The sequence below is a fragment of the Curtobacterium sp. ME12 genome, assembly GCF_903970855.1.
Lineage (GTDB): Bacteria > Actinomycetota > Actinomycetes > Actinomycetales > Microbacteriaceae > Curtobacterium > Curtobacterium poinsettiae_A.
Genome location: NZ_CAJCKD010000002.1, coordinates 57075 through 237544, shown reverse-complemented (window position 1 = coordinate 237544; position 180470 = coordinate 57075). Strand labels below are relative to the sequence as shown.

Genomic DNA, 180470 nt, shown 5'->3' with positions numbered 1-180470 from the left:
GTCCTGGTGCACCGCAGCGGGCGGCGCAGCGGTCGGCGCTGCGGTCGCCAGCCCGGCAGTGGACGCGGCCACGCTGGGTGCGGGGGCCGCTCCGGAGGGGTGATCCGCGCCTCCAGGCTGGTTGGTCGCCGCCTGCGCGCCCCCGACCGTCGGCTGGACCGCCAGGGGGCGGTTCGGGTCGTCGTCCTCGTCGTCGAGCTCGCCGTTCCGGCGGCGGATGCGCTTGCGGATGCTGCGGAAGATGCCGAAGCCGAAGATGCCGATCAGGGCGATCGCGGCGACCGCGGTGATGACCGTCTCCCACTGGGCCTGCACGTTCAGCTCGACGGTCGCGGGCTCGGCGACGGCCACGCCGGTCGGGCTGGAGAGCGACATCGTCAGCTCGACCTTGCCGTTCGCGACCGACTGCACGGGGACGGTGGCGCGGGTGGAGGAGTCGGGCTGGATCTCGACCACGATGTCGTTGCGGACCACCCGCAGCGCCGAGTTGGACGGCTGCACGGACAGGTGCACCGTGACCGGGTAGGCGGAGCTGTTGCGGATCGACACGGGCAGGGACGACCGGTCGCCGAGCAGGGTGAGGCTGCTCGAGTCGACGATCCCGACCTCGGTGGTGCTCTTCGCCCAGGCGGCCGTGCGCGCCTCGACCGCGGCGGCGAGGCCCTGGTCGTCGTCGCGCCATGCATTCGAGGCGAGCGCGAGCAGACGGAGCCGGGCCGGGGCGGTCAGCTGGTTCGGGTCGCCGAGGATCGTCGCGAACGCGGAGAGCCCCTGTTCCCCTCGGACGAGTCGCTGGAGCTGGTCGACGCGGGCCTCGCCGGTGGACGCGCTCGCGAGCGTGAGCGACCCGGCGACGGCCTTCGAAGCGGTGGAGAGGTCGGCCGGGGCGACCCAGGCAGTGCTCTCGAGGGCGTCCAGCGCCTGGCTGAGCCGCGCGGAGTCGGACGGCCACTCGCGCCCGAGGGTGAGCAGGATCGGCCCCGTGGCGGTTGCTGCACGGGCCGAGGTCGCCAGCGTCGCGGTGAGCTCGGACATCGTCGACGACCAGGTCTGCCGGTCGGTGGCGTTCGCCGCTCGACGGAGCATCGACGACATCGACTGGTCGGAGACGAGCACGTGGTCGTCGCCGATCTTCTCGGACGCGGTGATGGTGGTGTCCGCGCCGGCCGAGGTGTTGCCGCTCGAGACGATGGTGGTCTTCGTGCCGGCCCGATCGAGGGCCGGCAGGTCGGCGGAGGACACCGTTCCCTCGGTGGGCCAGGCGATCGAGTCCATCGAGTACGGGAAGTCGAGCAGGGACTCCGTGGTCGGCAGGGTCTCCTGCGCCTCGTCGGCGCCGTCGTCGGTCGTGGTGCCGTCGCTCGAGGCCGCGGTGGGGGCCGGTGACGAGGTCTGCCCCGGTGTGGCCGTCGGAGTCGGCGCCGGGGTCTCGGCGCCCGGGAAGTTCTCGGACTTGACGGACTGGTCGAGGGAGATCGGCGACAGGATGCCGTCGGACCCGGCCTGGCGCAGACCGGTGACGTCGGCGTCGGCGTAGGACAGCGCGAAGGTCTCGTTGCGCAGTGCTTCGAGACGCTGCAGCCAGGTGATCGCGCTCGACGGAGCGTTGTCGCCGAGGATCCGGATCGAGGCGATGATCCTCGGGTCCACCGCCACGGCGACGTTGTGGTCCTCGGCCGCGTCGAGCTGCTGCGTGAGCGTGCCGTCCACCGAGGTCGCCGCGGCCAGCACGGGGGCGGTGAGGACGCCGTCGGTCGACTTCGGCACGGTGATCGGCATGGCGACGGAGACGCTGACCGGGGCCTGTTCGAAGTCCGGGTACCAGGTGATGGCGGAGCGGTCGACGGCGAAGGCGTCGCCCGCCGTGTACTCGGCCGCGATGCGCCGGGCACCGAACGAGGAGTACCCGCCGAGCGCCACGTTGCCGGAGACGATCTCGACCGAGTCGATGGTGATCGAACGGTGCGCTGGGATCGCCGGGATGTCCACGGAGTCCATCGGGGCGCCGAGGTAACCCGTCGTGGTGGTGTCGCTGAGCCAGCTCGCCAGGACGTCGCGCGTGCTCACCGAGCGGAAGATGTCGAACTCCGCGGTACCGGCCGGCAGTGCTGCGTCGGTGTCGTTCGTGACGGTGACCGACAGGGTGAGGTCCTGGTCGCGTTGGACGACGCCACGGTTCGCGGGGGCGATCGAGATGGTCGCCTTGCCCGCATCTGCAGCGGCCGGATCGGCGACGTGGCTCTTGGCCGCGGACACCGTGGCGGCCGAGGCGTGATCGGTGGCGACGGGCGCGACGACCAGGCCGAGCGCGACGAGGGTCGACGCGGCTGCGGCGAGCGTGGTGCGGAGCATCTGCATACGGGGAGCGGGCCACGGGGTCGGTTCGGGCCGAGCACGAGTGTATGAGGCGCGACCATGAACAGGTCCCGTGCGCGCGCGACTCGTGGAGAACTCGGGGCCTCGATCTGGGAGGATGAGCACCGTCATGCAGTCCGTTGCCCAGGCCGTCGAACGACTCGACGCACTCGCCACCACCGAGCCCGTCGACCTCCTCGCTCGGGCCTTCGCCGACGCCGGACACGAACTCGCCCTCGTCGGCGGCCCCGTCCGTGACGCGTTCCTCGGCCGTCCGGTGACCGATCTGGACTTCACCACCGACGCCCGGCCGGACGACATCCTGCGGATCGTCGAACCCATCGCGAGCGCCACCTGGGACGTCGGTCGGCAGTTCGGCACCATCGCCGCACGGGTCGCCGGCGAGCAGGTCGAGATCACCACGTACCGCAGTGACGTCTACGACGGCGAGACCCGCAAGCCCGAGGTCGCGTTCGGCGACACCATCGAGGACGACCTGCTCCGTCGCGACTTCACCGTCAACGCGATGGCCCTGCGACTGCCGGCCCGCGAGCTCGTCGACGTGCACGGCGGGGTCGAGGACCTGCTCGCCGCGCGGCTCCGGACGCCCCAGACCGCGGTCGTCTCGTTCCGCGACGACCCCCTGCGGATGATGCGCGCCGCACGGTTCACCTCCCAGCTCGGCTTCACCGTCGACGACGACGTGCGGGCCGCGATGCAGGAGCTCGTCGCGTCGATCGACATCGTGTCCGCCGAGCGGGTCCGCGACGAGCTGGTCAAGCTGCTCAACACGGACGACCCGGTCCCCGGCCTCCGGCTGCTCGTCGACACCGGGCTCGCCGAGCGGTTCCTGCCCGAGCTGCCCGAGATGCGGCTCGAGGTCGACGAACACCACCACCACAAGGACGTCTACGAGCACTCGCTCACCGTGCTCGAGCAGGCCATCGGGTACGAGGCCGAGCGGCACGCCGGGGATCCCCCGGACACCGTGCTCCGGCTCGCGGCGCTGCTGCACGACATCGGCAAGCCGGCGACGCGCAAGCTCGAGCCCGGCGGCGCCGTGAGCTTCCACCACCACGACCTGGTCGGCTCGAAGATGGCGAAGAAGCGCCTCCGCGCCCTCCGCTTCGACAACGACACCATCGCCGCGGTGTCCCGCCTGATCGAGCTGCACCTGCGCTTCTTCGGGTACACCGAGGGCGCCTGGACCGACTCCGCCGTCCGCCGCTACGTCCGCGACGCCGGACCCCAGCTCGAACGGCTCCACGAGCTCACCCGATCGGACGTCACCACCCGCAACCGCCGCAAGGCCGATCGGCTGGCGTTCGCCTACGACGACCTCGAGGACCGCATCAAGACCCTGTCCGAGCAGGAGGAGCTCGAGTCGATCCGTCCGGACCTGACGGGCGACGACATCATGCGGATCCTCGACATCCCGCCGGGGCGTGCCGTGGGCGAGGCCTACCGGTTCCTGCTCGAGGCCCGGATGGACGAAGGGCCCCTCGGACCGGAGACGGCCGAGGAGCGCCTGCGCGAGTGGTGGAGCGCCCGAGGCGACGCCAGCGCCTGAGACACCAGTGCCTGAGACGCGACCGCCTGACGGGCGGGACTGCTCTCCACAGGCCGGTGGCGCGCCTCCAGGCAGTCCGGTAGGCTACCCAGGTTGCCCCTCGCGCACCTGCGTGGTCTGGGGCACATGCATCAACCCTCCTGCCCCGGGAACCGCCCGGGGCCGCTGAGACCAGAGGAGGTGGGTTCCGCATGCACCAGTACGAACTGATGGCGATCCTCGACCCCGAGATCGATGAGCGCACCGTCGCTCCCAGCCTGGACAAGTTCCTGGCCGTGATCCGCAACGCGGGTGGCACCGTCGACAACGTGGACGTCTGGGGCCGTCGCCGGCTCGCTTACGAGATCGCGAAGAAGTCCGAGGGCATCTACGCCGTCGTCGACTTCACGTCGTCGCCCGAGGCCGCCAAGGAGCTCGACCGTCAGCTCGGTCTCTCCGAGGCCGTGCTCCGCACGAAGGTCCTCCGCGCTGAAGAGGGCATCGCGCAGGTCGCCGCCCAGAAGCAGCGTGACGAGGCCCGTGCGGCCCGCAAGGCCGCCAACGCCTCAGCAACCGCGACCGCGAGCGCCGAGTAACCCGTGGCCGGCGAAACCGTCATCACGGTGGTGGGCAACCTCACCGCGGACCCCGAGCTGCGCTACACGCAGAACGGGCTCGCCGTGGCGAACTTCACCATCGCGTCGACCCCTCGCACGTTCGACCGTCAGGCGAACGAGTGGAAGGACGGCGATGCGCTGTTCCTCCGCGCGAGTGTGTGGCGCGAGTTCGCCGAGCACGTGGCGGGGTCGCTGACGAAGGGCTCGCGCGTCATCGCGCAGGGTCGTCTGCGTCAGCGTTCCTACCAGGACCGTGAGGGCCAGCAGCGCACGAGCATCGAGCTCGAGGTCGACGAGATCGGCCCGTCGCTCCGCTACGCGACCGCACAGATCACCCGCGCAGCGGGTGGCAGTGGCGGCGGTCGTGGCCAGGTCGGCGGCGGCGGCAACGCCCCCGCAGGCAACGGCGGCGGCAACTGGAACAACAACGGTGGCGGTCAGTCGGACGCGCCCTGGTCTCCCCAAGGCGGCCAGCAGGGTGGCGGCAACGCACAGTCGAACGACGTGTGGAGCACCCCCGGTGGCAACTTCGACGACGAGACCCCGTTCTGATCGGAGCACGCAGCGCCGCCTCACAGCGGCAACTGCGAGTTCCGGACTGATCCTCCCGGTTCCGACGGACACACAACTTTTCTTCTAAGGACAAATCACTATGGCTGGAAAGAGCACCGGCGACCGCCGGAAGCCTCGCGGCAAGGGCGGCAAGAACGCTGCTCCCGCGAAGTCGATCAAGGTCGGCGTCATCGACTACAAGGACGTTGCGACCCTTCGCAAGTTCATCTCGGAGCGTGGAAAGATCCGCGCCCGTCGCATCACCGGCGTCTCCGTCCAGGAGCAGCGCCTCATCGCCCGTGCCGTGAAGAACGCCCGTGAGATGGCGCTCCTCCCCTACGCCGGCTCCGGCCGCTGATCGGAGGTCGACACATGTCGAAGCTCATCCTCACCCACGAGGTCTCCGGCCTCGGTTCCGCCGGTGACGTCGTCGACGTCAAGAACGGCTACGCCCGCAACTACCTCATCCCCCAGGGCTTCGCTGTCGCGTGGTCCAAGGGCGGCGAGAAGCAGGTCGAGTCGATCCGTGCCGCGCGTACCGCGCGCGAGCTCGCCACCATCGAAGAGGCACAGGACCTCAAGATGAAGCTCGAGAACGCGACCATCACCCTGTCGGTCAAGGCCGGCAAGGACGGTCGTCTGTTCGGCTCCGTCCGTCCGGGCGACGTCGCTGACGCCGTCCAGGCGCAGGGCGTCGGCTCGCTCGACAAGCGCAAGGTCGAGGTCCCCGCGACCATCAAGACCGTCGGTGACCACGAGGCCACCGTGCGCCTGCGCGAGGACATCACTGCCGTGATCTCGCTCAAGGTCGTCGCTGCCAAGTAGCACTGACGTTCCGCTCCACGACGGGCGGGTCTCCTCCGGGAGGCCCGCCCGTCGTTGCGTTCCGGCAGCGGGCGCGCGGCTTGTCCTACGGCTGTCGCCGAGATGGTCGGGGTCCTGGAGGCGCGGCTCGACTCGGGCTGGCTGGTTACGGTTCAGACAGGGTCGCGCTGGCTGGGAACGGGCCGAGAACTCTCCCCACAGGAGGGGTGCTTGTCAAGTCGTTTTACACAGTGGAAACGTGTCAAATCGCAACCTTCAAGGGGTACTTGAAGCCCACTTTTCCACACACGGTGTGAACCAGAAAAGCCCAGATCAAGCGGTCGAAAGTGTGTTCGTACGGTCTCTTTTCCACAGGCTCGTCCACAGTTCTCCACACAGCGGTTCGGCGTGTTCCGCAGGCTGTCCACAGAGTTATCCACAGGGCCGTTTGTTGGGGATAACTCCGGGGCCGTAGCTTGGCCCAGCGACTCGGGGATGTCGGTCGCCGGGGGTAGGAACAGGGGTGCGGGTTCCGGCCGGTGGGTGCTGTCTCGTCGGTCCAGGTCCGCGTCGTCAACAGAGGAGAGCGTGTGTCGATCGCACATCTTGAGCCCGCACCGCAGGACTACGCGGAGCGCGGCATGGAACGCACCCCGCCGCACGACATGCTCGCGGAGCAGTCGACCATCGGTGGCATGCTCCTGTCGAAGGACGCCGTCGCCGACGTCATCGAGACAGCCCGCGGTGTGGACTTCTACGTCCCCAAGCACGAGGTCATCTTCGACGCGATCCTGTCGCTCTACTCGCACGGTGAGCCCACCGACGTCATCGCCGTCACCGACGAGCTGACCAAGACCGGTCTGCTGTCCCGTGCCGGCGGCGCCGAGTACCTGCACAGTGTCACGAGCATGGTGCCGACCGCCGCGAACGCCGGTTACTACGCCGGCATCGTCGCCGAGAAGGCCGTCCTCCGTCGCCTGGTCGACGCCGGCACCCGCATCGTGCAGATGGGCTACGCGTCGGAGGGTGAGGTCACCGACCTCGTGAACAGCGCGCAGGCCGAGGTCTACAACGTCGCCGGTGGTGTGCAGACGGAGGACTACGTCCCGCTGACCGACGCCATCTCCGCCGCGCTCGACGAGATCGAAGCCGCCAAGGGCCGCGACGGCCAGATGACCGGCGTGCCGACCGGGTTCGCGCAGCTCGACGGCCTGACGAACGGCTTCCACCCCGGACAGCTCATCATCGTCGCCGCCCGCCCCGCCCTGGGGAAGTCGACCCTTGCGCTCGACCTGTGCCGCGCCGCCGCGATCAAGCACGACCAGACCGCCGCGTTCTTCTCGCTCGAGATGGGTCGCGCCGAGATCGCGATGCGTCTGCTCTCCGCCGAGACCAGCGTGCCGCTGCAGAACATGCGCAAGGGCACCGTGGACTCCCGCGACTGGACCACCATCGCCCAGACCCGCGGTCGCATCAACGACGCCCCGTTCTTCATCGACGACTCCCCCAACATGACGCTCGTCGAGATCCGCGCCAAGTGCCGTCGACTCAAGCAGCAGCACAACCTGAAGCTCGTGGTCATCGACTACCTGCAGCTGATGACCTCGGGCAAGAAGGTCGAGAGCCGCCAGCAAGAGGTCTCCGAGTTCTCGCGTGCCCTGAAGCTGATGGCCAAGGAGCTCCAGGTCCCCGTCATCGCCCTGTCGCAGCTGAACCGTGGTCCCGAGCAGCGTGCCGACAAGAAGCCGGCGATCTCCGACCTCCGTGAGTCCGGCTCCATCGAGCAGGACGCCGACATGGTCATCCTGCTGCACCGCGAGTCGGCGTACGAGAAGGACAACCCGCGTCAGGGTGAGGCGGACCTGATCGTGGCGAAGCACCGGAACGGACCGACGGACACCATCACCGTGGCGTTCCACGGGATGTTCTCGCGGTTCGTCGACATGCCGCAGTAGGCGAGGTGTCGGCCGCCAGCTAACTTGTCCAACTGCCACCCAAGGCGTCTGAAATACCGCGATGGACACGTTGTTTGGCAGTCAAGCCGCCTGCCGCGTCCTGCTCGCCGGAGTACTGGCTGGTCTGTGCTCCGCGACCGGCAAGAGATGCTTTCCTCGCATCCAATCGATCCGGGTCGGCCGTCTGGTGTTAACTGAGGCTCGACGAACGCTGGGGGAGTGGATGGGCAAGATCTACGGCTACTACGAGTACGACGACTCACTGACGCCGGGACGGTCAGACGACGGCGGTCTGAGCCAGCTACTTTTCGATAGCGAGGGGAAGCTGTCGGACCATGCGTCATTCCATCCCACGGATCCGGACGAGGACGAGTACAGCTACGGCTCCCCGTCGTCGAACAGGGACTCCGATTCGGAGGCCGACGCACAGGCCGCGGCGCTGCTCATCCTTGCCGTGATCGGCGCAGCGGCCGGCGGGTACGTCCTGATTCGTAAGGCGACGCCGCACGTGCAGCGAATGATCAACGAGCGGACGCTGCCAGCAGTCCGCTCATTCTGGACGAAGGTTCGTGGGCAGGCGAGTGAAGCCAATTCGCCAGATCCGAACAAGGCGAGCGTCATCTCTGTGCAGACACCGCCCGCGAATGAGGACGCAGCAGCGCCCGGAACCGATGTGGCCGTCGCCGATCCGCAGATGAGCCCGGACGAGTGGTACGCCCGCTTCCGGGCGATGTTCGAGGCGCGACAGTTCGCTGACGAGCAATGGAAGCTCCTGTCATCTGTGCGGGTCACCGAGGACGACGCGATCGCGGAGCTCCAGCGGGAAATGGCGCGCAACCGACCGGAGGCAGTCGTTCGGCAGGTGACACTGATGCTCGAGGCAGCGCCGGAGACCGGCGCGGATGCCGAGGCTGAGGCTACGCCAATTGAGATTGAGGGCGACCCCAGGCACCGCCCCTGACCGATCACTGTTCACCACAAACCCAGTTCAGGACGCACCCAAGGCATCTGTCGGTATCAGGTAGACGCACGTTGCCTTCGGGCAGGAACGCGACACGAAGTCTCACGTGAGCCGTCCTCGGCTCGAATGTCATAGTCGGCCGATAGCGTGAGATTGAGTGACCGATCCGCTTTAACCTGCGCCGTGATGGGCGCCTAGGAGACGACAGCACGCCATGGCAGGACGACCCGCGAAGCCGAAACCAACGAAGACGCTGGAGCAGCGGCTGTGGGACGCTGCAGACAAGCTGCGCGGGAACCAGGAGCCGAGCGAGTACAAGCACGTGGTACTCGGGCTCGTGTTCCTGAAGTACATTTCAGACCGCTTCGAGGAGCGCCGTGGGTCGTTGGAGTCGGAGCTCCTCGCCGACGGGATCAAGGCAGAACGGGTTGTCTCCTTTCTCGAGGACCGCGACGAGTACACCAGCCAGAACATCTTCTGGGTGCCCGAGAACGCTCGCTGGGGCTACGTGCAGTCTCGCGCGAAGCTGACGACAGTCGGGCAGGACATCGATACGGCGATGGACCTCATCGAGAAGGAGAACCCGTCAGTTCGAGGCGTGCTCCCGCGGAACTACGGCCGTGATGGTCTCGACAAGCGGCGCCTCGGCGAGCTCGTCGATCTGATCGGTGGCATCGGCTTCACGAGCACCGATGACCACGGAGCTGACGACGTACTCGGGCGGGTCTATGAGTACTTCCTCGGGCAGTTCGCCGGCAAGGAGACGGGTAAGGACGCTGGCGCCTTTTATACGCCCCGGAGTGTAGTAAAGACGCTGGTCGAAATGCTCGAGCCGTACAAGGGGCGTGTCTACGATCCGGCTGCGGGCTCAGGAGGAATGTTCGTACAGTCAGCCGATTTCGTGAAGGCGCATGGTGGCAAGCGCACCGACATCTCGGTCTATGGGCAGGAGTACACGGATACGACGTGGAAACTCGCCAAGATGAACCTCGCACTTCGGGGCATCGAAGCGGATCTGGGCCCGAGATCAGCCGACTCCTTCACGGAGGATCTCCACCCCGATCTCCGTGCAGACTTCATCATCGCGAACCCGCCGTTCAATGTTTCCGATTGGTGGGATGGACAGCTCGCGGATGATCCGCGCTGGAAGTACGGGACACCTCCCCAGGGCAACGCGAACTTCGGTTGGGTGCAGCACTTCATTCATCACCTGAGTACGAAGGGCACGGCAGGCTTCGTGCTCGCGAACGGCTCGCTTTCTTCGAAAAGTGGTGGGGAAGGTGAGATTCGGCGCAAGCTCGTTGAGGCCGACCTTGTGGACTGCATCGTGGCTATGCCGGAAAAGCTCTTCTTCAATACGGGGATCCCGGTTTCCCTCTGGTTCATCAGCAAGGAGCGTCACGGTAACGGGCACCGCGAGCGGCGCGGCGAGGTGTTGTTCGTTGACGCTCGCAAGCTCGGTAGCCTGGAGTCGCGTCGGTTGCGAGTGTTCGATGACGCCGACATCGCGAGGGTCGCCGACACGTATCACTCTTGGCGCAACCGTGACGGCAAATTCGCAGACGTGCCCGGTTTCGCGAAGGCCGCAAAGCTCGACGAGATCGAAAAGCATGACTTCGTGCTGACTCCAGGGCGGTACGTCGGCTCGATTGAACCCGAAGCGGATGATGAGCCGATCGACGAGAGAATCGAGCGCCTCACCACCGAGCTGTTCTCTGAGTTCGATCGCGGGCGCGAACTTGAGGTCGAGATCCGTCAGAGGCTCGGGGGCCTCAAGCCATGACCGATGGATGGACACCTACCAGGCTCGGTGAAGTCGTGAAGATCAAGCACGGCTTTGCTTTTTCGGGCATGGCCGAGAATCCCGATTCGAGCCTCCCCGTCGTAGTCGGCATTGGCAACTTCGACTACGCAGGCGGATTCCGCTTCAATTCGACAACAGTCAAGAGGTACGTCGGAGAGTACCCATCCGAGTTCGTACTAAAACCAGGCGATGTCCTTCTGGCGATGACGTGTCAGACCGCGGGCGGCGAGATTCTCGGCATCCCTGGTACTGTTCCCGATGACGGGCGCACTTACTTGCACAACCAGCGACTCGGCAAGGTAGAGGTTATCGATTCAACGCGAATTGATCTTCGGTACTTTTTTCAGCTGGCCCGCTGGCAGCCGTTCAACCATCACCTGTTTGCGACCGCGTCAGGCAGTAAGATTCTCCACACGTCGCCGGGCAGGATCGAGGACTTTACTGTAGACCTTCCCCCCTTGCCGGAACAACGGGCGATCGCGGCTGCACTTGGAGTCATTGACGACAAAATCGAGTCCGATCGACGTCTCATCGGTCTGATCCCTCAACTGATCCGTTCCCGAGTGGAGAAGTACCTCGCCGGAGGCGCGAACGAGGCGCCCGTCTCGTCACTGGCGAGGTTCGTCAACGGCGGTGCGTACACGAAGGGTGCCACGGGCTTCGGTCGCATGGTGATCCGAATTGCGGAGTTGAACTCCGGTCCAGGCAGTTCGACTGTATACAACGAACTTGACGTCCCGGAGGATAGGACGGCTCGCGCGGGCGACGTACTCATGTCATGGTCTGGATCCCTCGGTGTCTACAGGTGGGCGCGCGACGAGGCGATCATCAACCAGCACATCTTCAAGGTGATCCCGACCGGGTACCCCGCATGGCTCGTTCACGATCGCATTGACGCCGTTATCGATGTGTTCCGGGGCTACGCGGCGGATAAGGCGACAACGATGGGTCACATTAGGCGCGGTGATCTTGATACGACCACAGTCCAGCTTCCGAGAGAGGGGAGTCTTCGAGAACTCGACGCGGCGCTCGGGCCCGTCTGGAATCGGCTGTTGATCGCCGAGCAGGAGGTTCCGCGGCTCGAAGCAGTTCGTGACGCGATCCTTCCCGAGCTGCTCTCCGGCCGTATACGCGTACCCGAAGCGCAGGGACTCAAGGCATGAGGACGCCAGCGCTCACAACTTCCGATCTCCGGGTAATCGAACAAGTTCTCGACATGGGAAGTGGTTACGTTCTCGACTTCAGCAACCGTACGTTCGCCGAGTTCTTCGCAGACCTCGACGTCGACATAGAACCGGAGGTGTCAGGCCTTTCCAAAGCCAAGAGATTGCGCGCGTTTTTTCACTCTGCGTCGACAGCTGAGTGTGCGCGTGTTTTGCACGCTTTGCTGGAGTATCGCGAGCCTCAAGACGGCGATGAGAATCGCGCATCCCTCAATAAGTACCGCGCGATTGTCTCGCGGCTTGAGGGCATCGCCGTACCTCTCAGTGCCGCCCCGAGCGGACCGGACGTACTCACATTGCAGTACGTACGTGAGCTATCGGAGAAGGCTGAGCGACGGCTCGCAGGCTCGGATTTCGAGGGTGCGATTACCGTATCGCGCACACTCATCGAAGCGGTGCTGGAGCAGTTGGAGGTTCGTCTGACTGGTGCGGCTGGCACCTACTCTGGAGATCTGCAGCGGCAGTATAAAGCGGTCGCCAAGATCCTTCGCATCGACGACAAGGACGAGCAGGTAGACGAAGGCTTTAAGCAGATAGCCCGCGGACTGGTTCAGATCGTAAATGGTCTCGCCGCCATCCGGAATATGGCTAGCGACGGGCACGCACGCCACGTACAGCCTCAGGCGCGACACGCGCGCGTCGCAGTGAACTCTGCGAAGACCGTGGCTAGCTTCCTCGTTGAGGTTTATCTCGCGAAGCACAGTCGCACGGCTGCACCTGCTGCAGCGGAAGGCGCGCGATGAGCAATTTCAACGAGAACACCGTCGAGCTTGCCGCGCTTGAGTACTTCGCCGAGCTTGGCTATCACACCATGCATGGTCCGAGCCTCGCTCCTGGAGAAGCTACTGCCGAGCGTGAGACGTACGAGGAAGTCTTTCTGTGGGATCGGCTTCGCGACGCGATCCGTCTCCTGAATCCGGGTCTCGACAACGATTCGGTTGCTGAGACCATCAAGCGCGTACGCCGGGCCGAGTCGCAGAGTGCTATCGACGAGAATTACCGGCTGCACAAGCTCGTCACTGAAGGCGTGCCCGTCGAGCAGCGTGGCTCCGACGGCATAATCCGAACGCGCACGATCACCCTGGTCGACTTCGAGCACCCAGAGCGCAACGACTGGGTCGCGCTCAACCAGTTCACGATTATCGAGAACGGCAAGAACCGCCGCCCCGACGTACTCGTGTTCGTCAACGGGATCCCGCTGGCGCTGTTGGAGCTTAAGAACCCGGCCGCCGAGCACGCGACGCTCAAGTCCGCCTGGAATCAGCTACAGACGTATCGGAAAGACATCCCGTCGGTGTTCTTGGCCAACGCAGTCACGGTCATTTCCGACGGAACCTCTGCGGCGATGAGCAGCTACAGCGGTGCGTTCGAGCACTACGCACCATGGAAGACCATGGACGGCAGGACGGTCATCACCGATCGGCCAGCCCTCGAGGTGCTCATCAAAGGCGTCTTCGACAAGACCCGCTTCCTTGATCTACTCCGCAACTTCGTCGTGTTCAGCCGTGAGACGGTCACCGACAAGGTCACGAAGCAGAAGACTTCTGTTCTTATCAAGCGCGTAGCTAAATACCACCAGTACTGGGCGGTCAACGCTGCGGTCGAGTCGACCATTCAGGCATCGAGTCCGGACGGTGACCGTCGCGGTGGTGTCGTCTGGCACACACAGGGCTCCGGCAAGAGCTTCGAGATGGTGTTCTACGCCGCCAAAGTGATGCGCGACGCACGGATGGCCAACCCGACACTCGTGTTCATCACCGACCGCAACGACCTAGATAACCAGCTCTACGAAGAAGTCTTCGCGCCAGCACACATCCTGCCTGAATCGCCGGTCCAGGCCGAGACCCGCAAGGATCTGCGCACGAGGCTGACCCGCGCATCAGGTGGCATCGTCTTCACAACGATCCAGAAGTTCGCACCGGGCGAGGACGGTGACGCGAACATCGTGCTCACAGATCGACGCAACGTCATCGTGATCGCGGACGAGGCGCATCGCTCGCAGTACGGCTTCAGCGAGTACCTCGACCGCAGTGGACGGCTCAAGGCCGGCCTCGCGAAACACATGCGCGACGCGTTGCCGGGAGCTACGTATCTCGGTTTCACCGGCACGCCGATCGACTCCGCGGACAAGTCGACGCGCTCCGTGTTCGGCGACTACGTCGATATCTACGATCTGACACGTGCTGTCGAGGACGGCGCGACCGTCCGAATCTTCTACGAATCCCGGCTCGCGAAAGTTGATCTGTCCGCCGAGGACTACGCGGCGCTCGATGAGCTGGTCGAGGAAGTCACGGAGCAGGTCGAGGAAGATGCCGCCACTGCCGCCAAGTCGCGCTGGTCACGGCTCGAAGCGATCGTCGGTGCCGACGCTCGTCTCGACATGGTCGCTGCAGACATCGTCGAGCACTGGGAGAAACGGCGCGAGTCCATCCTCGGTAAGGGCATGATCGTCACGATGAGCCGCCGCATCGCGGTGCGCCTCTACGAGAAGATCGTCGCGCTGCGACCGGAGTGGCACTCGGACGATCCCGCCAAGGGCAAGATCAAAGTTGTCATGACCGGCTCGGCGGCAGATCCGGCAGAGTTCCAGCCGCACATCTACTCGAAGGATGTGCGGAGGGATCTCAAGGCGCGGGCGAAGAACGCCGACAACCCGCTTGAGTTGGTCATCGTGCGAGACATGTGGCTGACGGGCTTCGATGCACCGTCGATGCACACGATGTACGTGGATAAGACCATGCAGGGCGCAGGGCTGATGCAGGCCATTGCCCGTGTGAACCGCACGTTCCGGGATAAGCCGGGCGGGCTGATCGTCGACTACATCGGCATCTTCGACAATCTGCAGAGCGCTCTGAGCGAGTATTCGCCGTCAGACCGCGATCAGGCGGGTGTCCCGATCGAGGACATGGTCGACATCATGCTTGAAAAGCACGACGTGGTGCGCGGGCTGCTCCACGGCGTGGAGTATGACGCGTCCCCGGCGCTGTCGCCCTCTCAGCGCCTTGCCGAGTACGCCAAAGTGCTCGACTTCGTGATGGCCGATCCGGATCGAACGAGCCGCTTCAATGATCAGGTGCTGGCGCTGGCGAAGGCATTCGCGCTTGCCGGAGCGCGTGACGAAGCGGCCGACATTCGGAACGACGTCCGCTTGTTCACCGATGTACGCGCGGCGATCCTCAAGATCCAAAACCCCGACTCCGGCCGTGGCGGAAGTGGAAGTGTCGAGATCGACACCGCCCTCGGACAGCTCCTGAACGAGGCCGTGTCGGCGAACCAGGTGATCGACGTCTACCAGCTGGCAGGTGTCGAGACCCCTGAGCTATCGCTGCTGTCCGAGGAGTTCCTCGACTCGCTCGCAGAAAAGGAGAAACCCAACCTCCAGATGGGACTGCTCCGCCGACTTCTCAACGACCAGATCCGGACCGTTCAGCGGACGAACGTAGTGCAGGCACGGAAGTTCTCTGAGCAGCTCGAAGAGGCCATCAACCGCTACACGAACCGGTCGCTGACTACGGCAGAGATCATCGCGGAGCTGGTGAAGCTCGCCAAGACGATGCGGGCGGAGGACGCGCGGCACAAGTCGCTTGGGCTTCGCGAGGATGAGGCTGCGTTCTATGACGCTGTGCGACTGAACGATGCCGCTGTGCTCGAGCTTGGAGATGACACGCTCAAGAAGATCGCGCAGGAACTCGTCGTTGCAGTTCGGACTTCGGCAACCATCGACTGGAATCTGAAAGACTCGGTCCGCGCTGCGATGCGCACGAAGGTGCGGCGCCTTCTTGCTAGGTACGAGTATCCGCCGGACGCAGAGGCGAAGGCGATCGAGCTGGTGCTCGAGCAAGCCGAAGTGCTGGCGGGCAGCCAGGTGCAGTAATGGACTATCGTCGCGCGGAAGTTCACAGGAATCGGCCCAGGAGTGCCGGCATCCATAAACCGTCCGGGCGCTTCGGCATGGAACCAACGAGCGGTCGACGCTCGTTGGATTCGTAGCTCGCTTCGCGTTCAGATCGGACATGCGCATCATCTAGGTACAGCTGGGTCCGAGCAGATCAGGTCAACCGCGGTGAGAGCTCGGCCGAGGGGTCCAGTCGTAGGTGTCGGGTGCGAGGATCGCGACGCTGCGAGGCGAGCGGTTCCTTACGAGGATGACGCTGCGCACCTCCCACGCCTCGGCATCGGCGGTGTGGGGTGCACAAGCGCACTGCCGCGAGTGCCTCATCACCGTAGCCGCTCACAGAATCCGTTGGAACTGGACCGCAGCGACCTGCATCGACCAGCGCACCAACATGACCGTCACCTGCGAGACCTGCACCATGTTCGAACAGCGGCCTGACCACAACGCGCCAGCTGCGGCGAGGGCGCGCAGCTAGTTCACGGCGTTGTAGAGCGCTTGCAGTAGTGCGGGATCGTCGTTCGGGTCGTTCCACTTCACCACCGCGATCGACTCGGCTGACTCATCTCCGAGACGCTGCGAAAAGGGGTGCGGTGTCACGACAACTCCTGGGAGGGCGCCGGGTGAACGGGCGCCGAGGTGACGAAACCAGTTTGCGAAGGCAGAGGCAGAGCTCAGTCGCTTGATGATGACTGCTACCCGCTGATCGCCGATCTCCACGATGGCGTCCGCGGGGCCAGCGTCGGGCGGGTTCCGGAAAACCCGGAGGTTGTCGTGGGCCCAAGACAGCGCGATGAGGGTCTTCGTGACCGAATTCTCGTATACCACCGCCTCCGCTACTGACGATGCGGCCTTGGTACCACGATTCGCCTGCACGTAAGAATCTAGAGCGGCGAGGGCCGACTCGTTCGCCACTTCGGCTGAGGCCGCTTTTGTCTCACTATTGAACGATTGCGCCGACTCAGCGGGCACCCGAGGCTCAACTCGCGCTGCGAGCATGTCGATCATTCCGGCGCAAGCCGCTTGTTGCACCTCGGCAGTGGCCGTATCGGCCAAACGTGCGAGCGTGGCAACTGTCACGCTTTCGGGCAGTGCGTTGTCGCCCGAGCGTGAAGGAACGGCGCGCTCAGATGCCCACTCGAACATCACCCACCATGAGTCCGCCGCAGAGGTCGTCTCCTGCAGCGAGAGGGACTCGCTTGCTGCCCGCCGGTTGAGGATGATGCCTGTAAGAGCGACGCCGGCAGCAATCACCGCTGCGGTCGCGGCGGCGCCTGGGCTCTTCGCAAAATCACGGAGCCACGAGCCTAAGTTAGCTAGGTTTGCGGTGGCTAGCGTCAGCGCGAGATATGCTCCGACGGCTCCGCCGACGAGGCCAGCTACCACTACCCAGGCTGCTGTCTGACGCCGGCGCCGTCTCTCACTACTCACACGCTGATTCTTGCTCATTCTGCAGTGGCCTGAGACTTCAACCTTGGCGTTTGGCCTTGATACGACGTCGGTGGAGACGCTGCAGGCTCCGTTGATTTCTGACAGGTGAGGACACCGGCTCCTGCTGGAAAGCTCTGCGCCTTCGCAAAGGCGTATTCGGAGGATCTCCGCGGTGAATGTGATCGCGGTCGCCTGGAAGGGTGAGCCGTCAGGGGCCTACGATGAGGCATGGCTGGTACTAACGAGACACGCGGCACGCAGCGGCCAGGTCTTCGTGCATACGAAGACTCCCTCTCGCTGGCCGTTCCTGAACTCGTCGACGCGCTTCGCGCCCTGCTCGGTGCGCGGCTTGTGGCCTTCATCGGATCTACGAACTCCACGAGCGTCGTCTCTGGATGGACCGACGGTTCTGCCTCGCCTCCGGCAACAGAGGTCGACCGGCTCAGGCTGTTGTACAGGATCGCGGCCATGCTCAACGAGCGCTACTCGCCTACCACGATTCAGACTTGGTTTTGCGGCCACAATCCGGCTCTCGGTGATGCTGCGCCAGCCCGGTTACTCCGGGAAAAGCAGCCGGCGCTGGTCAGGGAAGACCTTCGCCTGCGAAGGCTAAAGGGTCGACGCGCGCCGGTAGGCCGGGAGTTGGACGGAGTCGGCGGTGCGCCTGCGAGCCCATGGGCGTGTCGGTCTAGTTGCGTTGGCGCCGAAGGCCGGGCGAGAGCCTCGGGCGCACGTCAATCTCGAGCGCCTCGACATTAAGGATGCCGACGCTGTGGGCGGTGCGGTTCCGATCGAGGATCACACTTCGGACAGTGGTTGTCGAGTGCCCGAGAGGTCGAAGCAGCAGGTTGGTGTCGAGGTAGCGGTGGTAGTGCCCGGACAGGACTAGCTTCGGTTGGACCTGGACGACGCCGCGGTGGAACATCGCCTGGCCGGCTGCAGCGTACGCGATGCCGTCGCGCGTCCAAAACCGCCGTTGCCGTGTGACATGTCGCTTAAGGGCTCTGCTGAACGGTGCGTCGTGGCCGAGGAGCACGTCGACCGGGTCCGAGCCGAGTGCTTCGAGATCCTCCTCGGTGATTTGCTCTTCGGGGTGCCACGCCGCGACGTGACCGGAGACGGTCTGGTTTCGACGGCCGCGGCTGATGCTGTTCGCGCCGCCGAGGCTCGCAACTACAGTCCCAGCCGCGGTAGCTCCTCGCCAGCCACGTGGGAGCCAGATGATCCGCCGTGAGAGTCGCCGGTATCCCCATTCGTCGAGCGGGTAGCGACGGTGCAGCGTTGGGTAGCCCTCGTGGTTCCCGCCCGTGACGTACATGAACGCGTTGCGGGAAGTGAGCTGCTTCGTGAGGAGCCTGAGCCGTTCGCGTTCGAGCGGACTGCCGCTCGAGAGGAAACCGAAGTCGCCGAGGACGTGGATCTGACGGATGCCAACGCGGGCAAGATTCCGGACCGCGAGCCCTCTCCATTGCAAGTCAGCGTGCGGATCCCCGAGCAGACCGATGCGCTCGTCGACGAGCGCGTGCTGGTCAACCATCGGACCGGTGCGCGTCGCGGATGTGGCGGAGGCCCGCGGAAAGCGCCTCATCTTCGGACCGCCTACCATTCAGCAGATCGCGGATGAGTTCCACGAGAACTTGATCCCGAAGCTCCAGGTTGTTATCGAGACCCGAAGCGCCGACCGCCTGTCGGAGCGCCTGCTCGCACCGCATCGCACCGGAAACGCGAGCTGTCGCCTCGGACCGCAAGATGTCGCCGCGGTCGACTGCTTCCTGCAGGTCAACACCCCACGGCGCTGTCTCCACCTGGTAACCGGGATCAGAAGGCACATCGGGATCGACAAGGCAGGCACCGACGTCTGTCAGCACCGTGACGAACGCCACGGCCTCATCACCGCTCATCCGTCCCTCGGCAACCCATCGAGCGAGCTGCCGCGCGTACGGGTCGACGACAGTGATCCCCTCCGCGCCAAGGGCAGCGTCCGCCAGCGCGGCAGCTCGTGTTACCGACGGCCTGTCAGCGGTTCCAGGACGGTTGTGGTCGATGAATTCGGATGCGTAGTCCATCGCTTCGGAGGGCCGTAGTTCGCCAGACCGGATCACCCGCAGCAGAACGTTAAGCAACGGATCCGAGACTCGCTCTAGCAAGTGCTGACGAACGTCATCTCTTCCACAGACGTGTGCTTCATGACCCGACGAGTTGTCGGCAGGCTGTTCCGTCATCTTGGGCTCCTTTTCTCGTGGGGAGCCTCCTTCGGCCGCACCTCGCGATGCAAGATGAGCCTCTTGTTGGGATTCCTCAATCGATGAAGTGCGTTCCGATCCACCTGGTCACCGCACGCTGGCCGCTTCATTCGAGTCGAAAGGAACCGGCAGCACGAGCGAGACGCACCACGTCTTCCGTTCGGCCAAGCCGCAGTGCCGTGGCGGGGGTGACGCCGTCGAGCTCTTCCGCCGGTGCGTTTAGCCATACCGCGTCACCCCATGGGTCGACCTGTCCCGGATCGAGCTCAGCGAGCACGTCGCGCAGCCGGGGCAGGGGCAGGGGGTCCTGCCCGAACTGGAAGGCAGGAAAAAGCGGGCAGTCGTCCGAAGAGATCACCCTGAGTACGTCACCGATCCGTAGCAGCGCATCAAGCGTGTCGCTGCTCACGTGGAGCCTTTCGAGTAGGGCAGCAGTGTCGTAAAACGGCCCCACCCGTTCGTCCAGGGTGGCGGCGCCGTCTCCTCGGCCTACATGAGCCTGGTCGATGTGCTCGAGGGCGCTCTGATCTGCATCTGGTGGGACCAGGGATCCGAAGGCGAGTTCCTGTTCCTCGAGCCGCACCGCCACGTCGCGGATCTCCTTCAGGCGCGCGAGGCGAGCTGCCTTGTTGCAACCCGGTTCAGTGCTCGCCACGGCTGTTCTCAGCATTGGCTGCGGTCCTCGTTGGGTTCAACGACGCCGTCCTTCGGTCTGGCTTAACGCCCGGTTGCGCTCGAGTGCTCCGGCTCGGCATGGGCGGTTCGCTGACGGGTACTTGTCGGTTTCTCCTCGTATACGTGGAGAAGTGACAACATTGGGAGTACTCGACGGTCCGGCCCGTCGGGGATCGAAGGGTGCTGAGTACGATGGTTCGTGAGCATGGCGAACAGCGGTCCACGTTGACCGCGCTGTGCGCGACTGGCAGGTCGCACACCATGCTCCTCAAGCTGACACCGTGCATGCCCTGTCCGAGCGAGACTCGCGTCGGATCATTCCACGTGCCCACGCGCCGTGCAAGAGCCGTTCCGGCGCCCGCACTGGATGCTGGAGCGCAGCCGTGAGTAGATCGACCCCTAGCCGCCGGATGGGCCGTCCCCCGAAGCTTGTGAAGGATCAAGCGAGGGCGGATGCCCTTCTCGACGCAATGCGGACCGCGGAGCGAGTGCTCCGCGAGACGACCGAGGAGCGCGTCCGGCTCGCGTTGGAGGCGTACGACGAGGGCCTCACGCTGGATGCCATCGGGGAGGCATTGGGTGTGAGCAACGTGGCGGTCGGGCGATGGGTTCGGGCTGCGAAGGATCAGGGCACGTCGCACCATCGTTGAACCTCCTGCGGGTTGTTTTGTGACCTAGGGTCAGATTAGTGTGCCGCCATGAACACACCGTTGTCCACCACTTGCGTCGGGCCGCACAGACGGTGGCGTCGCGATAGAGGCGATCGCCCGATCGGCGCCACTCGCCTCGAAGGCGAAACCGCATGAGCGTTCGGACGCTCAACGCTGGTCGTCCCGACAACCAGGACCGCCCCGGGCGGCCAGCGCGGGTGCGGATCCCTAGTGTCCCTCCAGCCTGGGCTGGAGACCTCGGAGATGCGCTCCTGCGCGATAGCCAACGACTGGCTCATCGGGGCCGAACCCGCACCAGCGAGTGGGACATCGATCCCCTTGCAATGCTGAACTCCTGGGCGGCGAACCCCCGGCCCCGGACGGAGCGGGTCGAAGGTTTGATCCGGGGCTTGCGGGTGAGAGTTCACCGGCCGTGGTCGACCTACCGCTTGAAGCCCGCGATGCCTTCTGCCGGCGTCATCGCCGGGTACTCGACGGACGGGCGCACAGTCCGCAGCGTTCAGGTGGGCGATCTGACGGCGGAGCTGCTCCTCACCGCCCATCCAATGCGGGAGTTCTCCCGCCGGCTCACGCAGAACCATAAGCCTGTTGCCGTGTGGACGCACACCACCGGTTCGCTTGTCGGCGCGGAGTCCCACCTGGAACGGGACTTCATCACTCTCGCCGACTTCCATCCGGCGGTGCGCTACATCGGGGGTCAGCCATTCACGTTGGCGTTTGAGCGCGGGGCGCCTTGCAGGCTGCACACCCCGGACCTGGTTCTCCTTGGTGACGGGCTGCCGCCGCTGGTTGTGGACGTGAAGAACCCCGAGCAGGCGGCGACGCGGAAGTGGAGGGCTCGCGCGGCCCTCATCCGGGATGTCCTCGCCGAAGCCGGTATCGGCTACGAGGTCTGGACGGGGATGCCGCGACTGGTGCAGGCGAACCTCGAGAACTTCACCGAAGCGCGGGTCACTGAACCGTCTTACCGGCGCTGGGCGCCGGTCGCGGCAGTGCTGTGCTCGCGGCCTTTGCCGGTTGTCGAACTTGTGACACGCATCGCCGCCCAGGGGTACGACCCTGGGTACGCGATGATGCTGATCCGTCGGATGCTTTGGCGCCGGGACCTGCGCACCGACATGCGGTTGCCGTTCCGGTCGACGTCAATCGTGTGGACGGTGAGCCCGTGACGAAGGACTCGGAATGGGTCGCGAGGCTGCGGGTAGGCATGCCTGTTGTGTTCGAGGGTGAACAGGTTTTTGTGCAGTCATGGTCGGACGGATGGGTGCAGTTCGTCGACGCGGCTAACCGAACGGTGACACCTCGACCGCTGCGTGCGGTCGTTAAGGCGATAGCTAGCCCAGAGAATCCGCCGCCGGCGTCCATGCTGCTGCATGACCTCTCTGACCGGCTTAGCGACCACGCGGTCGGCAAACTCAGCGACCACCGCGAGCTCATCCGTTACGTCGACACCGGTATCGCCCCCTGGCAGGGGAGCGATGACAAGTCATCACGAGACGTCGACCCGGACGTCATCCACAACGAACGTAAACGGATTGCGGCGATCGCGAGACGCATCGCCGAGCACGAAGGGGTCTCCTACGAGACGGCCCGTAAACGCGTCAGCCGTGCTATCCAGCGAGAATCGGCGGGCCCCTCGGCGACGGTCGACGGCCGGTACACGCGAGAGCGTCGGGCAAACCGCAACGCTGACATCCCGGTCCTCGTGGAGGAGTTCCTCCAAGATCGCGTATTCGATCCGGCGCTGCACACGCAGACGCAGTACCTCGAGTTCCGCCTCTGGCTGCTGAACAAAGCTCCCGACATCACGAAGCCGCCGTCGGAGCGCACGTTTTACCGTCTCGTCGACCGTGTACACAAGCGGATGCCGCACCTGAAGCTGAAGTCGAAGACAAAGCACGGCACCGAACAAGCACCCAAGCAATCCTTCGCCCCGCGTCACTTGGAACGGCCCGGATCGCTCTGGCAGATCGACGCCACCACCTCAAACGTCATGCTGTGGGATCCAAAGGACCGAAGCGGGAAGACCCGCACCTACCGGGTCGAGATGGTGAAGATCATCGACTCCGCAACCCGGTTGATCGTCGGCCGATCGATCAGCGAGCACTCCTCCGGCGTCGGAGTCGTCCTCGCCCTCGCCGACGCGTTCGCCTCGATGGTCGACGACCGTGAGACGGTCACGGTCGACGGACGCGTCTTTCCGCGACCCTTCGTCGGGATGCCGCGCGCTCTGACTCGTTTTCCGATCCCGCCTCGCCGTCTGATCACCGACAACGGCAGGGATTTCCTTTCCAACTTCCACGTCAATCAGCTGGCTCGGCAGGGGTGTGAGGTCGAGTTCGCTCGTATTCGCGACCCGCGCGCCAAGGCGTTCATCGAGCGGAGCTTCCTGAGCTACAAGACCGAATTCGAGGAACTCTTCGCCGGCTACGTCGGCGGCTCGATCGACGAACGCGGCCTCACAACTGAGGCGCTGCTTACCTGGGATCAGCTTTGGGAACGCGACCAGCAGTGGACGGACCTCTACAACTTCCGCGAACATCGGGGCCTCCGTGCTGAGCTCGGACGACGCATCAGCCCCTACCAGCGATGGGCGGAACTCGTCGGCGAGACCGGGTACGTCGAGATGCCCAAGTGGGAGAACGAGTGGCTCCGCTTCCTTCCGACGTTCCGGGCCAAGCTTCGGAAGTACGGCATCACCCGTCGTTACGAGGTCTTCAACGCGCCCATCATCGAGACCCTGCTGCGCACCCCCGGTGCTTCCCGAGACGGCTACTGGACGTTCCACTACAACCCGTCCGACCTGCGCCAGGTGTACTGCTTCGACCCTGAAGGGGCCGCGTGGGAAGTGCCTTGGGTGCTCCGCACAGAGGACACGCCCCGGTTCTCGGACCACTCCCTCACAGTTCTCGGCGGGCAGGTCGGCGATCTCACGTTGCGACGGACGGAATACCAGGACCGGATGCTGCAGCTGCTGATTCAGTGGCGCGCCGACGACGCCCTGATCCGCGGAAGCCGGTCGGAGCTCTCCAGGACCGAAGAGATGAACGCGGTCGCCTACGAGCGGTTGCGAGCGCTCGATTCCGGCACGGTGATCCCGAGCGACATGGACTACGACCTCGAGACGATCCTCGACGAGGCCGACGGCGACATCGACGAAGATCTCGATGATCTCGACGACCTGTTTGGACGATTCGCATGACGCTCATGCATCAGGGCGTCCTCCCGACGTCGGTCAGGCGGCTATTTGGCGAGGACCCCAATCCAGAGCAGAGCTGGGGGTTGATGGCCGAACAAGACCGTTCCTTCGTTCTCGGTGTTGCCGGCGCAGATGTTCCCGATCCTGGACTGTTGCAGGTCGGTGCGGGGCCTGACGAGCGACGGCGCTGCCGGGCCGCGCTCGAAGATTGGCATCACTCCTGGCCGTACCTGCGCACCCGCCAGACTGCGGGAGCCGAGATGCAGTACCGCACCGTCCGAAGCCCGCAGCCTCGCCGCACCGCCGACCTGATTCCGATCACGCTCATCACTGGTCCGCCCGGGACTGGGAAGACGAAGCTCCTTCGTCGTATCGCGGCAGAGACGATGTGCCAAGCGGCCTGGGATGCCCGCATCGGCATCAGCGCGCCACTTCTCGACGGCGGCCTGTTCACCGCACCCCGCAGAGACGTCGTCGTGGTGGATCTGCCAAAGAAGCAGGCAGAGCAGCAGCTGTTCGCGCTGCTGTGCCAGCAGGTGGGAGCGCCGTACGACAAAGACGCTCGTGCAGCGTTTGGTCGCGCGGTCGAACGTCACCGCATTCGGTGGGTGTTCGTCGACGAGATCCAGTTCATCAACTTCGACGGCCAAACCGGCAAGTACGTCCACGACGGGTTTAAATCCCTGCAGAACATGGGCGTCAGAGTCGTCCTCGCCGGCCACGACATGCGGCAGCAACTCGCCGCACAACGCAGCGGCGCCCGAGAAGCCGCACGGGTCCAGTCCGAAGCACGCTGGATGCTCATCGAGCTCGAGCCCTACCGGCGCAGCACCAAGGCCGAGATCACCGAATGGAGAAAGCTACTCGAACGCATCGAGCAGCGGATCCGACTCAGCGGACACGAGCCGGGAGAAGCCGTGCTCAGCGACAAGTTCGAGGAGTACATCTGGGTCGCAACGCTCGGGTACATGAGCCACGTCTCGACGCTCGTGTCCGGCGCGGTGAACGTCGCGGCCGCAACCGCTGACCAGCGCATCACCCGGAAGATCCTCGACATAGTCGCCGTGGAGAAGCGAGCGCAGGACGGCCGTGCCCAACGCCTACAGCTGTGGGACGCCGGCCGGTTCTCGTTCCGGCAGAGCTGGCGTTGACGTGAGGGGGTCGAACCCGGGGCCGCGCGCGTCGGACCGTGCCGACACGGTCCCGTTCGGGTTCCGTACGACCGTCGTGCCCGGCGAGTACCTGCCGAGCTTGCTGCTGCGTATGGCTGCCTACGTCGGCGAGCCCCCGGTAGCGATCAGCCGTTGGTGCGGTCTCGGTGCACTCCGGTCAGCGGAACGGCGTCGGCTCGACATGATCCTCCCGGCCGAGGTCGCAAGGTCCATCGCAGCCGCCGTCGGCTGCCGAACCAGTGAATTGCTGGACGGGATGATGCGATCGTTTGTAAACGACGCGCTCGCTCCGGGCGTTGATGGTCTCCCCGCGCACGCGAAGAACTGGACTCGAGGCTCCGGGACCCGGTACTGCCCACAGTGCCTCGCCGCCCGCCCAGCCGTCTTCCTGGCGCACTGGCGCTTGTGGTGGTCGTTCCTCTGCGAGACGCACCTTGTGCCGCTGCACGACACCTGCCCTGCCTGCGGGCAGGGGATTCCAGAACCCGCGCTCATGGAAGCACACCCTGTCGACCCCTCGAGCTGCCGTGCACGCATCAACGACAGCAGCCGCTGCGGTCACGACTTACGGGCCACCTGGCACGAAGCACCGTTCGACAACTCTGCTCCCGTCGTCCGCGCACAAGCCGCGATTTCGTCGGCTTGGAAACGCGACCGCGAGACGCTGGACGTCTTCATCCCAGATGTGCAGCACCTCTTCCTCACGCTGCGCGGCGTCGGAATCGCGCTCCTCGCCGCGGACGACATCCCCCTCATCGCAGAGCTCGCCGAGCTCGACCCCTCGCAGCTACACGGTCTCTTCGACGAGACCGCACGAGTCGGAACCGCGCCTCCGAAGAACGCGTTGGCGATGGGGGCACTCATGGCCGCCGCGTTCACGCTCATGTTCGCTCCGGAGGAGAAGATCCGGCACCTCATCCGGCGAATCACGTTCGCGCGGCCCTCCGAGCAAGGGCAGACCGAACGCGGCCCCGGCAGCGCCACGACCCTCCTCGGCTCCTGGCCGGGCGTCGGACCGCGCTTCCGTGGCCGCGTCCTCCGAGCCATCGATCAGGACCTGCCCGCGATGCAACGTCTCGTGACCGGTAGCGCGGTGCGAGCAGAGTTCGACGAACCAGCAGTCGCCGCCTACGTCGACTTGCTGATGCCGCGCGACTCCCTACGCAACCCAGAGTGGACCGCGGACCACATCCCACCACTGCTCTGGACGAACTGGGCGGTGCCGCTGAGCGTGGCAGGTGGCGCCGACCCCGAAACCCTCCAACGATCACTCTCGCTCGGACTTACCGCTGCTCTCGCCGGCACCCACCGAGACGCACCCGAACCGGAGGTGATCGCCGGCATCGGGCGACGACTCCGACCAGCCATGCTCGGCACATCGGCTCAGACGACCGCGATCCTGCGCCAACTCGGCGAACTCGCCCGCTACCTCGCAGCGTCCACACCGCACATCAACTACTCGACCCGGCGCCGACACCTGCCGTGGTGGCAACTCCTCGACCAGACGCACTGGGACATGATCTGCGCCAGCGTCAGCACCTTCAATGGCGGCCCCCGACGGCTCCGCAACGCACGCCGATACCTCTACCTCCGAGCCACAGCACAACCCATCAGCGCCCTCCCCGCCCCTTGGGCGGTCGTCGCGAACGGACGAGATGCTGCGGAGTACACCGAATTCCAGATCCGCATGACCGCACAACTCCAACTCGCCCTCGACGCATACCTGGAGGCCTGGCTAGCGGTCACGATCGACGCCGTGAACGCATACGACCGAGGCAAAGGCACATGCCCCGCCGCTGTCTGGGAACCCCCGCGCTGGGCCGGTCGAGAGGCAGTGCATCTCGGCCCCGAGATCGACGACCTCGACGTGCCGGCACTCCACGAGCTCGTCGGCGCCGGCGTCGCGACTGTCAGAGCCCTCGCCGCAGCAGTGCACCGCACTCCGCAGCACGTCCGCTGGGCGCTCCGAAGGCACCCGGTCCCGTCCGATCAGCCGGTCTTCCCTATCGACTGGAGCCCGCATCTACGCGAGGTCTCGTGGCGGCCGTACCTCCCGGTCAAGTGGATGACACAGCGAGCTGAGTGCGACTTCGACCGGGACGTAACCGTGCTGGTGCCATACGGATGGCACGGCGCACGCGTACGCAGCGGAGTGCGCGGCAACGAGTACGTCGACTGGCATTGACAGCAAAGTCTTTTGGCGCAGGCCGATCAATCGCGAAGGAGAACATCGATGGCAGGACATGCCGTTCAGCAGCGAGCCGCATGTCGGCTACGTGCCTACCGCGACGATCAGTACCCGAAGTTGACCGGGGACGCGGTCACCGTCCGTAGCGCGCGGTAGACACCCGATGCGGGGCTGGGGACGAGTGAGAGGGGCGGGACAGCGCTCGACAGGGCGATTTCGGCGGCTTCGATGAAGATGGCGTAGTTCTTGCCTCCTGTCTGCGCACTTGCGAACGCAATGCCGTCAAGCTGCGTATCAGGGACCCACCTGAACCACTCAGTGAGAATCTGCGTCGGCGCGTACTCGCTGTGCTGACGGCCGTCCGGGACAATCGGCTGGGCAACCGCTGCGGCGAACTCTCGGAGGAATCTGAGACGACGATAAGTGTCCCGCGCGCTCGGATCGAAAGCCGATGGAGAAGTTAACGGGGCACCGGTGAGATCGAGGATCCGAAGGGGCCGGCTCGGCTTCCAGGCTGCGACTTGTGCGTACTCCTGCACATCGTGCGCTGCGATCTCGGCAACCGCGGTGTCAACGTCGGCGGACCCGTAGAAGGCAGGAATGCCGGCTGGGGACATACGACCGGCGGAAGCGATCGCTGCGGGAGGAGCCCCTAGGTCCGCGGCGCTGACGAAGGGACGCTGCGGGTCCCTCAGTAGACGACCGCGATAGATGAGACTGTCCATGGTTGCCACCAAGTGATGCGGTCCGTCGACATAGCCGAGCAGCTCCTCAAGGAACGGTTGGATGGTTGACAAGGGGGATCGACTCGCGGGTCCGCCGGTAACGATGAAACGACTGCCGTGCTGGGCGATCCGCTCGAAGCGATCCCACTGAAGACGCAGCGGAAGGCTACTCATCCAGGGATCCCAAACGCTGACTTCCGTGTCCGGGATTGCGTCCGTGATGATCCCGAGGACAGACTCCTCGACTTCGTCACCGAAGACCCCACTCCCCACGTCGTAGACGGCAGTAGCGGTGTCTTCGAGCTCGACCGTCGTGTTGTCAAAGCTTGGCGATTCGGAGTACCGGCCATAGAACAGCCAGAACGTTGGCATGAAGATCTCCATGACCTTGGCCAGATCGATGGCGAACCGTTCACCGTCAGACGTACGGCCGCAGAGCGAGCACTCTTCGCGATCCGGCGCTCCGACTGCCTCTCGAAGAAACGGTTCGAGGAGGTGCCCGACACAGATGGTTTGGTCGACGTCCTCCCACCCGCGGTCCCAAACGGTCTGCTGGTGGTCCTTCGCGGCGCCCATCCCGCTATTCTGCGCCACGAGCAACACCTGCCCCATCCGAGACGCCGGCGCGTCTCCGCTGGTCGGAGGTCTGTCGAGATTTCTGAGGGATACTTGAAGCCACGTCTACAGCAGGAGGCAGCGTTGCGGTTGATTCGTTTTACGGTCGAGAATCACGCACGCCTGGCGGACGTCGGATTAGAGATTCGATCGCACCTTGTCCTGGTCGGCTCGAACGACGTAGGCAAGTCGTCACTTCTGAGATGCATGGATCTCCTACTCGGCGCGAGCGCGGCGGCGCTTTACGCGCGCGTGAGTGCCGACGATCTGCGCGACAGGAGCCAACCGCTCGTGCTCGAGGCGGAACTCGACGAGCTCTCCCCTACCGAAAGAGCTTGGTTCGTTGACGAGCCGCATGTGGAGCCCGAACGCGGAACGAGAACGGTCACGGTGCGGATGGAAGTGCTGGTGGATGACGGGGGGACGGTACAAATTCGTAGATTCAGCCCGCACGGCCCCGGTCTGCGTCAGCTGAGCCGCGACCAGATAGCTGCCCTGGGCTTCAAGCTCGTAACCGCGACGCAGAGCGCTGCCCGAGACTTCAGGGACGAGAAGAACGCTGCGCTTGATGACATCCTCGGCGCGATCGATTTAGGAGGAGAGCGTGAGGCCTTTCAAGCGGCCGCGGAAGGGCTGCAACGTCAGCTCGGAGCGTCAGCTGTGCTCCGAGACCTGCGCGGACAGCTCGCGGGACAGCTGACACGAGCTGTTCCCCGAGTTGTCGGCGTCGATGACCTATCTTTTGTGGCTGGCAGCATCGCATCCGAAGACTTGCTTGCGGATGTGCGACTGCAGCTCGCCCGCGATGGCGAGCCGCGCCCACTCGCTGAGCAGTCGGACGGCGCGCGTGCTCTGTTCGCGATTGCGCTGTATGACCTCGTAAGCGCAGCGGCGAACGTCGTGGCGATCGACGAGCCAGAAATTCATTTGCACCCCTCCAGCCAGCGATCCCTCGCCCGTCTGCTTCGCGAGGGCCCGAACCAGAAGATTCTGGCCACGCACTCACCCGACGTCGTAAGCGCCTTTTCCCCGGACGACATTGCCGTCGTGCGGGCCGGCGGCACGATCAGGCAACCAACTAGGGGCTTCCTCGACGGAGAGGGCAAGCTCACGGCGCGGTGGTGGGTACAAGGCAAGCTGGAACCGCTAACTGCAGCGGCGGTCTTCCTGGTCGAGGGACCCTCGGACCGGATCATTCTCGACCGGGTAGCCGAGCTGACGGGGCGTGACCTCGACCGCGCGGGCGTCAGCGTCGTCGAGGTCGACGGCTCCCGCAACATGGCACCCGCGCGGAAGCTGTTCGGACCGGCTGGCTTCGATGTCCCTCTTAAGATCTTGATCGACGAGGACGCGATCGAGGAAACGGCTAGAACTATCGGGGTTGAGCCGGAGGAGCTACCCATCCACGGCGTTACGGTCTCCACCCCGGACCTCGAGGCCGAATACGTTAAGGCGATCGGAGCTAGAACTCTTTGGGGACGTTTGAAGGAGTCAGGCGAGTTCACCGCAAATCAACTCGCCCAGGTCCCCGGTGGCCGAGATGGCGCTCCCACGGATAAGGCCGTCGCCGATTTCTGCGGCACCAACCGATACAAGGTACTAGCCGCACTGGTAGTGGCGAGCACTCTGACAAGTGATGAGGCCGCCAAGATCGTATCGATCAACGAGGTGCTCGCGGGCGCAAATGGCCTTGGTTGAGCGTTTCGAGCCGTCTGCACAGCAACGGGAAATTAGGGACGCGCTGGAGCAGAGTCTGATAATTATCGCACCGGCGGGCTGCGGAAAGACGGAAGCACTAGCGCTTCGAGTTGCGGGGCTCATTGAACGAGAGGTCGTGCGACCTCCTCAACGCATACTTCTCGCGACCTTCACCAACAGGTCGCGAGAGAATATCGCGGAACGTGTCGCCCATCACGTATCGCCTGCGGTGGCGGCACGAACAGTCACCGTGCAGAACTTGCACGGGCTCTCGGCGCGTATCGTCCAGGCGCACGGTAACGTCGTGGGCTTAAATTCCGATTGGGAGCCCCCTGCAGCGGACTGGGTTCTGAACCAGTGTCGGCAGCGAAAACTCTCGCGCGCACAGACGGACCTTGTTCAGGAGCACCTGCAGCAGGCCAAGCTTGTCACCCGGACGGACGTAGAGGTCGCGGAATATCTCGCGCAGACCGGTCATACCGTCGCGCAAGAGATCGAGCAACAGCGTGTCGCTGAACATCGATTGACATACGATGACTTACCGCGCCTCGCGGACCTGGTACTGCGCAATGCTTTGGTTGCCGATTTGTATCAGCATCACTTCGGATACGTCATAGTCGACGAGTTCCAAGACCTTACCCCACAGCAAGCGAGCATCCTCAATCGCATTGCGTTAGGACGAATAACCTTCGCTGGCGACCCAGCGCAAGGAATTTACACGTTTACAGGTGCTGAGCCCGAGACTGTGCTTGCTGCCGCAACCGCTTCAAGCGACCGAGTCATCACCTTCGCAGAATCACATCGGTCGTCACCTGCTGTGCTTGAAGCGGTGAACGCTCTCGCTCCTCTTACGGGTGGAACGCCGTTGGAGTCATCCCGGCCGGAGACGTGGTTTGGAGGCGGTATAGCGGCTCATGTCGAGCACGCGGGTTATGCGGAGGAGGCCAGCTGGGTGATGTCGCTATCGTCGCGCATTCTCGCGCGGGCCCCGAACCATCGGATTGGCGTTCTCGGGCGGGTCAAAGCCCGCCGTTCTGTCCTAGAAAATGCTCTCACCTCGAACGCTCCGTTCCCCTGGCATCGGTGGGATGACCCAATATTCGATTCTCATGTGGCCCCACTTCTGAAGTCCGCCGTGCGACGGACCACGGAGTCCGAACTGCTCGCGTCCGAAGACCTCCAGAGTCTCCTGCTTTCGCTGGTCAGTCCCAATGAGCTGCAGGACCCCGGCACACGGGAAGCCCTAATCGACGCGGCGGACTGGGTCGACGACCTCGTCCGGTCTGGCGAGACCGTGAAGTCGATCGCCGCCCGAATAAGAGCAGGGGAGAGTGACACGCTCCTCACTGCCCCAGGTGTGCATCTCTTAACTGGCCATGCCGGCAAGGGGCAGCAGTTCGATTGGGTTATCGTTCTCGGCCTGGAGCAAGGTTCCATCCCTTTCTACCGGGCTGTTTCGCAAGACGCGAAACGAGAAGAGGCCCGCGTTCTAGCGGTAATGCTGTCCCGAGCGCGGCATGGTGTGTTCACCTCCCAGTCGCTGACCGAGTCGAAGCCCTGGGAGCCTTACCCTGTGCGCGCCAGGCCGAGCGAGTTCCTGCCGGCGCTCGTCTCATCCGGCGCCTTCTCGGACTGGGACACTGCTCGAAGCTGGCTCAACTCCGTCGATTGGGCCGCCATCCGAGATCGATAGAACGGACCGCTACCGAAGCCGTGAAGTGTCTTCTGCGGTCCGGACACATTATTTGGCAGTCCGGTGGGACATCGGAAGGGCAGTTCGTCCCTAAGATGACTGCAGCGGGACATGTTAGCTGGCGGGCGACACGAGGTGTTGACGGCCGCCGAGCCACTCGTCCAGCTACCGCTCAACGCGCCGGGGCTGCGGCGAAACTGCAGCACGACTCCGTTGCCCCGAACGGGACGGCCGAAGCAGCTCTTCGGCAGCGGTCCGCAGTTGCGGGCAACCACACCGAGTCGGTCGTCCACAGCTGAGGACCCTGCTGCACCGCACTGCGCGGTCCTGGACTGCAGCTCGCTGTTGTATCCGCATGCCGCAGCGCTTGCTCGCCTCGGACTTGGGGTCCGGCTCACGGGATGTCACGATGACGTGGTGACGGCGACGCCGCTCCCGGAACGGCCGCCCACGTTCCGGAAGATGCGAGTGGTGGCGGTCAGTGAACACCGCGGCACCGAGCTCGAAGAAACGTACGGCCTCGCGGATGGTGTCGAGGGTTCCCTCGACCAGTTCCAGTACATCAGCGCCGGCGATGCGGACGTGTCGATGCGCGGGGCCGTCGTGGACGGCACCCGGACAGGCCGCATGCGGCCACGCCTCGAACACATCGTGTTCTGGATCGCGGATGGCATCGCGACCATCACCACTGAAGCCGGCGACACCATCACCGCCATCCCAGGACGGCCGATGTTCCTCTCGAGCAGCATCGTCTACGACTTCGACTCCGACACCCGCAAGATCTCGATGCTGCACCTGTCCGACCGTCTGCTCCACCGACGTCTCAACAGCCGCGGAATCTACCTGCGAAGCCCGCTCCTGTTCGACGAACAAGCCGATGACCTCGACGCGCTCCGACGGTTGCGGGAAACGCTCCGCCAGAGCACACCCGAACTGGTCGACGCCGCAGTCGAGGGCGACACACGGGCGGCACTGAACGCACGAATCGCCGACGCCATCATCGACACCTTCCGCGTACGGGTCACGGGGAACGGCGCGACCACACCACTCGCCCGCGCCGTGGACCTGATCCACCGCGAAGCGCCCACTCCGCTCTCGCTCCAAGACCTCGTAGCCACATCGGGCATGAGCATGCGCGGTCTGCAAAGCGCCTTCGCGCGCACCTACGGGGTCACCCCGATGCAGTACCTGCGGAACGTTCGTCTCGACGGCGCTCGAAGCGACCTCGAGGACGGCGCCGCGACGAAGGTCGCGGACATCGCCCGGAAATGGCAGTTCCGCCACCTCGGCCGGTTCGCACGGACCTACGCGGAACGGTTCGGCGAACAGCCGAGCCACACACTCCGACAGCGAGACCGCTGACCGACGGGGCAGCGCGGGACCCGGCTGCACCACGAGCGGGGTTCGTGGGTGCCGAAGGTGACTCCGGGACGATCGGTGACCAAAGCCGATCACCAGCACACTGCGACTGCCGAACCGCTGCCATACTGACACCGTGACGATGGCGCAGCCCATCATCGGGCGTGAGCGGGAGACGGCAGCACTCCGGCATGCGATCCGTGACGTGGCTGGTGGTGGTTCGGCCTTCGTGATCGACGGCGAAGCGGGGATCGGCAAGTCGTCGCTCGTGGCCGATGTGCTCCAGTACGCGAACAGCCTCGGCGTCCGGACGATCACGACCACCGGCACCCTGGCCGAGGCGGCCGAACCGTACGCCGCGCTGCACATGCTCCTGTACCCGTTGCGAGCCGGGATCACGAACCTGCCGGCACCGCAGCGCCGTGCTCTGGACGTCGCGTTCGGTGTGGTGACCGGGGTCCAGCCTTCGCCGCTGCTCGCAGGACTCGCGGCGCTGACGTTGCTCTCCGATGCCGCGGCCGAACGTCCGCTCCTGGTCGTCGCCGAGGACCTGCACTGGATGGACGCGTCGTCCGAGTGGGCGCTCCGCATGATGGCTCGACGTGTCGGTGAGGACCCGGTCGTGATCCTGATGACGACGCGGAACTCTGACATGGTGGAGACCCCGGGCGTCCGACGCCTGCACCTCGGCCCGCTCGACGAATCGGCTGCCGACGAATTGCTCGACGGGATCTCCGGAGCGCCCACGGGGCCTGCTCGTCGAGACCTCGTGCTGCGCGCCGAGGGCAACCCGCTCGCACTGCACGAGCTCGGTCGGTCGGCCGCGACGGCGGATCGCACTCGGGACCGCCCGGTCGTGGGCCGGGTCGAGCAGGAGTTCGCCGCTCGGTACGCGGAGCTCGACCAGTCCGTCCGGTTGGCGATACTCGCCGTGGCGCTGTCCGGCGGCACCAGCCCAGAGGAGGCGGCTCGCGTCGCTGCCCGTGCCATCGGCAGGTTCCCGATGCCGACCTGGACCGAGCAGGCCTCGGCGTCGTCGCTCCTCGAGTGGATGCCACCGCGAGCGATCCGGTTCCGACACCCACTCGTGCAGTCGGCGGTCCTCCTGGCGGCTTCGCCGTCGGAACGCGCCGCGGTTCTGCGGTCGCTCGTGCTCGAACACCAGGACGACCCGGCGCGGACGATCTGGTGGCGCGCCGAACTCGCCACCGGACACGACGACGCACTCGCCGACGAGATCGCCGCGCTGGGTGAGGGACGGACCGCGATGTCGGACACCTTCGTCGCGAGCCGCGCTTACGAGCGTGCCGCCGAACTGACCTCGGATGTGGTCAACCGCGTCGAACGGCGCATCGTCGCTGCGGAACTCGCCGGACTGTCAGGCCGTACGTCCGAGGCGTCGCTGCTGGTGCAGCGAGCTCGCGACGAGGCACCCGACCGGCTGCGCGCCGCGCGGGCCGCGTGGATCGCCGAGACCCTGCCCACGGGGCGGACCGGCCTGGCCGTCGGCGACCTCGGTCCGGCGCTCCACGCCGTCTCCGAGATGCAGGCAGCCGGCGCCGTCGAGCACGCCACCGACGCACTGTTGCACCTCGCCGCGCTCGCCTGGGACCACACCGCCCAAGCGGACCCGGGCGACCCCATGCTCGTCGTCGTCGAAGCCCTCGCGCTGCCCGAGGACGACCCGCGGTCGCTGCTGCTCGCGGCCCGGACCGAGCCGGTCGCCCGTGGCGATCGCGTCCGGGAACTCGCGCTGGCAGCGGCGCCGACTGCCCACGACGAAGCATCGGCGTGGCTCCTCGGCTACGCGCTCAACCTGGTGGGCGAGATCGACACGGCCCGTGTCCTGCTCGATCGTGCCCTCGCGAGCATGGGGTCACGTGGTGAACTGCGGACGTTCCCGCAGGCGCTCATGGGGACCTCCATGACCACCTACCTGGCCGGGGACGTCGCCAGGGCACGGGTGTTGGCGGAGCAAGCCGCATCACTCGGCCGTGACCTCGGCGACGCCGGGTTCTCCGCAGCGGCGCGGTGTGCGCTCGCGTGGTTCGACGCACTCGAGGGCGAACACCCCGACGCTGAGCGGATCGCCGGCGGGACCGCGGCCGGCGCACAGGTGCTCCGTTCGAGTGCGATGCGCGCCACGCTGCTCGGCGCGACGGGGTTGGCACACCTCCTCTCCGGCCGGGCAGCGGACGCGCTCGGGCCCTTGCGACGCCTGTTCGACCCTGACGACGACGCCTTCAACCCCTCCTTCGCCGTCCTGACCTCCCACGACTACGTCGACGCCGCGCTGGAGTCCGGCAACCGGGCGGATGCCGAGCAGCGGTTGGTGGACCTCGAGCGACTCCACGCACGATGGCATGCCCCCATGGTGCGGGCCGCCGTCGACTACGCCCGGACCGCGCTCCTTCCCGACGACGCCCTCGAGGCCACCTGGGCGACCCTGCAACACGAGCGCTGGCCGATCCCGTACGTGCAGGCCCGAGCGCTCCTGCGACTCGGGCGTCGTCTGCGTCGTCTGCACCGCAGCACCACCGCGCGTGCCGTCCTGCACGCCGCCCTGGACCTGTTCGAGGCGATGCCCGCTCGGACCTGGGCAGAGCGGACACGGGACGCCATCCGCGCGACGGGCGAGCGCGTACCGATGACCGGGCAACACAGCATCGAGCGGCTCACCCCGCAGGAGCTCCGGGTCTGCACGCTCGCAGCCCGAGGCCTGAGCAACCGCGCCATCGGCGAACACCTCTTCGTCTCGCCCCGGACGGTCGGCGCCCACCTGTACGCGGCGTTCCAGAAACTCGGCGTCTCGACCCGGCAGCAGCTGCCGTCGGTGCTGGGGCCGCAGGCCGCAGCAGCGACAGCGGACCAGCTGGCGACCGACTGACCGTCCGGCGACCGACTAGGTCACACGGAAGCACATCTCGGTCATCACGACTGATGTGCACCGCTGGTCCCCGCCCCTACCGTCTCGGACGGGAGCACACCCTCCCTTCACCGACGAAGGTCCGCAGCAGCGGCTACGGACCGGGAAGGACCCCACCGTGACCGGATCACCGACCATCGTCCTCGTCCACGGAGCCTTCGCAGACGCCGCCAGCTGGGCGCCCGTCACGAAGCTCCTGCTCGATCAGGGCCACAGGGTCCTCGTCCCGCCGGTGTTCAACCGCAGCTTGTCCGGCGACGCGGCCTACATCAAGTCCTTCGTCGAGCAGATCGACGGACCGGTCCTGCTCGCCGGGCACTCCTACGGCGGCGCGATCCTCACCGTCGCCGGCGTCGCCGAGAACGTCGTCGGGCTCGTCTTCGTCGCGGCGTACGCGCTCGAGGAGGGCGAGAGCCTCGGAGCCCTCCAGGGAGGGTTCCCCGACAGCGACCTCGCCGAGAACCTCGTCTACGCGCCCTACCCCATCGACGGTGCCGAGCCCGGCACCGACGTCTCCGTGGCCGTCGACGCCTTCCCGGCCGTCTTCGCGGGTGGCCTCGACCTCGACCGGGCCAGGGTCCTCGCGGTGTCGCAGCGTCCGCTGTCCGCCGTCGCGTTCGGCGAGCCCGCGTCCGTCGCGGCGTGGAAGACCAAGCCGTCCTGGGGCATCGTCTCCAGCGCCGACCACACCATCAACCCGGACGTCGAGCGCTTCGGCTACCGGCGCGCGGGCGTCCGCAAGGTGATCGAGATCGACGGACCGCACCTGGTGATGCAGACGCACCCCACCGAGGTCGCGGCGTTCATCACCGACGCCGTCGCAGAACTCGACTGACCACCCACCGACCACCACAACCGCAGAACAGCACAGGAGAGCAACCATGGGTTACGTGACCACCGATGACGGTGCAGAGATCTACTTCAAGGACTGGGGCAACGCCGACGCGCAGCCGATCGTCTTCCACCACGGCTGGCCGCTGTCCTCGGACGACTGGGACGCGCAGATGCTGTTTTTCCTGGCCGAGGGCTTCCGCGTCATCGCGACCGACCGACGCGGTCACGGCCGCTCGTCGCAGATCGGCACCGGCCACGACATGGACCACTACGCCAGCGACGTGTCCGCGGTCGTCGAGCACCTCGACCTGCACGACGCCGTCCACATCGGCCACTCCACCGGTGGCGGCCAGGTCGCTCGCTACGTCGCGCGGTACGGCCAGCCCCAGAACCGGGTCGCGAAGGCGGTCCTCGTGTCCGCCGTGCCGCCGCTGATGGTGAAGACCGACGCGAACCCCGAGGGCACCGACATCTCGGTGTTCGACGGATTCCGCCAGGCACTCGCCGCCAACCGCGCCGAGTTCTTCCAGGCTGTCGCATCCGGCCCGTTCTACGGCTTCAACCGTGACGGCGTGACGCCGTCGGAGCCGGTCATCGCGAACTGGTGGCGTCAGGGCATGACGGGCAGTGCCCTCGCACACTACGAGGGCATCAAGGCGTTCTCCGAGACGGACCAGACCGAGGACCTCCAGGCCATCACCGTGCCCGTCCTCGTCCTGCAGGGCGACGACGACCAGGTCGTGCCGTACCAGGACGCAGCGCTGAAGCAGGCCGAACTCCTCAGCGACGCAACGCTCAAGATCTACGAGGGCTACCCGCACGGCATGCTGACGACGCACGCGGACGTCATCAACCCCGACATCCTCGCGTTCATCCGCAGCTGACCTCGCAGGCCCTGGTGTCCCAGGGCCCCTGACAGGGGGTGCGGTGCGTCCGTCACCGCACCTCCTGGGCGGTCGCGAGTTCACCTTCGACGCGCTCCCCACCACCCAGCACCTGATCCGCTTCGACGGCGCGTTCCTCGAGGCAGTCGCCGCCGCTCGAGCGCAGACGGTTCCGGCGCCTCTCCGCTTCGAAGCGATCACCGATCCCGCGGTGCTGCAACGCTTGCGGACGACGATCACTGCCGTCGCTCCGCAACTGCTCAACCCGGCACTCGACCAGGCGTCGCGTTCGGCGAGCAACGTCGTCCTCGCAGAGGCCGTGTCGGACGCGTTCCGCGCGTTCCCGGCGCTGGACATGCCGCTGCTGGCCGGACCCGCGACCATGCGGTTGGCGCAAGAGTGGATGGTCGCGAACGCGCACCGTTCGATCACGATCACGGATGTGTGCGCCGCAGCGGGAGTGGCCGTACGGTCCCTCCAGTCGTCGTTCCAACGCCACGCTGGACGATCGCCGATGCACTTCCTGCGGGAAGTCCGCTTGTACCGGGTGCGCGCAGCGTTGAGCGCCGCCGACGCCGACATCACCACCGTGGGCGAGATCGCTCGAGCCTGGGGTTTCCAGCACCTCGGCCGGTTCGCCGGGTACTACGCGGGCACCTTCGGCGAACCGCCGTCGACAACGCTTCGCCGCCGACCGTCGCCCTAGACGTACCCGATCCGGCGCCGGGAGGACCCGGGGTCTGGTTCCCGGTATCGAGGCGTGTTAGGTTGTGCACAACCTAATGGAGCGCAACGTGAAATTGACCAGCTGGATCGACCTCGTGACCGGCTCCCTGCTCGCCGGGCACGGCATCGGCACCGTCGGCCGCACCCCGCTGCGCGTACGAGCCCAGCAGATGCAGCGACGCGGATTCGAACCGGGTGTCCCACACGCTCTCGGCATCCCCGGCCTCGAAGTCCTCTCCGGGGTCGGACTCGCCAGTGCAGCGGTCCGCCGTGCACCCGGAAGCGACCCGGTCGGCACCGGCTCCGCCGTCGTGGCGACCGCCCTCGGCGGGACCCGGCTCGTGATCGACCGCGAAGACGGCTCGGTGACGAGCACGACCGGCGGTGCTGCCGCACTCACACTCGCCGGCGTGCTGCGGCTGCTCACCTCGACCCGCGGCCGTCCGGTCGCCCGGATCGTCACGCTCGGTGCCGCAGCTGCCGTGATCACCTTCGAGGCCGCACGCCGACGCCGCCTCCTCCGCAGCCGCTGACCTCGGCTCCCGATCCACCGAACCCCACCACGACCGTGAAAGGCACCACCCCGATGGCAACCCGCACCCCCGCAGTCCGCTCCACCCGCCCCCGGACCATCGTCCGCATCCTGTTCGGCGCGATGCTCACGTGGGCCGGCATCAGCCATCTGACCGTCGCGCGCGAGGAGTTCCAGGCGCAGGTGCCGAAGTTCGTGCCGCTGCCGACGGATGCCACGGTGATCGCCTCCGGCGTGGTGGAGATCTCCCTCGGGGCTGCGCTGATGCTCCTGGCTCGGCGCCAGGTGACCGTCGGCTGGGTCGTCGCGGTGTTCTTCCTGGCGGTCTTCCCCGGCAACATCGCGCAGTGGATGCACCACCGCGACGGGTTCGGTCTGGACACCGACACCAAGCGCTTCGTCCGCCTGCTGTTCCAGCCCGTGCTCATCGCCGTCTCGCTGTGGGCCACGAACGCGCTCCGCACGCGCCGCTGAACAGGCCTGCGGGAGCCCCGCTGACCGACGCTGCACTCGCGCGGCCGCGACCATGAGGCAGAATCGGCCCCATGAGCGGGGACGACATGGACCAGCCGCGCGTGGTCGCGGTGAGCAAGGACGACGAGCACCGGTTCAGCAAGCCGTTGGTCGACGCGGTGACGCTCGTGGCGGGGTGGGGCATCGAAGGTGATGCTCACGCCGGCACGACCGTGCAGCACCGCTCCCGGGTTGCCCGTGACCCCTCGCAGCCGAACCTGCGCCAGGTCCACCTGCTGCACGCCGAGCTGTTCGACGAGGTCGCCGAGGCAGGGTTCGACGTCGAACCGGGCCAGATGGGCGAGAACGTGACGACGAGCGGCGTCGACCTGCTCGGGCTCCCCGAGGGGACAGTGCTGCACCTCGGTGACGACGCGTCGGTCCGGGTCACCGGCCTGCGGAACCCGTGCCAGCAGATCAACGGCTTCGAGCCGGGACTCCTGCGTGCGGTGCTGGGGCGCGCCGAGGACGGCACGGTCGAGCGCAAGGGCGGCGTGATGAGCGTCGTGCTCACCGGGGGCACGGTCCGGCCGGGCGATCGCATCCGGGTCGAGCTCCCCGACGGTGAACGACGGCCCCTCCAGCCCGTCTGATGCCGCAGCGCGTGCGACGCGTCCTGGTACTCGGCGGAAGCGGTTGGCTCGGGCGAACGATCGTCGACGAGCTCCTGTCCGAGGGTGCCGACGTCACCTGCCTCGCCCGGGGCGTCACCGGCAGTGTCCCCGAGGGAGCGCGCTTCGTCCAGGCAGATCGAGCGCTGGCCGGCGCCTACGAGCAGGCCACGGGCGACTGGGACGAGGTCATCGAACTCGCCCACGCTCCCGAGCTCGTCGCCCCGGCGCTCGACGCCCTCGCCGACCGGACTGCGCACTGGACCCTGGTGTCCACGGTCTCGGTGTACGCGGACAACGACGAACCGGGCGCCGACGAGTCCGCCCGGCTGGTGGATCCGAAGGACCCGTCCGAGTACGCCGACGCGAAGGTCCTCGCCGAGCGCACGACACGGCTCCGGCTCGGGTCGCGGCTGCTCGTCGCACGTCCGGGGTTGATCGTCGGGCCCGGTGACCCGAGCGACCGGTTCGGGTACTGGCCGGCACGCTTCGACCGGGGTGGGCCGGTGCTGGTGCCGACGACGGCGGAGCGGTTCGTCCAGGTGGTCGACGTCGTGGACCTCGCCGCCTGGCTCGTCCGGGCCGGGCGTGACGGGTTCGTCGGCACGGTCAACGCGGTGGGCGCTCCGGTGCCGATGCAGGACTTCTTCCGGTGTGTGGCCGAGGTCACCGGCTTCGACGACGAGCTGGTCGCGGTCGACGACGACGTCCTGCTTGCGCACGACGTGGCCTACTGGGCCGGACCACGATCACTCCCCCTGTGGATCCCGGTGTCGGAGAGCGGGTTCGCGCAGCGCTCCGCGATGGCGTTCACGGACGCCGGCGGGGTGACCCGACCCCTCCGGGACACCGTCGTGCGGGTGCTCGAGGACGAGCGTGCCCGCGGGACGGATCGGGAACGCCGTGCCGGCCTCACCCCGACAGCGGAACGGACGATCCGCACCGGGTAGACGCGCGATCCGCACCGGGTAGACGCGCGATCCACACCGGGTAGACGCGCGATCCGCACCGGGTAGACGCGCGATCCGCACCAGCTCGACGCGCGGTCCACACCAGGGAGATCAGGAGGCAGCGGCAGCCTGCTCGTACAGACTCGTCGCCAGGTCGTTGAGCACCTCGTGCAGTTCGCCCTTGTGCGCCCCGTCGACGGCCCGGAGCATCGCTGCGTACCGCTCCTGGTAGTCCGCCACGACGACATCGCCCGGGGGCAGCAGCCGCAGCAGCGAGCCTCGGCGATCCGCCGGATTCGGCGCGCGCTCGAGCAGGCCGGCGGTGCTCATCCGGTCGATCATGTTCGTCACCGCGCCCGAGGTCAGCCCCAGGTACCCGGCGACCTCGGTCGGCGTGGAGTACCCGGTGTCGCTGATGAGCACCAGGGCTCGGAGGGCGTTCTCGTGCACGCCCGCGCGAGCGCTGAGCTGACTGACCAGGCTCGCGTTCGCACGCACGACGGCGTCGAACGCGGCCATGAGATCGGCCGCGTCGTCGTCGTTGCGTGCTGCTGCCACGGAGTCTTCCTTCTTGTCGGTTCTCGGGGGGACAAGTGCGTCCCCCGTACTGGGGCAAGTATACGAGTGGCCAACTTGATCAACCACTGACTATCTTAACCATTGAAGCAAAACAGCCCGAACGTCTTGCTCCCCCCGATCTCCTGCAACCACCACCGAACGAAGAGGTACCCCGTGTCCACCAAGCTCCGCACTTCCGCACTGAAGCGGATCCGCTTCGCCCCCGTGGCCCTCCTCGCGGGTATCTTCGCCGCCGTCCTGCTCTCCCTCTCCCTCACCGGCACCCTCTCCGGGTTCGCCGCGAGCATCACCAACAGCAGCAACACCGCCGGCAGCGGCACGCTGATCATGCAGGAGCAGAACGCCGGCGCGACCGTCACCTGCCTCAGCACCGACGGCGGCTCGGTCTCGACGAACTCGGCGACCTGCTCGACGATCAACAAGTTCGGCGGCAGCACGACGATGACCCCGGGCAACACGGTCAACACCGCGATCTCGATCAAGAACACCGGCACCGCGAACGCCAGCACCTTCACGCTCAACCCGGGCGCGACGTGCACCCAGTCGGCCAACGGCTCGGCCAACGGCACCGCGACCGACCTCTGCGCCAAGATGAACCTCGTCATCACCTCCGGCTCCACCACCGTGTTCAGCGGCACCCTCGCCAGCTTCAAGGGTGCGGCGGCGTCGGCCTTCACGATGCCGCAGGCCCCGGCCGCCGGTGCGAGCGTCCCGTTCAACTTCGCGGTGACCCTCGACTCCTCGGCCGGCAACACCTACCAGGGCCTCGCCGCCTCGGTCCCGATGACCTGGACCTTCACGGCCTGATCCGACCCCCATCACCCCTCCCCCAGACCGGCGACGCTCGGCCGACCCCCCTCCGGCCGAGCGTCGCCACCCCAGCACGACCAGCAAGACCAGCAGAACCAGCAGGACCAGCAGGACCAGCAGGACCAGCACGACCGGCACGACCGGCACGACCAGCCCCACCAACGCCCCACCCCGACCTCCCGGAGCAGCGCCCATGAGCCAGACCGCAGCGATCCCGCTCAGCGGCATGCTCGACCGCCCGGTCCTCCGCGGCCGTCAGGTCACCCGCTCCGAGACGGTCCTCGCCTGGTCGGTCGCCGCGATCGCCGCACTCCTGCTCACCGCTGCCGTCCTGTTCCTCTCCGCCGGCGGCCGCTGGTTCGTCGTCGAGACCCCCTCGATGGGCGAAGCCGCCCCGGTCGGCACCCTCGTGCTCGACCTGCCGGTGGACGTCGCCACGCTCAGCGTCGGCGACATCGTCTCGTTCGAGACCTCCGCCAACCCGGACGTCGTCTACACGCACCGCATCGTCTCGATCGACACGGACGGCGGGATCCACACCCGCGGTGACGTCAACGGCGCGACGGACCCGTGGACGCTCACCCAGGCCGACGTGATCGGCACCCCCGCGCTCCTGGTCCCGCGCATCGGCTGGCTGCTCCGTGCCGCCCCGATCCTGCTCATCGGCACGCTGATCATCCTGACCCTGACCAGCGCGTTCACCGACCGGGTGACCCGCACGTGCCTGCGGATCGCGGGCAGCGCCCTCACCGTCTCGTACGCGGCGTTCGTGTTCAAGCCGTTCGTCAACGTGACGACGATCACGAACACCTCGAGCCCGACCGGCGTCGAGGCCACCGTGATCTCGTCGGGGATCTTCCCGGTCCGCGTCGACGCCCACGGCGGCAACAGCGTCCACCTGGTCGACGGCGAGATGGGCCGGGTCGTCATCCACGAGCTGACGAAGAACGGGCACTACCAGCTCATGTCGAACATCGACCTCGACCCCCTGGGTTGGGTCGCCCTGATCGCCGTGTGCCTCGTGCCGCTCGTGGCGTGCCTGGCGGTCGGCCGCGTCGAGGCGGTGCGCCCCTCGTGATCCGCCGCCTGCGCGACGGTCGCGTCGTCGCCGTCCTCCTCGTGGTCGCCCTGGCCGTCGTCGTCCTGCTCAACCAGTTCGCACCGACCCGCTCGGCGTACACCGCACGCGTGACCAACAGCGCGAACACGGCCGCGACCGCCCCGTACTTCACGTGCACGGGTGCCGGCGGCGCGGACACCGCGAACGCCCTGTTCGCCTACCGCCTGACCGAGGCTTCTGGATCGAAGACGGCCACCGACTGGTCGGGTCGTGGCGCGAACGGCACCTACCAGGGCGCGATGACCGCGACCACGCCGAGCCCGAACGCCTGCCCGCGCGACAGCGGGAGCGCCTACGCGCTCAACGGGTCCACGAGCTACGTCTCCACCCCGCGCTCGTACGCCAACCCCACGACCTTCAGCGAGGAGGTCTGGTTCCGCACCACGGTCGCCGGCGGCATGCTCATCGGCTTCGGCAGCAGCCAGACCGGCGCGTCGGGGCAGCACGACCGGAAGCTCTACCTCACCACCACGGGGCAGCTCTCGTTCGGTTCCTACAACGGCACCACGCAGGTCATCACCTCGCCGATGGCCCTCAACGACGGCGCGTGGCACCACGCGGTGTCGACGATGTCGCCGACGAACGGCATGCGCCTGTACGTCGACGGCAAGCTCGTCGCGTCGAACGCGGCCTTCACGAGCCCCGAGAACTTCACCGGGTACTTCCGTGTCGGCTACGACGTCGTCAGCGGCTGGCCGGGTTCCACGAACAACCCGTACTTCACCGGGTCGATGCGGTACGCCGCCGTCTACGGCACCGAACTGACGGCCAGTCAAGTGGCTGCGCACGCGGCCGCCGGTTCCTGACGCACTGACTGCCGGCCTGGAGGCGCATTGCGGCCCCGCCACGGGCCTCCTGTCCGTCCCCTGGTCACGTCGAGAACGTGGGCCGGGTTGGCGGACCGGGCCCACCAACCCGCGGATTCGGGGCGACGAATCCCGCTGATCAGGCCTTTTCGTCCCCCGGACCGTGCCAGGATCGTCAGGTCCTGAGACGTCGGAGTCTCCCTCCGACCGTCTCGAAAGGCGCCGCTCCCATGTCGTTCTGGGCCCTCTTCCTCATCGCGCTCGGCGTCTCTGCGGACGCCTTCGCCGTCGCCCTCGGCAAGGGCCTGCACATGAAGCGCTTCGACGTGCGGCACGCGATCGCGATCGCGCTGACGTTCGGGGTGTTCCAGGCGGTGATGCCGTTGCTCGGCTGGCTGCTCGGGTCGGCGTTCGCGCAGTACATCGCGGCCTTCGACCACTGGGTCGCGTTCGGGTTGCTCGCGCTGATCGGCGGGAAGATGCTGTGGGAGGCGTTCTCGAAGCACGAGGACACCGAGCAGGACACCGATCGGCTGCCGGTTCGCGAACTCCTCGTGCTGGCGGTCGCGACCAGCATCGATGCCCTGGCGGTGGGCGTCACCCTGGCGTTCCTGCCCGTGTCGATCGGCGGTGCGGTGCTGCTCATCGGGATCACGACCGCGGTGCTGTCGTTCGTCGGGGTCCTGGTCGGTCGCCGCGTCGGTGCCCGCTTCGGCAAGCCGGCGGAGATCGCGGGTGGCGTCGTCCTGATCCTGATCGGTCTGAACATCGTGCTGGAGCACACCGGCGTCATCGGCTGAGGCCGATGTCCGGGACGGACCCCGGACAGACCGGAGGCCCGTGGCGAGCTGCCACGGGCCTCCGGTGCGGTGCTGACGACGGTCAGTAGCCGCCGGTGCTGCCCGCCGGAGCGTTCGCGACGACGGAGACCACGAAGATGATCCAGATGATGCCGAACACGAGCGACAGGGCGCTGATGATGACGCCGGCGAGGGCCAGGCCGCGGCCGCGCTCCCCGGTCTTCTTGATCTGCGAGAGCGCGATGATCGACACCACGAGGCCGGCGATGTTCACCACGAAGGCCAGGACGAACCCGACGATCGCCATGACGTTGAAGCGGTCGGACGACGGCTGCATCGGAGCGCCGTAGGGCTGGCCGCCGGCGGCGTAGGGGTTCGGGTTCTGCTGGTTGTACTGGGGCGTGCCGTCACTCATGGCGCCGCGTCCTCTCTGATCGGGGAATGTCTACACAGGAAACGTACAGGACCAGCGGGCTGAACGGGGCGGTGGGATCATCGGGGCATGGGATGGCTGCGCCGACACCTGCTGCACGGCGGCCGGTACAGCGCGCGGGACCGACGTGACCAGCTCCGGCGGTACGTGGTCCGCAGCGACCGGCTCATCGCGTTCCTCAGCGAGCACGGCGATCCGCACGTGGTGCGGGTGCAGGAGCGTATGGACCATGCGCGTGGGCTGCTCGATCACGGATGGGACCGCGACGACCTGCTGACGGTCGCCGCGCCGGTCCGGGCACCGTGGTCGAGCGGCAAGGCGCGTGATGCGGGAGCGCCTGCTCCGGAGTACGCCGAGCGGGCGGATGAGCTGATCGGGGACCTGAACGCCGTGGCGCTCGAACTGCGGGCCGTCGCCGAGGTGTGACGGGGTTGTGAACAGCCGGGAGCCCCGTGGCGGGCCCGCACCGCGCCTCCCGTCCGCTCGTTCCCGGTCCACCTGCCGGACCCGCCGCAGCCGCCGGGCGCATGATGGGCGGATGGCACGCATCCTCGTCACCGGATCCACCGACGGCCTCGGGCGGGGAACCGCCGACTCGCTGCTCCGCAGCGGGCACGACGTCGTCGTCCACGCGCGCAACCGGGCCCGCGCCGAGGCGGTCGCCGACCTGGTGGAGCGCGGCGCCGAACTCGTCGTCGCCGACCTGGCGGACCGCGACGCCGTGATCGCCACCGCCCGGGAACTCGACGCCGGCACCCCGCTCGACGCCGTCGTGCACAACGCCGGCGTGATCTCGGGCCGTTCCCTGGTGCCCGTCAACGTCGTGGCGCCCTACCTGTTCACCGCGTTGCTGCGCTCGCCGGGGCGGCACGTGTACCTGAGCAGCGGGATGCACCGGGGCGGCCGTCCGCGCCTGGACACCGTCGACTGGACCGGCGCTTCCGAGACGAACTCGTACTCCGACACGAAGCTGTTCGTGACGGCGCTCGCCGCCGAGGTGCCGCTCCGACGCCCGGGCGTGCTGAGCAACGCCGTCGACCCGGGCTGGGTGGCGACCAAGATGGGTGGGGCCGGCGCTCCGGACGACTTCGAGCTCGGATACCGCACGCAGGAGACGCTCGCGACCGACCCGGACCAAACCGCGACGGGTGGTTACTGGTTCCACGGGGAGCGGCAGGAGCCGCACCCGGCGGTCGCCGACCAGCGGTTCCGCACCGAACTGCTCGACGCGCTCGCGACGGCCACCGGCGTCACGCTCTGAGTCGCTGACGGACCGGCGCGACCGGTCGGGTGCTCCTGCGAAGGCGTTCGTGGCGTCCGGACCAGGATGGGCTCGACACGACGAACGGAGGACCCGGTGACCCTCGGCCTGCACAACGGATCGAGTGGGTGGCAGCGTGTGCGACGGCACGGCCTGCTCCTCGCGAACGTCGCCGTCTTCGTCGTGTGCTTCGTCGGCATGGTGTTCGCCGGGTGGCGGGTGTCCACGGCGGACGCACTCCAGCACGGCGAGGCGGCCGTGTCGCTCTGGGGCTTCCTGACGAGCGGCGACTTCGCCGAGGCCACCTTCGAGAACTGGGAGAGCGAGTTCCTGCAGATGGGCGCGTACATCGTGTTCACGGTGTTCCTGTTCCAGAAGGGGTCGAGCGAGTCCGAGCCCCTGGACGAACAGAGCCCGCAGGACGAGGACCCCCGGGAGCACGCCGACGACCCGAAGGCCCCGTGGCCGGTGCGCCGGGGCGGGATCGTGCTCGTGCTGTACGAGAACTCCCTGCTGATCCTGTTCGCGGTGCTGTTCCTCGGCAGTGTCGTGGGGCACCTGATCGGTGGTGCTGCGGCCTACAACGAGGAGCGGCTCGAACACGGCGGCGATGTCGTCACGGCGTGGGGCTACCTGGGCACGAGCCAGTTCTGGTTCGAGTCGATGCAGAACTGGCAGTCGGAGTTCCTGGTCATCTCGGTGATGGTGATCGCCACCGTGTCCCTGCGGCAACGAGGGTCGAGCCAGTCGAAGCCCGTGGCCGCACCGACCGAGCAGACCGGGCCCTGACCGGAGCCTGCTGACGATGATCGCGGGGTTTCCCCACCGACGACGGGGGGCAGCACCGGTGTGCGGGCGGACCCCCGCGGCGAGGCTGGTGTCGGGCAATAAGCTCGTCACCGACACGAAGAGGTCCGCATGTACACCGCCGTCGCCACCCCGGGCGCACCCACCACCGTCCCCCGGTTCCGACCGTTCCGCGCCGTCGCCGACGGCAGCACCTGGCGGGCCTTCGCGTTCCACGCCGCGCACCTGCCGATCGCGATCGCCGCGCTGGCCTGGTTCGTCGTGGTGCTGGCCGTCGGCATCCCGGTGTCGCTGACCTGGGTCGGCCTGGTCGTCGCCGCGTTCCTGCTCGGTGGGTCGCACTGGTTCGCCGCGGTCACCCGCCGGATGTCCGCCGCGCTGCTCGGGCAGGTCGTCGTCGCCCCGGCACCGCCCCGTGCAGGTTCGACGCCGCTCGGCACCGCGTTCGCCCGGCTGTCGGACGGCCCCACCTGGCGGGCGTTCGCGTACCTGCTCGCGGGGTTCGTGCTGACCACCACCACGTTCGCCGTCTCGACCGCTGTGCTCGTGAGCGGTCTGGGCGCGATGACCCACGCGGCGTGGGGGCACTTCCTGCCGGCGCAGCGGGGCGCGGACGGCGAGCTCCACAGCGGTGCGCAGTTCCTCGGCGTGTACGTCGACACCCCGCCGCTGCAGGTCGCGTTCGCGGTGCTCGGCCTGCTCATCGTGCTGTTCCTCTGGCCCGCGGTGAACCACGGGCTCGCGGCACTGCAGCGTGTGGTCATCCGCGCCCTGCTCGGTGCCACCGCCCGCGACCTGCGGCTCCGCCAGGTCACGGCCTCGCGCGACGCCGCCGTGCTCGACGCCGACACCACCCTGCGCCGCATCGAGCGGGAGCTGCACGACGGCACCCAGGCCCGGCTCGTCGGCCTGGCGATGACCCTCGGCGACGCCCGCGACCGCCTGCAGACCGGCGCCGACCCGGATGCGGTCACCGCGCTGGTCGACCGGGCACACGCGTCGACGAAAGAAGCGCTGGTCGAGCTCCGCGCCCTGGCCCGCGGCATCCACCCGCCCGTCCTCGACGAGGGGCTCGAGGCCGCGCTGACCTCGGCGTGCTCCCGGACCCCGTTCCCCGTCGCGCTGTCGGTGGACCTGCCCGTCCGGCCGTCCCGCGTTGTCGAGGGGATCGCGTACTTCGGGGTGCTCGAGCTGCTGACGAACGTGTCGAAGCACGCCGGAGCCTCGGCCACCGCCGTCCGGGTCGGCATGCTCGGCACCGACCTGCTCGTCGAGGTCGAGGACGACGGCCACGGCGGGGCACACGTCGCGCTCGGCACCCCCGACGGTCACGGCACCGGCCTGGCCGGGGTGCTCGAACGGCTGCGCGCCGTGGACGGGGACCTGCAGGTGGACAGCCCCGCCGGCGGCCCGACCCGCATCCGGATGCGCATGCCGAGCGGAGCCGAACGGTGAGGATCGTCGTCGCCGACGACAACACGATCGTGCGCGAGGGGCTGACGTCCCTGCTGCGCGGTCGCGGGCACGAGGTCGTGCCGGTGTCGGACGGCGACGCCGCGGTGGCCGCCGTCGCGCACGGTGCGGTCGACGTCGTGGTGATGGACATCCGGATGCCGCCGACCCACACCGACGAGGGCGTCCGCGCGGCCGTGCGGGTGAAGGACGTGCAGCCCGACGTCGGGGTGCTCCTGTTCTCGCAGTACGCCGAGGCGCAGTGGGCGCGGGCGCTGCTCGACGTCGCCACCGTCGGTGTCGGGTACCTGCTCAAGGACCAGGTCGCCGAGGTCGGCACCTTCATCGACTCGCTGCACCAGGTCGCCGCGGGCAACGTCGTGCTCGACCCCGAGGTGGCGGCTGCACTGGTCCAGGCGCCGCGTGCCACGAGCGGTCCGCTCGACTCGCTCACCGCCCGCGAGACCGACGTGCTGCGCCTGATGGCCGAGGGCCGTTCGAACGCCGCGATCGCGGACACGCTTTTCCTGTCCGGCGGGACCGTCGAGAAGCACGTCACCGCGGTCTTCACCAAGCTCGGGCTCGAGGCGACGCCGAACGAGAACCGGCGGGTGCTCGCGGTCCTGCGGTTCCTGGCGGACTGAGCGGGGCCCTGGACGGGCGACCGACCGGACGGGAGGCCCGTGGCGGGCCCGCCACGGGCCTCCCGTCCGGTCCGGACCACGCGGGTGCGGTAGGTTCCTGCCGAACGCAGTCCGCAGGTGAGAGGGGGCGCCCGATGGCGCAGGGGCACCGCTCTCCGCCCACGATGAGCGACGTCGCCGCCGTGGCGGGTGTCTCGAAGAAGACCGTCTCGAACGTGCTGTCCGGCTACGAACACGTCTCCGTCCGCACCCGCGACCGTGTGATGGCTGCCGTCGACGAGCTCGACTACGAGCTCAACGTCTCGGCCCGGAACTTCCGCGCCGGACGCTCCAAGGTGCTCGGGCTCGCGGTGCCGGAACTGCGGCAGGCGTACTTCGCCGAACTCGCCGACGCCGTCATCCGCGCTGCCGGAGCCGTGGGCTACACGGTGCTCATCGAGCAGACCGCGAGCGGCGTGCGCGAGGCGGACGCGATCACCCGGATGCGCGAGCACTCCATCGACGGCATCATCTACAGCCCGCTGACCGTCCGGCCGAGCGACGCCGCCGCGCTCGAGGTGAAGTTCCCCCTGGTCGTGCTCGGTGAGCCGATCCCGGACGCCCCCGTGCCGTTCATCGCCATGTCGAACGCGGACGCGCTGCGGGACGCGACCGCCCACCTGCTCGACGCCGGCCGCCGGTCGATCGCGTTCATCGGCTCCGACCCGTCCGGCCCCGTGCGTACGGCGCAGGAGCGACTGCGGGGCTACCGCGAGGCGCTCGACGACCACGGCATGCCGTTCGCACCCGAGCGGGTGGTGCCGACCGCGCTGTGGCACCGGGCCGAGGGGGCGGCGGCTGCACGGCAGCTCCTCGACGCCGGGGTGCCGGTCGACGGGATCGTCTGCTGCAACGACGCGCTGGCGCTCGGGGCGATGAGTGCCCTGCAGCTCGCGGGCCGGACCGTGCCGGACGACGTCGCGGTCGTCGGGTTCGACGACATCGAGGAGTCGGCGTACTCGACCCCGGCGCTGACCACCGTGTCGGCCGACCTGGACCGCGTCGCGGCGACGGCGGTCGGGGTGCTCGTCGCCCAGCTCGAGGAGGGCGCCCCGGCGACACCGGGGGTGCTGCGCTCGCCGCACGCACTCGTCGTCCGGGCGTCGTCCGGACCGTTGCGTTCGGTCTCTGCCTGACCCGATGACCACGGGTGCTCCCCGACACCGGAGCGCCTTGACGCAAAGTTCGCCTGAGCGCCGCCCCTGACTGGGGGCGTGTCCCCGCAGCGCAGTCCTGGACCCGGTGCGGGGTCATCGGCGAGCATGGACCCCGATCAGGAGCGGGGGGCACGTGGCCTGCCGCTGGAAGGGAACCATGCGTCCTGTCAGGAACGCGCTGAGCACCGGGGCGATCGTCGCGATCCTCGCCGGTCTCACCATCACCGCAGCACCCGCCCAGGCGGCGACCCCCGGGGCCGGCACGAGCTGCGCCCCCGGGACCCTGTCGGTGCAGACGCTCGAGAGCGGCTGCACGGCGACCTCCGGCACGGTCGTGACGCCCGACGGCCGCACCTTCGCGCTCCCCGCGCCGGGTGAGAGCGTCATGGCGAGCAGCTCGGCCGCCCCCGGGGCGCCCGAGCTCGCCGACGTCCTCATCGCGAACAACGGCTCCGCCGGTGTCGCCGTCCGCGTCGACGAGGCCTGGACCGGTTCGGCCCCCGCCGTGCAGCAGGAACGTGCGCAGAGCCAGGCCGCGACGGCACAGGCAGCCCCCGCCGCGACGACCGCTGCGACCACGAAGTGCACGAGCACGGCGTACGAGGCGTCCGGCTACACCTGGCCGAGCACGGTCAAGTGGTACTACAACCAGACCGACCAGAAGTCCTCGTACGCCAAGGACGCCCTGCGCAAGGCGGCGAACACCTGGAACGGCACGATCTCGGCGTGTGACCGCACCGTCACGTCGACGGCGAAGAACGACTACCTGCGTCTCGCGACCCAGAAGCCCAACCTCACCGACCAGGGCGGCTGCTCGCGGAACAACGGCTACAACGTGATGGGCTGGGGCAAGCTCCCGACCGGAACCCTCGGCGTGACGTGCGTCTGGTTCGACGGCAACGGCAACGCTCGTGAGGCCGACCAGCGCTACGCCACCGGCTTCAAGTGGAGTTCGACGGCCACCTGCTCGGGCGCGCGCTTCGACACCCAGGTCGTCGCCACGCACGAGTGGGGCCACCTGTACGGCCTCGACCACGTCGCCACCGGCACTGGCCAGGTCATGGAGCCGTCCGGTGGCTACTGCGAGCTCGAGGGCCGCACGCTCGGCCGTGGGGACATGACCGGCATCTCGACGCTCTACTGACGCAGCGACGGGGTCGCAGCGGGAGGACCGCTGCGACCCCGTTCGTCTGTGGGGCTGCGGGTCTGTCGGCCCAGGTCAGACGGCGTCGGCGCGCAGGAACTCCGCCACCGGGGTCGACCCCGTGTTGAACCGGAAGGTGTTGCCGGCCGTGCTGGGGTTCTCGACCGCGTCGGCGACCACGTGCGCCACGTCACCACGCGGCACCTGCGTCGACGAGCCGTCCCAGTCGACGGAGCCGGTCGGCTCGTCGTCCGTCAGGGTGCTCGGGGCGACGATCGTCCACTGCAGCCCCGAGTCGCGGAGCACGGCGTCGGCGATCATCTTCGACTGCGCGTACGCGAAGAAGTCCTGGTCCTGCGGGATCCCGTGGTCGAGCTGCGAGCCGGACCACGACACCATCACGTACCGGTCGACGCCGGCCTGCTTCGCCCCCTGGATCGACAGCACCGCGGCGTCACGGTCGATGGCCCAGGTCCGGTCGACGGACCCGCCACCGGCACCGGCCGACCACACCACGGCGTCGTGCCCGCGGACGAGTTCGGCGAAGTCGTTCAGGGACTGCTGCTGGATGTCCGCGACCTGCGGTTCGCCGCCGTGCGCCCGGATCTCGTCGGACTGGTCGGCGTTCCGGATGACGGACGTGACCGTGTGTCCGCGCTCGGACAGGATGCGGGTGGCGAGGAGTGCGACCTTGCCGTGGCCGCCGAGGACGATGACGTTGCTCATGCGCCGGACGCTACTCGGGTCGGCTCCGTGCCCGGGGAACGTCGGACGTCGGATCGTCGCCCGCGATGCTCGGAACACCCGAGGTCACCGTGCGTACCGTCAGGGGCAACACGACAGGAGTCACGATGAGCAAGCAGCACGAGCAGCACACCCTGGTCCGCACCCTGGTCCTCGGCATCATGAGCGGTGGCCGGAGCGCCACCCCGCTCGCCGTCCTCGCACTGAACCACGACCGGTCCTCGCTGAAGGGTTCGTGGCAGCAGTGGAAGGTCTTCAGCACCCCGGTCGGGCGCGGGCTGCTCGTGGCGTCCGCCGTTGGTGAGCTCATCGGCGACAAGCTCCCGAAGACCCCGAACCGCATCGCCCCCTCCGCGCTGCTCGGACGTGTCGCGTCCGGTGCCCTCGCCGGTGCCGCCCTCGGCACCACCGGCAAGCGCGACCTGCGCATCGAGGGAGCGATCCTCGGTGGCGTCGGTGCCCTCGTCGGCAGCTTCGTCGGCTGGGCTGCGCGCAAGGCCCTCGGGGGCGCGGGCCTGCCCGACCCGGTCGTCGCGCTCGCCGAGGACGCCGCGACCATCGCCGGCTCCGTGCAGGTCATCACCGCCGACTGAGCGTGCCGCGGGCTCGCTTCGTGAGCAGGAACGGTCGGGTCGCACCGCCGCACTCGACCATTCCTGCTCACGATCTGCACGCCTCGGCCTACGGTGGCCCCCATGCACATCGTCGTCATCGGAGCCACCGGCCACATCGGCTCGTTCCTCGTCCCCCGTCTCGTCCGCTCGGGTCGTCGCGGTCACGCGCGGCACGAGTAGCCCGTACGCCGACGCCCCGGAGTGGCAGCAGGTCGAGCGGATCACCGCCGACCGTGAGCAGGAGGACCGCGACGGCACCTTCGGCAGCCGCATCGCCGCGCTCGGTGCCGACGCCGTCGTCGACCTGGTCTGCTTCACCGAGTCCTCCGCCGCGGCGCTGGTCGACGCGCTCCGCGGCACCGGCACGCACCTGGTGCACTGCGGCTCGATCTGGCGGGCCGGCGTCTCGCACGTGCTGCCGATCACCGAGCAGAACGCGACCGCGCCGTTCGGTGACTACGGCGTCCAGAAGGACGCCATCGCCCGGATGCTCAAGGAAGAAACCGCGTCAGGAGGTTTGGTCACGACGTCGCTGCACCCCGGTCACATCAGCGGTCCGGGCTGGACGCCGATCGGTCCGCTCGGCAACCTCGACACCTCGGTGCTGACGAAGCTGTCCGCCGGCGAACCGCTCGAGGTCCCCGGTCTCGGCGCCGAGACGATGGCCCACGTGCACGCCGACGACGTCGCGCAGGCGTTCCAGCTCGCGGTCGAGCACCGCGAAGCGGCAGCGGGCGAGGACTTCTTCGTCACGGCTCCGACGGCGCTCACCGCACGCGGGTACGCCCACCTGGCAGCGTCGTGGTTCGGCCAGGAGGCCCGGCTCGACCCCGTCACGTGGGACCGGTTCCGTGAGACCACGGCTCCAGAGCACGCTGACGCCAGCTGGGAGCACCTGTCCCGCAGCCAGGTCTTCAGCACCGAGAAGGCGAGTCGTCTGCTCGGCTACGCACCGGCGTTCACCGCCGAGGAGACCGTGCTGGACGCCGTGCGCTGGCTCGTCGACCACGGTGACCTCGAGGTCGCGAACGCCCTGCTCCGCTGATCCCCGTGGTCAGGCCCGCTCCGGCTCGACCACGAGCCCTCGGTTGCGGTGCACGACCCAGACCGTCGCGGCGAACCCGGCCAGCACCGCGGCGCCGATCGTGACCGCCGTCCAGCCCCCGGCGTTCCACAGGACCGACGCCATCGCGGAGCCGATCGCCCCGCCGATGAAGTTCGAGGTGACGAAGGCGGTGTTGAGCCGGCTGCGCGCGGCAGGGTCGACCGAGAAGAGCCGGGTCTGGTTGAGCACGTTCGCGGCCTGCACGGCGACGTCGAGCAGCAGCACGGCGAGCAGCACCACGACGATCGAGTGCGCACCGATCCCGGCGACGACCAGGGAGACGAGCAGGAGCACGATCGCTCCCCCGGTGACCGGGACCGACAGCCCGCGGTCGTGCAGTCGCCCGACCCGCTGCGCCGCGACCGCGCCCGCGAGCCCCACCAGGCCGACCAGCCCGATGCGGCTGGTGGAGAAGTCGTAGGGGTCGCTGCTCAGCAGAAACGTCAGCGCGGTCCAGAACATCGTGAACACGGCGAACACCGACGCGCTGATCACGAGCGTGACCTGGACGGTCCGGTGCGTCCGGACGGCACGGAACACCGAGCGGATGAGCTGTGGGTACGCCACCTTGCCACGGGCCTCGAGCTCCGGGACGGCCCGCCGCAGCAGCACGGCGAGGACGACCGCGACGACGGCGGCGAGCGCGTAGATCGCGCGCCACCCGAACGCGTCCGCGACCAGACCGCTGATCGTCCGCGACACCAGGATGCCGGTGAGCACCCCGGACGCGATCGTGCCGACCACGCGTCCGCGCTGCGCGGGGTCGGCGAGGTCCCCGGCCAGCGGGATGAGGAGTTGCCCGGCGACCGTGGTGATCCCGACCAGCGCCAGGGCGACCAGCAGCGTCGCGAAGGTCGGTGCGATCGCGGCGAGCAGCAGCGCGACGGCGGAGGCGACGAGCACCCAGGGGATCAGGCGCCGACGGTCGAGGACGTCCCCGAGCGGCACGACGAGCAGGATGCCGACGGCGTAGCCGACCTGGGTCAGGGTGACGAGCAGCCCGGCGAGCGACGCCGAGGTGCCGAGCGACGATGCGATGTCGTCGAGCAGCGGTTGTGACCAGTACAGGTTGCCGACCGCTGCTCCCCCGGCGACGGCGAACAGCAGGGTCCGGCCGGTCGACATCGAGTGGCCCGTGGTCATGCTGCGGGTGCTCCCTCGTCCACGGCGGCCAGGGCGTTCAACGTGCGCGGATAGCCGATGAGCGGGACGAGCACGGTCAGGACGAACGTCATGTCCTCGACGCTAGGGCCGACCGCGGAACCGTGACAGGTGCTGTCCTCACCCCTCAGCCGTCACCGTCGCCGGAACAGCTCCCCGAGGTGCCACGGCCCGGGCGCGAGCCGGACGGCCGCCTCGGCTCGGACCCGGTCCTCGAGTTCGCGGTCACGGGTGAGCTCGTGGATCTCCTGCTCGGCGCGTAGCCGGAACCGCAGGCGCTGCAGGCGACCGGGCGGGCTCGCGGGGGCGGCGGTCCGCAGGGGTTCGATGTCGTTCATGCGCTGATCGCACCCTTCGTTCTGGTGACTGTGGACACCCGGCACGGCGTGCGACACGACCACCGCATCAGGCGAGCTGGCGCGCCCGCTCCGCGATGCCCTCGGTCGCCGCCCACGAGGCCAGCACCCGCAGGGCGTCGGCCGTCGGACTGCCCGGCGTCGCCGGGTAGATGGTGAGGGCGAGCCCCGGGTCCTCGGCGAGTTCGAGCGTCTGGAAGTGCAGTTCGAGCGGCCCCACGACGCTGTGCCGGAACGACTTCACGCCGGCGTAGTGGCGTCGGACGTCGTGCGCTGCCCAGAGCTCGCGGAAGTCGTCGCTCCGCATCGACAGCTCGCCGATCAGCGCGGCGAGGTCCTTGTCGTTCGGCGTCCGGCCCGCTTCGCGGCGCAGGATCGCGACGTTCGTGTGCGCGGCCCGCTGCCAGTCCTGGTAGAAGTTCCGTGCCTGCGGGTCGAGGAAGATGAAGCGCGAGAAGTTCATCGGCCGCGCGGGTGCCGCGACCAGGTCCGAGTGCATCGCGAAGCCGAGCGCGTTCGCGGCGACGATGTCCTGCCGGTTGTTGATGATCATCGCCGGGGCGTCCGTGACGACGTCGAGCAGGTACTGCAGCTCGGGCCGGACGGCAGCGACGGGCACGACACGACCGGCGCGCCGCGGGGTCTCGTTCTGGTGCTGCGACAGGTCGCGCAGGTGCTCCTGCTCGGCGGGGTCGAGCTGCAGGGCCCGGCCGATGGCGTCGAGCACGCTGTCCGACACCCCCTGCAGGTTGCCGCGTTCGAGCCGCGTGTAGTAATCGATGCTGACGCCGGCCAGGCGTGCGACCTCTTCGCGACGCAGCCCGGTGACGCGGCGGCGCGTGCCGAAGGTCTCGACGCCGGCCTGCTCGGGGGTGATGCGTGCGCGACGGCTGGAGAGGAAGTCGCGCGCTTCGTCGCGGTGGTTCATGCCGTCACGGTACTTCGCCCCGTTCGGCACGAGCGAGGGGCTGCGGGAACCCCTCTCACGTGCGCGTGAACGGGACGGAGACGATCCGGTCGTCCCCGCTCGACGGCGTCCCGCGGCCGTCGGTGTTGTTCGTGACGAACCAGAGCGTGTCCGACGGGCCCTCGAGCACCGTGCGGATGCGACCGAAGTCACCGGCGAAGTACTCGGTCGCCGTGCCGGGGTCGTCCGCGGGGACCGCCCGGAGCACCTCGCCCCGCAGGTTCGCGACGAACACCGTGTCGTCGACGACGGCGAGGCCGCTCGGGGACGCCTCGTCGGTGGACCACTGTTGCACCGGGTCGACGAACCCCTGGTCCTCGCCGCCGGTGCCCTCGACCTCGGGCCAGCCGTAGTTCGACCCGGGCTCGATCACGTTGAGCTCGTCGTTCGTGTTCTCGCCGAACTCGGACGCGAACATCGTGCCGTCCGACGACCACCCCATGCCCTGCACGTTGCGGTGCCCGAGGCTCCACACCGGCGAGCCGTCGATCGGGTTGTCGGCGGGGACGTCGCCGTCCGGGGTGAGCCGCAGGATCTTGCCCGCGAGCGAGTCCTCGTCCTGTGCGTCCGTGCTCGCGCCGGCGTCCCCGACGCTCGCGTAGAGCATGTCGTCGGGTCCGAACGCGATCCGGCCGCCGTCGTGGAACGTGTTCTTCGGCAGACCGTCGATGATCGTCGTCGCCTCGCCGAGTCCCCATGATCCGGCGCTCCCCGTCAGCTCGTACCGTTGGATCCGGTTGCCGTCGCCGGCCGTGGAGTAGACGAACAGGTCGTCGTCGTGCAGCGCGAGCCCGAGCAGGCCGCCCTCGCCGCCGTGGCTGACCCCCTCGACGGTGCCGACCCGACGGGTGGTGCCGTCGGACCGCAGCTCGAGCACCCGGGCCGAGTCGCGCTCGCTGACCAGCGCGTCGCCGCCGTCACCCGTCAGGACCACCGACCAGGGGGCCTCCAGGCCGGTGACCACGTCGGTGGTGTCGCCGTCGAGTGCCACCTGACCGGCCGACAGGTCGGCTGGCGCGGTCGCACGCGCGGACGGCGAACCGCCGCCCCGGTCGGATCCGTCCTGCTCGGTTCCGTCACCGCTCGTGCAGGCGGTGAGGGCCAGTGCGGCGACGGCGGCGAGGCCTGCCACCGACCAGAGGCGGCGGCTGCGGGGCGTTCCGACGGGTGTGTCCACGATGATCCTCCCGGGGTCGTGGGTCGATCACACACGCTGCGTTCGGGAAACCCCTGAGGGGGTCTGTCGGCACCTCCCGACGGCGCGCACGGCGGCCTACCGTCGTCGACATGCAGATCGAACCGAAGCAGCCGACCGTCAAGAACCCGCCCGAGCAGTTCACCGGCGACGTGTACCTCGACGCCATCGCCTCGCCGAAGGAGCCCGGTCAGACGATGACCGTCGCCAAGGTCCGGTTCCTGCCCGGCGCCCGCACCGCGTGGCACGCACACGCCAAGGGTCAGACCCTGCACGTCACCGAGGGCGTCGCGCGGATGGGCACCCGGGACGGCCGCGTCATCGAGGTGCAGGCTGGACAGACCGTCTACACGCCGGCCGGTGAGGAACACTGGCACGGCGCGACCCCCACCGACTACATGGAACACCTCGCGATGCTCGAGGCCGCCGACGACCCGGCGACGACCACCACCTGGCTCGAGCACGTGAGCGACGAGGAGTACACCGCATGACCACCATCGCCATCGTCGGGGCCGGCAAGGGCCTCGGCCTCGCCGTCGCCGAGCGCTTCGCCCGTGAGGGCTTCGCCGTCGCCCTGATCTCCCGCAACCAGGACCGCCTGGACGGCCTCGCCGCGGAACTGCGTGAGCGCGGCCACACCGCAGCCGGGTTCGCCGCGAACGTCCGTGACGGGGACTCCCTGCGCACCGCACTCGAGCGCGCCACCGAGCAGCTCGGCCCCATCGAGGTGCTGCAGTACAGCCCGCTCCCCGCCAAGGAGTACATGCGCCCGGTGCTCGAGACGACCGCGGACGACCTGGTCGGCCCGATCGAGTTCTCGGTCTACGGCTCGGTCAACGCCGTCCGCCAGGTGCTGCCCGGCATGCGTGCGATCGGCCACGGCACGATCCTGTTCGTCAACGGCGGCAGCGCGGTCCGACCGGGCGCCCGGGTCACCGGTACGTCGGTCGCCTTCGCGGCCGAGAGCGCCTACGCGCAGCTGCTGCACGACGCCGTCCGCGACGAGGACGTCCACGTCGGCCAGCTCATCATCCCCTTCGGCATCGACGACGGGCAGCCCGAGCACTCCGGGGAGTCCATCGCCGACCGCCTGTGGGCGATCCACACGGAGCGCGGCGACTTCCGCACCTACGCGGAGGCGCTGCCCGAGCTCGCGTGAGCGGCATCGAGTGAGCAGAAGGCGACAGGTCCGGAGACGCGACCCGTCGCCTTCTGCGCACTCCCTGACGGACTGGAGGCCCGTGGCGACGCCGCCACGGGCCTCCAGTCCGTCCCGGGGTCACGGACGGAACAGGGTGACGACGCGCGCCGCGCGCGCTGCCGCCTCGGCACGCGTGGGAGCGACGGCCAGCCCGAGCAGCCGCTGCCGGTGGAGCTCACCGAGCAGCACGGTGAAGAGCTCCGCGGCCGTGTCGGGGTCGGCTCCGGCGCGGACCAGAGCACGCCCGATCCCCATGGACGACGAGGTCGTGCTGGCCGAGGTGCCGATCCCGAAGGCGCCGGTCACTTCGTGAGCAGAAGACGTCGAGTCCGAGCAGCCGACCCGACATCTTCTGCTCACGAAGCGCAGCGCACGGAGCGAGACGCGAAGCGCAGCGGGCGCGTCAGCGTGCCCGTCGCACGGCCGGGCGTCGCCGACCCCGTGACGTCAGCCACGCCCCGGCCGTCACCACGAGGGGCAGGCCGATCGCGAGCAGGGCCAGCACTGGCCAGTCCGGCACGAACGGCATGTGGTTCACCCCGACCGGACTCTCGGTGAACCGCAGGGTCAGGGCGCGGATCGGCAGGAGTCCGAGGAGCGTCCCGATCACCGAGCCGACCGTGGCCAGGATCGCCGCCTGCCAGGTCGACACCCCTCGGCGCAGGCGTGGTGCGGCGCCGACGGCGTCGAGCACCTCGTCGTCCCGCCGGCCGTCGGACCGGGCGAGCCCGATCGCGACCGCCGTCGCACCGATGGTGACGGCGGCCGCCAGTGCGAGCACGATCGCCCGGATGATCGCCCCGTTGTCGACCGGACCGGCTTCGTAGGTGAACGTCGGGCCGCTCCACCGCGCACGGTCGTCCCCACCGAAGCTCTGCCACGCCGAGCTCAGCTCGTCCCACTGGGCCGGCTGGATGTCGTGGGGCAGCGTCGTGACGAGCATGCCGTCGACCACGGGGACGCCGTACCGTTCGGCGGTCGCCTTCGTCATGAAGACGCCGACCTGGATCCGCGGGGTCTGCACGTCGAGCACCGCGGGGATCGAGACACTGGCCGCCGGGCGGCTCCGCTCGGTGATGGGCTCGCTGTCCCACGTCCGGTCGTGGAAGGTGTCGATCCGGACCGCACCGTCGTGGGCGTACTCGGGCCAGAGCGACACCGCCCGACCGTCCTCGAGCGCGCTCCGGACGGCGGCTGACGGGCGGTGTCCGGTGAGCACGGCGTAGTCGTCCTCGGTGCCCGTCCAGATGTGCGGCGTCGATGCGCTCGCGGTGTCCAGGTAGTACGAGCAGCTCGTCGTGTCGTTGGCGGGGCAGTCGTACGCGCTCCAGCGGTGCGGGATCGTGATGGTCGATGGGGTGTCGCCCGGCTGCTCCTGCGCGACACCGAGCACCCGGATGCGGTCCTGGTCGAAGACCCCGGACACCACCTTCGCGGCGTGGGCCGTCAGTTCCGCGTCGTGGCGGCCGGTGCTCCCACCCTCCTTCGTCTCGGTCAGCACCTCGGCGGTCGCCACCCCGACCGCCGTCGTGTACTCGTACCCGCGGACGTACTGGGCGTGGCTCGACGCACTCCACGTGATCACGACCGATGCCACGAACACGACGCTCATCACGCTCGCCAGCACCGGCACCGTGCGGACCGGGTTGCGGCGGGCGTCGCGGGCGGCGAGTCGTGCGGACAGCCCCGCGCGGGCGGTGAGCCGGGTGACCAGGGCGAGCAGCCACGGTGAGCAGACGGCGATGCCGAGCTGCATCAGGCACGGCCCGATCGCGACGCCGGCACCGACGACCCAGGCCCACCGGTCCTGCTGCACCGGGCGGTCGTTGAGCATGAGCACCCCGACGCCGCACGCCAGCGTCATCACGGCGCCGAGGACCACGAGCAGCGGCCCCCAGACACGCCGACGACGGCGGGCCGGCCGGCTGACGGGCACCGGACGGAGCGAGCCCCGGAGCGCCGCAAGCACGTTGATGCGGGTCGCCGACCGTGCGGCGACGAGCGCGGAGACGAGTCCGGCGAGCACCCCGGCGGCCGCGATGGACAGCAGCAGGAGCGGCGGCACGTGCAACCCGGGGAACGACGCCACGTTGCCGTTGTCGATCAGCCGGAACGCGAGCACGCCGATCCCGGTGCCGGCCGCTACCCCGAGGACCGCGCCGACGAGCCCGAGCACCAGGCCCGACCCGGCGACGATCGTGCGGACGAACCGCTTGTCGCCACCGACGCTCGTGACGATGGCGTACGAGCGGGTGTCCGCCCGGGTGCCGACCAGGAACGCGGCCCCGGCGAGCAGGGCGACCTCGAACATCGCGAAGACACCGAGCAGTGCCATCGCGCCGAGGTACCAGCCGAGCGTCGAACTCGCGGTGCCACCGGGGAGCCGCGCGTCCGGCGGGTCGAGCACGACCGGACGCGACTGCACGACGATGCCGTGCGCGTTGAGCTGCCGGATCTCCGACCACGTCGGGGCGTCCGACGGCAGGTACACGGTGACGTCGGTGAGCCCGACGTCGTCGGTGGTGTCGGTCGTCGCGAGCGTCGTGCCCCACGGCAGGAACACCCCCTGCGACCCCGGGTCCGTCCCCAGGTCCGTCATCGTGCCGGTGATCGTGAAGCGCTTGGTGACCGGGTCGGTCAGGTCCACCGTGTCGCCGATCCGCGCCCCCAGGCGTGCGAGCGTGGCCGGCGTGACCATGAGCCCACTGCGCGTGGTCGGCGCGGAACCGTCGAGCACGTGCCAGTGGCCCTCGAGCGACGGGTCCCAGACGCTGCCCTCCACAGCGGTCAGTCCGACCGGGCCGTTCTCCCCCTGGAGCACGACGGGCGTGCTCCCGACCGGGATCGAGAGTGCGCCGTCGGGTACGTGGGCCAGGATGTTCGTGAACGGCGAGTCCTCGTCCGACTCCGTGACGGGGCTGTTCCGCTCCGAGTCCGTGAACTCCCACTGCACCGGGTCCTGCACCATGCCGGGCAGGTCCGGGCCGGACACGCGCATCTGCGCCGATGCCTGGCCGAGGTCGTAGTCCAGCCGCTCGGTCACCGTGGCCTGCGTCGACTGCACCACGACGGCGACGGCGGCGAACCCGGCGGTCGGGATCCCGATGAGCGCGATGATCAGGGCCGCGCGGCCCGCCTTGGCGAACGCCAGTCGACGCCCCAGACGGAGCGCCGGTCTCAGGGCGAACGGCGTCCGGTCGGTCCCGGCACGCCGACCCCGGCTCACGAGGCGGTCCGGTCCGTCAGCGCCGCCTCGACGCCCGAGTACACGGTCTCGTCGACCACCCGACCGTCGCGCAGGAACACGATCCGGTCCGCCCAGGCCGCGTGCCGGGCGTCGTGGGTCACCAGGAGCGCACCGGCCCCGGCGTCGACGTGCCGACGGAGCATGCGGAGCACGACCTCGCCGGTCTGCGAGTCGAGGGCACCGGTCGGTTCGTCAGCGAGCACGAGCCGGCGCTCGCCGACCACCCCACGGGCGATCGCGACGCGCTGCTGCTGCCCGCCCGACAGGTCGTCGGGGTAGGCGTCGGCGCGGTGCGACAGTTCGACGTTGTCGAGCGCGAGCTCCGCGGCACGGCGGGCTTGCGAGGCCTTCCACCCGTCGAGCTCGAGTGGCAGTGCCACGTTCTCGACCGCGGTCAGCGAGGGGATCAGGTTGAAGTCCTGGAACACGAACCCGATGAGTCGGCGGCGCAGCGCTGCGAGCTCCTTGGCGGGACGGTCGGACACGAAGGCGCCGTCGATCAGCACCTCACCGCTCGTCGGCGGCAGCAGGGTGCCGGCGCAGGCGAGCAGTGTCGACTTGCCCGAGCCGGAGGTGCCCATCACGGCCACCATCTCGCCACGCTCGACCCGCAGGTCGATGCCGGCCAGGGCCGTGACGGCCTTCGCACCGGAGCCGTAGTGCACGCTCACGGCGTCGAGCTGCAGGAGCGGTGCGGCGGTCACCGTGCGCTCCGGGCAGCGGCGTCAGCGTCAGCAGCACGGTCGGCACCGGCAGGCGCCGCAGGGTGCTCGTCCGGCCGGTACCGCGCGACACTCGACTCCACGTGGTCGAGCCAGCGCACCTCGGCCTCGGCCTGGAACACCATCGACTCGAGCACGAGCGACCACGCCAGGTCCGTCGACGGGTCGGTCGTGCGCTTCAGTCGTGTCAGGTCCTGCAGGTTCCGGATCGCGGCACCACGCTGCACCTGCACCAGCCGGGCGACGTCGACCCCGGGCACGGTCACGGCCAGGGCGAACTTGATCGCCAGCTCGTCGCGGCCGCGCTTGGCCGGCACGGGTTCGCTGAACCAGCGCGCCACCTCCGCGCGACCCGCGTCGGTCGCCGTGTAGACGACGTGTCCGTCGTCGTCGGCGTCGCCGCGGGCCACGAGGCCGTCGCGTTCCAGGCGGTCCAGGGTCGTGTAGACCTGGCCGATGTTCAGCGGCCAGCTCCCGCCCGTGCGGTGCTCGAACTCCCCCCGGAGCTGGTACCCGTAGCCGGGTCCCCCCACCAGCAGCGCGAGTACGCCCATCCGAACGCTCATGACACTTCCCCTGTCTCCGGGCCACCGTGGCCATACTGAGTATGCACATACCTGGTATGCCTCCGCAAGCGCGGATCTGGACAGGGCTGGGAACAGACGGGAGGCGCGGTGCCAGCTGGCACCGCGCCTCCCGTCCGACCGGTCGTCGCGTTCGCGACCCGCGGTCGCGTCCTGAGGGTCAGTGCCCCAGCTTCGCCAGCTCCTCGAACTCGTCGTCGGTCAGCTCGACGGTGGCACCCGCGAGGTTGTCCTCCAGGTGCGCGACGCTCGACGTGCCGGGGATCGGCAGCATCACCGGAGAGCGCTTGAGCAGCCAGGCGAGCGCGAGCTGCGCCGGGGTGGCACCCTTGCGCTCGGCGATCTCGGTGAGCGGCGAGTCGTCGCCGGTCAACCCGCCGGTGGCCAGGGGGAACCACGGGATGAAGCCGATGCCCTGCTCCTCGGACCAGTCGAGCAGTTCCTCGGCGTCACGCTTCTGCAGGTTGTAGAGGTTCTGCACGGAGACGATCGTGGCGATCTCCTGCGCGGCCTTGACCTCGTCGACGGAGACCTCGGACAGGCCGATGTGGCGGATCTTGCCCTCGTCCTGCAGCTTCTTCAGCTCGCCGACCTGGTCCTCGAGCGGGACCTTCGGGTCGATGCGGTGCAGCTGGAACAGGTCGATGCGCTCGAGGCCCAGGCGGCGCAGGCTCATCTCGGCCTCTTGCCGGAGGTACTCCGGGCGGCCGACGGGCGGCCAGACGTTCGGGCCGGTGCGGGTCAGGCCGGCCTTCGTGGCGATGACGACGTCGTCGCCGTACGGGTGCAGGGCCTCCTTGAGGAGTTCCTCGGCGACGTAGGGGCCGTACGAGTCGGCGGTGTCGAAGAAGTTCACGCCGAGCTCGACCGCGCGCTTGAGGACGCGGATCGCCTCGTCGTGGTCCTTCGGCGGTCCCCAGACGCCGGGGCCGGTGAGCTGCATGGTGCCGTAGCCGAGCCGGTTGACCTCGAGGTCGCCGCCGATGCGGAAGGTGCCGGAGGACGCGGCCGGACGGTTCGTGGTGTCAGTGCCTGTGGTCATGACCCCGGTCTACGCCCGGTGCGTTGCCGGTCGCTGAGTCGGTGTCCCCCGACCGCTGCCCGGATTCGCAGGGGTCTCCGGACGGGTGGGCCGCGGGTACGGGGTCTCGCCGCGTTCGAGTCCGCCGACGAGCTTGGTGAGCCGGTTCGTCCGCACCGTGGCGTTCGGGGCGGTGGTGATGCGGTGCAGCACGGCGTACCGGTTCGTGGCGTCGAGCTCGGCGAACAGCGCGGCGGCAGCGGGCGCGGCGTCGAGCGCGGTCTGCAGGTCCTCCGGCACCGTGGCGGTGGCCGACCCGGCGTAGGCGCGGTCCCACCGGCCGTCGGCCTTGGCGCGCTCGATCTCGGCGTGCCCGCGCTCCCGCATCCGCCCCTCGGCGACGAGTGCGGCGACCAGGCCGAGGTTCCGCTGCGACCACAGCGAAGCCTTCCGGCGCGGGGTGAACCGCTGGCGGTAGGTGGTGTCGTCGCGTCCGCGCCGCTGCCCGTCGATCCAGCCGGAGCACAGGGCTTCGTCGAGGGCCGTGTCGTACGTCAGGGTCGTCGGCTCCGTGACGCCCTTCTTCGCCAGGACGAGCCACACCCCGTCGGGTTCGTGCTCGTGGTCGTCGAGCCAGGCACGCCACGCGGCGGTGTCCGGCAGCACCAGGTCGACGATGTCCATGCGGTCATCGTAGGACCGGCCGGCGACGTCGGTCCGGACCGGCCGACCTCGCCGATCAGCACCGTTCAGGCCGCGCTGCTGCTGATCCGGGTCGCGCTCGCCCAGTCGTGCACCCAGTCGGGCACGGTCAGGTCGCGGTCGGCCCCACCCGCCGCCTCGAGCAGGTCCGCGGTCGGGACCGTCCCGCCGGAACGCCGCAGGAACCGGGCCTGCACCACGGCGCGGGCCATCACGGCACCCTGTCGCACGAACGTCTGCTCCAGGTACACGGCACGGTCGTCGACCCCGAGCACGTGGGTCCGGAGCTCGAACCGCTGCCCGAGCGTCAGCGACCGCTTGTACGTGATCGTCTGCGCCGACACGACGGGGTACCAGCCGTGCTCGGACAGCGCGGCCCAGTAGCCGGAGCGGAGCATCAGGTCGAGCCGACCGAGGTCGAGCATCGACAGGTACTTGCCGTTGTTGACGTGCCGCAGCGGGTCGAGGTCGGTCGGGACCACGCGGAACGGCGTCCGCGCCTCGTCCCAGAGCGACGCCCGGCGCCGTCCGCCGACCCGAGCGCGCAGACGGGTGCGCAGCTGCAGCAGGAGCAGTCGGAAGTACAGGTTCACGGGTCGATCACACCAGTGCGCGGAGGACTCGTGCGAGCACCTTGGAGGAACCTCACGAAGCCGGCGGGCGACGTCGACGCACGATCAGCCGCTCTCGACAACAGCGGTGCGGTGGGCGGGGTCGCTTCAGCCGGGGAGGCCGCCGCCGGCACCCGTGATGCCGGGGTGTGCGGACTTGGCGAGCCCCTCGGTCACGGAGTGCGCGGCTTCGGCGTCGGTGGTGGCACGTGCGCCGTCCCACGGGCCCGACAGGTCGTCGAGCTCCTCGAGCGCCCGCCGCCGACGGCGGTTCTGCACCTCGAGCACGACGAGCAGGACGCCGATGACGACGACCACGGCGATGACGATCCAGATGACGACCACGACACTCCCCCGAGCCCGGGGCACCTGCCCCGTCCCCCGCAGCGTAGTGGTGCGGAGGCGGGTACAGCCAGTGCCTCCCGCAGCCAGGGGGACCGGGAGTAGACCTGCAGCATGCAGACACGCAAGCTCGCAGACCTCGAGGTCGGCCCGATCGGCCTCGGAACCATGGGCATGAGCGCCTTCTACACGGGCGCCGGCACCGACGACGACGAGTCGATCCGCACCATCCACCGCGCGATCGACCTCGGCGTCACCCTGTTCGACACCGCCGAGGCGTACGGCCCCTACACGAACGAGGAACTCTTGCGCCGTGCGCTCGAGGGCCGTCGCGACGACGTCGTCATCGCGACCAAGTTCGGCCTGTACCACCACGAGGCCGGTGAGGAGACGCCGACGCAGCAGCGCGGGATCTCCAGCAAGCCCGAGTCCGTGCGCGAGGCCCTCGAAGGATCCCTCCGCCGCCTCGGTACGGACCACATCGACCTCTACTACCAGCACCGCGTCGACCCGGCCCTCCCGATCGAGGACGTCATCGGCCAGCTGGCCGGCTTCGTGCAGGAGGGCAAGATCCGGCACATCGGACTGTCCGAGGCCGGTGCCGAGACCATCCGCAAGGCGCACGCCGTCCACCCGATCACCGCGCTGCAGAGCGAGTACTCCCTGTGGACGCGCGACCCCGAGGGCGACGTGCTCGACACCCTGCGCGAGCTCGGCATCGGCCTGGTCCCCTACTCGCCGCTCGGCCGCGGCTTCCTGACGGGTGCCATCACGAAGCCGTCCGACCTGGACTCCGACGACTTCCGCCTGGCGAACCCGCGCTTCCAGCAGGAGGCGTTCGAGCAGAACATGCGCATCGTCGACGCGGTCAAGGAGATCGCGACCGAGGCCGGGGCCACCCCGGCACAGGTGTCGCTCGCCTGGCTGCTGGCCCAGGGCGACGACATCGTCCCGATCCCCGGCACGAAGCGGGTCTCCCGCCTCGAGGAGAACGTCGGCGCAGCCGACCTGACCCTCACGGCGGACCAGCTGTCGCGCCTGTCGGCGCTGCCGGTCCCGACCGGTGACCGCTACCCCGACATGTCGACCATCGGTCGGTAGACGCACCACCTGACGGACGGGAGGCCCGTGACGGATCCGTCACGGGCCTCCCGTCCGTCGTCGGTCGCGTCTCAGACCTCGGCGGCGAAGGACGCGGCGCGGAGCTGCAGGTCCTCGATGCGCTGCAGGCGCGCGGCCTCGACGTCGTAGCCCTCGTAGGCCGGCGGCGGCAGCTTCCGGACGTTCCGCGAGCACTGGAAGTCCTGGCAGACCAGGGTGCCGACCGTGTTGCCGTTCCGGCCGGCCGGGCCCGACCGCTTCGCGCTGTAGAAGGCGACGTCGTTCGGCAGCTTGACGTCCTGGCACCACGAGCACTGGGCACGGGAGCGGGGCGAGGCCTCGGCCTGCCGGAACAGGATGCCGATCAGGTCGCCGTCCAGGGTCGGCACGACGGCGTACGCACGCCGCCCGATCTTCGGGTCGCGCCAGCCGAGGTAGTCGAGCGCGTCCCAGTCGAGTGTCTCGAAGCCGGCGGGCAGCGTGAGGTCTGACACCTCCTTGCGCGAGGCGTTGACGAAGGACGTGCGGAGGGTCTTCTCCACGATGGGGAGCATGGGTGATCGCTTTCGTACGGCCCCGGGGCGTGCGGACGCACACCGCACCGGGCGGAGGAGGTCAGGGTTCGACGAGGGCGGCCGCACCCGAGGGCGCGACCGGGGGCCTCACGCCCTGATGCCGGCGATACGGGCGCCGACCACCTCCTGGAAGCTCACCCGACCAGCCTACGACCGGGTGTCAAGCCCGCGCCGGTCAGTGCAGCCGTGATCGGCCGGGCGAGGTCGGTTCGGCGTCGCCGTGACCAGGACGACCGAGCCCTCGTACGTCGGGCGGATCCGGAGCGACCCGTGCCGCCGGTCCCACTCCCCCGACTCCAGCGCGGTCCGGAGCGCGGCCACCGACCGCCGCACGGTGAACTCGTCGACCAGGCCCCACGCCGGGTCCGCCTGGCGCACGCCGGGGTCGAGCAGTCGCTCGGGGCGGGCGTAGTACGCCTCGGCGAACCCGTCGACGCACGTGAACGGGATCGGCAACGGGGTGCTGGTGACGGTGTCGCCGACCAGCGCGTCGGCGATCCGCGGCAGCGCCGGGTGGCGACGGGCATCGGCCGCCAGCACCTCGGGGGCGTACTCGGCGAGCCAGGAGCGCTCGATGCGGTCGGGGTCGAACGTCAGGACCACGATCGGGCCCCGGGTCACTCGACGCACCTCGGCGAGCCCGCGCTCGAGGTGGTCCCACTCGTGCAGCGAGAAGGTCGTCATCGCGGCGTCGAAGGTGTCGTCGGCGAAGGGCAGGTCCGCGCCGGGCTCCACGGTCCGCACGTCACGGTCGGTCGGCGTGTACGGAACGGTACCGGCACCGATGTCCAGCACCGTCCGGGCGTCACCGAGCGCCTTCGCGACCGCACGGGCGAACGCCGGTTCGGGCCGACGGTGCTGCCGGTGGTCCGCATCCCCCGCTGAGCCGTCCGTCGTCCTCGTCACGTCCCCACCCTACGAACCCGCGCTGCTATGTTCGACGGATGCTCGCAGACAGTGGTCTCGGATTCGTCGTCGTCCTCTACGCCCTGTTCGTGCTGGCGCTCGCCGTGCTGGCCGTCGCCCTCATCGTGCTCGTGTTCGCCGCGATCCGCGTGCTGCGCTTGTCGGCGACGGAGCGTCAGCTGCGCATCGAACGGATGCGCTCGCCGGAGCGGTTCGACGACGACGTCCCACCTCAGGCCTGACGGTCCGACCGCGGCGCTGGCGCTCGCGCCCGTCCGCCGGCCGGGTCAGTCGACCGACTCGGACTCGGACGCCGACTCGCGCAGGGCCGCGTACTGCTCGGCGCGCTCCGTCGCGGCCCAGCTGCCGAGCAGCGCGAGCGATCGCTCGGACTCGCTGCCCGGTTCGGCCGAGTACGAGAACAGCGTCAGGCCGGGGTCGGCGACCAGGTCGAGCGCCTCGTAGGACAGCCGCAGCTCCCCCACGATCGGGTGGTCGATGCGCTTCTTGCCGGTGCGCTGCATCCGGACGTCGTGGGCGGCCCACCAGCCGCGGAACTCCTCGCTCCGGGTGGAGAGCTCGCCGACGAGCGTGATGAGCCCCGGCTCGCAGGGGTTCGACACCGCGGCGGTCCGGAGCACGGCCACGGCGTCCTTCGCGGTCTGCGCCCAGTCCGGGAAGAAGTCGCGGGCGGCCGGGTCGAGGAACGTGAAGCGTGCGGTGTTCACCGGGCGTCCGGGGCCGGCGAACATCGGTGCGTAGAGCGCACGGCCGAGCTCGTTCGTCGCGACGACGTCCCCGCGCTCGTTCCGCACCCAGGCCGGCGCACCGGTGATCGCGTCGAGCAGTCGCTGCACTCCCGGGCGCACGCGGGTCGGCACATTCCGGTGCATGACCTTCGCGCCGGAGTTCGCCAGGCGCGTGAGGTCCCACAGGTGCGCACGCTCGTCCTCGTCGAGCTGCAGGGCGCTCGCCAGGCCCTCGAGGACGCTGTCCGAGACGCCCTTGAGCGAGCCGCGTTCGAGCCGCGTGTAGTAGTCGACGCTGACGCCGGCGAGCATGGCGACCTCGTGCCGACGCAGCCCGGGCACGCGTCGGACCCCGCCGCCGAACGACGGCATGCCGACCTGCTCGGGGGTGAGCCGCGCCCGCCTGGAGGACAGGAAGTCGCGGATCTCGTTGCGCACGTCGATACCCATGCGACGAGCGTACGTGCCCGTGCCGTGCATCCGGCAGGCGGGAGGGCCGCGGCGGGGCCGCCGGCCGTCTCTGACTGGTCACGACACGTCGCGTGCCGTGCGCCGTCCCGTCGCAACCTGTCGGCTGGTGGCGCCGCAGGCGACGGCCTGTGACCGCGCGTCGGCGTCTGGCGGGGTGTTGCGACCGCCCGGAGCGGACGGGAGGCGCGGGGCGGCCCCGCCACGCGCCTCCCGTACGCCGTCTGGTCGCGTTCCGTTGCGTGACCGGCCGTGCCCGACCGGTCGCGACACGTCGCGTGCCGCCCGCCGTCTGGTCGCGACCTGTCGGCTGGTGGCGCCGCAGACGACGGCCTGTGACCGCTCGCCGGCGTCCCGCGGGGTGTTGCGACCGCCTGCCGCCACGGGCTTCCTCCGCTGGGGGGCGCGGTCAGGGCGCGGCGTCGGACCCGATGCGCACCCGCGCGACGCGGTGACCGTCCATGGAGGTCACCTCGAGGCGGTGGCCGCCAGCCAGGACGACGTCACCGACCTCGGGGACGCGGTCCAGCTGCACCTGCACGAGCCCTCCCACGGTCTCGTAGTCGCCGTCCGGCAGGACCGGGCCGCCGTCCGCAGCCAGGTCCTCGAGCACCGTGGCTCCGTCGACGCCGTCGTGCGCGAGCACCGACTCGTCGTACTCGGTGGAGTCCCACTCGTCGCGGATGCGGCCGACGAGGTCCTCGAGCAGCGCCTCGAGCGTGACCATGCCGGCGCTGCCGCCGTACTCGTCGACCACCAGGGCGATCTGGTGGCCGTCGGTGCGCATGTCCGCGATCGCACTCGACAGCGACTTCGTCTCCGGCAGGGCGAGCACCGGCCGGACGAGCGTGGCGACCGGGGCCGCGGGGTCGACCGGACGCAGCAGGTCACGGAGGTGCACGAAGCCCTCGACCTCGTCGCGCCCGCCGGAGGTCACGAGGTACCGAGTGTGCCCCGCCGCGATGGCCCGGTCGGTGGCCTCGGCGACGGAGAGACCGGCGTCCAGCGTCGAGACGTCGTACCAGGGGCGCATCGACTCGCGCAGGATGCGGTCACCGGCGTCCAGGGCGCTGCGGGCGATCCGGCGTCCCTGCTCGTCGACGCCGGTGTGCTCGTCGACCAGCCCGCGGAGCTCCTCGGTGCTCATCGACTCGCTGCGGGCGTCCGGGTCACCACCGAGCAGTCGCACGACGGTGTCGGTGGACTTCGAGAGCAGCCAGATCACCGGCCGCATCAGCACGGCGAAGCGCTCCAGTGTCGGGGCGACGGCCATCGAGAAGCCCTCGGCACGCTGCAGGGCGAGGCGCTTCGGCACGAGCTCGCCGAACACGAGCGACAGGTACGCGATGACGAGGGTCATCAGCACGAGCGCGACGGCTTCCGCCGTGCCCTGCTCGAGGCCGAGCCCCTGGAACAGCGGCGCGACGTCGGGTGCGATCGAGGACGCACCGTACGCGGCGGAGAAGAACCCGGCGACGGTCACGCCGATCTGCACAGCGGACAGGAACCGGTTCGGGTCACGGCCGAGCTCGGCGACCCGCATCCCGCGGGGGCCGCGGCGTTCGAGCTGCTGCAGCTGGGATTCGCGGAGGGAGACGAGTGCGATCTCGGCGGCCGCGAAGACCCCGCCGACGAGCACGAAGAGGATGACGAGCCCGAAGGCGATCCAGGTGTCAGCGCCCATCAGCGGGCAGCCGCCTCGGATCGACGACGGGCGGGCGGTCTGTGGGGATCGTCCATGCCTGTGAGTCTGCACAGGCCGACTGGGACATCACCGTGCTGTCGCTCGACAGCGGCTGTGGATCCCGCGTCGCGACGGGTTCGGACGCTGTGGCGCGCGGTCGCTACAGGGTGAGCGAGCGGCCGATGCGGGCCTCGAGCCACGCCTTCGGGTCGATCGGCGTGACGCCGTCCATCAGGACCTCGAGGTGCAGGTGCGCACCGGTCGAGACGCCGGAGGACCCGACGAGCCCGATGAACTGGCCGGCAGCGACGGTGTCGCCGACCTTGAGCGGCGAGGAGCCGGGGATCATGTGACCGTAGAGCGTGGAGACCTGACGGCCGTCGACCACGTGGTCGATGATGACCGCGTTGCCGTACGAGAAGTAGGTGCCGGAGACCCGGACCTTGCCCGCGGCGACGGCGCCGATCGGCGTGCCCATGCCCGGGGTGAAGTCGAGACCCTGGTGCAGCGACGAGCACGCGCCGCACGGTGCCGAGCGGTACCCGAAGCCGGAGCTCATCTGCACCGGGCCGGGGAACGGCGAGCGGACCGCGCCGCCGAACGACACGGCGCCGCCCGCGGTCGCCGCGGTGTCGGCCGGACCAGCGGTCTTCGTGGAGACCGTCGAGCCGCCGCCGACGGTGAACCCGTCACGGTCGAACCCGGCGGCCGTGACCGCCTGGGTCACGGCGTAGTCCTGGGTGCGCACGACGGGCGCGATGGTCGAGGTGGCCATCGAGGTCCCGGCGCTCGCGTGGGCGGGCATGGCCGATGCGGCGAACATCGCGATGGCGGCCGCGGCGCTGGTGAGCGTGATGCGTCCGGCACGGGCCGACCGGGAGGCCGGGGGTGCGCTGGCGACGCGGGTCACCTTGGGTGCGGGGCGGCGGACGACGCGCTGGATGCGGTCGTCGACGTGCTCGGTGGTGGCGCGTGCGGCTGCGGAGCGGCGGCCGGCCGGCTCGGTGGCCGAGGACGCGAGGACGACGGCCTGCACTGGCGTGGTGATCTTCGCGGCCTTCGGCACCTTGGCCGGCTTCGCGGCCTTCGCCGGCTTGACGGCCTTCGCTGCCTTGGCCGGCTTCTCGGACCTGGCGGCCTTCGCGACCGGGGCGGTCTTGCTGCGACGGTGCGGTCCGCGGGCTGCTGCGCGCTCGGCCTCGAGGGCGGCGCGACGGGACAGGTGCACCACCGGGGTCTCCGGGTGCTGGTCGAGTTCGGGTGCAGTCGTCATGGCCGCCCACCATTCTGCACGACTCTGTCGCTTTGTACAGGCCCTTTCGTGATCTTTTCGTTACCGAGTGTGCTGGGAGGCCCCTGATCACCACGGCCTCGGGCGTCCCCCCGGGCCCTGCGCATCGGTACGGTCAGGGGAAAGCGACGGAAGGACCCGCACCATGGCCCGGTCGCCGCGTGAGCGGTACGGAACGGTCGACCTGGCGTCGGCCGACGTCGTGCTGGCCGGTACCCAGGAACTCCTGCCCGTGCTCCGGGCTGCAGCCGTGCGTGCCGGGATCGACGCCGCGCGGATGCGGGTCATCGGGGTCGATGACCTGCCGGACCCCGAGGAGACGTGGGACGCGGCGCTGGCCGTCATCGCCATCCGCCGTCCGGGTGACGACCCCGCGTTCCACCGGGCGCAGGCGGCTGCCGAGCTCATCGCGCCGATGCTCGCGCCGCACGCCGTCCGCATCGTCGTCACCGTGTCCGGGGTGACGCGGCTCGCACCGAAGCTCGAGCGCACCCTGACGTCCGAGGTCCTGCACCAGATCGATGCGGCGTCGGCGTCGTCCGGGTTCCGCCGGCCGTTCCGGCCCCTGCGCATGCGGCTCGGGCTCGCCGGGCTCCGTGCCGCCGGCGTCCGGGTGTTCCGCGTCTCGATCGGCGACTGAGGCTCAGGCTCCGTCGGGTCCGGAACCGTGGACGGCGCTCGCCTGCACCGACGGGTGTGGAGGAGCGGCGTGTGCGACGACGGAGACGCTGCCGACGGCGAGCACGAGCGCCAGCGCACCGGCGGTGCAGGCCGTCCCGATCCGCCGCAGCCGCGACCGGCTGCCACGCTGGCGCGGTGCGAACCGCCCGGCGCTCCGTCGGGGTTCGGGGCCGACGAGCCAGGGCCCGGAGCCGTCCGGGTCGTACGAGAACGGGCCGGAGCCGTCCGGCGCGTACCGGTAGGGCCCGCTGCCGTCCGAGGCGTACGCGGACCGCAGGTCCTCCGCGGTCCAGCCGAAGTCGTCCGGGGTCTGCCGTGTGGTGGTCATGCGCGCTCTCCCTCGCTCTGGTGCTGCGGAAGACCAGTCCACGCACCGTTCCTATGTGTCGACAGTGCGCCTCCAGGGTGTCGGCCGAGCATCTGCCGCGCGGACGCGGGGGCCATGTATCTTGATGTCGAGACATCCTGCGCCACGAGTACCGTGGACGTACCGACGGTCGAACAAGGGAGTACCCGCCAGCATGGCCAAGATCATCTACACCCTCACGGACGAGGCGCCGTTCCTCGCCACCCACTCCTTCCTCCCGGTCATCCAGGCCTTCGCCGGCACCGCGGGTGTCGACGTCGAGACCCGCGACATCTCGCTCGCCGGCCGGATCATCGCCCAGTTCCCGGAGCGGCTCACCGACGAGCAGCGCCTGGACGACGCCCTCGCCGAGCTCGGCGACCTGGCGAAGACCCCCGAGGCGAACATCATCAAGCTGCCGAACATCTCGGCGTCGATCCCCCAGCTCAAGGTCGCGATCAAGGAACTGCAGGCGCAGGGCTACGACCTGCCCGACTACCCGGACGAGGCCACGACCGACGAGCAGCGCGACGTCCGCGCCCGCTACGGCCGCGTCCAGGGCAGCGCCGTCAACCCGGTGCTGCGCGAGGGCAACTCCGACCGGCGCGCACCCCTGTCGGTCAAGAACTACGCCCGCAAGCACCCGCACCGCATGGGCGCCTGGTCGCGTGACTCGAAGACGAACGTCAGCACCATGGGTGTCGACGACTTCCGGTCGAACGAGAAGTCCTGGATCGCCCCCGCCGACGACGTCCTGACGATCACCTTCGTGGCCGAGGACGGCACCGAGCAGGTCCTCAAGCAGTCGATCCCCGTGCTGCAGGGCGAGGTCGTCGACGGCACCGTGCTGCACGTGGCCGCCCTCGAGACGTTCCTGCGGGAGCAGATCGAGCGCGCCGCCGCCGAGGACGTCCTGTTCTCCGTGCACCTCAAGGCCACGATGATGAAGATCTCGGACCCGATCATCTTCGGGCACGTCATCAAGGCGTTCTTCCCGTCGGTCTTCGAGCGCTACGGCGCCGACCTGGCCGCCGCGGGCCTGACCCCGAACGACGGCCTCGGCTCGATCCTCGCCGGCCTCGGTGCGCTGCCGAACGGCGCCGAGATCGAGCGTGCCTTCAAGCAGGGCATCGCCGACGGCCCCGAGCTCGCCATGGTCGACTCGGACAAGGGCATCACGAACCTGCACGTGCCGAGCGACGTCATCGTCGACGCCTCGATGCCCGCGATGATCCGCACCTCGGGCCACATGTGGGGCCCGGACGGCGACGAGCACGACACCCTCGCCGTCATCCCCGACTCGAGCTACGCCGGCATCTACCAGGCCGTGCTCGACGACTGCCGCGCCCACGGCGCCTTCGACCCGTCGACGATGGGTTCCGTGCCCAACGTCGGCCTGATGGCGCAGAAGGCCGAGGAGTACGGCTCGCACGACAAGACGTTCGAGCTCCCCGGCGCCGGCGTCGTCCGCGTCACGACCGCCTCGGGCGACGTCGTCATCGAGCACGACGTCGAGCCCGGTGACATCTGGCGCGCCTGCCAGACCAAGGACGTCGCCATCCGTGACTGGGTGAAGCTCGCAGTCACCCGCGCCCGTGCCTCCGCGACGCCGGCCGTGTTCTGGCTCGACGAGACCCGCGCGCACGACGCGAACCTCATCGGGCTCGTCCGGAAGTACCTCGGCGAGCACGACACCGACGGCCTGCAGATCGAGATCCTCGCGCCCGAGGACGCCATGCGCTTCTCGCTCGAGCGGATCCGCCGCGGCGAGGACACCATCTCGGTCACCGGCAACGTCCTGCGCGACTACCTGACCGACCTGTTCCCGATCATGGAGCTCGGCACCTCGGCGAAGATGCTCTCCGTCGTCCCGCTGCTCGGCGGTGGTGGCCTGTTCGAGACCGGTGCCGGTGGTTCCGCACCGAAGCACGTGCAGCAGCTCGTGCAGCAGAACTACCTGCGCTGGGACAGCCTGGGCGAGTTCCTCGCACTGGCGGTCAGCCTCGAGCACCTCGCCGACGTGACGGGCAACGAGCGGGCGAAGATCCTGGGCGAGACCCTCGACCGTGCCACCGGGACGTTCCTCGAGCAGGACAAGTCCCCGGGCCGGAAGCTCGGTTCGATCGACAACCGCGGCAGCCACTTCTACCTGGCGAAGTACTGGGCTGAAGAGCTCGCGGCGCAGACCCAGGACACCGAGCTCGCAGCGTCGTTCGCGGACCTCGCGGCGAAGCTCGGTGAGCAGGAGCACACCATCGTCGACGAGCTCGTCTCGGTGCAGGGGCAGCCGGCGGACATCGGCGGCTACTACCGCCCCGACGACGCCAAGACGAGCGCGGTCATGCGTCCGTCCGCCACGTTGAACGCGGCGCTGGCAGCGCTGTAGCAGCGACCAGTCCACGGACGGGAGGCCCGGTGCCAGCTGGCACCGGGCCTCCCGTCCGTCCGTGGTCGCGTCCACGGCCGCGTTCGGTGAGCAGGAATGGTCGGGTCCGCACCACGAACCCGACCATTCCTGCACACGAAGTGGGCGCGAGGGGACCCGGGTGACGCGCGGGGGGTCAGCCGCGGGACGGGACGGGCGGCCCGGCGGCGAGCAGCCCGGTGAAGACGAGGGCGACGGCCACGACCCCGATGCCCGCGGCCACGGCGGGCCGACGCACCACGAAGAACAGCAGGCGGTCCCAGAAGCCCGAGTGGGCGTCCGGCGAGCGGCGCCAGGAGCCCTCGAGCATGCCGCGGCGGGCGACCGCGACCTCGAACGGCACCGTGGCGTACGGCACGACGGCACTGGCCCAGCCGAGCACGAGCGCCCCGAGCGACCACCGCTGGTTCACCGCGACGACCGTCGTGACCACCAGGTACGCCAGGAACACGAAGCCGTGCACCCCACCGCCGATCCGGACGCCCCAGTCGCCGGCGTCCAGGCCGTACTTGAGCACCATCCCGAGGATGAGCAGGGTCCATGTCACGAGTTCGGCGACCGCGGCGGCGCGGAACAGGGAGCGCGGAGTCATGGCCTCCATGGTGGCGGACCCGGTTGACAGACAGCAGAACGCCCCGGGCCGTCCGACCCGGGGCGCGCTGCACGTCCGCTCAGTGCTGGACGACGACCGTCTGACCGAGGCGGTTCACGCCCGTGCTCGCGTCCCACGTGCCGGTGTTCGCCGTCTGGATCGCGAACGCAGGGTCCGCCGCCACCGATGCCTCCGGCGCGGGCAGGGCGAGTGCGACGCTCCAGCGCCCGTTCGGGACGTCGGCGAGCGACGACCGGACGGTCACGCTCTGCCCCGGCTGCCAGGACGACGCGTCGGCGTCCACCGGCACGGTCACCCGGCGGTCGCCGTCGGTCAGGACGAGCTGCACCGGGCGGCTGTTGTACGGTGCCGCCCAGCCGTCGTTCCGGATCGACACCGCCACCGACGGATTCGCGCCCGAGGTGGCGGTACTCGACGTCATCGTGAAGCGGTAGCCGAGCTTCTTCGCGGCGTCGGTCATGCCGTCCGCGCCCCAGGTCGCCAGGACGTCCTTGTTGTAGTCGAGGTTGAGGTAGCTGTAGTGGTACTTCGCCATCTCGGCCGAGGCGGACGGGTACTCGGACCGCGGCGCGTTCACGGCGCAGGTCTCACCACCGACCGGGACGTACCGCGACTCCGCCGCCAGGTAGTCCTGGTCGAGCGACAGCGGGTTGCTCAGGAACGTGCCGAAGTCGTCCGGCGAGGCGAGGAAGCAGTCGTTGTGGTGCCCGATGCGCGACGCTGCCGACCCGTCGTGCGCCTGCGCCGGGGTGAGTGCCCCGGCCGTGCCGGACGGGGTGCGGAGCGCGTCCTGCTTCATCTGCATCGTCCGGACCTGGACCGAGCGGCTCGACGGCAGGGCCGCGAGCTCGGCCTGGAGCACCTGGCGTCGAGCGTCCTTGTCGGCCTCGGTCAGCACGCCCGGGTTCGCCGGGTCGCTGGCGAAGTGGTCGGTGTAGTAGCCCTCGCCCCAGAGCCCGATGAATCCCCCCTGCAGGGTCGGGATGACGTCGGCGTTCCGGCGGAGCGTCGGGGTGAGTTGCTCGATGTGCGCGAGCACGGTCGGCAGATCGGCGTCACCGTAGGGCGCCGAGTACGGGTACGAGCCACCCTGGACGTACGCGAACCGGGTGATCACACCCACGCCGGCTGCGCGTGCGGTGTCGTAGTCGTGCTGCACGAGCGCGAGCCAGGCCGGGCTGAGTTGCCGCTGCTGGACGAACGCCTCCATGTAGAACACCCGGACGACCTGCGTGACGCCCTCGGCCCGGTAGCTCCGGAGCGTCGCGGCGTCGAGCGGCGTGTACCCGGTGCCGTCGGCGCGGTAGTGCGTCTCGGTGGTGTGGTCGAACCCGCGCGAGGGGTTCGGGATGACCGCGTCGCTCGCCGTGTAGGTCACGGTCGAGGTGGTCGCGGTCCGTTCCGAGTGGTGACCGGAGGGTGATGCCCACGCGGTGGTCGGTACGGCGAGTGCGAGTGCCGCCGCGAGTGCGACGGTGGTGATGGTGCGGTGCTGCATCGGGCGAGCCCCTGTCCTCGGCGCGGACGGTGATCGGTGCCCCCTGGCGCCGACGCCCTGCGCGGATGTGATCTGAAGGTAGGTCAAACGATCAGAAAACGCCAGAGCCTGCGCGATCCGATCACGGGTAGCGTGGGCGACATGTCAGCGCCGACCGAGAACCGTCCCCTGAACATCGTCGTCTGGAACGAGAACGTGCACGAGACCCGCGGTGACGCGACGGTCATCGGGCACTACCCCGACGGCATGCACACCGTGATCGCCGAGGCGCTCCGGCAGCAGCAGCCCGGGGCCGACGTCTCCACCGCCACCCTGCAGGAACCCGACCACGGCATCACCGCCGAACGCCTGGCCACCACGGACGTGCTGTTCTGGTGGGGGCACGCCGCCCACGACGAGGTGAGCGACGCCGTCGTCGACCTGGTCGTCGACGCCGTGCACGCCGGCATGGGCCTGGTGGTGTTGCACTCCGGCCACTACTCCAAGCCGTTCAAGCGCCTGATGGGCACGACCTGCTCGCTGAAGTGGCGGAACGACGGCGAGCGCGAACTCGTCTGGACCATCGCGCCCGAGCACCCGATCGCGGCCGGCGTGCCGCACCCGATCGTCATCGACCGGCAGGAGATGTACGGCGAGTACTTCGACATCCCCCGCCCCGACGAGGAGGTCTTCCTGTCGACCTTCGCGGGCGGCGAGGTCTTCCGCTCCGGCGTCGCGTACCGCCGGGGCCTCGGCAAGGTCTTCTACTTCTCGCCCGGCGACCAGGAGTACCCCGTCTACCACCACCCCGACATCCAGCGCGTGTTGTCCAATGCGGCGGCCTGGGCTGCCCCGGTGTCCGAGCGACGCGCCCTGACCGCCGACCCCCACCCGAGGGACTGGTTCCTGTCGGACGATGGGCGTAGACAGGCCGGGTGACCAACCATCTCGACGGTGCGGACAAGCGCACCGCGGTGATCGAGGCGCTCGCCATCTTGGGATCAGGACCCGAGGAGCGCTTCGACCGCATCACCCGCATGGCCCACGAGGCGTTCGACGTCCCGTTGACCTTCCTCAACCTCGTCCACCACGACCTCGTCACCACGCAGTCGACCTTCGGCTGGCACCAGGGATCGAGCGTCCCCGCCAGCGAGCAGTTCTGCGCGTCGACGGTGCTGACCCCGGAACCCATGGTGATCCCGGACGCGTCGCTCGACGCCCGGTTCGCCGGAACGGCGGCGGTGGCGGAGCACGGCATCCGGTTCTACGCGGGTGCACCGCTGACCATGGTCGACGGCACCCGTGTGGGCACCCTGTGCATCATGGACGCGGTTCCGCGGTCGTTCTCGGACGAGGACGTCGCCCTGCTGCGGGACCTGGCGCGGTGGGCGGAGCGGGAGCTCGGCATCGCCATCGACCGCGGGCGGGTGCGCCGGGTGCTCGACGGACTGGTGCCGGACCCGGTGGAGATCCCCGGGTACGACCTCGACGTGGTGGTCGCCCAGCACGACGACGGCGGGGGTGACGTCGCCGACTGGCGCATCGCCCCGGACGGCGCCCTGCACGTCACCGTCGGCCGTGTGAGCGCCGCCGGACCGGCGTCCGGCCTGCTCGCCGCGACGGTCCGGGGTGCCGTGGCGGCACGGACCGGTTCGGCCGTGTCGGACGCGATCGTCGGCCTGGAGGCGCAGGTCACCGCCGACCTGTCGGTTGCGGACGCCGTGGGCTCGCTCTTCCACCTGCGGCTCGACCCGACGTCGGGTCACGTCGACTTCGGCGACGCCGGGCACGGCCTCGCGGTGCTCGTCCCCGCCGATGGACCGGCTCGCGTCCTGCACCCGCTCGACCTGCCGCTCGGGCTGCAGCCGGAGTCGATCCCCCGGTCGCCCGGCGCGCTCGACCTGGAACCCGGCGACCGGCTGGCGATCTGCACGCAGGGGGTCCTGACGTTGGACGGGCTCCGGCACCTGGACGACCTCGCTGCGCTGGTGCGCTCCGCCCCGGACGGGGCCACGGCGGTCGAACGGGTGCGCACGGCGGTCCCCACGGACGCTGCGGTCGACGTCACGCTGGTGGTGCTCACGCGGCACTGAGCGCGACACGTCGGACCGGTGCGGCGCGCTGCCCGGGGTGGGTCAGGAGCGGAAGCGGTCCTGCCGCGGGCGCGGAGTGCCGGTCAGCGCGACCACGAGCAGCGTGGCGAGCAAGGCGAACCCGGCGAGCTCGATGCCCAGGCCGGCCAGCTGCCAGTACGCGCTGCCGACGTGCTGCGGCTGTGTGATCGACTCCGGCCACCACGACTCGATGAGCGGGAACGAGCCCGGGAACGGATCGAGGCCGAACACGACGAGGCCACCGAGCAGCAGCACGACCCCGAGGCCGGCCATCGCCCCGCGCGACCGTCGGAGCATGTGCACCACGAGGGCCGCAGCCATGCCGGCGAGCCCGACGACGGCGATCAGGAACGCGAGCACCACGATGGTCTGCGGCGCGAGCGCGACCCAGTCCAGCACCGCGATCGGCAGCAGCAGCCACCGCCCCGTCCGTGCCCAGCGCGCAGGGTTCCGCCATCCGTCCATGGCGACCGACCGTAGGGCACCCGGCCGAACGCCTGCCGAATGCGGCCGGTGCACCCGCCGCCGGTGTTCGCTGACCACGCGCGACGTCGCTCGTCGGCCGCTTGGTGATTCGACTGCGAGAACTCTGGACGGTCCTGCTGGACGCGTTCGTCACCGAACGGCTGCGTCCGGAGATCCCGCGGCTCGTCGCGCTCATCGCTCCGGAGTGACGCGGGTCCCCCCAGGGAAACACCCACGTCACCTCGCCTCTGAGACTACCGAGGAGGGTGTCGCGCCACCGGCCCCAGTTCGCGGGCGTGTGTCCGGCGGCCCACTAGCCTGACGCCGTGCCCACACCCGCTGCCGAGGTCGACGTCGACGTCCCGCTCGTCCGGTCCCTGCTGCGCGACCAGCACCCCGACCTGGCCGGGCTCCCGCTCGAGGTCGTCGCGAACGGCTGGGACAACGTCGTGCTGCGCCTGGGCGACGACCTGGCCGTCCGGGTCCCCCGTCGGGAGCTGGCCGCACGCCTCGTCGAACACGAACAGCGCTGGTTGCCCGACATCGCCGCCCGGGTCGGATCGGTCGTCCCGGTGCCGGCTCCCGTCCGCACCGGGCACCCGGCCCTCGGGTACCCGTGGTCGTGGAGCATCGTGCCGTGGCTGCCCGGCACGGCGATCGGCGAACGGGTGGCCGGGGTCCCCGTCGCCGAGGCGCTCGCCGCGTTCGTCGGGCTCCTGCACGTCCCGGCCCCGGACGACGCCCCGGCGAACCCGTTCCGTGCGGTGCCGCTCGCGTCGCGGAGCGACGCCGTGCTGACGCGACTCGACGAGCACGGCGTGCACCGGGCCGGAGAGCTGGCCACGCTGTGGCGGACCGCAGCCGCCGTGCCCGCGCACGCCGGGCCTCCCGTCTGGGTGCACGGCGACCTGCACCCCTTCAACCTGCTCGTCGACCCGTCGGACGGTGTCGACCGCCTGTCGGCCGTGATCGACTTCGGGGACGTCACCGCGGGCGACCCCGCCGTCGACCTCGCCACCGCCTGGCTGACGCTGGACCGGCCGGGACGTCACGCGTTCCGGGCACACGTCGCAGCCTCGGACACCACCTGGCTGCGCGCCCGGGGGTGGGCGGTCGCGCTCGCGTCCGCGCTGGCGACCGCCGACGAACGCGCCTTCCGGAGCGTCGCGCAACGGAGCATCGACGCGGTGCTGGACGACTGAGTCCTCGCGGGGCTATCGTGACCGCACCATCCGTGCACAGCCGATCGGAGGGGCCATCATGACCCTCGAGCTCCGCGTCCAGCACGACGTCGCCACCGACGCCTCCCCCGCCCCCGTCCGACCAGCGCGACACGGTCTCCGCGGTCTGCTCGACCGCATCTCGGACCGCCGCGCCGACGCCCGCGCGCGACGGGTCGACGACCGGGTACGCGAACTCGGCGAACTCGTCCACCTGCTCTCCGACGCACGCGCGGTCGTCGAACGCGGGTGGGTCCAGCACGCCTGGTTCGCCTACCTCGACGAGCACGGCCGCGAGCGCACGGCCTCCAGTGCCGCCGCGATGGACGTGCAGGGCAGGCCGCTCGTCGGCGCATGCCTGGTCGGCGCGGTCGTGTCCGCCGCCGGCGGACCGCACGCGGTCCACGCGCCCCGGGTGCAGCACGCGCTCGACGTCGTGTGGCACGCCCTCGCCCGCGAGGAGGGCGAGCCCGTGCTGTGGTGCCCCGCCCCGGACATCCGGATGGGGCGGGTTCGCGACCTGACGAGCTGGAACGACGCACCGACACGCACCGGTTCCGAGGTCGCCGGGCTGCTGCTGACGGCCGAACGGGTCGCCGTGCAGGAGTCGACGCGCCTGCAGGAGCTCCGGGTGGCACGATCGGGGGCATGAGCGACGTCGAAGCGATCCCCGAGGTGCACCCGGCGAGCACCAGCACGCTGGCGGCGAGCGGCAACGCCCTGCTGTCGGACGAAGGGTCCTCGCGGAGCGCCGACGGCGCGACGGCCGCGGACGGCGCGGCCGCCGACACCGCGGTGAAGCGGACGCTGCACCGGTACCTGCAGAAGCACCGTGCGGCCCTGCTGGCCAAGCTCGACGGGCTGGCGGAGCGGCAGGCCCGCTGGCCCGTGACGCCCACGGGCACGAACGTCCTCGGGCTCGTGAAGCACGTCGCCGGGGTGCAGGCCCGCTACTTCGGCGAGGTGTTCGGGCGGCCGTTGCCGGACCAGCCCGCCTGGCTCGAGTCGGAGGGTGGCGAGGACATGTACGCCTCGCTCGACGAGACCATGGCCGACATCGTGGCCTTCCACCACCGGAGTGCCGCCCACGCCGACGCCACGATCGAGGCGCTCGACCTGAGCGCCGCCGGGACCGTGCCGTGGTGGCCGGAGGGGCACCGGGACGTCACCCTGCACCGGATCCTGGTGCACATGGCGTACGAGACCGCGCGGCACGCGGGTCACGCCGACATCGTGCGCGAGATGCTCGACGGCCTGGCCGGCGACGGTGACGGCAACCTGGCCGACAAGTCGCCGGAGGAGTGGGTTCGCTGGCGCGAGCAGCTGGTCGACATCGCGGAGCGAGCGGGGTTGCGCGACCTCGACGCGTAGCCGAGCCCGCAGACCGATCGTTACCGTTCTCCCAGGGTTGCCGTGCCGTCCGTGCTCTGACCAGGGGTTGTTCTCCCAGCAGATGTGAGGGAAACGATCGTGTGCGCCGATGTGCGTTGTACAACCGGTCCAGCTGCTGCGTAGCTTTGGCCGAGCTCGTGCCCCGATCTGTGGGCAGTTCAGCCGACCGGAAGGGGAGCGCCCACCCGTGTTCCAGTACGTCGTGGAGCGATGGAGCCAGATCTGGTTCGCATCGTGGCAGCACTTCTCACTGGTCGTCCAGTGCACGGTGCTCGCCACGGTCATCGCCGTGGTGCTCGCCACACTCGTCTACCGCAGCCCGCGCTTGACCGCGTTCGCGAACGGGGTGTCGGCCATCGGTCTCACCCTGCCGTCGTTCGCCGTCATCGGCCTGCTCATCGTCCCGCTCGGCTTCGGCGTCCTGCCGTCGGTCGTGACGGTCGTCTTCTTCGCCGCGCTGCCGATCCTGCGCAACGCGGTCGTCGGCCTCGCCGAGATCCCGCCGACCGTCGTCGAGTCGGCGCGCGGCATCGGCATGAGCCGGTTCCGCACCCTGCTGCAGATCGAACTGCCGATGGCGTGGCCGATCATCCTGAGCGGCGTCCGCGTCTCCGCGCAGATGGTGATGGGCATCGCCGCCATCGCCGCGTACGCGCTCGGCCCCGGGCTCGGCGGCTTCATCTTCTCCGGGCTGTCCCGCCTCGGCGGCGCCAACGCCCTGTTCTCCGTCGTGGTCGGGGTGGTCGGCGTCGTCCTGCTCGCCCTCGTCCTCGACCTGCTCCTCATCGGCCTCGGCCGCCTGACCATCTCGAGAGGTATCCGTGTCCAGCACTGACTCCGCCACCACCACCGCGCCCGACGGGGACGTCACCGGGCGCAGCATCCTGCTCGACGAGGTCACCAAGCGGTACCCCGGGCAGTCGAAGCCCGCCGTCGACGGCATCACGCTCGAGATCCCGGCCGGCAAGATCGTCATGCTCGTCGGCCCGTCCGGCTGTGGCAAGACGACGACGCTCAAGATGATCAACCGCCTGATCGAACCCACCCAGGGCCGGATCGTCGTCGGCGACGACGACGTCACCGGCATCGACGGCGACGAACTCCGCCGCCGCATGGGCTACGTGATCCAGGCCGGTGGACTCTTCCCGCACATGACCGTCGCGGCGAACATCGCGATCGTGCCGAAGATGCTCGGCTGGTCGAAGGAGAAGATCGCGGCGCGCGTCGACGAGCTGCTCGACCTGGTCTCGCTCGACCCCGACACCTACCGCGACCGGTTCCCCCGCGAACTCTCCGGTGGGCAGCAGCAGCGCGTGGGCGTGGCCCGGGCGCTCGCGGCTGACCCGCCCGTGCTGCTCATGGACGAGCCGTTCGGTGCGGTCGACCCGATCACCCGCCAGCGCCTGCAGGACGAGCTCCTGCGCATCCAGGAAGAGCTGCACAAGACGATCGTCATCGTCACGCACGACTTCGACGAGGCCGTGAAGCTCGGCGACTGGATCGTCATCTTCACCGAGGGTGCGCACATCGTGCAGTACGACACCCCGGAGCGGATCCTGGCCGAGCCGGCGAACGAGTTCGTCGAGAACTTCATCGGCTCCGGTGCAGGCCTGAAGCAGCTCACACTGAACCGCGTGCGCGACGTCGAGGTCGAGTCGGCCGTGACGTGCTCGCCCGGCGAAGAGGTCAAGGCCGTGCTGCAGCGCATGAACGAGGCCGGCGGGCACCAGCACGCCGTCGTCGTCGACCACCGCCAGCGTCCGATCGGGTGGCCGTCCCGCCGCCAGCTCGAGCGCCTCGACCGCATCCCCGACGGCATCGAGCCCGGCCTGCCCGTCGTGGGCGAGGCAGCGACCCTCAACGACGCGCTCGACACCATGCTCGTCTCGAGCGCCGGCGCCGCCCTCGTCACCGGCCGTCGTGACGCGTTCCGCGGGGTCATCACCGTCGAGACCGTGATGGAGGCGATCACCCGCTCCCGCGCGACCGCCGCCGGCGACCAGGCCTACACGCCGGTCGGCACGAACACGAACCCGATCGAGACCATGCCGTCGTCGCCGGTGTCGGCCATGCCCACCGGAGAAGACCTGTGAGCGCAGTCGCCGCTGCCGGCCCCGCCACCGGTGCGAGCACCTCGTGGAAGGGCCTGCTGTTCCAGCCGATCGCGATCCTGGTCGTCCTGGCCGGCTTCGCGGTGTGGCTCGCGACGGCGGACCTGACCCCGACGGAGCGCACGACGCTCAACCCGGCGGACATCCTGGCCCTGACCGGCCAGCACCTCGTGCTGACGCTGCAGTCGACGGTCCTGGTGCTCGTGATCGGCATCCCGCTGGGCGTCGTGCTCACTCGCGGGCCGCTGCGCCGGGCGAGCCCGTACGTGCTCGCCGTCGCGAACTTCGGGCAGGCGGCCCCGGCCGTCGGCCTCATCGTGCTGCTCGCCGCCTGGCTCGGCCTGAACAGCTCGTCCGCCGTGATCGCGCTCGTGCTCTACGCGATCCTGCCGGTGCTCCGGAACACCATGATCGGCGTGCAGAGCGTCGACGACCGACTGGTCGAGGCCGGTCGCGGCATGGGCATGAGCGCCTTCAGCGTGCTGATGCGCGTCGAACTGCCACTCGCGGTGCCCGTGATGCTCTCGGGCATCCGGACCGCCCTCGTGCTGCTCGTCGGCACGGCGAGCCTGGCCACCTTCGTCGGTGCGGGCGGACTCGGGCTGCTCATCACGACGGGCGTGACGCTGTTCCTGCCGAAGGTGCTCGTCGCCGGGGCCCTGCTCGTCGCCCTGCTCGCCCTCTCCATCGACTGGCTCGGCCGCGTGGTCGAGACGGTCGCACGACCGAAGGGACTCCGATGACCCGCCGCACACGCAGCACCCGCCGCACCCGCACCCGGGTCGGAGCCGCCGCGTTCGTCGCCGGTGCCACCGCCCTCGTCCTGACCGGGTGCGGCCTGCAGCCCGCGACGTCGTTCGTGCCCGAGGCCGGTGCCGGCTCCATCCAGCGCATCGACGACCTGCCGGCCGACGCACACATCACCGTGACGTCGAAGAACTTCACCGAGCAGCTCGTGCTCGGCAAGATCGCCGTGCTCGCCGCCAAGGCCGCCGGGTTCGACGTCACCGACGAGACGAACGTGCCCGGCAGCGTCGCGGTCCGTGAGCTCATGACCTCGCACGCGGCCGACTTCACGTACGAGTACACCGGCACCGCCTGGCTGACCTTCATGGGCCACACGAAGGGCATCCCGGACAAGACCGAGCAGTGGACGGCGGTGAAGCAGGAGGACGCGGACAACGGGCTGACCTGGCTCGAGCCGGCGCCGATGAACAACACCTACGCCTTCGCCGTCCGCAACGAGGCCGTCAAGGAGCTCGGGGACGTCAAGACGCTCTCCGACATCACCAAGCTTCCGGTCGACCAGCGCACGTTCTGCGTGGAGTCGGAGTTCAACTCACGTGCCGACGGCTTCAAGCCGATGCTCAAGAAGTACGGCTTGGAACTCGGCGGTTCGGGGTCGAACGGGGTGCCGAGCAGCAACGTCAGCATCCTCGACACCGGCACGGTCTACACGGCCACCGACCGCGGCAAGTGCAACTTCGGTGAGGTCTTCACCACCGACGGTCGCATCAAGTCGCTCGGCCTGACGGTGCTCGAGGACGACAAGGGGTTCTTCCCGGCGTACAACGTCGCGCCCGTCATCGATTCGGAGACGCTCGAGGAGTACCCGCAGCTCGAGGGGATCTACGACCAGATCTCGCCGAAGCTCACGGACGCGGTGCTGCAGGAACTCAACCGTCAGGTCGACGTCGAGGGGCGTGAGCCGGCGGACGTCGCCTTCGACTGGATGGTGAAGGAGGGCTTCATCACGAAGCCCTGACCGTTCTCGACGCACCCGCCTGACGGACGGGAGGCGCGTGGCGACGCCGCCACGGGCCTCCCGTCCATTCGTGGTCGCGCCTCAGGCCGCGGCGATGCGCGCAGCCGTGTCACGGATCGACGCGACCACCGCGGCCCGCACCTGTTCCGGTTCGGACCCCTCGTGCCGAGCGGCACTGCGGAGCCCCGTCATGCACATGCCGAGGAGCATCTCGGCCGCCTGCGGGGTCGCCGCCTCGGGCCCCCAGGCCGGGTCGCGCTCGAGGATCGTGCGCACCGCGCCGGTCATCGCCTCGGCGACCGTGGTCATCCGCGCGACCTGCCGACGCATCAGCTGCGGGAACCGCACGATGACGGCCTTGCGCTCGAGCCGCTCGTGCTCGTCGCCGAACGACGACCCGAACACCAGGAACGCCAGGTCCACGACGGCCTGCGCCGCGGGCTCCCCCGCGACGGCAGCCAGGTGCGCCTCGAGGGTCGCGGGTTCGAGGTCGAGCTCGGTGTGCCCGAGGACCGCGTCCTCCTTGCTCTCGAAGTAGTTGAAGAACGTCCGCGGGGAGACGTCGGCCCGCGCGGCGATCTGCTCGATCGTGGTGCCGTCGACGCCCTGCTCGAGGGCCAGGGACCGAGCCGCCTCGGCGATGCGGTTGCGGGTCTCGATGCGCTTGCGGTCACGGAGACCGAGTTCTGACGGCGTCGCGGAGTCGGGCATGGCCCGACTGTAACCGGAACGTCACATGATCTACAGCAAACGCAAACTTGCAGTCGTGCACCGGACACTACGGTGAACCCATGACCACTCCCGTGCTCGAGGCCCGTGACCTCGCCAGGACCTACGGCCGCGGTGCGACGCGGTTCGACGCGCTCAAGGGGGTGTCGCTGGCGGTGCACCAGGGCGAGAGTCTGGCGATCGTCGGCAAGTCCGGCTCCGGCAAGTCGACGCTGATGCACCTGCTCGCACTGCTCGACAAGCCGTCGGCCGGACAGGTGCTGCTCGACGGCACCGACGCGGCGACACTCGGAGCGCGGCAGGTCAACCGCACCCGGAACAGCACCTTCGGGTTCGTGTTCCAGCAGTTCTTCCTGACGCCGAAGACCTCGGTGCTCGACAACGTCGTGCTCCCGCTCAAGATCGCCGGTGTCTCCGGTGCCGAGCGGAAGCGCCGGGGGATGGCGGCGCTCGATGCGCTCGGGCTGGCCGACAAGGCGAAGAACGACGCCAACGACCTGTCCGGCGGCCAGAAGCAGCGCGTGGTCATCGCCCGGGCGCTGGTCGGCGAGCCGAGCGTGATCTTCGCCGACGAGCCGACCGGCAACCTCGACACGAACACCGGACAGGTGGTCGAGGACATGCTGTTCGGGCTGCAGCGCGAGCGGGGGATCACGCTCGTCGTGGTCACGCACGACGAAGAGCTCGCCGCACGCTGCGACCGCAGCGTCAACGTCCGTGACGGCCTGATCGTCGGCGGATCCGACGACACTGTCGACGCGTCGGCCACCCACGGAAGGCACTCCGCATGAACTTCCTCGACCTGCTCCGCACCGCGGTCGCGAACACCTTCCGCTCGAAGCTGCGCACGACCCTGACCGTCATCGCGATCTTCATCGGCGCCTTCACGATCACGCTCACCTCGGCCATCGGCACGGGCGTCAGCAACTACATCGACAGCCAGGTCTCCTCGATCGGTGACGACGGCACCCTGGTCGTCACGAAGGCCGTGGACTCCACCTCGACCGACAGCGGCCCGGCGGAGTACGACCCCGAGGCGTCCGGTCAGAGCGTCGACCGCGGCCCGGCGTCGTTCTCGTACCTGTCGCAGTCCGACGTCGACGCGATCGAGAAGACCGACGGCATCACGAGCCTCCGCCCCGCGGTCGCCCTCGCCCCGAAGTACGCCGAGTACGGCGACCACGGCAAGTACGTCGTCTCGCTCACGGCCAACGCCGGCGAGCTCGACGCCGACCTGGCGAGCGGCAGGCAGCTCGACGACGAGACCGACGCCAACCAGGTGATGCTGCCGACCGACTACCTGAAGAACATGGGTCTCGGCAGCGCCTCCGCCGCCGTCGGCAAGGAACTCACGATCGCCGTCGACGACTACCAGGGCAAGGAGCACACGCTCACCGCCACCGTCGTGGGCGTGCAGAACGAGTCGCTGTTCGGCAGCGGAGCCGGAGCGAACGCCGCGCTGACCGACGCCATGCAGGCCGCGCAGGAGATCGGCAAGCCCGACTCGATCGCGACGTCCTACGCCAGCGCCACCGCGACGCTCGACTCCGACGCCTCCGTCACCACGGTCAAGGAGTCCCTGGCCGCCGACGGGTTCCTCGGGCAGACCATCCAGGACCAGCTCGGCCAGTTCCAGACCGTGATCAGTGGCATCGTCGGGGTCCTGAACGCCTTCGCCGTCATCGCCCTGGTGGCGGCGGGCTTCGGCATCATCAACACGCTGCTCATGAGCGTGCAGGAGCGCACCCGCGAGATCGGCCTGATGAAGGCCATGGGCATGGGCGGCGGCAAGGTGTACACCCTGTTCTCGCTCGAGGCGGTGTTCATCGGGTTCCTCGGCAGCGCGATCGGGGCCGGTGTCGCGATCCTGCTCGGCACGGGCATCTCGAACGTCCTCGCCGGCACGGTGCTCAAGGACCTGCCGGGCCTGCAGATCATGCAGTTCGCGCCGAGTTCGGTCGCCACGATCATCCTCGTCGTGATGTTCATCGCGTTCCTGGCGGGCACCTTGCCGGCACGACGAGCCGCACGGCAGAACCCGATCGAGGCACTCCGGTACGAGTGACAGGCAGGGGTGCCTAGTGTCGGGACGGTGACGACGTTCGGACGCGACCTCGGTGACGGCTACACGCTGACACTGCGCGACCTGAGCACGGTCGACCCGGTGCTCACACTCGTGCACGCGAACACCGATCGTCTGCGGGCCGCGGAGCCCTGGGCCTGGGATGCCCAGACCCGCGAGACCATCGCGCTGCACACCGAGCGGCTGCTCGGGCAGTTCGCGATGGACCGCGCCTTGCCCTGCGTCATCCGTGCGGACGACCAGGTGGTCGGGGTGGCCTCGCTGACGTTCGACCCGTACCTGGGCCAGGCGTCGCTCGGCTACTGGGTGGACGCCGGACAGGAGGGTCGTGGCGTGGTCCGGCGGGCCGCCTCCGTGCTGATCGGGGTCGCCCGGGCACGCGGGTCCGCACGGATGGAGATCCGGACCGCGGTCGACAACGCGCGGAGCCGGGGGCTCGCCGAGCGGCTCGGCTTCGCGCACGAGGGCACCCTGCGTGGCGCGCTGCCGCTCGGCCCCGAGCGTGTCGACGTCGCGGTGTACGGGTTGCTGCTCTGACGCCCGCCGCCCTCGTGCAGCCGGACCGACACCGGTCGCCGGTATCGTCGGAGCATGGCCTTGTTCGGACGACGCAACCACGACGTGCGCGATCGACCCATCAGCCAGGTCGAACTGAAGCGGGCGGTCGACGAGGGCTTCCTCATCGCGAAGGCCGCCGTCACCATCGCGGTGGCCAACCGCATCATCACGAACGCCCTGCGTGACCAGGGGTACTTCGATCACGCGCTCATCGCCGAGGCCACCCGCGAGGAACTCCACCGCATGGCCGAGGAACAGCGGGGCGACGCCGCACGCATGCGCGACATCCGCTCCACCTCGAGCAAGCAGAAGGGCCGTTCCCGCCACCAGCACGACTACCGGCGGGGCGACGACCTGAAGCTCCGGATGCGTGAGGCAACGTACGAGCAGCTCGCCACCATGCTCGACAAGCGCCGCGACGACCAGCACTTCGTCGACGGCATCGTGCTCGCCGCCCGCGCCCGCGCCTGGGACGACATCGGCACCACGGTCGTCGGGCGTCTCGGCTGGGCCCAGCGTCCGGCCGACGACTACGAGATCGGCCGTGACGACCGCCTGCAGCAGATGCTCGACGAGGACTTCGCCGAGTTGCTCGCCGAACACCCCGTCGGATCGACCCCGGCGGACGCCGACGAGCCCGACGACGCCGACGGTGACCAGGACGAGTCGGACCCGGCCGATCCCGACACCTCGCGCACCTGACCGACACCACACGCAGTCACGAGTCCCTAGGCTCGGTGCATGGTTGATGCGGTGGTCGTCGGAGCGGGACCGAACGGGCTCGCGGCAGCGGTGACGCTCGCACGCGCCGGACTGTCGGTCGAGGTCGTCGAACGGAACGACACGATCGGCGGCGGCGCCCGGACGGCCGAGCTCACCCTGCCCGGCTTCCTGCACGACGTCTGCTCCGCCGTGCACCCGATGGCCCTGCAGTCCGAGTTCTTCCGGCTGTTCCGGATGGAGGAGCGCATCGAGCTCCGCCTGCCCGAGGTGCAGTACGGGCACCCGCTCGACGGCGGCCGTGCCGGCATCGCCTACCAGGACCTCGACCGCACCGCCGCCGAGCTCGGGGTGGACGGGCCGGCCTTCCAGCAGCTGATGGCCCCGCTGGCGGAGAACGCCGACCAGGTCGCCGACTTCGCGACCGACGCGCTGCTGCACGTGCCGCGGCACCCCCTGACGGTCCTGCGCTTCGGCCTGCGGGCGCTCGAGCAGGGCACGGCCGCGTGGAACGTGCGCTTCCGCGGCGAGGCTGCCCCGGCGATGGTGTCCGGCGTCGCCGCGCACTCAATCCAATACCTGCCGTCCCTGTCCACCGCCGCGGCGGCACTGTCACTCGGCTCGTACGCGCACGCCCGCGGCTGGCCGGTGCCGATCGGCGGCAGCCAGGCGATCGTCGACGCGCTCGCCGCGGACCTCGTCGCGCACGGTGGCCGCATCGTCACCGGACAGGAGGTCCGGTCACTCGGTGACCTCACCCCGGCGAAGGCGGTGCTGTTCGACACGAGCGTGCCGGGCATGCTCCGGATCGCGGGCAAGCAGATCCCGACGCCCAAGCGTGGGGCACTGCGTCGCTTCCGGTTCGGCAACGCCGCGGCGAAGGTCGACTTCGCACTGTCCGACCCGGTGCCGTGGACCAACGAGTCGCTGCGGAAGGCCGGGACCGTGCACATCGGCGGGACCCGGCAGGAGATCGCGGCCGCTGAACGTGCCGTGGCGCACGGCCAGCACGCCGAGCGCCCGTACGTGCTCGGCGCGGAGCCGACCGTGGTGGACGCGACCCGCGCCCCGAGGGGCAAGCACGTCTTCTGGGCCTACGCGCACGTCCCGGCGGGGTCGGACGTCGACCCGACCGAGGCCGTCACTCGCCAGATCGAGCGGTTCGCGCCGGGGTTCCGCGACACGATCCTGTCGTCGAGCTCCCGCACCGCCGTGCAGATGGGCGAGTACAACCCGAACTACGTCGGCGGCGACATCGCCGCCGGTGCCGCGAGCTTCTGGCAGCTCGTCAAGCGCCCCGTCCTGTCCAGCGACCCGTGGCGGATGGGCGGTGGCATGTACCTGTGCTCCGAGTCCTCCGCGCCCGGCCCCGGGGTGCACGGCATGGCCGGGTGGCACGCGGCGAAGAGCGCACTCCGGCACACCTTCGGCCTGCCGGAGGACGTCGACCTCACCCCGGAAGGCTGATCACCATGGCGAAGAACGTCCGCATCTTCCACTGCTCCCCCGAGGCCGTCTTCGACGTCCTCGGCGACGGCTGGCTCTACCCGACCTGGGTGGTCGGCGCCTCGCGGATGCGTGGTGAGGACCCCGGATGGCCGGCCGTGGGCACCCGGATCCACCACTCGTTCGGCGTCTGGCCGTTCGTCATCAACGACACGACGACGGTCCTGGAGTACGACGAGCCGCGCCGGCTGGTCATCCAGGCCCGGGGCTGGCCCGTCGGCGAGGCCCGCGTCGAGGTCGAGATCGAACCGCACCCGCGGGGCTGCCGTGTCACCCTGCGGGAGAACCCGGTCGCGGGACCCGGATCGCTCGTCCCCGGGTTCATCGCGCAGCCCGGCATCTGGTTCCGCAACCGCGAGAGCATCCGCCGGCTCAGCTGGGTCGCCGCGGGGCGCGCGGCGAACGCCTGAGACGTCCCCGCGGACGGACGGGAGGCCCGTGGCGGCGCCGCCACGGGCCTCCTGACCGTCGCCGGTTGCGTCTACTGCGCCCGACTGAACTCGCTGGCACGCGCCACCTGGTCGTCGGTCAGGGCGACGCCCGTGTACCGCTCGAACTGGCGGGCGGCCTGCAGGGCGATGACCTCGGCACCGGTGATGACGTGCTTGCCGGCGGCGCGCCCTGCACGGACGAGCGGCGTCTCGGACGGGAACGCGACCACGTCGAAGACCGTGTGCGCCGCCTCGATCCGTTCCGGCGCGAAGGCGACCGCGTCCTGTTGGTCGCCGCGCATGCCGAGCGGGGTGACGTTGACGACCAGGTCGGTCTCCCCCGCCGCACGCTCGTCGGCCACCCACTCGTACCCGTACTGCGATGCGAGGGCCGGGCCGGTCTGCTCGTTGCGGGCGACGACCGTCAACCGGTCGAACCCGGCGCCGCGGAACGCTGCCGTGACGGCCTTGGCCATGCCGCCCGAACCGCGGAGCAGCACACGCGAAGCCGGGTCGACCTGGTGCGATGCGAGCAGTGCGGCGATCGCCTCGTAATCGGTGTTCGACGCGGTGAGCACGCCGTCGTCGTTCACGACCGTGTTGACCGACTGGATCGCGGCGGCGGAGTCCTCGATGTGGTCGACCAGCGGGATGATCGCCTCCTTGAAGGGCATCGACACCGAGCAACCGCGGATCCCGAGCGCACGGATGCCGGCGACGGCGCCGGGCAGATCGGTCGTGGTGAACGCCTTGTACAAGAAGTTGAGGCCGAGCTCGTCGTACAGGAAGTTGTGGAACCGGGTGCCGATGTTGCTCGGTCGCGCGGCCAGCGACATGCAGACCTGCATGTCCTTGTTCAGGATGGGCATGCTCCCAGTCTCGCACCCTCTCCCTTCCTCGTCCTCGCTGGGATGGAGCGGTCCACACGGACCGGGTGCCGCGCTCCGGGGTAGCGTCGGTTCCGATGACTGAGATCCCGGAGACCATGCGCGCTGTCCGCTTCGACGAGTGGGGTGACCGATCGGTCCTGCACGTCGCCGAGGTGCCCGTTCCCGAGGTGACGCCCGGGCGGGTGCTCGTGCGCGTCCGCGCCGCGGGCATCAACCCCGGGGAGTCGGCCATCCGTCAGGGTGCGTTCGGCGGCGACCTGCCGTCCGGGCAGGGCACCGACTTCGCCGGCATCGTCGTGGCCGTCGGGGCAGAGGTGGACGGCGTCGACGAGGGCGAAGAGGTCATCGGCTGGTCGTGGGACCGCGCCAGCCAGGCCGAGTACGTCTCCGTGCCGGCAGTCCAGGTCGTCCAGAAGCCACGCCTGCTCGACTGGACCGTGGCGGGTGGCCTCGACGTCATCGCGACGACCGCGGCCGCAGCCGTGCGTGCGGTCGACCCGCGTCCGGGCGAGACCGTCGTGGTGTCCGGTGCCGCCGGCGGGGTCGGCGGCTTCGTCACCCAGCTGCTCGCGAACGAGGGCATCGACGTCATCGCCGTCGCCTCCGAGGCGAACCACGAGTGGCTCCGTTCCAAGCGTGCACGGCCGGTCGCGTACGGCGACGGGCTACAGGAGCGCATCACCGAACTTGCGACGAACGGCGTCGACGCCGTGATCGACACCCACGGCGCCGAGTACGTCCGGCTCGGCATCGCCCTCGGCGTACCGGTCGACCGCATCGAGACGATCATCGCGTTCGACGAGGCCGCCGAGGTCGGGGCGAAGGCCTCGGGCAGCGCGGACACCGCCGACCCGGAGATCCTCGGGGCGCTCGCCCTCGAGGTCGCGAACGGCGCCATCGAGGTGCCCGTCGCCGCGACCTACCCGCTCGACCGCGTGCAGGACGCCTTCGAGGAGCTCGAGCAGGGCCACACCCGCGGCAAGATCGTCCTCATCCCCTGATCCCAGGGCCGCTCAGGGCTGCTCAGGGCCGGTCCGGGGGTTTCCCCCACCACGCTCGGGGTGCGACCCGGATGCCCTCGACCGGCCGCGTTGCGTAGCGTCGTCGGTATGAGCACACTCTCCCGTCCCCGCAACGGTCGTCTGCTGGCCGGCGTCTGCGCCGGTCTCGCCGACCGCTTCAACCTGTCCCGCACCCTGGTCCGGGTGGTCTGGGTCATCCTGAGCTTCTTCCCCGGGCCGCTGTGGATCGCCTACGTCGTGCTGTGGTTCGTGATGCCGCCCGAGGGTGGTCGACGGCGCTGAGCAGCCCCGGGCGGCGGCGCTGAGCACCGGTCCGTCCGGACGGGTTAGTGTGGCGGCGTGCCGGTCTCCGTCTTCGATCTGTTCAGCGTCGGTGTCGGCCCCTCGAGCTCGCACACCGTCGGCCCGATGCGGGCCGGTGCCGAGTTCGCCACCCTCGTCCGTGGCCTGCCCGTCGCGTCCGTGGTGGTCGACCTGTACGGGTCCCTCGCGTCGACCGGGCAGGGCCACGGCACGCTCGGCGCCGTCGTCGCCGGGCTCATGGGGTCCCACCCGGAGACCGTCGACCCCGATGCCATGGTCCTCGCGCTCGACGCCCTGGAACGCGACGGTGTCCTGCGGCTCGACGGCGGTGCAAGCGTGCCGTTCCGCCTCGCCGACATCGTCCTGCACCCCCTGACGATGCTGCCCCGACACCCGAATGCCATGCGGCTGCGCGCCCGTGACGCCGCCGGTGCCGACCTGGCCGACGAGACCTACTACTCGATCGGTGGCGGGTTCATCGCGCGGGACGAGGCGGCCGAGCCCGCGGCGGACGCGTCGGCCGCGGTCGCCGGTGCCGCGATCCCGGTCGACGACGCCGTGCCGTACCCGTTCTCGAGCGGCGCCGAGCTGCTCGCCGCGTGTGCCGGTTCCGGCCTGCCGATCAGCGGCGTCGCCCTGGCGAACGAGGCCGTCACCCGGACGGACGTCGAGATCCGGTCCGGACTGCTGGGCATCCACGGCGTGATGGAATCGTGCGTCGACCGTTCCGTCCGCAGGGGCGGGTGCCTGCCCGGTGGGCTCGACGTCCGCCGCCGCGCCGCCACCTGGCACGAGCAGCTCACCCGCGAGGACCCCGACCACGACCCGCTCTTCGCCATGGAGTGGGTGAACCTCGTCGCCATGGCGGTCAACGAGGAGAACGCCACCGGAGGCCGCGTCGTCACCGCCCCGACGAACGGCGCAGCCGGCATCATCCCCGCGGTGCTGTACTACGCGCTCACCTACGTGCCCACGGTCGCTGACGCCCCCGCCGCCGAACGCGACGACGCCGTCGTGCGGTTCCTGCTGACCGCCGGAGCGATCGGGTCGATCTACAAGGAACGGGCGTCGATCTCCGGCGCCGAGGTCGGCTGCCAGGGCGAGGTCGGTTCGGCGGCGTCGATGGCGGCTGCGGGGCTCGCCGAGGTCCTCGGGGGCACGCCGGAGCAGGTCGAGAACGCCGCCGAGATCGCGATGGAGCACAACCTCGGGCTGACGTGCGACCCGATCGGTGGTCTGGTGCAGATCCCGTGCATCGAGCGGAACGCGATCGCTGCGAACAAGGCGATCAACGCCGCACGGATGGCACTCCGTGGCGACGGGGTGCACCACGTGTCGCTCGACCAGGTCGTCGAGACGATGCGGCAGACCGGGGCGGACATGTCGTCGAAGTACAAGGAGACCGCGATGGGTGGGCTCGCGGTGAACGTCCCGCTCTGCTGAGCGTCGCCGACGCGCTGCTCGTTCGCGCGCGCTCGTTCGCGCGTGCTTGTCCGCTTCGTCTGCTCCGCTCGCGCGTCAGGCGTGCAGGAGCGTCAGCAGTCGTGCGGTCTCGGTGGCGATGGCATCCCGGCCCGCCGACACGTACTTGCGCGGGTCGACGACGTCCGGCCGCTCGTCGAGCACGGTGCGGAGCGCGCGGGTGAACAGGCCGTTCAGGTGCGTCGAGATGTTGATCTTGGTCATCCCGGCCTGCACGGCGCCGCGGAGTTCGTCGTCGGACAGGCCCGAGGACCCGTGCAGCACGAGCGGCACCGGCACCGCGGCACGGAGACGCTCGACGAGGTCACGGTCCACCGACGCCTCGCGGGTCTGCATCGCGTGCGAGGTCCCCACGGCGACCGCCAGGGCATCGACCCCGGTGTCGGCGACGAACGCCGCGGCGTCGGTCGGATCGGTCCGGACGCCCGGGGCGTGCACGCCGTCCTTGCCGCCGACCTCGCCGAGCTCGGCCTCGATCGCGACACCGGCGGCGTGGCACCGGGCCGCGAGGTCGCGGGTGGCGGCGACGTTCGCCGCGAAGTCGAGGTGCGAACCGTCGTACATGACCGAGTCGACGCACAGGTCGACGCCGGCCGCGACCAGCTCGGGGTCCTCGATGTGGTCGAGGTGCACGAGGACCCCGACGTCGGCGGCTCGTGCGACCGCCTGGGTCGCGGTCGTGATCGGTGCGAGGCCGCCGTGGTACCGGACGCAGTTCTCGCTGATCTGCAGGATCACCGGCAGTCCGGCCAGCTCGGCGCCGGAGACGATCGCCTCGGCGTGCTCGAGCAGCACCACGTTGAACGCACCGACCCCGCGACGGGCCGTCCGGGCGGTGTCGAGCAGGCCGGTGAGGGCGAGGTCGGTGATCATGCGGGGGTCCTCGTTCGGTCGTGGGCGGGAGCGGGCGGGGTGGACAGGAAGCGGTGGACGTCTGCCGGGTCGACCGCGCCGGCCACCGGCTGGAGGACGGCGGCGGCCCCGTGTGCGGCGGCGGACCGCAGGACTCTGAGCAGGGTGGTGTCGTCGGGGGCCGGAACGCTGCCGTCGGGCGCGGGGAGACCAGCACCGACGAGCACATCGACGAGGACACTGACGAGCCCGGCGGTGGCTGCGTCACCGGCGCCGGTCGGGTTGCCCGAGACCCCGGGGACCGCCGGCACCTCGAGCACGTGCTCGGCGGTGTGGGCGGCGATGCCGTCGGATCCGCGCGACACCACGACGACCGTCGCGCCGAGCCGGAGGAGCCGGAGTGCCCCGGAGCGTTCGTCGTCGGCGCCCGTGGCCTCGAGGAGTTCCTCGCGGTTGGGTTTGCAGACCGTCGCGCCGGCCGACGCGGCAGCCAGCAGTGCCGTTCCCGAGCAGTCGGCCACCGAGAGCGCACCGCGGCGGCGAGCGGCGGTGACCCAGCGGGCGACGACCGCGGGATCGGTGTCGCGGGGCAGGGAGCCGGACACGACCAGGGCAGCTGCGGGCGGGGCGCCGGTCGCATCGCCGTCGAGCAGTGTCTCGACAGCGGCGGAGACCCTGTCCCACTCGTCGGGGCTGAGCACGGGGCCGGGCTCGCCGAACATCGTCGGGTGCGCGAGGTCGTCCACCACCGTCACGGTCGTGCGGGTCTCGCCCCGGACGGCGACGTCGGTGTGGGCGAGACCGAGGTCATCGAGGGCGTGTGCGATCCAGTACCCGCCGTCGCCGCCGAGGGGCAGCACGGCGTGGGTCGGGACACCGGTCGCGGCGAGGACTCGCCCGACGTTCAGGCCCTTGCCGCCGGGGCGCCGCTGGACCTCGAGCACGCGCTGGGTCGCACCGATGCGCTGTTCGGCGACCCGGTAGGTCACGTCGACTGCCGGGTTCGGGGTGACGACGAGGATCACGCGACCACCGCCGTCGGCAGGGCTCGGACGCTGCCGCGCTCCGGGTCGAGCACGACCAGGTCGGCGGGGGCGCCCACGCTGAGCGGTGCCGGAGCCCCGAGCAGGCGTGCCGCACGCGCCGCGGACGCCGCGACGACCTCGGGCAGGTCGGTTCCCGCGTGGAGCAGGAGGCGGACGGCGTCGGCGACCGTGATCGTGCTGCCCGCCAGCGACGAACCGTCGGCGAGCAGGGCGAGCCCGTCGCGGACGGTCACCGCAGATCCGGCCACCGTGTACGCCCCGTCGGGGCAGCCGGTCGCGGCCATGGCGTCGGAGACCAGGACCATCCGGCCCGGAGCGCCGCGCTGCACGAGGGCGACGGTCACGGGGTCGAGGTGGTGGCCGTCGACGATGCACTCGAGCAGCACACGGTCGTCGGAGAGCGCGACCCCGACCGGCCCCGGCGAACGGTGGTGCAGCGGGGGCATCCCGTTGAACAGGTGGGTGACGAGCGAGGCGCCGGCGTCGACCGCGCCGCGGGTCTGATCGGCGGTGGCGTCGGTGTGACCGATGGCGACGACGACCCCGGCTTCGACGAAGCGGGCGACGGCGTCGAGTGCACCCGGAAGCTCCGGCGCGAGCGTGACGATCCGCAGGGCGCCACCCGCGGCGTCGCAGTAGGTGTCGACCTCGGCGGGGTCCGGGGCGTGCAGCAGGTCGACGCGGTGCGCCCCGCGACGGGTGGGCGCGAGCCACGGCCCCTCCAGGTGCAGCCCGGCGAGCGTGCCGTCCGCGACGAGCGGCCGGAGCCGGGTGAGGGCCGCCGCGGTGTCCGCGCGCTCGCCCGTGGCGACGGATGCGACCAGGGTGGTCGTGCCCCGTGACCGGTGGTGCCCGGCGGCGGCGCGGGCGTCCTCGGCGCGGCACCCGGCGAAGTCGTGCCCGAGCGCCCCGTGGGCGTGCAGGTCGACGAACCCGGGCACGATCGCGCCGTCGACGGTGACGGCGCTGTCCGTGCGCATCGGGGACCCGGTGCCGGTCGCCAGCACGGTGTCGTCGTCACCGATGACGAGCCAGCCGTCGTGCAGGTCTGCCTGGGCCGTGACGATGCGACGGGCTCGGACGAGGGTCGTCACAGCAGGACCCCGGTCTCGGTCTCGAGCAACGCGCGTGCGAGGATCCCTGCGCCGATCGCGCCGGCGGCGTCGCCGTGCCGGGCGGGGACGATGACGGGGGCACGGACGCCCTGCAGGCGCTCCGCGACGGCGTCGCGCAGCGGGTCGAGCAGCAGCGGGCCCGACTCGGCGAGTCCCCCGCCGACGATGATCGTGTGGTTCCCGGCGACCGCGGTCGTCCAGGCCAGCGCATCGGCCAGGACCGCGACGCAGTCGTCCCAGACCGCACGGGCTGCGGGGTCGCCCTGGCGGACCAGGAGCATGGCGGCGTGAGCGGACGACGCGCCGGAACGACGTGCGACTCCCCCCGCGGACGCGATCTCCTCGACGCGATGGCCCGCGTGCGGACCGGTCCGGATGCGGACCTGCCCGATCTCCCCCGCCCAGCCACCGCCGGACACGACGACGCCGTCGACCACCAGAGCGCTCGCGAGCCCGGTGCCGACCGGCACGAACGAGACCGACCCCCGCGAGAGCGCCGGGTCACCGGCCCGGACCTCGGCCAGGGCACCGGCACGGACGTCGTGTCCGAAGGCGAGCGGGACGTCGATCCCCTGACGCAGGAGTTCGGCGCGGACGAGGTCACGCACCGGGACGTCGCGCCACCCGAGGTTGACGGACAGGTCGACGGTGCCACGGGTCTCGTCGACGACGCCGGGGGTCACCAGCCCGATCGCTCCGAGCGGCGCCCGTCGCGTGGCCTGTGCAGCCAGTTCGGCGACGACGGCGGCGAGGCTCCCGGCATCCGGGTCGTCGCGCGGCGTCGGCACACGGGTCTCGTCGAGGACGAGTCCGTCGGCCGTCGTCAGCCGGGTCTTGATGCCCGTGCCGCCGACGTCGACCCCGAGCACCGCGCCTGCGCCACCCATCAGGTGAGGATGACCGACCGGGTGAGCGACCGGGGGTTGTCCGGGTCGAGCCCGCGTCCCTCGGCCAGGGCGACGGCGAACCGGTGCACCACGACGAGTCCGGCGATCGGGTCGAGGTCGTGCTGGACGAAGCGGGCGCCGGTGGCGGCGACCTCGTCGGCCAGGCCCTCGGGTGCCGTGCCGAGCGACCAGACGAGCCGGCCGGGCTGGGCGATCGCGATGGGACCGTGCCGGTAGTCCATCGCCGGGTAGGACTCGGCCCAGAACTGCGCGGCTTCACGCGTCTTGAGCGCGGCTTCGAACGTCAGGCCGACGGCTGCCCCGCGACCGACGAACGAGACCTGCTCGGCGTCGAGCAGGTCGTCGACGGGCACCGTCAGCGCGGTCTCGGCCTGGGCAGCGAGTGCGTCGACGTCGTCACCGAGGGACGCCCGCAGCAGTGCGAGCGTCGTGGTGGCGAAGCGGGTCTGGACGACCGAACGCTCGTCGGCGAAGGGCAGTGCGACCACCTGGTCGGCGACGGCCGCGGCGGGACTGTCGGCGACGGCCGTGATCAGGACGGTCTGCTGGGACGGCAGGGCCTGCAGCAGGTCGACGATCTCGGTCGTCGTACCCGAGCGGCTGATCATGAGCACGCGGTCGTACTCGCGGGACGCGGGGTACTCGGACCCGGCGAAGGCATCGGTCACGCCGAGGCCCGCCTGCTCACGGGCGACGGCGTAGCTCATGGCGATGAACCAGCTCGTGCCGCAGCCGATCACGGCCACGCGTTCACCCGGCTGGGGGAGCACATCGACGAAGGTCGGCAGGAGCGCGGCGGCTGCACGCCAGGTCTCCGGCTGCGAGGCCAGTTCAGCGCTCACGAAGGTGTCGGTCATGGGAGCCTTCCGGGTCCGGATCGATCCGGGTGATCGATGATCAGGAAGCGTAGCGAGCGATCGTGCGCAAGGGAAGGGGAAAACGTCATTTCCGATCATCGCGCGACGGTGGTGACGCCGTAGGATGACCGTCATGACCCCCCAACAGCGGCTGAACGCCCTGCTCGAACTGGTGAGCGAACGCGGCAACGTGTCGATCGCCGAGATCGGGGAACTGCTCGGGATCTCCGCCGCGACGGCTCGCCGGGACCTCGCGACCCTGGCGGACCAGCGGCTCGTCACGCGCACGCACGGGGGAGCGGCAGCACTCGGGGCCGGGTACGAGCTCCCGCTGCAGTACAAGATCGCCCGGCAGGCCGAGGCGAAGACCGCGATCGCCCGCGCGGCCGCCCGGTTGGTGCAGCCGGGGGAGACCGTCGGGCTCAACGGTGGGACCACCACGACCGAGGTCGCGCGTGAACTCGGCAAGAGCGAGCGGTTCATCCGCGCCGACGGCGAGTTCGGCATCACGATCGTGACGAACGCCCTGAACGTCGGGTACGAGCTGTCTGTCCGTGCCAACGTGAAGATCGTGGTCACCGGTGGTGTGGCGCGGCGGCAGTCCTACGAGCTCGTCGGGCCACTCGTCCGGGACACCCTCGACGAGTTCGCCCTCGACCTGGTGGTGCTCGGCGTCGACGGGCTCACCGGCCAGTACGGCGCGACCACCATGCACGAGGGCGAGGCCGAGGTCAGCCGCCACTTCGCCTCCGTCGGGCGACGGGTCGTCGTGGTCGCCGACTCGACCAAGATCGAACGGTCGACCTTCGCCCGGATCTGCCCGCTCGACCGCATCGACGTCCTGGTCACCGACCAGCCGGTGCCGGCCTCGTTCGCCGCCGACCTGGCCAGCGCGGGCGTGGAGCTCGTCGTCGCCGACTGAGCGCCCCCTGCGGCCACCCCGGAACGGGTCCGGACGTTTCGATCGTGTAAAACCCTCCCCGGCGTGGATGCGTGAGCGATCCGTGAGCGCCTATTGTGCATTCATGATCGATTCGGCATCATGGGCGTCACATTCACGCAAGGGAGCGATGAGCATGGGCGCTGACAACGCAGGACTCCGCGTCGCGGTGATCGGGATGGGCCAGCGGTCCGCCATCGCCCGCCACGTGGCAGAGGCAACCGCCGACGACCCGGCGCTGCAGGCGCGGGTCGTGGCCGTCGCGGACGTCACCGCAGCCGGCCGGGACCGCGGGCACGACGAGTACCCGGACGCCCTGGTGGTCGAACACCACCGCGACCTCACCGGTCACGTCGACGCGGCCATCGTCACCACGCCGGACTGGACCCACGCCGAGATCGCGATCGACCTGCTCCGCGCGGGCATCGCCGTCTACCTCGAGAAGCCGCTGGCCATCACGGTCGAGGACGCCGACGCGGTCCTGAACACCGCGGCGGAGACCGGGACGCCGCTGTACGTCGGGCACAACTTCCGACACGCCGCCGTCGTCCGCCTGATGCGCGAGATCGTGGCCCGGGGCGAGATCGGCCAGGTCAAGGCCGTCTGGTGCCGGCACTTCGTCGGCAACGGCGGTGACTACTACTTCAAGGACTGGCACGCCGACCGCAGCAAGGTGAACTCCCTGCTCCTGCAGAAGGCGAGCCACGACCTCGACGTCATCCACGCGCTCGGCGGGGGTGACACCGCCCGGGTCGTCGGCATGGGGTCGCTGTCGGTCTACGGCGACGTCACCGACCGGCGCGACCGCAGCGGCGAGCTCATGGGGGACTGGTTCTCCCACGACAACTGGCCGCCGCTCGCCCAGACCGGGCTGAACCCGGTCGTCGACGTCGAGGACGTCTCGATGGTGATGATGACGCTCGACAACGGGGTGCAGGCCAGCTACGAGCAGTGCCACTTCACCCCGGACTACTGGCGGAACTACACCGTCATCGGCACCGAGGGCCGCCTCGAGAACATCGGCGACACCGGCGGTGGCGTCGTGAAGGTCTGGACGCGCCGCCGGGGCTGGGACACCGCGGGGGACCGCGAGTACCCGATCGACGGCGTCGAGGACGGTCACGCCGATGCCGACCTGCTCACCATGACCGAGTTCCTGCGGTCCGTCGCGTTCGGCGAACCGTCGGAGCTCTCCCCGATCGCGGCCCGTGCCGCGGTCGCCGCCGGCGCGCTGGCCACGCGCTCGCTCCGCAACGGGTCCGTCCCCATCGACGTCCCGCCCCTGCCGCCCGAGACCATCGCGCACTTCACACCGAACGCCCCGCACTCCACCCCCTCCACCCCGCATCCCGCCCAGACCGTCGGCTCCTGACGGCCGTGCGAAAGGACACCCCGATGACCGCACACATCCCCACCCGAGGAACCGGCGTGCGCCGCGCACTCCTCGGCGCCGTCGCCGCGCTCGGCGCGGCAGCGCTCCTGGCCGGCTGCTCCTCGTCGTCCGGAGCGTCCGGCTCCGGCGGCGACTACGAAGCCGCGCCGAAGGACACCAAGGCGTCCCTGACCTACGCCGTCTGGGACGAGAACCAGGTGCAGGCGATCAAGGCCAACCTGAAGGGCTTCAACGAGGAGTACCCGGACATCAAGGTGAGCGTCGACGTCACGCCGTTCGCCAACTACTGGACGAAGCTGCAGACCCAGGGCTCGAGCAACACGCTGCCCGACCTGTTCTGGATGAACGGCCCGAACTTCCAGCTGTACGCGGCCAACGGCAAGCTCGCGCCGATCACCGGCGAGGTCGAGTCGGGTGACATCGACGCGTCGAAGTACTCGAGCGCGCTCAACGACCTGTACACGTACGACGGCACCCAGTACGGCGTGCCGAAGGACTTCGACACCATCGGGGTCTGGGTCAACAAGTCGCTGTTCGAGCAGGCCGGCATGGACCTGCCGTCCAAGGACTGGACCTGGGACGACTTCCAGCAGACCGGCGCCGAGCTGTCCGAGAAGCTCGAGTCGAAGGGCGCGTACGGGGCGGCGGGCGGCATGGACGGCCAGACGACGTACTACAACACCATCCTGCAGGCCGGGGGATCGGTCGTGAACGCGGACGGCACCGAGTCCGAGTACGCCACGAAGGCCTCCGAGGACGGCCTGCAGTTCTGGACCGACCTGATCGACTCGGGGGCATCACCCTCGATCAAGCAGCTCACCGACACCACGGCCGACCAGTGGTTCACCTCGGGCAAGCTCGCGATGTACCAGGGCGGCAGCTGGTTCCGCTCCGCACTGACCGGCACCGAGATGGAGCAGGACGTCGTCGCCTACCCGCTGCCGAAGGGCAAGGAACAGGCGACCGTCATCCACGGCGTCTCGAACGTCGTGTCCGAGGCGAGCAAGGACAAGGCCGCCGCCCAGGCGCTGCAGGTCTACCTGGCGGGCAAGACGGCCCAGCAGCAGCAGGGCGACATGGGCGCGGTCATCCCGGCGTACGAGGGCACGCAGAGCGCCTTCACGAAGACGATGCCCGACGCCGACCTGCAGGTGTTCCTCGACGCGGTGGACTACGCGAAGCCGCTGCCGGTGTCGAAGAACACCGCCGCCTGGAACACCCTCGAGACCACCCTGCTGCCGAGCGCCTTCGACGGGTCGAAGCCCGTCGACCAGGTGGCAGAGGACCTCGCACAGAAGATGGACGCCGCCCTCGCCAAGGAAAAGTAGGACCCGCGCGTGACGATCAACACCGAGCGGCCCCCGGCCGCAGCCGCTCCCGCCCGGACGACACGTTCGTCCGGGCGGGGTGCCCCTGCTCCGCGAGCCGACGGCGGCCGAGCGCCACGACGGACCGACGGCTGGTGGCCGTGGCTCTTCGTGCTCCCGTTGCTCGTCGGCGTCGGCACCTTCTACATCTGGCCGATCATCCAGACGTTCTGGTACTCGTTCACCAGCTGGGGCGTCTTCGGGGGCGCCACGTTCACCGGCGTCGCCAACTACGTCCGGCTCGTCGGCGACCCGCAGCTCTACCAGTCGCTGCTCAACACGGTGATCTACACCGTGATCGTCCTCGCCGGGATCCCGATCGCTGTGTGGCTCGCCAGCCTGCTGAACACCCCGGGACTGCGGTTCGCCCAGTTCTACCGGGTGCTCTTCTTCCTGCCGTACGTCGCCATGCCCGCCGCGATCGCCCTGGTCTGGCGCATCATGTACAACGGCGACTACGGCATCGTGAACTGGTTCCTCGGGAACTTCGGCATCGACGGCCCGTACTGGATCTCGACCCCCGGCTTCGCGCTCATCGCGGTGAGCCTGGTCGGCCTCTGGTCGTCCCTCGGGTTCTCGATGATCATCCTCGGCGCCGGGCTCAAGGACATCCCGCCGGAGCTCTACGAGGCCGCGGAGCTCGACGGCGCGAGCCGGTGGCGACAGTTCCGGTCGGTGACCGTGCCGTTGCTCAGCCCGAGCATCTTCTTCGTGGTGATCGTCACGACGATCTCGAGCTTCCAACTGTTCGACCTGCTGTACGCGATCCTCGGCAGCACCAACCCGGTGATCCCGAAGACGATGTCGCTCGTCTTCTACTTCTACAGCGCCGGGTTCATCGACAACGACAAGGGCTTCGCGGCCGCGATCGCCATGGTGATCTTCCTGCTCATCGGCATCGTCACGCTCGTGCAGTTCCGCGTCCAACGAAAGTGGGTGCAGGGATGACCGCCACCGTCACACCGCTCCGGGCCGCACGTCGGCCCGGCCGTCGCGGCGGCAGCCACTGGTGGATCCACGTCGTGCTCGGCATCGGCGGGTTCGCGATGGCCTTCCCGTTCCTGTGGCAGATCGTCATGTCGCTGTCGACGAACGCGCAGGTGCAGTCCGTCGCACCGGTCTTCTGGCCGGGGGAGCTGCAGTGGCAGAACTACGCGCAGGTCTTCGAACGCCTGCCGTTCCTGAGCCAGCTCGGCACCTCGGTGTACGTCACGATCATCCGCACGGTCGCGCAGATCGTCCTGTGCACGCTCGCCGGGTACGCCTTCGCCCGGATGCGGTTCCGCGGGCGGGCGGCCCTGCTCGCGATCGTGCTGTCGATCCTGCTCGTGCCCTCGCAGGTCTACCTGATCTCGCAGTACCAGATCGTGCAGGGGCTCGGCTGGCTCGACACCCTGATGGGGATCGTCGCGCCCGGGCTGTTCAGCGCCTTCGGCACGTTCCTGATGCGGACCGCGTTCCTGAACATGCCGCCCGAGCTCGAAGAGGCAGCGCGGATGGACGGCGCGAACCCGTTCCAGACCTTCTGGCGGATCATGCTGCCCCTGGCCCGTCCCTCGATCAGCGTGCTCGCGATCACGACCGTGCTGTGGTCGTGGAACGAGCTGCTCTGGCCGCTCGTGGTCTCCACCCGCGCCGAGGACATGCCGCTCGCCGCCGGACTCGCGACGCTGTCGAGCGACCGCACGATCGACTACCCGGTGTTGATGGCCGCCAGTCTGATGGCGATGGCGCCGGTGCTCATCATGTTCGTCGTGCTGCAGCGTCGGGTGATGGACGGGCTCGCGTCGTCCGGTCTGAAGTGACCATCGCGACCCCCGGCCTGGAGGCCCGTGCCGCGTCCGTCGCGGTCCTCGCCGCCGCCGTGGGGTCACCGGACGACTCCGCGACGGTGGCGGCCGCACTGGCCGCCACCGTCGCCGACGCGGGGCCCGCGGCGCGGGACGCGCTGCTGGTGTCGGCGCTCCGCGCCGCGGTGCCGGACAGCGCTGACGCCCTCGCGGAGCGGGGCCTCCCGCGCGCACTCGCCGAGGCCTCCGTCGCGGACGTCGAGCGCAAGCTCGCGCGCTACGGACTGCACGGCACCGGGCTCGAGTGGCTCGTCGCCGTGGTGACCGGGCGCGTGGTGGCCGTGGGGCGCCTCCAGTTCGAACTCGGTGACCACCTGGCGGACGGCACGCCGGCCTGGGGCGTGCACGTGCCGGAGACCGGGCCGCTCGACCCGGTGGCCTGCCACCGCTCGTTCGCCCGTGCACCCGAGGTCCTGCGCGGCCTCGCACCGCAGCTCGCTGCCGACCGGTGGCAGTGCCGCTCCTGGATGCTCGATCCGGGTCTGCCGGCCGCGCTCGGTCCCGACGCCAACCTCGTGCGGTTCGCCCGGCGCTTCCGTCTCGTCCCGCCGGGGGAGCACGATGCGTCCGAGGGGGACGCCAGCGTCGCGAAGTTCGTCTTCGGGGTGCCGCTGGCGACCGCTCGGTCCGCGGCGCCGTCCGGTCGGTTGCGCGCGGCCGTGCTCGACCGGTGGGCGAGCGGTGGGCACTGGACCGAGCGGACCGGCACGGCGCCGGTCACGTGACCGCCCGCAGCCGCGGCCGCGTACCGTGCACGGCATGACGAAGCCCGATCACGACCACCTCGACGACGGCGTCGACATGACGTTCGAGGAACGACGACAGGACACGTTCCGCCGCATGTCCGGATCCGACGAGCACGACGCCGATCCGAGGGTCGAGGTCTCCCGTGCCGAGGACGGCGACGTCCGCATCGACGTCGCCGACACCGCGGCGGTCCGACCCGGCGAGTGACCCCCGTTCCGGCCCTGGTCCACCGGGGTCGGTGGGGCACGGCATGATCGTGTCGTGCACCTCGTCCTCCGCCGCGTCGACGGCGGCGTCCTCGCGACGCCCCTGACCGACGCTGGGACCGCCCGGGGTGAGCCGACCAGCCTGGACGAGCCGGGCCTCCCGGCCTTCGTCGCGGCGCACGATGCACCGGGCGTGCGCTGGGTGTGGGACGACACCGCGCGCTGGTACCCGGCCGTGCTCGCCGCGGGTGGTCGGGTCGGTCGCTGTGTCGACCTGCGCCTCGGTCGTCGTGTCCTGCGGGCCGCGCTCGCGGCGCGGGGATCGGCGCTCGCCGCTCGGCCGGCCGACGCCCTGGACGCCCCGGTCGCGGAAACCCGCGTGGTCCGGCCGACGCAGGCCCAGCTCTTCGACGACGCCCTGTTCACGGCTTCCGTGCCCGACGACGAGGTCGATCCGGTGGCGGAGTTCCGCTCCCAGCTCGCCGCGGTGGCGGGGTCGAGCGCTCCGGGTGCGCTCCGCCTGCTGCTCACCGCGGAGTCGGCCGGTGCGCTCGTGGCGGCCGAGATGCTGCACGCCGGACTGCCGTGGCGTGCCGACGTGCACGAGCGGCTGCTCGAGGACGCCCTCGGGCCGCGCGTGCCCTACGGGGTGCGGCCGCGACGCCTCGAGGAGATCGCCGCCGTCGTGCGCGAGCGCCTCGACGACCCCGGTCTCAACCCGGACTCACCCGCCGACGTCCTGAAGTCGCTGCGCCGGGCCGGCCTGATGGTCACGAGCACGCGGAAGTGGGAGCTGCAGGAGATCGACCACCCCGTCATCGAGCCCCTGCTCGAGTACAAGCGCCTGGCGCGACTGCTCACCGCCAACGGCTGGACCTGGCTCGACGACTGGATCCGCGACGGACGGTTCCACCCGAAGTACGTCGTCGGCGGGGTCGTCACCGGGCGCTGGGCGGCCGACGGCGGGGGAGCGATGCAGTTGCCGAAGGGCATCCGCGGGGCGGTCATCGCCGACCCCGGGTGGAAGCTCGTGGTGGCGGACGCCGCGCAGCTGGAGCCCCGGGTGCTCGCCGCGATGTCCGGCGACCGGGCGATGGCCGCTGCCGGCGACGGGCGCGACCTGTACGACGGCGTGGTGGCCTCGGGTGCGGTGGAGACCCGGCAGCAGGCCAAGGTGGCGATGCTCGGAGCGATGTACGGGGCGACCCAGGGCGAGGGCGGTCGGCTCGTGCCACGCCTGGTCCGAGCGTTCCCGCAGGCGCTCGACATGGTGGAACGGGCCGCGCGGGCGGGGGAACGCGGCGAACCCGTGACGACGCTGCTCGGGCGGACGTCACCAGTGCCCGAGGACTCGTGGTTCGAGGCCCGCAACCAGGCGTACACGGTCGAGGGCACCCCGGCGATGCAGCGTGCGGTGGAGTCCCGTGCCCGAAGTTGGGGGCGGTTCACGCGCAACTTCGTGGTGCAGGGGACCGCGGCGGAGTGGGCGCTCGCGTGGATGGGGTCGCTGCGGTCGCGGTTGCTCGCCCGGTTCCCCGGGGCCGTGACCGACGGGCCGCACCTGGTGTTCTTCGTGCACGACGAGATCGTGGTGCACGCGCCGGCGGAGCACGCCGAGTGGGTGGCAGAGCAGATCCGGGAGGCCGCCGTCGATGCCGGGCGGCTGTTGTTCCAGGACTTCCCGGTGACGTTCCCGCTGTCGGTCGCGGTCGTGGGGGCGTACTCGGAGGCGAAGGACTGAGGCGGGTGCCTGGAGCGGCGATCACCCCGCCGCCGCGAACTCCACCCGGTCGTGCCGTGCAGTCGCGAAGCGCTGGCCGGGGTAGCGCAGCCCGGCGAAGTACATGTTGGTGTGCGCGACGATCTGCTCACCGGTGATGACGACGCCGTCGTGCTCGGCATCGGTCGTCGTGTGCGCGTCGGAGACGAGGGTGACGTCGAACCCGCGTACCGCTGCTGCCTGGGTCGTGGTGCGCACGCAGTGGTCACTCTGGGCGCCGGCGACGACGAGGTGCCGCACCTGGAGCGCCGAGAGGACGTCGGCGAGATCCGTGTCCGCGAACGAGTCCCGGTACGTCTTGCGGACCAGCGGTTCCCCGGGGACGCGTTCGAGCGGAGCGGCGAGCTGCCACTCCGGTGAGTCGACCGCGAAGTCGTCGTGGTCCTGCACCCAGATGACCGGGATGCCTGACGCGCGTGCCCGATCAACGAGCACCGCGGTCCGCTCGAGGACGCCTCGGGCGTCGAAGCAGTCACGCACGACGCCCGCCTGCAGGTCGATGACGACGAGTGCGGTCGAGGAAGCCATGACGTGATTGTGGCAGTGTGGCGCACCGTGCTGCACTGCCCGGGACGGCTCCCGGCGGCTTCGGGCAGGGTGGACGGATGCACACCGAACGCGGGGACGCCGCCGACCGCACCGTCGGCGAAGTCGATCTGACACGCTGGCGCTCGCGGGCCGGCCGCAGTGTCGCCGGTGCGTGGACCGCGCTCGGCAAGCGGTACGGCGCCATGCCCCTCCTGCTCCTCACCCTCGCCGTCGGCCTGGGCGTCGCCGTCCTCGCCACGTGGATCGCCTCCGAGGTCTACGACGCCGTCCGGGAAGCCGACGACGTCGCCGTGCTCGACCGACCGGTCCTCGACTGGGCGCTCACGCTCCGATCGCCCGCAGCGGACACGCTCGTCACCTGGTGGACCGACATCGCCGGCACGATCGGGATGCCGATCGTCGCGCTCGGCTTCCTGGTCGGCTTCACGATCCAGCGCCGTGCGTGGACGCCACTGGTGCTCCTGGTCGCCGCGAGCGGTGGTTCGCTGCTCATGACGATCGCGGGCAAGGACCTGATCGGTCGCGCCCGTCCGCCGCTGTCCGACGCGGTGCCGCCGTACGAGACGTCGCCGTCGTTCCCGTCGGGGCACACGCTCAACTCCACGGTGATCGTGGGAACGATCGTGTACCTGCTGCTCCTGCGGCAGTCGCGCGTCGTCACCCGGGTGTGGACGATCGTCGTGGGCACCCTGTTCGTGCTGTCGGTCGGGGCGTCCCGGGTGCTCCTCGGGCACCACTGGCTGACCGACGTCCTGGCGGCGTGGGCGCTCGGACTCGCCTGGCTCGCCCTCGTGATCACGGCGCACCGGTTGTACCTGACGGCGCTCCACCACGGTGCCGAGCCCGCGCCGGACGTCGACCGAATCACTTCGTGAGCAGAAGAGGTCGGGTCGTTCGCCCGCACCCGACGTCTTCTGCTCACGAAGTCGCAGGGCCCCGCTCCGCCCCGCCAGGCCCCGCGCCCGAACGGCAGAGCGCCGTCAGCCGCGACCGGTAGGTTGCCGGGCATGGAAGAACGGGTCTTCGGCGGCAGGTACCGCGTCACGAGCACGCTCGGTCACGGTGGCATGGCGTCCGTGTACCGGGCGGTCGACGAGCAGCTCGGCCGCGAGGTCGCGGTCAAGGTGTTCCGCATCGGCCCCGTCGACCGCGGTGAACGCGCCCGCGCCGAGGCGGAGATCCAGACCCTCGCGACGCTGCGCGCGCCAGAGCTCGTCACGCTCTACGACGCCGCGCTCGACGACGTCGACGGCGACTCGTACCTCGTCATGGAACTCGTGCCGGGCAGTGACCTGGCGACCCGTCTGCGCGAGGGCCCGCTCGACCCCGCGACCGCCGCCCGCCTGGGTGCGCAGGTCGCCGACGGCCTGGCTGCCGTGCACGCGCAGGGGATCGTCCACCGTGACGTGAAGCCCGCGAACGTCCTGCTCGAGAGCGACGGCCGGCACGTCAAGCTCGCCGACTTCGGGATCGCCCTGCTCCGTGACGCCTCACGGGTGACGGGGACGGGGACCGTGATGGGGACGGCCGCGTACCTGGCCCCGGAGCAGGTCCTGGCGAAGGAGATCACCGGCAAGGCCGACGTCTACTCGCTCGGGCTCGTGCTGCTCGAGTGCATGACCGGCCGCCAGCCGTTCCCGGGCAGCGCCGTCGAGTCGGCCACCGCCCGGCTCACCCGTTCGCCCGAGATCGACCGGCAGCTGCCCACGGCCTGGCGCACGCTGCTGCACGTGATGACCGCGCAGGACCCGGCGGAGCGACCGACGGCAGCCGAGGCGGCCGAGCGCCTGCGCGCGCTGGGCCGCGACGAGCCGACGAACGCGACGCAGCTGCTGCCCGGCGCACCCGGTGCGGTGACGGCTGCGGCCGCCGGCGCTGCGGGGGCCGCGGTCGGCGCCGGTGCTGCCGCAGCGGCGAACGCGGACGACCGGACGCAGGCGATGCCGGCGAGCGAACTGCCGAACGGCGGCGCGCGTCCGGGCGACGACGCCACCCGCGTCCTCGACACGCAGCGTCCGCACCCCGCCGACGACGTCTCGACGACCGTCCTCGGCGCCCAGGCGAACGGCCGCGGCGCATCGGGCCCGAGCGGGCCGACCCCGCCGCCGGTCACGCCCCGCCCGGTCCGGGGCGACCAGCCGGAGGACCAGCCGGGGAAGAAGAAGCGCGGACCGCTCATCGCCGCGATCATCGTGATCGTCCTGGTGCTCATCGGCATCGGGGTCGCGGTGTTCGCCCTGAACGGCGACGACGACGGCACCCCGGCCCCGACGGACACCACGTCGACCGCCCCGACCGAGCAGCAGCCGTCCGAGGACCCGGGCGAAGAACAGCAGCCGAGCGAACCGGCCGAGCAGCAGCCGTCGCAGGAGCAGCAGCCGTCGCAGCCCGCCGAGGAACCCAGCGAAGGGCCGAGCGAACCGACCCAGCCGGAGCAGCCCACGCAGGACCCGCCCGTCGGCCCGGAGCCGAGCACCCCGGCCTCGAACCCGGTGCAGGAGCCGCAAGACGGCACCGGCGCCGCCGACACCGGCGCGATCGACACCACGTCGGACACCGCTCCCGGCAAGTCCGGCAGCGCCCCGGGACACAACAAGGGCTGACGACCGGCACGGACACGCCGGGGTTTTCGTCCAGCCCCTGGAGCAAATAGGCTCGATCCGTGCGAGAACTGCAACGGAGCGGTGGTCCGACGACGGCCGTGGCCGCTCGGAACGGTGTCGGCTTCGGTTCCGCCGAGGCCTGGCTCGTCGAACGACCAGCGGATGCGTGCGTGGCCGAGGCGATCGTCCCCGGGTTCGCTGCGCGCACCATCGCCGCCGGTGACGAGCTGTCCTGGGTCTGGTTCCCGGAGCGGACCCTGCCCGACGGGGCGTCGGAACCGACGGAAGCAGACCTGCCGCACTTCTGGGATGCCACGGCCTTCGCCGTCGACGTCGTCTTCACCGACGGCTCGCGGCTGCGTGACCACGCCGGGGTCCGCGACCAGTACGGCGACGCGGTCACCCCGCACGCGCAGGACGCGGCCCGCAAGCTGTGGGTGGACCAGTGGAACCATCGCGCGGTCGACCTCACGCCGTTCGCGGGGCTGGTCGTCGACCGCCTGGAGGCCCGGCTCGGCTCCGACGCACCGGCTGCGGCCACCGACGCCGAGCGTCCCGCACTGCGTGGCTGGCTCGACGCCGTCCGGATCGGTCCCGCGCGGCCGACCCCGACGTCCCCGCTCGGCCACGTCCGGACGACCCGTGGTACCCAGGCCTCCTCCCGGTTCTCCCGCGGCAACAACGCCCCGCTCGTCGGTGTCCCGCACGGCGGGGTGTTCGGCCTGCCGATGACGGACGCCTCGAGCAACCGCTGGCCGTACGCGTACCAGGAGCACGACCGGCTCGACGACCAGGGGCGGCTCCGCCCGGCGATCCAGGCCTTCGCGACGAGCCACATCCCGTCGCCGTGGATGGGCGATCGCGGGGTGTTCCAGGTGATGCCCTCGCCACTCAGCACCCCCGACGTCGAGCGGGCCGCCCGGGCGCTCGGGTTCGACCACGAGGACGAGCAGGACGGCCCACACCGCTACCGGGTCGCCCTCGACCACGGTGTGACCGCCGAGCTGACCGCGGGCGAGTTCGCCCTCGGGTTCCGGTTCACCGGTACCCGCAGCGTCGTGCTCGACCACCACGGCCGGGTGTCCGACGTCTCCGTGACGGTCACCGACGGCACCGCCGTGGTCGAGGCGCTCCTGGACGACCGCCCCGGCACCCCGCCGCACCACGTGCACCTGCGGGTCGCCGGGGTCACCGCCGACCACACGACGGTCGGCGAGCACGAGCTGCGCGGCTGGCTGTCCGTGGGGGAGGACAGGGGCGCGGACGCCCCGGTCGACGTCCTGCTCGGCATCTCGACCGTCTCGATGGAGGACGCCCGCGCGAACCTCGACGACGCCGGCGCGTTCGACGCCATGCGGTCCCGTGCCGAGGCACTGTGGACCGAGAAGCTCGCGACGCTGACCTTCGACGGCGCGACCCCCGACCAGCTGACGAGCCTGTACTCCGGCCTGTACCGGCTGTTCCTCTACCCGAACCGCGCCGGGGAGACCGCCCTGACCGGCACCCCGCGGCACCGCTCCCCGTACGGCGCCGTGCTGGCGGACCCGATCCGGGACGAGCCCGGGCCGGAGATCGTCGAGGGCCCGTTCACCACCACGAACGGCTTCTGGGACACCTACCGCACGGCCTGGCCGCTCCTCGGACTCCTGACCCCCGAGACCGCGGGCGAGCTCGCGCAGGGCTTCGTCGAGCACCACCACGACGGCGGGTGGACGCCCCGCTGGAGTGCTCCCGGCGCCGAGGACTGCATGACCGGCACCACGAGCGACACCGTCTTCGCCGATCTCGCGGTGAAGGGCGTGCGCGGCTTCGACCTGGCCGAGGCGTACCGGAGCGCGGTGCGGAACGCGACCGTCCCGCCGCGTGACGAGCGCGTCGGACGCAAGGGGAGCCTCCCGGGCGCCTTCCGCGGCCACGTCGACACGGCGACCCACGAGGGGATGTCGTGGACCCTGGACGCGGCCATCAACGACTGGGGGCTGGCCGTCATGGCGGGCCTGCTCGCGTCACGGGCGCGGACGCCCGCCGACCTGTCCCGCTACGAGGCCGAGGCCGAGTGGTTCGCCCGCCGGTCGCTGCAGTACCGGCACGTCTTCGACTCCGAGCGCGGGTTCTTCATCGGCCGCGACCCGGACGGCTCGTGGCGGGTCGGCACCGAGTTCGACCCGCGCGACTGGGGCGACGACTACACGGAGACGAACGCGTGGGGCACCGCGTTCACGGCACCGCACGACGGCGCCGGCATCGTCGACCTGCACGGCGGGCCGGAGCGGTTCGACGCGGCCCTCGACGCGTTCTTCGCGACCCCCGAGACCGGCGCCCTGGCGCGGTCCGGCTCGTACGGGTTCCCGATCCACGAGATGACCGAGGCCCGCGACGTCCGGATGGGCATGCTCGGGCTGTCGAACCAGCCGGCGCACCACATCCCCTTCTTCCCGATGTTCACCGGGCGGCACGACGACGCGCACCGCATCGTCCGCGAATCGCTCGAGCGTCTGTTCGTTGGGTCCGACCTCGGCCAGGGCTACCCGGGCGACGAGGACAACGGCGAGATGAGCGCCTGGTACGTCTTCGCGACCATCGGCCTGTACCCGCTGGCGCCGTCGACCGGTACCTACGTGCTCGTGCCGCCGTCGGTCCGCAGGACGGTGCTGCGGCAGCCTGGGCCCACGCCGCCGGTTCCTGACCGACGCGCCAGCGGCGGGCAGGCCGTGCCGGTGGGGAGAGGATCGCCTACCGTCATCGAGATCGCCGCCGGCTCCGCAGGCGGGTACGTGGCGTCGGTGACGGTCGACGGCTCGCCCTGGTCCTCGGTCACCATCCCGCACAGCGTGGTCGTGGCCGCGTCGCGGATCGAGTTCACGCTGTCCGACGAGCCGCAGGGATGGGCGTCGGACACCCGCCCCGTCTCGGCCTCCGATGTGCACGGCCACCGGGACGCCCCGGTGGACGTCCTGCCGGTCGGGGCCTCGGCGCTCACCGACGACACCGGCCGCACCGTCACGGCGCTCGGCGCGGGGGAGTCCGTGTCCTTCGACGTGACGTGCCCGGCCGCGTCGTTGTACACCGTGACGGCGGCAGCGCCGGGGTCCTACTCGTGGCAGGTCGGCCTCGACGACGCCGTCACCGCTGTCGACGGCGCCGAGTTCACGTGGGCCGGCCAGACCCGGGTGTTCCGGATCCTCGGCGGTGGGTCGTCGTTCACGTTCACCGCCGGCACCGACCTGGCGCTGACGCAGCTCGAACTCATCGCGGCCGACGGACAGCGTTGACCCGACGTTCACCGAGCGGGAGCATGCTCGCCCCATGTCGATGAGCGCACCGTTCGATCCCGAACAGCAGGGCCGGTCCATCCCCGTGGACGGCAGTGACGAGTCCGAACTCGAGATGGAGGAGGACCGCGGCGCGGACGTCGGCGACGACTCCGCCGACCCGAGCGTCTCGCCCGTCAGCCACCACGACGAGGACGAGGCCGGCGGCGGCCCGGTGTTCCGGCGTCCGCACGCTGGCGAGCGACTGCACCCGGACGACCTCTGACCGTTCCGGGGCTCCTCCGGGGTTTCTTGGGCGATTGCCAAGCGGCTCGGGCATGCTCGTGCGCATGTCGATCGCGAACTCGTGGGACCCGTCCGGTGGCCGTGCAATCCCGGAGGACCAGGCGAAGGAGGACGGGCTCGAACTCGACGAGGACCCGGCGATGCTCGGGATCTCGTTCGACGTCGTGGGCGGTGCCTCCGCGGACCCCGCCGGGGTGTCCCCGGTCGACGTGCACGTGCCGACGCCGAGGTCTGCCGACGTCGACGCCGCCTCCGACGACTAGCGCGGGCCTGGTCGAACCCGGCGTACCGAGTTGCATCGGGCGTACCCGGTCGGAAGTTCTGACCAGGTACGCCCGGGAGCACCTCGCATCGCACGTGTTCTGGGAAGGAACCTCAGCGCGCGGAGGGGTCGGGGACGCGGTACTTGAACCCGACGTGCGAGCCGGTGAAGCCGAGGCGCTCGTAGAACCGGTGCGCATCCGTGCGGGCGGCGTCCGACGTGAGCTGCACGAGCGGGGTTCCGAGCTCCGGTGCTGCGACGTCCGTGACCCACCGCACCAGCGCGCTCCCGATGCCTCCGGAGCGCAGAGCACTGCTGACCCGCACCGCCTCGACGAGCAGTCGGGTGGCACCACGACGAGCCATCCCCGGGATCCGCGTGAGCTGCAGCGTGCCGACGAGTCGACCGTCGGTGTCCTCGGCGACGAGCAGCGCGTTCGCCGGGTCGTCCACGATCGATCGGAGTGCCTCGGCGTACTGCGGGCGGTCCTCCGGCGCAGCGACGTCTCCGCGCGCGGCGCTGATCGGATCGTCAGACAACAGCGTCATGAGTGCGTCGAGGTCCTCGTCCACGGCGTTCCGCAGCGTCACCTCGCCGGAGCGTGTGGTCAGGCGGACGGGCAGGGCGAGGTCGTGGAGCACGATCCCACCCTGCCCGAGCCGACCGGGCCGTTCCTGCTCAGGGGACGGTGTGTCCGGCTGCGGTGAAGATCCGGTACCACTCCTCGCGCGACAACTCGACGTCCGAGCCGGCTGCCGAGTCCCGCACGCGCTGCGGGTTCGTCGTGCCGAGGACGACCTGGAAGTGCGCGGGGTGACGGGTGATCCACGCGACCGCGATGCCGGTCGGGGTGACACCGTGCGCGGCGGCGACCTCTTCGAGCACGTCGTTCAGCTCGGCGTACTGCTCACGGTCGCCCAGGAAGACCCCGTCGAAGAAGCCCTTCTGGAACGGCGACCAGGCCTGCAGCGTGATGTCGTTGATGCGCGAGTAGTTGAGGATGTCGTTGTCGCGGGAGATCGACTGCTCGAGGCCGCCCATGTTCGCGGTCAGGCCCTGCGAGATCACGTTGGCGTGCGTGATGCTCAGCTGGACCTGGTTGAACGCGAGCGGCTGGCGGACGTGCTTCTTGAGCAGGTCGACCTGGCCGGGGGTGTGGTTCGAGACGCCGAAGTGGTGCACCTTGCCGGCGGCGTGCAGCTCGTCGAAGGCCTTCGCGACCTCTTCCGGCTCGACCAGGGCGTCGGGGCGGTGCAGCAGCAGGACGTCGACGTACTCGGTCTGCAGTGCCTCGAGCGACTCGTGCACGGACTCGAGGATGTGCTCGTACGAGAAGTCGAAGTAGGCGCCCTTCGGCGTCGGTCGGATGCCGACCTTGGTCTGCAGCACGATCTCGGCGCGCTCCGCGGGCGACAGCGTGACGGCCGCGCCGAACCGCTCCTCGCAGCCGTGCCACTCGCCGTAGACCGCCGCGTGGTCGAACATGTTCACACCCGCATCACGCGAGGCGCTGTAGAGCGAGCGGATGTCCTCGTCGCTCATGTCGTTGATCCGCATCAGTCCGACGACGACGTCGGAGGCGGTGAGGTCTGTCTGTGGCAACTCCAGTGTCTTCACGCCGTCGATCCTGCCAGCCGGTTCCCGGCACAGGCAGGCCCTGCCAGTACCTCAGGCGCGTTCGGGCAGCAGGACGGCGAGTACCTCGGAACCGTCCGTCCACGTCCCGGTCAGCGTCTCGCCCTCGGGCAGGGCCGTGCCGACGGCCCGAGCGATGATGAGGGTGCCGTGGTCGGTCGCGATCGACGTCACGGCGTCCGCGGTGGTCGCTCGCACCGAGGTGACGCTGGGGGAGTCGGGTTCGGAGCCGCTACCGCGGGCCCAGGCGTCCTTCGGCCGCTGTCCGGCACCGTTGGCCAACTCGAGCTCCGCTTCGTGCCCACCGGTGACGATCGCTCGGCGCAGGACGTCGGCGTGGACTGGATCGACCACCGCGTCGTACACCCACCGTCGCCCGAGCACGGAGTGGTCCATCGCGGTAACCAGGAACGCGTCGGCGCCGGGCAGCGGTGCGTCCCGGTAGGTCAGTGGCGCCTGCAGGACCCGGCCGTCCTCGGTGCGGACGAGCAGCACTTCGACGCCGACCTCGCCGGCGGGGTCGTCGAACCGGAACTGCCCGATGACCTCGAGCGGTGCTCCCGCGACGACGCCGCTCCACGCCTGGTCGGGGAGCCAGGCGGCGAGCGCCTCGGCCTTGGAGGGGCGGAGGGTTGCCTGCTCGATGACTGCCATGTCCCGACCGTACTGCCGCGAAGCACCCCGCCGTCGGCACACGTCGAGCTCAGTGGACGGAGAACCCGCCGTCGACCGCTATGGACTGCCCCGTGACGTAGGCTGACCCGGGCCCGGCGAGGAACACCGCCGCCGCGGCGAAGTCCGACGCCAGCCCGTTCCGGCCGACCAGCGTCCGTGCGGCGAGGGCCGCCACCGTCGCCGGGTCGGAACCGAGCCGCTCGTTGAGCGGAGTGCGCACGAAACCGGGGACGAGGACGTTGGAGGTGACCCCCTGCGCGGACCAGGCCTCTGCCTGGGACCGGGCCAGCGCCTCCAGGCCGGCCTTGGAGACCCCGTACGCGCCGCTGGCGGCGAAGGGGCGGTGGGCCTGCTGCGAACTGATCGACACGATCCGTCCGTACCCACGGGCCGCCATGCCGGGTGCGAGCCGCTGCCCGAGCACGAACGGCGCGTCGAGGTTGACGGCCATCGTGGCGTCCCAGGTGGCCTCGTCGAGTTCGGCCATCGGTGGCCGGAGGTTGATGCCGGCGGAGTTCACGAGGACGTCGACGTCGCCGGCCACATCGGCGAGCGCGTGTGCTCCGGCGCGCGTGGACAGGTCCGCGACGACGCCGTCGGCGGACCCGCCAGCAGCGCGGACGTCGTCGACCGTCGCGTCGATGGCGGACCCCGTCCGGGCGGCGACGAGCACGTGGGCACCCGCGTCCGCGAGCGCGGTGGCGATGGCGCGGCCGATGCCGGAGCTGCCTCCCGTCACGAGTGCGGTGCGTCCGTCGAGGCCGAAGAGCTGCTGCAGCGACATCCGGTCAGGCTACCGAGGCCCGTACGCTGGGCCGGTGCGTGACGACCTGCTGCCGATGCTCGCCTGCCCCGTGTGCGCCGAGCCCCTCGGTCGCGTCGACGGCGGCCAGGTCGGCTGCTCGAACGGTCACCGGTTCGACGAGGCGAAGCAGGGCCACCTGACGCTCCTGCCCGCGAAGCGGCGGGCACTCACCGCGGACACCACCGAGATGGTCGACGCGCGGCTGCGGTTCCTGGGGCGCGGGCACTACGCGCCCGTCGAGCGGGCGCTCGCCGCGATCGTCGCGGACGCCACCGCGCCCGGCATCGTGCTCGACGTCGGTTCGGGACCGGGGACCTACCTGGCGCATGCGCTACGCGCGGCGGACGGGAGGCCCGTGGTCGCGCCGGACGCGCTTGCACCTGTCGGCTGTCAGCCGACTCGACGACTGGGGGTGGCGTTGGACCTGTCGGCCGTCGCGATCCGGCGTGCGGCACGCATCCACGAGCGGGCGGGGGCCGTCGTCGGTGACGTGACCGAGCGCCTCCCGGTCGTCGACGACGCAGCCGCGGTCGTGCTGGACGTCTTCGCACCCCGCAACCAGACCGAGTACGCCCGCGTCCTGCACCCCGACGGCGTGCTCGCGGTGGTGACCCCGCGGACCGGCCACCTGGCGGAGCTCGCCGAGGCGACGATCAGCGTGGACCCGGAGAAGGAGCGCCGGCTGCACGACTCCCTGACGCCGTCGTTCGCGCTGCGGTCCTCCGAGGACCTGATGTGGACGATGGACCTGTCGGCGGAGGACGTCCACGACGTGGTGCACATGGGGCCGAGCCACCACCACGTCTCGGCGGAGCAGGTGTTCGCGCCGACGAGTGTGACCGCGACCGTGACGGTCAGCACGTGGAGCCGCTCGGGCTGATCCTCCGACCTGATCAGCGCTCGCCGACGTCCCGCGGACTGCCCTGTTCGGCCCACCGACGGGCGGTGTGGGCTCGCCCGCGCGCACGGTCGACGGCCATCCCGGTCCGGGCGAGCAGGAGCACGGCGCCCACGCTCCCGGCTCCGATCGGCGTCACGAACAGTCCGAGGTCGATCCCGGGCATCCGCCACCAGTCGATCGACCAGGCGGCGACGAGTGCGAACCCGAGCAGGAGCGCGCCCGTCCACCACCACCGCCCGGGGATCCGGACGGTACCGAGCCCGGCGAGCACGAGGAGCGCCCAGCACCCCTCGGGCGCGAAGGACCGTGGGTCGTTCGTACCGCAGCTGGACACCGCGCACTGCCACTCGACCTGGTCGGCCACGCCCGCGTACCAGTGGAACAGCAGCGCGGCAGCGACGACGGCGATGAGTGCGACCGGTGGCCCGATCCACCGCCACACGCTGCCGAACCGAGAGCGGCGTCGGCGGGCGGCCGCCCATCCGTCCCCGAGCTCGTAGCCGGGCATCGGACGGAACTCGGGCATGCCAGCACGCTACCGGCGGCCGGGTTCCGTGGGGAAGTGCTTCACAAACGTCCGTGCGTCGGTGCGGCCGGGGCCGTCCCGACCGCACCGCCGCGTCACTCGGTCGGCGCCGCGACGTCGAGCTGCCAGACCACGCCGAACCGGTCGCACAGCTGCCCGGCCAACGGTGCCCAGGCCGATGGTTCCAGGGGCTGCCGGACCTCGGCGCCGTCGGACAGTGCGGCCCAGTACCGCTCGATCTCGGCGGTGTCGTCGCCGTGCACGAACACGTAGAAGGCGTTCGATCCCTGGTCGTAGGGCTGGCCGGGCCAGACGTCGAAGGCCATGATCCGGAAGCCGGCGTCGGTGGACACCTGGCCGAAGACGATGCGGTCGGCCCAGGCCGGGTCGTCCAGGGCGCCCATCTGCCCGTACGTGGCGGCGGTGACCTCGCCGCCGAAGACCGATGCGTAGAAGTCGAGCGCCGCGCGGGCGTCGCCGTCGAAGTTGAGGTGGGTTGTCGTTTCGATGCTCATGGGACGAGGATGACGGGCGATGCGGTCAGATCGTGTCCGCTTCTCGGACGAAGATGGTCGACATGGCCGGACCCTCCGCACGCATGCTCGCGCTGCTCTCCCTGCTGCAGGTGCACCGTGACTGGCCGGGCGACGAGCTGGCCGGACGGCTCGAGGTCAGCTCCCGCACCGTCCGCCGCGACGTCGATCGGCTCCGCGGCCTGGGGTACCGGGTCGAGGCGCTCCGCGGCCCGGCCGGTGGCTACCGGCTCGAGGCCGGCTCCGACCTGCCCCCGCTGCTGTTCGACGACGACCAGGCGGTGGCGATCGCCCTGGCGCTCGCCGTGGCGCCGGCATCGGGGGCGGACGTCGCCGAGTCGGCGGCCCGTGCCCTCGCAACCGTTCGGCAGGTGATGCCCGCGCGCTTGCGGTCCCGGGTCGACGCGGTGCAGGCCGTGACCGCGACGAGCCGGACCACCACGCACCCACAGGTCCTGGTGGCGGTGAGTGAGGCCGTCCACCTTCGCGAGGTGTTCCGCTTCGGGTACGGCGAGGACGAGACCCCGCACCGGGTGGAACCGCACGCCGTCGTCGCCCGGAACGGTCGCTGGTACCTGCTCGACTGGGATGCCGACCGCGACGACTGGCGCACCCACCGCATCGACCGGATCACGCCGCGGATGCGCACCCGGGTCCCCTTCACGCCGCGACCGATCCCCGGTGGTGATGCGGCCGCGTTCGTGTCCGCGCGGTTCAAGGGGTCCGCGGTCGACGACGTGTGGCCCTGCACCGGTTCGGTGTCGATGACCGCGGGCGATGCGCGGCGGATCGCGCCGTACCTGCCCGAGGACGCCGTGGTCGAGCAGCTCGAGGGCGACCGCGCCCGCGTCACCCTCGGGTCGTGGTCGTGGGACGGACTCGCTGGCGTCGTTGCGGGGTTGATCGTGCCGGTGCGGGTCGAGGGGCCGGACGGACTGCGCGGTGCGGTCTCCGAGCTGTCGAGACGACTCGCGACGGCGGCCGGTTGAGCTGGGTCGGTCGCGCGCGTTAGGGCGGCGCATGCGTCCGTCAGGGCGGCGTGAGGGAACCGTTAGGAGCGGTCTGGAGGCGCGGCGCAGGACCCAGCATCGGTTCGGCACCACTCGTGGCGCCGGTCCGCGTCACCCGGCGCGGACACCGCAGACCTTCTGGAGTCCCTCGTGTTCGACGTGTTCGTCGTCGCCGGTGTCCTCGCCGTGTTCGGCGTGGTGGCACTGATCGCCAAGGGGGTGGAACGGCTGTGATCGGCATCACCATCGCGGCCGCCGTCCTCGGCATCGCCGCAGTCGTGTACCTCGTCTGGGCGCTCGTGCGTCCGGAGCGCTTCTAGTGGGCGCCGCGGACGTCTGGGCGGGCATCGCCCAGGTCGCCACGCTCGTCCTGCTGCTCGTCGTCGCGTACCGTCCGCTCGGTGACTGGATGGCGAAGGTCTTCACACCCGTCCGGCACAACCGCATCGAGCGCGGGGTCTACCGGCTGATCGGGGTCGACCCGGACGCCGAGCAGTCCTGGCCCGTGTACCTGCGCGGCGTGCTGCTGTTCAGCGTCGCCGGGCTCCTGCTCGTCTACCTGCTGCAGCGCATCCAGGTCGTCCTGCCCGGCGACCTCGGGCTGCCGGCCGTCGGACCCTCGCTCGCGTTCAACACCGCGGCGTCGTTCGTCGCGAACACCAACTGGCAGTCGTACTCGCCCGAGGTCACCGTCGGCTACACGGTGCAGATGGCCGGCCTCGCGGTGCAGAACTTCCTGTCCGCAGCCGTCGGCCTCGCCGTGGCCGTCGCCCTGGTGCGCGGGTTCGCCCGCCGCAAGTCCGGCACGCTCGGCAACGTGTGGGTGGACATCGTCCGCGGGCTCGGCCGACTGCTGCTGCCCGGGGCCTTCGTCTTCGCGATCGTCCTCGTCGCCGGCGGGGTCGTCCAGTCGTGGGGGAGCGGTACCGACGTCACCACGCTCATCGGCGGCACGCAGCACATCCCGGACGGGTTCGTCGCCTCGCAGGAGGCGATCAAGGAACTCGGCACGAACGGTGGCGGCTACTTCAACGCGAACTCGGCGCACCCGTTCGAGAACCCGCAGGCGTGGACGAACCTCGTCGAGATCTTCCTGATGCTCGTCATCCCGTTCTCGCTGCCGCGCACCTTCGGCCGCATGGTCGGCGACGACCGCCAGGGCTACGCGATCCTCGCCGTGATGGGCGCGATCTTCCTCGTGTCCCTGTCGGTGATGTCGATCGCCGAGCTCGGCGGCGCCGGGGTGGCGACGCACGCGGCCGGCGCGGCGATGGAGGGCAAGGAGACCCGGTTCGGGATCCTCGGCACCACCCTGTTCGGCACGACGTCGACCGCGACCTCGACCGGTGCGGTGAACGGCATGTTCGACAGCTTCACGCCCATCGGCGGGATGATGGCGATGCTGAACATGATGCTCGGCGAGGTCACGCCGGGCGGCGTCGGGTCCGGCCTGTACGGCATGCTCGTGCTCGCCGTCATCACGGTGTTCATCGGCGGTCTACTCGTCGGTCGCACGCCCGAGTACCTCGGCAAGAAGATCCGCGCGAAGGAGATGACCTTCGCGGCGCTGTACATCCTCGTCACGCCGACGCTCGTGCTCGTCGCCACCGGGCTCTCGCTCGTGATCCCCGGCGTCCGCGAACAGGTGCTCGGCACGTCGATCTACAACCCCGGCAACCACGGACTCTCCGAGTTGCTCTACGCCTTCACCTCGGGTGCGAACAACAACGGCTCGGCCTTCGGCGGGCTCACCGCGAACACGACCTGGATGAACTCCTCGCTCGGCGTCGTGATGCTGCTCGGCCGCTTCGTGCCGATGGTGTTCGTCCTGGCGCTCGCCGGGTCGCTCGCCGCCCAGGACCGCGTGCCGGAGACCGCGGGCACGCTGCCCACCCACCGCCCGCTGTTCATCGGGCTGCTCGGCGGCGTCGCCGTCATCGTCACCGCACTCACCTACTTCCCGGTGCTCGCACTGGGTCCGCTCGCAGAAGGACTGTCATGACCACCGTGACCTCCGAGCACGAGGCGACCACCGCCCCGGAGCCGGCCACCCGCTCGTCCGCGTTCGGGCCCCGCCAACTGGTGGCGGGCCTCCCGGGCGCCCTGCGGAAACTCGATCCGCGACTCATGTGGCGGAACCCCGTCATGTTCATCGTCGAGGTCGGCGCGGCGCTGACGACGGCAGCCGCCGTCGTCGAGCCGTCCGCGTTCACCATCGCCATCGCCGTGTGGCTCTGGCTGACCGTCGTCTTCGCCAACCTGGCGGAGTCGGTGGCCGAGGGCCGGGGCAAGGCCCAGGCCGACACGCTGCGGAAGACCCGCTCGACCACGAGCGCCCGACGGGTGCTCGGCTACACGCAGGCCGACGCGGCTGCGACCGCGAACGAGACCGAGGAGGTCGCGTCCGTCGACCTGGCCAAGGGCGACGTCGTCGTGGTCGTCGCCGGCGAGGTCATCCCGGGCGACGGCGACGTCATCGACGGCATCGCCTCGGTCGACGAGTCGGCCGTCACGGGCGAGTCCGCACCGGTCATCCGCGAGTCCGGCGGCGACCGCAGCGCCGTCACCGGAGGCACCCGGGTGCTGTCGGACCGGATCGTGGTGCGCATCACCTCGACGCCGGGTGAGACCTTCATCGACCGGATGATCCGCCTGGTCGAGGGTGCGGCACGGCAGAAGACGCCGAACGAGATCGCGCTGAACATCCTGCTCGCCTCGTTGTCGATCGTCTTCGTGATCGTCTGCCTGACGATGCAGCCCATCGCGGGACTCGTCGGTGCGACGGTCAGCGTGCCGGTGCTCATCGCCCTGCTCGTCTGCCTCATCCCGACCACCATCGGAGCCCTGCTCTCCGCGATCGGCATCGCCGGCATGGACCGGCTCGTGCAGCACAACGTGCTGGCGATGTCCGGACGTGCGGTCGAGGCCGCCGGGGACATCACGACGCTGCTGCTCGACAAGACCGGCACGATCACCTACGGCAACCGTCGGGCATCCCGCGTGGTGCCGGTGCCGGGGGTGTCGGAGGCCTCGCTCATGGAGGCCGCCGCGCTGTCGAGTGCTGCCGACAGCACACCGGAAGGACGCTCGATCGTGTCGCTCGCTGCGGACGCCGGGGTGACGCCGATCCTGCCGGACGGGGCCGTCGAGGTGCCGTTCACGGCGCAGACGCGCATGTCCGGTCTCGACCTGTCGGACGGGTCGCAGATCCGGAAGGGTGCTGCTGCTGCAGTGCTCGCCTGGGCCGGAACCCCCGAAGCCGGTGTGACGGCTGCGATCGACGCGACCGTCGCCGAGGTCTCCGACCAGGGCGGGACCCCGCTCGTCGTCGGCCGCCGCTCCGCGGACGGTGTGGTCACGCTGCTCGGTGTCGTGCACCTGAAGGACGTCGTCAAGGACGGCATGGCCTCGCGCTTCGCCGAACTCCGGTCGATGGGCATCCGCACCGTGATGATCACCGGCGACAACCCCCGCACGGCGAAGGCCATCGCCGCGGAGGCCGGCGTCGACGACTTCCTCGCCGAGGCCACGCCGGAGGACAAGCTCGCCTACATCAAGCGCGAGCAGGAGGGCGGCAACCTCGTCGCCATGACCGGTGACGGCACCAACGACGCCCCGGCCCTGGCCCAGGCGGACGTCGGCGTCGCGATGAACACCGGCACGACGGCGGCGAAGGAGGCGGGCAACATGGTCGACCTCGACTCCGACCCGACCAAGCTCATCGACGTCGTCCGCATCGGCAAGCAGCTCCTCATCACCCGTGGCGCCCTGACCACCTTCTCCATCGCCAACGACGTCGCGAAGTACTTCGCGATCATCCCGGCGATGTTCCAGGCGGCGTTCCCCGGGCTCGCGGCGCTCAACGTGATGGGCCTGCACAGCCCGTCGTCCGCGATCCTGTCGGCCGTCATCTTCAACGCGCTCGTCATCGTGGCGCTCATCCCGCTGTCCCTGCGCGGCGTCAAGTACCGCGCAGCTGCGGCGTCGTCGATCCTCGGCCGCAACCTGCTCGTCTACGGGCTCGGCGGCGTGGTCGTCCCCTTCATCGGCATCAAACTGATCGACCTCGTCGTCGGTCTCATCCCGGGGTTCTAGTCATGGCATCTGCACGTTCCACCTTCCGTTCCGCCGGTGTGGCCATCCGCCTCACCCTCGTCGCCACCGTCGTCCTGGGCGTCGGCTACCCGCTCGCCGTCTGGGGCGTCGGACAGGCGGCGTTCCACGACCAGGCCAACGGCTCGATGGTCACGGACTCGTCCGGCACGGTCGTCGGTTCCTCGTTGATCGGGCAGTCGTTCACGGGCGAGCAGGCCGACCGCTGGTTCCAGTCGCGGCCGTCCGCCGCCGGCGAGGACGGTTACGACGCCGGTGCGTCCTCCGGCTCGAACCTCGGGCCGAACAACCCCGACCTGCTCGAGGCCGTCGAGGACCGTCGTGCGGCGCTGGCGGAAGCCGATGGGGTCCCCGCCGCGCAGGTGCCCGCCGACGCCGTGACCGCGTCCGGTTCGGGGCTCGACCCGGACATCAGCCCCGCCTACGCGGCCCAGCAGGTGGCTCGAGTGGCTGCGGCGCGGGGCGTCTCGGAGGACACGGTGCGGGCGCTCGTGGCCGCGAACACCGAGTCACGGCAGCTCGGGTTCCTCGGCGAGCCGGTCGTGAACGTGCTCGCGCTCAACCTGGCACTGGCGAAGGCGTCCTGAGCGTGGGTGACCCCTCCGCAAGACACCGGTGCTCGCGCGTCGAACACCCGCAATCCGCGGCGCGACAGGTGAACACCGGTGTCTTGCGGAGACCGGCCGACCGACGCGAGAGGATGAGCACGTGAAGCGCGGGAAGCTGCGGGTCCTGCTCGGTGCGGCGCCCGGTGTCGGCAAGACCTACACGATGCTCGAAGAGGGGCGTCGCCTGCTCGACGAGGGTCGCGACGTGGTCGTGGCCGTCGTCGAGACGCACGAGCGCGCCGCCACCGCAGCCCTGGTCGACGGGCTCGAGGTCGTGCCCCGCCGCACCGTCTCCCACCGCGGGGTGGAGCTCGACGACCTCGACCTCGACGCCGTCCTCGCCCGGGCCCCCGAGATCGCACTCGTCGACGAGCTCGCGCACACGAACGCCCCCGGTGGTCGCCACGACAAGCGCTGGCAGGACGTCGAGGCGCTCCTCGCCGCCGGGATCTCGGTGGTGAGCACCGTCAACGTGCAGCACATGCAGTCCCTCGGCGACGTCGTGCGCGAGATCACCGGCACCGTGCAGCGCGAGACCGTCCCCGACGCCGTGGTGCGCGCGGCGGACCAGATCGAGGTCGTCGACCTCGCCCCGGCGGCCCTGCGGGAGCGGTTGTCCGACGGCCTCGTGTACCCGGCGGCCCGGATCGACGCGGCGCTGTCGAACTACTTCCGCCTCGGCAACCTCACCGCACTGCGCGAGATCGCCCTGCTCTGGCTCGCCGACGAGGTCGACGACGCGCTCAAGGCCTACCGCGCCGAGCACGGCATCGAGCACCGGTGGGAGACCCGGGAACGCGTGCTCGTCGCCTTGACCGGAGGCCCCGAGGGCGAGACCCTGCTGCGCCGCGGTGCCCGGATCGCCGCCCGCAGCGCCGGCGGCGAGCTCGCCGCCGTGCACGTCACGACGAACGACGGCCTACGCGAGCGGCACCCCGGCGCGCTCGGCAAGCAGCGGACCCTGCTCGAGCAGCTCGGTGGCACCTACCACCAGGTCGTCGGCGACGACGTGCCGAGCACGCTGGTGCGGTTCGCGCGGTCGATCGACGCCACCCAGATCGTGATCGGGGTCAGCCGCCGCAGCCGGCTCGCGGCCGCCTTGACCGGTCCGGGGATCGGCAACACCGTGATCCGCGAGTCCGGCGACATCGACGTCCACGTCGTCACGCACGAGCGCGCCGGCGGCGGGATCACCCTGCCCAAGCTCGGCGGCAGCCTGTCACGCGGCCGGGTAGTCGCCGCGTTCGTCCTGTCCGTCCTGGTCGGGCCGCTGCTCACCTGGGTGCTGTCGATCGGCAGCGACCCGGACGCCATCACGGTGGACGTGCTGGCGTACCAGCTGCTCGTCCTGGTCGTGGCGCTCGTGGGTGGGATGTGGCCGGCGGTGTTCACGGCCGTGCTGTCCGGGCTGAGTCTCGACTACTTCTTCGTGCAACCCCTCTACATGGTCACCGTCCAGCAGCCGTGGCACCTGTTCGCCCTGGTCATGTACGTGATCAGTGCGGTGCTGGTCAGTTTCGTGGTCGACCGGTCCGCTCGCCGATCACGTGCCGCCCGTCGGGCCTCTGCCGAGTCCGGGCTCCTGATGGGCATCGCCGGCAGCGTGCTCCGCGGCGACGACGCCCTGCAGGCGCTGCTCGACCGCACCCGTGAGGCCTTCGGCTTCGCCGGCGTCCGGATCCGCCAGGGCGACGAGGTGCCGGCGACCTCCGGCGAGTTCGGCGCGACGCCGGACGCGTCGACGACGCTGGCGTCCGGCGCCGTGCTCGAGTTCGCCGGCGCGCCCGACGACCCGACCCAGCGCCGGCTGCTGCGGGTCGTCGAGCAGCAGCTCGACGCCGCCGTCGAGCACCGCGAGCTGACACGCACCGCCGTCGGCGCCGAGCGCATCGCCGCCGCCGACCGGGTCCGGAGTGCGCTGCTCGCGGCCGTCGGCCACGACGTGCGCCGACCCATCGCAGCGGCCTCCGCCGCCGTGCAGACGCTGCGTGCGCCCGACATCGACCTGTCACGGGCCGACCGGGAGGCGCTGCTCGCGACCGCCGACGAGAGCCTCGGTCAGCTGGCGGTGCTGTTGGCGGACCTGCTGGACGTCAGTCGTGTCCAGGCCGGTGTCCTCGCGGTCACCCCGGCTGCGATCGCGCTCGAGACGGTGGTCGCCCCTGCACTCGACGAGCTGGAGCTCGGCCCCGACGACGTCGACCTCGACCTGCCCGCGGACCTGCCGCCGGTGCTCGCCGACCCGGTCCTGCTGCAGCGCGTCGTGGTGAACCTGCTCGCGAACGCCGCCCGGTACGCGCCGGACGGCACCCACGTCCGGGTCGCCGCGAGCGCGTTCGCCGGCGGGGTGGAGCTCCGCGTCGCCGACCACGGCCCCGGCATCCCCGAGGACCGCCGTGACGAGGTGTTCCAGCCGTTCCAGCGACTCGGCGACACCGACAACGAGACCGGCCTCGGGCTCGGCCTGGCGCTCGCGCGCGGGTTCACCGAGGGCATGGGCGGCACGATCGAGGTCGACGACACCCCGGGCGGCGGGCTCACCGTCGTGGTGCGGCTGCCGATCGCCGGGCACGTGGGAGTGGAGATCCGATGAAGGTCCTGATCGCTGACGACGACGCGCAGCTCGTCCGCGCGCTCTCGGTGACGCTCTCGGCGCGCGGGTACGACGTCGTCACGGCTCGGGACGGGCGCGAGGCGATCGACGCCGTCATCACCGAGCGCCCCGACCTGGTGCTGCTCGACCTCGGCATGCCCCGGCTCGACGGCATCGGTGTGCTCGAGGGCGTCAGGGCCTGGTCGCAGGTGCCCGTCCTCGTGCTCTCCGGGCGGACCGACTCGTCCGACAAGGTCGACGCGCTCGACGCCGGAGCCGACGACTACGTGACGAAGCCGTTCCAGATGGACGAGCTGCTTGCCCGGCTGCGGGCGCTCGGACGGCGGCGGGTGGTGGCGTCGGAGGAGACCCCGACGATCGCGATCGGACCGCTGCTCGTGGACCTCGTCGCGAAGCAGGTCACCCCGGCGGAGGGCCCCGCGATCCGCCTGACGCCCACCGAGTGGCGCCTGCTCGAGGTCCTGGTCACGAACCCGGACCGCCTGATGACCCGCGAGATGCTGTTGACCGAGGTCTGGGGGCCGACGCACGGCAACGACTCCGGGTACCTGCGGCTGTACATGGCGCAGCTGCGGCGGAAGCTCGAGCCGGACCCCGCACACCCCCGCTACCTGGTCACCGAGTCCGGCATGGGGTACCGCTTCGCTCCCGGCGGCGTCACGCCCGCGAACTGAACGCCGCGAGCTCCGCCCGGGTCCGGGCGCCGTGCTTCCGGAGCAGGTTCGCGACGTGGTACTTCACGGTGTTGACGCTGATGCCGAGTCCCTCGGCGATCTCCCGGTTGCCGACACCGGTCGCCACGAGCCGCAGCACGTCGCGCTCCCGCGGGGTCAGGTCGCCGTCGTCGACCGCGTCCACCTCGGTCGGCCGCGGGTCGAGCGGCAGTGAGATGTCGAGCACGGACCCCCAACCGGGCGTGCTCGCGACCTGCACCCGCCCGTCGAGCGTGACGACCCGCTCCGCGATCGGCCGCATCGCGTCGTCGTGCACGTCGAGCGTGCCGGAGCCGTCGTCGCGGAGCTGCATGAGCAGGTTCCGGCCGTCGCAGTCCCACTGGATGCGCACCCGCTTCGCCGCACCGTCGTCGACCAGGGCGAGCACCGCGGTCCGGACGATGGCCCGGGCCGCGTGGGCGACGTCACCCGGGAGCGCACGGCCGGTGGCCGGCGGCTCGACGAACTGCACGTCGAGGTCGCCGAACCGAACGAGCGGTCGCAGGTCGGCGCGCAACCGCGAGAACGCGCCGGTGACGGGTTCGAGCAGGGTGCTCCGCTGCTGGTCCGTGACGGTGCGCAGGTCGACCAGGGCGGCCGAGGCGATCTCGACGGCCTCGGCCCGGGCGGCCGCGTCGGTGACCCGCGACGACCGGAGCACGGCGAGGACGGACTCGAGGGTGAGCGCGTGCCGGTCCGCCTGCTCGGCGACCGTGCGGGCGTGCTCGGCGGCCGCGAGCCGGATGGCGGAGCCGCCCCGGGCCTCCAGGCTGTCGACCGATGCGTCCATGGAGATGACCGTACCCGTCCCACCCGAGCGGACGGGCCCACCCGATGGGACGGGACCCCTGCCGGGGCGGGTAGCGGCGGGTACCGGCGCGCGACGGAAGGATCGATGGCATGGCAGCAACCACCGTCTCCGCAGCGCTCGACCTGGTCGTCCGCGAGGTCGGCGACCTGGCAGCCCGCCTCGACGACGCCCCGGCCCAGCGCGCACTCGACCTGATCGAGGGCGCCGACCGGGTGTTCGTCCACGGGGCCGGTCGATCCGGCCTCGCCCTCCGCATGACCGCGATGCGCCTCATGCACCTCGGGCTCGACGCACACGTCGTCGGCGAGGTCACCACCCCGGCCATCCGCCAGGGTGACCTGCTCCTCGTCGCGAGCGGCTCGGGCACGACCACCGGCATCGTGCAGGCCGCGCGGACCGCGCACGAGGTCGGCGCATCCGTCGTGGCGCTCTCGACCACCGACGGCTCCCCGCTCGCCGAGCTGGCGGACGTCACGATCGTCCTGCCCGCCGCGACGAAGACCGACCGCTCCGGCACCGCCTCGGCCCAGTACGCCGGTGGCCTCTTCGAACAGGCGGTCGCCCTGGTGGGCGACGCCGTGTTCCACGCCCTGTGGACCCGAGGCGGGCAGTCCGCCGACGACCTCTGGCCCCGCCACGCCAACCTCGAATGAAAGGCACACCCATGCAGCTCCAGTTCGCCATGGACACCCTGACCACCGAAGCCGCCCTCGAGCTCGCCGCCGCGGCCGCGCCGCACGTCGACGTCCTCGAGCTCGGCACGCCCCTGATCAAGAGCGCCGGTCTGTCCGCCGTCACCGCGATCAAGGAGGCACACCCGGACAAGATCGTGTTCGCCGACCTCAAGACGATGGACGCCGGTGAGCTCGAGGCCGACATCGCCTTCTCGGCCGGTGCCGACCTGGTCACCGTCCTCGGTGTCGCCGGCGACTCGACGATCGTCGGTGCCGTCAAGGCCGCGAAGCAGCACGGCAAGGGCATCGTCGTCGACCTGATCGGCGTCTCCGACAAGGCCGCCCGTGCCCGCGAGGTCGTCGCACTCGGCGCCGAGTTCGTCGAGGTCCACGCCGGGCTCGACGAGCAGGCGGAAGAGGGCTTCACGTTCTCGACCCTGCTCGACGCCGGCAAGGAGTCGGGCGTCCCGTTCTCGATCGCTGGCGGCGTGAACGCGTCCTCGGTCGCCTCGGTGCAGGAGGCCGGTGCCCGCATCGCCGTCGCCGGCAGTGCGATCTACAGCGCGTCGGACGTCGGCGCAGCAGCCGCCGAGATCCGCGCCGCGATCAAGTAGCGCGTCACGGTCGCCCGCGCGGGGTCGCGGGCGACATCGAGTGAGCAGAAGACGTCGAGTGTGAAGACCACACCCGACGTCTTCTGCTCACTCGCGGCACGTCCCGCGCCGTCCGCAGGGCGGTAGCGTCGAGGCGTGACGATCACGCTGCGCCGGGTGACGGCGGACGACTGGGAGACCTGGCGGCCGGTCCGACTCGCGGCGCTCGCCGACTCCCCGGGAGCCTTCGGCTCGACGCTCGCCGACTGGGCAGACGCTCCATCGCACCGGTGGCGGGCCCGGCTCTCGATGCCCGGAGCGCTCGACCTGCTCGCCCAGACCGAGGACGGTTCCGTCGTCGGCATGGTGAGCGGGGTGACGGGCGAGGACCCCGGTACCGCTGGACTGATCTCGATGTGGGTCGACCCAGCCACCCGGGGCCGGGGGATCGCCGCTGCGCTCATCCGTGCCGTCGCAACCTGGGCTGCGGGCACCGGAGCGCACCACCTCGAGCTGTCGGTTGCGCCGGACAACACCGCGGCCCGCCGCACGTACGAGCGCTGCGGCTTCACCGCGGTCGGCGAGCCTGGGGACGCCCTGCCTGACGGGCGGCGCGAGGTCGTGATGCGCCGTGACCTCACCGCCGAGCGCACGCTCGACGCCTACGAGCGCGCGGCCGATCGCTACGCGGAGCGCACGGACGACCACCGCGCCGGCCTCGTCGACGACCTGCTCGCGCTCGTCCCCGTCGGGGCGCGGGTGCTCGAGCTCGGGTCCGGCCCGGGGCGGGACGCCCTCGCGCTCGAGGCCGCCGGGCTCGTGGTCGACCGGACGGACGGCGCGCGGTCGTTCGTCGAGGCGCTGCAGAAGCAGGGGCACGAGGCACGCCTGCTCGACGTGCGCTCGGACGCGTTCGGCGGCCCGTACGACGCCGTGTTCGCGAACGCGGTGCTCCTGCATGTCGCACGGACGGAGCTCGGGGACCTCCTCGCTCGCCTCCGTGAGGCCGTGCAGCCAGACGGCGTGCTGGCCGCGACCGTGAAGCACGGCGACGGCGATGCGTGGAGCACCCGGAAGCTCGACCACGCCCGGCACTTCACCTACTGGGCGCCAGAGCCCCTCGCCGAGCTCGTCGCCCGCTCCGGGTGGGCCGACGTCGACGTCCGCGAGACGACGCGTCCGGAGGCCGACGAGCGGTGGCTCACCGTCATCGCACGACGCCCCCGGGAAGCAGGGACGCCATGAACCGAGCACTGCGCTGGACCACCTGGATCGTCGCGGTCGTCGTGCTGCTCGCGGTGGTGTTCCTCGTCTGGGCCCACATCGTGATGCAGGGCACCCGCAGCGCCGCCCTGCAGGTCTGGCGCGACGACCGGATCGCCGTCCGCGACGCCGGAGACTCGGTGGTGATGACCCCGACCGGCCAGGCCGACGGGGTCGGGATCGTCTTCATCCCGGGCGCGAAGGTCGATCCGTACGCCTACATGGCCACGTTCCGTCAGGTGGTCGCCAACGGCACGACCGTCGTCATCACGAAGCCGACGCTGAACCTCGCGTTCTTCGACACCCGACCGCTGTCGACGTTCCAGGCGCACGCGCCCGAGGTCGCGCACTGGGCGGTGGGCGGACACTCCCTCGGCGGGGTCCGCGCGTGCCAGCTCGCCCAGGACGCCGACGGCCTGCTGCTGCTCGGCAGCTACTGCGCGGACGACATCAGCCGCTCGTACATCGACGTGCTGAGCATCTCCGGTTCGCGTGACGGCCTGTCCACACCGGCCAAGGTCGACGCCGCGCGGGACGAGCTGCCGTCGACCGCCACCATGACCGAGATCCAGGGTTCGAACCACGCCGACTTCGGTGCCTACGGCGACCAGCCGGGCGACCGCACGGCGACCATCAGCCGTGCTGATGCCCGCCAGCAGATCTCGGACGCCATCGAGGCCTGGGTGCGCGACCTGCGCTGACCACGCGGGCGGACCGGCGGACGCACCACGGGCCTCCAGACGGTCTGCCTGGAGGCCCGTGGTGCGTGACGTCAGTGGATCACGCCCGCCTCGTGGTCGCGTCCGGAACGGCGCCCGGTGAACCGGGCGACGAAGTACAGGACCACGCCGACGGCGAGCAGGACCGCAGCGTAGAGCCAGACCTGACCGCTCTGCTGCGTCAGCAGCAGGATGCACGACAGCACCCCGAGCACCGGGACGAACGTCCAGACCCTGAAGTGGTCGTGCTCGACGTGGTCGCGGCGGAGCACCAGGACGGCGACGTTCGTGCTGATGAACACGAAGAGCAGCAGGAGGACGACAGTCTCGGCCAGCACGCCCACGTCACCCACCAGGGTCAGGAGCATCGCGACGACCGTGGTGGCGACGATGGCGGTCCACGGGGTCTTGCGGTTCGGCAGGACCTTCGCGAGCAGGGCAGGCAGGAGCCGCTGCTCGGCCATGCCGTAGGTCACACGGCTCGACATGATCATCGTGAGCAGCGCGCCGTTCGCGACGGCGACCAGGGCGATGAGGCTGAAGACCCAGTCGGGGATCGGGACGCCGGTGGCGGAGACGACCGCGAGCAGCGGGCCGCTGGACTCGGACAGCTCCGAAGCGGGCAGGGCGATCGCGCTGGCGAGGGCGACGAGGACGTAGACGACGCCGGCGGTCGCGAGGGCGCCGAACAGGGCCTTCGGGTAGACGCGGCGGGGGTCGCGGACCTCTTCCGCGATGTTGGCGGACGTCTCGAAGCCGACGAACGAGTAGTAGGCGACGATCGCGGCGCTCAGGGTCGCCAGTGCCGGGTTCGCCTCGGCCGGGAACGCGCCGATCCGGGACACGTCGCCGCCGCCACCGCCGAGCATCACGGCCACGACGACGATCACGATGACGAGACCGGAGACCTCGATGATCGTCATCACGACGTTGCTCTTCAGTGAGTCGGAGATGCCACGGGCGTTCAGGCAGGCGATCAGGGCGAGGAAGACGATCGCGGTGGGCACCGGCGGCAGGTCGACGAAGGTGCCGAGGTAGTCGCCGGCGAAGGCGAGCGACAGGCCCGCGGCGCTCGTGACGCCGGCGGCGAGCATGCTGAACCCGACCAGGAACGAGACGATCGGCGCCTTGTAGGCGCGTTCGGCGAAGACCGCGGCACCGCCGGCCTTCGGGTACTTCGTCACGAGTTCGGCGTAGGAGCCCGCGGTGAGCAGGGCCAGCAGGAGCGCGAGCACCAGCGGTGCCCAGAGCGCGCCGCCGACGTCCTTCGCCAGCGTCCCCATCAGGGCGTAGATGCCGGCGCCGAGCACGTCGCCGAGGATGAAGAGGAACAGCAGTGGCCCGGTGATCGCCTGGCGGAGCTTCGACTGCGTGCCGTCGTGGGGTGCGGCCGTGGTGTCGCTCGTCATGGTGGTGCCTTCCGTCCGGGTCAGCGTGCCGGTGCGCGTCTCCGAGTGTTCACAGCCGGTCTCCCGACCGGGTGCGGCGCGTCCGAACACCGGGACTGGAGCGGTCCTAGACTCGTCGGGAGCCATTCGTCCACCACCAGTCCCCGGAGGACCGCAGATGACGACGCAGGACCAGCGCCCGCCCGCGCGACTCAGTGACCAGCGCGCGCTCCTGTTCGACCTCGACGGCGTGCTCACCCCGACCGCCGACGTCCACATGCGCGCCTGGAGTCGGCTGTTCACGCCGTACCTGGCCGCACACGGGGTCGCGCCGTACACCGAGCAGGACTACTTCACCTTCATCGACGGCAAGCCCCGCTACGACGGGGTGCGCTCGCTGCTCGAGTCTCGTGGCATCGACCTGCCGCAGGGCACCCCTGACGACGCGCCGGACACCGACACCGTCTGCGGCCTCGGCAACCGGAAGAACGCCGAGTTCACCGCCGAGCTCGACGAGCACGGCGTCGAGCCCTACCCGGGGTCGCTGCGGTTCCTGACGGCCGCGATCGCCGCCGGCATGTCCGTCGCGGTCGTCTCGAGCTCGGCGAACGCCACGTCGGTGCTCCGGACGGCAGGCATCCTCGACCGGTTCCCGGTGGTCGTCGACGGGCTCGTCGCCCGCCAGGACGGCCTGGCCGGCAAGCCCGCGCCCGACACCTACCTCGACGCGGCCACCCGGTTCGGGCTCACCGCCGCCGAGTGCGTCGTGGTCGAGGACGCCACGAGCGGGGTCGAAGCCGGCCGCAACGGTTCGTTCGGTCTCGTCGTCGGTGTCGACCGCGGCGCCGGGGCGGACGCCCTGCGCGAGCACGGTGCCGACGTCGTGGTGTCCGACCTCGCCGAACTCATCGACGAGCTGCCCGCACCGATAAGCACGACGTAGGCCACCCGGCCGGACGCTCCCTGCCTGCCGGCCGTACCGACGTACCCATCTCCCTCCCTTCCCACGGAGCAGCATGAACCCCATCACCTCGGACCCCCTCGACCGCGTCCGTTACCCGATCGACGAGTGGGCCCTCGTCGAGACGGAGTACACCCCCGACGAGCAGGGCGTCGCCGAGACGAACTTCGCCGTCGGCAACGGGTACCTCGGCCTGCGCGGCAACCTCGACGAAGGCCGTGGCGGCGTGCAGTACGGCACGTACGTCAACGGGTTCCACGAGACCTGGCCGATCCGGCACGCGGAAGACGCCTTCGGCTTCGCGAAGACCGGGCAGACGATCATCAACGCGCCCGACGCCAAGGTCATCCGCCTGTACGTCGACGACGAGCCGCTCGTCCTGGCCGAGGCCGACATCCTCCGGCACACGCGCCGCCTGGAGTTCCGGGGCGGGTACCTGTTCCGCGAGACCGAGTGGTCGACGCCGTCGGGCAAGCGGGTGCTCATCCGATCGCGCCGACTCGTGTCGTTCACCGACCGGCACCTGGCCGTCATCGACTACGAGGTCACCGTGCTCGATGCGGACGCCTCGATCCTGCTGTCCAGCCAGATCCTCAACCGCCAGGACGTGCAGGACGAGTACCACGCCGGCATGCGGGCCGCGGCGAACGCCTTCGACCCCCGCAAGGCCGAGTCGTTCACCGAACGGGTGCTCGTGCCGAAGCTCAAGCGCAGCACCGGCGGTCGCTCGGTCCTGGGGTACCAGGCGTCCAGCTCAGGCATGACGATCTGCGTCGGCGTCGAGCACCACATCGAGACCGAGAACAGCTGGGACGAGTCGTCGTCGATCGAGGACGACCTGGCGAAGCACGTCTACCGGGTGCAGGCCGGTGCCGGTCAGCCCATCCGGCTCGTGAAGCACGTGGTCTACCACACCTCCCGCGGGGTCCCCGTGCGCGAGCTCGCCGACCGGTGCGACCGCACGCTCGACCGGGCGCACGCCGAGAACGTCGACGAGACCTTCGCCAAGCAGCGCGACTGGCTCGACGACTACTGGGCCCGCAGCGACGTCGAGATCGCCGGCCAGCCCGCGATCCAGCAGGCCGTCCGCTGGAACCTCTTCCAGCTCGCCCAGGCCACCGCTCGCACCGACGGCCACGGCATCGCCGCGAAGGGCGTCACCGGCTCCGGGTACGGCGGCCACTACTTCTGGGACATGGAGATCTACGTCCTGCCGTTCCTGTCGTACACGGCGCCGATCGTCGCCCGGAACGCCCTGCGCTTCCGCTACAACATGCTCGACGCGGCACGTGCTCGAGCCCGCGAGCTGAACCAGCGCGGCGCACTGTTCCCGTGGCGGACGATCAACGGCGAGGAGTCCAGCGCGTACTACGCCGCCGGCACCGCGCAGTACCACATCGACGCCGACATCGCGCACGCGCTCATGCAGTACGTGCGGGCCTCGGGCGACCGCGAGTTCCTGAAGCGCGGAGCCATCGACGTGCTCGTCGAGACCGCCCGGCTGTGGGCCGATCTCGGGTTCTGGCGGTCCAACGGCGACAAGAAGTTCCACATCGACGGTGTGACCGGACCGGACGAGTACACGACCGTCGTCGACGACAACCTCTACACGAACGTGATGGCCCGGGCGAACCTGTGGTTCGCCGTCAACGCCTGCCGCGAGCTCGCCGCGGACGACGCCGAAGAGTACGACCGCATGGTGCGCCGGACCGGTCTGCAGCCGGACGAGCTCGTCGAGTGGGAGCACGCCGCCGAGTCGATGGAGATCCCGTTCGACCCGCACCGCGGCATCCACCCGCAGGACGCCCAGTTCCTCGACAAGGAACTCTGGGACCTCGAGAACACCCCCGAGTCCAAGCGCCCGCTGCTGCTCCACTACCACCCGCTGGTGATCTACCGGTTCCAGGTGCTCAAGCAGGCCGACGTCGTGCTCGCGCTCTTCCTGCAGGGGCACGAGTTCACGGCGGCGGAGAAGCGTCGCGACTTCGACTACTACGACGCGCTCACCACCGGTGACTCGACCCTGTCCGCGGTCGTGCAGTCGATCATGGCGGCCGAGGTCGGGTACCACGACCTCGCGGACCAGTACTTCCAGACCGCGCTCTACGTCGACCTGGCGGACCTGCACGGCAACACCTCGGACGGCGTGCACATCGCGTCGACCGGAGGCATCTGGGGCGCGCTCGTCAACGGCTTCGGTGGCATGCGCGACCACGGTGGACGCATGACCTTCAACCCGCGGCTGCCGAAGCACTGGGATCGTCTGTCCTACCGGCTGACGGTCAGCGGTTCGCGCGTCCGGGTCGACCTGGAGCAGGAGACCATGACGCTCACGGTCGAGACCGGGTCGGGCTTCACGGTCTGGGTGCACAACCAGCAGTGGGACATCGAGGCGGGAGAGCCCACCGTGGTGCCGCTGCCGCACCACGGGCCGCGCATGTCCGGGCACGCCCCGACCACGAGCGACATCCAGGGCACGCTGCGTGCGGACGGTTCGGTGATCACCGCGTCGATCCCGACGATCTCCCTCGAGCGCGACTTCGACCTCGACGACTCGACCGGCTGACGCCAGTCCCTGCGCTGCACGTCGCCCCGGTTCCGCCTCGCGGTACCGGGGCGACGTGCATCCCGGGCCGCTGCCGGCACCTCCGAGCGCGTCCAGCCGCACCGGGGCACCGTGGTCTGCCGTGCCCCTCGGGCCGATGGCGTCTCCCGGGCACGGTTCGTGCAACGAGAGGAGACATCATGGGCAACCGGTTCGAGGGCAAGGTCGCGATCGTGACGGGCGCGGGTTCCGGCATCGGCGAGGCGACGGTCCGGGCGTTCATCGACGAGGGCGCGTCGGTCGTGCTGACCGACAGCGTCGAGGAGAAGGTCCGCACGGTGGGTGACTCCCTGCCGACGGACCGGGTGGTCGCCCTGCACGCCGACGTGGCGAGCCCGGAGGACTGGGAGACCGTCGTCTCGGCGGCGATCGACCGCTTCGATCGGCTCGACGTCCTGGTGAACAACGCCGGAACCTTCAGCTCCGGGGACATCACCGACATCAGCACGGCCGAGTGGCGCCGCGTCATCGAGACCGACCTGTCCGGGGTGTTCTACGGCACCCGGGCGGCCCTGCCGTTCCTCCGTGAGACCAAGGGTTCGATCGTGAACACCTCGTCGGTCTCCGGTGAGGACGCCGACTGGCGGATGAGCCCCTACAACGCGGCGAAGGGTGGCGTGACGAACTTCACCAAGGCCGCGGCGCTCGACAACGGGCAGTTCGGGGTGCGCGTGAACGCCGTCGCTCCGGGGCTGATCTGGACCGACCTGACCCAGGAGCAGGCGGAGGACGAGTCGCTGCAGTCGAAGTTCGAGGAGCGGATCGCCCTCGGTCGGGGCGGGCGTTCCGAGGAGGTCGCCGAGGCCGTGCTGTTCCTGGCCAGCGACGCGGCCTCGTTCATCACGGGCGCGGTCCTGCCGGTGGACGGCGGCACCATGGCCAGCAACGGGCAGCCGCCGCAGGCCTGATGCCGCCCCGGCATCGCCGTCAGTGCTGTCCGCTGGCCACGAGCTCGACCTTGAACCGCTCGGCGTCCTCGAGGAAGGCGGCGTGGTGGTCCGGGCCACCGGCGAACGGGTGCCGGTCCTCGTACAGGTGCGTCCAGCCGTGATCGGGAGCCTCGACCCAGAGCCGCTCCACCGCCTCGGCGTCGCCAGCGTGGAACGCCAGGTGGCTGAGTCCCGGCTGGCGGCGGTCGTGGTCGCCGCGCAGCGGGGCTGATTCGAGGACGATGTACGACGTGCCGAGCCGCCAGCTCCGGCCGTGCTCCCAGCGCTGGAACGGCTCGTAGCCGAGTTCGCCGAGCAGCCAGCCCCAGGCGCCGTCGGCGGTGTCGAGGTCGGCGGTGCGGAGCTCGACGTGGTGCAGCGTGCCGAGCGTCACAGGAGCTTCCGCAGGGTGTTCGTGTTGCGGGTCGTCGTCGTGCGCTTGAAGCGTGCGGCGCCGGCCCGCTTGGCGAACACGGTGTCGGTGCTCGACCCCTTCGGACACGACCAGTAGACGACCCCGTTCCCGCGGGAGACCTGCTCGACCGAGTCGTCGAGTTCGAGGTCCGCGACCAACGCGTCGAGCGCACCGTCGTCGGTCCCGAACACCACGTAGTCGTGCCGTGCGTCGGCACGCTCGAAGGGGAAGCCGTCGACCACGGCCGCGAGGGCGTCGTGTCGGACGAGCACGATCCAGGCGTCGTACCCGAACCGGTCGCGCAGCCCCTGCTCGATCGACGTCTTCAGCGGCTCGGCCGGCACGTCGGCGGAGAACACGACGTTGCCCGAGGCGAGCACGGTGCGGACGTCGTCGAACCCGAGTCCCCGGAAGAGCTCCGCGAGCTCGGCGCTCCGGATCGTGATGCCGTTCACGTTGACCCCGCGCAGCAGCGCCACCCACCTGTCCATGTCCGGACGGTAGCGGCTCGGGCCCGTCACGTCCACGTCCGGGCCACGCCCCAGCCGGAGCCCTGCGGCACGATGTCGACCACCAGGGCCTCACCGTCGTCGCTGGTCGCCTGGAACCGCCAGCCCACGGTGCGCTCAGGCGCGTGGGTGATCGCTGTGGGCAGCTCGGCGCGCGTCACGGTCAGCCGGGTGGGGGTGTCGCTCACCCGCCAGCGCCGCCCAGCCCACACCAGCCGCGTCGGCGTGCCCTCGGCCCACCACACCGTGGCGGCCGTGTCGGTGATCATCATCGGGTCTCCTCGTTCGAACGTGTGTTCGAATGGTAGGTGTCGACCTCTGACGTCGCAACCACCGGCGATCGACCACGGCGGGTCGTGGACGAACCCCTCGAACAGCGCAGCCGCCGTCGTGTAGACGGGACCCATGACGAACGACGCACAGGGCCCCGACGCGCAGCACCAGGTTCCCGAGGGGGTGTCCGAGGCCACGGTCGAGGCGCTCGGCAGCCTGTCCGCCGCGGTCGAGGTCATCGAGCACGCCCGCGGCCTGCTCTACGGGTTCCACCGGCTGACCGGCACCGCTGACCTGAACCTCGGCGAGGCGGTCGAGCAGCTGCGGAAGGCGGGGCACACAGAGCTCGCCGGGCGCATCGACACCGAACTCGTGGGCCGCAACGTCATCGCCGGCCGCTGGACGTTCCAGATCGTCGAGGACTACGACGACGGCTACTACGCCCTCGCCAAGGAGCTCGAGCGCACCGCGCGCGACGAGCTCGTGCAGGGCCGCCGCCACCTGTTCGAGGCGGGCATGAAGGAAGACCGTCGCACCCAGGACCAGCGCCACCACGAGGCGACGCCGAGCGACTTGCCGGACTGACCACGGGCCTCCCGGCAACGCCCGGACGAAAGCCTCAGCCGACGCCGAGCAGCGCCTCCAGCGGCCCCCGCGCGAAGTACAGCAGGAAGCCCGCGGCGACCACGTAGAGCAGCCACGAGACCTCACGACCGCGGCCGGACAGCAGCTTGATGAGCACCCAGCTGATGAAGCCGGCACCGATGCCGTTCGCGATCGAGTAGGTCAGCGGCATGACGACGATCGTCAGGAACGCCGGCAGGGCCGAGCCGAAGTCCGTCCACGAGATGTCCGCGACCTGCGCGACCATGAGCGCACCGACGACGACGAGCCCGGCGGCGGCGACCTCGAGCGGGACGACCTGGGTGAGCGGCGTGAGGAACATCGACGCCAGGAACAGCAGGCCGGTGACGACGGACGCCATGCCCGTGCGGGCACCCTCGCCGATGCCGGAGGCCGAGTCGATGAAGACGGTGTTCGACGACACCGACGCGCCACCACCGGCGATCGCGCCGACGCCCTCGACGACGAGCGCCGACTTCAGACGGGGGAACGTGCCGTCCGGCTTCGCGACGCCGGCGGCCTTGGCCAGACCGGTCATGGTGCCCATGGCGTCGAAGAAGTTCGTGAAGACGAGGGTGAAGACGAGCATCGACGCGGCGAGCGGGCCGATACGGGTGAAGGCGCCGAAGACGTCGGCGTGGCCGACGAGCGACAGGTCCGGCACGGCGAACAGCGCGCTCGGCAGGCCGGGGGCGTTGAGGTTCCAGCCGATCTTCGAGTCCACCGAGGTCGGCACCTGGAAGATCGCCTGCAGGATGATCGCGATGATCGTGGTCGCGACGATGCCGATGAGCAGCGCGCCCTTGACCCGGCGGGCCATGAGCGTGCCGATGATGATCAGGCCGATCAGGAACACGATGGTCGGCAGGGCGCCGACGGAGCCGTCCTCACCGAGCTGCAGCGGCGGCGACGCGAGCCCGGAGGACCGCACGAAGCCGGAGTCGACGAGCCCGATGAACGCGATGAACAGGCCGATGCCGACGGTGATCGCGGCCTTCAGCTGGGCCGGGACAGCGGTGAAGATCATCGTCCGGATGCCGGTCAACGCGAGGATCACGATGATCACGCCGTTGATGACGACCAGGCCCATCGCCTCGGCCCAGGTGACCTGGTGCACGACGCTGACGGCGAGGAACGAGTTGATCCCGAGCCCCGCGGCGATGCCGAACGGCAGGTTCGCGATGATGCCCATCGCGATGGTCATGACGCCGGCGACGAGTCCGGTCGCCGCGGCCACCTGAGCGTTCTCGAGCCATCCGCCACTGACGTCCTTGGCGGCCTGGTCGGCGCTGAACCCGCCGAGGATGAGGGGATTCAGGATGACGATGTACGCCATCGTCACGAACGAGACGAGGCCACCGCGGACCTCGCGGGGGATCGACGATCCGCGTTGCGTGATGGAGAAGAATCGGTCGAGGCCGGTCGCGAAGCGGTTCCGGGGCGTGGTGTCGGTCTGCGGGGCGCTCACCACGAGAGTTTAAAGGATGCTGGGTTTCGGGCGTGTCACACCGGTCTCACAGGTTGCGACAGCCAGGAGGCCCGTTCTGCGCGGATCGCGCCCCTCGCGCTGGGCGTCTGCCCGCGTTCTCCGGCCAGGGCTGGTGTTGGATGAGCGGGTGACGTCACCCATGGACCGCGCCCGTGTGGAGGCCGCCGTCCGCGAGCTGCTGCTCGCCATCGGCGAGGATCCCGACCGCCCGGAACTCACCCGCACCCCCGCTCGCGTCGCCGACTCGTACGCCGAGTTCTTCTCCGGGATCGGCACCGACGCGGTCGCCATCGCCCGGGACGGCACCGTGCACGCCGAGGACGGCGAGCGCGGTCGGCTCGTGATCGTGCGCGACGTGAAGTTCCGCTCCGTCTGCGAGCACCACCTGCTGCCGTTCCTCGGGGTCGCGCACCTGGCGTACGCGCCGGGCGACCGGCTCATCGGGCTCGGCACGCTGGCGCGGGTGCTCGACGCGGTGGCCTCCCGCCCGCAACTGCAGGAGCGGCTCGGCGAACAGGTCGCCGCGACCATCGCCGAGGGGCTCGGCGCCCAGGGCGTCCTGGTGGTCCTCGACGCGCAGCACCAGTGCGTCACGACGCGTGGGGAGCGTCAGACCGGTTCGACGACGGTGACGGTGGCGGCGACCGGTTCGCTGACCGACGCCGCGGGACGGGCCGAGGCGATCGCGCTCATCGGCGCGGGGCGTGGGACCGACGCCGGGCACGACGCGAGTGCCGGGGCAGACGCATGACCGGCCTCCCCGACGGCACGGCCGGCACGCCGCTGGCGCGTCGCGCCGGAACCGGCGTCGTGGGCCCACGGACCGACGCGGCCGGACCCGGCTGGGTCGTGCCGGACCTGCGCCACCCGGTCCGGACGTTCGGCCGCCGCACCATCGACTTCGACCACCGCATCGCCGTGATGGCGATCGTGAACCGCACGCCCGACTCGTTCCACGACCGCGGCGCCACCTTCGAGCTCGACCGGGCCGTCGCCGCCTCGGTGCGTGCAGCCGAACAGGGCGCCGACTGGGTCGACATCGGCGGCGTGAAGTTCGCACCCGGTCCGGAGCTGCCCGCGTCCGACGAGATCGACCGGGTCGTGCCCGTCGTCGAGCAGCTCGCCCAGCAGTCCGACGTCGTCATCAGCGTCGACACCTTCCGCCCGGAGGTCGCTGCAGCGGCGATCGCGGCCGGGGCGACCGTCGTCAACGACACCACCGGCCTGTCCGACCCGCGGATGGCCGCCGTGGTCGCCGACTCCGACGCCACCGTCGTCATCACGCACTCGCTCGCCGAACCCCGACAGCCCCTGCCGGCACCGCCGCAGTACGGCGACATCGCGGGCGAGGTCGTCGCGTTCCTGCGCGAACGGGTCGACCGGGCGCTCGCCGCGGGCATCCCCGAGTCGCGGATCATCGTCGACCCGGGCCACGACCTGCACAAGAACACCGTGCACACGCTCGAGCTCACCCGTCGGCTGCCCGAGGTCGTCGCGCTCGGCTACCCGGTGCTCGCCGCGGTGTCGAACAAGGACTTCGTGGGGGAGTCGCTCGGACGCCCCCGCGGTGAACGGCTCTCCGGATCGCTCGCCGTCGCGACCGTGAGCGCGATGCTCGGCGCCCGGATCGTCCGGATGCACGACGTCGCAGAGAGCGTCGACGCGATGCGGATGGTCGAGGCCACGCTCGGATGGCGCACCCCCGTGGAATCGAGGCACAACACGTGAACGTCCTGCCCCCGTCGATCGCGGACCTGTCCGACGACGACCTGCTCGAGCTCTACACCGCCGACGCCGGGGGCCCCTGGCTCCGCGTGAACTTCGTCGCGACGCTCGACGGCTCCGCCGCGGCTGCCGGGGTGTCCGGGTCGCTCGGTGGCGCCGACGACCTGCGCGTCTTCGACCTGCTCCGGCGGGTGGCCGACGTCGTGCTCGTCGCCGCCGGCACCGTCCGCGACGAGGGCTACGGGCCGATGGTCCTGCACGACACCGACGTCGCCTGGCGGCGTGCCCACGGCATGCCGGACCACCCCGTGTTCGCGATCGTCACGGGATCGCTGTCGCTCGACCCGGGGTCTCGGGTCTTCACCGCGGCGCCGGTGCGCCCCGTCGTCCTGACGTCGGCGACGGCGGCTGCGTCGTCGAAGGCCCTGGCGCTCGCCGAGGTCGCCGACGTCGTGCCGTGCAGCGCGGACGACGACCCGGACTCGGTGGACGCCGGGCGGATCCGTGGTCTGTTGGCCGACCGTGACCTCGGGACGATCCACTGCGAGGGCGGGCCGTCGTTCCTCGGGGCGCTCATCGCCGCGGACGCCGTCGACGAGCTGACCCTGACGATCGATCCGTCGCTCGAGGGCGGGGAGGGGCCGCGCATCGCCCGCGGGTCGTCGCCGGAACTCCGGCGGATGCGACCGGCGCACGTGCTGCTCGGCGCCGGCGGCGTGCTGCTCACCCGGTCCGTCCGGGCGCGCTGACCCCCGTGGGCTAGGGTCGGGCGCGTGATCGACATCGTGGCGTCCGGGGTCCTCTTCGACATGGACGGGACGCTCGTCGACTCGACCGCGGTGGTCGAGGCGACCTGGACCCGGTTCGGCCACGCGAACGGCATCGACCCCGACGAGATCCTCGCGTTCTCGCACGGTCGGCAGGCGATCGACACCCTGCGGCGCTTCCTGCCCGACCTGCCCCTGGCCGAGCAACAGCGGATCGCGGCGGAGCTCGTCGCCGAGGAGACCGCGAGCACCGAGGGCATCCTCGAGATCCCCGGGGCCGTCGCCTTCGTGCAGCGACTCGTCGAACTCGGTGTCCCGGTGGCCCTCGTGACGAGCGCCCCGCGTGACCTCGCCGCGGGCCGGATGGCGGCCGCCGGGTTCGCCGTGCCCGAGGCCTTCGTGCCCTCCGAGGACGTCGAGCACGGCAAGCCCCACCCCGACGGCTACCTGCGCGGAGCTGCCCTGCTCGGCGTCGACCCGGCCGACTGCGTGGCGTTCGAGGACGCCCCGGCCGGACTCGAGTCCGCCATCGCCTCCGGCGCGACCACGGTCGTCGTCGGTCTCCTCGAGCACCCGGTGACGGCCGGCCTGCACCGAGTGCACGGGTACGACGGGCTGACCGTCGAGCGCGACGGCGACGCCTTCCGCATCCGCGGCTGAGCGCGGCGCCCGGCCTGCCCGGCTGCGGGTCTGCGGCCGGTCAGGACACCCCGTGCGGCCCGCGCCGAGTGGTCGGGAACCGTCGGTTGCGCCGCCGCCAGCCGACGCTTCGTGACCGCTCGGCGGCCCCGAGCGGGGTGTTGCGACCGCTCGACCGGTCATCCGAGCCGGCCCTGGAGGCCTGTTCAGCCGACCCCGACGACCCTCGGGTGTGCGGCCGGAACGACCGGGCCGCGGAAGGAGCGATCATGGCAACCCTCGACGGCAAGAAGGTCCTCGTCATCACGACGAACTACGGCGTGGAGCAGGACGAGATCGTCGTCCCCACCGAGCAGCTGCGTGAGCGCGGTGCCTCGGTGACCGTGGCGGCCAAGGAGACCGGCACGATCCAGACCCTGGTCGGCGACAAGGACCCGGGGCAGACGCTCGAGCCCGACACCACCCTCGCCGGTGTCGACGCGAACGACTTCGACGCCCTCGTGATCCCCGGCGGCACGATCAACGCCGACACGCTGCGCCAGGAGTCCCGCGCGGCGAGCCTCGTGCAGGCCTTCGCCGAGGCGAGCAAGCCGGTCGCGGCGATCTGCCACGGGCCCTGGACCCTCGTCGAGGCGGGCGTGCTGTCGGGCAAGACCGTCACGTCGTTCCCGTCGCTGCAGACCGACCTGCGGAACGCCGGAGCCGAGTGGGTCGACCAGGAGGTCCAGGTCGACGGTGGCTTCATCACCTCCCGCACCCCGGACGACCTGCCGGCGTTCGTCGACGCGATCGAGAGCGCCCTCACCGCCTGAGCACCGCGCCGCCGAGCCACGGTTGCACGGCGCCCGCGTCAGCCGAGCGCCACGGGGCGGGCCGTGCGGAGCACCGCGGGTCCGAGGGTGAGCACACCGTCGGACTCCGGATCGCACCGCACCCCGCCCTGGCCGCGCATCGCACGGAACGCCCCGGGGGCCACCTCGTGGTCCATCCAGGCGCAGGGGTTCGCGGCGCGGTAGCCGCGGAACCGGACAGCGCGGCCGAGGGCGCCGTCGCTGCCGTCGGGTGTCCTGCTCGCCAACGAGAACGGCTCGCCCCGCAGCGCCTCGACGTCGGCGCCGCGCAGGAACACGTTCCGCCGGGTCGCAGCGGGGTCGACGGTGGCGCCGATCGCGTGACCGACGGCTTCGAGCCCCTCCAGTCCGATCACCGTGACCGAGGCGTGCACGTGCGCCCGGGCCGCGAAGTACCGGTCGCCGACGATGCCCAGCCCGGCCCGCAGCTCGACCCGGTCGCGTGATTCGTCCGGATCGTCCCCGCCCACCGGCAGCGCGCCGTCGGCCGGGCGCCCCTCGTACCGGTGCCGCGGTGAGACGAGCAGCAGCGCGACCTCGACCTCGGTCCGGAACGGCAGGTCGTCGAGACCGGCCACGTCGTCTGCGGAAGTCACCCGGCCAACGCTAGCCGGGCCTCCCGGCCGTGCGCTGCTCCGTCCGATTCCCGCCAGTCGACGTCGGCGGCGCATGTCAGGCTGAGCCCATGACCAGCCCGGACACCGACGCGCAGCCCGACGCGCTGCACGCCGAACGGCACCGCGCCGTCGCATCGCGCGACGCGCGTTTCGACGGCCAGTTCGTCACCGCCGTGCACTCCACCGGCATCTACTGTCGACCCAGTTGCCCGGCCCGCACGCCGAAGGTCTCGGGCGTCACCTTCTACCGCACGAGTGCCGCAGCACACCTGGCCGGCTTCCGCGCCTGCAAGCGCTGCCTGCCCGAGGCGACCCCTGGCAGCCCCGAGTGGGACCTGCGCGAGGACGTCGCCGGCCGGGCGATGCGACTCGTCCTCGACGGTGTGGTCGAGCGCGACGGCGTCCCCGGGCTCGCCGCGCGCGTGGGCTACTCGGAGCGGCAGCTCAACCGCATCATGACGGCCGAGCTCGGCGCCGGACCGAAGGCGCTCAGCCGGGCCCACCGGGCGCAGACCGCGCGGACCCTGCTGACCTCGTCCGACCTGCCCGTCGCCGACGTCGCGTTCGCCGCGGGGTTCGCCAGCGTCCGGCAGTTCAACGACACCGTGCGCGAGGTCTTCGCCGTCACTCCGACGGAACTCCGCGCACGTCGGTCCGGGCGAGGTGACGCCGATGCCGTAGGTGACGGCGGACTGCACGTGCACCTGCCGGCCCGAGCGCCCTTCGACGTGCAGGGCCTGCTCGACTGGCACGCGCTGCACGCCCTGCCGGGCACCGAGCAGGTGGACACCGACCCCGCCGGCCGGGTCGCGTCGTACGGGCGGCTGGTCGACCTGCCTGGAGGCCCGGGGTGGTTCAGCGCGTCGGCCGCCGTCCCGGACGTGGCCGGGCGGGGCACCGGCATCGACCTGCGTGTGCGGGTCACCGACCTCTCCGACCTGCCGGCGCTCGTGGCGCGGGTGCGTGCGCTGTTCGACCTCGACGCCGACCCGGTCGCCGTCGACGCCGTCCTCGGAGCCGTGCCCGAGCTCGCCGGCCCCGTCGCCCGGGTGCCCGGCCTCCGGTTGCCCGGCGCGGTGGACGCGCACGAGATCGTGTTCCGCACCCTGATCGGGCAGCAGGTCTCGGTGGCCGCGGCGCGCACCGCGCAGACCCGGCTCGTGGCCGCACTCGGAGCAGCGGTGCCCGACGCGATCCGGCCCGGCGGGCTGCTGTTCCCGTCCGCGGCGGTGGTCGCCGAACGCGGGCACGAGGTCCTGCGCGGCCCGGCCGCCCGCGTCGACACGATCCTGCGGGTGGCTGCGGCGCTCGCCGACGGGTCCCTGGTGGTGGACGGTGGGCAGTCCCTCGGCGACCTGCGCGACGGACTCCTCGCGGTGAAGGGCATCGGGCCGTGGACCGCCGACTACGTCGCGCTCCGGGTCCGGCACCACCCCGACATCTTCCTCCACAGCGACCTCGCCGTGCGGAACGGTGCACAGGAACTCGGGCTGCCCGGTACGGCGGGTGCGCTCTCCCTATGGTCGGAGCAGGTGGCCCCCTGGCGGAGCTACCTCACGATGCACTGCTGGCGACCGATCATCGACCGCGCGATGACCGCGACCGCCGGCGCCCGTGCAGCCCGTGCCCCCGAGGACCCCCGGAAGGACGACCGATGACCGACGCAACCATCCAGACCCTGGACACCCCTGATGGGCCGTTCACCGTGCTCGAGGACGCCGAGGGCAGGGTCCTCGCCTCCGGGTGGACCGACTCCGTCGAGCGGATCCTCGCCCGCCTGGCCGACCGCCACCGCCCCGACCGCGTGCTCGACGGCGTGGTCGCCTCGGCCGAGGCCGTCGACGCCTTCTACTCGGGCGAGGTCGAGCACGCCATGCAGGTACCGGTCCGGCAGTTCGGCACCGAGCTCTTCACCGAGGGGTGGCGCCAACTCCGCCGGATCCCCGCCGGCGGCACCCTCACCTACACCGCGTTCGCGGCGGCGATGGGTCGGCCCGACGCGGTGCGGGCGGCGGCGAGCGTGTGCGCCCGGAACGCCCCCGCGCTCTTCGTCCCGTGCCACCGGGTGTTGCGTTCGGACGGCACGCTCGGGGGCTTCGCGTGGGGGCTCGACGTCAAACGGTCCCTGCTCGAACGGGAGTCGGTGGGCACCACGGCACTCGTCTGACTTGTACAAAACGCTCTAGAATGTACAGGTGAGCGAAGTGTCGATCTCCGAAGCCCGTGGCCGTCTCGCGTCGATCATCGACGACGCCCGACACGAACCCGTCTACCTGACCCGGCGCAACAAGCGCGTCGCGGCCGTGGTCGATGCGGCCGTCCTCGACCGGTTGCTCGAGGCGGCGGAGGACCTGGACGACCTGAAGGCGGTGGAAGAGGCCCGACTCGAGAACGAGCGCATCGGCGGCGAGAACGTCAAGTGGGAGGACCTCAGGCGCGAACTCGGTCTGGGATGACCTACGACATCGAGTTCGAACCGAGTGCGGGGCGTGCCATCCGCAAACTGCCGCCACATGCCCGACGACTCGTCGAAGGGGTTCTCGCGATCCTGGCTGACGAGCCACGTCCACCCGCGGCTCGTCGACTCGTCAACAGCCCGGAATGGCGTGTCCGGGTCGGTGACCACCGCGTGATCTACCTGATCGACGATGGACGGCTCGTGGTCGTCGTCGTGCGCGCCGGGCACCGGCGCGAGGTCTACCGAGGTCGCTGAGGCGTCAGGCGACCGCGCCGCGCAGGCTGTCCACGTGCAGTTCGACGAGCGCCAGGACCCGCTCCGGCGCCCGGGCCGTCGGGTCCCACGTGTGCTCGACCGCCAGCCCGTCGATCAGCGCGTGCAGCCGGTCCACCTCGTCGGCCAGGTCGCGATCGGCGCCGAAGCCGCCGTCCGCACGCAGGATCTCCAGTGCCCGGGTGCACACCCGGCTGACCCCGTCGTTCAGGCGTCGGGCACTCGCGGCCAGGTGTTCGTCGGTGCGCGCGAGCACGCCGAGCTGCACCTGCGCCAGGATCTCGGTCGTGCGCTCGGCGTCGAGCGGCAGCACCTGGGCGAGGACGTCCAGTGCGAGCGCCCGACCCGTCGAGCGCAGGGCCGTGAGCCGAGCGACAACGCGTTCCTCGATGATCGTCAGGCAGTGCTCGCGCAGGGCGTCCTGCGTCGGGAAGACCCGCCGGAGCGATGCGGGAGCGATGCCGGCCTCGTCCGCGACGTTCCGCACCGACAGCGCGCTCAGGCCGTCCCGCTCCAGGATCCGCAGGCACGCCGCGGCGACCAGGGATCCCCGTTCCTCGAGGTCGACACGGCGGGGCACCGGGTCAGCCTACGGCCGGCTCGCTGCTCCGGCCGGGCTCGCGGCTGCGGTGGTGGCCCGGCGTGGCCAGATCGTGTAGCTGATCGCCCAGAGCAGTTCGACGCCCAGGACCACCCCGAGCAGCGCGACCGTGCCCTGCAGTTCGTTCGTGCGATCCGGGTCCCCGACCACGAGGACGAGTCCGCCGATGATCCCGCCGGCGATCAGCACGGCGAGCCCGGTCCGCAGCACGTCGCCCCAGCACCGGGACGTGTACCGCCGTCCACTCAGCCGTTCCGGTGCCGGACCGCCGGCGAACCGGTGCGTGAACCGGACGTCCGCCCACGCGATCATCCGGTGCCCGTACGCGACCGAGAACCCGATGTAGACCGCCGCGAGCCCGTGGTGCCACGACGCGGTCCCGCCGCCGAGCAGGTCGACCGTGACGACGGCGAGCAGGACGAGGTCGATCACGGGTGCTGCGACGAGCATCGCCGCGCCCAGCCGAGGGCGTCGCAGCAGGTACCGGGTGGTCAGGCCGCCGAGGATCGCGACCCAGAAGGCGATCTCGCAGGCGACGATGGCGATGAGTGTCACGGGTTCCCCCTGCAGCGGCGGTGATCGGTTGAGTACAGGTGTACTCAAACAGCATGGCACGTCGGTCCGGTGGTATCGAGCGGCGCGGTCCTGCCCCTGGAAGCGGGGGGAGACACGGGCTCCCACGCCTGCGACACTCGGAGGACCGGTAATCCGCACGGTCCCCTCCGAGGCCCGACGCATCGCCGTCGACAGCCCGCAAAGGACCCCATGCTCCCTCCAGTCGACCGAACGGTCGTCTCCTCCGACGGCACCACCATCGCCGTCTCCGAGGCAGGGGACGGGCCGGCGGTCGTCGTCGTGGGCGGTGCCTTCGACCACCGCGGGACCCCGTACCTCGACCGCGTGGTCGCCGAGCTCGGCTCGACGTGCCGTGTGGTGACCTACGACCGCCGCGGTCGCGGTGCCAGCGGTGACTCCGCCGCGTGGGCCATCGAGCGCGAGGTCGACGACCTCCGTGCCGTCGTCGAGAGCATCGGCGCACCGACCACCGCCGTCGGCATCTGCGTCGGCGCCGGTGTCGTCCTGCACGGGCTCGCCACCGGGCTGCCGGTCGACGGTGCCGTCCTGTGGGAACCGCCGTACCGCGCCTCGGTCGACCCGCACGCCGACGACGTCGTGTTCGCCGACCTGCTCGACGAGCACGTCGGTGCCGGCCGCCGGGCCCAGGCCGTCCGCGGGTTCCTGACCCAGGTACTCGGGGTCCCGATGGGTCAGGTCACGGCCCTGCGGCTCAAGGGGTCGCTCTGGCGCTCCCTGGTCGTCGACGCCCACGTGCTCAGCCGCGAGGTCCGCGTGCTCAACGGCCTCGCCGTGCCCGAGCGCGTCGCTGCCGCCGTGGGTGTACCGGTGCTCGTCGGCGCCGGTGGCGACGGACTCGAGTGGATGCGTCGTGCGGCCCGCGCCCTCGTCGACGCCGTGCCCGGATCGGAGTACGCCGAGGTGCCCGGGCAGGGACACGTCCCCGCCCCGGCGGCCCTCGGAGCGCTGATCGACCGCGTCCGGAGCCGGATCGCCTCGCCCAGCAGCTGACTGCGAGAGGATGGGTGGGTGAACGCACCCCGCCTCGGTCTCCTGCTCGACGTCGACGGACCCATCGCCAGCCCGGTCTCCCGCACCATCGCGATCCCGAGCATCGTCGCGGACCTCGTCGCGCTCGCCGCCGAGGGCATCCCGATCGTCTTCAACACCGGCCGCAGCGACGCGTTCATCCGCTCCGAGGTCGTCGGCCCGCTGCTCGCCGGTGGTCTCGCCGAGGGCGGGCGGGTCCACGCCGTCTGCGAGAAGGGCGCCGTGTGGTGCTCGATCGGTCCGCAGTACGACGGCGGCATGGGCGAACTGACCGTCGCCGACGACCTGGCGCTGCCGCGGGACTACGCCGACGAGATGCGCGAGCTGGTCCGCGACGAGTACGCCGACCTGGTGTTCTTCGACGAGACGAAGCGCGCCATGGTGTCGATCGAGCAGCGCGTCGAGGTGCCGAACGCCACCTACCTGGCCCGCCAGCCGGAGTTCGACGCGAAGGCCATGGCCGCGCTCGAGCGTCGCGGGCTGGGTGTCCGCCGACTCGACGACGTCCGGCCCGACGCCGACGGTGCCGTGCAGTGGCGCATCGACCCCACGATCATCTCGACCGACGTCGAGTCCGACCGCAGCGGCAAGGACCTCGGCGCCGAGCGCTCGCTCGAGCTCCTGGCGCAGGACGGTGCGCTCCCGGTCACCTGGCGCACCGTGGGGGACTCCCGCAGCGACTACGCCATGGCGGACTGGCTGCACGCCCACGGCCACGAGGTCGCGCACGTCGACGTCCGTCCCGCCGACGGGGTGCCGGCCACGCCGTACCCGGTGCTCACCGCGCCCGACGGCGTGATCCACGACGAGGCCGGCGCCCGGTTCCTGGCGGACTGGCGCGCGGGCCGCTGACGCGACCGCAACCGCACCCCGCTGACGCAAGCGCGCCCCGCTGACATCAGCGCAACCGCACCCCGCTGACGCGACCGCGGCCCTGGACGCACCCGTCGGCTGGCCGAGCGGTGCATGCCGGACCGCCGCCGCGCCTCCCGGCCGACGCCGGACCGGGCCACCGTCCGGGCGGACGCTTTGCGTGACACAGTGGTACACCAGTACCCTTCCGAGGTCCGCCGCCAGCCGATGACGGGATCCACCCCATGGCAACGAAGCTCCGCATCAAGTCGATCGAGGCCTCCCTGGCCGACTCCGAGGAGCAGGGCAGGTCCCTGAAACGCTCCCTGAGGACGTTCGACATCGCCGCAATGGGGATCGCGGTCGCCGTCGGCGCCGGCATCTTCTCGGTCGGCGCGAACGCCGCCGCGAACTTCGCAGGGCCCGGCGTCATCATCTCCTTCCTGCTCGCCGCCGTCACCTGCGGCCTGGCGATCATGTGCTACGCCGAGTTCGCGTCGACGATCCCCGTCGCCGGCTCCGCGTACACGTTCACCTACGCCACGATGGGTGAGCTGCTCGCCTGGATCGTGGGTTGGGACCTCATCCTCGAGACCCTCACGGCCAGCGCCGTGATCGCGAAGTACTGGGGCATCTACCTCAGCACCGCGTTCGACGTCTTCGGCATCACCCTGCCGAGCACGATCCAGCTCGGCCCGATCCCCTTCACCTGGGGGCCGGTGCTCATCGTCGGTATCTTCACGGTGCTCCTCGCCTTCGGAACCCGCCTGTCGTCGCGGGTGTCGGCGGTCATCACCGTCATCAAGGTCGCCATCGTCGTGTTCGTGATCGTCGCCGGTGCGTTCTTCGTCAAGGCCGCGAACTTCACCCCCTTCATCCCGCCGGCGGAGCCGAGCAAGGGTGCCGAGGGCAGCGTCTGGACCCAGTCGCTCGTGTCGTGGTTCACCGGTGCCGAGCCCGCCCAGTACGGCGTCTTCGGCCTGCTCGCCGCGGCGTCCCTGGTGTTCTTCGCCTTCATCGGCTTCGACGTCGTCGCCACGAGCGCGGAGGAGACCGAGAACCCGCAGAAGACCCTGCCGCGCGGCATCTTCATCGGGCTCGGCATCGTGACCCTGCTCTACGTCGGTGTCAGCATCGTCATCACCGGCATGGTCTCGTACCAGCGACTGGCGGAGGAGAAGGCGCCGTCCCTGGCGTCGGCGTTCGACATCGTCGGGCTGCCGTGGGCCGCGGGCATCATCGCCATCGGTTCCCTGATCGGTCTGACCACCGTCGTCATGGTGCTCCTGCTCGGGCTGTCCCGCATCGTCTTCTCGATGAGCCGCGACGGCCTGCTGCCCCGCTGGTTCTCGAAGACCAACCCGAAGACGCAGACCCCGGTGCGTGTGCAGGTCGTCGCCGGTGTCGTCGTGGCGCTGCTGGCCGGGTTCACCGCGGTCGACAAGCTCGAGGGCATGATCAACATCGGCACGCTGTCCGCGTTCGTCCTGGTCTCGATCGGTATCGTCGTGCTGCGTCGTTCGCGGCCCGACGCCCCGCGGGCCTTCCGGGTGCCGTGGTCGCCGGTGCTGCCGATCATCTCGGCGGTGCTGTGCTTCTGGCTGATGCTGAACCTCGAGGTCGAGACCTGGCTGCGGTTCGTCGTCTGGTTGGCCATCGGCTTCGTCATCTACTTCGGCTACAGCCGTCGCCACAGCCGCGTCGGCCAGCGCATGCAGTAGGGCCGGGTCGGCTGGCCCGGCCTGGCCTGCAAAACACCGGTGTTCGCACGTTGCACACCCGCACAACGCGGTTCGACGTGTGGACACCGGTGTCTTGCAGCCTGGAGCCCGCCGCGCCGCTACGCGCCGACGAGCAGCAGCACGCCGAACGCGAGCATCACGACGGCGACCAGCCCGTCGAACACCCGCCAGGTCAGCGGCTTCTCGAAGAGCGGCCGCAGCAGGCGTCCGCCGAACCCGAGCGCACCGAACCACAGGCAGCTCGCCGTGACGGCACCGATCGTCCAGAGCCACCGGTCGTCCGCGCCCTGCTGATTCGCCACCGAACCGAGGAACACCAGCGTGTCCAGGTAGACGTGCGGGTTCGCCCACGTGAAGACGAGCATGGTCAGCACGGCCGTCCGCATGGTCGCCACCTGGCCGGGAGGCGCGGTGCGCGTCCGCCCCGCCGCCTCCGTCGTGCCGGTGGGCGCGTTGACCGCCGCGCCCGCGCTGGCGCCCACCACACCGTCGTCGGCCGCCTCGTCGCCGACCCGCATCGCGTCCCCCGAGGGCCGCAGTGCACGCCGCGCCGCGAGCACCCCGTACGTCAGCAGGAACGCGGCACCGATGAACCGGACCGCCAGGAGCGCCACGGGGAACCGTTCGACCACGGCGCCGACACCGAGCACCCCGGCGACGATGAGCAGCGCATCCGAGACCGCGCACACCACGACCGCCGCGGCCACCACCCGGAGTCCCGCGCTGACCGCGAGCCGGAGCAGGTACGTGTTCTGCACACCGATCGCGACGATGAGTGCGAGTCCGGTGCCGAGGCCAGAGAGCAGGGGCAGGAGTGTGGTCACGGCTCGACGCTAGGACGGGGGAGCGGTGTAGTACAGCTCACGTTCCTGCACCGCCGTAAGCTCAGCTGCATGACCCGATTCCAGCGCGAGCACCTCGAGACACTGCTCGCCGCGGTCGACCACGGCACCCTCGACGCCGCGGCCCGTACGTTGTCGATCACGCCCTCCGCGGTGTCCCAGCGGATCAAGTCGATGGAGCAGCAGGTCGGGCGGGTGCTGCTCCAGCGCACGACCCCCGTGCGCCCCACCGCCGACGGCGAGGTCGTCCTCCGACACGCACGGCAGGTCCGGCTGCTCGACGAGGAGACCTCGAGCGCGCTCGGTGGCGGAGGGCTCGCCGTGCCGTCGATCTCCCTGGCGGTGAACGCCGACTCGCTCGGCACCTGGTTCCTCGATGCCCTCGCGCTCGTCCGTGCCGACACCGAGGTGGTCTTCGACCTGCACCGCGAGGACCAAGACCGCACCGCCGAGCTGCTCCGCGCCGGCACGGTGATGGGCGCCGTGACGGCCGAGGCGGACCCGGTTCAGGGCTGCTCGTCGGTACCGCTCGGCATCGACCGGTACCGCGCCGTGGCGTCTCCGTCGTTCGTCGCCCGCTACCTCGGCGACACCGGCACCGAGCGGCGGATGCTCCGACGACTCGACGAGGTCCCGCTCGTCGACTACGACCGCGACGACGACCTGCAGCAGGGGTACCTGCGCCAGGTCCTCGGCCACGCTCCCGGCGGCCCGCGCCACTTCGTCCCGACGTCGGCGGACTTCGCCCGGGCGGTGACGCTCGGGTTCGGCTGGGGGCTGTTGCCGGAGGCGCAGTGCCTCGAGGCGATCGACCGCGGTGTCCTGGTCGAGCTGGCGCCCGGCCGGAGTGCCGACGTCGCACTCTGGTGGCAGCGGTGGAACCTGGCGTCACCGCTGCTCGAACGGGTCACCGATGCCGTCCGTGCCACGGCGGCGGAGCGGCTGCACCCCGCGCCTCAGGTCTGGCAGCGCGGGCACCAGTAGGTGTCGCGCAGCGTGAGCTCCGAGTCACCGAGCTCCCCGTGCCGGATCGGCGTCCGGCACCGCAGGCAGGGCTTGCCGCGGCGGTTGTAGACCCAGAAGCGCGAACCCGGCCGGTCGACGCCGGTGGTGACGCGGGCGCTGCGGTCGCGGTTCGCCACGATCAACCGCTGCGCCATCGTGATCATCCGGGCCGGGTCCTGCACCTCGCCCACCGGGCGCGTCGGCAGCACGCCGCGCAGGAAGCAGAGCTCGTTCCGGTACACGTTGCCGAGTCCGGCGAGCACCCGCTGGTCGAGCAGTGCCAGCCCGACCGGGCGCTCGGGGTCCTGCGTCAGGTTGGCGAGCGCCCGGTCGGCGTCCCAGTCGGGGCCGAGCAGGTCGGGCCCCAGGTGTCCGACGACCTCGGACTCCTGGTCGCGCGGCACGACCTCGAGCACCCCGAGGGCGAAGCCGACGGTCGAGACGCCCTCGGCGTCCAGGATCACCCGGGCCTGGTGCGCCGGACGACGCCAGCGGTCGCCGGGGGCGTAGACGTCCCACCGGCCCTCCATCTTCAGGTGCGAGTGCACGGTCAGGTCACCGATGCGGTGCAGCAGGTGCTTGCCGCGGGGGACGACCTCGTCCACGGTCCGCCCGACCAGGTCGAGGGTCGCGAAGGCGGGGACCCGGAAGTCGCTCTTCGTCAGGACCTTGCCCGCCAGCGCGGTGTGCAGGCGGCGGGCAGCCCGGTAGACGGTGTCGCCCTCAGGCACCGCTCACCCCCGGCACGTGGTCGCTGCACTGCCGGGAGGCACGGCTCGCCTCACACACGGAGCCGCAACCCCTGCGGGGTCGCCGTGAACCCCGCCTCCCGCAGTGCGCTGCCGAGCGGTGTCTCGAGCACGAAGTCCCCGTCGACCCGCTCGACCGAGAGCTTCCGCAGCCCGGTCCGCACGATGCCGGCGATCGAGGCGGCGGCGGCGGCGAGGTCGGCCGCGTCGTCGGTGAACGTCAGCACCGACTTGCCGCCGCGCTCCACGTACACGGTGAGCTCGCCGTCGACGGTCGTCACCAGTGCGCCCGCCTTCCGGCCCGGGCGGTGGCCCCGTGTGGTCTTCGAGGCGCTCGCAGCGCCGCTCGCGGCAGTGCTCGCCGCGCTGGCGATCTCGGCCTCGTCGGCCGCGACACCGTGGTCTGCGTCGCCCGTCGGCCACGGCAACGAGGCCCCGAACGGGTTCGCCGGGTCGGTCGCGGCGAGCGTGAGCGCCTCGCGCTTCCGGTCCGGATCGTCACGCTCGTCGTCGCCGAGTTCGCGGGCGTAGGTGCGCAGCCGGTCGACGGTCGGGCCGGTGGCGAACTGGGCCGCACCGAGCCCCTCGACGAAGTACCCGCGACGAGCACGGCCGGACTCCTCGAAGCGCGAGAGCACCCGGTACACCCCGGCGAAGCCACCCCGGACGCCCTCGACCTGCACGGCACCGCGGGTGACGACGCCGTAGCGTTCGAGCAGCTGTTCTGCGGTCGCGGCGGCCCGCACGGTCGAGTCGGACTCGGCCAGCGGCAGGAGCGACCACCGGCCCCCGACCGACGGCGGCCCGGACTGCGTCGGCATCGTCGGACGCCGACGGCCGCGGTAGGCCCGAGCCCGCGGAGCACTCGAGCTCTTCGCCTTGCCACCGAGCATCGAGCGCAGCGGGGCGAACGTGTCGTTCGTGATCTGCCCCGCCCAGACCAGGTCCCACAGCGCGGTGGTGAGCGCCTGGTCGTCACTGCTGCCCACGGCCTGGCCCAACTGCCGGAAGAAGTACGCGCCACCGCCCGCCAGGGCGCCGAGCACGTCCCGCTGCAGCTCGGTCGTCTCGTCGCCGGAGGGCTCGGCGAGCGTCGTCGCCGCGGTGTCGGCCAGGTGCAGGCGCACCCAGCCGTCGTTGCCGGGCAGGGTGCCCCCGCCTGACCACAGGACCTCGCCGGTGGCAGTGAGTTCGTCGAGCATGCTCGTCGAGTAGTCGGTGACACGAGACGGCAGCACCAGGGTCTCCCACGCGCTGGCGGGCAGGGCGACCCCGGCGAGCTGGTCGATCACCTGCAGGACACCGTCGACGCCACGGAGTCCACCGCGGGTCCCGGGCGTCTGCACGTGCTGCCACGCGGGCAGGAACCGGGCGAGGGTGTCCGGCGAGACCGGTTCGACCTCGTGCCGCAGGGCTGCGAGGGACTTCGTGCGGATCCGTCGCAGGACCTCGGCGTCGCACCACTCGGCACCCTGGCGATCGGGACGGAACTCGCCCTCCACCACCCGGCGGTCGGCGACGAGTCGGCGCAGGGTGTCCTGCACGACGGCGATGCCCAGCCCGAGACGACCGGCGGCCTCCTGCGCGGAGAACGGTCCGTGCGACCGCGCGTAGCGGCCGATCAGGTCACCGAGGGGGTCCGCCACGGGCTCGACGAACGCCGTGGGCACACCGATCGGCAGCGGCACCCCGAGGGCGTCGCGCAGACGGGCGGCGTCCTCGATGACGGCCCAGCGCGTCGCCCCGGCGTGCGAGAACGAGAGCACTCGGCGGTCGCGCTCCAGGACCTCGAGCGTGCTGCGCAGTGCAGCGGTGGCCGCTGGACGGTCGGCGGCGTCGGCGAGCCAACTCCGGTCGACCGCTTCGTCGAGGTCGAGCGCGCCGACGAGCCGCAGCACGTCCACGAGCCCCTCGGCGTCACGGGCACGGCGGTCCGGCGAGAGCCGCTGCAGGTCGCGCTCCACCGAGGTGATGACCGACGGGTCGAGCAGCTCGCGCAGCTCCGCACGGCCGAGCAGCTCGCCGAGCAGGGTCGAGTCGAGCGACAGGGCCGCTGCCCGGCGTTCGGCGAGCGGGGTGTCGCCCTCGTACATGAACGCCGCGACGTACCCGAACAGGATCGACCGGGCGAACGGCGACGGCTGCTCGGTCTCCGTCTCGACCAGGCGGATCCGGCGTCCGGCGATGTCGTCGGCGATCCCGAGCAGCGCGGGCACGTCGTAGACGTCCTGCAGCACCTCGCGCACGGTCTCGAGCACGATCGGGAACGTCGGGTACTTCTGCGCGACCTCGAGCAGCTGCGATGCCCGCTGCCGCTGCTGCCAGAGCGGCGACCGCTGTCCGGGGTTCCGTCGGGGCAGCAGCAGGGCACGCGCCGCGCACTCCCGGAACCGCGCGGCGAACAGTGCCGAGCCGCCGACCTCGTCGGTGACCAGGGCCTCGAGGTCGTCGCGCTCGAACACGAACAGGTCGGCACCCGGCGGCTCGGCGTCGGTCTCCGGGATGCGGACGACGATGCCGTCGTCGGCCGCCATCGCGTCACCGTCGATGCCGTGCCGTTCGCGCAGCCGTGCGGCGACGGCCAGGGCCCACGGCGCGTGCACCTGCATGCCGTAGGGCGAGTGCAGGATGAGCCGCCAGTCCCCGAGCTCGTCGCGGAACCGCTCGATGACGAGCGTGGTGTCGTTCGGCACGTGACCGGTGGCCGCGCGCTGGTCGCGCAGGAAGGTCAGCAGGTTGGTGATCGCACGCTCGTCCAGTCCACCGGCGGCGACGCGGGCGCGGGCGTCGTCGTCCGAGGCGCCCTCGACCTCGCGCACGAACGCACCGGTCGCCCGGCCGAGCTCGGCGGGTCGGCCGATGCCGTCGCCCTTCCAGAACGGCACGCGTCCGGGCTGCCCGAACGCCGGGCTCACGACGACGCGGTCGTGGGTGATCTCCTCGATCCGCCAGCTCGTCGCACCGAGGGCGAAGACGTCGCCCACGCGTGACTCGTAGACCATCTCCTCGTCGAGCTCGCCGACGCGGGACGCCTTCTCGCCGACCATGAAGACGCCGAACATGCCGCGGTCGGGGATCGTGCCGCCGCTCGTCACCGCGAGTCGCTGCGCACCGGGGCGCCCGGTCAGGGTGCCGTGCACGCGGTCCCAGACCAGCCGTGGCCGGAGTTCGGCGAACTCGTCGCTTGGGTACCGGCCCGTGACCAGGTCGAGCGTCGCCTCGAACGCCGACCGGGGCAGGCCGCTGAACGGGGCGCTCCGCCGCACGAGCTCGAACCAGTGCTCGACGTCGAGGGTGTCGATCGCCCCGGCGGCCACGGTGTGCTGCGCCAGGACGTCGAGCGGGTTCGCCGGCACCGAGATCGACTCGATCTGACCGGTGACCATCCGCTCGACCGTGACCGCGCTGTTGACCAGGTCGGCCCGGTGCTTCGGGAACAGCACGCCGCGGGAGATCTCACCCACCTGGTGGCCGGCGCGACCGACGCGCTGCAGGCCGCTCGCGACCGACGGCGGCGCCTCGACCTGGACGACCAGGTCGACCTCGCCCATGTCGATGCCGAGCTCGAGTGAACTCGTCGCGACGACGCACCGCAGCCGACCGGACTTCAGGTCGTCCTCGATGATCGCGCGCTGGTCCTTCGACACCGAGCCGTGGTGTGCGCGGGCGAGCACCGGGACCGAGGCGTCCGAGCCCCCGCCGCCCGTCTGCCCGGACCCGCCGATCAGCTGCGCCGGCGGTCGCCCGGCCCCCTGGGGCGCGACGGCGTGCGCCGAGGTGCGGGCCGGGGACTGTGGTCGGCCCCGCGCCGCGGGGAGCCCGTCGTCGTCCGGGGACGCCCCCGCCGGCACCAGCACGCCGTCACCGGCGGCGGCGAGCACGCGTTCCTCGTGGATCTCGTTGAGCCGCGCCGTGAGCCGTTCGGCCAGCCGCCGCGAGTTCGCGAACACGATGGTCGAGCGGTGTTCCTCGATCAGGTCGACGACACGTTCTTCGACGTGCGGCCAGATCGACCCGTTCGTCGGCGACTCGGACGCGTCCGCGCCGACCGGTGGTGCCCCGAGCTCGGACATGTCGTCGACGGGGACGACGACCCGCAGGTCGAAGGTCTTCTGCGCTGGCGGCGCGATGATCGTCACCGGTGCCCGGCCGCCGAGGAACCGCGCGACCTCTTCCGGTGGGCGGACGGTCGCGGACAGCCCGATGCGCTGCACGGGCTTCTCGAGCAGGTCGTCGAGGCGCTCGAGCGACACGGCCAGGTGTGCACCGCGCTTGGTCGAGGCGACCGCGTGGACCTCGTCCACGATGACGGTGTCGACGTTCACCAGGGTCTCGCGCGCCTGCGAGGTGAGCATCAGGTAGAGCGACTCGGGCGTGGTGATGAGGATGTCCGGCGGCTGGCGCAGGAGCTTCTGGCGGTCGGACGAAGGGGTGTCACCGCTGCGCACCCCGACCGTGACGTCCGGCGGTTCGGTGCCGAGGCGCCGAGCGGTCTGGGTGATGCCGACGAGCGGGCTCCGGAGGTTGCGCTCGACGTCGACGCCGAGGGCCTTGAGCGGCGAGACGTAGAGCACCCGCGTGCGCTGCTTCGCCGGCGGACGGTCCGTCGCGCTGATGAGCCGGTCGATCGACCACAGGAACGACGCCAGGGTCTTGCCGGAGCCGGTCGGGGCGATCACGAGTGCGTGCTGCCCGGTCGAGATGGCTTCCCACGCCCCGGCCTGCGCCGGCGTCGGTGCGTCGAAGGCGCCGCGGAACCACTCGGTGGTCGCGGGGGAGAAGCGCTCGAAGACGTCCGTCATGGTCCGTCCCATCCTGCCCGCCACCACCGACAGCAGGCCGAGCGCACGTACCCCTTGACAGAGCGATAGTTACCGATCTATCGTGAACACATCGCGATACGACGAAGACGATCAGGTCAGACCGGTCGCGAGCCGACTCAGCACGATGAAAGGACTCCTCATGCGCCCCTCGTATGACGACGACAGCAACACGTCCCCCCGCGACCAGCGCGGGTTCGGCCCGCGCGGCCCCCGCTTCGGCGGCGCGCGGCAGCACCACGGCGCCGGGTTCCCCGGCCGTGACCGCGGTGACCACGACCACGGCGGCCGCGGCTTCGGTGGTCGCGGGTTCGGCCCCGGCTTCGGCCCGGGCGCGGGCTTCGGCCCCGGTTTCGGCGGGCCCGGCTTCGGCCGCGAACGCCGTCGCCGCGGTGACGTCCGCCTCGCGATCCTCGGTCTGCTGGCCGAGGGCTCGCAGAACGGGTACGCGGTGATCAAGACCATCGCCGAGCGCACCGGCGGCGCCTGGAAGCCGAGCCCCGGCTCGGTCTACCCGACGCTCCAGCAGCTCGTCGACGAAGACCTCGTGGTCTCGTCGGGCGACGGCCGCAAGACGCTCTTCGAGCTCACCGACGCCGGCAAGGCCGAGACCGAGGCCAAGGCCGACGAGATCGCTGCGGCACTCGACGGGGCCCCGGGCATCCCGGACGCCCAGCGCGAGTTCTTCGAGGCGCTGCGGAAGACCATGGGCGTCCTGCAGATGTACCGCAGCACCGCGACCGAGGAACAGGCCAAGGCCGCCACGGCCAAGGTGGACCAGCTCCGCAAGGACCTGCTCCAGATCCTCGCCGACTGACGGACGTCACCCATGACGGACAGGAGGCCCGGTGCCAGCCCGCCCCGTGCCTCCCATCCACATCGTGAGCAGCAATGGTCGAGTCCGCACGTCGGACCCGACCATTTCTGCTCACCAAGCGCGCCGAACCCCGCGCCCCTACCCGCCGATGAACGCCGCCACGTCCGCCAGTTCCGCTGCCGACACCGCGTGCGGCAGCCCGTCGTACGTCCGGTCCGTCACGGTGGTGTGCGCTGCGGCCCACGCCTGCGTCCGGGCGGTGGCCTCGGGCGGGATCACCGGGTCGAGGTCGCCGTGCCCGAGGAACACCCGCGGACGCACGGCCGACACGGCCTCGTCGCGCGAGTCCGCGACGTCCGGCACCACGAACCCCGACAGCGACACCGCGAACGCGAACGCCGCTGGCCGGGCGCGCAGGAGCTGGAGCGCCATCGAGCCGCCCTGCGAGAACCCGAGCAGTCCGATCCGCGGGTGGTCGGCGGCGACGGAGTCGATCCAGTCGAGCACCTCGGCGGCCGCGGCGTCGACCGCCTCTGGCACGGGGGAGCCGGGCGTGCCGAGCGGGTACCAGCTGAAGCCGGGCCCCCACGGCATCGGTGCCCGGAGCGACGCGACCGTCCACACGGGCGGCAGCGCGGGGGCGAGGCCGAGCAGGTCGTGCTCGTTCGACCCGACCCCGTGCATGGCCACGAGCAGGGGTGTGCCCCGCCGGTCCGAGGTACTCCGGGTCCACTGCACCAGGTCCGCATCGATCATGTGGACAACGCTAACCATCCCCAACTCCCGCGCCTTCCGCCGAACTCGCCGCCGTCCCTGGTAGACACGGTGCATGTCCTCGCTGCGCACCCCCGATCCCGACTCCGGCTGGCTGTCCGACGAGGAGCTCGCGAACGTCCGCCGTCGTCTGCCGATCTGCTACGTCGAGGCGGTCCCCGTCCGCACCGACGGCCTGGGCGTCGTGACCGAGGTCGGCGTGCTGCTGCGTGTCTCCCCGAGCGGTTCGATCGCCCGCACCCTGGTGTCCGGCCGGGTGATGTTCGGCGAGTCGATCCGGACCGCGTTGTTCCGCCACCTGGAGAAGGACCTCGGGCCGATGGCGTTCCCGCAGCTGCCCTCGAGCCCGACGCCGTTCACCGTGGCCGAGTACTTCCCGCTGCCCGGCGCCTCGGTGTACACCGACGAGCGGCAGCACGCGATCTCGCTGGCGTACGTCGTCCCCGTCACGGGGACGTGCGAGCCCCGGCAGGACGCCCTCGAGCTCACGTGGATGAGCCCGATGGAAGCCGCGTCCGACGCCGTCGCCGACGAGATGGAAGGCGGCCGCGGGGCACTGCTCCGCGCCGGCCTGGCATCGGTCGGTGCCCTGCACTAGCTCGTCACACGACGAAGCCCGCGCACGACGAAGCCCGTGCACGACGAAGCCCCCGGATCCGATCGGATCTGGGGGCTTCGCAGCGCGGTCGCGAACCGGCTTAGTGCTTGTCGTCCTTGAAGCTGTCGGCGACGCCGTGCGCGGCGTCCTTGACGTCGGTGACGCCCTGCTTCGCCGAGGCCTTGCCCTGGTCGGTCTGGCCTTCGGCCTTCAAGCGGTCGTTACCGGTCGCGTTGCCGGTGGCTTCCTTGACCTTGCCTGCCGCCTTCTCAGCGGCGTTCTTGATGTCATCGATGCCAGCCATAGGCACTCCTTCCAGAAGCGGACGTGTTCCCCGTCAGCCGCTTGCGCGGCATCCGGTGAGTGAGACCGTACGCCCGGCGGAGTACCCCGCCCCCAGCCCCCGCCAAGGTTCGCCCGAGCCCCGACGCGAAACACCGGTGCTCACCGAACACACCCCGGGATGCGGGGGTTCGAAACGTGAACACCGGTGTCCTGCGGACTCAGACCGCGCAGGTCAGTGGCGGTCGGCAGCGCCGGCCGGACGGGAGGCGCGGCGCGAGCCACCACGACGGTTGCCGCCCGACTCGTTGCCGGACCGACCCGCGGCGTAGCCGCCCTCGGACGACCAGACGGCCGACGAGCCGCCGCGCACGACGTCGCTGCTGCCCGAGCGGCGGTTGCCGCCACTGCGGCGACCACCGGTCGAACCGGCGGCTGCGGCGCCGGAGCGCCCGGCGCCCTCGGAACGTGCGCCACGGGCCGGACGGCCCTGACGGCCCCCGGCCGAACCGGCGGACTCGCCGGCCGAGCCGGAGCGCGCGGGCTGTGCCGCGCCTCCGGACCGACCGCCGCGACCACGGCGACGACCGCCGCCGTCACCGGCGGACTCGGCGGAGCGCTGCTTGGGCTGACGCTGCTGGGTGGGCTGCTCCTCGGCCACGTGGCGGATCGGAGCGACCTCGCCGACGAGCGCGGTGACCGCCGGAGAGGTCGCCGTGACGTGCTGCGGGGTGACCTTGATCGCGGCTGCACGCATCATCTGCGCGACGTCGCGACGCTCGGCGGGCATCGTCACCGTGACGACGTCACCGGACGAACCGGCACGCGCCGTGCGCCCCGAGCGGTGCAGGTACGCCTTGTGCTCGGTGGGCGGGTCGACGTGCACGACGAGCTCGACGTTGTCGACGTGCACGCCGCGGGCGGCGACGTCGGTGGCGACGAGCACGAGGGCCTCACCGGACGAGAACTTCGCGAGGTTGCGCTCACGGGCACCCTGCGACAGGTTGCCCTGCAGGTCGACGGCCGGGATCCCCTGGCTGCTGAGCTGCTTGGCGAGGCGCTTGGCGTGGTGCTTCGTGCGCATGAAGAGGATGCGGCGGCCGTTGCCCGAGGCGAGGGCGCTCACGAGGTGCTTCTTCGCGTCGGCGTCGGCGACCTCGAACAGGTGGTGGGTCATCGCCTCGACGGGGCTGTTCGCCTCGTCGACGGAGTGCATCACCGGGTTGTGCAGGAACTTCTTGACGAGCTTGTCCACGCCGTTGTCGAGCGTGGCGGAGAACAGCAGTCGCTGCCCGTTCTCGGGCGTCGCCTGCATGATCTTGGTGACCCCGGGCAGGAAGCCCATGTCGGCCATGTGGTCGGCCTCGTCGAGGACGGTGACCTCGATGTCGCCGAGGTTCACGTGGCCCTGCTGCATGAGGTCGGCGAGGCGCCCCGGGCAGGCGACCACGACGTCGACGCCGCCGCGCAGGGCGTCGACCTGACGACCCTGACCGACGCCACCGAAGATGGTCGTGGTGTTGAGACCCATGGCCTTGGCGAGCGGAGCGAGGGCGACGTCGATCTGCGTCGCGAGCTCACGGGTCGGCGCGAGCACCAGGGCGCGGGGGCGGCCGGCTCGGCGCTTGCGGCCGCTGGCGGCGAGGCGGGCGACGAGCGGGATCGCGAACGCGATGGTCTTGCCGGAGCCGGTGCGGCCGCGGCCGAGGACGTCCTTGCCCTGCAGGGAGTCCGGGAGGGTGTCCGCCTGGATGGGGAACGCCATGTCCTTGCCCTGGTCGGCGAGGACGGAGACCATCGGCGCGGGGACGCCGAGGTCGGAGAAACGGATGTCTTCGGTGGTCATGGTGACCTTTCCAGCCGGAGCAGTCCGGCTGTGGGCACGCTTGCGAGGCAGCGCGCGGGCGGGATGCGCGCCAACGGATGTGGCTGGCGCAGTCGCCGCAGCAGAGAAGCCTGGGCACCTTCGTGAGGTGCTCGATCATCGACCGGAGTCTTGAGACAGGTGGTCGGGAGTTCGGGGCGTCCGTACGACGCACGAGGCGATCGGCGCCTCGAGTACGACCAGCATAGCGTGCACATCTCCGGAACAGCGAGGGCGGGGCCGTTCGCCCTGCGCGTGCGAGGATTCCGGGGTGCGCATGCGATCCGTCCTGTTGACCACCGCGATGGCCCTGGTGGCCGTCCTCGGCACGGCCGGCTGCGCCGAGGCCGCCACGACCAGCGCGGCCGCGAGCTACCGCAACCTGCCGACCTCGGGCCGGGTGGACTACCAGCTCGGTGGCGGGTACACCCCGCCCTCCGGCGTGACGATCGTCGAGCGCGACAGCACGGACCGCCCGGCGAAGGGCACGTACGACATCTGCTACGTCAACGGATTCCAGACGCAGCCCGAGGCCGCCCGGACGTGGAAGAAGTCGTACCCGTCAGCGATCCTCCGCGACCGTGCGGGCAAGCCGGTCTCGGACCCGGGGTGGCCGGACGAGATGCTCCTCGACACCCGGACCGCGGCCAAGCGTGCCCTGATCACGAAGGTGCTCGCGAAGACCGTCGCCCGCTGCGGTGACCGCGGGTTCGACGCGGTGGAGTTCGACAACCTCGACTCGTGGACCCGGAGCGGCAAGCGGCTCACCCGTGCCGGCAACCTGGCGCTCGCGAAGTCGCTCGTCGCCACGGGGCACCGGCACGGCCTGGCCGTCGGGCAGAAGAACACCCCGCAGCTCGGGGCGTCCGGCCGGAAGCAGACCGGGTTCGACTTCGTCGTCGCCGAGGAGTGCGTGCAGTACCGGGAGTGCGCCGCGTACACGAAGGCCTACGGCGGGCGGGTCATCGACGTGGAGTACTCGGACACCCTCGAGCGCTCGTGGGGTTCGGTGTGCGGGCTGCGGAGCCGTCCGGCCATGACGATCCTGCGCGACCGCGACCTGGTGACCCCGGCGGACGACGCGTACGTGTACGAGCACTGCTGAGCGCCCGGGACGTTCCTTCCCAGAACGCCTGCGATGCATGGTCGGATCGGGCGTACCGGGTCAGAACTTCCGACCGGGTACGCCCGGAACGACCGGGTATGCCCGGAAGCGCGCGCCCTGCGCCCGCTACGCCGGCCAGGCCTCGCGCAACGCGGTGGCCGCCTGGTCCGCCGACAGCCCCGCCGATCGCGCCGCAGCGGCCAGGGCACGAGCGGCCTCGGCCACGGCGTCCGGCACCGCTGCCGGTCGCACCACCCGGGTGCCGGCACCCCGTGCGGTGTGCACGAGCCCGGCCTCCTCGAGCAGCTGGTAGGCCTTCGAGACGGTGCCGGCGGCGAGACCGAGCTCGTCCGCCAGCCCACGCACGCTGGGCAGCCGTTCGCCGTCCACCAGGTACCCGGCGGTGATCTGCGCGGCGATCTGCGATCGGACCTGCTCGAACGGCGGCACGCGGCCACCGACGTCGAGGGCGACGAGTCCTGTCATGCGTTCCACCCTAGAAGTCGTACTGCTCGCCGACGGGGATCGGGACCGGCACGGTGTTGCCCGGAGGCGCGAGCGGGCACGCCCACGCCGGGTCGTACGCACACGACGGGTTGTAGGCGAAGTTGAAGTCGAGCACGAGCGACCCGAGGTCGTCGCCGCCCAGGTCCGAGCCCTTGATGGTGTCGAGCAGGTAGCGTCCGCCGCCGTAGGTGCCGCGGGCCTTGCCGGCGCTGGCGTCCTTGACGGGGACGAACACCCCGCCCGCGTAGCCGCCGTGCTTCCAGACGTCGAGGGTGCCGACACCGGGGACCCGCACGAGGCCGAGGCGGTCGAAGTGGACAACGCCGTCGGTGCCGGTCTCGAAGTCGAACTCGGCGGGCTCGGTGGCCTCGATGCGGACCTGGAACCGCCACGCCGGGTCGTAGTCCGGCACCGGCAGGGACTCGAAGTCGCGGGCGTCCTCGTCGAGCAGCGGCGACGCGGGGTGCTCCGCGAACATCGCGTCCCGTGTCTCGCGCCAGAGCGCGTGCGCCGTCTGGGGGTCCGGGGTGGCGCGGACGCGGCGGTACAGGTCGAACGTCATCCGCCGCCAATCCGTCGTCGCCAGCGTGCTGCGCACGCGGTCGTCGGTCGTCGGCTCCTGGGGGCGCGTCTGGCTCACGTGGTCGAGGCTACGCCCGCTCCGCGGTGGACGGGAGGCCCGACCCGCGTCACGTCACTCGCCGTCGGTCCGCCAGGTGGGCGCGAGGGCGCGCATCCGGAACGCCCGCCACTGCCAGATGACCCACATGCCGGGCCACAGGGCGAGCCCGAGGACGGCCGGTCGCATCCGGTAGGTCAGGCGGTCGAGCAGCAGGGTCCGGCCACCCGGTGCGGGGACGACGGCCATCCGGTGCGACATCGTCATCCGCCCGAACAACCCGGACGTGCCGCCTCCGTTGTCGCGCTGCACGGGGACCCCCCGGACCTCGTACAGGTCGAGGTCGACGTGCGTGTCGCCGCTCGGCACCAGCCCGAAGGCGTCCGCGGTGATCGGGTGCGGGTGTCCCGGCTCCCAGCGCTCCGGGAACCCCCGGGGATCGCGCGAGCGGTACGCCAGGAACGGTTTCGTCACCGCCACCATCACGGACGGGGACAGCAGGGCATCGCGCACGGCGTCGACCGGCGCATCGAGGACGATCCGGAGCCCGACGTGCATGGCGGTGACGATACGCCCGCGCGCTGGACGGTGCGCCGTGCCCGGTTGCCGACGGCGCCTGGTCAGGGGAGACGACGCAAGCAGGACGACGCAAGCGAGACGACGCAAGCGAGACGACTCAGGCGTGCCGGGCAGAACGACGGCGGGAGCCCTCGGCGCGGTCGTGTCGCCGCAGCCGCTCGGCCAGCGAGAGCCGCACCGCCGGCCACTCCGACGCGATGATCGAGAACACCACGGTGTCGCGCAGGGTGCCGTCGCGGCCGATCGCGTGGTTCCGGAGCACGCCGTCCTGCTTGGCGCCGAGGCCCGCGATGGCCGCCCGGGACTGCAGGTTGTGCCAGTGCGTGCGGAACTCGACCGCGATGCACTGCCACGCCTCGAACGCGTGCGACAGCATGAGCAGCTTCGACTCGGTGTTGATCCCCGAGCGCTGCGCCGACCGCGCCAGGAACGTGCTGCCGATCTCGACGTGACGGTTGCCCGGGTCGATGTTCATGAAGGTCGTCGCACCCACCACCCGGCCGGTCGGACGGTCCCGCACGGCGAAGGGCACCATGCGGCCGGCCTCGTGCTCGGCGAGCCGCCGGTCGATCTCGGCCTCGACCTGTGCCGGGGCGGGCACCGAGGTGTACCAGGTGCGCCACAGATCGCCGTCCGCGACCGCCGCCCGCAGGTCTTCCGCGTGCTCCTGCCCGAGGGGCTCGAGTGTCACACGGTCGCCGGTCAGGGTGGGTACGGGGGCGATCTCCATGGACATGCATCCTAGGGTCGGCGACCCTGGTGGAACCCGGTCGGACGGCGACCCTGTGGAGAGGGACAGCATCGCCCGGGCGGCTATCGTGACGGACGTGGCAGAACGCACCCAGGAGAAGTACCAGGTCCGGTTCGCGTGGGGCTCCGGAGGTGCGGCTCGCATCGCCCACGGCGCCCACCTGCTCGTCTGGGTCGACGCCCTGCCGCCCACCCCCGACGCCGCAGCACAGCGGCGCGCGCTGCGGAACGTGACCGCCCAGCTGCCGCAGGGTCCGGAGGTCGTGCTCGGCCACCTCGGCAACGCGGCGGCGGTCGCGGAACGGGTGACGGGCCTCCAGGCCGCACGTGGTGACCGGTGCGTCGTCGCGATCGTGGCCGCCGGGCTGCACCACACCGCAGCCCTCGACGACGCGGCCGAGGCGGCGGGGGAGTCCGTCGACGTCGCCGACGCACCCGACTTCGCGGTCGAGGACCTGCTCGCAGCCGGAGCCGTCGTCGACGCGCTCACCGATGTCGGCATCGACCACACCTCACCCGAGGCCGCTGCGGCCTGCGCGGCGTACACGGGGCTGCGCCGTGCCGTCCGGCACCTGGTCAGCGCGTCCGAGGGCGCCGCCGTCCTGAGCCGTGACGACGTGCACGCGGCGCTCGCCGCGGGCCCCGACCTGCCCGTCCTGCGGGAATCGGGGGAGCGCGCGTAGCGTTCGCCCCGTCACGGAACCAGCGAGCGAAGGAGCAACGCCATGAAGGCAGTCGTCGGCGACACGGTGATCGCGGAGGCCCCCGAAGAGGACCTCATCAAGATCGAGGGCAACTGGTACTTCCCGCCGTCGAGCGTGAAGACCGAGCTCTTCACCGAGAGCCCCACCCAGTACCACTGCCCGTGGAAGGGCGACACCCAGTACTTCACGGTCAACGTCGACGGACAGGCGCTGCAGGACCGCGCGTGGTCGTACCCGACGCCGATCCCGTCGTCGTTCGACCGCGTCGGCAAGGACTACTCGGGCTACGTCGCGTTCTGGAAGGACGTCCAGGTCGTCGAGTGACGACCGCCCGTCACCCTGACCGGTCGTGCCTCAGCCGGTCAGGGTGAGCACGACCAGTGCGACGTTGAGCGCCACGATGACCGTCGCGATCACCCACGCCACCACGCGGGTGGTCGCGGCGTTCACGTCGGTCCCCATCACGCTCCGTCGCGAGGTGTAGACCACCAGGGGCACGATCGCGAAGGCGATCCCGAAGCTCAGCACCACCTGGCTGACGACGAGCAGCATCGTCGCGTCGGCGTTCAGCGCGAGCAGCACGATCGCCGGCACCAGGGTGATCGCGCGCCGGGCCACGAGTGGGATCCGCACGTGCAGCAGGCCCTTCATGATCTCCGCGCCGGCCATGCAGCCCACCGAGGTCGAGGCCAGGCCGGACGCGAGCAGGCCCACGGCGAAGAGCACCCCGACGACCGGGCCGACGTTCTCGGCGATGGCGCGCTGCGCGCCGGGGATGGAGTCGGTGCCCTCGACGCCCGGCAGGGTGGCCGCGGCGAGGACGAGCATCGCGATGTTCACCCCACCCGCGACGATCAGCGCGAGCCCGACGTCCCACCGGGTCGCGACGAGCACCCGGCGACGCTCCGGCCCGGCGGGGACGTCCCCGTGGCGGTCCCGGGCGAGCGCCGAGTGCAGGTACACCGCGTGCGGCATCACGGTCGCGCCGAGCATCGAGGCCGCGAGCAGCACCGAGCCGGCACCCTCGAACCGCGGCACGAGCCCGGCGACGAGATCGGCCGGAGACACCCGGGCGAACAGCAGCCCGGCGCAGAAGCCCACCGTCAGGATCGCGAGCATCGCCGTCACCACGGTCTCGAACAGCCGCGTGCCCCGGCGGCTGTGCAGGGTCAGCAGGAGCATCGAGACGAGCCCGGTGATGATCCCACCGACCACGAGCGGCAGGTCGAAGAGCAGGTAGAGCGCCAGCGCGCCGCCGATCACCTCGGCGATGTCGGTCGCGGCGGCGACGATCTCGGCCTGGCCCCAGAACAGCAGACGTGGGGTGCGCCGCATCCGCAGGCCCAGGTGCTCGGGCAGCGACTTCCCCGTCACCACGCCGAGCTTGGCGGACAGGTACTGCACCACCACGGCACTGGCGTTCGCGGCCACGAGCACCCAGAGCAGCAGGTACCCGTACTCGGCCCCGGCGGTCAGGTTGGCGGCGACGTTGCCGGGGTCGACGTACGCGATGGCCGCCACGAAGGCCGGTCCGAGCAGGGTGAGCCCGGCTGCACGACGACGCGGGGCACCGGATGGGTGCTCGTCGAGCCGGGGGTTGGCAGTGTCGGTCATGCACCGATCCTGTCAGAGAATTCGGCACGCCGAATCTTTTTCTTCGTCGCTTGTGGCTCGCCGCTCGCCGCTCGCCGCTCGCGCGTGTGTGTGTCGCGTGGTCACGACCCGTCGGCTGGGACGCCGCCAGCAGACGGTCGGTGACCGCTCGGCGGAGGTGCGCGGGGTGTCGCGATTCGCCCCTCCCGGACGACGAGGGGAAGGTGTCAGCTCCTGGTCACTCCGTGGCGCGGCGGGCGCGGTGCGCCCGGACCTTCGCACGGTTGCCGCACCGCTGCATCGAGCACCAGCGCCTGGTCCCGCCGCGCGACGAGTCGTAGAACACCAGGCCGCAGTCCTCGGCCGAGCACCGGCTCAGCCGCGTCGGCCGGCCGTCGGCCTCGACGTCGTCGAAGCCGACCTCGGTGAAGAGCGCGACGGCATCGCGCGCCACGCTCGACAGGGCCTGCGCCAGGCGGACCCGGTTGGCCCCGGCGCGGCGTCGGCCACCCGGGAGGCTCGGGGGCACGTCCGGCAGGGCGGCGAACAGGTTGACGGTGTCGATGTCGTCGGGCGCGGGGCGCGTGCGGCCGGCCCCGGCACGCAGGCCCGCCGCCACGGCGGTGCGTTCCGCGGCGGTGCTCGCCGGCGCGGGGGCGGCGGCCACGGCGAGCCGCGCGATCGCGGCACGCAGGGCGCGGGCGTCCTGCAGCTCGCGGGCGCTGGCACCGACGTCGATCGGCTCGGTGTGCTCGCTGAGCCACTCGTCCAGGTCGGCCGGGCTCGCGAGCAGCTCCCCGAGCTGCGACCGCGGTCGGCGTCCGGCGGTGTCGTCGGCGAAGCCACCCGTGTGCGCGAAGTCGAGCGCGATCCGTCCGGCGTCGAAGAACCAGGAGGAACCGGCGTCCGTGCGGATGTGCTGCCCCGTGTGCATCCGCCCAGGCTAACGGGTTACCGGCGCGCCTCCGTGCGTCGGGACCCTCATGCGGTAGTCGACGCCATCGTGGCCGCGTCGTCGTCCGCGGTCCGGCGCCGCCACGTGATGACGTTCCGGGCGTCGAACCGCCGGGAACAGCGGGCGCAGGCCAGGGGACGGGTGGGCGTGCGGTACCGGAAGTGCTCGTGTCCCGCGGGGCAGGTGCCGATCCACGGGGCGAGCTCGCTGGCGATCGGCCCGTCGTGCAGCCTGGAGCCGGTGTACCCGATCGCCGCGGCCGTGCGCTTCCACTTGGGTCCGTGTGCTGCCCGGGCGCCGGCGAGGGCGTGCGCGACCTCGTGCAGCAGGACCTGTTCGACGTCGTCGTCGGAGAACCGGGTGGCCAGGTGTCGGCTCACCGTGATCCGCTTCCGCGCGAAGTCGCACTGCCCTGCGCGGGTCTTGGCGTGGTCGAACCCGAACGCCCACGTCCCGGCGCCGAGGTGTTCGGCGATGAGCGCTCCGGCGCGGAGCCGGACGGTCTCGAGTGCGGTCACTGCTCGGCGCGCGGGTCGGCCTGGCCCTTCTGAGCTGCCCGGGCCGCGATCCGGCCCCAGATGTCGTCGGCCTCGGTCCGTGCGGCGTCGGGTGCGCCGAGCACGCGGCGGCGGATCGGTGGGACCTGCTTCACCGGCTCGGCGACGCGGGTGGTCGGTTCGTCGTCCTCGGCACGGCGGGCGGCGACCTCGCGGGCGGTCCGCGGCTTGTCCGACGGTTCCGCCGGGTTCGTGATCGAGGCCCGCATCGCGGCCTCGACCGCGGTGCGCAGCGCGTCGGTGCGCTCGGACGGCGCCCCCGCCTGCCGGAAGGCCTGGTACGCCCGCGACAGTGCGGCGCGAGCCTCGTCGAAGCGGTCGTTCTCGAACAGCGACCAGCCCTCGATCTCGGCTGCGGCGCCCTCGAGTTCGGGCCACTCCTCGGTGGCGGCGGTGTCGCGGGCCATGGCGGCCTCGCTGGCGGCGCGGTCGTGCCGCCCGAGGTCGTGCAGGACGTGCGCCCGACGGATCCGCGCGGCGACCTTGTCCTGGCGCTCCCCGGTGAACATCGCGAGGCGGAACACCTCTTCCGCGATGACGAGCGACTCGTCCAGACGACCGAGCAGGCGGAGGAGCTCGGCCCGTTCGGCGAGGGCGTCGGTGCTGCGGCTCTGGCCGAGGTCACGGAGCCGCTGGTGCACGGCGTCGACGTCGACCGCGGGTCGCAGGCTGATGGGCGCGAAGGTGCTGCCCGGGCTGACCCCGGCCGTCACGGGAGCCGCGTGGCGCGGTTCACGGGAACGGTCGGACAGGTCGGGCTGCTGGCGGTCGTCGGGCGGGAGGGACATCGGTTCGAGGGTAGCCGCGGTCTCCCGGGAGCGGTCGGTGCGACGCGCTCAGGTTGCACGCCTGCGGCGGTCCGCGCGTGCCCTCCGGGACGACGAACGGCCCGCCGTGCCGGAGCACGACGGGCCGTTCGGAGTGGTCGATCAGGAGTTGGCGCCCACGGCGGCGGCAGCGGCCACGCCGGCGTAGGTGACGAACGTGGCGATGGTCGCGACGACCGCCAGGACGATCGCCAGGATGCCCCAGACACGACCGCGCTTGGCGACGGCCGCGATGATGCCCTGCACGAGTGCCCAGAGTCCGAGGAACGCGGCGATGCCGATCACGGCGACTCCGCCCACGAGCTGCGAGCGGACGTCCGGGTCGCTCATGACCTCGCTCTGCATCTGCTCTGGCGTGAGGTTCGTCGAACCGTTCTGCGTGATCTGGTCGAGCACACCGCTGTTGCTGATGGCCGAACCCATGATGTAGCCACCGATGACGCCGAGCACGAGCGCGAGCAGGCCGAGCACGAAGGCGATGATGCCGACGGTCTTCTTCTTCTTGGGCTTCGGCTCGTCGTGGCTCTGCCAGGCCGGGGCGCCGGAGTGGGCGGGCGCGGCGGCGTACGGCTGCTGGTCGTGGTGCTGGTCGTGGTGCTGGTCGTGGCGCTGCTGGTCGTTCCAGCTCGGCGTGCTCGACGGCTGGCCGTACTGCTGCTCGCCCTGCCCGGACTGCTGCCCGTACTGCTGCTGGCCCTGCCCGTACTGCTCGCCGTACTGCGGGGTCGAGGTCGGCGCCGGGTCCACCCGCTCGCCGTACCGCGGGGCATCGGCGTCGGGCTGCTGCTGCGGGGCGTCGCCCCAGCGCGGCGCCTGGCCGTCGCCCGTCCGGTCCTGGTCGTTCCGGTCGTCGTTCGTCATCAGGGTTCCCATCGCTCGGTCGCGCAGCTGCGCGGTCGTTCAGACCATCCTGACAGCCGGACCCGCCGAGCGCCCGAAGTCCGTCCCCGGTGACACCCCGGGCGGGCGTCAGCCCCCGAACACGCTCCGGTTCGGCTCGGGCGACGCGACCGCCGTCTGGTCGGTGACGATCGGCGCCCCGGCGATGAACGCCCCGAGCTCCGCACCGTGCACGACCTTCGCCGGCATCGGGTCGGACGAGTACCGCCTGGGCATGTCCGCCACCGGCAGGTCGGTCGGCGACCCGAGCAGCACGATGTTCCCGAACCGGCGGCCCTTGAGCATGCCGGTGTCCGCGACCGCGGCGACCGACGGCAGCACCGACTGCAGCGTCGAGGCCTGCCCGCGGGCGAACGCCAACCCGGCGCCGTCGGCCACGTTCACCGCGACGATGCCGGTCGGCGACAGGAACGCGGCGACCTCGCGGTAGAACTCGACGCTCGTCACGTGGGCGGGGATCTGCGAACCGCCGAAGACGTCCACCACGGCCAGGTCCACGGTGCCGCGGAGTCCGGCGGGCAGCTTGCCGAGGACCTCCCGGGCGTCGCCGTACCGCACCCGGATCGACGCGCCGCGGGGGAACGGCAGGGCCTCCCGCACGTGCTCGACCAGGTCGCGCTCGAGCTCGATCACCTGCTGCCGCGAGCCCGGGCGGGTCACCGCGACGTAGCGGGGCAGGGTGAGGGCGCCGGCGCCCAGGTGCAGCGCCGTGATCGGGCCGTCCGGCAGCAGGTCGATCGCGTGCCCGATCCGCCGGATGTACTCGAACGCCAGGTGGGTCGGGTCCTCGAGGTCCACGTGCGACTGCGGGGTGCCGTCCACCACCAGGGTGAAGGACCCCGGGCGGTGCCGGTCCGGCTCCACCACCGAGTACCCCGCACCGATCCGGAACCCGTCGAACGCATCACCCATGCGGTCAATGGAACACCACCGCGATCACCACCCGCGTCCCCACCCCTGGTTGGTGTGCCCGCGGGCCACCCGGAACGAGGCTGGTCGCACCGGTCGGGACAGCCCGCCGGACCACTTCGAAAGGCACACCATGTCGGTCCAGCTCCTCGCGAACGTGCTCATCGGCCTCGCCCTCGTCGGCTTCCTGGCGTACCGGCAGGCGACCTGGCGGTCCCTCGACCCGGCGCGCATCTGGCGGGGACCGCTCGTCATGGCGATCGTCGGCGTGGTCGTCCTCGCACAGACCACGACGACCGTCACCACCACCGACGTCGTGTTCCTCGGCCTCGAGGCCCTGCTCACCGTCGCCGTCGGCATCGCGATGGGGGCGATGACCCGGTTCCGCACCGTCACGACCCCGGACGACAGGGGCCGCACCCTGCAGTCCCGCACGGGCTGGCTCGGCGCCGCGCTCTGGATCGTCCTGATCGCCGCCCGCGTCGGGCTCGACGTCCTCGGCGACCACCTCGGCGCACACCTGCTCACCTCGACCGGCACGATCCTGCTCGTGCTCGCCCTGAACCGTGCCGCCCGTGCCCTGGTCGTCGACCAGCGCATCCCCCGCGGCGGCGACCGGTCGGAGGCCGCTCACCGCGGCATGATGGTGCGGTGAGCCTGCCGACCGACCCGGACCGGACCGACCCCGCCGGGGTCCGGTCCCGCTCGGTGCTCTCCTGGGGGCTCAACGCCGTCGGGATCGCCGTGGTCGCCTCCTGGTTCGTCCGGGACGGCCTCCTGCTCCACCACCCGGCGTGGGTCTGGGTCGTCGGGGCCGTGGCGCTCGGCGCCTGGGCCGTCCGCGAAGGGGCACGCACACCCCGTGTGCTGGTCGTCGCCGCCGGTGTGATGGTCGCCGCCGGATCGCTCACCGTGGTGCCGACCGACTCGCTCCTGGTCGTCCCGGTGATCGTCGGACTCGTCGTCCTCGGCGCCGACCTCCGCCTGCCGGTGTGGACGGCGGCGGTCGCCGCGCTCGCCGCCGTCGTGGTGGTGGCCAGCACCGCGACGCTCGAGC

At 70.6% G+C, this 180470-nt stretch carries 182 protein-coding genes (1 of these 182 only partly in view); 113 read left to right on the top strand and 69 right to left on the bottom strand.

The genetic code is table 11. The features are described from left to right. A partial coding sequence (locus tag H7A73_RS02560) for a DUF6049 family protein (RefSeq protein WP_182064521.1) occupies positions 1 to 2352 on the bottom strand: 2352 nt, incomplete at its 3' end. 133 nt (positions 2353 to 2485) lie between these two features. Here H7A73_RS02560 and H7A73_RS02555 point away from each other — a divergent pair. The 11 genes from H7A73_RS02555 to H7A73_RS02505 all read left to right on the top strand — a co-directional run bounded on the left by H7A73_RS02555 (position 2486) and on the right by H7A73_RS02505 (position 15694). Further along, entirely contained in the window at positions 2486 to 3925 is a 1440-nt protein-coding gene (locus H7A73_RS02555; protein WP_111057375.1) for a CCA tRNA nucleotidyltransferase, read from the top strand. Positions 3926 to 4116: 191 nt separating this feature from the next. Continuing rightward, positions 4117 to 4500: a 30S ribosomal protein S6 gene (gene rpsF, locus H7A73_RS02550; protein ID WP_027466903.1), complete on the top strand. Its 384-nt coding sequence runs from the start codon at positions 4117 to 4119 to the stop codon at positions 4498 to 4500. 3 nt (positions 4501 to 4503) lie between these two features. Then, the gene (locus tag H7A73_RS02545; RefSeq protein ID WP_110862690.1) at positions 4504 to 5073 is read left to right on the top strand and encodes a single-stranded DNA-binding protein; all 570 of its coding nucleotides are present in this window, start codon (positions 4504 to 4506) and stop codon (positions 5071 to 5073) included. A 100-nt stretch (positions 5074 to 5173) separates the two neighbouring features. Further along, positions 5174 to 5431, top strand: a complete 258-nt coding sequence (gene rpsR, locus H7A73_RS02540; RefSeq protein WP_017887834.1) for a 30S ribosomal protein S18 — start codon at positions 5174 to 5176, stop codon at positions 5429 to 5431. 14 nt (positions 5432 to 5445) lie between these two features. Further along, a complete protein-coding gene (rplI, locus tag H7A73_RS02535) occupies positions 5446 to 5898 on the top strand; it encodes a 50S ribosomal protein L9 (protein ID WP_027466901.1) in 453 nt (150 codons plus the stop codon). Between the two features lie 569 nt (positions 5899 to 6467). Continuing rightward, complete coding sequence (gene dnaB, locus H7A73_RS02530; RefSeq protein WP_031260130.1) at positions 6468 to 7832, top strand: replicative DNA helicase; 1365 nt, start codon at positions 6468 to 6470, stop codon at positions 7830 to 7832. A 223-nt stretch (positions 7833 to 8055) separates the two neighbouring features. Next, on the top strand, positions 8056 to 8793 hold the full coding sequence (locus tag H7A73_RS02525) for a hypothetical protein (RefSeq protein WP_182064520.1): 738 nt from the start codon (positions 8056 to 8058) through the stop codon (positions 8791 to 8793). A 214-nt stretch (positions 8794 to 9007) separates the two neighbouring features. Next, a complete protein-coding gene (locus H7A73_RS02520; protein WP_182064519.1) occupies positions 9008 to 10576 on the top strand; it encodes a type I restriction-modification system subunit M in 1569 nt (522 codons plus the stop codon). Continuing rightward, positions 10573 to 11760, top strand: coding sequence for a restriction endonuclease subunit S (locus tag H7A73_RS02515; RefSeq protein WP_259362660.1), 1188 nt, complete (start codon positions 10573 to 10575; stop codon positions 11758 to 11760). The genes H7A73_RS02520 and H7A73_RS02515 overlap by 4 nt, the downstream gene beginning before the upstream one ends. After that, entirely contained in the window at positions 11757 to 12563 is an 807-nt protein-coding gene (locus H7A73_RS02510; protein ID WP_182064517.1) for an abortive infection family protein, read from the top strand. The genes H7A73_RS02515 and H7A73_RS02510 overlap by 4 nt, the downstream gene beginning before the upstream one ends. Beyond that, positions 12560 to 15694 (top strand): type I restriction endonuclease subunit R, encoded by a 3135-nt coding sequence (locus tag H7A73_RS02505; protein WP_182064516.1) that lies wholly within the window; start codon positions 12560 to 12562, stop codon positions 15692 to 15694. Before H7A73_RS02510 ends, H7A73_RS02505 begins: the two co-directional genes overlap by 4 nt. Positions 15695 to 16186: 492 nt before the next feature. On the opposite strand, the gene H7A73_RS02500 is transcribed toward H7A73_RS02505, so the two are convergent. The 4 genes from H7A73_RS02500 to H7A73_RS02485 form a co-directional block, all read right to left on the bottom strand. Continuing rightward, the gene (locus H7A73_RS02500; RefSeq protein WP_182064515.1) at positions 16187 to 17143 is read right to left on the bottom strand and encodes a hypothetical protein; all 957 of its coding nucleotides are present in this window, start codon (positions 17141 to 17143) and stop codon (positions 16187 to 16189) included. 688 nt (positions 17144 to 17831) lie between these two features. Next, complete coding sequence (locus H7A73_RS02495) at positions 17832 to 18680, bottom strand: metallophosphoesterase (RefSeq protein ID WP_182064514.1); 849 nt, start codon at positions 18678 to 18680, stop codon at positions 17832 to 17834. Then, a complete protein-coding gene (locus tag H7A73_RS02490; RefSeq protein ID WP_182064513.1) occupies positions 18673 to 19365 on the bottom strand; it encodes a hypothetical protein in 693 nt (230 codons plus the stop codon). The genes H7A73_RS02495 and H7A73_RS02490 overlap by 8 nt, the downstream gene beginning before the upstream one ends. A gap of 127 nt (positions 19366 to 19492) precedes the next feature. Beyond that, entirely contained in the window at positions 19493 to 20041 is a 549-nt protein-coding gene (locus H7A73_RS02485) for a hypothetical protein (RefSeq protein WP_182064512.1), read from the bottom strand. 430 nt (positions 20042 to 20471) lie between these two features. On the opposite strand from H7A73_RS02485, the gene H7A73_RS18230 reads away from it, so the two are divergent. The 5 genes from H7A73_RS18230 (at position 20472) to H7A73_RS02465 (ending at position 27288) form a co-directional block, all read left to right on the top strand. Beyond that, positions 20472 to 20711 carry a helix-turn-helix domain-containing protein gene (locus H7A73_RS18230; protein WP_411469065.1) on the top strand — a complete coding sequence of 80 codons (240 nt, stop codon included), beginning with the start codon at positions 20472 to 20474 and terminating at the stop codon, positions 20709 to 20711. A gap of 461 nt (positions 20712 to 21172) precedes the next feature. Next, positions 21173 to 21901, top strand: a complete 729-nt coding sequence (locus tag H7A73_RS02480; RefSeq protein WP_182064511.1) for a hypothetical protein — start codon at positions 21173 to 21175, stop codon at positions 21899 to 21901. Beyond that, positions 21898 to 23934: a DDE-type integrase/transposase/recombinase gene (locus H7A73_RS02475; protein ID WP_182064510.1), complete on the top strand. Its 2037-nt coding sequence runs from the start codon at positions 21898 to 21900 to the stop codon at positions 23932 to 23934. The genes H7A73_RS02480 and H7A73_RS02475 overlap by 4 nt, the downstream gene beginning before the upstream one ends. Further along, positions 23931 to 25082 (top strand): ATP-binding protein, encoded by a 1152-nt coding sequence (locus H7A73_RS02470; protein ID WP_182064509.1) that lies wholly within the window; start codon positions 23931 to 23933, stop codon positions 25080 to 25082. The genes H7A73_RS02475 and H7A73_RS02470 overlap by 4 nt, the downstream gene beginning before the upstream one ends. A 76-nt stretch (positions 25083 to 25158) precedes the next feature. Next, positions 25159 to 27288, top strand: coding sequence for a TniQ family protein (locus tag H7A73_RS02465; RefSeq protein WP_182064508.1), 2130 nt, complete (start codon positions 25159 to 25161; stop codon positions 27286 to 27288). A 107-nt stretch (positions 27289 to 27395) separates the two neighbouring features. Here H7A73_RS02465 and H7A73_RS02460 read toward each other — a convergent pair whose 3' ends face one another. Beyond that, positions 27396 to 28592 carry an RES domain-containing protein gene (locus H7A73_RS02460; protein WP_182064507.1) on the bottom strand — a complete coding sequence of 399 codons (1197 nt, stop codon included), beginning with the start codon at positions 28590 to 28592 and terminating at the stop codon, positions 27396 to 27398. Between the two features lie 123 nt (positions 28593 to 28715). Between H7A73_RS02460 and H7A73_RS02455 the strand changes: the two genes are divergently transcribed. The 11 genes from H7A73_RS02455 to H7A73_RS02405 all read left to right on the top strand — a co-directional run bounded on the left by H7A73_RS02455 (position 28716) and on the right by H7A73_RS02405 (position 41357). After that, positions 28716 to 30329, top strand: a complete 1614-nt coding sequence (locus H7A73_RS02455; protein WP_182064506.1) for an ATP-dependent nuclease — start codon at positions 28716 to 28718, stop codon at positions 30327 to 30329. Beyond that, positions 30268 to 32022, top strand: coding sequence for an ATP-dependent helicase (locus H7A73_RS02450; protein WP_310648850.1), 1755 nt, complete (start codon positions 30268 to 30270; stop codon positions 32020 to 32022). The genes H7A73_RS02455 and H7A73_RS02450 overlap by 62 nt, the downstream gene beginning before the upstream one ends. A gap of 471 nt (positions 32023 to 32493) precedes the next feature. Continuing rightward, positions 32494 to 33384, top strand: coding sequence for a helix-turn-helix transcriptional regulator (locus H7A73_RS02445; RefSeq protein ID WP_182064504.1), 891 nt, complete (start codon positions 32494 to 32496; stop codon positions 33382 to 33384). 139 nt (positions 33385 to 33523) lie between these two features. Further along, positions 33524 to 36268, top strand: coding sequence for a helix-turn-helix transcriptional regulator (locus H7A73_RS02440; RefSeq protein WP_259362661.1), 2745 nt, complete (start codon positions 33524 to 33526; stop codon positions 36266 to 36268). A gap of 157 nt (positions 36269 to 36425) precedes the next feature. Then, on the top strand, positions 36426 to 37142 hold the full coding sequence (locus tag H7A73_RS02435) for an alpha/beta fold hydrolase (RefSeq protein ID WP_182064502.1): 717 nt from the start codon (positions 36426 to 36428) through the stop codon (positions 37140 to 37142). A 46-nt stretch (positions 37143 to 37188) separates the two neighbouring features. Continuing rightward, positions 37189 to 38025 (top strand): alpha/beta fold hydrolase, encoded by an 837-nt coding sequence (locus tag H7A73_RS02430; RefSeq protein WP_182064501.1) that lies wholly within the window; start codon positions 37189 to 37191, stop codon positions 38023 to 38025. 43 nt (positions 38026 to 38068) lie between these two features. Then, the gene (locus H7A73_RS02425; RefSeq protein WP_182064500.1) at positions 38069 to 38731 is read left to right on the top strand and encodes an AraC family transcriptional regulator; all 663 of its coding nucleotides are present in this window, start codon (positions 38069 to 38071) and stop codon (positions 38729 to 38731) included. An 88-nt stretch (positions 38732 to 38819) separates the two neighbouring features. Further along, the gene (locus H7A73_RS02420) at positions 38820 to 39284 is read left to right on the top strand and encodes a hypothetical protein (RefSeq protein WP_182064499.1); all 465 of its coding nucleotides are present in this window, start codon (positions 38820 to 38822) and stop codon (positions 39282 to 39284) included. A 53-nt stretch (positions 39285 to 39337) separates the two neighbouring features. Further along, positions 39338 to 39757, top strand: a complete 420-nt coding sequence (locus H7A73_RS02415; protein WP_182064498.1) for a MauE/DoxX family redox-associated membrane protein — start codon at positions 39338 to 39340, stop codon at positions 39755 to 39757. A 71-nt stretch (positions 39758 to 39828) separates the two neighbouring features. Then, positions 39829 to 40389, top strand: a complete 561-nt coding sequence (locus H7A73_RS02410) for an MOSC domain-containing protein (RefSeq protein WP_182064497.1) — start codon at positions 39829 to 39831, stop codon at positions 40387 to 40389. A gap of 11 nt (positions 40390 to 40400) precedes the next feature. Beyond that, on the top strand, positions 40401 to 41357 hold the full coding sequence (locus H7A73_RS02405) for an NAD-dependent epimerase/dehydratase family protein (protein WP_259362659.1): 957 nt from the start codon (positions 40401 to 40403) through the stop codon (positions 41355 to 41357). A 111-nt stretch (positions 41358 to 41468) separates the two neighbouring features. On the opposite strand, the gene H7A73_RS02400 is transcribed toward H7A73_RS02405, so the two are convergent. Then, the gene (locus H7A73_RS02400) at positions 41469 to 41915 is read right to left on the bottom strand and encodes a MarR family winged helix-turn-helix transcriptional regulator (RefSeq protein ID WP_310648849.1); all 447 of its coding nucleotides are present in this window, start codon (positions 41913 to 41915) and stop codon (positions 41469 to 41471) included. 174 nt (positions 41916 to 42089) lie between these two features. Between H7A73_RS02400 and H7A73_RS02395 the strand changes: the two genes are divergently transcribed. The 4 genes from H7A73_RS02395 to H7A73_RS02380 all read left to right on the top strand — a co-directional run bounded on the left by H7A73_RS02395 (position 42090) and on the right by H7A73_RS02380 (position 45472). Continuing rightward, the gene (locus H7A73_RS02395; protein ID WP_182064495.1) at positions 42090 to 42743 is read left to right on the top strand and encodes a hypothetical protein; all 654 of its coding nucleotides are present in this window, start codon (positions 42090 to 42092) and stop codon (positions 42741 to 42743) included. A gap of 196 nt (positions 42744 to 42939) precedes the next feature. Further along, positions 42940 to 43824, top strand: coding sequence for a S26 family signal peptidase (locus H7A73_RS02390; RefSeq protein WP_182064494.1), 885 nt, complete (start codon positions 42940 to 42942; stop codon positions 43822 to 43824). After that, positions 43821 to 44672: a LamG domain-containing protein gene (locus H7A73_RS02385; protein ID WP_182064493.1), complete on the top strand. Its 852-nt coding sequence runs from the start codon at positions 43821 to 43823 to the stop codon at positions 44670 to 44672. Before H7A73_RS02390 ends, H7A73_RS02385 begins: the two co-directional genes overlap by 4 nt. 230 nt (positions 44673 to 44902) lie before the next feature. Beyond that, positions 44903 to 45472 carry a manganese efflux pump MntP family protein gene (locus H7A73_RS02380; RefSeq protein ID WP_182064492.1) on the top strand — a complete coding sequence of 190 codons (570 nt, stop codon included), beginning with the start codon at positions 44903 to 44905 and terminating at the stop codon, positions 45470 to 45472. An 82-nt stretch (positions 45473 to 45554) separates the two neighbouring features. Here H7A73_RS02380 and H7A73_RS02375 read toward each other — a convergent pair whose 3' ends face one another. Then, entirely contained in the window at positions 45555 to 45887 is a 333-nt protein-coding gene (locus tag H7A73_RS02375) for a DUF4190 domain-containing protein (protein WP_182064491.1), read from the bottom strand. A gap of 87 nt (positions 45888 to 45974) precedes the next feature. Here H7A73_RS02375 and H7A73_RS02370 point away from each other — a divergent pair, with 87 nt between their 5' ends. The 7 genes from H7A73_RS02370 (at position 45975) to H7A73_RS02340 (ending at position 52409) form a co-directional block, all read left to right on the top strand. Next, positions 45975 to 46331: a hypothetical protein gene (locus H7A73_RS02370; protein WP_182064490.1), complete on the top strand. Its 357-nt coding sequence runs from the start codon at positions 45975 to 45977 to the stop codon at positions 46329 to 46331. A 112-nt stretch (positions 46332 to 46443) separates the two neighbouring features. Beyond that, positions 46444 to 47166, top strand: coding sequence for an SDR family NAD(P)-dependent oxidoreductase (locus H7A73_RS02365; protein ID WP_182064489.1), 723 nt, complete (start codon positions 46444 to 46446; stop codon positions 47164 to 47166). A gap of 96 nt (positions 47167 to 47262) precedes the next feature. Then, positions 47263 to 47955, top strand: coding sequence for a DUF6766 family protein (locus tag H7A73_RS02360; protein ID WP_259362658.1), 693 nt, complete (start codon positions 47263 to 47265; stop codon positions 47953 to 47955). A gap of 129 nt (positions 47956 to 48084) precedes the next feature. Next, positions 48085 to 49428 (top strand): sensor histidine kinase, encoded by a 1344-nt coding sequence (locus H7A73_RS02355; protein WP_071248575.1) that lies wholly within the window; start codon positions 48085 to 48087, stop codon positions 49426 to 49428. Further along, positions 49425 to 50069 (top strand): response regulator transcription factor, encoded by a 645-nt coding sequence (locus H7A73_RS02350; RefSeq protein WP_182064488.1) that lies wholly within the window; start codon positions 49425 to 49427, stop codon positions 50067 to 50069. The genes H7A73_RS02355 and H7A73_RS02350 overlap by 4 nt, the downstream gene beginning before the upstream one ends. Before the next feature lie 164 nt (positions 50070 to 50233). Continuing rightward, on the top strand, positions 50234 to 51244 hold the full coding sequence (locus H7A73_RS02345) for a LacI family DNA-binding transcriptional regulator (RefSeq protein WP_182064487.1): 1011 nt from the start codon (positions 50234 to 50236) through the stop codon (positions 51242 to 51244). A gap of 178 nt (positions 51245 to 51422) precedes the next feature. Then, positions 51423 to 52409 (top strand): matrixin family metalloprotease, encoded by a 987-nt coding sequence (locus H7A73_RS02340; RefSeq protein WP_182064486.1) that lies wholly within the window; start codon positions 51423 to 51425, stop codon positions 52407 to 52409. 75 nt (positions 52410 to 52484) lie between these two features. On the opposite strand, the gene H7A73_RS02335 is transcribed toward H7A73_RS02340, so the two are convergent. Then, complete coding sequence (locus H7A73_RS02335; RefSeq protein ID WP_182064485.1) at positions 52485 to 53135, bottom strand: SDR family oxidoreductase; 651 nt, start codon at positions 53133 to 53135, stop codon at positions 52485 to 52487. A 125-nt stretch (positions 53136 to 53260) separates the two neighbouring features. On the opposite strand from H7A73_RS02335, the gene H7A73_RS02330 reads away from it, so the two are divergent. Continuing rightward, entirely contained in the window at positions 53261 to 53746 is a 486-nt protein-coding gene (locus tag H7A73_RS02330; protein WP_182064484.1) for a DUF4126 family protein, read from the top strand. A 394-nt stretch (positions 53747 to 54140) separates the two neighbouring features. After that, on the top strand, positions 54141 to 54812 hold the full coding sequence (locus H7A73_RS02325; RefSeq protein ID WP_310648848.1) for an NAD(P)-dependent oxidoreductase: 672 nt from the start codon (positions 54141 to 54143) through the stop codon (positions 54810 to 54812). 9 nt (positions 54813 to 54821) lie between these two features. On the opposite strand, the gene H7A73_RS02320 is transcribed toward H7A73_RS02325, so the two are convergent. The 4 genes from H7A73_RS02320 to H7A73_RS02305 all read right to left on the bottom strand — a co-directional run bounded on the left by H7A73_RS02320 (position 54822) and on the right by H7A73_RS02305 (position 58533). Then, a complete protein-coding gene (locus tag H7A73_RS02320) occupies positions 54822 to 56015 on the bottom strand; it encodes an MFS transporter (protein WP_182064483.1) in 1194 nt (397 codons plus the stop codon). Positions 56016 to 56167: 152 nt separating this feature from the next. Further along, complete coding sequence (locus H7A73_RS02315) at positions 56168 to 56371, bottom strand: hypothetical protein (RefSeq protein WP_182064482.1); 204 nt, start codon at positions 56369 to 56371, stop codon at positions 56168 to 56170. A 67-nt stretch (positions 56372 to 56438) separates the two neighbouring features. Then, complete coding sequence (locus tag H7A73_RS02310) at positions 56439 to 57317, bottom strand: helix-turn-helix transcriptional regulator (RefSeq protein WP_111028872.1); 879 nt, start codon at positions 57315 to 57317, stop codon at positions 56439 to 56441. A 55-nt stretch (positions 57318 to 57372) separates the two neighbouring features. Further along, a complete protein-coding gene (locus H7A73_RS02305) occupies positions 57373 to 58533 on the bottom strand; it encodes a PQQ-dependent sugar dehydrogenase (protein ID WP_182064481.1) in 1161 nt (386 codons plus the stop codon). A 110-nt stretch (positions 58534 to 58643) separates the two neighbouring features. Here H7A73_RS02305 and H7A73_RS02300 point away from each other — a divergent pair, with 110 nt between their 5' ends. Together H7A73_RS02300 and H7A73_RS02295 are read left to right on the top strand one after the other, a co-directional pair. Then, complete coding sequence (locus H7A73_RS02300; RefSeq protein ID WP_182064480.1) at positions 58644 to 59042, top strand: cupin domain-containing protein; 399 nt, start codon at positions 58644 to 58646, stop codon at positions 59040 to 59042. Further along, positions 59039 to 59710, top strand: a complete 672-nt coding sequence (locus H7A73_RS02295; RefSeq protein WP_027466861.1) for an SDR family NAD(P)-dependent oxidoreductase — start codon at positions 59039 to 59041, stop codon at positions 59708 to 59710. The genes H7A73_RS02300 and H7A73_RS02295 overlap by 4 nt, the downstream gene beginning before the upstream one ends. A gap of 120 nt (positions 59711 to 59830) precedes the next feature. Here the strand turns inward: H7A73_RS02295 and H7A73_RS02290 are convergent, their stop codons facing one another. The 8 genes from H7A73_RS02290 to H7A73_RS02255 form a co-directional block, all read right to left on the bottom strand. Beyond that, positions 59831 to 60058, bottom strand: coding sequence for a hypothetical protein (locus tag H7A73_RS02290; RefSeq protein WP_182064479.1), 228 nt, complete (start codon positions 60056 to 60058; stop codon positions 59831 to 59833). Between the two features lie 97 nt (positions 60059 to 60155). Then, positions 60156 to 62978 (bottom strand): ABC transporter permease, encoded by a 2823-nt coding sequence (locus tag H7A73_RS02285; protein ID WP_182064478.1) that lies wholly within the window; start codon positions 62976 to 62978, stop codon positions 60156 to 60158. Continuing rightward, on the bottom strand, positions 62975 to 63703 hold the full coding sequence (locus tag H7A73_RS02280) for an ABC transporter ATP-binding protein (RefSeq protein ID WP_027466859.1): 729 nt from the start codon (positions 63701 to 63703) through the stop codon (positions 62975 to 62977). The genes H7A73_RS02285 and H7A73_RS02280 overlap by 4 nt, the downstream gene beginning before the upstream one ends. After that, a complete protein-coding gene (locus tag H7A73_RS02275) occupies positions 63700 to 64287 on the bottom strand; it encodes a PadR family transcriptional regulator (protein ID WP_182064477.1) in 588 nt (195 codons plus the stop codon). The genes H7A73_RS02280 and H7A73_RS02275 overlap by 4 nt, the downstream gene beginning before the upstream one ends. A gap of 178 nt (positions 64288 to 64465) precedes the next feature. Continuing rightward, positions 64466 to 65347 (bottom strand): aldo/keto reductase, encoded by an 882-nt coding sequence (locus H7A73_RS02270; protein WP_182064476.1) that lies wholly within the window; start codon positions 65345 to 65347, stop codon positions 64466 to 64468. Positions 65348 to 65356: 9 nt separating this feature from the next. Then, positions 65357 to 66010, bottom strand: a complete 654-nt coding sequence (locus tag H7A73_RS02265; RefSeq protein WP_182064475.1) for a YdeI/OmpD-associated family protein — start codon at positions 66008 to 66010, stop codon at positions 65357 to 65359. 65 nt (positions 66011 to 66075) lie between these two features. After that, positions 66076 to 66621 (bottom strand): acyl-CoA thioesterase, encoded by a 546-nt coding sequence (locus H7A73_RS02260; protein ID WP_182064474.1) that lies wholly within the window; start codon positions 66619 to 66621, stop codon positions 66076 to 66078. Between the two features lie 126 nt (positions 66622 to 66747). Continuing rightward, entirely contained in the window at positions 66748 to 66984 is a 237-nt protein-coding gene (locus tag H7A73_RS02255; RefSeq protein WP_182064473.1) for a hypothetical protein, read from the bottom strand. Between the two features lie 111 nt (positions 66985 to 67095). Between H7A73_RS02255 and H7A73_RS02250 the strand changes: the two genes are divergently transcribed. Beyond that, positions 67096 to 68082 (top strand): aldo/keto reductase, encoded by a 987-nt coding sequence (locus H7A73_RS02250; protein WP_182064472.1) that lies wholly within the window; start codon positions 67096 to 67098, stop codon positions 68080 to 68082. A 71-nt stretch (positions 68083 to 68153) separates the two neighbouring features. Here H7A73_RS02250 and H7A73_RS02245 read toward each other — a convergent pair whose 3' ends face one another. Beyond that, entirely contained in the window at positions 68154 to 68636 is a 483-nt protein-coding gene (locus H7A73_RS02245; protein WP_182064471.1) for an FBP domain-containing protein, read from the bottom strand. Between the two features lie 168 nt (positions 68637 to 68804). Beyond that, a complete protein-coding gene (locus tag H7A73_RS02240; protein WP_182064470.1) occupies positions 68805 to 69563 on the bottom strand; it encodes a class I SAM-dependent methyltransferase in 759 nt (252 codons plus the stop codon). 38 nt (positions 69564 to 69601) lie between these two features. Between H7A73_RS02240 and H7A73_RS02235 the strand changes: the two genes are divergently transcribed. After that, positions 69602 to 69805 (top strand): hypothetical protein, encoded by a 204-nt coding sequence (locus H7A73_RS02235; RefSeq protein ID WP_182064469.1) that lies wholly within the window; start codon positions 69602 to 69604, stop codon positions 69803 to 69805. Positions 69806 to 69850: 45 nt separating this feature from the next. Here H7A73_RS02235 and H7A73_RS02230 read toward each other — a convergent pair whose 3' ends face one another. The 3 genes from H7A73_RS02230 to H7A73_RS02220 form a co-directional block, all read right to left on the bottom strand. Continuing rightward, positions 69851 to 70762, bottom strand: coding sequence for a helix-turn-helix transcriptional regulator (locus tag H7A73_RS02230; protein ID WP_182064468.1), 912 nt, complete (start codon positions 70760 to 70762; stop codon positions 69851 to 69853). A gap of 427 nt (positions 70763 to 71189) precedes the next feature. Next, positions 71190 to 72464, bottom strand: coding sequence for a hemolysin family protein (locus tag H7A73_RS02225; protein ID WP_182064467.1), 1275 nt, complete (start codon positions 72462 to 72464; stop codon positions 71190 to 71192). A 160-nt stretch (positions 72465 to 72624) separates the two neighbouring features. After that, complete coding sequence (locus tag H7A73_RS02220) at positions 72625 to 73737, bottom strand: M23 family metallopeptidase (RefSeq protein WP_182064466.1); 1113 nt, start codon at positions 73735 to 73737, stop codon at positions 72625 to 72627. 163 nt (positions 73738 to 73900) lie between these two features. Here H7A73_RS02220 and H7A73_RS02215 point away from each other — a divergent pair, with 163 nt between their 5' ends. Beyond that, on the top strand, positions 73901 to 74395 hold the full coding sequence (locus tag H7A73_RS02215; protein ID WP_071406257.1) for a hypothetical protein: 495 nt from the start codon (positions 73901 to 73903) through the stop codon (positions 74393 to 74395). A gap of 3 nt (positions 74396 to 74398) precedes the next feature. Here H7A73_RS02215 and H7A73_RS02210 read toward each other — a convergent pair whose 3' ends face one another. Continuing rightward, the gene (locus tag H7A73_RS02210; protein WP_182064465.1) at positions 74399 to 74764 is read right to left on the bottom strand and encodes a hypothetical protein; all 366 of its coding nucleotides are present in this window, start codon (positions 74762 to 74764) and stop codon (positions 74399 to 74401) included. Between the two features lie 193 nt (positions 74765 to 74957). Between H7A73_RS02210 and H7A73_RS02205 the strand changes: the two genes are divergently transcribed. Further along, positions 74958 to 77168, top strand: coding sequence for an NADP-dependent isocitrate dehydrogenase (locus tag H7A73_RS02205; RefSeq protein ID WP_182064464.1), 2211 nt, complete (start codon positions 74958 to 74960; stop codon positions 77166 to 77168). 175 nt (positions 77169 to 77343) lie between these two features. Here the strand turns inward: H7A73_RS02205 and H7A73_RS02200 are convergent, their stop codons facing one another. Both H7A73_RS02200 and H7A73_RS02195 read right to left on the bottom strand, forming a co-directional pair. After that, positions 77344 to 77799, bottom strand: coding sequence for a DUF3817 domain-containing protein (locus H7A73_RS02200; protein ID WP_182064463.1), 456 nt, complete (start codon positions 77797 to 77799; stop codon positions 77344 to 77346). Positions 77800 to 77878: 79 nt separating this feature from the next. Then, positions 77879 to 79318 (bottom strand): DUF4832 domain-containing protein, encoded by a 1440-nt coding sequence (locus H7A73_RS02195; protein ID WP_182064462.1) that lies wholly within the window; start codon positions 79316 to 79318, stop codon positions 77879 to 77881. Positions 79319 to 79459: 141 nt separating this feature from the next. Between H7A73_RS02195 and H7A73_RS02190 the strand changes: the two genes are divergently transcribed. Further along, positions 79460 to 80236, top strand: a complete 777-nt coding sequence (locus tag H7A73_RS02190) for a ThuA domain-containing protein (RefSeq protein WP_259362657.1) — start codon at positions 79460 to 79462, stop codon at positions 80234 to 80236. Next, on the top strand, positions 80233 to 81390 hold the full coding sequence (locus H7A73_RS02185) for a PP2C family protein-serine/threonine phosphatase (protein WP_182064461.1): 1158 nt from the start codon (positions 80233 to 80235) through the stop codon (positions 81388 to 81390). Before H7A73_RS02190 ends, H7A73_RS02185 begins: the two co-directional genes overlap by 4 nt. Positions 81391 to 81432: 42 nt before the next feature. Here H7A73_RS02185 and H7A73_RS02180 read toward each other — a convergent pair whose 3' ends face one another. Continuing rightward, positions 81433 to 81876 carry a disulfide bond formation protein B gene (locus tag H7A73_RS02180; RefSeq protein WP_182064460.1) on the bottom strand — a complete coding sequence of 148 codons (444 nt, stop codon included), beginning with the start codon at positions 81874 to 81876 and terminating at the stop codon, positions 81433 to 81435. 326 nt (positions 81877 to 82202) lie between these two features. Between H7A73_RS02180 and H7A73_RS02175 the strand changes: the two genes are divergently transcribed. From H7A73_RS02175 to H7A73_RS02145, 7 genes are all read left to right on the top strand, one after another. Then, positions 82203 to 83078, top strand: coding sequence for an aminoglycoside phosphotransferase family protein (locus H7A73_RS02175; protein ID WP_182064459.1), 876 nt, complete (start codon positions 82203 to 82205; stop codon positions 83076 to 83078). A gap of 58 nt (positions 83079 to 83136) precedes the next feature. Beyond that, the gene (locus H7A73_RS02170) at positions 83137 to 83748 is read left to right on the top strand and encodes a hypothetical protein (RefSeq protein ID WP_182064458.1); all 612 of its coding nucleotides are present in this window, start codon (positions 83137 to 83139) and stop codon (positions 83746 to 83748) included. Next, positions 83745 to 84467 carry a DinB family protein gene (locus H7A73_RS02165; protein WP_182064457.1) on the top strand — a complete coding sequence of 241 codons (723 nt, stop codon included), beginning with the start codon at positions 83745 to 83747 and terminating at the stop codon, positions 84465 to 84467. The genes H7A73_RS02170 and H7A73_RS02165 overlap by 4 nt, the downstream gene beginning before the upstream one ends. 208 nt (positions 84468 to 84675) lie before the next feature. Continuing rightward, positions 84676 to 85323 (top strand): ABC transporter permease, encoded by a 648-nt coding sequence (locus H7A73_RS02160; RefSeq protein ID WP_182064456.1) that lies wholly within the window; start codon positions 84676 to 84678, stop codon positions 85321 to 85323. Next, on the top strand, positions 85310 to 86581 hold the full coding sequence (locus H7A73_RS02155; RefSeq protein WP_182064455.1) for an ABC transporter ATP-binding protein: 1272 nt from the start codon (positions 85310 to 85312) through the stop codon (positions 86579 to 86581). The genes H7A73_RS02160 and H7A73_RS02155 overlap by 14 nt, the downstream gene beginning before the upstream one ends. Beyond that, complete coding sequence (locus H7A73_RS02150; RefSeq protein ID WP_111023383.1) at positions 86578 to 87342, top strand: ABC transporter permease; 765 nt, start codon at positions 86578 to 86580, stop codon at positions 87340 to 87342. The genes H7A73_RS02155 and H7A73_RS02150 overlap by 4 nt, the downstream gene beginning before the upstream one ends. Continuing rightward, positions 87339 to 88364 carry a glycine betaine ABC transporter substrate-binding protein gene (locus tag H7A73_RS02145; RefSeq protein ID WP_182064454.1) on the top strand — a complete coding sequence of 342 codons (1026 nt, stop codon included), beginning with the start codon at positions 87339 to 87341 and terminating at the stop codon, positions 88362 to 88364. The genes H7A73_RS02150 and H7A73_RS02145 overlap by 4 nt, the downstream gene beginning before the upstream one ends. Positions 88365 to 88445: 81 nt before the next feature. On the opposite strand, the gene H7A73_RS02140 is transcribed toward H7A73_RS02145, so the two are convergent. Then, positions 88446 to 89075: a TetR/AcrR family transcriptional regulator gene (locus tag H7A73_RS02140; protein WP_182064453.1), complete on the bottom strand. Its 630-nt coding sequence runs from the start codon at positions 89073 to 89075 to the stop codon at positions 88446 to 88448. 80 nt (positions 89076 to 89155) lie between these two features. On the opposite strand from H7A73_RS02140, the gene H7A73_RS02135 reads away from it, so the two are divergent. From H7A73_RS02135 to H7A73_RS02110, 6 genes are read left to right on the top strand one after another with little or no spacing between them, the layout of a single operon-like run. After that, positions 89156 to 89884 carry an ABC transporter ATP-binding protein gene (locus tag H7A73_RS02135; protein WP_182064452.1) on the top strand — a complete coding sequence of 243 codons (729 nt, stop codon included), beginning with the start codon at positions 89156 to 89158 and terminating at the stop codon, positions 89882 to 89884. Further along, positions 89881 to 91158 (top strand): ABC transporter permease, encoded by a 1278-nt coding sequence (locus H7A73_RS02130; protein WP_182064451.1) that lies wholly within the window; start codon positions 89881 to 89883, stop codon positions 91156 to 91158. Before H7A73_RS02135 ends, H7A73_RS02130 begins: the two co-directional genes overlap by 4 nt. Positions 91159 to 91185: 27 nt before the next feature. Then, positions 91186 to 91713, top strand: a complete 528-nt coding sequence (locus H7A73_RS02125; protein WP_182064450.1) for a GNAT family N-acetyltransferase — start codon at positions 91186 to 91188, stop codon at positions 91711 to 91713. A 54-nt stretch (positions 91714 to 91767) separates the two neighbouring features. Then, positions 91768 to 92436 carry a hypothetical protein gene (locus tag H7A73_RS02120; RefSeq protein WP_182064449.1) on the top strand — a complete coding sequence of 223 codons (669 nt, stop codon included), beginning with the start codon at positions 91768 to 91770 and terminating at the stop codon, positions 92434 to 92436. Positions 92437 to 92475: 39 nt separating this feature from the next. After that, positions 92476 to 93921, top strand: a complete 1446-nt coding sequence (locus H7A73_RS02115; RefSeq protein ID WP_182064448.1) for a phytoene desaturase family protein — start codon at positions 92476 to 92478, stop codon at positions 93919 to 93921. 5 nt (positions 93922 to 93926) lie between these two features. Further along, complete coding sequence (locus H7A73_RS02110) at positions 93927 to 94370, top strand: SRPBCC family protein (RefSeq protein ID WP_182064447.1); 444 nt, start codon at positions 93927 to 93929, stop codon at positions 94368 to 94370. A 71-nt stretch (positions 94371 to 94441) separates the two neighbouring features. Here the strand turns inward: H7A73_RS02110 and H7A73_RS02105 are convergent, their stop codons facing one another. After that, entirely contained in the window at positions 94442 to 95260 is an 819-nt protein-coding gene (locus H7A73_RS02105; protein ID WP_182064446.1) for a shikimate 5-dehydrogenase, read from the bottom strand. Between the two features lie 95 nt (positions 95261 to 95355). Between H7A73_RS02105 and H7A73_RS02100 the strand changes: the two genes are divergently transcribed. The 3 genes from H7A73_RS02100 (at position 95356) to H7A73_RS02090 (ending at position 98049) form a co-directional block, all read left to right on the top strand. Next, positions 95356 to 96282 carry an NADP-dependent oxidoreductase gene (locus H7A73_RS02100; RefSeq protein ID WP_232749124.1) on the top strand — a complete coding sequence of 309 codons (927 nt, stop codon included), beginning with the start codon at positions 95356 to 95358 and terminating at the stop codon, positions 96280 to 96282. A 108-nt stretch (positions 96283 to 96390) separates the two neighbouring features. Next, positions 96391 to 96585, top strand: coding sequence for a PspC domain-containing protein (locus H7A73_RS02095; RefSeq protein WP_027466823.1), 195 nt, complete (start codon positions 96391 to 96393; stop codon positions 96583 to 96585). 57 nt (positions 96586 to 96642) lie between these two features. Continuing rightward, a complete protein-coding gene (locus tag H7A73_RS02090; RefSeq protein WP_182064445.1) occupies positions 96643 to 98049 on the top strand; it encodes an L-serine ammonia-lyase in 1407 nt (468 codons plus the stop codon). 75 nt (positions 98050 to 98124) lie between these two features. On the opposite strand, the gene H7A73_RS02085 is transcribed toward H7A73_RS02090, so the two are convergent. Genes H7A73_RS02085 through H7A73_RS02065 form a run of 5 tightly spaced genes read right to left on the bottom strand, consistent with a single transcriptional unit; the run spans position 98125 to position 102866 of the window. After that, entirely contained in the window at positions 98125 to 98961 is an 837-nt protein-coding gene (locus tag H7A73_RS02085; protein WP_182064444.1) for a class II fructose-bisphosphate aldolase, read from the bottom strand. Next, on the bottom strand, positions 98958 to 99965 hold the full coding sequence (locus H7A73_RS02080) for a 1-phosphofructokinase family hexose kinase (RefSeq protein ID WP_182064443.1): 1008 nt from the start codon (positions 99963 to 99965) through the stop codon (positions 98958 to 98960). Before H7A73_RS02080 ends, H7A73_RS02085 begins: the two co-directional genes overlap by 4 nt. Next, complete coding sequence (gene nagA, locus H7A73_RS02075; protein ID WP_182064442.1) at positions 99962 to 101080, bottom strand: N-acetylglucosamine-6-phosphate deacetylase; 1119 nt, start codon at positions 101078 to 101080, stop codon at positions 99962 to 99964. Before nagA ends, H7A73_RS02080 begins: the two co-directional genes overlap by 4 nt. Further along, complete coding sequence (locus H7A73_RS02070; RefSeq protein ID WP_182064441.1) at positions 101077 to 101988, bottom strand: ROK family protein; 912 nt, start codon at positions 101986 to 101988, stop codon at positions 101077 to 101079. The genes nagA and H7A73_RS02070 overlap by 4 nt, the downstream gene beginning before the upstream one ends. Beyond that, complete coding sequence (locus tag H7A73_RS02065; RefSeq protein ID WP_182064440.1) at positions 101988 to 102866, bottom strand: SIS domain-containing protein; 879 nt, start codon at positions 102864 to 102866, stop codon at positions 101988 to 101990. Before H7A73_RS02065 ends, H7A73_RS02070 begins: the two co-directional genes overlap by 1 nt. Before the next feature lie 133 nt (positions 102867 to 102999). On the opposite strand from H7A73_RS02065, the gene H7A73_RS02060 reads away from it, so the two are divergent. From H7A73_RS02060 to H7A73_RS02025, 8 genes are all read left to right on the top strand, one after another. Further along, a complete protein-coding gene (locus tag H7A73_RS02060; protein WP_027466817.1) occupies positions 103000 to 103788 on the top strand; it encodes a DeoR/GlpR family DNA-binding transcription regulator in 789 nt (262 codons plus the stop codon). Between the two features lie 148 nt (positions 103789 to 103936). Continuing rightward, complete coding sequence (locus H7A73_RS02055; protein ID WP_182064439.1) at positions 103937 to 105178, top strand: Gfo/Idh/MocA family protein; 1242 nt, start codon at positions 103937 to 103939, stop codon at positions 105176 to 105178. A 23-nt stretch (positions 105179 to 105201) separates the two neighbouring features. Further along, positions 105202 to 106527 (top strand): ABC transporter substrate-binding protein, encoded by a 1326-nt coding sequence (locus tag H7A73_RS02050; protein WP_182064438.1) that lies wholly within the window; start codon positions 105202 to 105204, stop codon positions 106525 to 106527. 9 nt (positions 106528 to 106536) lie between these two features. Further along, a complete protein-coding gene (locus H7A73_RS02045; RefSeq protein WP_111028912.1) occupies positions 106537 to 107514 on the top strand; it encodes a carbohydrate ABC transporter permease in 978 nt (325 codons plus the stop codon). Then, positions 107511 to 108371: a carbohydrate ABC transporter permease gene (locus H7A73_RS02040; protein ID WP_259362656.1), complete on the top strand. Its 861-nt coding sequence runs from the start codon at positions 107511 to 107513 to the stop codon at positions 108369 to 108371. Before H7A73_RS02045 ends, H7A73_RS02040 begins: the two co-directional genes overlap by 4 nt. Beyond that, positions 108368 to 109141, top strand: a complete 774-nt coding sequence (locus H7A73_RS02035) for a hypothetical protein (RefSeq protein ID WP_182064437.1) — start codon at positions 108368 to 108370, stop codon at positions 109139 to 109141. Before H7A73_RS02040 ends, H7A73_RS02035 begins: the two co-directional genes overlap by 4 nt. A gap of 34 nt (positions 109142 to 109175) precedes the next feature. After that, positions 109176 to 109370, top strand: coding sequence for a hypothetical protein (locus tag H7A73_RS02030; RefSeq protein WP_017887924.1), 195 nt, complete (start codon positions 109176 to 109178; stop codon positions 109368 to 109370). 54 nt (positions 109371 to 109424) lie between these two features. Beyond that, complete coding sequence (locus H7A73_RS02025; protein WP_182064436.1) at positions 109425 to 111110, top strand: bifunctional 3'-5' exonuclease/DNA polymerase; 1686 nt, start codon at positions 109425 to 109427, stop codon at positions 111108 to 111110. 21 nt (positions 111111 to 111131) lie between these two features. Here the strand turns inward: H7A73_RS02025 and H7A73_RS02020 are convergent, their stop codons facing one another. Further along, positions 111132 to 111677: a cysteine hydrolase family protein gene (locus H7A73_RS02020; protein WP_182064435.1), complete on the bottom strand. Its 546-nt coding sequence runs from the start codon at positions 111675 to 111677 to the stop codon at positions 111132 to 111134. A 77-nt stretch (positions 111678 to 111754) separates the two neighbouring features. Between H7A73_RS02020 and H7A73_RS02015 the strand changes: the two genes are divergently transcribed. The 5 genes from H7A73_RS02015 (at position 111755) to H7A73_RS01995 (ending at position 118121) form a co-directional block, all read left to right on the top strand. Beyond that, on the top strand, positions 111755 to 112573 hold the full coding sequence (locus H7A73_RS02015; protein ID WP_182064434.1) for a phosphatase PAP2 family protein: 819 nt from the start codon (positions 111755 to 111757) through the stop codon (positions 112571 to 112573). A gap of 132 nt (positions 112574 to 112705) precedes the next feature. Next, positions 112706 to 114301 (top strand): serine/threonine-protein kinase, encoded by a 1596-nt coding sequence (locus tag H7A73_RS02010; protein WP_182064433.1) that lies wholly within the window; start codon positions 112706 to 112708, stop codon positions 114299 to 114301. A gap of 59 nt (positions 114302 to 114360) precedes the next feature. Further along, positions 114361 to 117573 carry a GH92 family glycosyl hydrolase gene (locus tag H7A73_RS02005; protein ID WP_259362655.1) on the top strand — a complete coding sequence of 1071 codons (3213 nt, stop codon included), beginning with the start codon at positions 114361 to 114363 and terminating at the stop codon, positions 117571 to 117573. Positions 117574 to 117607: 34 nt separating this feature from the next. After that, positions 117608 to 117838, top strand: coding sequence for a hypothetical protein (locus tag H7A73_RS02000; protein WP_017887929.1), 231 nt, complete (start codon positions 117608 to 117610; stop codon positions 117836 to 117838). A 64-nt stretch (positions 117839 to 117902) separates the two neighbouring features. Further along, on the top strand, positions 117903 to 118121 hold the full coding sequence (locus H7A73_RS01995; RefSeq protein ID WP_182064432.1) for a hypothetical protein: 219 nt from the start codon (positions 117903 to 117905) through the stop codon (positions 118119 to 118121). Between the two features lie 112 nt (positions 118122 to 118233). Here the strand turns inward: H7A73_RS01995 and H7A73_RS01990 are convergent, their stop codons facing one another. Genes H7A73_RS01990 through H7A73_RS01975 form a run of 4 tightly spaced genes read right to left on the bottom strand, consistent with a single transcriptional unit; the run spans position 118234 to position 121214 of the window. Then, on the bottom strand, positions 118234 to 118761 hold the full coding sequence (locus H7A73_RS01990) for a GNAT family N-acetyltransferase (RefSeq protein WP_182064431.1): 528 nt from the start codon (positions 118759 to 118761) through the stop codon (positions 118234 to 118236). Positions 118762 to 118798: 37 nt separating this feature from the next. Next, positions 118799 to 119737 (bottom strand): aldo/keto reductase family oxidoreductase, encoded by a 939-nt coding sequence (locus H7A73_RS01985; protein ID WP_182064430.1) that lies wholly within the window; start codon positions 119735 to 119737, stop codon positions 118799 to 118801. Positions 119738 to 119788: 51 nt separating this feature from the next. Continuing rightward, a complete protein-coding gene (locus H7A73_RS01980; RefSeq protein ID WP_182064429.1) occupies positions 119789 to 120409 on the bottom strand; it encodes a CG0192-related protein in 621 nt (206 codons plus the stop codon). Between the two features lie 49 nt (positions 120410 to 120458). Beyond that, positions 120459 to 121214 (bottom strand): SDR family NAD(P)-dependent oxidoreductase, encoded by a 756-nt coding sequence (locus H7A73_RS01975; protein WP_182064428.1) that lies wholly within the window; start codon positions 121212 to 121214, stop codon positions 120459 to 120461. A 34-nt stretch (positions 121215 to 121248) separates the two neighbouring features. On the opposite strand from H7A73_RS01975, the gene H7A73_RS01970 reads away from it, so the two are divergent. Then, complete coding sequence (locus tag H7A73_RS01970; RefSeq protein ID WP_182064427.1) at positions 121249 to 122115, top strand: putative RNA methyltransferase; 867 nt, start codon at positions 121249 to 121251, stop codon at positions 122113 to 122115. A 13-nt stretch (positions 122116 to 122128) separates the two neighbouring features. On the opposite strand, the gene H7A73_RS01965 is transcribed toward H7A73_RS01970, so the two are convergent. After that, positions 122129 to 122662: a hypothetical protein gene (locus H7A73_RS01965; protein ID WP_182064426.1), complete on the bottom strand. Its 534-nt coding sequence runs from the start codon at positions 122660 to 122662 to the stop codon at positions 122129 to 122131. 95 nt (positions 122663 to 122757) lie between these two features. After that, positions 122758 to 123177: a VOC family protein gene (locus tag H7A73_RS01960; RefSeq protein WP_182064425.1), complete on the bottom strand. Its 420-nt coding sequence runs from the start codon at positions 123175 to 123177 to the stop codon at positions 122758 to 122760. A gap of 62 nt (positions 123178 to 123239) precedes the next feature. On the opposite strand from H7A73_RS01960, the gene H7A73_RS01955 reads away from it, so the two are divergent. The 7 genes from H7A73_RS01955 (at position 123240) to H7A73_RS01925 (ending at position 132214) form a co-directional block, all read left to right on the top strand. After that, a complete protein-coding gene (locus tag H7A73_RS01955) occupies positions 123240 to 124184 on the top strand; it encodes a helix-turn-helix transcriptional regulator (RefSeq protein WP_182064424.1) in 945 nt (314 codons plus the stop codon). 251 nt (positions 124185 to 124435) lie between these two features. Next, positions 124436 to 124525 carry a potassium-transporting ATPase subunit F gene (locus H7A73_RS01950; RefSeq protein WP_017887940.1) on the top strand — a complete coding sequence of 30 codons (90 nt, stop codon included), beginning with the start codon at positions 124436 to 124438 and terminating at the stop codon, positions 124523 to 124525. Beyond that, entirely contained in the window at positions 124525 to 126207 is a 1683-nt protein-coding gene (gene kdpA / locus H7A73_RS01945; protein ID WP_182064423.1) for a potassium-transporting ATPase subunit KdpA, read from the top strand. Before H7A73_RS01950 ends, kdpA begins: the two co-directional genes overlap by 1 nt. Next, a complete protein-coding gene (kdpB, locus tag H7A73_RS01940; RefSeq protein WP_182064422.1) occupies positions 126204 to 128300 on the top strand; it encodes a potassium-transporting ATPase subunit KdpB in 2097 nt (698 codons plus the stop codon). Before kdpA ends, kdpB begins: the two co-directional genes overlap by 4 nt. A 2-nt stretch (positions 128301 to 128302) precedes the next feature. After that, a complete protein-coding gene (gene kdpC / locus H7A73_RS01935) occupies positions 128303 to 128905 on the top strand; it encodes a potassium-transporting ATPase subunit KdpC (RefSeq protein WP_182064421.1) in 603 nt (200 codons plus the stop codon). Between the two features lie 121 nt (positions 128906 to 129026). Beyond that, positions 129027 to 131519 carry an ATP-binding protein gene (locus H7A73_RS01930; RefSeq protein WP_182064420.1) on the top strand — a complete coding sequence of 831 codons (2493 nt, stop codon included), beginning with the start codon at positions 129027 to 129029 and terminating at the stop codon, positions 131517 to 131519. Continuing rightward, positions 131516 to 132214 (top strand): response regulator, encoded by a 699-nt coding sequence (locus tag H7A73_RS01925; RefSeq protein ID WP_182064419.1) that lies wholly within the window; start codon positions 131516 to 131518, stop codon positions 132212 to 132214. Before H7A73_RS01930 ends, H7A73_RS01925 begins: the two co-directional genes overlap by 4 nt. Here the strand turns inward: H7A73_RS01925 and H7A73_RS01920 are convergent. Further along, positions 132198 to 133043, bottom strand: a complete 846-nt coding sequence (locus H7A73_RS01920; protein WP_182064418.1) for a helix-turn-helix transcriptional regulator — start codon at positions 133041 to 133043, stop codon at positions 132198 to 132200. The two genes, H7A73_RS01925 and H7A73_RS01920, sit on opposite strands and share 17 nt — an antisense overlap. Positions 133044 to 133153: 110 nt before the next feature. Between H7A73_RS01920 and hxlB the strand changes: the two genes are divergently transcribed. From hxlB to H7A73_RS01900, 4 genes are all read left to right on the top strand, one after another. Next, entirely contained in the window at positions 133154 to 133717 is a 564-nt protein-coding gene (gene hxlB, locus H7A73_RS01915) for a 6-phospho-3-hexuloisomerase (protein ID WP_182064417.1), read from the top strand. Between the two features lie 11 nt (positions 133718 to 133728). Further along, complete coding sequence (gene hxlA / locus H7A73_RS01910; protein WP_182064416.1) at positions 133729 to 134352, top strand: 3-hexulose-6-phosphate synthase; 624 nt, start codon at positions 133729 to 133731, stop codon at positions 134350 to 134352. Between the two features lie 135 nt (positions 134353 to 134487). After that, positions 134488 to 135576, top strand: coding sequence for a bifunctional GNAT family N-acetyltransferase/class I SAM-dependent methyltransferase (locus tag H7A73_RS01905; RefSeq protein ID WP_182064415.1), 1089 nt, complete (start codon positions 134488 to 134490; stop codon positions 135574 to 135576). Further along, complete coding sequence (locus H7A73_RS01900; protein ID WP_182064414.1) at positions 135573 to 136295, top strand: alpha/beta hydrolase; 723 nt, start codon at positions 135573 to 135575, stop codon at positions 136293 to 136295. Before H7A73_RS01905 ends, H7A73_RS01900 begins: the two co-directional genes overlap by 4 nt. 71 nt (positions 136296 to 136366) lie before the next feature. Here H7A73_RS01900 and H7A73_RS01895 read toward each other — a convergent pair whose 3' ends face one another. Then, positions 136367 to 137722 (bottom strand): APC family permease, encoded by a 1356-nt coding sequence (locus H7A73_RS01895; RefSeq protein ID WP_182064413.1) that lies wholly within the window; start codon positions 137720 to 137722, stop codon positions 136367 to 136369. 157 nt (positions 137723 to 137879) lie between these two features. On the opposite strand from H7A73_RS01895, the gene H7A73_RS01890 reads away from it, so the two are divergent. The 3 genes from H7A73_RS01890 (at position 137880) to H7A73_RS01880 (ending at position 142175) form a co-directional block, all read left to right on the top strand. Then, positions 137880 to 138644 (top strand): HAD family hydrolase, encoded by a 765-nt coding sequence (locus tag H7A73_RS01890; protein WP_182064412.1) that lies wholly within the window; start codon positions 137880 to 137882, stop codon positions 138642 to 138644. Positions 138645 to 138717: 73 nt separating this feature from the next. Next, positions 138718 to 141228, top strand: coding sequence for a glycoside hydrolase family 65 protein (locus H7A73_RS01885; protein ID WP_182064411.1), 2511 nt, complete (start codon positions 138718 to 138720; stop codon positions 141226 to 141228). Between the two features lie 179 nt (positions 141229 to 141407). Beyond that, positions 141408 to 142175: an SDR family NAD(P)-dependent oxidoreductase gene (locus tag H7A73_RS01880; protein ID WP_182064410.1), complete on the top strand. Its 768-nt coding sequence runs from the start codon at positions 141408 to 141410 to the stop codon at positions 142173 to 142175. A 19-nt stretch (positions 142176 to 142194) separates the two neighbouring features. Here H7A73_RS01880 and H7A73_RS01875 read toward each other — a convergent pair whose 3' ends face one another. From H7A73_RS01875 to H7A73_RS01865, 3 genes are read right to left on the bottom strand one after another with little or no spacing between them, the layout of a single operon-like run. Further along, positions 142195 to 142590: a VOC family protein gene (locus H7A73_RS01875; protein WP_182064409.1), complete on the bottom strand. Its 396-nt coding sequence runs from the start codon at positions 142588 to 142590 to the stop codon at positions 142195 to 142197. Next, the gene (locus H7A73_RS01870; protein ID WP_182064408.1) at positions 142587 to 143102 is read right to left on the bottom strand and encodes a DUF1697 domain-containing protein; all 516 of its coding nucleotides are present in this window, start codon (positions 143100 to 143102) and stop codon (positions 142587 to 142589) included. Before H7A73_RS01870 ends, H7A73_RS01875 begins: the two co-directional genes overlap by 4 nt. A gap of 26 nt (positions 143103 to 143128) precedes the next feature. Further along, entirely contained in the window at positions 143129 to 143392 is a 264-nt protein-coding gene (locus H7A73_RS01865) for a hypothetical protein (protein WP_182064407.1), read from the bottom strand. A gap of 133 nt (positions 143393 to 143525) precedes the next feature. Between H7A73_RS01865 and H7A73_RS01860 the strand changes: the two genes are divergently transcribed. After that, positions 143526 to 143978 carry a hypothetical protein gene (locus H7A73_RS01860; RefSeq protein ID WP_182064406.1) on the top strand — a complete coding sequence of 151 codons (453 nt, stop codon included), beginning with the start codon at positions 143526 to 143528 and terminating at the stop codon, positions 143976 to 143978. Positions 143979 to 144012: 34 nt separating this feature from the next. Here the strand turns inward: H7A73_RS01860 and H7A73_RS01855 are convergent, their stop codons facing one another. After that, complete coding sequence (locus H7A73_RS01855) at positions 144013 to 145488, bottom strand: NCS2 family permease (RefSeq protein ID WP_182064405.1); 1476 nt, start codon at positions 145486 to 145488, stop codon at positions 144013 to 144015. A 157-nt stretch (positions 145489 to 145645) separates the two neighbouring features. On the opposite strand from H7A73_RS01855, the gene folE reads away from it, so the two are divergent. From folE to H7A73_RS01830, 5 genes are all read left to right on the top strand, one after another. Next, positions 145646 to 146257 carry a GTP cyclohydrolase I gene (gene folE, locus H7A73_RS01850; protein WP_182064529.1) on the top strand — a complete coding sequence of 204 codons (612 nt, stop codon included), beginning with the start codon at positions 145646 to 145648 and terminating at the stop codon, positions 146255 to 146257. After that, on the top strand, positions 146254 to 147234 hold the full coding sequence (gene folP, locus H7A73_RS01845; RefSeq protein WP_259362654.1) for a dihydropteroate synthase: 981 nt from the start codon (positions 146254 to 146256) through the stop codon (positions 147232 to 147234). The genes folE and folP overlap by 4 nt, the downstream gene beginning before the upstream one ends. Continuing rightward, positions 147231 to 147980: a pyrimidine reductase family protein gene (locus H7A73_RS01840; RefSeq protein WP_259362653.1), complete on the top strand. Its 750-nt coding sequence runs from the start codon at positions 147231 to 147233 to the stop codon at positions 147978 to 147980. Before folP ends, H7A73_RS01840 begins: the two co-directional genes overlap by 4 nt. Before the next feature lie 24 nt (positions 147981 to 148004). Next, the gene (locus tag H7A73_RS01835) at positions 148005 to 148658 is read left to right on the top strand and encodes an HAD-IA family hydrolase (RefSeq protein ID WP_182064403.1); all 654 of its coding nucleotides are present in this window, start codon (positions 148005 to 148007) and stop codon (positions 148656 to 148658) included. Between the two features lie 248 nt (positions 148659 to 148906). Continuing rightward, complete coding sequence (locus H7A73_RS01830; protein WP_182064402.1) at positions 148907 to 149449, top strand: type 1 glutamine amidotransferase domain-containing protein; 543 nt, start codon at positions 148907 to 148909, stop codon at positions 149447 to 149449. A 38-nt stretch (positions 149450 to 149487) separates the two neighbouring features. Here H7A73_RS01830 and H7A73_RS01825 read toward each other — a convergent pair whose 3' ends face one another. Next, positions 149488 to 150084, bottom strand: coding sequence for a molybdenum cofactor biosysynthesis protein (locus H7A73_RS01825; RefSeq protein ID WP_259362650.1), 597 nt, complete (start codon positions 150082 to 150084; stop codon positions 149488 to 149490). Positions 150085 to 150173: 89 nt separating this feature from the next. Here H7A73_RS01825 and H7A73_RS01820 point away from each other — a divergent pair, with 89 nt between their 5' ends. The 4 genes from H7A73_RS01820 to H7A73_RS01805 are packed head-to-tail and all read left to right on the top strand — an operon-like array spanning position 150174 to position 152818. Next, positions 150174 to 151763 carry an AlkA N-terminal domain-containing protein gene (locus H7A73_RS01820; RefSeq protein ID WP_182064401.1) on the top strand — a complete coding sequence of 530 codons (1590 nt, stop codon included), beginning with the start codon at positions 150174 to 150176 and terminating at the stop codon, positions 151761 to 151763. Beyond that, positions 151760 to 152272, top strand: coding sequence for a methylated-DNA--[protein]-cysteine S-methyltransferase (locus H7A73_RS01815; protein ID WP_182064400.1), 513 nt, complete (start codon positions 151760 to 151762; stop codon positions 152270 to 152272). The genes H7A73_RS01820 and H7A73_RS01815 overlap by 4 nt, the downstream gene beginning before the upstream one ends. Positions 152273 to 152300: 28 nt before the next feature. Then, positions 152301 to 152561, top strand: a complete 261-nt coding sequence (locus tag H7A73_RS01810) for a type II toxin-antitoxin system prevent-host-death family antitoxin (protein ID WP_071250100.1) — start codon at positions 152301 to 152303, stop codon at positions 152559 to 152561. After that, complete coding sequence (locus H7A73_RS01805; RefSeq protein ID WP_182064399.1) at positions 152558 to 152818, top strand: type II toxin-antitoxin system RelE family toxin; 261 nt, start codon at positions 152558 to 152560, stop codon at positions 152816 to 152818. Before H7A73_RS01810 ends, H7A73_RS01805 begins: the two co-directional genes overlap by 4 nt. Positions 152819 to 152822: 4 nt before the next feature. Here H7A73_RS01805 and H7A73_RS01800 read toward each other — a convergent pair whose 3' ends face one another. Next, the gene (locus tag H7A73_RS01800) at positions 152823 to 153416 is read right to left on the bottom strand and encodes a TetR/AcrR family transcriptional regulator (RefSeq protein ID WP_182064398.1); all 594 of its coding nucleotides are present in this window, start codon (positions 153414 to 153416) and stop codon (positions 152823 to 152825) included. Between the two features lie 9 nt (positions 153417 to 153425). Then, positions 153426 to 153992: a hypothetical protein gene (locus tag H7A73_RS01795; protein ID WP_182064397.1), complete on the bottom strand. Its 567-nt coding sequence runs from the start codon at positions 153990 to 153992 to the stop codon at positions 153426 to 153428. Positions 153993 to 154202: 210 nt separating this feature from the next. On the opposite strand from H7A73_RS01795, the gene H7A73_RS01790 reads away from it, so the two are divergent. From H7A73_RS01790 to H7A73_RS01780, 3 genes are all read left to right on the top strand, one after another. After that, positions 154203 to 155024 carry an alpha/beta fold hydrolase gene (locus H7A73_RS01790; RefSeq protein WP_182064396.1) on the top strand — a complete coding sequence of 274 codons (822 nt, stop codon included), beginning with the start codon at positions 154203 to 154205 and terminating at the stop codon, positions 155022 to 155024. A gap of 18 nt (positions 155025 to 155042) precedes the next feature. After that, positions 155043 to 155915 (top strand): hypothetical protein, encoded by an 873-nt coding sequence (locus H7A73_RS01785; RefSeq protein WP_182064395.1) that lies wholly within the window; start codon positions 155043 to 155045, stop codon positions 155913 to 155915. A 245-nt stretch (positions 155916 to 156160) separates the two neighbouring features. Further along, positions 156161 to 157636, top strand: a complete 1476-nt coding sequence (locus H7A73_RS01780; protein ID WP_182064394.1) for an APC family permease — start codon at positions 156161 to 156163, stop codon at positions 157634 to 157636. 119 nt (positions 157637 to 157755) lie between these two features. Here H7A73_RS01780 and H7A73_RS01775 read toward each other — a convergent pair whose 3' ends face one another. Next, entirely contained in the window at positions 157756 to 158481 is a 726-nt protein-coding gene (locus H7A73_RS01775; protein WP_182064393.1) for a LysE/ArgO family amino acid transporter, read from the bottom strand. A 69-nt stretch (positions 158482 to 158550) separates the two neighbouring features. Between H7A73_RS01775 and H7A73_RS01770 the strand changes: the two genes are divergently transcribed. Next, entirely contained in the window at positions 158551 to 159483 is a 933-nt protein-coding gene (locus H7A73_RS01770; RefSeq protein ID WP_182064392.1) for a LysR family transcriptional regulator ArgP, read from the top strand. Here H7A73_RS01770 and H7A73_RS01765 read toward each other — a convergent pair. Together H7A73_RS01765 and H7A73_RS01760 are read right to left on the bottom strand one after the other, a co-directional pair. Next, a complete protein-coding gene (locus H7A73_RS01765; RefSeq protein WP_182064391.1) occupies positions 159456 to 160235 on the bottom strand; it encodes an Fpg/Nei family DNA glycosylase in 780 nt (259 codons plus the stop codon). The two genes, H7A73_RS01770 and H7A73_RS01765, sit on opposite strands and share 28 nt — an antisense overlap. A gap of 50 nt (positions 160236 to 160285) precedes the next feature. Further along, positions 160286 to 165055 carry a DEAD/DEAH box helicase gene (locus H7A73_RS01760; protein WP_182064390.1) on the bottom strand — a complete coding sequence of 1590 codons (4770 nt, stop codon included), beginning with the start codon at positions 165053 to 165055 and terminating at the stop codon, positions 160286 to 160288. A 160-nt stretch (positions 165056 to 165215) separates the two neighbouring features. On the opposite strand from H7A73_RS01760, the gene H7A73_RS01755 reads away from it, so the two are divergent. Beyond that, the gene (locus tag H7A73_RS01755) at positions 165216 to 165890 is read left to right on the top strand and encodes a PadR family transcriptional regulator (RefSeq protein ID WP_182064389.1); all 675 of its coding nucleotides are present in this window, start codon (positions 165216 to 165218) and stop codon (positions 165888 to 165890) included. A 138-nt stretch (positions 165891 to 166028) separates the two neighbouring features. On the opposite strand, the gene H7A73_RS01750 is transcribed toward H7A73_RS01755, so the two are convergent. Further along, positions 166029 to 166646 (bottom strand): alpha/beta hydrolase, encoded by a 618-nt coding sequence (locus tag H7A73_RS01750; RefSeq protein WP_182064388.1) that lies wholly within the window; start codon positions 166644 to 166646, stop codon positions 166029 to 166031. Positions 166647 to 166719: 73 nt separating this feature from the next. Here H7A73_RS01750 and H7A73_RS01745 point away from each other — a divergent pair, with 73 nt between their 5' ends. Then, complete coding sequence (locus H7A73_RS01745) at positions 166720 to 167262, top strand: NUDIX hydrolase family protein (protein WP_110859466.1); 543 nt, start codon at positions 166720 to 166722, stop codon at positions 167260 to 167262. Positions 167263 to 167362: 100 nt separating this feature from the next. On the opposite strand, the gene H7A73_RS01740 is transcribed toward H7A73_RS01745, so the two are convergent. Together H7A73_RS01740 and H7A73_RS01735 are read right to left on the bottom strand one after the other, a co-directional pair. Next, the gene (locus tag H7A73_RS01740) at positions 167363 to 167566 is read right to left on the bottom strand and encodes a CsbD family protein (RefSeq protein ID WP_111234610.1); all 204 of its coding nucleotides are present in this window, start codon (positions 167564 to 167566) and stop codon (positions 167363 to 167365) included. Between the two features lie 213 nt (positions 167567 to 167779). Continuing rightward, entirely contained in the window at positions 167780 to 169390 is a 1611-nt protein-coding gene (locus H7A73_RS01735; protein WP_111123196.1) for a DEAD/DEAH box helicase, read from the bottom strand. Between the two features lie 295 nt (positions 169391 to 169685). On the opposite strand from H7A73_RS01735, the gene H7A73_RS01730 reads away from it, so the two are divergent. Continuing rightward, entirely contained in the window at positions 169686 to 170513 is an 828-nt protein-coding gene (locus H7A73_RS01730; protein ID WP_247737913.1) for an endo alpha-1,4 polygalactosaminidase, read from the top strand. Between the two features lie 126 nt (positions 170514 to 170639). Here the strand turns inward: H7A73_RS01730 and H7A73_RS01725 are convergent, their stop codons facing one another. The 4 genes from H7A73_RS01725 to H7A73_RS01710 form a co-directional block, all read right to left on the bottom strand. Then, positions 170640 to 170999, bottom strand: a complete 360-nt coding sequence (locus H7A73_RS01725; protein ID WP_259362648.1) for a GntR family transcriptional regulator — start codon at positions 170997 to 170999, stop codon at positions 170640 to 170642. A 10-nt stretch (positions 171000 to 171009) separates the two neighbouring features. Then, the gene (locus tag H7A73_RS01720; protein WP_051597091.1) at positions 171010 to 171582 is read right to left on the bottom strand and encodes a DUF1684 domain-containing protein; all 573 of its coding nucleotides are present in this window, start codon (positions 171580 to 171582) and stop codon (positions 171010 to 171012) included. A 132-nt stretch (positions 171583 to 171714) separates the two neighbouring features. Further along, on the bottom strand, positions 171715 to 172197 hold the full coding sequence (locus H7A73_RS01715; RefSeq protein ID WP_111056558.1) for a hypothetical protein: 483 nt from the start codon (positions 172195 to 172197) through the stop codon (positions 171715 to 171717). 118 nt (positions 172198 to 172315) lie between these two features. Beyond that, a complete protein-coding gene (locus tag H7A73_RS01710; RefSeq protein WP_182064385.1) occupies positions 172316 to 172954 on the bottom strand; it encodes a GNAT family N-acetyltransferase in 639 nt (212 codons plus the stop codon). 91 nt (positions 172955 to 173045) lie between these two features. On the opposite strand from H7A73_RS01710, the gene H7A73_RS01705 reads away from it, so the two are divergent. Both H7A73_RS01705 and H7A73_RS01700 read left to right on the top strand, forming a co-directional pair. Further along, complete coding sequence (locus H7A73_RS01705; protein ID WP_247737894.1) at positions 173046 to 173651, top strand: hypothetical protein; 606 nt, start codon at positions 173046 to 173048, stop codon at positions 173649 to 173651. 42 nt (positions 173652 to 173693) lie between these two features. Then, entirely contained in the window at positions 173694 to 173996 is a 303-nt protein-coding gene (locus tag H7A73_RS01700) for a DUF427 domain-containing protein (RefSeq protein ID WP_027466755.1), read from the top strand. Positions 173997 to 174026: 30 nt separating this feature from the next. Here H7A73_RS01700 and H7A73_RS01695 read toward each other — a convergent pair whose 3' ends face one another. From H7A73_RS01695 to H7A73_RS01670, 6 genes are all read right to left on the bottom strand, one after another. Next, positions 174027 to 175286, bottom strand: a complete 1260-nt coding sequence (locus H7A73_RS01695) for an Nramp family divalent metal transporter (RefSeq protein ID WP_182064384.1) — start codon at positions 175284 to 175286, stop codon at positions 174027 to 174029. Between the two features lie 217 nt (positions 175287 to 175503). Next, positions 175504 to 176199: a CGNR zinc finger domain-containing protein gene (locus H7A73_RS01690; RefSeq protein WP_182064383.1), complete on the bottom strand. Its 696-nt coding sequence runs from the start codon at positions 176197 to 176199 to the stop codon at positions 175504 to 175506. Positions 176200 to 176246: 47 nt separating this feature from the next. Further along, the gene (locus H7A73_RS01685) at positions 176247 to 176738 is read right to left on the bottom strand and encodes a SprT-like domain-containing protein (RefSeq protein ID WP_182064382.1); all 492 of its coding nucleotides are present in this window, start codon (positions 176736 to 176738) and stop codon (positions 176247 to 176249) included. Beyond that, positions 176735 to 177565, bottom strand: a complete 831-nt coding sequence (locus H7A73_RS01680; protein WP_182064381.1) for a hypothetical protein — start codon at positions 177563 to 177565, stop codon at positions 176735 to 176737. Before H7A73_RS01680 ends, H7A73_RS01685 begins: the two co-directional genes overlap by 4 nt. Positions 177566 to 177706: 141 nt before the next feature. After that, positions 177707 to 178465: a DUF4064 domain-containing protein gene (locus tag H7A73_RS01675; protein ID WP_182064380.1), complete on the bottom strand. Its 759-nt coding sequence runs from the start codon at positions 178463 to 178465 to the stop codon at positions 177707 to 177709. Between the two features lie 108 nt (positions 178466 to 178573). After that, a complete protein-coding gene (locus H7A73_RS01670) occupies positions 178574 to 179416 on the bottom strand; it encodes a spermidine synthase (protein ID WP_182064379.1) in 843 nt (280 codons plus the stop codon). A gap of 130 nt (positions 179417 to 179546) precedes the next feature. On the opposite strand from H7A73_RS01670, the gene H7A73_RS01665 reads away from it, so the two are divergent. Together H7A73_RS01665 and H7A73_RS01660 are read left to right on the top strand one after the other, a co-directional pair. Further along, on the top strand, positions 179547 to 180068 hold the full coding sequence (locus H7A73_RS01665) for a hypothetical protein (RefSeq protein ID WP_182064378.1): 522 nt from the start codon (positions 179547 to 179549) through the stop codon (positions 180066 to 180068). Next, a protein-coding gene (locus H7A73_RS01660) for a sensor histidine kinase (protein ID WP_182064377.1) crosses the window boundary here: on the top strand, positions 180065 to 180470 show its beginning. Its footprint extends 809 nt past the window's final position; the window shows 406 of its 1215 coding nt (coding positions 1-406); it begins with the start codon at positions 180065 to 180067; its stop codon lies beyond the right edge, outside the window. Before H7A73_RS01665 ends, H7A73_RS01660 begins: the two co-directional genes overlap by 4 nt.

What these genes read in the sequence shown, in the direction of transcription:
- hxlA (WP_182064416.1), top strand. Translation starts at nt 133,729, where the DNA reads ATGCAGCTCCAGTTCGCCATGGACACCCTGACCACCGAAGCCGCCCTC.
- H7A73_RS02195 (WP_182064462.1), bottom strand. Translation starts at nt 79,318, where the DNA reads ATGCAGCACCGCACCATCACCACCGTCGCACTCGCGGCGGCACTCGCA.
- H7A73_RS01755 (WP_182064389.1), top strand. Translation starts at nt 165,216, where the DNA reads ATGCGCCCCTCGTATGACGACGACAGCAACACGTCCCCCCGCGACCAG.
- H7A73_RS02220 (WP_182064466.1), bottom strand. Translation starts at nt 73,737, where the DNA reads ATGACGACTGCACCCGAACTCGACCAGCACCCGGAGACCCCGGTGGTG.
- H7A73_RS02440 (WP_259362661.1), top strand. Translation starts at nt 33,524, where the DNA reads ATGGCGCAGCCCATCATCGGGCGTGAGCGGGAGACGGCAGCACTCCGG.
- H7A73_RS01790 (WP_182064396.1), top strand. Translation starts at nt 154,203, where the DNA reads ATGCTCCCTCCAGTCGACCGAACGGTCGTCTCCTCCGACGGCACCACC.
- H7A73_RS02430 (WP_182064501.1), top strand. Translation starts at nt 37,189, where the DNA reads ATGGGTTACGTGACCACCGATGACGGTGCAGAGATCTACTTCAAGGAC.
- H7A73_RS02250 (WP_182064472.1), top strand. Translation starts at nt 67,096, where the DNA reads ATGCAGACACGCAAGCTCGCAGACCTCGAGGTCGGCCCGATCGGCCTC.
- H7A73_RS01880 (WP_182064410.1), top strand. Translation starts at nt 141,408, where the DNA reads ATGGGCAACCGGTTCGAGGGCAAGGTCGCGATCGTGACGGGCGCGGGT.
- H7A73_RS02200 (WP_182064463.1), bottom strand. Translation starts at nt 77,799, where the DNA reads ATGACTCCGCGCTCCCTGTTCCGCGCCGCCGCGGTCGCCGAACTCGTG.
- H7A73_RS02265 (WP_182064475.1), bottom strand. Translation starts at nt 66,010, where the DNA reads ATGGACATCGTCGACCTGGTGCTGCCGGACACCGCCGCGTGGCGTGCC.
- H7A73_RS01980 (WP_182064429.1), bottom strand. Translation starts at nt 120,409, where the DNA reads ATGGCAGTCATCGAGCAGGCAACCCTCCGCCCCTCCAAGGCCGAGGCG.
- H7A73_RS01925 (WP_182064419.1), top strand. Translation starts at nt 131,516, where the DNA reads ATGAAGGTCCTGATCGCTGACGACGACGCGCAGCTCGTCCGCGCGCTC.
- H7A73_RS02110 (WP_182064447.1), top strand. Translation starts at nt 93,927, where the DNA reads ATGGCGAAGAACGTCCGCATCTTCCACTGCTCCCCCGAGGCCGTCTTC.
- H7A73_RS02390 (WP_182064494.1), top strand. Translation starts at nt 42,940, where the DNA reads ATGAGCCAGACCGCAGCGATCCCGCTCAGCGGCATGCTCGACCGCCCG.
- H7A73_RS02380 (WP_182064492.1), top strand. Translation starts at nt 44,903, where the DNA reads ATGTCGTTCTGGGCCCTCTTCCTCATCGCGCTCGGCGTCTCTGCGGAC.
- H7A73_RS02205 (WP_182064464.1), top strand. Translation starts at nt 74,958, where the DNA reads ATGGCCAAGATCATCTACACCCTCACGGACGAGGCGCCGTTCCTCGCC.
- H7A73_RS02370 (WP_182064490.1), top strand. Translation starts at nt 45,975, where the DNA reads ATGGGATGGCTGCGCCGACACCTGCTGCACGGCGGCCGGTACAGCGCG.
- kdpC (WP_182064421.1), top strand. Translation starts at nt 128,303, where the DNA reads ATGGCATCTGCACGTTCCACCTTCCGTTCCGCCGGTGTGGCCATCCGC.
- H7A73_RS02190 (WP_259362657.1), top strand. Translation starts at nt 79,460, where the DNA reads ATGTCAGCGCCGACCGAGAACCGTCCCCTGAACATCGTCGTCTGGAAC.
- H7A73_RS18230 (WP_411469065.1), top strand. Translation starts at nt 20,472, where the DNA reads ATGGGCCGTCCCCCGAAGCTTGTGAAGGATCAAGCGAGGGCGGATGCC.
- H7A73_RS02335 (WP_182064485.1), bottom strand. Translation starts at nt 53,135, where the DNA reads ATGAGCAACGTCATCGTCCTCGGCGGCCACGGCAAGGTCGCACTCCTC.
- H7A73_RS02340 (WP_182064486.1), top strand. Translation starts at nt 51,423, where the DNA reads ATGCGTCCTGTCAGGAACGCGCTGAGCACCGGGGCGATCGTCGCGATC.
- H7A73_RS02180 (WP_182064460.1), bottom strand. Translation starts at nt 81,876, where the DNA reads ATGGACGGATGGCGGAACCCTGCGCGCTGGGCACGGACGGGGCGGTGG.
- H7A73_RS01720 (WP_051597091.1), bottom strand. Translation starts at nt 171,582, where the DNA reads ATGACGTTCGACCTGTACCGCCGCGTCCGCGCCACCCCGGACCCCCAG.
- H7A73_RS01885 (WP_182064411.1), top strand. Translation starts at nt 138,718, where the DNA reads ATGAACCCCATCACCTCGGACCCCCTCGACCGCGTCCGTTACCCGATC.
- H7A73_RS02010 (WP_182064433.1), top strand. Translation starts at nt 112,706, where the DNA reads ATGGAAGAACGGGTCTTCGGCGGCAGGTACCGCGTCACGAGCACGCTC.
- H7A73_RS02115 (WP_182064448.1), top strand. Translation starts at nt 92,476, where the DNA reads ATGGTTGATGCGGTGGTCGTCGGAGCGGGACCGAACGGGCTCGCGGCA.
- H7A73_RS01730 (WP_247737913.1), top strand. Translation starts at nt 169,686, where the DNA reads ATGCGATCCGTCCTGTTGACCACCGCGATGGCCCTGGTGGCCGTCCTC.
- H7A73_RS02130 (WP_182064451.1), top strand. Translation starts at nt 89,881, where the DNA reads ATGAACTTCCTCGACCTGCTCCGCACCGCGGTCGCGAACACCTTCCGC.
- H7A73_RS01955 (WP_182064424.1), top strand. Translation starts at nt 123,240, where the DNA reads ATGGCCGGACCCTCCGCACGCATGCTCGCGCTGCTCTCCCTGCTGCAG.
- H7A73_RS01920 (WP_182064418.1), bottom strand. Translation starts at nt 133,043, where the DNA reads ATGGACGCATCGGTCGACAGCCTGGAGGCCCGGGGCGGCTCCGCCATC.
- H7A73_RS02415 (WP_182064498.1), top strand. Translation starts at nt 39,338, where the DNA reads ATGGCAACCCGCACCCCCGCAGTCCGCTCCACCCGCCCCCGGACCATC.
- rpsF (WP_027466903.1), top strand. Translation starts at nt 4,117, where the DNA reads ATGCACCAGTACGAACTGATGGCGATCCTCGACCCCGAGATCGATGAG.
- H7A73_RS02490 (WP_182064513.1), bottom strand. Translation starts at nt 19,365, where the DNA reads ATGACGGAACAGCCTGCCGACAACTCGTCGGGTCATGAAGCACACGTC.
- H7A73_RS02410 (WP_182064497.1), top strand. Translation starts at nt 39,829, where the DNA reads ATGAGCGGGGACGACATGGACCAGCCGCGCGTGGTCGCGGTGAGCAAG.
- H7A73_RS02105 (WP_182064446.1), bottom strand. Translation starts at nt 95,260, where the DNA reads ATGCCCATCCTGAACAAGGACATGCAGGTCTGCATGTCGCTGGCCGCG.
- H7A73_RS01895 (WP_182064413.1), bottom strand. Translation starts at nt 137,722, where the DNA reads ATGACGAGCGACACCACGGCCGCACCCCACGACGGCACGCAGTCGAAG.
- H7A73_RS01975 (WP_182064428.1), bottom strand. Translation starts at nt 121,214, where the DNA reads ATGTCGCTGCAGCAGCTCTTCGGCCTCGACGGACGCACCGCACTCGTG.
- H7A73_RS01770 (WP_182064392.1), top strand. Translation starts at nt 158,551, where the DNA reads ATGACCCGATTCCAGCGCGAGCACCTCGAGACACTGCTCGCCGCGGTC.
- H7A73_RS01750 (WP_182064388.1), bottom strand. Translation starts at nt 166,646, where the DNA reads ATGATCGATGCGGACCTGGTGCAGTGGACCCGGAGTACCTCGGACCGG.
- H7A73_RS02275 (WP_182064477.1), bottom strand. Translation starts at nt 64,287, where the DNA reads ATGAGCGTTCGGATGGGCGTACTCGCGCTGCTGGTGGGGGGACCCGGC.
- H7A73_RS02295 (WP_027466861.1), top strand. Translation starts at nt 59,039, where the DNA reads ATGACCACCATCGCCATCGTCGGGGCCGGCAAGGGCCTCGGCCTCGCC.
- H7A73_RS02140 (WP_182064453.1), bottom strand. Translation starts at nt 89,075, where the DNA reads ATGCCCGACTCCGCGACGCCGTCAGAACTCGGTCTCCGTGACCGCAAG.
- H7A73_RS02310 (WP_111028872.1), bottom strand. Translation starts at nt 57,317, where the DNA reads ATGAACCACCGCGACGAAGCGCGCGACTTCCTCTCCAGCCGTCGCGCA.
- H7A73_RS02030 (WP_017887924.1), top strand. Translation starts at nt 109,176, where the DNA reads ATGACGAAGCCCGATCACGACCACCTCGACGACGGCGTCGACATGACG.
- H7A73_RS02320 (WP_182064483.1), bottom strand. Translation starts at nt 56,015, where the DNA reads ATGACCACGGGCCACTCGATGTCGACCGGCCGGACCCTGCTGTTCGCC.
- H7A73_RS01680 (WP_182064381.1), bottom strand. Translation starts at nt 177,565, where the DNA reads ATGTCCCTCCCGCCCGACGACCGCCAGCAGCCCGACCTGTCCGACCGT.
- H7A73_RS01735 (WP_111123196.1), bottom strand. Translation starts at nt 169,390, where the DNA reads ATGACCACCGAAGACATCCGTTTCTCCGACCTCGGCGTCCCCGCGCCG.
- H7A73_RS02040 (WP_259362656.1), top strand. Translation starts at nt 107,511, where the DNA reads ATGACCGCCACCGTCACACCGCTCCGGGCCGCACGTCGGCCCGGCCGT.
- H7A73_RS02215 (WP_071406257.1), top strand. Translation starts at nt 73,901, where the DNA reads ATGGCCCGGTCGCCGCGTGAGCGGTACGGAACGGTCGACCTGGCGTCG.
- H7A73_RS01965 (WP_182064426.1), bottom strand. Translation starts at nt 122,662, where the DNA reads ATGCCCGAGTTCCGTCCGATGCCCGGCTACGAGCTCGGGGACGGATGG.
- H7A73_RS02245 (WP_182064471.1), bottom strand. Translation starts at nt 68,636, where the DNA reads ATGCTCCCCATCGTGGAGAAGACCCTCCGCACGTCCTTCGTCAACGCC.
- H7A73_RS02095 (WP_027466823.1), top strand. Translation starts at nt 96,391, where the DNA reads ATGAGCACACTCTCCCGTCCCCGCAACGGTCGTCTGCTGGCCGGCGTC.
- H7A73_RS02100 (WP_232749124.1), top strand. Translation starts at nt 95,356, where the DNA reads ATGACTGAGATCCCGGAGACCATGCGCGCTGTCCGCTTCGACGAGTGG.
- H7A73_RS01860 (WP_182064406.1), top strand. Translation starts at nt 143,526, where the DNA reads ATGACGAACGACGCACAGGGCCCCGACGCGCAGCACCAGGTTCCCGAG.
- H7A73_RS02055 (WP_182064439.1), top strand. Translation starts at nt 103,937, where the DNA reads ATGAGCATGGGCGCTGACAACGCAGGACTCCGCGTCGCGGTGATCGGG.
- H7A73_RS02050 (WP_182064438.1), top strand. Translation starts at nt 105,202, where the DNA reads ATGACCGCACACATCCCCACCCGAGGAACCGGCGTGCGCCGCGCACTC.
- H7A73_RS02300 (WP_182064480.1), top strand. Translation starts at nt 58,644, where the DNA reads ATGCAGATCGAACCGAAGCAGCCGACCGTCAAGAACCCGCCCGAGCAG.
- H7A73_RS01830 (WP_182064402.1), top strand. Translation starts at nt 148,907, where the DNA reads ATGGCAACCCTCGACGGCAAGAAGGTCCTCGTCATCACGACGAACTAC.
- H7A73_RS01690 (WP_182064383.1), bottom strand. Translation starts at nt 176,199, where the DNA reads ATGCACACGGGGCAGCACATCCGCACGGACGCCGGTTCCTCCTGGTTC.
- H7A73_RS02365 (WP_182064489.1), top strand. Translation starts at nt 46,444, where the DNA reads ATGGCACGCATCCTCGTCACCGGATCCACCGACGGCCTCGGGCGGGGA.
- H7A73_RS02270 (WP_182064476.1), bottom strand. Translation starts at nt 65,347, where the DNA reads ATGACCACAGGCACTGACACCACGAACCGTCCGGCCGCGTCCTCCGGC.
- H7A73_RS01805 (WP_182064399.1), top strand. Translation starts at nt 152,558, where the DNA reads ATGACCTACGACATCGAGTTCGAACCGAGTGCGGGGCGTGCCATCCGC.
- H7A73_RS02170 (WP_182064458.1), top strand. Translation starts at nt 83,137, where the DNA reads ATGACCCTCGAGCTCCGCGTCCAGCACGACGTCGCCACCGACGCCTCC.
- H7A73_RS02555 (WP_111057375.1), top strand. Translation starts at nt 2,486, where the DNA reads ATGCAGTCCGTTGCCCAGGCCGTCGAACGACTCGACGCACTCGCCACC.
- H7A73_RS02085 (WP_182064444.1), bottom strand. Translation starts at nt 98,961, where the DNA reads ATGATCACCGACCTCGCCCTCACCGGCCTGCTCGACACCGCCCGGACG.
- H7A73_RS01715 (WP_111056558.1), bottom strand. Translation starts at nt 172,197, where the DNA reads ATGCACGTCGGGCTCCGGATCGTCCTCGATGCGCCGGTCGACGCCGTG.
- H7A73_RS01900 (WP_182064414.1), top strand. Translation starts at nt 135,573, where the DNA reads ATGAACCGAGCACTGCGCTGGACCACCTGGATCGTCGCGGTCGTCGTG.
- folE (WP_182064529.1), top strand. Translation starts at nt 145,646, where the DNA reads ATGGACCGCGCCCGTGTGGAGGCCGCCGTCCGCGAGCTGCTGCTCGCC.
- H7A73_RS01995 (WP_182064432.1), top strand. Translation starts at nt 117,903, where the DNA reads ATGTCGATCGCGAACTCGTGGGACCCGTCCGGTGGCCGTGCAATCCCG.
- H7A73_RS02505 (WP_182064516.1), top strand. Translation starts at nt 12,560, where the DNA reads ATGAGCAATTTCAACGAGAACACCGTCGAGCTTGCCGCGCTTGAGTAC.
- H7A73_RS01870 (WP_182064408.1), bottom strand. Translation starts at nt 143,102, where the DNA reads ATGGACAGGTGGGTGGCGCTGCTGCGCGGGGTCAACGTGAACGGCATC.
- H7A73_RS02375 (WP_182064491.1), bottom strand. Translation starts at nt 45,887, where the DNA reads ATGAGTGACGGCACGCCCCAGTACAACCAGCAGAACCCGAACCCCTAC.
- H7A73_RS02060 (WP_027466817.1), top strand. Translation starts at nt 103,000, where the DNA reads ATGACCCCCCAACAGCGGCTGAACGCCCTGCTCGAACTGGTGAGCGAA.
- H7A73_RS02330 (WP_182064484.1), top strand. Translation starts at nt 53,261, where the DNA reads ATGAGCAAGCAGCACGAGCAGCACACCCTGGTCCGCACCCTGGTCCTC.
- H7A73_RS02000 (WP_017887929.1), top strand. Translation starts at nt 117,608, where the DNA reads ATGTCGATGAGCGCACCGTTCGATCCCGAACAGCAGGGCCGGTCCATC.
- H7A73_RS02225 (WP_182064467.1), bottom strand. Translation starts at nt 72,464, where the DNA reads ATGGGCGCTGACACCTGGATCGCCTTCGGGCTCGTCATCCTCTTCGTG.
- H7A73_RS01960 (WP_182064425.1), bottom strand. Translation starts at nt 123,177, where the DNA reads ATGAGCATCGAAACGACAACCCACCTCAACTTCGACGGCGACGCCCGC.
- H7A73_RS01700 (WP_027466755.1), top strand. Translation starts at nt 173,694, where the DNA reads ATGAAGGCAGTCGTCGGCGACACGGTGATCGCGGAGGCCCCCGAAGAG.
- H7A73_RS01815 (WP_182064400.1), top strand. Translation starts at nt 151,760, where the DNA reads ATGACCGACGCAACCATCCAGACCCTGGACACCCCTGATGGGCCGTTC.
- H7A73_RS02510 (WP_182064517.1), top strand. Translation starts at nt 11,757, where the DNA reads ATGAGGACGCCAGCGCTCACAACTTCCGATCTCCGGGTAATCGAACAA.
- H7A73_RS02015 (WP_182064434.1), top strand. Translation starts at nt 111,755, where the DNA reads ATGCACACCGAACGCGGGGACGCCGCCGACCGCACCGTCGGCGAAGTC.
- H7A73_RS02315 (WP_182064482.1), bottom strand. Translation starts at nt 56,371, where the DNA reads ATGAACGACATCGAACCCCTGCGGACCGCCGCCCCCGCGAGCCCGCCC.
- H7A73_RS01670 (WP_182064379.1), bottom strand. Translation starts at nt 179,416, where the DNA reads ATGGGTGATGCGTTCGACGGGTTCCGGATCGGTGCGGGGTACTCGGTG.
- H7A73_RS01675 (WP_182064380.1), bottom strand. Translation starts at nt 178,465, where the DNA reads ATGACGAACGACGACCGGAACGACCAGGACCGGACGGGCGACGGCCAG.
- H7A73_RS02515 (WP_259362660.1), top strand. Translation starts at nt 10,573, where the DNA reads ATGACCGATGGATGGACACCTACCAGGCTCGGTGAAGTCGTGAAGATC.
- H7A73_RS02480 (WP_182064511.1), top strand. Translation starts at nt 21,173, where the DNA reads ATGCCTTCTGCCGGCGTCATCGCCGGGTACTCGACGGACGGGCGCACA.
- H7A73_RS01865 (WP_182064407.1), bottom strand. Translation starts at nt 143,392, where the DNA reads ATGATGATCACCGACACGGCCGCCACGGTGTGGTGGGCCGAGGGCACG.
- H7A73_RS01665 (WP_182064378.1), top strand. Translation starts at nt 179,547, where the DNA reads ATGTCGGTCCAGCTCCTCGCGAACGTGCTCATCGGCCTCGCCCTCGTC.
- H7A73_RS01890 (WP_182064412.1), top strand. Translation starts at nt 137,880, where the DNA reads ATGACGACGCAGGACCAGCGCCCGCCCGCGCGACTCAGTGACCAGCGC.
- H7A73_RS02470 (WP_182064509.1), top strand. Translation starts at nt 23,931, where the DNA reads ATGACGCTCATGCATCAGGGCGTCCTCCCGACGTCGGTCAGGCGGCTA.
- H7A73_RS02355 (WP_071248575.1), top strand. Translation starts at nt 48,085, where the DNA reads ATGTACACCGCCGTCGCCACCCCGGGCGCACCCACCACCGTCCCCCGG.
- hxlB (WP_182064417.1), top strand. Translation starts at nt 133,154, where the DNA reads ATGGCAGCAACCACCGTCTCCGCAGCGCTCGACCTGGTCGTCCGCGAG.
- H7A73_RS02135 (WP_182064452.1), top strand. Translation starts at nt 89,156, where the DNA reads ATGACCACTCCCGTGCTCGAGGCCCGTGACCTCGCCAGGACCTACGGC.
- H7A73_RS02020 (WP_182064435.1), bottom strand. Translation starts at nt 111,677, where the DNA reads ATGGCTTCCTCGACCGCACTCGTCGTCATCGACCTGCAGGCGGGCGTC.
- H7A73_RS01760 (WP_182064390.1), bottom strand. Translation starts at nt 165,055, where the DNA reads ATGACGGACGTCTTCGAGCGCTTCTCCCCCGCGACCACCGAGTGGTTC.
- H7A73_RS02230 (WP_182064468.1), bottom strand. Translation starts at nt 70,762, where the DNA reads ATGGGTATCGACGTGCGCAACGAGATCCGCGACTTCCTGTCCTCCAGG.
- kdpB (WP_182064422.1), top strand. Translation starts at nt 126,204, where the DNA reads ATGACCACCGTGACCTCCGAGCACGAGGCGACCACCGCCCCGGAGCCG.
- rplI (WP_027466901.1), top strand. Translation starts at nt 5,446, where the DNA reads ATGTCGAAGCTCATCCTCACCCACGAGGTCTCCGGCCTCGGTTCCGCC.
- H7A73_RS02525 (WP_182064520.1), top strand. Translation starts at nt 8,056, where the DNA reads ATGGGCAAGATCTACGGCTACTACGAGTACGACGACTCACTGACGCCG.
- H7A73_RS02145 (WP_182064454.1), top strand. Translation starts at nt 87,339, where the DNA reads ATGACCCGCCGCACACGCAGCACCCGCCGCACCCGCACCCGGGTCGGA.
- H7A73_RS02070 (WP_182064441.1), bottom strand. Translation starts at nt 101,988, where the DNA reads ATGGGTGGCGCAGGCGCGGTGCTCGGGGTCGACGTCGGCGGCACGGGC.
- H7A73_RS02345 (WP_182064487.1), top strand. Translation starts at nt 50,234, where the DNA reads ATGAGCGACGTCGCCGCCGTGGCGGGTGTCTCGAAGAAGACCGTCTCG.
- H7A73_RS02065 (WP_182064440.1), bottom strand. Translation starts at nt 102,866, where the DNA reads ATGACCGACACCTTCGTGAGCGCTGAACTGGCCTCGCAGCCGGAGACC.
- H7A73_RS02495 (WP_182064514.1), bottom strand. Translation starts at nt 18,680, where the DNA reads ATGGTTGACCAGCACGCGCTCGTCGACGAGCGCATCGGTCTGCTCGGG.
- H7A73_RS02460 (WP_182064507.1), bottom strand. Translation starts at nt 28,592, where the DNA reads ATGGGCGCCGCGAAGGACCACCAGCAGACCGTTTGGGACCGCGGGTGG.
- H7A73_RS01780 (WP_182064394.1), top strand. Translation starts at nt 156,161, where the DNA reads ATGGCAACGAAGCTCCGCATCAAGTCGATCGAGGCCTCCCTGGCCGAC.
- H7A73_RS02165 (WP_182064457.1), top strand. Translation starts at nt 83,745, where the DNA reads ATGAGCGACGTCGAAGCGATCCCCGAGGTGCACCCGGCGAGCACCAGC.
- H7A73_RS02120 (WP_182064449.1), top strand. Translation starts at nt 91,768, where the DNA reads ATGGCCTTGTTCGGACGACGCAACCACGACGTGCGCGATCGACCCATC.
- H7A73_RS01740 (WP_111234610.1), bottom strand. Translation starts at nt 167,566, where the DNA reads ATGGCTGGCATCGATGACATCAAGAACGCCGCTGAGAAGGCGGCAGGC.
- H7A73_RS01745 (WP_110859466.1), top strand. Translation starts at nt 166,720, where the DNA reads ATGTCCTCGCTGCGCACCCCCGATCCCGACTCCGGCTGGCTGTCCGAC.
- H7A73_RS01725 (WP_259362648.1), bottom strand. Translation starts at nt 170,999, where the DNA reads ATGACAGGACTCGTCGCCCTCGACGTCGGTGGCCGCGTGCCGCCGTTC.
- H7A73_RS02450 (WP_310648850.1), top strand. Translation starts at nt 30,268, where the DNA reads ATGAGGCCGCCAAGATCGTATCGATCAACGAGGTGCTCGCGGGCGCAA.
- H7A73_RS01695 (WP_182064384.1), bottom strand. Translation starts at nt 175,286, where the DNA reads ATGACCGACACTGCCAACCCCCGGCTCGACGAGCACCCATCCGGTGCC.
- folP (WP_259362654.1), top strand. Translation starts at nt 146,254, where the DNA reads ATGACCGGCCTCCCCGACGGCACGGCCGGCACGCCGCTGGCGCGTCGC.
- H7A73_RS01820 (WP_182064401.1), top strand. Translation starts at nt 150,174, where the DNA reads ATGACCAGCCCGGACACCGACGCGCAGCCCGACGCGCTGCACGCCGAA.
- H7A73_RS01710 (WP_182064385.1), bottom strand. Translation starts at nt 172,954, where the DNA reads ATGTCCATGGAGATCGCCCCCGTACCCACCCTGACCGGCGACCGTGTG.
- H7A73_RS02520 (WP_182064519.1), top strand. Translation starts at nt 9,008, where the DNA reads ATGGCAGGACGACCCGCGAAGCCGAAACCAACGAAGACGCTGGAGCAG.
- H7A73_RS02210 (WP_182064465.1), bottom strand. Translation starts at nt 74,764, where the DNA reads ATGACCACCACACGGCAGACCCCGGACGACTTCGGCTGGACCGCGGAG.
- H7A73_RS02235 (WP_182064469.1), top strand. Translation starts at nt 69,602, where the DNA reads ATGCTCGCAGACAGTGGTCTCGGATTCGTCGTCGTCCTCTACGCCCTG.
- rpsR (WP_017887834.1), top strand. Translation starts at nt 5,174, where the DNA reads ATGGCTGGAAAGAGCACCGGCGACCGCCGGAAGCCTCGCGGCAAGGGC.